At 43.1% G+C, this 230,686-nt stretch carries 219 protein-coding genes, 1 other RNA gene, 4 pseudogenes, 1 CRISPR repeat array and 3 other annotated features (1 of these 228 only partly in view); of the genes and pseudogenes, 185 read left to right on the top strand and 39 right to left on the bottom strand.

Translation table 11 applies throughout. From position 1 onward, the window contains the following. The 5 genes from AT864_RS02875 to ysxE all read left to right on the top strand — a co-directional run. A protein-coding gene (locus AT864_RS02875) for a uroporphyrinogen-III synthase (protein ID WP_066146248.1) crosses the window boundary here: on the top strand, positions 1-556 show its 3' portion. 212 nt of this gene lie to the left of the window's left edge; 556 of the gene's 768 nt are visible here — the last part of the coding sequence; its start codon lies beyond the left edge, outside the window; its stop codon occupies positions 554-556. An 18-nt stretch (positions 557-574) separates the two neighbouring features. Beyond that, positions 575-1,552, top strand: coding sequence for a porphobilinogen synthase (gene hemB, locus AT864_RS02870; protein ID WP_044742938.1), 978 nt, complete (start codon positions 575-577; stop codon positions 1,550-1,552). 13 nt (positions 1,553-1,565) lie between these two features. Beyond that, entirely contained in the window at positions 1,566-2,861 is a 1,296-nt protein-coding gene (gene hemL / locus AT864_RS02865; RefSeq protein ID WP_066146245.1) for a glutamate-1-semialdehyde 2,1-aminomutase, read from the top strand. A 132-nt stretch (positions 2,862-2,993) separates the two neighbouring features. Then, positions 2,994-4,037, top strand: coding sequence for a stage VI sporulation protein D (gene spoVID / locus AT864_RS02860; protein ID WP_066146242.1), 1,044 nt, complete (start codon positions 2,994-2,996; stop codon positions 4,035-4,037). 83 nt (positions 4,038-4,120) lie between these two features. Then, positions 4,121-5,176, top strand: coding sequence for a spore coat protein YsxE (ysxE, locus tag AT864_RS02855; RefSeq protein ID WP_183186540.1), 1,056 nt, complete (start codon positions 4,121-4,123; stop codon positions 5,174-5,176). Here ysxE and AT864_RS02850 read toward each other — a convergent pair. Next, positions 5,123-5,311: a hypothetical protein gene (locus tag AT864_RS02850; protein ID WP_044742934.1), complete on the bottom strand. Its 189-nt coding sequence runs from the start codon at positions 5,309-5,311 to the stop codon at positions 5,123-5,125. The genes ysxE and AT864_RS02850 overlap by 54 nt on opposite strands. A gap of 154 nt (positions 5,312-5,465) precedes the next feature. Next, positions 5,466-5,704: a binding site (T-box leader), on the top strand. Positions 5,705-5,756: 52 nt separating this feature from the next. Between AT864_RS02850 and AT864_RS02845 the strand changes: the two genes are divergently transcribed. The 4 genes from AT864_RS02845 to AT864_RS02830 all read left to right on the top strand — a co-directional run bounded on the left by AT864_RS02845 (position 5,757) and on the right by AT864_RS02830 (position 14,263). Further along, complete coding sequence (locus AT864_RS02845) at positions 5,757-8,399, top strand: valine--tRNA ligase (protein WP_066146239.1); 2,643 nt, start codon at positions 5,757-5,759, stop codon at positions 8,397-8,399. A 221-nt stretch (positions 8,400-8,620) separates the two neighbouring features. Continuing rightward, positions 8,621-9,916: a folylpolyglutamate synthase/dihydrofolate synthase family protein gene (locus tag AT864_RS02840; RefSeq protein ID WP_066146236.1), complete on the top strand. Its 1,296-nt coding sequence runs from the start codon at positions 8,621-8,623 to the stop codon at positions 9,914-9,916. Positions 9,917-9,979: 63 nt separating this feature from the next. Beyond that, positions 9,980-13,396, top strand: a complete 3,417-nt coding sequence (locus AT864_RS02835; protein ID WP_066146233.1) for a DUF5057 domain-containing protein — start codon at positions 9,980-9,982, stop codon at positions 13,394-13,396. Between the two features lie 18 nt (positions 13,397-13,414). Beyond that, complete coding sequence (locus tag AT864_RS02830; protein ID WP_066146231.1) at positions 13,415-14,263, top strand: ankyrin repeat domain-containing protein; 849 nt, start codon at positions 13,415-13,417, stop codon at positions 14,261-14,263. A gap of 11 nt (positions 14,264-14,274) precedes the next feature. Here AT864_RS02830 and AT864_RS02825 read toward each other — a convergent pair whose 3' ends face one another. Genes AT864_RS02825 through AT864_RS02815 form a run of 3 tightly spaced genes read right to left on the bottom strand, consistent with a single transcriptional unit; the run spans position 14,275 to position 17,089 of the window. After that, on the bottom strand, positions 14,275-15,906 hold the full coding sequence (locus AT864_RS02825) for a hypothetical protein (RefSeq protein WP_066146228.1): 1,632 nt from the start codon (positions 15,904-15,906) through the stop codon (positions 14,275-14,277). 15 nt (positions 15,907-15,921) lie between these two features. Beyond that, positions 15,922-16,497, bottom strand: a complete 576-nt coding sequence (locus AT864_RS02820) for a type II secretion system protein J (RefSeq protein WP_044742928.1) — start codon at positions 16,495-16,497, stop codon at positions 15,922-15,924. Then, positions 16,481-17,089, bottom strand: coding sequence for a prepilin-type N-terminal cleavage/methylation domain-containing protein (locus tag AT864_RS02815; protein ID WP_044742927.1), 609 nt, complete (start codon positions 17,087-17,089; stop codon positions 16,481-16,483). The genes AT864_RS02820 and AT864_RS02815 overlap by 17 nt, the downstream gene beginning before the upstream one ends. Before the next feature lie 114 nt (positions 17,090-17,203). On the opposite strand from AT864_RS02815, the gene AT864_RS02810 reads away from it, so the two are divergent. The 36 genes and pseudogenes from AT864_RS02810 to AT864_RS02620 form a co-directional block, all read left to right on the top strand. After that, positions 17,204-18,799 carry a hypothetical protein gene (locus AT864_RS02810; protein ID WP_066146225.1) on the top strand — a complete coding sequence of 532 codons (1,596 nt, stop codon included), beginning with the start codon at positions 17,204-17,206 and terminating at the stop codon, positions 18,797-18,799. A gap of 22 nt (positions 18,800-18,821) precedes the next feature. Beyond that, positions 18,822-19,589 (top strand): PRC-barrel domain-containing protein, encoded by a 768-nt coding sequence (locus AT864_RS02805; RefSeq protein WP_066146222.1) that lies wholly within the window; start codon positions 18,822-18,824, stop codon positions 19,587-19,589. Positions 19,590-19,608: 19 nt separating this feature from the next. Beyond that, entirely contained in the window at positions 19,609-20,928 is a 1,320-nt protein-coding gene (locus AT864_RS02800) for a VanW family protein (RefSeq protein WP_066146219.1), read from the top strand. An 11-nt stretch (positions 20,929-20,939) separates the two neighbouring features. Beyond that, the gene (locus AT864_RS02795; protein WP_066146216.1) at positions 20,940-22,604 is read left to right on the top strand and encodes a GspE/PulE family protein; all 1,665 of its coding nucleotides are present in this window, start codon (positions 20,940-20,942) and stop codon (positions 22,602-22,604) included. Positions 22,605-22,615: 11 nt separating this feature from the next. Continuing rightward, the gene (locus AT864_RS02790) at positions 22,616-23,659 is read left to right on the top strand and encodes a type IV pilus twitching motility protein PilT (RefSeq protein WP_044742922.1); all 1,044 of its coding nucleotides are present in this window, start codon (positions 22,616-22,618) and stop codon (positions 23,657-23,659) included. A gap of 1 nt (position 23,660) precedes the next feature. Continuing rightward, positions 23,661-24,872, top strand: coding sequence for a type II secretion system F family protein (locus AT864_RS02785; RefSeq protein WP_066146213.1), 1,212 nt, complete (start codon positions 23,661-23,663; stop codon positions 24,870-24,872). Positions 24,873-24,960: 88 nt separating this feature from the next. Continuing rightward, positions 24,961-25,425, top strand: coding sequence for a prepilin-type N-terminal cleavage/methylation domain-containing protein (locus AT864_RS02780; RefSeq protein ID WP_066146210.1), 465 nt, complete (start codon positions 24,961-24,963; stop codon positions 25,423-25,425). A 14-nt stretch (positions 25,426-25,439) separates the two neighbouring features. Beyond that, positions 25,440-26,186: an A24 family peptidase gene (locus AT864_RS02775; RefSeq protein ID WP_066146207.1), complete on the top strand. Its 747-nt coding sequence runs from the start codon at positions 25,440-25,442 to the stop codon at positions 26,184-26,186. Between the two features lie 17 nt (positions 26,187-26,203). Then, positions 26,204-27,172: a type IV pilus biogenesis protein PilM gene (gene pilM, locus AT864_RS02770; RefSeq protein WP_066146204.1), complete on the top strand. Its 969-nt coding sequence runs from the start codon at positions 26,204-26,206 to the stop codon at positions 27,170-27,172. Then, on the top strand, positions 27,156-27,779 hold the full coding sequence (locus tag AT864_RS02765) for a PilN domain-containing protein (RefSeq protein WP_066146202.1): 624 nt from the start codon (positions 27,156-27,158) through the stop codon (positions 27,777-27,779). Before pilM ends, AT864_RS02765 begins: the two co-directional genes overlap by 17 nt. Then, positions 27,776-28,543 carry a type II secretion system protein GspM gene (gene gspM / locus AT864_RS02760; RefSeq protein ID WP_066146199.1) on the top strand — a complete coding sequence of 256 codons (768 nt, stop codon included), beginning with the start codon at positions 27,776-27,778 and terminating at the stop codon, positions 28,541-28,543. Before AT864_RS02765 ends, gspM begins: the two co-directional genes overlap by 4 nt. Then, positions 28,530-29,015, top strand: coding sequence for a type II secretion system protein (locus AT864_RS02755; RefSeq protein ID WP_066146196.1), 486 nt, complete (start codon positions 28,530-28,532; stop codon positions 29,013-29,015). The genes gspM and AT864_RS02755 overlap by 14 nt, the downstream gene beginning before the upstream one ends. A 110-nt stretch (positions 29,016-29,125) precedes the next feature. Then, positions 29,126-30,016, top strand: coding sequence for a hypothetical protein (locus AT864_RS02750; protein WP_066146193.1), 891 nt, complete (start codon positions 29,126-29,128; stop codon positions 30,014-30,016). Between the two features lie 312 nt (positions 30,017-30,328). Next, positions 30,329-30,910, top strand: a complete 582-nt coding sequence (locus AT864_RS02745) for a nucleoside triphosphate pyrophosphatase (RefSeq protein ID WP_066146191.1) — start codon at positions 30,329-30,331, stop codon at positions 30,908-30,910. A gap of 6 nt (positions 30,911-30,916) precedes the next feature. Beyond that, the gene (radC, locus tag AT864_RS02740; protein ID WP_066146189.1) at positions 30,917-31,597 is read left to right on the top strand and encodes a DNA repair protein RadC; all 681 of its coding nucleotides are present in this window, start codon (positions 30,917-30,919) and stop codon (positions 31,595-31,597) included. A 142-nt stretch (positions 31,598-31,739) separates the two neighbouring features. Further along, positions 31,740-32,762: a rod shape-determining protein gene (locus AT864_RS02735; RefSeq protein WP_066146186.1), complete on the top strand. Its 1,023-nt coding sequence runs from the start codon at positions 31,740-31,742 to the stop codon at positions 32,760-32,762. A gap of 18 nt (positions 32,763-32,780) precedes the next feature. Further along, entirely contained in the window at positions 32,781-33,647 is an 867-nt protein-coding gene (gene mreC / locus AT864_RS02730; protein ID WP_066146183.1) for a rod shape-determining protein MreC, read from the top strand. After that, positions 33,644-34,162, top strand: coding sequence for a rod shape-determining protein MreD (gene mreD, locus AT864_RS02725; protein ID WP_066146180.1), 519 nt, complete (start codon positions 33,644-33,646; stop codon positions 34,160-34,162). The genes mreC and mreD overlap by 4 nt, the downstream gene beginning before the upstream one ends. Before the next feature lie 78 nt (positions 34,163-34,240). Further along, positions 34,241-34,894 carry a septum site-determining protein MinC gene (gene minC / locus AT864_RS02720; protein WP_221212047.1) on the top strand — a complete coding sequence of 218 codons (654 nt, stop codon included), beginning with the start codon at positions 34,241-34,243 and terminating at the stop codon, positions 34,892-34,894. Between the two features lie 2 nt (positions 34,895-34,896). Continuing rightward, positions 34,897-35,700, top strand: a complete 804-nt coding sequence (gene minD, locus AT864_RS02715) for a septum site-determining protein MinD (RefSeq protein ID WP_044742907.1) — start codon at positions 34,897-34,899, stop codon at positions 35,698-35,700. 121 nt (positions 35,701-35,821) lie between these two features. Next, complete coding sequence (locus AT864_RS02710; protein ID WP_044742906.1) at positions 35,822-36,589, top strand: M23 family metallopeptidase; 768 nt, start codon at positions 35,822-35,824, stop codon at positions 36,587-36,589. Next, positions 36,582-37,446 (top strand): annotated as a pseudogene (locus AT864_RS02705) (M50 family metallopeptidase). Before AT864_RS02710 ends, AT864_RS02705 begins: the two are co-directional and overlap by 8 nt. A 213-nt stretch (positions 37,447-37,659) precedes the next feature. Beyond that, positions 37,660-37,739, top strand: a sequence feature (ribosomal protein L21 leader region). A 14-nt stretch (positions 37,740-37,753) separates the two neighbouring features. Continuing rightward, on the top strand, positions 37,754-38,062 hold the full coding sequence (rplU, locus tag AT864_RS02700) for a 50S ribosomal protein L21 (RefSeq protein WP_027409453.1): 309 nt from the start codon (positions 37,754-37,756) through the stop codon (positions 38,060-38,062). Between the two features lie 10 nt (positions 38,063-38,072). Further along, on the top strand, positions 38,073-38,414 hold the full coding sequence (locus AT864_RS02695; RefSeq protein ID WP_044742904.1) for a ribosomal-processing cysteine protease Prp: 342 nt from the start codon (positions 38,073-38,075) through the stop codon (positions 38,412-38,414). 5 nt (positions 38,415-38,419) lie between these two features. Continuing rightward, a complete protein-coding gene (gene rpmA / locus AT864_RS02690) occupies positions 38,420-38,710 on the top strand; it encodes a 50S ribosomal protein L27 (protein WP_044742903.1) in 291 nt (96 codons plus the stop codon). A 218-nt stretch (positions 38,711-38,928) separates the two neighbouring features. Next, a complete protein-coding gene (locus AT864_RS02685; RefSeq protein WP_044742902.1) occupies positions 38,929-39,480 on the top strand; it encodes a sporulation initiation phosphotransferase B in 552 nt (183 codons plus the stop codon). Positions 39,481-39,496: 16 nt separating this feature from the next. Continuing rightward, entirely contained in the window at positions 39,497-40,783 is a 1,287-nt protein-coding gene (gene obgE, locus AT864_RS02680; protein ID WP_066146176.1) for a GTPase ObgE, read from the top strand. A gap of 78 nt (positions 40,784-40,861) precedes the next feature. Further along, positions 40,862-41,257 carry an ACT domain-containing protein gene (locus AT864_RS02675; RefSeq protein WP_044742997.1) on the top strand — a complete coding sequence of 132 codons (396 nt, stop codon included), beginning with the start codon at positions 40,862-40,864 and terminating at the stop codon, positions 41,255-41,257. Positions 41,258-41,277: 20 nt separating this feature from the next. Further along, entirely contained in the window at positions 41,278-42,126 is an 849-nt protein-coding gene (gene pheA, locus AT864_RS02670) for a prephenate dehydratase (RefSeq protein ID WP_044742996.1), read from the top strand. A 241-nt stretch (positions 42,127-42,367) separates the two neighbouring features. Beyond that, positions 42,368-47,938, top strand: a complete 5,571-nt coding sequence (locus AT864_RS02665; protein WP_231734577.1) for a DNRLRE domain-containing protein — start codon at positions 42,368-42,370, stop codon at positions 47,936-47,938. Positions 47,939-48,324: 386 nt separating this feature from the next. Continuing rightward, positions 48,325-49,086: an RHS repeat-associated core domain-containing protein gene (locus AT864_RS02655; protein WP_156450482.1), complete on the top strand. Its 762-nt coding sequence runs from the start codon at positions 48,325-48,327 to the stop codon at positions 49,084-49,086. A 575-nt stretch (positions 49,087-49,661) separates the two neighbouring features. Beyond that, positions 49,662-50,552, top strand: a pseudogene (locus tag AT864_RS18615) (transposase). 114 nt (positions 50,553-50,666) lie between these two features. Next, on the top strand, positions 50,667-51,257 hold the full coding sequence (locus AT864_RS02645; RefSeq protein WP_066146564.1) for a hypothetical protein: 591 nt from the start codon (positions 50,667-50,669) through the stop codon (positions 51,255-51,257). Between the two features lie 60 nt (positions 51,258-51,317). Then, on the top strand, positions 51,318-51,743 hold the full coding sequence (locus AT864_RS02640; RefSeq protein WP_156450481.1) for a hypothetical protein: 426 nt from the start codon (positions 51,318-51,320) through the stop codon (positions 51,741-51,743). Between the two features lie 133 nt (positions 51,744-51,876). Continuing rightward, positions 51,877-53,156, top strand: a pseudogene (locus AT864_RS02630) (IS110 family transposase). 845 nt (positions 53,157-54,001) lie between these two features. After that, a pseudogene (locus tag AT864_RS02620) lies at positions 54,002-54,139 on the top strand (RHS repeat-associated core domain-containing protein); the annotation flags it as partial. Positions 54,140-54,182: 43 nt separating this feature from the next. Here AT864_RS02620 and AT864_RS02615 read toward each other — a convergent pair. From AT864_RS02615 to AT864_RS02595, 4 genes are all read right to left on the bottom strand, one after another. Then, positions 54,183-54,374, bottom strand: a complete 192-nt coding sequence (locus AT864_RS02615; RefSeq protein ID WP_066146158.1) for a hypothetical protein — start codon at positions 54,372-54,374, stop codon at positions 54,183-54,185. Beyond that, positions 54,371-55,549, bottom strand: a complete 1,179-nt coding sequence (locus tag AT864_RS02610) for an ArsA family ATPase (RefSeq protein WP_197430991.1) — start codon at positions 55,547-55,549, stop codon at positions 54,371-54,373. The genes AT864_RS02615 and AT864_RS02610 overlap by 4 nt, the downstream gene beginning before the upstream one ends. A gap of 78 nt (positions 55,550-55,627) precedes the next feature. Next, positions 55,628-56,110, bottom strand: coding sequence for a MarR family winged helix-turn-helix transcriptional regulator (locus tag AT864_RS02605; RefSeq protein ID WP_066146153.1), 483 nt, complete (start codon positions 56,108-56,110; stop codon positions 55,628-55,630). Positions 56,111-56,673: 563 nt separating this feature from the next. Further along, positions 56,674-56,901: a hypothetical protein gene (locus tag AT864_RS02595; protein ID WP_044744678.1), complete on the bottom strand. Its 228-nt coding sequence runs from the start codon at positions 56,899-56,901 to the stop codon at positions 56,674-56,676. Between the two features lie 121 nt (positions 56,902-57,022). Between AT864_RS02595 and AT864_RS17835 the strand changes: the two genes are divergently transcribed. Then, positions 57,023-57,166: a hypothetical protein gene (locus AT864_RS17835; RefSeq protein ID WP_156450480.1), complete on the top strand. Its 144-nt coding sequence runs from the start codon at positions 57,023-57,025 to the stop codon at positions 57,164-57,166. 482 nt (positions 57,167-57,648) lie between these two features. On the opposite strand, the gene AT864_RS02590 is transcribed toward AT864_RS17835, so the two are convergent. Continuing rightward, a complete protein-coding gene (locus AT864_RS02590) occupies positions 57,649-58,404 on the bottom strand; it encodes a MerR family transcriptional regulator (protein ID WP_044744677.1) in 756 nt (251 codons plus the stop codon). Between the two features lie 173 nt (positions 58,405-58,577). Between AT864_RS02590 and uvrA the strand changes: the two genes are divergently transcribed. Beyond that, positions 58,578-61,031 carry an excinuclease ABC subunit UvrA gene (gene uvrA / locus AT864_RS02585; protein WP_066146147.1) on the top strand — a complete coding sequence of 818 codons (2,454 nt, stop codon included), beginning with the start codon at positions 58,578-58,580 and terminating at the stop codon, positions 61,029-61,031. 359 nt (positions 61,032-61,390) lie between these two features. Here uvrA and AT864_RS02580 read toward each other — a convergent pair whose 3' ends face one another. The 3 genes from AT864_RS02580 to AT864_RS17830 form a co-directional block, all read right to left on the bottom strand. Further along, complete coding sequence (locus AT864_RS02580; protein ID WP_066146144.1) at positions 61,391-62,578, bottom strand: efflux RND transporter periplasmic adaptor subunit; 1,188 nt, start codon at positions 62,576-62,578, stop codon at positions 61,391-61,393. A gap of 29 nt (positions 62,579-62,607) precedes the next feature. Further along, positions 62,608-63,258 (bottom strand): hypothetical protein, encoded by a 651-nt coding sequence (locus AT864_RS02575; RefSeq protein WP_066146141.1) that lies wholly within the window; start codon positions 63,256-63,258, stop codon positions 62,608-62,610. A gap of 490 nt (positions 63,259-63,748) precedes the next feature. Then, positions 63,749-63,913 (bottom strand): hypothetical protein, encoded by a 165-nt coding sequence (locus tag AT864_RS17830; RefSeq protein ID WP_156450479.1) that lies wholly within the window; start codon positions 63,911-63,913, stop codon positions 63,749-63,751. A 347-nt stretch (positions 63,914-64,260) separates the two neighbouring features. Here AT864_RS17830 and AT864_RS02570 point away from each other — a divergent pair, with 347 nt between their 5' ends. Next, complete coding sequence (locus tag AT864_RS02570) at positions 64,261-65,082, top strand: undecaprenyl-diphosphate phosphatase (protein WP_066146138.1); 822 nt, start codon at positions 64,261-64,263, stop codon at positions 65,080-65,082. A 203-nt stretch (positions 65,083-65,285) separates the two neighbouring features. Here the strand turns inward: AT864_RS02570 and AT864_RS02565 are convergent, their stop codons facing one another. After that, positions 65,286-65,825 carry a transcription repressor NadR gene (locus AT864_RS02565; protein ID WP_066146136.1) on the bottom strand — a complete coding sequence of 180 codons (540 nt, stop codon included), beginning with the start codon at positions 65,823-65,825 and terminating at the stop codon, positions 65,286-65,288. 5 nt (positions 65,826-65,830) lie between these two features. Further along, entirely contained in the window at positions 65,831-66,964 is a 1,134-nt protein-coding gene (locus AT864_RS02560; RefSeq protein WP_066146133.1) for an IscS subfamily cysteine desulfurase, read from the bottom strand. A 102-nt stretch (positions 66,965-67,066) separates the two neighbouring features. Here AT864_RS02560 and nadB point away from each other — a divergent pair, with 102 nt between their 5' ends. The 16 genes from nadB to yajC all read left to right on the top strand — a co-directional run bounded on the left by nadB (position 67,067) and on the right by yajC (position 82,494). Further along, positions 67,067-68,614, top strand: coding sequence for an L-aspartate oxidase (gene nadB / locus AT864_RS02555; RefSeq protein ID WP_066146130.1), 1,548 nt, complete (start codon positions 67,067-67,069; stop codon positions 68,612-68,614). After that, a complete protein-coding gene (nadC, locus tag AT864_RS02550; RefSeq protein ID WP_044744669.1) occupies positions 68,611-69,444 on the top strand; it encodes a carboxylating nicotinate-nucleotide diphosphorylase in 834 nt (277 codons plus the stop codon). Before nadB ends, nadC begins: the two co-directional genes overlap by 4 nt. A gap of 18 nt (positions 69,445-69,462) precedes the next feature. Further along, positions 69,463-70,566, top strand: a complete 1,104-nt coding sequence (gene nadA, locus AT864_RS02545) for a quinolinate synthase NadA (RefSeq protein WP_066146127.1) — start codon at positions 69,463-69,465, stop codon at positions 70,564-70,566. Between the two features lie 142 nt (positions 70,567-70,708). Then, positions 70,709-72,136, top strand: coding sequence for a SafA/ExsA family spore coat assembly protein (gene safA / locus AT864_RS02540; RefSeq protein WP_066146123.1), 1,428 nt, complete (start codon positions 70,709-70,711; stop codon positions 72,134-72,136). Continuing rightward, positions 72,108-73,052 (top strand): phosphotransferase, encoded by a 945-nt coding sequence (locus tag AT864_RS02535; RefSeq protein WP_082741624.1) that lies wholly within the window; start codon positions 72,108-72,110, stop codon positions 73,050-73,052. The genes safA and AT864_RS02535 overlap by 29 nt, the downstream gene beginning before the upstream one ends. 35 nt (positions 73,053-73,087) lie before the next feature. Continuing rightward, positions 73,088-73,828, top strand: a complete 741-nt coding sequence (gene nadE / locus AT864_RS02530; protein ID WP_066146119.1) for an NAD(+) synthase — start codon at positions 73,088-73,090, stop codon at positions 73,826-73,828. A gap of 262 nt (positions 73,829-74,090) precedes the next feature. Next, positions 74,091-74,804, top strand: a complete 714-nt coding sequence (locus tag AT864_RS02525) for a YhcN/YlaJ family sporulation lipoprotein (protein WP_066146116.1) — start codon at positions 74,091-74,093, stop codon at positions 74,802-74,804. A 298-nt stretch (positions 74,805-75,102) separates the two neighbouring features. After that, the gene (locus AT864_RS02520) at positions 75,103-75,840 is read left to right on the top strand and encodes a YebC/PmpR family DNA-binding transcriptional regulator (protein ID WP_066146113.1); all 738 of its coding nucleotides are present in this window, start codon (positions 75,103-75,105) and stop codon (positions 75,838-75,840) included. A gap of 408 nt (positions 75,841-76,248) precedes the next feature. Continuing rightward, positions 76,249-77,259, top strand: a complete 1,011-nt coding sequence (locus AT864_RS02515) for a DUF3231 family protein (RefSeq protein WP_066146110.1) — start codon at positions 76,249-76,251, stop codon at positions 77,257-77,259. 324 nt (positions 77,260-77,583) lie between these two features. Continuing rightward, entirely contained in the window at positions 77,584-78,066 is a 483-nt protein-coding gene (locus tag AT864_RS02510; RefSeq protein ID WP_044744661.1) for an intercompartmental signaling factor BofC, read from the top strand. A 114-nt stretch (positions 78,067-78,180) separates the two neighbouring features. After that, positions 78,181-78,780, top strand: a complete 600-nt coding sequence (gene ruvA, locus AT864_RS02505; RefSeq protein WP_044744660.1) for a Holliday junction branch migration protein RuvA — start codon at positions 78,181-78,183, stop codon at positions 78,778-78,780. A 12-nt stretch (positions 78,781-78,792) separates the two neighbouring features. After that, complete coding sequence (gene ruvB / locus AT864_RS02500; protein ID WP_044744659.1) at positions 78,793-79,794, top strand: Holliday junction branch migration DNA helicase RuvB; 1,002 nt, start codon at positions 78,793-78,795, stop codon at positions 79,792-79,794. Continuing rightward, positions 79,791-79,997 (top strand): DUF2905 domain-containing protein, encoded by a 207-nt coding sequence (locus AT864_RS02495; protein ID WP_044744658.1) that lies wholly within the window; start codon positions 79,791-79,793, stop codon positions 79,995-79,997. The genes ruvB and AT864_RS02495 overlap by 4 nt, the downstream gene beginning before the upstream one ends. Before the next feature lie 24 nt (positions 79,998-80,021). After that, on the top strand, positions 80,022-81,053 hold the full coding sequence (queA, locus tag AT864_RS02490) for a tRNA preQ1(34) S-adenosylmethionine ribosyltransferase-isomerase QueA (RefSeq protein ID WP_044744657.1): 1,032 nt from the start codon (positions 80,022-80,024) through the stop codon (positions 81,051-81,053). Positions 81,054-81,069: 16 nt separating this feature from the next. Then, positions 81,070-82,209, top strand: coding sequence for a tRNA guanosine(34) transglycosylase Tgt (tgt, locus tag AT864_RS02485; RefSeq protein WP_066146107.1), 1,140 nt, complete (start codon positions 81,070-81,072; stop codon positions 82,207-82,209). Positions 82,210-82,224: 15 nt separating this feature from the next. Next, on the top strand, positions 82,225-82,494 hold the full coding sequence (gene yajC, locus AT864_RS02480) for a preprotein translocase subunit YajC (protein ID WP_044744655.1): 270 nt from the start codon (positions 82,225-82,227) through the stop codon (positions 82,492-82,494). A gap of 145 nt (positions 82,495-82,639) precedes the next feature. Here the strand turns inward: yajC and AT864_RS02475 are convergent, their stop codons facing one another. Both AT864_RS02475 and spoVB read right to left on the bottom strand, forming a co-directional pair. Next, positions 82,640-83,023 carry a TIGR04086 family membrane protein gene (locus AT864_RS02475; protein WP_044744654.1) on the bottom strand — a complete coding sequence of 128 codons (384 nt, stop codon included), beginning with the start codon at positions 83,021-83,023 and terminating at the stop codon, positions 82,640-82,642. A gap of 76 nt (positions 83,024-83,099) precedes the next feature. After that, a complete protein-coding gene (spoVB, locus tag AT864_RS02470; protein WP_044744653.1) occupies positions 83,100-84,653 on the bottom strand; it encodes a stage V sporulation protein B in 1,554 nt (517 codons plus the stop codon). A gap of 111 nt (positions 84,654-84,764) precedes the next feature. Between spoVB and AT864_RS02465 the strand changes: the two genes are divergently transcribed. The 7 genes from AT864_RS02465 (at position 84,765) to dtd (ending at position 94,341) form a co-directional block, all read left to right on the top strand. Then, positions 84,765-85,067: a post-transcriptional regulator gene (locus AT864_RS02465; RefSeq protein ID WP_052660996.1), complete on the top strand. Its 303-nt coding sequence runs from the start codon at positions 84,765-84,767 to the stop codon at positions 85,065-85,067. 106 nt (positions 85,068-85,173) lie between these two features. Next, on the top strand, positions 85,174-87,426 hold the full coding sequence (gene secDF / locus AT864_RS02460; RefSeq protein ID WP_066146103.1) for a protein translocase subunit SecDF: 2,253 nt from the start codon (positions 85,174-85,176) through the stop codon (positions 87,424-87,426). Positions 87,427-87,533: 107 nt separating this feature from the next. Next, positions 87,534-88,430, top strand: coding sequence for a cation diffusion facilitator family transporter (locus AT864_RS02455; RefSeq protein ID WP_066146100.1), 897 nt, complete (start codon positions 87,534-87,536; stop codon positions 88,428-88,430). Between the two features lie 226 nt (positions 88,431-88,656). Then, positions 88,657-91,014, top strand: a complete 2,358-nt coding sequence (gene recJ, locus AT864_RS02450; RefSeq protein WP_066146561.1) for a single-stranded-DNA-specific exonuclease RecJ — start codon at positions 88,657-88,659, stop codon at positions 91,012-91,014. Next, a complete protein-coding gene (locus AT864_RS02445; protein ID WP_044744650.1) occupies positions 91,014-91,526 on the top strand; it encodes an adenine phosphoribosyltransferase in 513 nt (170 codons plus the stop codon). The genes recJ and AT864_RS02445 overlap by 1 nt, the downstream gene beginning before the upstream one ends. A 149-nt stretch (positions 91,527-91,675) precedes the next feature. Continuing rightward, the gene (locus AT864_RS02440) at positions 91,676-93,874 is read left to right on the top strand and encodes a bifunctional (p)ppGpp synthetase/guanosine-3',5'-bis(diphosphate) 3'-pyrophosphohydrolase (protein WP_066146097.1); all 2,199 of its coding nucleotides are present in this window, start codon (positions 91,676-91,678) and stop codon (positions 93,872-93,874) included. A 14-nt stretch (positions 93,875-93,888) separates the two neighbouring features. Beyond that, the gene (dtd, locus tag AT864_RS02435) at positions 93,889-94,341 is read left to right on the top strand and encodes a D-aminoacyl-tRNA deacylase (RefSeq protein ID WP_044744648.1); all 453 of its coding nucleotides are present in this window, start codon (positions 93,889-93,891) and stop codon (positions 94,339-94,341) included. Positions 94,342-94,725: 384 nt separating this feature from the next. Here the strand turns inward: dtd and AT864_RS02430 are convergent, their stop codons facing one another. Beyond that, positions 94,726-96,141: an SH3 domain-containing protein gene (locus AT864_RS02430; protein WP_066146094.1), complete on the bottom strand. Its 1,416-nt coding sequence runs from the start codon at positions 96,139-96,141 to the stop codon at positions 94,726-94,728. Between the two features lie 377 nt (positions 96,142-96,518). Here AT864_RS02430 and AT864_RS18065 point away from each other — a divergent pair, with 377 nt between their 5' ends. From AT864_RS18065 to AT864_RS02295, 29 genes are all read left to right on the top strand, one after another. After that, the gene (locus AT864_RS18065; protein WP_197430990.1) at positions 96,519-96,695 is read left to right on the top strand and encodes a hypothetical protein; all 177 of its coding nucleotides are present in this window, start codon (positions 96,519-96,521) and stop codon (positions 96,693-96,695) included. 64 nt (positions 96,696-96,759) lie between these two features. Continuing rightward, positions 96,760-96,989, top strand: a binding site (T-box leader). Between the two features lie 57 nt (positions 96,990-97,046). Beyond that, entirely contained in the window at positions 97,047-98,324 is a 1,278-nt protein-coding gene (hisS, locus tag AT864_RS02420; protein WP_066146088.1) for a histidine--tRNA ligase, read from the top strand. A 12-nt stretch (positions 98,325-98,336) separates the two neighbouring features. Further along, positions 98,337-100,121: an aspartate--tRNA ligase gene (gene aspS / locus AT864_RS02415; protein WP_066146085.1), complete on the top strand. Its 1,785-nt coding sequence runs from the start codon at positions 98,337-98,339 to the stop codon at positions 100,119-100,121. Positions 100,122-100,171: 50 nt separating this feature from the next. Next, positions 100,172-100,355, top strand: a non-coding RNA gene (gene ssrS / locus AT864_RS02410) — 6S RNA. Between the two features lie 457 nt (positions 100,356-100,812). Next, positions 100,813-101,577, top strand: a complete 765-nt coding sequence (locus AT864_RS02405; RefSeq protein ID WP_044744645.1) for a ThiF family adenylyltransferase — start codon at positions 100,813-100,815, stop codon at positions 101,575-101,577. An 18-nt stretch (positions 101,578-101,595) separates the two neighbouring features. Next, positions 101,596-101,769, top strand: coding sequence for a hypothetical protein (locus AT864_RS17825; RefSeq protein WP_156450478.1), 174 nt, complete (start codon positions 101,596-101,598; stop codon positions 101,767-101,769). Positions 101,770-101,858: 89 nt separating this feature from the next. Further along, positions 101,859-102,731, top strand: a complete 873-nt coding sequence (locus tag AT864_RS02400) for a TetR/AcrR family transcriptional regulator (RefSeq protein WP_066146083.1) — start codon at positions 101,859-101,861, stop codon at positions 102,729-102,731. Positions 102,732-102,793: 62 nt separating this feature from the next. Continuing rightward, positions 102,794-104,089 carry a replication-associated recombination protein A gene (locus tag AT864_RS02395; RefSeq protein WP_066146080.1) on the top strand — a complete coding sequence of 432 codons (1,296 nt, stop codon included), beginning with the start codon at positions 102,794-102,796 and terminating at the stop codon, positions 104,087-104,089. Positions 104,090-104,142: 53 nt separating this feature from the next. Beyond that, positions 104,143-104,781: a YitT family protein gene (locus tag AT864_RS02390; protein WP_066146078.1), complete on the top strand. Its 639-nt coding sequence runs from the start codon at positions 104,143-104,145 to the stop codon at positions 104,779-104,781. A 10-nt stretch (positions 104,782-104,791) separates the two neighbouring features. Next, complete coding sequence (gene cymR, locus AT864_RS02385; RefSeq protein WP_044744641.1) at positions 104,792-105,208, top strand: cysteine metabolism transcriptional regulator CymR; 417 nt, start codon at positions 104,792-104,794, stop codon at positions 105,206-105,208. A 23-nt stretch (positions 105,209-105,231) separates the two neighbouring features. Continuing rightward, positions 105,232-106,377 carry a cysteine desulfurase family protein gene (locus AT864_RS02380; RefSeq protein WP_066146075.1) on the top strand — a complete coding sequence of 382 codons (1,146 nt, stop codon included), beginning with the start codon at positions 105,232-105,234 and terminating at the stop codon, positions 106,375-106,377. A 12-nt stretch (positions 106,378-106,389) separates the two neighbouring features. After that, positions 106,390-107,505: a tRNA 2-thiouridine(34) synthase MnmA gene (gene mnmA, locus AT864_RS02375; protein ID WP_066146072.1), complete on the top strand. Its 1,116-nt coding sequence runs from the start codon at positions 106,390-106,392 to the stop codon at positions 107,503-107,505. Between the two features lie 76 nt (positions 107,506-107,581). Then, the gene (locus AT864_RS02370) at positions 107,582-108,244 is read left to right on the top strand and encodes a tetratricopeptide repeat protein (protein WP_066146070.1); all 663 of its coding nucleotides are present in this window, start codon (positions 107,582-107,584) and stop codon (positions 108,242-108,244) included. 19 nt (positions 108,245-108,263) lie between these two features. Then, entirely contained in the window at positions 108,264-110,621 is a 2,358-nt protein-coding gene (locus tag AT864_RS02365; RefSeq protein ID WP_066146067.1) for an ATP-dependent RecD-like DNA helicase, read from the top strand. Between the two features lie 106 nt (positions 110,622-110,727). After that, entirely contained in the window at positions 110,728-110,919 is a 192-nt protein-coding gene (locus AT864_RS02360) for a hypothetical protein (protein ID WP_066146064.1), read from the top strand. A gap of 21 nt (positions 110,920-110,940) precedes the next feature. Further along, positions 110,941-111,075, top strand: coding sequence for a DUF3918 family protein (locus AT864_RS17425; RefSeq protein ID WP_172798665.1), 135 nt, complete (start codon positions 110,941-110,943; stop codon positions 111,073-111,075). 91 nt (positions 111,076-111,166) lie between these two features. Continuing rightward, complete coding sequence (locus tag AT864_RS02355) at positions 111,167-112,228, top strand: AI-2E family transporter (RefSeq protein ID WP_369815476.1); 1,062 nt, start codon at positions 111,167-111,169, stop codon at positions 112,226-112,228. A 333-nt stretch (positions 112,229-112,561) separates the two neighbouring features. Continuing rightward, a complete protein-coding gene (gene alaS, locus AT864_RS02350; RefSeq protein ID WP_066146060.1) occupies positions 112,562-115,198 on the top strand; it encodes an alanine--tRNA ligase in 2,637 nt (878 codons plus the stop codon). A 73-nt stretch (positions 115,199-115,271) separates the two neighbouring features. Then, entirely contained in the window at positions 115,272-115,529 is a 258-nt protein-coding gene (locus AT864_RS02345) for an IreB family regulatory phosphoprotein (protein ID WP_044744634.1), read from the top strand. 12 nt (positions 115,530-115,541) lie between these two features. Next, positions 115,542-115,958 carry a Holliday junction resolvase RuvX gene (gene ruvX / locus AT864_RS02340; RefSeq protein ID WP_044744633.1) on the top strand — a complete coding sequence of 139 codons (417 nt, stop codon included), beginning with the start codon at positions 115,542-115,544 and terminating at the stop codon, positions 115,956-115,958. A 14-nt stretch (positions 115,959-115,972) separates the two neighbouring features. After that, positions 115,973-116,266, top strand: coding sequence for a DUF1292 domain-containing protein (locus tag AT864_RS02335; RefSeq protein ID WP_044744632.1), 294 nt, complete (start codon positions 115,973-115,975; stop codon positions 116,264-116,266). A 111-nt stretch (positions 116,267-116,377) separates the two neighbouring features. Next, positions 116,378-117,472 (top strand): endolytic transglycosylase MltG, encoded by a 1,095-nt coding sequence (gene mltG, locus AT864_RS02330; protein ID WP_066146058.1) that lies wholly within the window; start codon positions 116,378-116,380, stop codon positions 117,470-117,472. Between the two features lie 116 nt (positions 117,473-117,588). After that, positions 117,589-118,242 carry an O-methyltransferase gene (locus tag AT864_RS02325; protein ID WP_044744630.1) on the top strand — a complete coding sequence of 218 codons (654 nt, stop codon included), beginning with the start codon at positions 117,589-117,591 and terminating at the stop codon, positions 118,240-118,242. Then, a complete protein-coding gene (locus tag AT864_RS02320; RefSeq protein WP_066146054.1) occupies positions 118,239-119,168 on the top strand; it encodes a peptidase U32 family protein in 930 nt (309 codons plus the stop codon). Before AT864_RS02325 ends, AT864_RS02320 begins: the two co-directional genes overlap by 4 nt. 24 nt (positions 119,169-119,192) lie before the next feature. Next, positions 119,193-120,458, top strand: coding sequence for a U32 family peptidase (locus AT864_RS02315; protein ID WP_044744628.1), 1,266 nt, complete (start codon positions 119,193-119,195; stop codon positions 120,456-120,458). A gap of 1 nt (position 120,459) precedes the next feature. Continuing rightward, the gene (gene udk, locus AT864_RS02310) at positions 120,460-121,095 is read left to right on the top strand and encodes a uridine kinase (RefSeq protein WP_066146051.1); all 636 of its coding nucleotides are present in this window, start codon (positions 120,460-120,462) and stop codon (positions 121,093-121,095) included. Between the two features lie 156 nt (positions 121,096-121,251). After that, entirely contained in the window at positions 121,252-121,728 is a 477-nt protein-coding gene (greA, locus tag AT864_RS02305; RefSeq protein ID WP_044744626.1) for a transcription elongation factor GreA, read from the top strand. Positions 121,729-121,783: 55 nt separating this feature from the next. After that, the gene (locus tag AT864_RS02300) at positions 121,784-123,559 is read left to right on the top strand and encodes a penicillin-binding protein 2 (protein ID WP_066146049.1); all 1,776 of its coding nucleotides are present in this window, start codon (positions 121,784-121,786) and stop codon (positions 123,557-123,559) included. Between the two features lie 110 nt (positions 123,560-123,669). Further along, positions 123,670-124,293 (top strand): YrrS family protein, encoded by a 624-nt coding sequence (locus AT864_RS02295; protein ID WP_066146558.1) that lies wholly within the window; start codon positions 123,670-123,672, stop codon positions 124,291-124,293. A gap of 29 nt (positions 124,294-124,322) precedes the next feature. On the opposite strand, the gene AT864_RS02290 is transcribed toward AT864_RS02295, so the two are convergent. Further along, complete coding sequence (locus AT864_RS02290; RefSeq protein ID WP_044744624.1) at positions 124,323-124,529, bottom strand: YrzA family protein; 207 nt, start codon at positions 124,527-124,529, stop codon at positions 124,323-124,325. 375 nt (positions 124,530-124,904) lie between these two features. Between AT864_RS02290 and AT864_RS02285 the strand changes: the two genes are divergently transcribed. From AT864_RS02285 to cas2, 13 genes are all read left to right on the top strand, one after another. Then, positions 124,905-125,546 carry a class I SAM-dependent methyltransferase gene (locus tag AT864_RS02285; RefSeq protein WP_066146046.1) on the top strand — a complete coding sequence of 214 codons (642 nt, stop codon included), beginning with the start codon at positions 124,905-124,907 and terminating at the stop codon, positions 125,544-125,546. Positions 125,547-125,564: 18 nt separating this feature from the next. Further along, positions 125,565-126,266, top strand: a complete 702-nt coding sequence (mtnN, locus tag AT864_RS02280; protein ID WP_066146556.1) for a 5'-methylthioadenosine/S-adenosylhomocysteine nucleosidase — start codon at positions 125,565-125,567, stop codon at positions 126,264-126,266. Positions 126,267-126,319: 53 nt separating this feature from the next. Continuing rightward, positions 126,320-127,243: a PLP-dependent cysteine synthase family protein gene (locus tag AT864_RS02275; protein WP_066146043.1), complete on the top strand. Its 924-nt coding sequence runs from the start codon at positions 126,320-126,322 to the stop codon at positions 127,241-127,243. Positions 127,244-127,245: 2 nt separating this feature from the next. After that, positions 127,246-128,379, top strand: a complete 1,134-nt coding sequence (locus tag AT864_RS02270; protein WP_066146040.1) for a bifunctional cystathionine gamma-lyase/homocysteine desulfhydrase — start codon at positions 127,246-127,248, stop codon at positions 128,377-128,379. 72 nt (positions 128,380-128,451) lie between these two features. Next, the gene (locus tag AT864_RS02265) at positions 128,452-128,697 is read left to right on the top strand and encodes a YrhC family protein (protein WP_066146037.1); all 246 of its coding nucleotides are present in this window, start codon (positions 128,452-128,454) and stop codon (positions 128,695-128,697) included. 779 nt (positions 128,698-129,476) lie between these two features. Beyond that, positions 129,477-130,205 (top strand): CRISPR-associated endoribonuclease Cas6, encoded by a 729-nt coding sequence (gene cas6 / locus AT864_RS02260; RefSeq protein WP_066146034.1) that lies wholly within the window; start codon positions 129,477-129,479, stop codon positions 130,203-130,205. Continuing rightward, complete coding sequence (gene cas8a1 / locus AT864_RS02255) at positions 130,202-131,974, top strand: type I-B CRISPR-associated protein Cas8b1/Cst1 (RefSeq protein WP_066146031.1); 1,773 nt, start codon at positions 130,202-130,204, stop codon at positions 131,972-131,974. Before cas6 ends, cas8a1 begins: the two co-directional genes overlap by 4 nt. Further along, on the top strand, positions 131,971-132,858 hold the full coding sequence (cas7i, locus tag AT864_RS02250) for a type I-B CRISPR-associated protein Cas7/Cst2/DevR (RefSeq protein WP_066146026.1): 888 nt from the start codon (positions 131,971-131,973) through the stop codon (positions 132,856-132,858). The genes cas8a1 and cas7i overlap by 4 nt, the downstream gene beginning before the upstream one ends. A gap of 2 nt (positions 132,859-132,860) precedes the next feature. Continuing rightward, entirely contained in the window at positions 132,861-133,562 is a 702-nt protein-coding gene (gene cas5b / locus AT864_RS02245; protein ID WP_066146022.1) for a type I-B CRISPR-associated protein Cas5b, read from the top strand. Positions 133,563-133,575: 13 nt separating this feature from the next. Further along, positions 133,576-135,756 (top strand): CRISPR-associated helicase/endonuclease Cas3, encoded by a 2,181-nt coding sequence (locus tag AT864_RS02240; RefSeq protein WP_066146019.1) that lies wholly within the window; start codon positions 133,576-133,578, stop codon positions 135,754-135,756. A 15-nt stretch (positions 135,757-135,771) separates the two neighbouring features. Then, positions 135,772-136,269 (top strand): CRISPR-associated protein Cas4, encoded by a 498-nt coding sequence (gene cas4 / locus AT864_RS02235; RefSeq protein ID WP_066146016.1) that lies wholly within the window; start codon positions 135,772-135,774, stop codon positions 136,267-136,269. Further along, complete coding sequence (gene cas1b, locus AT864_RS02230; RefSeq protein ID WP_066146013.1) at positions 136,270-137,253, top strand: type I-B CRISPR-associated endonuclease Cas1b; 984 nt, start codon at positions 136,270-136,272, stop codon at positions 137,251-137,253. A 1-nt stretch (position 137,254) separates the two neighbouring features. After that, positions 137,255-137,518, top strand: coding sequence for a CRISPR-associated endonuclease Cas2 (gene cas2 / locus AT864_RS02225; protein ID WP_066146010.1), 264 nt, complete (start codon positions 137,255-137,257; stop codon positions 137,516-137,518). A 200-nt stretch (positions 137,519-137,718) separates the two neighbouring features. Then, positions 137,719-142,305: direct repeats of the CRISPR family, unit length 29 nt; unit sequence GTTTTATCTGAACTTAGTGGGATATAAAG. 298 nt (positions 142,306-142,603) lie between these two features. Here cas2 and sigK read toward each other — a convergent pair. Continuing rightward, complete coding sequence (sigK, locus tag AT864_RS02220) at positions 142,604-143,314, bottom strand: RNA polymerase sporulation sigma factor SigK (RefSeq protein ID WP_066146007.1); 711 nt, start codon at positions 143,312-143,314, stop codon at positions 142,604-142,606. A 191-nt stretch (positions 143,315-143,505) separates the two neighbouring features. On the opposite strand from sigK, the gene gltP reads away from it, so the two are divergent. Further along, positions 143,506-144,774 (top strand): glutamate/aspartate:proton symporter GltP, encoded by a 1,269-nt coding sequence (gltP, locus tag AT864_RS02215; protein WP_044744602.1) that lies wholly within the window; start codon positions 143,506-143,508, stop codon positions 144,772-144,774. 149 nt (positions 144,775-144,923) lie between these two features. Next, positions 144,924-145,520, top strand: coding sequence for a DedA family protein (locus AT864_RS02210; RefSeq protein ID WP_044744601.1), 597 nt, complete (start codon positions 144,924-144,926; stop codon positions 145,518-145,520). A 7-nt stretch (positions 145,521-145,527) separates the two neighbouring features. Here AT864_RS02210 and AT864_RS18475 read toward each other — a convergent pair whose 3' ends face one another. Further along, positions 145,528-145,650 carry a hypothetical protein gene (locus AT864_RS18475; RefSeq protein WP_255357487.1) on the bottom strand — a complete coding sequence of 41 codons (123 nt, stop codon included), beginning with the start codon at positions 145,648-145,650 and terminating at the stop codon, positions 145,528-145,530. Between the two features lie 321 nt (positions 145,651-145,971). Here AT864_RS18475 and AT864_RS02200 point away from each other — a divergent pair, with 321 nt between their 5' ends. Together AT864_RS02200 and ytvI are read left to right on the top strand one after the other, a co-directional pair. Continuing rightward, a complete protein-coding gene (locus AT864_RS02200) occupies positions 145,972-146,751 on the top strand; it encodes an undecaprenyl-diphosphate phosphatase (protein ID WP_044744600.1) in 780 nt (259 codons plus the stop codon). A 112-nt stretch (positions 146,752-146,863) separates the two neighbouring features. Further along, positions 146,864-147,889 carry a sporulation integral membrane protein YtvI gene (gene ytvI / locus AT864_RS02195; RefSeq protein ID WP_066146553.1) on the top strand — a complete coding sequence of 342 codons (1,026 nt, stop codon included), beginning with the start codon at positions 146,864-146,866 and terminating at the stop codon, positions 147,887-147,889. A gap of 71 nt (positions 147,890-147,960) precedes the next feature. On the opposite strand, the gene motB is transcribed toward ytvI, so the two are convergent. From motB to pssA, 3 genes are all read right to left on the bottom strand, one after another. Further along, the gene (gene motB / locus AT864_RS02190) at positions 147,961-148,710 is read right to left on the bottom strand and encodes a flagellar motor protein MotB (RefSeq protein ID WP_066146002.1); all 750 of its coding nucleotides are present in this window, start codon (positions 148,708-148,710) and stop codon (positions 147,961-147,963) included. Further along, a complete protein-coding gene (gene motA, locus AT864_RS02185) occupies positions 148,703-149,494 on the bottom strand; it encodes a flagellar motor stator protein MotA (protein ID WP_066145999.1) in 792 nt (263 codons plus the stop codon). The genes motB and motA overlap by 8 nt, the downstream gene beginning before the upstream one ends. 334 nt (positions 149,495-149,828) lie before the next feature. Beyond that, a complete protein-coding gene (gene pssA, locus AT864_RS02180) occupies positions 149,829-150,368 on the bottom strand; it encodes a CDP-diacylglycerol--serine O-phosphatidyltransferase (protein WP_044744597.1) in 540 nt (179 codons plus the stop codon). A gap of 123 nt (positions 150,369-150,491) precedes the next feature. On the opposite strand from pssA, the gene AT864_RS02175 reads away from it, so the two are divergent. Next, positions 150,492-151,271, top strand: coding sequence for a phosphatidylserine decarboxylase (locus AT864_RS02175; protein ID WP_066145995.1), 780 nt, complete (start codon positions 150,492-150,494; stop codon positions 151,269-151,271). A gap of 30 nt (positions 151,272-151,301) precedes the next feature. On the opposite strand, the gene AT864_RS02170 is transcribed toward AT864_RS02175, so the two are convergent. After that, complete coding sequence (locus AT864_RS02170; protein WP_063504925.1) at positions 151,302-151,442, bottom strand: sporulation histidine kinase inhibitor Sda; 141 nt, start codon at positions 151,440-151,442, stop codon at positions 151,302-151,304. Positions 151,443-151,782: 340 nt separating this feature from the next. Here AT864_RS02170 and AT864_RS02165 point away from each other — a divergent pair, with 340 nt between their 5' ends. Genes AT864_RS02165 through AT864_RS02130 form a run of 8 tightly spaced genes read left to right on the top strand, consistent with a single transcriptional unit; the run spans position 151,783 to position 156,816 of the window. Next, on the top strand, positions 151,783-152,298 hold the full coding sequence (locus AT864_RS02165) for a YqeG family HAD IIIA-type phosphatase (RefSeq protein ID WP_066145991.1): 516 nt from the start codon (positions 151,783-151,785) through the stop codon (positions 152,296-152,298). Between the two features lie 4 nt (positions 152,299-152,302). Continuing rightward, entirely contained in the window at positions 152,303-153,400 is a 1,098-nt protein-coding gene (gene yqeH, locus AT864_RS02160; RefSeq protein WP_066145988.1) for a ribosome biogenesis GTPase YqeH, read from the top strand. Between the two features lie 26 nt (positions 153,401-153,426). Next, the gene (gene aroE / locus AT864_RS02155; protein ID WP_066145985.1) at positions 153,427-154,269 is read left to right on the top strand and encodes a shikimate dehydrogenase; all 843 of its coding nucleotides are present in this window, start codon (positions 153,427-153,429) and stop codon (positions 154,267-154,269) included. Next, positions 154,263-154,556: a ribosome assembly RNA-binding protein YhbY gene (yhbY, locus tag AT864_RS02150; protein WP_066145982.1), complete on the top strand. Its 294-nt coding sequence runs from the start codon at positions 154,263-154,265 to the stop codon at positions 154,554-154,556. The genes aroE and yhbY overlap by 7 nt, the downstream gene beginning before the upstream one ends. 30 nt (positions 154,557-154,586) lie before the next feature. Then, positions 154,587-155,159 (top strand): nicotinate-nucleotide adenylyltransferase, encoded by a 573-nt coding sequence (locus tag AT864_RS02145; protein ID WP_066145979.1) that lies wholly within the window; start codon positions 154,587-154,589, stop codon positions 155,157-155,159. Continuing rightward, positions 155,146-155,715, top strand: coding sequence for a bis(5'-nucleosyl)-tetraphosphatase (symmetrical) YqeK (yqeK, locus tag AT864_RS02140; RefSeq protein WP_066145975.1), 570 nt, complete (start codon positions 155,146-155,148; stop codon positions 155,713-155,715). Before AT864_RS02145 ends, yqeK begins: the two co-directional genes overlap by 14 nt. A 4-nt stretch (positions 155,716-155,719) precedes the next feature. Then, the gene (gene rsfS / locus AT864_RS02135) at positions 155,720-156,076 is read left to right on the top strand and encodes a ribosome silencing factor (protein WP_066145972.1); all 357 of its coding nucleotides are present in this window, start codon (positions 155,720-155,722) and stop codon (positions 156,074-156,076) included. Then, positions 156,073-156,816, top strand: coding sequence for a class I SAM-dependent methyltransferase (locus AT864_RS02130; RefSeq protein ID WP_066145969.1), 744 nt, complete (start codon positions 156,073-156,075; stop codon positions 156,814-156,816). Before rsfS ends, AT864_RS02130 begins: the two co-directional genes overlap by 4 nt. A gap of 309 nt (positions 156,817-157,125) precedes the next feature. Here the strand turns inward: AT864_RS02130 and comER are convergent, their stop codons facing one another. Further along, positions 157,126-157,947 (bottom strand): late competence protein ComER, encoded by an 822-nt coding sequence (comER, locus tag AT864_RS02125; protein ID WP_066145965.1) that lies wholly within the window; start codon positions 157,945-157,947, stop codon positions 157,126-157,128. Positions 157,948-158,052: 105 nt separating this feature from the next. On the opposite strand from comER, the gene AT864_RS02120 reads away from it, so the two are divergent. The 3 genes from AT864_RS02120 (at position 158,053) to AT864_RS02110 (ending at position 161,548) form a co-directional block, all read left to right on the top strand. Continuing rightward, on the top strand, positions 158,053-158,667 hold the full coding sequence (locus AT864_RS02120) for a helix-hairpin-helix domain-containing protein (protein WP_066145962.1): 615 nt from the start codon (positions 158,053-158,055) through the stop codon (positions 158,665-158,667). Between the two features lie 70 nt (positions 158,668-158,737). Further along, the gene (locus tag AT864_RS02115; protein ID WP_066145960.1) at positions 158,738-159,187 is read left to right on the top strand and encodes a ComE operon protein 2; all 450 of its coding nucleotides are present in this window, start codon (positions 158,738-158,740) and stop codon (positions 159,185-159,187) included. 69 nt (positions 159,188-159,256) lie between these two features. After that, positions 159,257-161,548, top strand: coding sequence for a DNA internalization-related competence protein ComEC/Rec2 (locus tag AT864_RS02110; protein WP_066145958.1), 2,292 nt, complete (start codon positions 159,257-159,259; stop codon positions 161,546-161,548). Between the two features lie 203 nt (positions 161,549-161,751). On the opposite strand, the gene AT864_RS17420 is transcribed toward AT864_RS02110, so the two are convergent. After that, positions 161,752-161,886, bottom strand: a complete 135-nt coding sequence (locus AT864_RS17420; RefSeq protein WP_044744584.1) for a YqzM family protein — start codon at positions 161,884-161,886, stop codon at positions 161,752-161,754. Between the two features lie 285 nt (positions 161,887-162,171). On the opposite strand from AT864_RS17420, the gene holA reads away from it, so the two are divergent. Next, a complete protein-coding gene (holA, locus tag AT864_RS02105; RefSeq protein WP_066145955.1) occupies positions 162,172-163,221 on the top strand; it encodes a DNA polymerase III subunit delta in 1,050 nt (349 codons plus the stop codon). Between the two features lie 172 nt (positions 163,222-163,393). On the opposite strand, the gene rpsT is transcribed toward holA, so the two are convergent. Further along, entirely contained in the window at positions 163,394-163,660 is a 267-nt protein-coding gene (gene rpsT / locus AT864_RS02100; protein WP_044744582.1) for a 30S ribosomal protein S20, read from the bottom strand. A 210-nt stretch (positions 163,661-163,870) separates the two neighbouring features. Here rpsT and gpr point away from each other — a divergent pair, with 210 nt between their 5' ends. From gpr to deoC, 13 genes are all read left to right on the top strand, one after another. Beyond that, positions 163,871-164,989: a GPR endopeptidase gene (gene gpr / locus AT864_RS02095; protein WP_066145953.1), complete on the top strand. Its 1,119-nt coding sequence runs from the start codon at positions 163,871-163,873 to the stop codon at positions 164,987-164,989. Positions 164,990-165,066: 77 nt separating this feature from the next. After that, on the top strand, positions 165,067-166,272 hold the full coding sequence (gene spoIIP, locus AT864_RS02090) for a stage II sporulation protein P (protein ID WP_066145950.1): 1,206 nt from the start codon (positions 165,067-165,069) through the stop codon (positions 166,270-166,272). A gap of 12 nt (positions 166,273-166,284) precedes the next feature. After that, positions 166,285-166,623 (top strand): YqxA family protein, encoded by a 339-nt coding sequence (locus tag AT864_RS02085; RefSeq protein ID WP_066145947.1) that lies wholly within the window; start codon positions 166,285-166,287, stop codon positions 166,621-166,623. A gap of 221 nt (positions 166,624-166,844) precedes the next feature. After that, positions 166,845-168,671, top strand: a complete 1,827-nt coding sequence (gene lepA / locus AT864_RS02080; protein WP_044744578.1) for a translation elongation factor 4 — start codon at positions 166,845-166,847, stop codon at positions 168,669-168,671. A gap of 63 nt (positions 168,672-168,734) precedes the next feature. Continuing rightward, positions 168,735-169,877, top strand: coding sequence for a radical SAM family heme chaperone HemW (hemW, locus tag AT864_RS02075; protein ID WP_066145945.1), 1,143 nt, complete (start codon positions 168,735-168,737; stop codon positions 169,875-169,877). 83 nt (positions 169,878-169,960) lie between these two features. Continuing rightward, positions 169,961-170,995 (top strand): heat-inducible transcriptional repressor HrcA, encoded by a 1,035-nt coding sequence (gene hrcA / locus AT864_RS02070; RefSeq protein WP_066145942.1) that lies wholly within the window; start codon positions 169,961-169,963, stop codon positions 170,993-170,995. A 117-nt stretch (positions 170,996-171,112) separates the two neighbouring features. Beyond that, positions 171,113-171,697, top strand: coding sequence for a nucleotide exchange factor GrpE (gene grpE, locus AT864_RS02065; protein WP_066145939.1), 585 nt, complete (start codon positions 171,113-171,115; stop codon positions 171,695-171,697). Between the two features lie 21 nt (positions 171,698-171,718). After that, positions 171,719-173,551, top strand: a complete 1,833-nt coding sequence (dnaK, locus tag AT864_RS02060; RefSeq protein ID WP_066145936.1) for a molecular chaperone DnaK — start codon at positions 171,719-171,721, stop codon at positions 173,549-173,551. 148 nt (positions 173,552-173,699) lie between these two features. Further along, on the top strand, positions 173,700-174,839 hold the full coding sequence (gene dnaJ / locus AT864_RS02055) for a molecular chaperone DnaJ (RefSeq protein WP_044744573.1): 1,140 nt from the start codon (positions 173,700-173,702) through the stop codon (positions 174,837-174,839). A gap of 8 nt (positions 174,840-174,847) precedes the next feature. Beyond that, positions 174,848-175,786 carry a 50S ribosomal protein L11 methyltransferase gene (prmA, locus tag AT864_RS02050; RefSeq protein WP_044744572.1) on the top strand — a complete coding sequence of 313 codons (939 nt, stop codon included), beginning with the start codon at positions 174,848-174,850 and terminating at the stop codon, positions 175,784-175,786. A gap of 15 nt (positions 175,787-175,801) precedes the next feature. Next, positions 175,802-176,551: a 16S rRNA (uracil(1498)-N(3))-methyltransferase gene (locus AT864_RS02045; RefSeq protein WP_066145933.1), complete on the top strand. Its 750-nt coding sequence runs from the start codon at positions 175,802-175,804 to the stop codon at positions 176,549-176,551. A gap of 10 nt (positions 176,552-176,561) precedes the next feature. Continuing rightward, positions 176,562-177,917 carry a tRNA (N(6)-L-threonylcarbamoyladenosine(37)-C(2))-methylthiotransferase MtaB gene (gene mtaB, locus AT864_RS02040; RefSeq protein ID WP_066145930.1) on the top strand — a complete coding sequence of 452 codons (1,356 nt, stop codon included), beginning with the start codon at positions 176,562-176,564 and terminating at the stop codon, positions 177,915-177,917. 366 nt (positions 177,918-178,283) lie between these two features. Further along, on the top strand, positions 178,284-178,955 hold the full coding sequence (gene deoC / locus AT864_RS02035) for a deoxyribose-phosphate aldolase (RefSeq protein WP_066145926.1): 672 nt from the start codon (positions 178,284-178,286) through the stop codon (positions 178,953-178,955). 8 nt (positions 178,956-178,963) lie between these two features. On the opposite strand, the gene AT864_RS02030 is transcribed toward deoC, so the two are convergent. Further along, on the bottom strand, positions 178,964-179,890 hold the full coding sequence (locus AT864_RS02030; RefSeq protein ID WP_066145923.1) for a Na/Pi symporter: 927 nt from the start codon (positions 179,888-179,890) through the stop codon (positions 178,964-178,966). A gap of 153 nt (positions 179,891-180,043) precedes the next feature. Here AT864_RS02030 and rpsU point away from each other — a divergent pair, with 153 nt between their 5' ends. The 20 genes from rpsU to AT864_RS01930 all read left to right on the top strand — a co-directional run bounded on the left by rpsU (position 180,044) and on the right by AT864_RS01930 (position 196,039). Next, positions 180,044-180,217, top strand: coding sequence for a 30S ribosomal protein S21 (gene rpsU, locus AT864_RS02025; RefSeq protein ID WP_027407847.1), 174 nt, complete (start codon positions 180,044-180,046; stop codon positions 180,215-180,217). Positions 180,218-180,231: 14 nt separating this feature from the next. After that, complete coding sequence (locus AT864_RS02020; RefSeq protein WP_044744567.1) at positions 180,232-180,678, top strand: GatB/YqeY domain-containing protein; 447 nt, start codon at positions 180,232-180,234, stop codon at positions 180,676-180,678. A gap of 481 nt (positions 180,679-181,159) precedes the next feature. Next, positions 181,160-181,444: a sporulation protein YqfC gene (gene yqfC, locus AT864_RS02015; protein WP_044744566.1), complete on the top strand. Its 285-nt coding sequence runs from the start codon at positions 181,160-181,162 to the stop codon at positions 181,442-181,444. A 17-nt stretch (positions 181,445-181,461) separates the two neighbouring features. Continuing rightward, the gene (gene yqfD, locus AT864_RS02010) at positions 181,462-182,649 is read left to right on the top strand and encodes a sporulation protein YqfD (protein WP_066145920.1); all 1,188 of its coding nucleotides are present in this window, start codon (positions 181,462-181,464) and stop codon (positions 182,647-182,649) included. Between the two features lie 3 nt (positions 182,650-182,652). Further along, on the top strand, positions 182,653-183,615 hold the full coding sequence (locus AT864_RS02005) for a PhoH family protein (RefSeq protein WP_044744564.1): 963 nt from the start codon (positions 182,653-182,655) through the stop codon (positions 183,613-183,615). Positions 183,616-183,924: 309 nt separating this feature from the next. Continuing rightward, the gene (gene ybeY, locus AT864_RS02000; protein ID WP_066145917.1) at positions 183,925-184,395 is read left to right on the top strand and encodes an rRNA maturation RNase YbeY; all 471 of its coding nucleotides are present in this window, start codon (positions 183,925-183,927) and stop codon (positions 184,393-184,395) included. Positions 184,396-184,398: 3 nt separating this feature from the next. Further along, positions 184,399-184,770, top strand: coding sequence for a diacylglycerol kinase family protein (locus AT864_RS01995; protein ID WP_044744562.1), 372 nt, complete (start codon positions 184,399-184,401; stop codon positions 184,768-184,770). A 110-nt stretch (positions 184,771-184,880) separates the two neighbouring features. Continuing rightward, positions 184,881-185,279 carry a cytidine deaminase gene (locus AT864_RS01990; protein ID WP_044744561.1) on the top strand — a complete coding sequence of 133 codons (399 nt, stop codon included), beginning with the start codon at positions 184,881-184,883 and terminating at the stop codon, positions 185,277-185,279. After that, positions 185,272-186,180: a GTPase Era gene (era, locus tag AT864_RS01985; RefSeq protein WP_066145915.1), complete on the top strand. Its 909-nt coding sequence runs from the start codon at positions 185,272-185,274 to the stop codon at positions 186,178-186,180. Before AT864_RS01990 ends, era begins: the two co-directional genes overlap by 8 nt. Positions 186,181-186,303: 123 nt before the next feature. Continuing rightward, complete coding sequence (locus AT864_RS17415; RefSeq protein WP_080862293.1) at positions 186,304-186,447, top strand: YqzL family protein; 144 nt, start codon at positions 186,304-186,306, stop codon at positions 186,445-186,447. 30 nt (positions 186,448-186,477) lie between these two features. Then, complete coding sequence (recO, locus tag AT864_RS01980; protein WP_066145913.1) at positions 186,478-187,233, top strand: DNA repair protein RecO; 756 nt, start codon at positions 186,478-186,480, stop codon at positions 187,231-187,233. Positions 187,234-187,446: 213 nt separating this feature from the next. Continuing rightward, positions 187,447-188,076 carry a helix-turn-helix transcriptional regulator gene (locus AT864_RS01975; protein WP_044744698.1) on the top strand — a complete coding sequence of 210 codons (630 nt, stop codon included), beginning with the start codon at positions 187,447-187,449 and terminating at the stop codon, positions 188,074-188,076. 11 nt (positions 188,077-188,087) lie between these two features. Continuing rightward, positions 188,088-188,888 carry a pyruvate, water dikinase regulatory protein gene (locus tag AT864_RS01970; RefSeq protein WP_066145910.1) on the top strand — a complete coding sequence of 267 codons (801 nt, stop codon included), beginning with the start codon at positions 188,088-188,090 and terminating at the stop codon, positions 188,886-188,888. Positions 188,889-189,453: 565 nt separating this feature from the next. Next, entirely contained in the window at positions 189,454-189,903 is a 450-nt protein-coding gene (locus AT864_RS01960; protein ID WP_044744556.1) for a YaiI/YqxD family protein, read from the top strand. Positions 189,904-189,935: 32 nt separating this feature from the next. Beyond that, positions 189,936-191,738, top strand: coding sequence for a DNA primase (gene dnaG, locus AT864_RS01955; RefSeq protein ID WP_066145906.1), 1,803 nt, complete (start codon positions 189,936-189,938; stop codon positions 191,736-191,738). Positions 191,739-191,771: 33 nt separating this feature from the next. Beyond that, entirely contained in the window at positions 191,772-192,896 is a 1,125-nt protein-coding gene (gene rpoD / locus AT864_RS01950; protein WP_044744554.1) for an RNA polymerase sigma factor RpoD, read from the top strand. Positions 192,897-193,091: 195 nt separating this feature from the next. Beyond that, a complete protein-coding gene (locus AT864_RS01945) occupies positions 193,092-193,625 on the top strand; it encodes a hypothetical protein (protein WP_066145904.1) in 534 nt (177 codons plus the stop codon). A 133-nt stretch (positions 193,626-193,758) separates the two neighbouring features. Further along, positions 193,759-194,121, top strand: a complete 363-nt coding sequence (gene cccA, locus AT864_RS01940; protein WP_066145902.1) for a cytochrome c550 — start codon at positions 193,759-193,761, stop codon at positions 194,119-194,121. Between the two features lie 89 nt (positions 194,122-194,210). Continuing rightward, complete coding sequence (locus AT864_RS01935; RefSeq protein ID WP_044744697.1) at positions 194,211-194,921, top strand: tRNA (adenine(22)-N(1))-methyltransferase TrmK; 711 nt, start codon at positions 194,211-194,213, stop codon at positions 194,919-194,921. Next, complete coding sequence (locus AT864_RS01930) at positions 194,918-196,039, top strand: Nif3-like dinuclear metal center hexameric protein (RefSeq protein WP_066145899.1); 1,122 nt, start codon at positions 194,918-194,920, stop codon at positions 196,037-196,039. The genes AT864_RS01935 and AT864_RS01930 overlap by 4 nt, the downstream gene beginning before the upstream one ends. Positions 196,040-196,073: 34 nt before the next feature. On the opposite strand, the gene AT864_RS01925 is transcribed toward AT864_RS01930, so the two are convergent. Together AT864_RS01925 and vrrA are read right to left on the bottom strand one after the other, a co-directional pair. Beyond that, complete coding sequence (locus AT864_RS01925) at positions 196,074-197,033, bottom strand: 4-hydroxy-3-methylbut-2-enyl diphosphate reductase (protein ID WP_044744550.1); 960 nt, start codon at positions 197,031-197,033, stop codon at positions 196,074-196,076. 80 nt (positions 197,034-197,113) lie between these two features. Next, positions 197,114-197,659 (bottom strand): VrrA/YqfQ family protein, encoded by a 546-nt coding sequence (vrrA, locus tag AT864_RS01920; RefSeq protein ID WP_066145898.1) that lies wholly within the window; start codon positions 197,657-197,659, stop codon positions 197,114-197,116. 167 nt (positions 197,660-197,826) lie between these two features. On the opposite strand from vrrA, the gene AT864_RS01915 reads away from it, so the two are divergent. After that, positions 197,827-199,137, top strand: a complete 1,311-nt coding sequence (locus AT864_RS01915) for a DEAD/DEAH box helicase (RefSeq protein ID WP_066145893.1) — start codon at positions 197,827-197,829, stop codon at positions 199,135-199,137. A gap of 28 nt (positions 199,138-199,165) precedes the next feature. After that, positions 199,166-200,062: a deoxyribonuclease IV gene (locus AT864_RS01910; protein WP_066145890.1), complete on the top strand. Its 897-nt coding sequence runs from the start codon at positions 199,166-199,168 to the stop codon at positions 200,060-200,062. Between the two features lie 632 nt (positions 200,063-200,694). Here AT864_RS01910 and AT864_RS01905 read toward each other — a convergent pair. Then, positions 200,695-200,955 (bottom strand): DUF2624 domain-containing protein, encoded by a 261-nt coding sequence (locus AT864_RS01905; protein ID WP_066145887.1) that lies wholly within the window; start codon positions 200,953-200,955, stop codon positions 200,695-200,697. Between the two features lie 403 nt (positions 200,956-201,358). On the opposite strand from AT864_RS01905, the gene AT864_RS01900 reads away from it, so the two are divergent. The 3 genes from AT864_RS01900 to AT864_RS01890 are packed head-to-tail and all read left to right on the top strand — an operon-like array spanning position 201,359 to position 203,398. Further along, the gene (locus tag AT864_RS01900) at positions 201,359-202,117 is read left to right on the top strand and encodes a metal ABC transporter ATP-binding protein (RefSeq protein WP_066145885.1); all 759 of its coding nucleotides are present in this window, start codon (positions 201,359-201,361) and stop codon (positions 202,115-202,117) included. A 15-nt stretch (positions 202,118-202,132) separates the two neighbouring features. After that, a complete protein-coding gene (locus AT864_RS01895) occupies positions 202,133-202,966 on the top strand; it encodes a metal ABC transporter permease (RefSeq protein WP_044744545.1) in 834 nt (277 codons plus the stop codon). 6 nt (positions 202,967-202,972) lie between these two features. Further along, positions 202,973-203,398, top strand: coding sequence for a Fur family transcriptional regulator (locus AT864_RS01890; protein WP_066145882.1), 426 nt, complete (start codon positions 202,973-202,975; stop codon positions 203,396-203,398). Here the strand turns inward: AT864_RS01890 and AT864_RS01885 are convergent. Then, the gene (locus AT864_RS01885; protein ID WP_066145877.1) at positions 203,393-203,980 is read right to left on the bottom strand and encodes a hypothetical protein; all 588 of its coding nucleotides are present in this window, start codon (positions 203,978-203,980) and stop codon (positions 203,393-203,395) included. The genes AT864_RS01890 and AT864_RS01885 overlap by 6 nt on opposite strands. 144 nt (positions 203,981-204,124) lie before the next feature. On the opposite strand from AT864_RS01885, the gene AT864_RS01880 reads away from it, so the two are divergent. Then, positions 204,125-204,478, top strand: a complete 354-nt coding sequence (locus tag AT864_RS01880) for a hypothetical protein (RefSeq protein ID WP_044744543.1) — start codon at positions 204,125-204,127, stop codon at positions 204,476-204,478. A gap of 24 nt (positions 204,479-204,502) precedes the next feature. Here the strand turns inward: AT864_RS01880 and ispG are convergent, their stop codons facing one another. Further along, positions 204,503-205,606, bottom strand: a complete 1,104-nt coding sequence (gene ispG, locus AT864_RS01875; RefSeq protein WP_066145873.1) for a flavodoxin-dependent (E)-4-hydroxy-3-methylbut-2-enyl-diphosphate synthase — start codon at positions 205,604-205,606, stop codon at positions 204,503-204,505. A 93-nt stretch (positions 205,607-205,699) separates the two neighbouring features. Next, positions 205,700-206,023 carry a FimV family protein gene (locus tag AT864_RS01870; protein WP_066145870.1) on the bottom strand — a complete coding sequence of 108 codons (324 nt, stop codon included), beginning with the start codon at positions 206,021-206,023 and terminating at the stop codon, positions 205,700-205,702. A gap of 399 nt (positions 206,024-206,422) precedes the next feature. Between AT864_RS01870 and AT864_RS01865 the strand changes: the two genes are divergently transcribed. The 4 genes from AT864_RS01865 (at position 206,423) to helD (ending at position 212,343) form a co-directional block, all read left to right on the top strand. Beyond that, entirely contained in the window at positions 206,423-207,328 is a 906-nt protein-coding gene (locus AT864_RS01865) for a phosphate ABC transporter substrate-binding protein PstS family protein (RefSeq protein WP_183186467.1), read from the top strand. A 368-nt stretch (positions 207,329-207,696) separates the two neighbouring features. Then, positions 207,697-208,587, top strand: coding sequence for a phosphate ABC transporter permease subunit PstC (pstC, locus tag AT864_RS01860; RefSeq protein WP_066145867.1), 891 nt, complete (start codon positions 207,697-207,699; stop codon positions 208,585-208,587). A gap of 1 nt (position 208,588) precedes the next feature. Further along, positions 208,589-209,506 (top strand): phosphate ABC transporter permease PstA, encoded by a 918-nt coding sequence (pstA, locus tag AT864_RS01855; protein ID WP_044744538.1) that lies wholly within the window; start codon positions 208,589-208,591, stop codon positions 209,504-209,506. A 470-nt stretch (positions 209,507-209,976) separates the two neighbouring features. Further along, the gene (helD, locus tag AT864_RS01850; protein ID WP_066145864.1) at positions 209,977-212,343 is read left to right on the top strand and encodes an RNA polymerase recycling motor HelD; all 2,367 of its coding nucleotides are present in this window, start codon (positions 209,977-209,979) and stop codon (positions 212,341-212,343) included. Between the two features lie 203 nt (positions 212,344-212,546). Here the strand turns inward: helD and AT864_RS01845 are convergent, their stop codons facing one another. Continuing rightward, positions 212,547-213,323: a DUF1189 domain-containing protein gene (locus tag AT864_RS01845; RefSeq protein WP_044744536.1), complete on the bottom strand. Its 777-nt coding sequence runs from the start codon at positions 213,321-213,323 to the stop codon at positions 212,547-212,549. A 262-nt stretch (positions 213,324-213,585) separates the two neighbouring features. Continuing rightward, positions 213,586-215,364: a methyl-accepting chemotaxis protein gene (locus AT864_RS01840; protein WP_156450477.1), complete on the bottom strand. Its 1,779-nt coding sequence runs from the start codon at positions 215,362-215,364 to the stop codon at positions 213,586-213,588. A 211-nt stretch (positions 215,365-215,575) separates the two neighbouring features. Here AT864_RS01840 and AT864_RS01835 point away from each other — a divergent pair, with 211 nt between their 5' ends. The 5 genes from AT864_RS01835 (at position 215,576) to phoU (ending at position 221,851) form a co-directional block, all read left to right on the top strand. Then, positions 215,576-216,184, top strand: coding sequence for a superoxide dismutase (locus tag AT864_RS01835; RefSeq protein ID WP_044744535.1), 609 nt, complete (start codon positions 215,576-215,578; stop codon positions 216,182-216,184). A 246-nt stretch (positions 216,185-216,430) separates the two neighbouring features. After that, complete coding sequence (locus AT864_RS01830) at positions 216,431-217,714, top strand: MFS transporter (RefSeq protein WP_044744534.1); 1,284 nt, start codon at positions 216,431-216,433, stop codon at positions 217,712-217,714. A gap of 91 nt (positions 217,715-217,805) precedes the next feature. Then, the gene (locus AT864_RS01825) at positions 217,806-219,935 is read left to right on the top strand and encodes a penicillin-binding protein 2 (protein ID WP_044744533.1); all 2,130 of its coding nucleotides are present in this window, start codon (positions 217,806-217,808) and stop codon (positions 219,933-219,935) included. Positions 219,936-220,363: 428 nt separating this feature from the next. Next, positions 220,364-221,173, top strand: coding sequence for a phosphate ABC transporter ATP-binding protein PstB (gene pstB, locus AT864_RS01820; RefSeq protein WP_231734583.1), 810 nt, complete (start codon positions 220,364-220,366; stop codon positions 221,171-221,173). Between the two features lie 18 nt (positions 221,174-221,191). Beyond that, complete coding sequence (gene phoU / locus AT864_RS01815) at positions 221,192-221,851, top strand: phosphate signaling complex protein PhoU (protein ID WP_044744532.1); 660 nt, start codon at positions 221,192-221,194, stop codon at positions 221,849-221,851. 26 nt (positions 221,852-221,877) lie between these two features. Here the strand turns inward: phoU and AT864_RS01810 are convergent, their stop codons facing one another. Further along, on the bottom strand, positions 221,878-222,330 hold the full coding sequence (locus tag AT864_RS01810) for an endolytic transglycosylase MltG (protein WP_066145863.1): 453 nt from the start codon (positions 222,328-222,330) through the stop codon (positions 221,878-221,880). Further along, positions 222,327-222,686: a hypothetical protein gene (locus tag AT864_RS01805; RefSeq protein WP_044744530.1), complete on the bottom strand. Its 360-nt coding sequence runs from the start codon at positions 222,684-222,686 to the stop codon at positions 222,327-222,329. The genes AT864_RS01810 and AT864_RS01805 overlap by 4 nt, the downstream gene beginning before the upstream one ends. A 142-nt stretch (positions 222,687-222,828) precedes the next feature. Here AT864_RS01805 and AT864_RS01800 point away from each other — a divergent pair, with 142 nt between their 5' ends. The 7 genes from AT864_RS01800 (at position 222,829) to AT864_RS01775 (ending at position 229,780) form a co-directional block, all read left to right on the top strand. Beyond that, complete coding sequence (locus AT864_RS01800) at positions 222,829-225,222, top strand: sugar phosphate nucleotidyltransferase (protein WP_066145860.1); 2,394 nt, start codon at positions 222,829-222,831, stop codon at positions 225,220-225,222. Between the two features lie 82 nt (positions 225,223-225,304). Continuing rightward, complete coding sequence (rpmG, locus tag AT864_RS01795) at positions 225,305-225,454, top strand: 50S ribosomal protein L33 (RefSeq protein ID WP_044744528.1); 150 nt, start codon at positions 225,305-225,307, stop codon at positions 225,452-225,454. A gap of 162 nt (positions 225,455-225,616) precedes the next feature. Continuing rightward, the gene (locus AT864_RS01790; protein WP_044744527.1) at positions 225,617-226,186 is read left to right on the top strand and encodes a 5-formyltetrahydrofolate cyclo-ligase; all 570 of its coding nucleotides are present in this window, start codon (positions 225,617-225,619) and stop codon (positions 226,184-226,186) included. Continuing rightward, entirely contained in the window at positions 226,179-226,955 is a 777-nt protein-coding gene (locus AT864_RS01785; protein ID WP_044744526.1) for a DUF92 domain-containing protein, read from the top strand. Before AT864_RS01790 ends, AT864_RS01785 begins: the two co-directional genes overlap by 8 nt. An 85-nt stretch (positions 226,956-227,040) precedes the next feature. After that, positions 227,041-228,006, top strand: coding sequence for an L-lactate dehydrogenase (locus tag AT864_RS01780; protein WP_044744525.1), 966 nt, complete (start codon positions 227,041-227,043; stop codon positions 228,004-228,006). Between the two features lie 372 nt (positions 228,007-228,378). Then, positions 228,379-228,555, top strand: a complete 177-nt coding sequence (locus AT864_RS18060) for a hypothetical protein (protein ID WP_197430989.1) — start codon at positions 228,379-228,381, stop codon at positions 228,553-228,555. A 76-nt stretch (positions 228,556-228,631) separates the two neighbouring features. After that, positions 228,632-229,780, top strand: coding sequence for a rhomboid family intramembrane serine protease (locus AT864_RS01775; RefSeq protein ID WP_066145857.1), 1,149 nt, complete (start codon positions 228,632-228,634; stop codon positions 229,778-229,780). A 3-nt stretch (positions 229,781-229,783) separates the two neighbouring features. On the opposite strand, the gene AT864_RS01770 is transcribed toward AT864_RS01775, so the two are convergent. Continuing rightward, on the bottom strand, positions 229,784-230,659 hold the full coding sequence (locus AT864_RS01770) for a hypothetical protein (protein ID WP_066145854.1): 876 nt from the start codon (positions 230,657-230,659) through the stop codon (positions 229,784-229,786). Between the last annotated feature and the right edge of the window lie 27 nt (positions 230,660-230,686).

The raw sequence follows: 230,686 nt of genomic DNA, 5'->3' as shown, positions 1-230,686 counted from the left end.
TGTCCGCTTTTTCTTTTCATTTATAACCGATAAGACGACGCTTCCTCATGTAGCGGTCGTTGGCACAAAAACGGCTCACGCTTTAGAAAAAAGGGGCATTCATCCCGATATCATACCAGATCGGTTTGTTGCCGAGGGACTGGCAGAGGCGATGAAAGCAGCGATTGAGCCCGGCGACCGAATCTTGCTTGTCAGAGGAAACCTGGCGCGACCGAATCTGAAGGAAGAGCTGGCCGAGCTTGGAGCGGAGGTTACCGATCTCGTTGTTTATGAAACACACCTTAATGAAAGCGGCAAGGAAGAACTGTTTCATTTATTGAGCAAGCGAGCGATAGATATTATGACCTTTACAAGCTCGTCAACGGTCCAAAGCTTCATGCAAATGGTTGAAGGGGAGAACTGGCAGGAATTAATCGAATCTTGCGTTATTGCCTGCATCGGGCCGATTACTAAGCATACGGCCGAACAATTCGGTTTGACGGTACATATTTGTCCTGATCAATATACAATTGATGATATGATAGAAGCGATGGAAAAATTTTTTATAAACCGTTGATTTATTGGAGGGAAAACGATGGACGCATTACAATTTCACCGCCACCGCCGTTTGCGGCAAACGGAGAATTTACGGGCGATGGTGCGGGAAACACATCTTCATGTAGAAGATTTCATTTATCCGGTTTTTGCGATCGAAGGAGAAAATGTAAAACAAGAAGTTCCATCAATGCCTGGAGTGTACCAATTTTCATTGGATCGCTTAAACGACGAAATTGCGGAAGCGGTAGAGCTCGGAATTAAATCTGTCATTATCTTCGGCATTCCGAACGAAAAAGATGAAGTAGGATCTCAAGCATATTGTGAGCATGGCATTGTGCAGAAGGCCATTCGCCAAGTAAAACAATCCTTTCCTGATCTTGTGGTAATTGCCGACACATGTTTGTGCGAATATACAAGCCACGGACATTGCGGCGTTGTCGAACAGGAGGAAGTATTGAACGACCCATCGCTTGAACTGCTTGTAAAAACAGCGGTGAGCCAAGCAAGTGCCGGGGCAGATATTATCGCGCCATCCAATATGATGGACGGCTTTGTGGCGGCCATTCGCCGTGGGCTGGATGAAGCGGGCTTTGCTCACGTGCCGATTATGTCTTATGCTGTGAAATATGCCTCTGCTTTTTATGGACCGTTTCGTGATGCCGCTAATAGCACACCGCAATTTGGAGACCGCAAGACCTATCAAATGGATCCAGCCAACAGACTTGAAGCGTTTCGCGAAGCTGAGTCCGATGTGGCTGAAGGCGCCGATTTTATTATGGTAAAACCGGCTCTTGCCTATTTAGATATTATCCGCGATATGAAAAACCGTTTTCACCTTCCGATTGTGGCATACAATGTGAGCGGGGAGTACGCGATGATCAAAGCTGCGGCGCAAAACGGTTGGGTGAACGAAAAACAAATTGTGCTGGAAATGCTGCTTGGCATGAAGCGGGCCGGCGCTGACTTAATTTTAACTTACTTCGCAAAAGATGTAGCCCGCTGGCTCAAAGAATAGGGGGCGAGGGAAGATGAGAAGCTACGAACGTTCAAAACGAGCCTATCAAGAAGCGGTGCAGCTGCTGCCCGGAGGGGTGAACAGCCCCGTTCGCGCCTTTCGATCCGTAAACATGGACCCAATTTTCATGGCGCACGGAAAAGGCTCCAAGATTTATGATATCGACGGAAACGAATATATTGACTATGTTTTGTCATGGGGACCGCTTATTCTCGGACATGCAAATGAACGGGTGGTCGAAGCGCTGAAAAAAGTAGCGGAAAACGGTACAAGTTTTGGCGCGCCAACATTAATGGAAAACGAGCTAGCAAAGCTTGTGATCGAGCGTGTGCCATCGATAGACATTGTGCGCATGGTCAATTCCGGAACAGAAGCGACGATGAGCGCGTTGCGTCTAGCTCGTGGTTACACAGGACGAAACAAAATTCTTAAATTTGAAGGCTGTTATCATGGGCATGGCGACTCGTTATTAATCAAAGCCGGATCAGGAGTAGCGACACTTGGTTTACCTGACAGCCCGGGCGTGCCGAAATCCGTCGCGCAAAATACCATCACGGTGCCTTATAATGATTTAGAAAGTGTCCAATATGCTTTCGAACAATTTGGTGAAGACATTGCTGCGATCATTGTTGAACCGGTTGCCGGAAATATGGGAGTCGTTCCGCCGCTGCCTGGGTTTTTACAAGGATTGCGGGACATTACGAATGAATACGGGGCATTGCTTATTTTTGATGAGGTAATGACAGGTTTTCGTGTTGACTATCACTGTGCCCAAGGCTATTTTGGCATTATTCCGGATTTAACCTGTCTTGGTAAAGTCATCGGCGGCGGTCTTCCGGTTGGCGCATATGGCGGCAAAGCGGAGATCATGGAACGTATTGCTCCGAGCGGTCCGATCTATCAGGCTGGTACGTTATCGGGCAATCCGCTTGCGATGACAGCTGGATATGAAACATTAATTCAGCTCACTCCAGAAACATATGAACAATTTAAGAAAAAAGCGGATCGTTTAGAGGAAGGATTGCGAAAAGCGGCAGAAGCGTATGATATTCCTCATGCGATCAATCGCGCTGGTTCCATGATCGGCTTCTTCTTTACAAATGAAAAAGTCGTGAATTATGAAAAAGCGAAAACCTCCGACCTTGAGATGTTTGCCGCTTATTACCGCGAAATGGCTGAGCAAGGCGTATTCCTGCCACCGTCTCAATTTGAGGGCATGTTCTTATCGACTGCGCATACGGATGAAGATATTGAAAAAACGATTGAAGCAGCGGAAAAAGCGTTTGTTAAGCTGAAGGAAAAACGATAATGGAGACAAATGGACTGTGTACTTTCGTTAGGCACAGTCCATTTTTTTATTCATATTCTTTTTTTCACGCTCATAAATTGATAATGTCATTATAAAAAAGTTTGGACGAAAGAAACGGAAGGAGGAGTACGTTTGGATCAATCATATTTGCGCTTTTCGCTTGAGGAAGCGATCTGGTTTAAAAAGGGACAGGAAGTCCAAGAGTTTCTCTCAGTGTCTTTAGATCCGGTCATTTCCGTTGATGAATACGAGCATTATATTACCATTCGCGGAGCGCTTGAACTTAGCGGAGAATATCGTATGGCAGATGATGAAGAGGGAGAAGATGTAGAATTATACGACTTTGGTACGCATCGGTTTATTCAGCACATTGAAACACGTGAAGATGGAATCACGGAGCTGTTTCATCGATTTCCTGTCGATATTACCATTCCGAAGAACCGGATTGTGAATTTGGAAGATGTTTATGTCACGATTGAATCATTTGATTATGATTTAGGGCAAGATGGCCGTCTCTCGTTAATGGCGGATATTTCGATAAGCGGAATCAGTGAAGACACGGATGATGAAGCCGAGGATGAAGATGGGGAACCATGGTTCGAGCCGTTTGAAACAGTGGCGCGCAAGGAACTTTATGATGAAGAATATGAAGATGAATATGGCCGCTTTGAATCCAGCATCCATGCGGAAAACGAAGAGAATCTCGAAAACCATGGATGGAGTAATGAAAATGCTGAACAAGACAACGAGCATTGGAATCCTATTTTCGACCAAGCTGAAGAAAATGAAGAGACAGAGCCGGAGTTTGAAAATCACGGTCCGTTGATCGCCAACAACGAAAACAATGAAGCGCCAGAGCATGAAACAAAAGTATCAATTGGAGCATCCAAGCATAAGGATCAGGAAAACCATCAAGCTGTCGAGGGCGAAGAAACAAAAAAACAGAGAAAAGAAAATGCTCTCTATTTAACACAGTTGTTTTCAAAGGATCAAGCAGAAGATTTTTCAAGACTAAAAATTTGCATTGTTCAGCAAGGCGATTCGATGGACAAGATTGCACAGCGTTACGATTTAAGCATCCAACAAATATTAAGGGCCAACCAGCTTGACTATGAAGCTGAGCTTCGTGAAGGACAGCTATTATATATCCCCGTGCCGGCCAATAGCCGCCCGTAAGCCTAAAAATCTCCCACTTTCACGTCTTATCACAGCGAAAAAGTGGGAGATTTCTTTTCGAATGCAAGGAAAGGGGGATTTTTTTGAATACGCGATTGGATGACCATGTCATTTTAAGACAATATCATTTGCAGCCTTCCCATATTGTGAATGATGGAAAGGTGAAAAAAATATATACAAATGAAGGGATTTTTGTGCTCAAGGAAATCAAAAGCCAAAAAAGCCTTCAGGCAGTGGAGCAAGCGTATCGGTTTTACGGACCGCATATCGTGCCCATTTACGCCGCGAGAAATGGGGCGCCATTTGTCGCAGAAGCCGGCCGCTATTATTATTTAATGCCGTGGATATCCGGCGAGGAAAAGCGTGAGGAGAACCGCTTTCTTTCGTTTTTTCGCGATCTTGCGTGGCTGCATCGCCAGACGCTGCAAGAGGTTCCAATCAATCAAGAAGAAGTGAAAAAATATTACGAGGCACAGAAGCAGGAATGGGAAAAGCAGCGCTCATTTTTGCAAGCTTATGCGGAGCAATGCGAGAAAGAGTGGTATATGTCCCCCTTTCAGCTGCACTTTTGTACGTATTTTCGTGAAACGATGCAGGCATACTGGTTTGCGGAGACGCAGCTCGAAACTTGGTATGAACGAATAAAAGAACAAAAAAAGTGGCGGATTTCTTTCATCCATGGAAAGCCGGCGTTATCTCATTATATTCCTAACCATCATCAGGAAAAACGGTATTTTTTAAGCTGGGAACGGGCGCGCTGGGCTTCGCCGCTTGCCGATGTATGGCTATCTTTACAAGACTACGTGCGGATCGCGCCGCCAATGGATGAAAGCTGGATTCAGGGATTCAGCGAATATGAAGGGCAATTGATGATTCAGGAGGAAGAGAGGGCTTTTTTTATGAGCCACGCCGCTCCTCCGTCTCACTTCTATCGATTGATTTCCCGATATGGAGAACAAAAGCAGAAAAAGAGCGAATACGATAGCGTTGTGCAGCTGCATCGGGAATATTGGAGAATGAAGCACATAGAATATATCATGATGCGGCTTGTCCAGATCAATGAAAAAAAGGGGGAAGAGCAAACCCTAAATCCACTCGAGCCGGAAAGCGATCGCCAGCAAGATGAAGATCGCCAATAAGATGACATCGAAGGTCGTTGGCAAGAAAATCGTTCGAACCGCCTGAAAAATCGTAATCGGAATAATGATTTGCACACAAACGATGCGAATTTGCCGAAGCCATGGCGGCCAAGAATATGGATTAAACCTTTTCATGGATGCTCCCTCCTTTCTATCAGCCATTACTATTACAGTATGAAACCAAACGTTTTTTGTCACCGGAAATCAAAGATAAGAATAAACCGATAAAAAGATGGAAAAGATGATTGACGATGAAATTGGTTTTTCGGTAGTATGTATAGTGAACAGATGAAAAGCGAAGACAGGGAAGAGTACAACGAATAACCCTTTCAGAGAGGGAAATCAATAGCTGCGAGATTTCCTAGGACGTTATCGTTGGAAGGTCGCCCTTGAGCTGCTTCTTTGAACAGCGCTTAGCTTAGTAAAAGAAGCCGGTTGCAGCCGTTAATGCCTGAGGTGCCTAAGCGTTTTTTGGTTTGCTTAGGAAAAAAGGTGGTACCGCGAAAGAGATCTCCTTTCGTCCTTTTCGGATGAAGGGAGTTTTTTATTTTGCAGAAACATCATTAGGAGGGATAAACAGATGGATACAAAAGAGTTGACGATGCCGACGAAGTACGATCATAAAGCGGTTGAAACGAATCGCTATCAATGGTGGCTTGAAGGCAAATTTTTTGAAGCGGCTGGCGGAGAAGACAAGCAGCCGTTTACCATCGTCATTCCGCCGCCGAACGTAACAGGAAAACTGCATTTAGGACATGCGTGGGATACGACGCTGCAAGACATTATCACACGCATTAAGCGAATGCAAGGCTATGATGTGTTATGGCTTCCGGGAATGGACCATGCAGGTATTGCGACGCAGGCAAAGGTGGAAGAAAAACTGCGCAATCAGGGACTTTCTCGTTACGATTTAGGGAGAGAAAAATTTGTGGAGGAAACATGGAAGTGGAAAGAGGAATATGCGAGCCATATTCGTGCGCAATGGGCAAAATTAGGCCTTGGGCTTGATTACACACGCGAGCGCTTTACCTTAGATGAAGGGTTATCAAAGGCGGTGCGTGAAGTATTTGTGTCCCTTTACCGAAAAGGGTTGATTTATCGCGGAGAATATATTATCAACTGGGATCCAGTGACAAAAACCGCTTTATCAGATATTGAAGTGATTTACAAAGACGTGCAAGGTGCGCTCTATCATATGCGCTATCCGCTCGCCGACGGCTCAGGATATATTGAGGTAGCGACAACGCGTCCAGAAACCATGCTTGGTGACACAGCAGTGGCCGTGCATCCAGAAGATGAACGCTATCAACATTTAATTGGCAAAACGGTGATTCTGCCGATTACCGGTCGGGAAATCCCGATTATTGGCGATGAATACGTCGATATGGAGTTTGGCTCTGGAGCTGTCAAAATTACTCCTGCACATGATCCGAACGACTTTGAAATCGGCAATCGCCATAATCTGCCGCGCATTCTCGTCATGAACGAAGACGGAACAATGAACGATCACGCTATGCAGTATAAAGGATTGGACCGTTTTGAATGCCGCAAGAAAATTGTCAAGGATCTCCAAGAGCAAGGCGTCTTATTTAAAATTGAAGAGCATTTGCATTCTGTGGGCCATAGCGAGCGCAGCGGAGCTGTTGTCGAGCCGTATTTATCAACACAATGGTTCGTGAACATGAAGCCGCTTGCTGAAGCCGCGATTGAATGGCAAAAAAGAGAGGACAAAGTCAACTTTGTGCCAGAGCGATTTGAGAAAACGTATTTACATTGGATGGAAAATATCCGCGATTGGTGTATTTCACGGCAATTATGGTGGGGACATCGCATCCCGGCTTGGTATCACAAAGAAACGGGTGACATCTATGTGGATCATGAACCGCCGGCAGATATTGAAAACTGGGAACAAGATCCAGATGTATTAGATACATGGTTCAGCTCGGCATTGTGGCCATTTTCAACAATGGGCTGGCCAAATAAAGAGTCAAGTGATTATCAGCGCTACTATCCAACGGATGTGCTTGTAACAGGCTACGACATCATTTTCTTCTGGGTATCGCGCATGATTTTCCAAGCTCTTGAATTTACCGGCACTCGTCCGTTTAAAGATGTATTGATCCATGGCTTGGTACGCGATGCTCAAGGACGAAAAATGAGTAAATCGCTCGGCAATGGCGTGGACCCGATGGACGTCATCGACCAATATGGCGCTGATTCGCTGCGTTATTTCTTAGCGACAGGCAGCTCGCCGGGCCAAGACCTACGCTTCAGCACGGAAAAGGTAGAAGCAACATGGAATTTTGCCAATAAAGTATGGAACGCTTCACGTTTCGCCCTGATGAATATGGGCGGTTTAACGTATGAAGAGATTGATTTGGACGGTGAAAAATCCGTTGCTGATAAATGGATTTTAACTCGTTTAAATGAAACGATTGAAACGGTTACAAAGCTTGTAGAAAAATATGAGTTCGGCGAAGTCGGACGCGTTCTTTATAACTTTATTTGGGACGATCTATGCGACTGGTACATTGAAATGGCGAAACTGCCCCTATATGGCGCTGATGAAGCGGCCAAAAAAACTACTCGTTCGGTGCTTGCCTATGTACTTGATCAAACGATGCGCCTGCTGCATCCATTTATGCCGTTCATTACCGAGGAAATTTGGCAGCATTTGCCTCATGAAGGCAAATCCATTACGGTCGCATCTTGGCCAAAGGTGCGTTCTGAATGGACAGATCGTGAAGCGGCCGAAGAAATGCGTCTGCTTGTTGATATAATCCGTGCCGTGCGCAATATTCGCGCGGAAGTGAATACTCCGTTAAGCAAGCCCATTAAACTGCATATTAAAGCAAAGGATGCTGCTATTCAAGCAACGCTTGAGCGAAACCGCGCTTACATTGAACGCTTCTGCAATCCTAGCGAGCTGGTGATTGGTACAGATATAGCTGCAGCTGAAAAAGCGATGACAGCGGTCGTTACCGGCGCAGAGCTCAGCTTGCCGCTTGAGGGCCTTATCAATATTGAAGAAGAATTAAAGCGTTTAGAAAAAGAACTTGAAAAGCTCGATAAAGAAGTAGAACGAGTTCAGAAGAAACTAAGCAACGAAGGCTTCATCAGCAAAGCGCCGGCGCATGTCATTGAGGAAGAACACAAAAAAGAACAAGACTACATGGAAAAACGCGATGCTGTGCGGGCGCGCATCGCTGAATTAAAAGGATAGACCACAAGTGTTGATGATGCATGCCCAGTCGGCAAGCGAATGGCTTGGCGAATATGGCAGAAAAGCTAGGAATTAAGCAATGTCAATAGGATTTTATTGGATCATCAACACATCTGAGGATAGACAATAGCTGAATCGGTCATATATGATGAAGACGGGTCCATGCGTAGGATTCCGTCTTCCTTTTGCTTGCCGCAAAAAATCCGTGAGGAGGAGAGAACATGATCCAAACATATGATGAGGCACTCAAATGGATTCATCAACGGTTACGCTTGGGAATTAAGCCAGGATTAAAGCGGATGGAATGGATGATGGACAAGCTTGGCCATCCAGAGCGCCGAGTAAAAGCTGTTCATATTGCAGGAACAAACGGAAAAGGGTCGACGCTTTGCTATTTACGACAAATTTTACAGGAAGCGGGCTATTCAGTCGGAACGTTCACGTCTCCTTATGTTGAACAATTCAACGAACGGATAAGTGTGAACGGTCAGCCGATTTCCAATGCGGAGCTGCTTCAGCTTGCGCAAACCATCGAGCCGCTTGCTGAAGAGTTAGGGAAAACGGAGCTTGGAGAGCCGACCGAATTTGAAATCATTACAGCCATGATGTTTTATTACTTTGGCAAAGTGAACATTCAAGATGTGGTTGTGATAGAAACAGGCCTTGGAGGGCGATTCGATTCCACGAATATCATTTATCCATTGCTATCGATTATTACAAACATCGGGTATGACCATATGCATATATTAGGGGAAACGCTTGAAGCAATCGCATTTGAAAAAGCGGGCATTATCAAGCCGGGAGTTCCCGTGATCACGGCTGTTGAGCAACCAGAGGCGCTTCAGGTTATAAAAGAGAGAGCAGCTGAGGCAAAAGCGAAGGCCTATATTCTTGACCGTGATTTTACCGCAGCAGACTTTGAGCCAATAGAGACAGGAGAGCAATTTTCCGTCGAAACGCCGTTTGCCCAATATCCTCTTTTAGCAACGACGATGTTTGGAGCGCACCAAGTGAAAAATGCGGCGCTTGCCGTCATGGCCGCTGATTATTTGCGGACCTATTATTCTTTTATTATTGAAGAATCTCATATTCGCAGTGGAATTGAACAGGCGCAATGGCTGGGGCGCTTTGAAAGGATTTCTAATGAACCGCTCATGATTATTGATGGAGCTCATAATGAGGAAGGGATTCAGAGCTTGATTGAAACGGTAAAAACACATTATGCGGATAAAGCTGTGCATATCTTGTTTGCCGCTTTAACAGATAAACCGCTCAACAAAATGATTCAGCCACTTGCGAATATGGCTGCTTCGATCACGTTCACATCGTTCGATTTTCCGCGGGCAGCGACGGCTAAACAGCTCGAGGAGCTATGCTCACATCCAAATAAAGCATGTACGGAGAATTGGCAAGAATGGCTGACTGAAAAACAAGAAAAATATACAGAACAAGATCTTTTTTTAATTACGGGATCGCTTTATTATATTTCAGAAGTACGAAAGTTTTTAAAAAATTAATATATTTATAGCTATGATTGCTGTTATAATAAAGAAAATGGGACTTTGGGAGGGGGGATTGCTGTGAAAAGGTCATTTTTGGTACTTTTGTCGGTGTTGCTGCTGCTTCCGTTTTTTCCGGCAAGCTTTGTAAAACATGCTGCCGCAAGCACCAATTCGTTTGAAGTGTTGGAGATTGTAAGTCAATTATCTTCTCCATCGCCTTTACAGCAGGAAATCGGCAGTCGCCAAGATATTAACATCACGACGATGACGATGAAGCGATTTGTGGCGCTGCGCGATGAACTGGATGGCAAATACGACGCGATTGTGATTTCAAAAGGAGATTATAGTCCTGCTTCCGTCAAGTCATCACCAGACTCCAGTTCTTCGCAGCGAGCCCGTGCCCATGATACGAGAGACGTGATGAACGATATAACCAATTTACGCGCGCAGCAAATCAAACAGTTTTATATTGATAAAGGGTTGCCCGTGTTTCTGCATCAAGACGTATTCAAATATACCGACAGTAAATTGTACCAACAGTTTAAGCAGTATCGAGCAAACACGGCCAGCAACGTGATTGTGTTCCAAAATCAAACCGGTCTCGCCAATTATTTAGCGAACCGGGCGGGCCGTCCGCGCGTCCAGGTGACAAGCGCCCCATCATCCACGCAAGTATTTAAAAAAGGAGACAGCATCACCTTTTCTTACCAGATTGTCAATTACCAACGCTTTTCAAATAAGCTGCTTACTGTTAATTTGTATATTGATTCTGATTTTAACGATCAATATACGAATGAAGAAATTGTGGCTTCTAAGGAAGTCAAGAGTCAGTCAGGCACGATTTCTTACACGTTTCCAGCCGGATTTTCCGGCGTGCGCTACTGGAAGCTGGAAGTCGTTGACGAGGCTACAGCACTGAAGGACTATGAAAAAGGATATGTCAAATTTCAGGATGTCGTCCCTAAAATTAACGTGCTGCAAATCCGCAGCGGAAATGATGCCAGCTCGCTTCTAAACAGCAAAAACATGAACCAGTCCTATTTAAAGCGGACGAATGAATATGAAATTTCGATCGATGTGACAACATTAAGCGACTTTCAAAAAAGCCGGCAATATGAACCGAATTACTCTCATGAAGTGATCAATGGCAAGTACGATATGATTATTTTCGGATTTGCCGATTGTTATAACGGCTGTAACAATCCCATCAACTTAAACGCGAATGCGGTCCAGTCTGTGAAGAATTTTATTGCGACAGGACAAAGTGTCATGTTTACTCATGATATTATGTTTGGAAAAAATAACGTTTGGGTGAATGAATTCGGACCCATTGTCGGCCAAATTCAGCCGCAAACGGATTTAGGAAACGGAGCGCCGAATACGTCGACAAGCACGAAAAGGGTGAACAGCGGCTTAATCACCGACTATCCGTTTCAGCTTGCTGACAACATTACAGTGGCCACGACGCACAATCAATATTATACGCTCGATCTCGAAGACAGCTCGGTCATTCCTTGGTATAACATCGTCGGGTCCAATCGCGATGTGTATGACAGCTGGAACCATTACTATACGTATTCGAAAGGAAATGTGACCTATTCGGGAACGGGGCATGTCGGCACATCGGCTGGCTTCCCAGACGATGAGCAAAAGCTGTTCGTCAATACAATGTATCGCGCCTTTTTCGGTTCCAATCATGCACCGCAGCTGACCGTGTTTACCCCACGGGAGACGGAGGAAATTCCGAGCAATCAAAAGATTGAGCTGTCTTATAAGGTGGAAGATTTGGATTTAACGGACCGCACGCTGGCCACAAAAGTATGGCTGAACGGAAACGAAGTATATTCGAACAGCCTTGTGCCAAACGGAACGACAGTCATTCAGTCGATTCCTCATCAAATGCCGAACGGTGGGAAAGCGACTATCAAAATTGAAGTAACAGACGCAAAAGGAGCCAAAGTGACGAAGGAGTTTCAAGTAACCATTCAAAGGGTGACCGCCAATCTTGAGGTGAGCCGCTCCATTACAGCGACGCTGACTCCTGTTGATCGCAGCGTGACAGTGGAGTATACGCTGAACCCAAAACAGCTTTCCTTAACGACTAACTCGCCGTTAACCGTCACCAATATTCAGTTTCAAGAAAAGCTGCCGGCTGGCGTGGAGGTGACCTCGCTTCCAAACGGCTTTACGAAACAAGGAAGCATCGATCAGGGGTATACGATTACAGGAAAATTGCCGGACATTTCGTATCAGCAGAATGGCTCGCTCTTTACAGCGCCTCAGCAGACCTTTGCCATTCAGCTAACGCCGACGAAAAAAGGGGAGTTTTCGCTGCAGCAAGCTACTTTATCGTATCAAGATTTGAATGGCCAGACAGCGAATTTGTCCTTTAATCCGCTGCGCTTTGTGTCTGATTATGAAATCACCAGTGTCTCACTTCCTGATACCGTCTTTATCAATCGCGGCGTACCGAAAAATTTAAACCTGCTTTTGAGCATTTCGCCGCAAAACGCTACCGTCGCATCGATAGAATGGAGCGAAGCTAGCAATGGATCGATCGTATCAGTGGACAAAATGGGAGTGCTTACCGCGATCAATAAAGGAAGTGCGGAAGTAACGGTGAAAGTGAAAGACGCATTTGGCAATGAACGAACGGCAAAAACAAAAGCGATCGTCCGCATTCCGGTCGATTCGATCGAGATGAGCGATTTTACGGTTAGGGTCGGAGAGACCATACCAATTCCGATCACCGTTACACCAGCGGATGCGAGGGAAAGCGTTGCGTATTCCATTGGCGATAATCGATATGCCGATCTCGATCAAATCAATGGGACGATAACCGGAAAAACAGAAGGAGTGACCACATTGACCGCGAAAGCCTTTGATGCGGACGATCAGCTGGTGGAGAAGACGGTCAATGTCACAGTTCGAGCCGTTCCGGTCGAGAGCGTCACTGTTTTTCCAGCGACGGCCTCCATCCATCTTCATGACAAGCTTTCTTTGAAGGTGACGATTTTGCCGGAAAACGCGACAAATAAGCAGGTTCAATGGAGATCATCCAATGCCAGCATTGCCACAGTGGATGAAAACGGAACAGTGGTTGGTGTGGGTACAGGAACAGCGGTGATTACGGCGACCGCCCACAATGGAGTTCAAGGAACCGCTGTCATTCATGTGGGAGTGCCCTTGACCGGAATTTCGCTTCCGTCAACGATAACGGTCGAAAAAGGAAAAACGTTCAGCGTGCGAGCTTATTTGGCGAAAATACCAGCCAATGCGACCACTTCAATTACAAGCTATGAATATCATGTAGAGGACAGTTATTATGCGGTCGTCGATGACAGCGGAGAAGTTACTGGCAAACGACTAGGACAGACGGTGCTTACCGTTCAAGTGACGGATGAAAACAGTAAGGTTTGGACGGCGACGACCACGATTCGCATCGTCGAGCACACGGATCATTCAAATGGCGGCGAAAATGGCTGGCTGTATTAGATAAGGATGTGAAGCAGCGTGAAAAAACTATGGATCATCATGCTCATAGCATTGTTATTAGGCGGCTGCTTTCCATCGAAGGAAGAAAAGCGGCAGCAATTGATTCAAGCGATTCAAAAGGGCGATATCCAAGCAGTCAGGCAATATATTGCCGAGGAAAAGGATGTCAATTTTAAGACAAAAAACGGATCCCCTCTCGATATCGCGATGCAGCAAAACAAGAAACAGGTGGCTCTTGAGCTTTTGCAGGCGGGGGCGAAGTCGGCTTACATGCCGCTTCCTCCGCTTAGTTTTGTGATTGTTGCGGCCTCTGCGCAAGGAGCTGAGCAAAACGGCGAGCTTGTCGAGAAGATGGCCAATCAGCGCACGGCAAAAGAGCGCGATCGCGATGGCAATACGCCGCTTCATTATGCCGCTGGCAGCGGCGAATTAGAATGGGTTCGGCTTCTTTATCAACAAGGAGCGGACGTCAATGCCGCCAATCAAAGCGGAACGACACCGTTAATGGTCGCCGCGCAAAGCGGACAGACGGAAATCGTTCAATTTTTACATGAGCACGGGGCGGACATTGACCATGCAGACAAAGAAGGGGAAACCGCTTTATTTCAAGCGGTGGCCGGAAATTACTTAGAAACGGTTCGCTATTTGCTAAAGGCACGGGCCGATGTCAATGCCCAAACGAAAATTGGCAAAACGGCGCTTATGATCGCAGCGGAGTACGGTTATGAACCGCTTGTATCCCTGCTTTTAGAGCACGGAGCCGATGTGCGCGTCAAAGATCAAACCGGAAACACCGCTTTATCGTTAGCCACCTATTGGCATCATGAGAAAATTATTCAGCAATTAAAGCGAAAAGGAGCTCAGTAACCGAGCTCCTTTTATTTAACTTCAAGCTGATCGGGAATAACGGCTAGTTTTTTCACAAGCGGCAGCCCTAAGCCGCGATGAATAAAGACATTCATATCGTGATGAATAACAAATCTTGCTTGTTCCGCTTGCAGGTTCTCTGGCAGCGAAGGTTGGGTGAAGTCGATATTACGGCCGGTGTCTGACGTAGAGCCGCGGTAGGCGTTAATAACAAGGCCATTCGCATCGGTATTAGGAATGAGAGAGGATGTTCCCCGCGCAAAGATCCCGCCTTGAATATGAATATAAGAGCCGACAGCATATAAAATCGCATTGGAGTCCGTATAGAAGTACCCTTTTAAATTGGGCTTTGTCAATGAAAATTCATTTTGAAACTCGTTAATGCGGGCGATTTCCAACTCGCCTTTGGTCAATAAGACGACTTCTTTATCATTGATTCCAGAAATGGTAGCATTATAAATCGAAGTGTTTCCCATAACATAAATCGTTGAATCGAAGGCGACCGCTCCGCGAACAGCCAAATTTCCTAAAATAATCAGATTTCCTTTTATGGTAAGCTCTGTGGCTCCGCTGTTTTCCAAATAAGCGTTCCCATTGATAATCAGCCATTGATTCTCCTTCAACTCCAGGGTACTAAGATCCAAATATTCAGAAGAATATCCGTCGAGTAAAATCGATAGATTGCTATTATTTACAGTATATGGAAGTTGTTGGATGTCATGAATAACGGTAAAGCGATTTTTTAATTCGCTTAATAGACGTGAAACTGGAAGCTGGATAAGCGATTGATATTGTGCCTGGGCAGTTAGATCCGGATCAAAGGCGTTAATGCCGGCGGCGCTTAATAGCTTATCTTTTAATGTAAAATCGAAGTCCACATCGATAAACTCCCCATCTTCTGTTTGGACGGATGGGCTTGTGTACTGGAACGGAAGGGAAGGATTAGCCGCAAAAAGCTCGCTTTTCGTAAATCCTGTTGAGGATGGCTGATAGCAGGCTGGCGCACTGTTTGACTGTTCGCACACATAGCGGTTTCCGTTGGCAAATAAAATGCTTGTTGGGCTCGTCGTTGGAAACGAAGTAAGCTGGCTGTACATTTGCGAGTTGTAAATATAATTGGCGACATTCGCCATATAAAAATCGCGTCCGGCATAAATGTTTCCGTCAATATAGGCTCCGCCATTTAATGTCACATCCTGCCGCGAACCGATCGCATATTTTAAAAAACTAGGCGTATTGGTGATAATGACCTGGCGCGATACCGTCCGCTTCCCTGCTGTTTTGGAAATGACGTATACTCGCGTAAATAGCTTGCTGCGATCAATTTCTTTCATTTCTGTCAGATCTTGAATGGATACTTTATACCGTCCGCTTACCTGGTGAATAAATCCAGCTTGGGCATTGCCTAAATCCATGTCAAGCTGTGCAGGGGTAGACAGTTGAAGATTTTCCACCTTTACTTTTATTTCGGCGATCGCTTCTTGAATGGACTTGGTCGCCTCATGAAGCGATTCGACATCCTCCACACGAATTTTCGTAAAGTTCGCTTGATACAAGCTGACAGATAGAATCGTCAAGCCAAGCATAAAAAAAATCGTGACAACGAGCATCGTGAGCACTAAGCTATAGCCTTTCTCGTTCATGGTTTCACTTCCTTATCAAAATCCAAATTCCGTTTTCAAGGTAAAGGGCTTGATGTAAAGCCTATCGCTAGGATCGGCGTGGTCATGATCCTGAACGGCAAGCATCAATGTGACAACACCGCTTCGGCAAATGCTTCCCTCTTCTTTCACACAGCTGTATGAAACGCGGGATTGGTTTGTAATAATGCGAAGCTGGTCGGAGCTGATTTTCGTGCCGTTTATAAACAGCGCATCATTTTTCAACTCAATATTCAATAAGGCTCCTTGGTCTGTTGTGTGATCCTCGACCCAACCAACCTCTGAATTAATATTTTTTTGTTTATTATTGACAAATACAAGCTGGCCGTTTACGGTGCTGCTCTCAATCGTATCAATGCCATCAGGAGAAAATTGGTAGAGCTGATTCATCATCATGGCCACGACATAGTCGGCTTCGCTGCGCAGCTCGTTTTCGATGCCGATCCGCTTATAGGCGTTGATTCCGCTTAGCAGCACACCATAAATCGAAGCAAGGATGAAAGAAGAGATCGCCACTGCAGCTAGCACTTCGACTAACGATAATCCCCTGCTGTTTTTAACGAATGGTTTCATTTGCCACCACTCCTTCAAGCCACTCCGACTGCTCCCAGCTGTCTCCCCAGCGGACAATGACAACGATTTTTAATAAATAGTTTTGGAGATTGGAATCGTCATTTTCAATGGTTTCCTCTTGAAGCTTTTGCCGCAATGAGGGGGGGAACTCAGGTGGCGGCGCTTTTTTTAAGGCCTCCCATTGGTTGCTGTCATTATAAGGCATAAGAAATACACGAATGCGTTGTTCATTATATTGAACATTATTAATCATCGGCTGCAGCAACGCGCGGCAAACTTGTTGATCTTCAAAGAGCGATAGTTGGCATTTGGATCCATCAATGGTCGCATATGGTTCATTTGTACTATTTTGTTCTTCTTGCACATATTGTTTAAGCGAAGAAAAATCAAGGTGCTCCATATATACTAGCACGCCGCGGGCGACGTTAATGGCTACCGTTTTATCTTGGTTGTATGCGGTATATTTCATCGCATGGGTAAAAAATAAAAAAATACCTGTGGCGGCTGCGGACAAAATGACAATGGATGCCAACACCTCAATTAAGGTGAATCCTTCCGAGTGACAGGGTGGAATGAATTTCTTTTTTCCCATTTGGCACACCCTTCTTTTAAAATATATAACTTTATTATACAATATGTTAGAGTAAAATATTGTTTTATTTTTAGGAAATTTGTCGTAGCTTGTACCGAGAAACGGGGTGAAACATTGAAGTCGGTTTTCTTTATATTGATTGCGTTTGTCGTGGCTGTTCCCTTGTTATTGATGCTCCCCATTGGTTTAAGCAGGAGCGGCAAAACAGCAGCGCTTGTCGTTTCTTTGTCGCTCGCGCTTTTGGCCGCCGCTGCTGCACCTATGTTTCCGTTCTGGCAGCTGTGCTTGCTGCTGTTGCTGCTTGCTTTAGCAGCGACCTATCTACTTGACCGGCGCTTTGGCCACCTTCTTTACGCCGTTGCGAAGGAAGAGGATGAAGACGAGTTATTTGCATTCGAGACGGAAAGAGAAAGGATGGCCAAAGCCCCAGCTGTCGATGAGAGAGAGAATGGGGAGAAAGAACTTTTGATGTCAACAGATCGTGAACAAGAATTTCCCGTTTGGCCGCCTGCTGATAGAGAAATAGAAGAGGGGCTGATAACGGGCAAAGAGACTGCAAGCAGCACAGAGGCGGAGCTGGATCATTGGCTGTTTGACGATGAGGAACCAAAAGAGGGACTTGAGGGGGAGGCAAATAAAAAAGAGAAATCGAGGGAAACAGCAAGTGAATTACCAGAGTGGCCATTGGGAAATGACCAAGTCGAGACTCGGCTGCCGATGGAATCAGAGCCGCTAGATTCATGGGCTTTGGCTGATCAGGAGGCAAGCACACACGAACAGGACGCTCGGCCTGTTTGGAAAGACGGAGAGCTGGAAGAATGGATGGGGGCAGCTGAACAGCCATCAAAGGAAACAGTGGAGAATGTGGAGCTAGATGATCGGGACGGAGGGCTGTTTCCCGATGAGGTAGAAGAAGAGCGAGCGTTTGGAGAAGGCGGGAAACTGGAAGAGGAAATATTTTTCGGTGAGGAAGCGGACAAAGAGAGAGCAACAGATTGGCTAAACCCGCTGGATACAACGTGGCAGGATGAATGGCTCGTTGCTGATCTCACAACAGTAGAAGACATGATCGAGGATGGGGGGCAACTGGGAAAACATCCAAGCACAGGCGATGCGTGGCTACACATGTCCCAAGATCAGCCGGAAGCGATCATGAACAATGAAACAGAGAGAGTGGCGGCGGAAAAAGAACCGCTTGACGATGAGTCGTTTTTACGAGAAAAAAGTTCAGATTTTGCAGGCGGCTGGTCTTCTGCTTCTTCTGAACAGCAAGGCTTGCAAGAGGAAGCGGAGCGGTCTTCACAAGACAAAGAAGAGCGAGCATTTGCTGAAGATTTCCCAATGATCCAAGAAGAATGGGGAGAAGCCCATCCGCATACAGAGCCGCTTGATCCAGCATCCCCAGAGGCATCGGATGCACGAAAGGTAAGCAGCCGCATCATCCAGACGTTGGCGGACGAATGGCTGCTCATTCGCCATCAGTTGAACAAGGATGAGTATGAACAGCAAATTTTGCAATGTCTGCAGCGGCCGCTCGCGGATCAAGAGTATTATTTGTTGGCGCGTCTGCTCGTGGAGCATTATTTGCAAGAAAAAGAATACGAGAAACTAGCCTCGTGGCTTGACCATTTGCGGGAGAGATTTTCCTCTTACCCGATTTTACTGGAAGAAATTCGCTTTTTTGCTCAGAAAATGAACGATTATAAATGAACAGGTGTGGTGAAGAGAAGAGATGAAAACTAGTGCTCAAATCATAGGACTGCCGATTATAAGCATTGCAGATGGAGGACAAATCGGAACGGTCAAATTGCTCATCATCAATCCTGAAAAAGGATCTGTCGACTTTTTAACGATTGAACAAGAGGATGTGGCGTTTGGCTTAAAGGCGATTCCGTTTAAAAAAATCGTCGGCATCGGCGAATTTGCAGTAACAGTAGAGGATGATCGCGCGGTGATTGATCTGGCGGAAATCCCGATTGCCAACCAGCTCGTCAACAAACAAATCCGAATTAAAAATACAAAGGCCATGACCAGAAAAGGAGAATTGCTTGGCGAGGTAACGGAATTTTTCATCAATGACGAAACGGGAGAAATTATGGGCATCCACTTGCAAACAGAGGGGCGTCAGGCGATTCTGTCTTCTGAATGGGTACTCACGTATGGAAAGGATATTTTAATTGTCAGCGAAACTGCTCCGGATTCTTTGCTTGATGATGCGGACATGCTGGCTGAAAAAATAGAAGCGCCGATCCATGAGGCAAACGAGGCCGAGGCGGAAACAGCCGCAATAGAAGAAATAAAGGAACAGAATGCGCTAAAAGCGCTGCGGGAAAAACAAATGGAGCTATTGCAGGGCAAGCGTGTGAAAAAGGATATTTTCGATCTTAATGGCCACATTTTAATCAAAGCCGGAACGATTTTAACCGCTGAGCATATTGTCAAGGCACAAACGGAAGGGCCAAGTGTGATGATCGATTTATCAATGAATGTGGATGCATAAGAAAAGGAGGCTTTCGATTGTGCGGCCATTAGCTGGGGTTAAGCTGTTTTTAGTCATCGGCGCTTGCACGGTCTATTTCATTAGTTTTGCACAAGCGGCTCCGTTTGTCTATTCATCCTATTTTGTCAAAGAAACGTTTGCTGCGAATACGATGGTTGGACCAGTGCTACTTGCCAATTTATCCAAAGAAGAGGCGGTTCAGCGAATCGCGGAGAAAGTGAATCAGTGGAGAGATTCTGCCAATATAAAAATCGCGTATCAAGAAAAGACAGAAACGATTCCTTTGTCATTATTTTCATTCCAAGTTGAAAAAAGCGTCGATCAAGCTGTGGACGGACAAGCGTCACCACTTATTGTACAAATGAACGGCGAGTCGCTTTCACCCTTTATTGAGAAACTTGTAGCCCCGGCCTTATTGTCTTCGCTCAATCGCAAACAATTGGAGAAAGATATCGCTGCTGTGGCCTCCCAACTGCCGGCTAATCCTCCGGCGATCGATCTGGCCCGCTATGTAGATTCTCAGAAAACGGCGGAAACTATGCAGGTGAGCGAAGCGGTGATAAGCGACTTAGGCAAGCAACGCGCGGAAATAACCGCATGGATTGCCGACCATCCAACCATCGAAGTGAAAGGGAAAAGTGTTTTTTCACTCACGGCTTATTTACAAAGAAGCCTATCTCCAGATGGAATGAGTCTTCTTGCTTCCGCTATTTATCAGGCGGTTTTGCCGACGAACTTTACCATTGTCGAGCGCCATACGAGCCGCAGCTTGCCAAACGGCATTCCGATTGGCTATGAAGCAAAAGTAGATAAAGAGAACCGTGACTTCTCCTTTTATAATCCGAATATCAATTCGTATACTTTGAAATTTCAGCAAACGGGCAGCGGCTTTCGCGTGACGCTGATGGGGCTTCCATTTGCTTATAAATATGTGATAAAAGTGGGGGACATCGAATATTTTGCACCGAAAACCATTGTGCAATATAGCTCGCGTTTCAAACCAAATGAACGTCAAATGAAACAGCAAGGCCAGCAAGGAATGCTTGTTAAAGTGAAAAAGGAAGTATATGACGAAACCAATCAATTGATCGAAGCAAAAGAGGTTTCCGAAGATTTTTATCCGCCAGTTTATGCCATTGAAGTCCGCGGGTTGGAGCTTGGAGATGATTTACCGCAAGATGCAGCCGATCAAGGGGCAAATGGCGCTCTACAAAGCGGACAGCAACAGCAGCCAGCAAACGAAAAGGAACAAGAACAAACGGAAAACAGCCAAAATCCAAGTGAACAAACTCCAAAAACGGCCGATGAGCAAAATGAGAACACGCCGTATGAAAAGTAGGGATGATGAGCATGAAAAAGCAAGAACGGAAGCGGCTAGGAGATTTATTAGTAGAAGCCGGGCTAATTACCCAAGCGCAGCTGGAGGAAGCGTTGAAGGAGAAGGCGCCTGGCCAGAAGCTGGGAGATGCGCTGCTGCAGCGCGGCTATATTACCGAACAGCAGCTCATCGAAGTGCTGGAATTCCAGCTTGGCATTCCGCATGTCAGTTTATATCGCTATCCGATTGATCCGAAGCTGACGAATCTCGTGGCGAAGGAGTTTGCGAAACGCCATATGGTCATGCCTCTTAAGATTGATGGGGATCGTCTGCTTGTGGCAATGGCTGATCCGATGGATTTTTTTGTGATTGATGATTTGCGGCTCTCAACAGGATTTCATATTGAAACCGCCATTGCCTCCAAGGACGATATTTTGCGAGCTGTCAATAAATATTATGATATGGATGAATCGATTGAAGATTTTTTGCAGCTGGCCTCCACTCAAGATGCAATGGAAGAGGAGCGAGCGGCTGAAGAAGATTCGCCGATTGTCCGGCTTGTGAATCAAATATTGCAGCTGGCCGTTGAGCAGCGGGCGAGCGATATTCATATCGATCCTCAAGAAACGAAAGTGCTAATCCGCTATCGGATTGATGGAGTGCTGCGCACCGACCGCGCGCTTCCTAAGCATATGCAGAGCGTCTTAACAGCGAGAATAAAAATATTGGCAAATATGGATATAACCGAGCATCGCGTTCCACAGGACGGACGGATTAAAATGAATATAGATTTTCACCCCGTTGATTTGCGTGTTTCAACGCTGCCGACCGTCTATGGCGAAAAAATGGTCATGCGCGTTCTTGATTTAGGCGCAGCGTTAAACGATATTCATAAGCTTGGATTTAATCGGCTGAATTTGCAGCGCTTTATTGAACTGATTGAACGGCCGACAGGCATCGTGTTAATTACAGGGCCGACAGGATCAGGAAAATCTTCGACTTTGTATGCGGCGTTAAATCGCTTAAACAATGAGGAGGTCAATATTATCACGATTGAGGACCCAGTTGAATATCAGCTTGAAGGGATCAATCAAATCCAAGTGAACCCGAATGTCGGGCTCACCTTTGCCAACGGACTGCGCTCCATTTTGCGCCAAGACCCAAACATCATTATGGTGGGCGAAATTCGCGACCGCGAAACGGCCGAAGTAGCGATTCGTGCTTCATTAACAGGACATCTCGTATTAAGCACCTTGCATACAAATGACGCGCTAAGTACCATCACTCGGCTTATCGATATGGGAATTGAACCGTTTCTTGTTGCGACATCGCTTGCGGGCGTGGTTTCGCAGCGGCTTGTCCGCCGCGTTTGCCGCGACTGCCAAGAGGAACAGGCGCCGACGAAGCGGGAAGTCGAGATTTTTGCGCGGCGCGGCATGAAAATCGAAAAATTAGTTCGCGGCCGCGGCTGTCCAACATGCAATATGACAGGCTATAAAGGAAGAATGGCCATTCATGAATTATTGGTCATGACCGATGACATGCGGCGGGTCATTTTAAATCATGAACCGTTATCCAAGCTGCGTGAGCTGGCGGTCAAAAATAAGATGATTTTTTTGATTGACGACGGTTTATTCAAAGTGAAGCAAGGATGGACGACACTGGAAGAAGTTCTGAAAGTAGCGATTTTAAGTTAAAGGTGAGAAGGATGAAGCAACGATTAGACCGTTTATTGCGGACGGCTTTTGAAGCGAAGGCCTCCGATGTTCATTTAACGGTGGGCGTTCCGCCCATTATACGCATAAATGGAGAGTTAAAGCGATACGGACAGGAAGCGCTGCGTCCCGAGGATACGGAAGGAATAGCGAAAGCGATCATTTCCGAAACATTATGGCCGCGGTTTGAAGAACAAGGGGAGTTGGATTTTTCTTATGGAATTCCCGGGGTTTCCCGCTTTCGCGTGAATGTATTTAAACAGCGCTCCTGTATTTCGCTGGCGATTCGCATCATTCCAACAAGAATTCCAACGATTGATGAATTAAAGCTTCCCGAGGTGCTCAAGCAGGTTGCCGCCAAGCCTCAAGGGCTCGTCCTGGTCACGGGACCGACCGGCAGCGGAAAATCGACAACGCTAGCGGCGATGATTGACTACATGAACAAAACGATGAGGAAGCACATTATTACGCTTGAAGATCCGATTGAATATTTGCATAAGCATGGCGGCTGCATTATTGACCAGCGCGAGGTCGGATTTGATACGAACAGTTTTGCCAACGGATTGCGCGCAGCGCTGCGCCAAGATCCGGATGTGATTTTAGTCGGCGAAATGCGCGATCTCGAAACGATCCACACGGCGATTACCGCAGCGGAAACGGGCCATCTTGTTCTCGGCACGCTTCATACGTCGAATGCTCCGGCGACGATTGACCGCATCATCGATGTCTTTCCGCCTGCGCAGCAGGCGCAAATCCGCATTCAGCTTGCGTCCGTTCTAGTGGCAGTAATTTCACAGCGTCTGTTTCCGAATGTGCAAAAAACGGGGCGGGTGGCTGTGACAGAAGTGCTGCTGAACAGCGCGGCGGTGGCGAATTTAATTCGCAATGAGAAGGTCCACCAAATCGTCAATGTGATGCAGACAAGCCGGGCATTAGGGATGCATACGCTCGCAGCGAGCATTAGAGAGCGGCTGCAGGCGGGAATGATTGCGAAGGAGGCCGCCGAGCCGTATTTGAGAGAGGAGCGGGGCGAATAACATGCCGCAATTTCAATATCAAGGCCGCGATATCAAAGGGAAGCGGCAAAGTGGAACCATTACGAGCCCGTCGAAGCGAGAGGCTGTGATGAAGCTTCGGCAAAAGGGCGTGAAGGTCGTTGAAATTCAAGAGGTGCCGGCGACGCTTTGGACAAAGGAAATCACCTTTGGCCAAAAAGTGAAGCTGCAGGATTTTTCCCTTTACTTGCGGCAATTTGCCACCCTGCTCAAAGCAGGGGTGTCGGTCGTCGATTCCACGAACATTTTGGCGAACCAAACAGACAGCAAATTATTAAAAAAAGCGCTCCTTGATGTGGAGGAAGAGCTGCGCGCCGGCAACCCGTTATCAGCGGCAACGGCCAAACATCCGCGCGTGTTTCCGCCGATGTTTGTCAATATGATGAGAGCGGGCGAAGCGGGCGGAAATATGGACGAGACCCTGGAACGGCTTGCCGATCATTTCGAAAAAATGCATCGGACGCGGCAAAAAATGATATCGGCTTTAGCCTATCCGATTGCGGTCGCCATCATCGCCCTAGCGGTTGTCATTTTTTTGCTGATCGGCGTTGTGCCGACATTTGTGCAAATGTTTGCCGATTTTCATGCCGAGCTGCCGGCGATCACCAAATTTGTGCTCAAAGCGAGCGAGGTCATGCAAGTGTATTGGTGGCTTGTCGCGCTTGCGCTTGTCGGAGTATATTTGCTTTTTTCCGCGCTAAACAAGCGAAAAACAAGCAAATATTATATCGATTATGTGCTGCTTCGGCTGCCGATTTTCGGGAAGCTCATGCAAAAGGCGGCGCTGGCGCGGATGACGCGCACGCTCAGCTCGCTGTTTTCAAGCTCTGTGCCCATTTTGCAGGCGCTGTCGATCGTGGAAAAGGTGATTGAAAACGAGGTCATTGCGAAGGTGGTCAAAGAAGCGCGCGATGCGTTGGAGCGTGGGCAATCGCTGACGGAACCGATGAAAAATCATTGGGCGTTTCCGCCGCTTGTGACCCAAATGATTGCGATCGGCGAACAAACCGGGGCTCTTGATGCCATGCTCAGCAAAGTCGCTGATTTTTACGAAGCGGAGGTCGATGTCGGGACCGACCGTCTCAAATCGCTGATTGAGCCGCTGATGATCGTTCTTTTGGCGGGTATCGTTGGAACGATTGTCACCTCCATTATCGTCCCAATGTATGATATTTTCAATCATATCCAGCAATAAACATAAGAATTTGTTTCCATTGAACTTATAAATCCTGTAAAATAGTAGATAGAAAGACTTATACATTGAAAGAAAGGGAGAGGTAAATATGTTAAAGCGGTGGTTAAAAAACGAGCGCGGGTTAACGCTTATCGAATTGCTGGCGGTCATCGTCATTTTAGGAATTATCGCAGCGATTGCGATTCCGACAATTGGAGCTATTATTGATAACTCAAAGAAAGACGCTCATATCGCCAATGCTGAACAAATTATCAACGCGGCTCGTTTGGCAAAAACGCAGGACACATCTGGCGATAATGAGTGGACATTACAAGATTTAGTTGACGGTGGCTTTTTAGAATCTATCCCAAAATCACCTGGAAATAAGGGGGAGTATGACCCTACTGGCTCAACTGTGACTTTTGTTCCAGCAACAACAGGTCAGAACGCATCTCCAGCTTACTACGAGATTAAACTGAAAGCAACAGGTACGGGTGCAAAGTATTATATTAGCACAGATAATAAAAATAAAATTGTTAGAGATGATGTTTCTTTAGATGCTACTAAAGAATAAAGATGAATGGCATTATGTATCTTATTATCGCTGTATACTCCCTCCTCCTCGGCTCTTTCTTTAACGTCGTCGGTCTTCGCGTGCCGGTGGGGGAATCGATTGTGAAGCCCCGTTCGCATTGTCCGAGCTGCCAGCGCACGCTGACGGCTTGGGAGCTGATTCCGGTCGTTTCTTATCTTGTGCAGATGGGAAGATGCCGCGGCTGCGGCGCGCGCATTTCGCCGCTTTATCTGCTGATGGAATGGCTGACCGCTTGTCTTTTTACGCTTTCACCGCTTGTTTTAGGATGGTCGGCCGAATTGTTGGTGAGCTGGACGCTCATTTCTCTGTTTATGATTATCATCGTTTCCGATCTTCGCTATATGATGATTCCTGATCGCGTTTTACTGGTGTTTGCCGTTCTTTTTCTTATCGAGCGCGCCCTGCTCCCGCTTTCGCCGTGGTGGGATTCGCTGGTTGGCGCGTTCACCGGCTTTGTTGTTCTGCTGCTTGTCGCCGTTGCCAGCCGTGGCGGGATGGGTGGCGGCGATATTAAGCTATTTGCTTTGATCGGCTTTGTTGTCGGATGGAAAATGGTGCTTTTGGCGTTTTTCATCTCAACGCTTTATGGGACGGTATTCGGTTTGATTGGAATGGCGCTCGGCAAAGTCCGCCGCGGCCAGCCGATGCCATTTGGCCCTTATATTGCGCTCGGAACGTTGACGGTTTATTTTTTTGGACACGAAATCGTGGAATGGTATAAGCAATTGATTTTCTTTTAAGTGATGAGGGGAACAGCATGGATATGTTAAAGCTTTTAAAATGGCGCCATAAAATCGCGAATATGATCATCAAGGATCATGTGATCCGCTACGTGGAAGCGAAGCCTTCCGATCCGTTTTCCATTCATAAATGGGGCGAACGCGAGCTTCCAAGCGGGCTGATTCAGGACGGAAAAATACAAGATGAGGAAACACTTGAAATGATTTTGGAAGAATGCGTGCAGGAATGGAAGCTGAAAAACCGCCGCATCCGCTTTGTTGTCCCCGATGCCGTTGCCGTCATTCGGCGCATTTTTCTGCCGCATGATTTGCAGGAGGATGAAATTCGTGGCTATTTATTTATGGAGCTTGGAGTGACGATTCATTTGCCGTTTGAGGATCCGGTGTTTGACTTCACGATTTTAGAGCATACGGATGAAAAGTGGACCATTTTATTGTTTGCCGCCCCTGAGGAGCTTGTGGCCCATTATGCCCGGCTTTTAGAAAAGGTCAAGCTTCGGCCGATTGCGGCGGATGTTTCGCCGCTGTGTGTTTACCGCTTGTTTTATGCGGCGGATCAGGTGAAGGAGAACGATCATTTGCTCATCGTGCAAATGGATGAAACCGCCGTGAATGTTAGCGCCTTTCACCGCCATATTCCGATTTTTATGCGCCAGCTGCTATTTGAGCCGCTTGAGGAAGCTGCGTCCGCTTCTCCAGTGCGTATAGAGGAAATGTTTCAGCCGTTTGAGGACGTATATAAAGAAATTGAACGTGTTATGAGCTTTTATCACTTTTCGATTCAGCAAGGAAAGGAACAAATTAACCGGCTGCTATTGACAGGGGATCATCGTTATTTACCGCAAATTTATCAGTCGATGCAGGAACGTTTTGATGTTCCTGTCGAGCAGCTGTCGCCATCGCTCGCGGCAGCCGTTGACTCGCGCTATCATTTGGCGTGGGGACTTGGATTAAAAGAGGGAACGAACTATGCTCATCGACGTTAATTTATTGCCAAAGAAAGAACCGAAAAATGCCGTATTTCTGATTGTGGCTATATTGCTGCTTGCGGTGCTCGCGGCGGCAGGCGCGTTTTTTTATTGGTCCGTGCAAAAAGCGGAGTCGGAAATGAATCAGCTTACGCAGGAATTAAAGCAAACGCGCGCTCTTGAAGCGGCCGAGCAGCAAAAGCTTGCTGATGCAGAACCGGTGCAAGAGGTGGAAGAATTGCAAAAGACGGTGGAGTGGGCAAAGCAATATCCATTGAAAACGGTCCTTCTTTTGCAAAATATGGCCAAGCTTTTGCCGGAGCGCGGGTTTCTCATGAATTTCTCCTATGCGGAGGACACAACCGTATCGATCACCGTGCAGTTCGATACGAGTGAAGATGCGGCTTATTATTTAAAGCGTTTGTCGGATGCGCCGTTTGTGGCAAACGTGCAACTCAAAAGCGTTGCGGCCTCCAATCAAGGAGACAATGGATCGGCAGACAGCAGTCCAGAGGAGGCTGCGGATGCAGCCGAAGGAAAGAAAATCGCGCCTCGCTATCTTGCGCAATATGAGCTGCGAATCAATAAAGAGGCTCTAAAAGACGAAAAGGAGAATCAACCATGATCGTCCGTTTTTCGAAGCGCCAGCTGCTAGTTTCGCTTTTGGCACTGGTGCTTGTCGGCACATCTGTCGTCCTGCTTTATTTTTACACGCTGAAGCCGCTTTACAGCCACCTCGAGGAGTTAAGAACGACGGTTGAAAATGAAAAGAAGCTGCTCGCTACGATGCAGACGCAAGCGGAGCAGCAACAGACGGACCGGACAGCCAGCGTGGTTGAAATGCAAAAAAAAGTGCCCGTCAAACCGCTCGTGGAGCAGCTGATCCTTGATTTAGAAAAAGCGGAGGTTCTGTCGGACAGTTTGATTTCCGGCATGTCTTTTAATGAAGAAGCGGATGTCAATGGGCAGCCACCAGCCGATAGCGCACAGGGGCAAGAAAATGGAACACAGGCCCGTACAAAGGAGCAATCGGCAGCTCAGAAAACGGATTCTGCTGCCCCTTCTTTGCCGCAAGGATTAAAAAAAGTAACGGCTCAGCTTACGGTGCAATCCCCGTCTTACTATCATTTGGAAAGGTTTTTACAAACGCTTGAGAAGCTTGACCGCATTGTTTCTGTTGAAACGCTATCTTTTTCGGGAAATCCAGAGCTGACATCGATTGACACACAGACCGAGCCGTTAACCTACTCATTGACGATCAGCGCTTTTTACCATCCTGGATTAGCGAAACTGCAAAAACAAACACCGCCGCTTGACGTTCCTTCCCCAAGCGGAAAGCGGAATCCATTGACTGAACTGCTGCCGGATGATGGCGATGAGGAACGATAAGCATTTGCGCCTGCTGCGGGCAAACCGGGGAATGACGTTAATAGAATTGCTGGCAGTGATCGTGATTTTAGGAATCATTGCGTCCATTGCCGTCATTGTCATGTTTCATATCATGGAGAAATCGCGGCAGCAGGCGTTCGTTTCGAACGCGTTTGCTCTTTATGAAGCCGCCCGTCTTCGTGTCAGCGCAGGAAATGTCGAATTTTTAGCGCCTGAAACTTCTGAAATACTGACGTATAAGCAACTTGTCGCAGACGGTGTGCTTGAGCCGGTTCGCGATCCGTTTACCGGCCGCGTGCTGTCAACAGACCATAATCCTTCCTATGTGCTCGTCCGAAAAAGCGCGGATGGCCATCTTCAGTACTCGGTTTGTTTAAAGGGGGAAACAAAGCAGCTTTGTTCTTACAGCGATACGCAAGAGGAAATACCGGTGAAGGAGCTGTCTGTCTCGCTCATTACCGATATTCGATAGAACGAAATTTGGCGAAAACCTTCGAGAACAAGACGACAAATGTCTTGTTCTTTTTTGTTTCCAGTATGATAAGATGGGCAAAGAATGGAAGAAACGGGGATGATAGAATCATGGACAAGCACGACAAAGAAATAAAAGTCAAGATCAATGGAAAAGAGCAGTCATTTATGATGGAAAAATCGACAAGCCTCCCATTGCCGGAAGCGGAGGTCAGTGCAACGAAGGAGGAATTCTCCATTTCTCCGATTGTCTCTTTCGCCGGCGAAAACAGCAAACCGAAACGGGCGGCATGGGGACGCTTCACTCATGGGCGCGCCAAATCAGCCATTTTGGCGATTTTATTAGCTGTCATCGTCGGGACAAGCTTTGGCTTGGTCGTTCTTTATGCCATTCCTAAACCAAAAGAAACCGCTTCGGTGGACGATAATGGCTCGGCTATTTCGCTAGAGCAAACACAATCTCAAGAAAAGACAGCCCCTTCTTCAACGGAACCGACGTCAACATCGTCAGCCTCATTGATCGTGAGCGTCATTCAGGCAGGGGTGTTTAGTGACGAAAAAGCGGCAAAGGCCTATGCTCAAAAGCTGCAATCTTCTAATCTCCCAGCTGTTTTAATTGGAAAAAATCCGACATCCGTATTCATTGGTGTGGGAAAAGACAAGCCGTCACTTAGCCTTCTGAATGACCTGTACAAGCAAAAGGGAGCCGATACGTATATCAAGTCGATGTCTGTTCAGCGAGTGAAACACTCCTCATGGCAATCATTTTATCAAGAGCTGGCGACGTTATCTGTGCAATTGCTAGAGAAAAAAGAAGCGAGTGATGGACAGTGGGAATCATTGCAAAAAAAATATAAACAGCTGCAAGCTTCAGATGCCTCCAGTGATCAAGTATGGAAGTCGATCGAGAATGCGTATTTGTCGTTAATCGCCTATCGCGAGAAAAAGGATGATGCTTTGTTATGGAAGACGCAGCAGCAACTGCTGGATCTATTAAAATGACAGAAAAGCGGACGGGTCAGCCTCTCCGCTTTTTTTGCTTGAAAATAGTTCTGCCATGATTGGCAGTCACTGTTCTATGAGCGAATAAAATAAAACAAAGACTTGCCTGGCTTCCGACTTTTCATACGAATAGGCGACAAATGTCGCCAGACCGCTTTGGCCGCCGATTTTCCAGGCGTCTTTTAGGCTGCGTTAATGATCGATGGAAGCTCCCCCATCTTTTTAAATAAAAAAATTGTGTCGAATTGTGAATTTTGGTACGATACAGGTGTATCTTCCGATTTGAAACGAAGAAAAAGGATGGGATGGTAGATGAAGCTGATACTTGCCTCAAGTTCTCCTCGGCGCAAACAACTGCTGAATATGGCGGGCCTCCATTTTGATATCCTCGCTAGCGAAATCGATGAGCACATCCAAGCCAACCAAACACCAGAAGAATTGGTTCAATCGCTTGCTTATCAAAAAGCGAAAGAAGTGCAGCGAAAGCATCGAGATGCCTATGTCATCGGTGCAGATACGATTGTCGTGCATGAAGGACAGGCGCTGGGCAAGCCAAAAACAAAGCAAGAAGCATTTGAGATGCTGAATCGGCTATCTGGGCAAACTCATGAAGTGTTTACAGGAGTAGCGATTCTTTCACCAGAAAAAGAAACGGTTTTTGCCGAGCGCACAGCCGTCATGTTTTGGGAGATGACAAAAGAAGAAATTTGGGAGTACATCGAAACAGGAGAGCCGATGGATAAAGCAGGTGCATACGGCATTCAAGGGAAGGGAGCTTTGTTTGTGAAACAGATCGTAGGAGATTATTTTTCTGTTGTTGGGCTTCCGCTTTCCCGAACGATTCGTGAGCTGAAAAAGCTTGACTGGAAACAAGAAGAAAGGAATGGTGAGTAAAAAGCAATGACGCTGATGATTCGTGACGTTCCAAAGGAGGCACGTCCGCGCGAACGCCTTCTATTTAACGGCCCGGAAAGCCTGTCTAATCAGGAGCTGCTGGCGCTCTTATTGCGTACCGGAACAAAGTCTGAATCGGTGCTTGAGCTTGCCCAACGGCTGCTCCATCGTTTTGAAGGGCTGCGTCTGCTGAAAGAGGCAACAATTGAAGAAATCACCAACATTAAAGGAATCGGCAAAGCAAAGGCGGTGCAAATTTTAGCCGCCATTGAATTGGGCCGCCGGATAGGACGGCTCAGCTACGATGAACGATATGTGATTCGTTCGCCGGAAGATGGGGCAAAATACCTCATGGATGATCTGCGCTTTTTATCACAAGAGCATTTTGTCGCCATTTACTTAAATACCAAAAACCAAGTGATCCATCGCAAAACCGTGTTTATCGGCAGTTTGAATGCCTCTATTGTCCATCCCCGCGAAGTGTTTAAAGAAGCGATCAAACGATCTGCCGCTTCTATTATCTGCGCCCATAATCATCCTTCAGGAGACCCAACTCCGAGCCGCGAAGATGTGGAAGTGACAAAACGCCTTGTCGAATGCGGCCGAATCATGGGAATCGAACTTTTAGACCACTTAATCATTGGCGATCAAAAGTTCATCAGTTTGAAAGAAAAAGGATATATGTAAGTAGTTCTCTTTTTTTGTCGAATGAGTTATAATAACAGTTATGAGTTTTTCCTCGCCATGCTGTACAAATTTGGAATGACGAATAAAATCGAAAAATGAGTATAAAAATTAGCATTTCGTTTCAGAAAGGAAGATACAAATTATGTTTGGATTAGGAACAAGAGATCTTGGAATCGACTTAGGAACAGCCAATACTCTTGTATATGTGAAAGGAAAAGGCATTGTTGTCAGAGAACCGTCAGTCGTTGCATTGCAAAAGGACACAAAGCAAATTGTGGCAGTCGGAAATGAAGCGAAAAACATGATCGGCCGGACTCCGGGCAACGTTGTCGCTTTGCGTCCAATGAAGGACGGAGTCATCGCTGATTATGAAACGACCGCGATTATGATGAAATACTACATTAACCAAGCAACCAAAAATAAAGGATTTTTTGCTGGAAAGCCTTATGTGATGGTATGTGTGCCCTATGGCATCACAGCTGTTGAGGAACGGGCGGTGATTGATGCCACGCGCCAAGCCGGGGCACGTGATGCGTACACCATTGAAGAGCCATTTGCCGCAGCGATCGGCGCCAATTTGCCGGTATGGGAGCCGACTGGAAGCATGGTCGTCGACATTGGCGGCGGTACAACAGAGGTTGCGGTCATTTCTCTCGGCGGGATCGTTACGAGCCAATCGATCCGAATTGCTGGAGACGAGATGGATGAGTCGATTATTCAATATATCCGCAAAACATACAATCTCATGATCGGGGAGCGGACGGCGGAAGCGATTAAAGTCGAAATAGGGTCCGCCGGAACCCCGGAAGGAATTGGCACGATGGAAATCCGTGGGCGCGATTTGCTAACAGGATTGCCAAAAACGATTGAAATTAGCGCGGAAGAAATTGCGGAAGCGCTACGCGACACGGTCTATGCCATTGTGGATTCGGTGAAAAATACATTGGAGAAAACGCCGCCGGAGCTGGCTGCTGATATTATGGACCGCGGAATTGTGCTGACAGGGGGCGGTGCCTTGCTGCGCAATCTTGACAAAGTCATCAGCAAGGAAACGGAGATGCCTGTGATTGTAGCGGAAAATCCGCTTGATTGTGTTGCGATCGGAACAGGAAAAGCGTTAGACCATATTCATCTATTTAAAAACAAAGCGAAAAGCCATCGCTAATTGCAAGAGGTGTAAATCATGCCACAATTCTTTTTAAACAAACGACTGATTTTATTGCTTGTCAGCATTATTTTTCTCGTGGCATTGATTGGTTTTTCCTTGAAAGACCGGAAAGAGTTGACATGGTCTGAGCAATTCGTAAAAGATACAACCGGTTTTGTCCAGCTTTTGTTCCATAAGCCCGCACAGCTCGTTGCGGGCTTCTTTGAGAATGTTCAAGACATCAAGAATACATACAAGGAAAACAAGATACTCAAAGAGCGGCTTGAAGAATATGTGATGCTGGAAGCAGAAGTTCAAACTTTAAAGAAGGAAAACGAGGAGCTTCGTGCGATCTTAAAGAAAAAAGAAAGCTTGCGTGATTTTGTTGCCATTCACGCGACCGTTATCGGGCGGAATCCTGAGCGCTGGCAGGAAACAATTATTATCAATAAGGGCGAGCAGCAAGGCGTGAAAAAGGATATGGCTGTCATTACGCCTGGAGGATTGATCGGAAAAGTCCAGCATGCTGCACAATTTACAGCTACCGTTCAACTTTTAAGCTCTATTGATCGGAAAAACTTTATTTCCGCTTACGTCCAAACGAAGAATGAAAGTGTGTTCGGCTTGATTGAAGGCTATGATGAAAAACGCAAGTCCTTGCTTTTAAAAGGATTAACGTTTGATGCGAAAATTGAGAAAAAGCAATTGGTCATGACATCAGGGCTTGGCGGCATTTTTCCAGAAGGTCTCCCGATCGGCGAAGTGGAAGAGGTCGTGCCGGACCAATACGGTTTAACCAAGATGGTGTATGTCAAACCGGCTGCAAACTTTTATGATATTGACGATGTCATTGTCGTCAAACGAAAAATAGACGCTGCGCAAGAAGAGGAGGAAGCAAAGTGAAAAAGCTGTTTCTTCCTTTTCTCGCCATTGTGATTTTTATGAGCGAAAGCATTTTAGTCGATTTATGGCCGAAAAATGCATGGTATCAAGATTATTTATTTGCTCCCCGTTTTCTGTTTGTTTTTATTTTATTGATTACCGTCTATGTCACGCGAACTTATGGAATGATTTATGGTTTTATTTTCGGACTGCTGTATGATGTTGTTTATACAGAAATCCTTGGAGTGTACGCGTTCGCGTTTACTTTAATGGCCTATGTGATGGAAAAAGCTATGAAAATCTTTCATAATCATCTAGCCGTTACTTGTTTTCTCAGTATGCTGGCCATTATGATGCTGGAATTTTATGTTTATGGTATTCAACTGCTAATTGGAGAAACCGATATGCCGATTGACCAATTTAATTCACACCGCCTTTTGCCAACGTTGCTGATCAATGTCATTTTTCTTTTTCTTTTTTCTTATCCGCTAAAGCAATGGCTGCTGAAATTTGGACGTGACGAGCGGGAAGAATGAAAAGGAAAATAGGCGGGGGTTGTAGAATTATTCGTTGAGGTGAACGTTGTGAATAGGCAAAAACAACCATATGTCACGATGAAGGGAACGAAAGATGGGCTGACGTTGCATCTCGATGATATGTGCTCCTATGATGATTTAATTGCGGAGTTGGATGAAAAGCTAATGATCAATGAGAATAAGGATTTTGACGGACCGCTCGTTTCTGTTCATCTTAAGCTTGGAAACCGTTATTTAACGCCGGAGCAGGAGGAAGAATTGCGCGCGCTTATCCGGGCGAAAAAGAATTTAGTCGTTGCTTCGATTGACAGCAATGTCATGACGAAGGAAGAAGCGATTGAATGGAAGCAGAAAACAGAAATCGTTTCTGTTGCCAAAATCGTCCGTTCCGGGCAAGTGCTTCATGTGCATGGCGATTTACTGCTAATAGGCGATGTCAATCCAGGGGGAACGGTTATTGCTGGAGGCAATATTTTTATTCTTGGAGCGTTAAGAGGCATTGCGCATGCGGGATGCTACGGCAATAAGGAGGCTGTGATTGCGGCGTCTGTGATGAAGCCGATGCAGCTGCGCATTAGCGATGTGATGAATCGCGCTCCGGATTATAAAGTCGACGAACAAAATGAAATGGAATGTGCCTACATTGACGACAATGACCAAATTGTTGTCGATCGCTTACAGCTACTTATGCATCTTCGACCGACTTTAACACGGTTAGAAAGGAGATTTTAGCAGTGGGAGAAGCTATCGTCATTACATCAGGAAAAGGCGGCGTTGGGAAAACAACGACAACCGCTAACTTGGGAACGGCCCTTGCGCTATTAGGAAAACGTGTCTGCCTTGTTGATACGGATATCGGGCTGCGCAATCTTGATGTTGTCATGGGTCTTGAAAACCGGATTATCTATGATTTAGTGGATGTTGTAGAAGGGCGCTGCACGGTGCAAAAAGCGCTTGTAAAGGATAAGCGGTTTGACGATAAGCTGTATTTGTTACCTGCGGCACAAACAAGCGATAAAACAGCAGTGGCGCCGGAGCAGATGAAGCAGCTTGTGGAAGAGCTTAAGCAAGATTATGATTATGTGCTGATCGATTGTCCGGCTGGTATTGAGCAGGGATTTAAAAATGCGGTGGCCGGAGCAGATGAAGCGATTGTGGTGACAACTCCAGAAGTATCATCCGTTCGCGATGCCGACCGCATCATCGGATTGCTGGAAAAAGAAGAGCATGTGAAGTCGCCGCGGCTTGTCATCAACCGCATTCGCGGCCATATGGTCAAAAGCGGCGATATGCTGGATATTGATGAAATTGTGATGCACCTATCCATCGATTTGCTCGGCATTATCGCCGATGATGAAAACGTCATCAAAGCGTCCAACAATGGGGAACCGATTGTTCTTGATCCAACCAGCAAGGCCTCGATTGCCTATCGAAATATTGCGCGCAGAATTCTTGGCGAATCTGTGCCGCTGCAATCGCTCGAATCAGAACAAAAAAGCATGTTTACACGAATCAAGCGTTTTTTTGGTGTTCGTTAAAGGGAAAGCTAGTTTGAAAGCTGAATCATTCAGCTTTTAAACTAGCTTTTTTAAGCATAACCCCATAGGTTGTCTCATACATTAGTTACAAACGATCATGTGGGGGAATGGTGATAACCGGATGAATAAGCGTGCAAAAGAGATTCAGAAGCGAATCGAAAAACGAAAGCGGCAGCGTTCGCTTCAGTATGACCGTTCTTATCAGCCGCTTGTAGATTTATCGGATGAGGAGCGATATGGGCAACCTGTCATTACATATGACCGCTATCCGACAGATGAGCCGCATCATCCGTTATTTAAAAAGGAAGTGTTTTTATTAAAAACATTTGTCGCTGCTTGTCTTGTGCTCATATCAGCGATTGCCTTTAAAAACCCTTCCGCAGCGTTTGAGCCTGTGCGCGCGGTCGTGAAGCAGACAATGGAGCATGAATTTCAATTCGCGGCGGTATCGAAGTGGTATGAGGAGAAATTTGGCGAGCCGTTTGCTTTATTTCCCGAGAAAAAGACAGAAACGGTGAAAAAAAGCGAGAAATCTTATGCGATTCCTGCTTCGGGGCGCGTTCTCGAAAATTTCGAAAAAAATGGACAAGGAATTATGGTTGAAACAAATGTCAACACTCCTGTAGAAGCAATGGATGACGGAATCGTAATATTTGCCGGCAATAAAGATAAAATTGGCAAAACGGTTATCGTCCAGCATGCGGATGGAAGTGAATCTTGGTACGGGAATTTAGGGAGCATTACGGTCAAGCTATATGATTTCATTGAAGCAGGCAAAGAAGTCGGAACGGCGATGAAGGATGGGAATCAAGCAAAAGGGGTTTTTTATTTTGCGATTAAGCAAGGGGATCAATTTATTGACCCGATTCAGGTGGTTCCCTTTGAATAAGTATCTGGCTTTGCTTATGAAAATCCACATTCATCCGCTGCTGTGGCTGATGGGAGGAATCGCCGTTATTACCGCACATTTTCAACAATTGCTTCTTTTATTTTGTATTGTATTGATTCATGAGCTTGGACACGCTGTCACGGCGCTTTTTTTTTTCTTGGCGCATTAAACAAATTTTATTGCTCCCTTTCGGAGGCGTTGCTGAGGTAGAAGAGCACGGGAATCGGCCGTTTCGCGAGGAGCTGCTTGTAACATTGGCTGGTCCGGCGCAACATATCTGGCTGTTAGGGGCTGGCTTTGTGTTATGGGAAGCAGGGATGATATCAGATGATACTTGGCAGCTATGGGCCCGCTACAATGTGACAATCTGTGCTGTTAATTTACTGCCTATCTGGCCGCTTGATGGCGGGAAGCTGCTGTTTCTCGCTTTAACCCGTTGCTTCCCCTTTGAAAAGGCACATAAGCAGATGGTGATTGGTTCATTGATCGCTCTTTTTTTATGGATCGCAGGCATTTTTTTCATTGCACCGTCCCAACTTGATCTATGGGTAATCGCGCTTTTTCTTTTCATTTCGCTTTGGAAGGAATGGAAGCAGCGGCGTTATGTGCTGATGCGTTTTTTATTGGAGCGCTATTATGGAAAAAAAGGCGATTATCAGAAGTGGCAGCCGATTAAAGTAGAGGAAACGGAGCCGGTGCAAAAAGTGCTGCAAAGATTTTACCGCTGTCAGAAGCATTCCATTATTGTGGTGAAAAATAAGAAAGAGCAAATCATTCTTGATGAAAGCGAAGTGCTGCACGCTTTTTTTGCCGAGCGGCAAACAAATGAAGCGATTGGCAACCTGCTCTATGTCTAAATGCGAAGACAGCCGCTTTTCTTTTGGATCCAAAAGAAAAGCGGCTGTTGCTGACGAATACCACTTATAGATGTCGCGAGACGCTGTACGGTTTTTGGATCGCTTTTATATATTGACATTCGTCATTTTCTTGTGGTACTATTCTCATGTTGTAGAAAATTTTGCGCGCATCAAAAGCGGCAAGATTTGGTGCAAAAGTCGTTTTGAAAGGCACCCATGCTACAACCGCTCAGCGCAGGTTGGAAGTGTTCGCATTGGCGAAACGCCTCGTGCTGGCGAGTCTGAGTCTATGTTAGGAGGTGCAACAATGTACGCAATTATTGAAACTGGCGGTAAACAAATTAAAGTTCAAGAAGGCCAAGAAATCTACATCGAAAAGCTTGATGTAGCGGAAGGCGAAACGGTTACTTTTGACAAAGTGTTGCTTGTAGGCGGTGAAACTGTAAAGGTTGGCAATCCTACAGTAGAAGGCGCAACGGTAACAGCTAAAGTTCAAAAGCATGGCCGCCAAAAGAAAATCATCGTGTTTAAGTACAAACCGAAAAAGAACTATCGTCGTAAACAAGGCCACCGTCAACCTTACACAAAAGTAGTGATCGAAAAAATTAACGCGTAAGGCGTCGACGATGATACACGTAGAAATTGAACGCACAGACGAAGGGAACATTAAGAGCTTTACGATGAGCGGCCACGCTCATTTCGCAAAGCGTGGACAAGATATCGTTTGTGCTGGGGCATCGGCGGTTTCCATCGGAGCGATCAACGCGATTGAAGCGTTGACGAAGATCAAGCCGCATATTACTCAAGGAGACAAAGGCGGATATCTTCGCTGCGAGCTTCCTGATATTGAGGATGTTCGCGTTGCTGCGAACGTACAGCTTCTCCTTGAAGCGATGCTCGTTTCATTACAAACGATTGAAAGAGATTACGGAAAGTATATCCGGGTTGTCGATAAACATAGGAGGTGAAACTCATGCTAAGACTTGACCTTCAATTTTTCGCATCGAAAAAAGGAGTAGGTTCAACGAAAAACGGTCGTGACTCCATCGCGAAGCGTCTTGGCGCGAAGCGTGCGGACGGCCAATTCGTAACAGGCGGTTCGATCCTTTACCGTCAACGCGGTACAAAAATTTATCCAGGCTTGAATGTTGGCCGCGGTGGCGACGATACACTTTATGCGAAAGTAGACGGCATCGTTCGTTTCGAGCGTTTGGGCCGTGATCGCAAAAAAGTGAGCGTATACCCAGTAACACAAGAAGCATAACAAACAAGGTTTGAAAACTCTAACCGCTTTTGGTTAGGGTTTTCTTTTTGCCCCGGTTTGAAACAGCCCGTCCAAAGCGATAAAGGTTATGCCAGGCGGGTTTATTGCCGTAAAAAAATCTCCTAGCCGATCGGCCTCTGCTTTTTATTTCGCCACTAGCTGTTTTATTTGCTATTTGGTATAATTTAACTAAAAATAAATGGGTAGGAGCGCCACCAATGAAGGAAAAATGGAGCATATTAGATGCGTTACGCCATTCCCGGCATGATTGGCTGAATAAAATCCAGTTGATTAAAGGGAATTTGGCATTGAATAAAATAGAGAGAGTCCATGAGATTATTGAAGAAATCGTTCGGGACATGCAGCATGAGACGAAACTCACAAATTTAGGGGCGAAGCAGTTTGCAGAACTATTAATGACTTATAATTGGGAAGCGAAGAAAATTTCCATATCGTATGAAGTGCTCGGGGACGGCTGTGATTTATCGGCACATGACAGCGAGCTTACCGAGTGGTGTCGAGCGTTTTTACAGGTGATGGAACAGCAAGCCGATATGAATCGTGAAAGCCATTTAGAGATTTCGATTGAAGCATTCGACGCGGAAGTGCGGTTGTTTTTTGACTACAGTGGCACAATAAGCGATGAGAACGCGTTTATGGAATGGCTCAACACTCATGAACGCGGAGCTTCCCTATGTTTAGAGCAATTTTCTATACATAAAGATGAAATGACCGTAGCGATTAAAATTGCACGTAAGCATCAAGGATAGATCGGAGGAAAGCAGCATGTTTGTCGATCAAGTAAAGATTTATGTGAAAGGCGGCGACGGAGGAAATGGAATGGTTGCATTTCGCCGCGAGAAATATGTACCAAAAGGCGGACCGGCCGGAGGAGACGGCGGCAAAGGCGGCGATGTTGTATTTGTGGTAGACGAAGGGCTCCGTACGCTTATGGATTTTCGTTATCAGCGCCATTTTAAAGCAGCCAAAGGTGAAAACGGGATGTCGAAGGGACAGCACGGAAAAAATGCGGAGGATTTAGTGGTCAAAGTGCCGCCGGGAACGGTTGTGATGGAGGCGGAAACGAAGCAAGTGCTTGCTGATTTAACAGAACACGGCCAACGTTTTGTCGTCGCGAAAGGCGGGCGCGGCGGGCGCGGGAATATGCGCTTTGCCACTCCTGCTAATCCGGCGCCAGAAATTGCCGAAAATGGCGAGCCGGGAGAAGAGCGCGATGTGATTCTTGAGCTGAAGCTGCTCGCTGATGTGGGACTCGTAGGATTTCCGAGCGTCGGAAAATCCACTTTGCTTTCAGTCGTCTCGGCTGCCAAACCGAAAATTGCCGATTATCATTTTACGACCCTCGTTCCGAATTTAGGGGTAGTTGAAACAGACGACGGCCGCAGTTTTGTGATGGCCGATCTACCGGGGCTGATTGAGGGGGCCCATCAAGGAGTCGGACTTGGCCACCAGTTTTTGCGCCATATTGAGCGAACCCGTGTTATTGTTCATGTCATTGATATGGCAGCGATAGAGGGCCGCAATCCGTATGAGGATTATGTTATTATTAATGAGGAGCTCAAGCAATATAATTTGCGGTTGACCGAACGGCCGCAAATCATTGTCGCCAATAAAATAGACATGCCGAATGCCGAAGAAAACTTGCAAGCTTTTAAAGAAAAGCTGCCAGAAGAGGTGCCGATTTTTCCAATTTCCGCGATTACACGGCAAGGATTGCGCGATTTATTATTTGCCATTGCCGATCTTTTAGAAACGACACCGGAATTTCCGCTTCATGAAACGGAAGAGCCAGCCGTCCAGCGCGTTGTTTATACATTGGAGAAGGAGGCGCCAGCATTTACGATTACGCGCGACAGTGATGGCACGTTTATCGTATCGGGAGAGAAAATCGAAAAGCTGTTTAAGATGACCGATTTTTCACGAGATGAATCTGTGCGTCGCTTTGCGCGGCAATTGCGTTCACTCGGAGTGGACGACGCTTTGCGCGAACGCGGGGCAAAAGATGGCGACATTGTGAAATTGCTCGATTACGAATTCGAATTTATCGATTAAAGAAGCGGAGGATGCAGTCCGTTGGATAAGTTAGATAAGAAATTTTATTTAGTGCGGGAAGATGTGCTGCCGGAAGCCATGCGAAAAGTATTGCAGGCAAAGGAGTTATTGGAACGGAAAAAAGTCGACTCGATAGCGGAAGCCGTCCAGCTGGTTGATGTGAGCCGCAGCGTATTTTACAAATACCGCGATGCGGTATTTCCATTTCAAGCTGTTGTGAAAGAAAGCATCGTTACATTGTTTTTCCATCTTGAAGATCGTTCGGGCACGCTATCCAAGCTGCTCAGTGTCGTTGCGGCGGCCGGCTGCAATGTGCTGACGATTCACCAGACGATTCCGCTGCAGGGCCGTGCCAACGTGACAATGTCAATTAGCACTAACGATATGAATGAGGACATCGAGAATTTATTGGCAAAATTGCGCCATCTCGAGTTTGTTGAAAAGGTGGAAATTGTCGGGTCAGGCGCTTATTAGAATCAGGGGAGAGGCGAATGATGAAAATTGGCTATTTAGGACCAAAAGCGACTTTTACGGATTTAGCGGTAACCACTCTATTTCCCGCTGCCGAAAAAATCGCATATGATACGATTCCGGAGTGCATTGATGCGGTCAGCAGCCAAGAAGTGGAGCTAGGAGTCGTTCCGCTTGAAAATACGATCGAAGGCTCGGTCAATTTGACGGTGGATTATTTGATTCATGAACAGCCGCTGCCGATTGTCGGGGAAATTATCGCGCCGATTCAGCAGCATTTAATGGTGCATCCCTATCATGCACATATGTGGAGTGACGTACAAGAAATTTACTCACATTCTCACGCGATTGCACAATGCCATAAATTTTTGCATCAAAATTTTAAAAAAGCAAAATATGTGTATATGACGTCAACGAGCGCTGCCGCTCAATTCGTCAGCCAAAATCCGCATCTTCCAATCGCGGCGATTGCCAATCGATTGGCCGCGGAAGAATATGGTTTAACCATCGTACGTGAAAATATTCACGACTACGATTATAATCATACAAGATTTATTGTCGTCCGTCGGCAGAATGAAGCGTTGCCACTGCAATCACCGCTGTATGCGGGCGATAAAACAACGCTGATGATCGCATTGCCGAAAGATCAAGCCGGCGCCCTGCACCAAGTGCTGTCCGCCTTTGCCTGGCGCCGTCTAAATTTAACGAAAATCGAATCGCGTCCAGCGAAAACGGGCTTAGGAAACTATTTTTTTATTATCGACATCGATCAAAAAATGGATGATATCCTCATCCCCGGAGCCATCGCTGAGCTTGAGGCGCTCGACTGCACGGTGCAAGTATTGGGAAGCTATCCCTACTATATCATTTAAGAATCCCCCCAGCTGCGTAAAATGCGGCTGGGGGTGTTTTATGTATTAGATGTTGCTTGACTATTAAGAGAATCTCTTATGAATATTTTCATCCTACATGGTGTTTAAAGGTAGAAAGAAGTATGTGACAGTAGATGTTTGTAAAATTACATTATTTGGATTATTCTAAATTTCTATATGGCGTTGCTATAATTTTATTGTCATCCGGATGATTAGAAAATGATGAAAGGAAGACAATAAGATGGCAAGGAAACGGGGATTTCGCTATAAGTGCTATATGGCTGTGATTCTTTCCTTTTGCTTAATTTTTAGTTCTATTGCTCCATCGTTTACTCAGGCTGCTCTTGGAAAGTCAGATCGAGTGATGACGAAAAAACAAAAGATTGAAGCTCAACTTGGTGATCTTCCTGACAAACGGCCAAAAACAAAATTGGAATTAGAAAGCAAGCGAACCAAGTACTCAACTCGATACTTGAATCCAGATGGAAGTTTTACAGAAGAGATATATCTACAACCTCAATTTTATCAAGATCCTCTTGATAAAAAATGGAAAAAAATTAATAACAATCTAAAAGCAAATAAAACAAACCAATTTGAAACTACAGCTAATGTCTTTAAAGCTGCATTTGCAGAACATTCTAACCAAGCTGAACTTGTTTCTATTGCAGAAAACGATAAAAAACTTTCACTTATTCCGATTAATGATAAAAATGTACAAGGAATTGTCAAAAATAATGAAATTACTTATAAGGGATTATTTGAACAAACAGATGTGCGATACCGTATTCAAGGAAATGCTGTCAAAGAAGATATTATTCTGAACAATAAGCCTTCCAATAATGCATTTACTTTTGAGATTAAATTAAAAGGATTGACTGCTGTTGCTAAAAAAGATGGCACCATCGTTTTTGAGGATGCCAAAGGGAACCCTCAATGGTATTTTGAAAAGCCATATATGTTTGATGCAAATAATAAGTATTCGGACCAAGTTGCTTTTCATTTGCGCCAGGAAAATGGTAAAACTTATGTAGATGTTATAGCGGATGAAAATTTTTTGCAGGATCCGGATACAACATACCCAGTAACGATTGATCCTACGATTAATGATTGGGATGTTTTACGTGATAATTTTATTGCAAGCAATTATCCTGACTCAATTTACTCGAGTAACACATACATGAATACAGGATACAGCAGTTATTTCGGCATGACTCGTGCTTTAGTGAGATTTTACCTTCCAAGTCTTCCAAGTGATAGCGTGATTTCCAATGCGACATTTAATGCATATCAAACAAATGCTGATGGTCAACAAGTGTCCATTGATTTATATCGGATCACAAGTAACTGGTCTTCTTCTGTTACTTGGAATAATCAACCTTCTGTTCGAAGTACAAAAGAATCAACAACAACAAACAATACAGCCAATGCGTACTGGAGTTGGGACATCACTCAGTTAGTTAAGGACTGGTACAATGGCATTCAGCCAAACTACGGATTGATGTTAAAACAACAAAACGAATCGTCTTCTCCCTATCGTGCATTCAATACGGTAAATAGCAGTGTTAATACTCCACGCATCACGATTAACTATTGGGTAGAGCCAATCGGCCAAGAATCTTTCTGGACGACCACTAAAGATGGGGTGAATCCAGCAAACGGAAACTTTGTTTTACAAACAACGGATCTTGCTATTTCTGGTCTGGGTGAAGATGTTGAAGTTACAAGAACATACAATAGTCGAAAGTCCGGAACAAATGGAATGTTTGGTTATGGTTGGATGTCTAATGTCGAAATGAACATTTGGGATGCAAGCAATGGCCCCATTACGTTTGTTGATGGAGATAATACTCGTCATATTTTTGGTGAAAAAGTGGGTGGGGGATACGAAGCTGCTGGTGGTGTCTATCTTGATCTAATCAAGAATGGAGACGGCACTTATACAGTAACAAAAACGGACGGTACAAAACTTTATTTCAATGCAAATGGAAAACTTTCTCGCATTGTTGATACAAACGGGAACACAACTACATTGAATTATAATGCAAACGGAAAATTAGCTTTAATTACAGATGCATCAGCAAGAACGACGACCATTTCCTATGGAACAAATGGATATGTATCAAGTATCACCGACCCGGCAAATAGAACCATCTCTTATGAGTATGATACTTTCGGTAACCTAACCAAAGTCAGGGATGCTCAAGGAAATGCGACCATTTTTACGTATGATTCAGATCATAATCTAACAAGTATTAAAAATGCTCGAAATATTATGACGACAATTGGCTATGATACATCGGACCGCGTAAAAAGTATTGAACGCCCTATTACGATTAACGGCACGCCTGCAACGAGTATTACCAATTATTCCTATGACAAAACCAATAGTGTTACGTCGGTTACAGATGGAGAAGGGAGACGGATAGATTATACGTACAACGCTAACGGCAATATTATTCAAATCACAGAAAATCCTTTAGATGCTCAAAACAAAGCTGTAACCACATTTGATTATGATAATAACAATAATTTAACCCGAGTGATAGAACCAAATGAAAATAAGGCAAACGGAACCGCAGCGTTCATTTATCAATATGACGAAAAAGGAAATATCGTTAGCGTTCAATTGCCGGAAAATCAGTCCGCACAATATACGTATGATTTACAAAACAATCTTATCAAAGAGCAGGATTTTAACAGCAACGTCAGCACCTTTGATTATGACCAAAATAATAATCAAACCGAAGCGATTGATCCTTATACGCAATCAGTTTCGCAACGATACGATAATGTGGGAAATTTGCAGTATTCGACGTATCCAATGTCATCAGCCGATAACTTGGTAAGTAACTCTAGCTTCGAATTGGATAATAATGCGGATAATTGGCCAGATAACTGGACAAAGGCGGTAGAATCAGGGAAAACCGCTACATTCAGTTGGACCGCAACAAGCAAATTTGGGAATAAAGGGATTAGTATTTCCAATTCAACTGGATGGGCAATTGTTAGTTCTGATAAGCAGCCGTATGATGGTGGAATTTATGTGGCAAGCGGTTATGTAAAAACATCGTCCATGTCTGCACAGGCCCTTATAAAAGTTGAATATTTTGATGCACAAGGAAACTGGTTAAATCAAAAAATTTCTTATGGGTTGGCAGGAACGAACGACTGGACCCGATTTCATGTTGTAGCGGATAATGCTCCATCGGGAACTCGGACGATTCGAGTATCTGTCGGTATAAACGCTGGTTCTGGAACTGCTTATTTCGATGGGATCCAACTAGAGAAAGGAACGGTTGTCAGCGCCTATAATCTTGTAGATAATTCAAGCTTTGAGCGAGATGTTAATAGTGATGGAATTCCTGACAGTTGGACAACAAGCGGCAACTTATCAGCAAATGATGGACTAGATACAACAGTTGCGAATATATATGTCGGAAGCAAGTCATTTAAAATCACGGGAGAGTCTGGGAAAAATAAATATATTAAACAACGAATCAATATTTCCGGCGACAGCAACACCAAACTTACGTTGTCTGGATGGTCCAAACAGGAAGGAGCCAATCCAAACGGCGGTTACTATAGCTTGCAAGTAGCGATCCACTATACGAATGGTACAACAGACTGGGACTACGCCAACGATTTCGATAAGATGAAGACCGATTGGCAGCATGTTGCCGCGGAAGTGAAGCCGAAACAGGCATTCGATTACATTGACGTGTATTATTACTATTATAATCAAACGGGCACAGCATGGTTTGATGCAATGCGTCTAGAAGTAGGAGCTTCTCTGACGTCGTACACGTATGATGCAAAGAAAAACTACGTCACCAAAGTCACCGATCCGGCAGGAAATACGGTTTCTTACACATACGATGCTATCGGAAACCAAACGAGCGTCACAGATGGAAAAGGAAAAACGACTTCTTACGAATATAACAACAATAACCAATTAACCAAAGTCACCGACCCAAACGGAAATGTGACTACCTATGGTTACGACGGTGTGGGAAATCGAACATCGGTCACTAATGCAAAGAATTATACAACCAACTATACGTATAATGAATGGAACCAAATCTCTAGTTTCAAGAACCCGTTAAATCAAACGACATCCTTTGCTTATGATAAAAACGGCAATCTTACAGGGGTTACGTATGCAACCGGGGATCGCGTATCCTATAGCTACAACGCGCTGAACCGACTCGTTGCCGTTGCTTACAACGGGACAACAAAATGGACGTTCAATTACGATGCCAATGGCAACGTGACGTCGGTGACGGATGCCAATGGAAATGCGACCACGTACACATACGATAAAAACAACCGTCTGACTCGCATCAGCAAAGGATCATCGAACGCCATTGCCTACGGTTATGACGATAATGGAAATGTTACATCGACATCCATTACGGCTGGTACAACGACTGATACGATCGGATACAGCTATAATCCATTGGACCAGTTAGTCGTCTTGTCAAGAAACAGCGCGAATTTAGCGAGATTTACGTACGATGAGCGCGGAAATATTTCGTCCATCATCCATGCCAATGGAACTTATACCGCTTATGAGTATAACGATGCCAATCAGCTAAAATCACTGAAAAACTTCGGTGCAAACGGAAATGTTTTAAACTACTTCCTCTACAATTACGATGCCAACGGCAATATTACGACTGTAGAAACAAAAGATGGCACGATTACGTATCAGTATGATGCATTGAATCAGCTGACAAAGGAAACACTAGCGGATGGAACAGCGATTACGTATGAATACGATGCGGTTGGCAACCGGACGAAGAAAATCGTCAACAATGGAACGACTACGACAACGACCACGTATACGTATGATGCTGCGGACCAATTAACAGCCGTTAACGGACAGGCATACACATATGACGTGAACGGGAATTTAACGAACAACGGCAACAAGACGTTTGTGTATGATAACGAAAACCGTCTCATTCAAGTAAAAAACGCATCCGGCGCTACGATCGCAACCTATACGTATGACCATCAAGGAAGACGCATCAGCAAAACAACATCAAGCGGTACGACTTACTATCACTACGATGGCGACTCGATTCGCTTGTTGTATGAAACAGATGCCAACAACAACATCGCAGCGGAATATACGTGGGACGCATTGGGCCGCCCGGTTACGATGACAAAAGGCGGAGTCACTTACTACTATCATTTGAACGGCCATGGAGATGTCGTGGCATTGACGGACGCAAGCGGAAATGTCGTCGCGCAATACCAATATGACGCATGGGGCAACATTCTGTCTAAAACCGGTGCGCTGGCAACAGCAAACCCATACCGTTATGCCGGGTATTATTACGATGAGGAAACCGGGTTATACTACCTAATGGCGCGGTATTATGATGCGAATATGGGGCGGTTTATTACAAGAGATACGTTCCATGGGTTTGAAAATGAGCCGCAAAGTTTGAATCAGTATGCGTATACTCAGAATAATCCGGTGATGTATATTGACTCAAGTGGGCATTTAAGAATAATAGGAGTGAACTTGGCAGGCTCAATTTTTAATTTTGCTATTGGTGCAGCCGTTGGTGGTGGTACTGGTGCAATCCAAGCCTTTATTATTAAAAAAGGAAAAGAGGCAGCGAAAAGGCTGTTTTATAAAACCGTAGTGTCCCGTCTACAAGCTTGGGGAGCAAATAAATTAGCTTGGATTGTAGGCTTTGCAGTGGGGGTTGCACTTGATTATTTAGATATAGGTACAATGATTGCAAAGGAAATTGACAAGCGGGATAAACATCCTAAAAACGGGTGGATTGATATTTAATGAAAAATTGGATGAAATCTATTACTTTATTTATATGGGGGACTCTTTTTCTATATCTAGTCAATTTCTTTGGTATACCTAAAAACATTTACTATTTTCTAATAGGTGTTCCTTTTGCTACCGGGATTGGTTTACTCATTATATTTCTTTTTGAAAAAAGTGATGATACAAACAAAAAATAATTATATTATTCGTGGCGCTGGTTGATCGTTGGGACGGATACCTGTCACTTGTCAAATAGCATGTAGAATCCCCCAGCCGCAAAAAATGCGGCTGGGGGTGTTTTATAGGATGAGTATCTGTCACTTGGTTTATTGGATAGAGCAGATGGCAATAGCAACATCGCAGCGGAATATACGTGGGACGCATTGGGCCGCCCGGTCACGATGACGAAAGGCGGAGTCACTTACTACTATCATGTAAACGGCCATGGAGATGTCGTCGCATTGACGGATGCAAGCGGAAATGTCGTCGCGCAATACCAATATGACGCATGGGGCAACATTCTGTCTAAAACCGGTGCGCTGGCAACAGCGAACCCATACCGTTATGCCGGGTATTATTACGATGAGGAAACCGGGTTATACTACCTAATGGCACGGTATTATGATGCGAATATGGGACGGTTTATTACAAGAGATACGTTCCATGGATCTGAAGGCGATAATCTTAGCTTAAATCTTTACACCTATTCCCAAAATAATCCTATAATATATGTTGATCCAAGTGGTCATGCTGCTGTGTCCACATGGGTGTCTTATACTAAATACAAAGGAAAACTGTATTACGATGGTGATGCGATTATAAAGCATAATGTGCCTATTGCTAGACAACATATGCTTAATTTAGTATGGTTTAAAAATATTGTTAATTATCATAAACCTTGGGATTATAAAAACAAGGCTAACAAATATAATTATTTGCTTGGCAAAAAAGTCTATACACCTGAACAATTTGGTAATATACATTATGGCGCAGTAGGAACTGCTGCAGGTTTTTCGCCGTTAACATTATTAGTTGGCGCAGGTATAGCTCAGATACGTAGTGGTAATGGTGGAAAATGGTACGCGTTTGGAGATGATCCCAAAGATCAAGCTATGATAAGATTAGGCATAGGATACTATACAAAAAATTTTGGAATATTCTAAGGTGATTGAATACGAAAAAATTCATCACCCCAAAGTTCCCTTGACAAACAATAAATGTTTAGATTGTCACGTATCATTATTTTAAAGATTATTCCTATTTTTGTATACAAGTCTCTATCATATGTCTACTAAAAAAACTAAAAGTTATTGTTCTGAATATTATGTAAGGAAAAGGGAAATTAATCTTTTTATGGTTTTGAAAATTCTTCATAAGTGTCGTTAATATTATAGAGGTTAACCATTGCAGTCATCTGTTAGAAGGACTCAACTGCAAACAGCCATTCTTCAGTAATCTATTGAAGAATGGCTGTTTTTGAAAGGTTCAAGGAAATTTTCTATATATGCCTTATTAAAGGGATAATTTTTACTTTCGTGAAATTTTATTGAATTAAATAAGCATATACTAAATTAATCAGTAGCATTCTAACTAATAGCATCTTCCATTTCTTGATTTATTATTGTTTATTGAACGTGTTGCAAAACGCATAATGGATGCATAAATGCACATAAAAAATCCACCACCTTGGAAATCATATACAGTGACCAAAACCAACTACCAAGGGGTGGACACGATCATGATTTCCAATTTAAACAATGAACATGCATGGCCTTATGAAATGGATCCGCTTTTAGCATCCTTATTTCGATAGATCGACTCGCTTTCGTTGCCGGAAACACCGTATGTGACAGGAAGGCCACCAGTATCGAAAAAATCGTGGTTGAAATGTTTCTTTTTGAAAACCTATTTTGCCATTGATTCCTTGCGAAAATTCGTACGCGTCCTACAGCGTTTTCGCTGTTTTCAACGGGCCTGCGGGCTTAGTAAGGTTCCTCATCTGTCTACTTTTTCTCGTGCGGCGAAGTGGTTTAGGGAACAAGGATTTCCCGTCTTTCATGCACAGGTACTTAAAGATCTAGAAGTACGGTATCCCAAATTGTGATGATCGACAGTACGACCCTTTGAAGCCGTCTTTACGATTCATAGGCAAAGTGAGGAGTGTCCACCCGATATCACTGGTTCAAAGGATATAAGCTCCATCTGTGCACTACTGCCGAGGGAATCAATTTTATTTCATGTGTTGCCAAGCGAATCGAAAGGAGGCGGCAGTGGCACCAGAATGGCTTGCTTCTTTGGAGCAATAGGATATCGAATGGGTATTTTGGGCGATGCCGCGTATGACAGCGAAAAGGTTCGTCAAACTGCAGAGCAGTCAGGAATCCTATTCATTTCCCCTATCAACCGCCGCAATAGCGAGGAGCGAAAAGATGCCCATGGCTGGGTTCTTCCTGTCTTTTTGAAAACGAGATTTGGCCAATGGCTGTTTGGGCTTCACCGCAGGATTGAACGGGTATTTAATGAGTTAAAAAGTGATGGGGTGGAACAGCTGCGATGGTATGGATTTTATCGATATGTTCTGCATGTGTTATGCTGTATCCTTATGCATAACTTCGAGTTTTTACTCTAGTTTTGCAACACCATCTTTTCATTAATGATATACAGATGATCTATGAAAAATATTTGTTTTTTACTATTCAAGCTAAGTGTAGGAATCGATTTAATGATTGAGAGGATGAGTAATATGAAAAAGAACCGATTATTATTTCTAGCATTCATAAGCAGCGCTTTAGTTATTTTTATGGAATTTACTCAATGGAAAATTATTGACATAGTAACAGAATTTTTAATGGTACCTATATGGATTTTTGTCTTTGTTCTTTTCGCCATTATTACTGTTAGAGCTATCATCCATCTTGTTAAAAATAGGGATTGGAAACCATTTGCAATCCAGTTTATGACTCTGTTGTTATGGATTTTCTTTCCTTTCACCCAGGTTGTATTAGATGTAGATTTTAAAGTAAATAAAGCTGAGAGGGAGGAGGTTGTTAGGATGGTTGAAAATGGGGAATTGAAGCCAAATCTCTTAAATGATCAGTCGTTCATTCGTTTACCAAAAGAAAATAAGCACCTCTCTAAAGGAGGAGAGATTATGATAGAAAAAAATAATGATGATTATACAATTTTTTTCTTTACTTTTCGAGGAATTTCGGATAATTTTTCAGGATTTGTGTATTCACCAAATGATCAAAGGCCTTCTAAGCATGATTTTAGTGGCGATTTTAAAGAAATAAAAAGGTTAGATAAAAATTGGTTTTGGGTAGGTTCTTATTAAAAGACCAGTGGGACGGGTGCTTGTCACTTGTCGAATGGGTTTGAAAATGAGCCGCAAAGTTTGAATCAGTATGCGTATACGAAAAATAATCCGGTAATGTATGTGGATCCAAATGGAAACTATGCATGGATTGTATTGTCGTTTCTAAGTGGAGGCGCAAATGCAACTTGGCAAATGGTTTGGGACTTTTATAAAAAATATAAATTTAATCGGAGTGCGTGGATAAATAAATTTGATTGGAAAAAATTCGGTAAGTTATTTGTTACGGGGGGTTTAATAGGTATATATGGTAGAGGAATAACTAGTTATATGACCAAGTCTCAAATAGCTAAAGCAGGTCAGTTTGCCTGGGATGTCACATATGCGGCAAAAGAATATATATTATTGCAAGTAGCAGGTGGAGACCCTATCACATGGTCTGGGCTAGTTGACGCTATTTGGAATAAGGCTAAAGGATATCTAGATTTTTTAAAGAAATTAAAGTAAGATATTTTAATTATATAAAGGAGCATTCCTGTAATGAGGAAATTTGAGGTTTGATAAAAAAAGTCCCCTTGGTATAGTACAGGGTGTCAATGCGCGTTGACCCCGAATTTCAATAAACCAAGGAGGACTCAAAATGAATTATACACAAAATCAAAAAAGCTCTCAAATTACACCATCAACTCTCATTATAGGTATTGATGTAGCTAAAGAAAAGCACATTGCCCGTTTTCAAGATGACCGAGGCTTAGAATTTGGCAAGAGATTGATCTTTGAAAATCGTATACACGGCTTTCAAACCTTATTAGATTGGGTTAATCATATTCAAAAAGAAAATCATAAGGACCACGTGATTGTTGGAATGGAGCCAACAGGTCATTATTGGCTAAATCTTGCCTACTTTCTTAAAAAGGATATGATGTAGTGCTAGTGAATCCCATACACGTCAAAAAAAGTAAAGAGCTTGATGACAATTCGCCTACAAAAAACGATACAAAAGATGCTCGTGTCATTGCACAGTTAATGAAAGATGGGCGATACTCCGTACCGAACCTATTAGAGGGCGTATACGCTGAACTAAGGGAAGGCGTCAAATTACGAGATCAGCTCATCAAACAGCTTATGATCATTGAAGGGAGGATTGAAAACGTCATTCAGCGCTTTTTCCTAGAGTTTTTCGATGTGTTTGGAGATTGGAAAGGTAAAGCAGCCTTTTATACCTTGCGCATGTTTCCATTTCCCTCTCATATTCAAAAGTTGTCACCAGAAGAAGTGCTGCAAAAATGGAAACCGTATGTACAGCGTGGGGGTGGGCTGAAACGAGCAACCCGACTCGTAGAAGTAGCGAAAAAGAGCGTTGGGATTGAGACAGGAATCCAGTTGGCAAAAAGAGAATTGGATTGCCTATTGGATCAATATGAGCTTTACAAGAAACAGTTAGCACAACTAGATGAAGAACTAGAAGGTGTTGTTGAAAGCATACCAAGTGCGAAACAAATGACCCATATCCGGGGACTTAGTCACCCTACCATTGCTTTGTTCTTTGCGGAAGTAGGAGATTTAACCAAGTACAATCATCCGCAACAATTAGTCAATCTGGCAGGGCTTTCTTTAAGAGAACACAGTTCAGGAAAGTATAAAGGGCAAACACGCATAACCAAAAGGGGGCGAAGACGTTTACGAAAAGCATTATACCTAGCCATTCGACCATTGGTTGCCCATAATCCTGTATTTAAAGACTTGCATCATTACTATACCAATCGGCCAGACAGGCCGTTAAAAAAACAACAGTCTCTAATTGCCTTGTATTGTAAATTATTACGTGTGTTATTTGCCATTGGTAAGAAACAGTGTGAGTTTGATGGATTAAAGTTATTAAAGGGATTCCCTCAAATAAAAGCATTACAGGCTGCGTAAAAGCTTTCAAATGACTTGTTATTCTGACAAACACCAATAGTGCAGAGTTGGAGTATATTTTTACCATTCGGGCATTAGACCCTGTAAAGGAGCATATCCAACCTCCCTCATGGATACGCAGGACGAAGGAATGTGTGGATCTTATAATCCAGTGATACATGGGAGGGTGAGCGACCATGAGAAGTGTGGAGACTTCTTGCACGGTCATACATGATATTACAGATATTGTAAATTTGTATTATAGGATGTACCTCACCATGTAAATATATTGAATGAATACAAGTAATATCCACTTATTTGGGATGAAGAAGCTATTATGTGTTAGCGAAATTCAAGGAAAACGCGAGAATTTTGAAGAAAATTAAAGTTTATAGAGGGAGTTGTTATGTTTATCTTATTTGCGGCAAGTATGGTGCTGTTATCGGGAATAGCTCTTCTTTACTGGACAATAAAGCACTTAAATAACGAGATTCATAAACAGAACGAGTATATAAATGATCCTACTCCAGAATCTTTTAATAAAGTTGTTATAATGTATTTTTTAAATATAATCCTAAGAATGTTGCCAGTAAAAATTATAAAAGGAATATTAGTCATATTTTCGATCGGTTTAATATTTTTATCAGCATTCTTTTTTTCTCTATTGTTTAATTAAGTAGTGTTTGAATATCGGGGACTAAACCTGTCACTTGTCAAATAGCATGTAGAATCCCCCAGCCGCAAAAAATGCGGCTGGGGGTGTTTTGTAAGGTGAGTATCTGTCACCTGGTTTATTGGATAGAGCAGATGGCAACAACAACATCGCAGCGGAATATACGTGGGATGCGTTGGGACGCCCGGTCACGATCGCGCAATACGAGTATGACGCATGGGGCAACATTCTGTCTAAAACCGGTGCGCTGGCAACAGCGAACCCATACCGTTATGCCGGGTATTATTACGATGAGGAAACCGGGCTATATTACCTGATGGCGCGTTATTATGATGCGAATTAACAGTGGGACGGGTGTCCGCCACTTGTCGAATTTAGTCTATAGAGATATTTTTTAAACTGTTGCTAGTTTTTTTATCTGTTTTAGGAACTGATGGCAATTCTTCTGCAAGAATTCTTAAAAATAAGTTAGATGTTTCTTTCAAGGATTGAGGCATTTTGTTTAAAATACTAGTGCCAATCTTGAGTTTTGCTTGAATAATTTTTCTAACAACCTGTTCATTCATAAGTTACTACCTCCAAATTGAATTTTTAATACGTCGTTCTCAAATTTGGCGCCGATAATGGCTAGAGGAGCTAATGTTCTTGGCAGCGTGATGTTTCGTTTTACAGCACCAGCACGAATAATGAGTTCGTCTCCCTTTTGATGGAGGGATAGCTCATGTTTATTGGCAAATGGAATATAGACAGAAAATGTATAGCGGTCACCATCTTTTTCGATTTGCTGTGTTCGTAAATTAAATTTGATAGATATAGGGTTGTCATCTTCTGCAAATATTGTTTCTCCCATTCGTTCTAGCATATTTACACCGACCAGTTCTTGCTCAAATAGTGGTGCATCGTATATTGGGAGGGGGGTAAAGCTGTCTTGAATCATTGTTTTGTATTTCCGTTGAATATCTTTCCATACTTGAAAATAAGGGTCAGCAATGCTGTCTGGAATGACACGGTTCACTATAATGGCATCCACGCTGTAATCGTATAAGTTCAAGTACGTAAAGCTGCGCTGAGCTTCCTTAACGACCATTTTTTCTGGATTGACAACAATCCGAACACTCGTAATATCACGGTTTGAAAGGATTTGTCGCATTTCATCAAGCTGCTCTAGCACATTTTCGAGCTCTTCCATAATATCGTCTGTTGGAAGTGGAATGCCAAGTAGAGGCTGCGCCACAGGACGAATCACTTTTAATGCTTTACGCTTCAGCGGGAATAGTTTCTCCATCCACCATCTGAGCATATCTGGAAAGCTGAGCATTGCCAGTGTTTCCCCTGTTGGCGCGCAATCTATAATGATGACATCAAATTGTTTTTCTTTATAATATTCTAAAATCTTTAAGAGGCTCATTAGATCTTCCATGCCAGGAAACATCGTTAATTCTTCTGTTGTAATATCACTTATTGAACGTGAAGTAAATAATAATGTGATGTACTTTTGGATTTTCCCCCAACCTTTTTCCATTTCATATGTTGTATTAATTTCCTGTGCCCATAAATTTTCCATCATTTGTGTTGGCTCGGAGGACAATGTAATACCGAAAGAATCTCCTAAGCTATGAGCTGGATCTGTGCTCATTACCAAAGTTTTGAATCCTTTTTTTGCGCTTTGTATAGCTGTTGCCGCAGAAATACTTGTTTTTCCTACGCCGCCTTTTCCAGTGTATAAAATAATTCTCATCATTAGTCCCCCTTAATGTTACGCATGTCAAATATTACGACTTTCGAAATAAATGATAGACAAAAAACCCGCAATGGGTTTTTATTCTATTGGGATATTTTGAATTCTTTTTATAGGATGTTCTTCTTGGGAATGAACTTGTTGATTATTGAGATGATGCATAATTTTTTGGAAGATGCGAAGTAAAAATGTTTTTTCTTCTTCGTCTAGTGCACTAATGACAATTGCGAAATAATGAGAGGTCTTTCTCTTGATTTCTTCTGCTAGATCCTTTCCTTTTTCTGTTAAGCGAATGACGACAACACGTCTATCTGTTTCAATTCGATAGCGTTCCATATATCCATTTTTTACAAGACGATTTACAATACCGGTTGCCGTGCTCATTGGAATATTTAAGAAGTCGGCAATCTGGCTCATAATGACTTCATCGTTGCGGCTCATCCAAAGTAAACAAAATATTTCTGTTTTAGAAAGAGATAAATCAATCTTTAACCATTCTTCTGGAGAAAGGAGTTTTCTAGCGTTGTTTAGTAACAGTTCAAGAAAATCTTCATATCGAATCAATTTATTCTACTCCCGTATATTTCTAATGTCGTAATATTTAATTCTATATTATGTGAAAGGTCTATGCTTGTCAACTTGGAATGGTGCCTGTCACTTATCGAACTTGTCTGAAATGCGCTCATCCAAGAGGTAATGAGGAATTCGGAAAAAACGGGAGTGATCGTTGGCGTCGAATCGGTCGTCCATTATGGGTTGAATCTCATCTATTTCCTAAAGGAAATAAGAGTCCCGTTGGGGGCAATCCGATGCGTGCAAAATGGTCCAAACAACTCGGACAATTTGACAGATGAAGAACGAGGCAAAAAAGCACTGGTGATCGCAAAACTGCTCAAAGACGGATGTTTAGCTATTCTCTCATTCTTCACCTAGAGTCCCCGGGAGAATTTCATCAGCCTCTGCTTAGTGAAGGAATGTCGGCACATGGATACCCAGAGACATGAGAGAACTCGTCCTCATCAGCCGCTCAGAGATCCAAAGTGAATTCTCCTTCCACTGGATTGGATATACAAAAATACTCAGTAAATGTGGAGCGCGTTTATGAACGGTTAGAGATTCTATATTACTTAACGCTTTTTTACAAAAAATATGGCAAGCAATATAGGAATGAGAGGATAAAACATCATAAACTTCCAAGCATTCTCTGCGCCCCTGAAATAATAAGCGACAGGCAAAAATAGTAAAGCACTAAATACAAAATGGATTCTCCTGTTTTTCATCAATCCCAACATAAGAAAGAAAACAGAAAACCCCATTAATAACCAAAATAATAACCCTATCCAAAAGAAATCCATTTTCTCCCTCCTTTTTTGAATTGTAACATAAATTTTGGGGAATGAGATCAGTGTTTATCACTTGTCGAATATGATGGAAAATCTCCCTAGCTGTGCAAAATGCGCCTAGAGGGGGAATCGGATGAGTACGTGGCTTGGTTTATGGGATGAAGCCGCTGTCCATAACAACATAAAAGAAGCAGCCACACAAGGATATTCTATAAATCAGTCAAGAAACTTTGAATGGTACGAGCCACAAAATAGATGTAGCATTCAACGATATTGAATAGGCGCTATACTATTGGATGGAAAACAAAATAATGGATAGGTTGATGTCTGATGAAAAAAATTAATCTTTCTTTTTATATGTTTATTTATTTGGAAAAGTATTTACAATTATTTAGATGGTCATTATTTAGAAACCTTACTTGGTATTAATCGACCTAGCCTTTTATATTATGTTGTTGTTTTTCCCGTAGGTTTGGGAAGCGAATTGCTGATCCTTTATTTTTTCATTAAACGTATGTTGGATCCTCGTGATAGAAAAAAATAATCGACTGCTTCACGAGTGTTACTGAGCCATGATTTTACTAAAAATATGGAATGATTGAGCTAGACGCCGAGCGGCAAGCGAATGGCTTGCCGACTGCGGCAGAAAAGCGAGGAAATCAAGCCATGTCAATGGGTTTTTATTGGATCATCAACACACCTGATACTGCATATATTTTCACGAAACATTTTGGAGCCATGGGGAAAAATGACGACTCGTTATTCATACAAGGAACTATTGGTTTTATCATCTTTCTTGATTAGAAATGGCGCTTTTTTGTCAGAAGCAATTTTCGCACATAGCTTATACAAATAATACATTCCGCGCAGTTGTTCCGTAATTAAGTGATCCATATATAAAAGGGAGTCTTTTGCGATTTTTTCTGCTTGGGCAATATTGTTATTGTCAAATTCAGCGATCATTTCTTTGACTGTATCGAGCGAGTAAACAGCTGCGCGTAGTGTGCGAATAATTAATAATTTACGGATATCGGCACGGCTATATTTTCTGTATCCGTTCTCCTCGTCCCGCTTTGGGATGATCATTCCTTCCTTTTCCCAATGCCTTAATGTGGAGCTGGGCACCCCCACCACTTTAGCCACTTCCCCGATGGTAAACCAACCTTGTTTTTTCTTTGGTAAAAATTCATCGCTGTCACTCGTTTTTAATGCTTTCAAAACTTGTTCAGCCCGTTGTTTTTCATCGTATACATTCGCTTGGGCTTCGTTGATGAGCCATAGAGCTTCCGTAATTTTGTTTTCATGTAAAAGGGGCATGATTTTTCTGATCAGTTCCATGCCAAATCCCGGATACATTGCGCGAATGCATTCGAAATAGGCGGCATGTGTTTCAGTATAGATTCTATAACCGTTTGCTTTCCTCTCTGGGGGAGGGACAAGCCCCCACGATTCATAATGCCGAAGAGCGCTTGTACTTATATTTAATTTGCGGGCGATGTCAATGGGACGAATCATTTGGGTCTCTCCTTTATACATAGATAGAAAGTTTATAAAAAAACATTAAACCATGGGTGACGGCTTTTTATAAAATAAATCCCGTTATTTTCATGATCAATTTATCAAACTTTAGGACTTGCATCAATGTTATATAATGGGGGTGAATTGCCTAAATTAAGGGAGGTATTGATGTGCACGACCATATTATGATAAAGGGTGCGAGAGAAAATAATTTAAAAAACATTTCTGTAAACATCCCCAAAAACAAGCTGGTAGTTTTGACAGGGCCGTCGGGTTCAGGAAAGTCCTCACTGGCGATGGAAACACTGAATCAGGAATGCCAAAGACAATATATGGAATCTTTAGGCATGACCGTTGATTTTATTAAAAAACCGAAAGTGGACTTCATGATTGGATTATCACCGTCCATTAGTATCAGCCAACAAATAACGAATCGAAACCCTCGCTCAACAGTAGGGACAGTGACCGGTATGTACACTTATTTGCGGTTGATCTATGAAAAACTTGGAGAACGCAAGTGTCCCACCTGCGAAACGCCCATATTACCAATGGTAGAAAATGAAGCTAATGTGGGGGAAACGTTACAATCCGTCTCTTGTCCTAATTGCTACAGACAGTTAGAAAAATTCACCATTTCCCATTTCTCTTTTAATACTCCTCAAGGTGCTTGTCCGACTTGTGATGGATTAGGGAAAGTAAATGACATTCAGGTCGATTTAGTGTTCGATGAAGAGGCCAGTTTAAAAGAACAGTGTGTGCGCATATGGAATAGCACTTACGGTGAATATCAGAAGCAAGTATTTAAAGCAGCTTGTGACTATTACGGAATTCCAATAGATGAATATCGGCCGTTAAAGCATTTTAGCGATGAACAAAGGGCCCTATTGTTTTATGGTGTCGAAAGCAAGGAATTTACAACTTATTTTCCTGATAAAAAGCCTCCTAAGACGGTGGCGGCGGGAAAATTTGAGGGAGTGCTTACCGGGATGAGAAGGAGATACAACGAAAAAGGCGGCAACTCAGGGGAAGCCCACCTTTTTTATTCACGACAATGTCCCGATTGTGAGGGAAAACGGTTGAAAAAAGAGAGCAGGGAAGTGGTCGTAGCGGGTGTCCCAATTACGGATCTTACCAATATTTCGCTTGAGGAGCTGTTATCGTGGGCCCAATCATTACAGAAAGCGTTATCTAGTGATAAACTGGAAATTGTTGAATCATTTCTGCAAAGTCTCATTGTCAAAATAGAGCGGGTGATCCATGTCGGCTTAGGGTACCTATCCCTTGACAGGCAAACCATCACTCTTTCCGGAGGGGAAGCGCAGCGCTTAAGACTGGCGACCGTCATTGGCTCGGCACTGACCGGTGTACTTTACATTTTAGATGAACCGACTGCGGGACTTCACCCAAGAGATACAAAAGGTCTCGTTCAAGTGATGAAACAGCTGAGAGACTTTGGGAACACGCTTCTGGTCATTGAGCATGATGTGGATGTCATGAAGGAAGCGGATTACATTATTGATATGGGGCCGAGTGCTGGACATCTTGGAGGAGCGGTAGTTGGAGAGGGAACTTTGCTTGAATTAATGGAGCAGGAATCATCGGTTACCGGCGCCTTTTTACGAAATCGATCAGAACGTAAATGTCAGCGAAGAAAAGGGACTGGCGAGTATTTGACCGTTTATCATGCGCACAAACATAATTTAAAAAATATTACCGTCTCTTTTCCATTAGGCTGCCTTGTTAGTGTGACCGGGGTTTCCGGGTCAGGCAAGTCGACGCTCGTTTTTGATGTTCTGGCGGAAGGGGAAAGCGGTGTTCATCAAGGGTGTGAAAAAATAATCGGTTTTGAAGCAATTGATAAAATGATTACCGTCGGCCAATCGCCGTTAAGCAGAATGAAACGTTCAAATATTGCCACATACACGGACGTATTTACACATATTCGCAACCTTTATGCGAATTTGCCGGAAGCCAAAAACAATCACCTAAGTGCAAAAGACTTCTCCTTTAATAGTCCAGGAGGCCGTTGTGAAAATTGCCAAGGAATGGGAATGGTTTCTTTAGTCATGCATTTTCTTCCGGAACAAGAAGTAGAGTGTCCAGTTTGTCGCGGGAAAAGATTTGAAGAAAAAGTGTTAAAAGCAAAGTATAAAGGATATTCGATTTCTGATATTCTCGACTTATCGATTGAAGAGAGCCTGCCAATATTCGAAGATCATCGAAAAATCTCATCGGTGATTCAATTATTATGTGAAATCGGTCTCGGTTATTTAAAATGGGGGCAATCGCTCACAACGTTGTCCGGGGGAGAAGGGCAGCGTTTGAAATTGGCAAAAGAATTAAAGAACCAAACTACTAATAGGACGCTTTTTTTATTGGACGAGCCGACCGTCGGGTTACATCCAGCCGATGTACACAAGCTGCTTGTTTTGCTCCATAAGCTCGTTGATGCGGGAAACACGGTCATCGTTGTGGAACACAATAGCGAAATCATTCGCTCCTCCGATTGGGTGATTGATCTAGGACCAGAAGGAGGGAATGATGGAGGAATGGTGATGGCTGAAGGGACACCTGAGGAAATTGCGAGTAATCCAAACTCTTATACAGGCAGATTTTTGATATAGCAGAGGTGCTTGTCACTTGTCGAAGAAATAAAGATCCTGTTCTGGTTGGTGTTAGGGAATGTTTCTCGCTCAGATAGGTGAGTGAGTTGGTAAGAAATGCGAACAGTGAGTGTTTTTTGACGGGAAATCAATCATAGCCAAAGTAAGCCAGTCATGTATATCGATGAAGAGGTTGGCTTTGCTCTCTTATTTTCAAATGCCTATCGCGAAGTCTTTCACCTCTTAACGGCATGGAGATGGGAGGTTCATATCCCGGTATATGAAGGGGAAGAAGAGCACGAATCTTTGGATTAAGAAGGAAGAAAAACAGGCCTTTCCTTCGTTTATGGTAGGAAAAGGCCTGTTTTTTAAAACGTATATTAATAGAGCGCACGGAAAAATCCATCAAGGAAGTGCTTAGCAATGACCCATTTAGATAATTGCTTCATCGTTTCCTTTTTTGGTGTTTTCACTTCAAGCGGGACGATGATGTCCATTCCGTGCTTCATCTGTTTCGTTGGATGGGACACAATCGTTTCATTTGGGCGAAGACCGCGTTCAATTTCTTGTTTCTTTCCATGTGAAATTCCAAGTGTTACCTTTCGTTTTTCGAGTTTGCCGCGATGAATCACATAGACAAATGACTTCGTTTTTTCATGCCACACCGCTTCGGCAGGAACAGTCATCGCTCCGTTTTTTTCTTTTGTCACGATTGTGATGTTGACGTGATATCCGAAAGGAAGGGATTTGGGCTGTTCGTTCAACTGCACGGTAAACGGATATTCGCTTTTTTCTTGAAAACTTGTTTCGGTGACTGGAAATTTGCCGATATCCATAATCGTGCCGGTAAAGGCTGCTTTTTCGTTTGGAACATGGACCACTGCTTTTTGTCCAACGGCGATTTCTCCGAATCGTTTCTCTTTCACTTTTCCACGGATAACTGCGGAAGGGGAAGCAATGGTGATCAGCGGTTTGGAAGGATGATCGCTGATTTCTTCGACCCAACCGGCTGTTTCACTTTTGACAACGAGTTCCTCTTTTTTCTCTGTTAGTTGGCTCTGTTCTGCCTCGTATTCCTGTATTTTTGATTCGAGCAATGCTTTTTTCTGCTCTGCTTCCCGCGCTTTTTCCTCCCATTGTACTTTCTCCAGACGATCTTCCGTAACCGAAGAGGCCAGCGTTGTATAATAATCAACATCTTCCGAAAGCTGCTCCATTTGTGTGCGAAGTTGTTCTTGTTTGCTTGCGATGCGCTGCAGCTCCCGGTCAATTTCTTCGTTGGCATAACGGATAAGCGGTGTGCCTGCTTGTACTTCTTGTCCGGGTGTGACAAGGATTTCAGCAATGGTGCCGAACTGTGGATGATCGTAAATGAATTTTCGTTCCGCTGGCGCCGTGATGCCGGTCGTGTCAACCGTCTCTTTTATATTGGTTTTGGTTGGTTTGCTCCGTTCGTTCACATAGACTGATTTTGGAATTTTGCTATGCTGATGAAACAAAAGATAAAAGTTTGCCCCTATAATACATAATGCGAGGACGATCAATATATATGGTCTCCAACGTTTCATCCGTTTCCCCTGCCTTTCATTACAATTCACTAAATAGAAAGTTTGTATAAGCTACTAATCATTATGCCGAAAAAGAGATAAACGGCGATCACAATCATCGCAACGCGTTGGACCGGCTTTTCCGTCAAGGAGCGAAGAGCGATGATTTGTATCGATATGGCCCAGATCGAAAAGACGGAAACGGTTCGCAAAAGAGACCATATAAAGGTGTGTTTCGTGATATAAGGTCCCCACACTCCAAGAGAAAAAGGAGAAAAGAGATTTTTTATCCCGAGAAATAGCTGAAATGGAAAGAGAATCATATCTTCAAGTAAGAAAATAGATAAAATTGCTAGTTGAATGGTGAATAGTTTTAGAAAATGAATATCAAAAAACAAATAAAAAATGATAGAAGAAATGAATAAAAAGAACAGCGGGACACATATCCCTCCTAAAACATGGCCCAATGCGAATAAAAGCTGAAGAAACGCAAATTGCTCACCTGTGTATTGGTCAAGATATTTAGTCAGTTCCTCTCCATCCATACCAAAATAACCACGAAGCAATGAAAGAATGACATGAAAAAATAAGAGAAGAAAGGCGACAATCGCCACATGTTTTAACCGTTCCGCTTCCCTAAGCTGGGCAAACGCAATTTTCGGCTGAAAAATTTCTTTAAGCGGATTGCTTTTATATACCATCAGTAAATCCCCCATATGTATCAAAGTAGACATAAGCCTATTGTAATATAAAGGTAAAGAATTTGTCATCTAAGGTATTATTTTCAATGGTTTCCTTATGAACATATTTAAAGTATAGATGGGAGAGGCTCGTGAAAAGCCTCCATTATCATTGTTCAATGAACGGGCTAGGATCATTGGAGGAAATTTTTTTATTTTTATCGCTTACTTTTGAAAAATTTAATAAACCCAAGTATAATACCAATAGCCAAAATGATAGTCCCGATTGTTAATGGAATCCATCTTAGCAGCAACGAAATGAAAGAATACGGCTCCTAAAAAATAAAGACTGGTGCTAGAAATAGCATGATATCAAGCGGGGCTTACCATTTTTGTGCCGTTTAAAGGCCGTAGCATTCAGTAACAACAGAATGAAACGGAATGACCAAAAAGAATAAGGCCCATCTTTGTCCATGAAAAAATGAAACATATATAAAAGTTTATTTGAGTATTATAGGTTGATATCGTTTAAAAGCTCTTGTGCAGCTGGAGTGAATCTTTCTTTTAGCGGTGCCATCCAATGAAGCGTGTCACCATTTTCTCGGCGTGACCGAGACAAGTCCGTGACTTGTCTCCGACCGTCGAAAACAGCAATTTCTGCTTGGGAATGGGGCATCTATGCCATCCTTTCGTAGGATAGAGATCTTTCGCAAACGGTGGATTCAGTGTCGAAATCATCATGGAACAAACCATAGAAAAGATCTAAAAAATGGGTTCCTTAAAATATCATCAAGAATGTTGGACAGAGCAAAAGGAGCTCATTCTTTATTGCGCGCTTATCGACCCCTCTGCTTATGGCGATTTGGGGGCTATGCGTTTTTTGGCGATGAAGGGGGTGCTTTTGCTTTAAGCGTGCCTTGGTGGGCCTATGCGTCTTTAGCATACGGCCGTTTTTATGGGCATTTGTAAGGAAGTGTTCTATAAAAATGAATAAGCAAAATAAAAGGTAAGGAGACTAAATCTATGAGCTTATGGGAACTACTTGTCGGACTTATTTTAGGTGCTGTGGAAGGCCTAACAGAATTTGCCCCTGTTTCTTCAACTGGCCATATGATTATTGTGGATGATATGTGGCTTCGCTCTCAAGATTTTTTAAATGAAAGAGTAGCGAATGCCTTTAAAGTTGTCATTCAGCTTGGTTCGATTCTGGCGGTGGTCGTTGTGTTCCGAAATCGATTTATTGAGCTATTAGGGTTGAAAAAAGGGACAAGCGACCGGCCGAACCGGCTTCGCTTAACCCATGTGATTGTTGGATTATTGCCTGCAGGAATTTTGGGTGTTTTATTTGAAGATTATATTGATGAACATTTATTTTCGACAAAGACGGTTTTGATTGGTCTGGTCATTGGGGCCCTATTAATGATTGCCGCGGATTTATTCGGTGGGCGCAAACAAACGGTTGAGACAGTGGATCAGATTACATATAAACAAGCCTTTTTCATTGGGCTAATTCAATGCTTATCGTTGTGGCCTGGATTTTCTCGTTCTGGCTCGACCATATCAGGCGGTGTGCTGCTTGGAATGAGCTACCGGGCGGCGGCCGATTTTACGTTTATTATGGCGGTTCCGATTATGGCAGGGGCGAGTTTTCTGTCTCTCGTAAGCAAATGGAAGTATTTCACCGTAGATGTGATACCATTTTTTATAGTAGGGTTTATTAGCGCTTTTATTTTCGCGTTAATTTCCATAAAGTTTTTCCTTCAATTAATTAATCGCATTCGGTTGATTCCTTTTGCCGTTTATCGAATCGCATTAGCGTGTTTGATCTATATTCTCTATTTTTAACAGATCGAATTGAGAAGCTTCCTACCTCTAAACAGAGTGTAGGGGGGGGAGAGGTGCTTTTTGTTTTAACACCGTTCTAAACAAGAACGGTGTTTTATTATGGGTGAAAGCTAGCCTGTTGTGGAGATGTCACTATAAACGATAAAATGAAAAATGGTTGTAGACAAAATCAAAATAGACTTTGCCTACAACCTGATTTCGCATTACGATTCAATTAAAAAACCAGCTTTTTGCAGCGCTTGGCAAGCGGCGTCAAGCTTGGCCAGCGAATCGGCTTCGAGCGTATGAAGATGCGTGCCGTCTGTGAGCTGAAGCAAGTAGGAGGAGTTGGTTTGTTTAATTTTTTGAATGAACTGATCCACTTCTTGACGACTGCTGACCATGACAGAAGCCGTTAAATCGCCGTAGACGGGGTGTTCAATTTTTACATCCTTTATGGTCACTCCATGATCGACAATTAAGTATAGCTCTTCTTTTGTTTGTTCCGGTGTATGGTAGCAGGCTATGGTGCGCGTATAAATTTGGTTAGGAGCCGGCGTTTTTAAGTAGAGATAGCCTTGGCTTGTGGCGATAATCGGTTCGTTACGCGCTTTAAGCAGCGAAATGTCTTGGACGATGACTTGACGGCTGACGTTCGCTTTTGCCGCTAGCTCCGCTCCGGTAAGCGGCAGTCCGCTTTCTTTGAGCCATTTTAAAATCAGCTCTCGCCGCTTCTCCCCTAAAATTTTCTTCTCGATTTTCATAGGCTCTACTCCTTTCGTTGTTGACAAATGGTTTCCAACACGGTTAAAAGACGGTTTATTTCGTTTAGTGTCGTCCACTTGCCAAATGAAATGCGGACGAATTGCTTCGCTTCATCTTCTTCCTTTCCAATTGCGATCATCGTCCGTGAAGGAGCTTGCTTTCCGACCTGACAAGCACTCCCTGTCGAAATGGCGATGCCGTAGCGGTTGCACTCAAGCATTGCATATTGCCCCTCCATTCCTTGTACTGAAAGACCGAGGATGTTTGGCAAGTGGGCGTCGGGATGTCCTTCAATGGCAACAGGCAGCCGCTTCTCATGAATTCGTGAAATTGTATACTGACGAAGGTGTTCAAGCCGCGCATGTTCATCGGCTAAATGTTCGCAGGCCTGCTGCGCAGCGGTGACAAATGACGCAATGCCTGGCACATTCACAGTTCCAGGGCGAAACCCAAATTCGTGTGTTGCCTGGAGGAAGCAAGAGGTCCATTTGATGCGCGGATCAATATAGACAGCCCCGACCCCTTTAGGGCCATAAATTTTATGCGAGGAGATAGATAAGCTGTCTATCCCCATTTTTTGTACATCCACTTGTATTTTACCAAAGGTTTGTACACAGTCGCTATGAAAGATGACCCCGTGTTTTCGCAAGCGTTTGGCGATCTCTTGAATCGGCTGAATGGTGCCGATTTCGGAGTTTGCATGCTGAATCGAAGCCAAAATTGTTTGCGGAGTGATGGCATTTTCCAACTCAGCCAGATCAATTTGGCCGAAGCGATCTACAGATAAATACGTGACTTCATAGCCTTCCGTTTCAAGCTGTTGAAATAAATGATATAACGATGCGTGCTCGGTTGCTGTTGTAATTAAATGATTTCCTTTATGGCGATGGGCCTCAATCATCGAACGGACGGCAAGAAGATTGGATTCTGTACCGCCGCTTGTAAAATAAAGACCTCTTTCATCGCCGCCGATCAATTCGGCAAGCTGCTGGCGGCAAATGTGCAGAAGCTGGGCTGCGTGGCTGCCGATATCATGTAAGCTACTTGAATTGCCGAAATATGATGAAGCCGCCTTTGTATAAGCGGTTAATGCTTCTTCGCTCATGGGTGTTGTCGCTGCATAATCAAGATAAATCATATAATCATTCCCTCACATTTGGAAAAATAAAAGTCTTGTCATCAGTTTAATTATGTGTCAATATAGGTGTCAAGACAGTAAATAATAACAGGGGGCTTTTGTATGCCACAAGCGGATGTGATTATTGTAGGCGGAGGCCTAGCATCGCTCGTAACGGCTTATCATTTGTTTGAGCATAAAAATGTGATAATTTTCACAAAAGCGAAAAAAGAAGAGAGTAATTCTTGGTTAGCGCAAGGAGGTATCGCTGCTGCTTTGTCTGGCCAAGATCATTGGCATTTTCACTATCAAGACACGATCATTGCTGGAGCAGATCATAATGATGAACGTGCTGTAGAAATTCTCGTTCAGGAAGGCCCGAAACGGCTTTTAGAGATGGTGGAAACCGGCTTGCAATTCGATACGGATCAAAACGGACATTTTCATTTTGGAAATGAAGGAGCCCATAGCCAGCGGAGAATTTTGCATGCAGGAGGCGATCAGACGGGAAAAGCGATGACCTCGTTTTTAATGGAAAAGCTATACGGCCATGTCACCATAGTGGAAGATGAGCGCGTCATTGATTTGCTTGTCGCTGACGGGCGCTGTATCGGTGTGCGCACGAAAACAGGTGCTTATTATGCGGATGCCGTTGTATTATCAACCGGCGGCTGTGGAAGGCTGTATTCTTTCTCCTCTAATGCTGAAACGGTGACTGGAGATGGTATTGCCTTAGCGTATCGGGCCGGTGCAGCTGTGACGGATATGGAATTTATTCAATTTCACCCCACGATGCTTTATGTGAATGGCAGGGCGGTCGGATTGATTTCTGAAGCTGTGCGGGGAGAAGGGGCGGTACTGGTCACAGAAGATGGGAAAAAATTGATGGAGTCCATCCATCCACAGCAAGATTTAGCGCCAAGAGACGTCGTAGCTCGGGCGATCCATGCCGAAACCGCCAAAGGCGGCCGTGTCTATCTCGACATTTCGATGATTAAAAATTTTGCGGAGCGATTTCCAACAATAGCGAAATTATGCGAGTCTCACGGTGTTGGTTTGCAGGATGGCCGGCTTCCTGTTGTACCAGGCGCTCATTTTTTAATGGGAGGAATCCAAGTTGATTTATCGGGACAAACATCGCTTGCGGGCTTGTATGCAGTCGGAGAAGTGGCTTGTACTGGAGTACATGGCGCTAACCGCTTGGCGAGCAATTCGCTGCTTGAGGGACTGGTGTTTGGCGCTCGTTTAGCTGAAGTGTTGAAGCAACGCGGGAGTGCAGAAAAGGGGCGACGCTTTCCGTTTGTCAAGCCGAATTCGGTTAAAAGCTTTACAGGCTCGTTGCCGGATAAGGGACAAATTCAAGAGATCATGATGCGATATGTAGGGATTGTGAGAGATGAACGAAGCTTAGCGACCGCAAGAAAGTGGCTGGAGCAATTTTCTATTCCGGAGCTTGTCAAGACCGACGTCACTTCATGGACAGAAGAAGAAATCACCGTTGCTTACATGCTCATTACTGGATGGCTGATCACTACCTCAGCGCTTAAGCGTACAGAAAGCCGCGGCGGCCATTACCGTTCGGATTACCCGACAGAGGCCATGCATTGGAAAAAGCGGCGGATTTTACGAACAAAAGAGGAATTTTTCGCGAGAATAGGAGGAACAGCATGAATATCATCAAGCTGCAACAAATGCTGCAACAGTTTTTTTTAGAAGATATTGGCGAACGTGATGTGACTAGCGAGACGATTTTTCCTCATCATCATTTAGCTTCTGGTTCATTTCTTGTTAAGGAAGCCGGTATTTTCTCTGGCGCTGACATTATGAAAACCGCGTACCACCTGCTGGACCCATCGATTAGCGTTACGCTATATAAGCGAGATGGCGAAAAAGTAGATAAAGGAGACGTCATTGCTTCGGTTTCCGGTCCCATTGCTCCGTTATTAACGGGCGAACGTGTCATTTTGAATTTGATTCAGAGAATGAGCGGCATCGCTACCATTACTCATCAGGCGGTGATGACGTTAAATAGCGAATATACGCGCATTTGCGATACGCGCAAAACAACTCCAGGACTTCGAATGCTGGAAAAATATGCGGTCACATGCGGCGGCGGATATAACCATCGCTTTGGTTTATACGATGCGGTGATGATAAAGGATAACCATATTGCCTTTTGCGGCTCTATTACAAAAGCGGTTCATACCGTGCGCCAGCAGCTTGGTCATATGGTTAAAATCGAAGTGGAGACGGAAACGAGGGAACAAGTAATAGAGGCCGTAAAGGCAGGAGCGGACGTCATTATGTTTGATAACCGGACACCAGAAGAAATTAGAGAGTTTGTTCAGCTTGTGCCTTCTGCTATTATTACAGAGGCTTCCGGCGGCATCACCCTTGAAAATCTTGCCGAGTATGGCGATACAGGCGTTGATTATATTTCGTTAGGCTTTTTAACTCATTCTGTGAAAGCGCTCGATATTAGTTTTAATATTGAAGGATAAAAGAGGAGGGAACGAAATATGAACGTATTGGAAATGATGCAAAAACAGGATCATATGCCAGAAGTGTATAAAACGCTTAACGCGGTTGAAATGGAGGAGCGTGTTCGGAAGATTAAGGAGAAAATGGGGGAGAAGCTATTTATCCCTGGACATCATTATCAAAAGGATGAAGTCATTCAGTTTGCGGATGCAACAGGGGATTCTTTACAGCTCGCACAGGTGGCCGCAAAAAATAAGCAAGCAGAATATATTGTTTTTTGCGGTGTTCATTTTATGGCGGAAACGGCGGATATCTTAACAGGAAACCACCAAAAAGTCATTTTGCCGGATATGCGCGCAGGCTGTTCGATGGCCGATATGGCGGATATGGCGCAAGTGGAACGAGCATGGCCGATTTTACAAGAACTGTTTGGCGATACGATTTTGCCGTTAACCTATGTGAACTCGACAGCAGCCATTAAAGCATTTGTAGGGCGAAACGGTGGAGCGACCGTGACTTCTTCGAATGCAGAAAAAATGGTCGCTTGGGCGCTTGGACAAAAAGAGCGGATCTTCTTTTTGCCGGATCAACATTTAGGCAGAAATACGGCATATAAACTTGGCATTGCGCTTAATGAAATGGCGGTTTGGAACCCGTTAACGGACTCGCTTGAGTACGAGGGAGAGATCAAGCGAATTAAAGTCATTCTTTGGAAAGGACATTGTTCCGTTCATGAAAATTTTCAAGTGAAGCATATCGACTACATTCGGAAAACAAAACCGGATATGAATATTATTGTCCATCCAGAGTGCAGCTGGGAAGTCGTACAAAAATCAGATTATGCCGGTTCTACTAAATATATTATTGAGATGATTGAAAAAGCTCCTTCTGGGAGCAAATGGGCGATTGGAACGGAAATGAATCTCGTCAACCGGTTAATTCAACAGCATCCTGATAAAGAAATTATTTCTTTGAACCCTTACATGTGTCCATGTTTAACGATGAATCGCATTGATTTGCCACATTTGCTATGGGCGTTGGAATCATTAGAGCAAGGAAATATCATCAATCCAATCACCGTGCCGGTCTCCATTGCCGAAGATGCCGTACAAGCATTAAAGAGAATGTTGGCGCTCGCTTAGACATAACAAGGTCTATATGCAGACCTTGTTATTTTTTTATCATAAATTCATTTTTTGCTTCATAAGTTATGTTGAAGGATGATGATGACAACGTGCCAATGAAATAGAATGATTATTGTTTGAGTGTAGGAGGGGGAACGGAGTGAAAATCCATATTGTGCAAAAAGGAGATACGCTTTGGAAAATCGCGCAAAAATACGGAGTTGATTTTGAGCAGTTAAAGCACTTAAATGGCCAATTAAGCAATCCGGATTTAATTATGCCGGGAATGAAAATTAAAATTCCGACTGCAGGGGTTCCGGTAAAAAAAGAAGCACCAAACAAAGAGTATCCAAAGAAGGAATATCCAAAAAAAGAGTATCCGAACAAAGAACATCCAAAAAAGGAATATCCGAAAAAAGAAGAGCCGGTTCAAGAGCATCCATTTTCCAACGCTAAACCGTTTGCTTCATTCAATTTTGAAGCTGAAATCGCTCCGAACGTGAACATTAATCCGCCTGCTCAAGAAATACCGATAAATGAAGTGCCGAAGCCCAAACCGACAGCACCAATTGAGAAAAAGCCAAAGGAAACTCCGAAAGCGCCGACGGCCAATATTCCGAAAGAACTACCAAAGCAGCCGTCTTATGAGCCACCTAAATCTAATATTGGCGTGAATCAAGCGGCAGAAAAGCATGATCACAAAACACCATTCCAAGCTAATCCATCGATTTCGCCGCAATCAAATGTGAATTATCCAAATCAAATACCTGGCCTGCCGCCGATTCCGCCAAAGCCGGACAACATTTTACCGAATATTATGAAGCCAGATACGGACATAGAGCCATCAGAGAATCAGGAGCATCCATCATACGATCAACATGATCAACCGCCGGAACTGCCGACCATTCCATATGTTCCGATTGCGCAGCCACAACAGCCGACCTACCAGATGCCAGCTTACTTGCCACCTCAAGAGCAAGGCTGCATTCCGGTTACTCCTGTCATGCCAGGTTATGGATTTTATTATCCGCAGGCTCCGGTAGCGCCGATGGCTGCGCCGTTCTCGCAGCCTGTCGCACCATTCTACGGGGAGAGCGGCTCGCATCCGTTTCCTGGAGTACAGGAAAGCATCGAATCGCATGAGTGGGGACCGCCAGCACCGCCGGCTTCATCAGCGAATATACAGCCAAATGCTTCCCCGAACCTTCAGCCTAATGTATCACCTAATGTATCGCCTAATATGAATATGCCGCCTAATGTTCAACCACCTGAAGAACCAATGATGGTATCTCCGCAGCAGATGTCAGGAGGATGTTACCCGGTTCCGATGATGCCTTGCTATGGTTGGCCTGTACAAACCTATCAACCAATGTACGGATCAACGGCTCCTGGCTATTATTCGCCGTATCCGCAACAGCAGCCGTCAAGCTTTTCACCATATCCAGCCGCGGCACCAGCTTATCCGTATGCACAAGGGCCGGGACAGCCATCTTATTACCAGTCGCCACAACCTGCCGCTTTCCCGCAAAATCCACAACAATTTTTTATGATGCCAGAATATGGGGAAAGCAGCGACTACGAAGAATAGACATATAGGAGACGGTGAGAGCCATCGTCTCTTTCTTTTGCTTCAAGCGGAATATGGGTTGTGCGTGGAGGAAGCGGCGGCTATTAAGCCACATGTACAAATAATTGATACAAATAAAGGAAAATGGATTGTGAAAAAATATCGCACCTTTTTTGAAGCGTCGCGGCAGCAGATGTTTATTCGTTTATTAAAACAGGCAGGCTTTCAAGCCGCTCCCTCTATTACTGGGGTGGTCGTTTCTGAAAATGCCTGTTGGACGCTGCAGGAGTATATTCCGCATTCCAATCCGTTTGTTTTTACAAGCGAGAAAGATCGAAACGAAGGCCTTTGCCTGCTTTATGAGTACCATATTTTTTCGCAGCGTTTGCTGCAGCAGCCGTTTGTTGCCACTATGCTGCCTTATTATCAGCTGTGTGAAAGATGGAAGCAAAGATATTTATCTTTTCTTCATGATTTGCCAGTATGGCAGCAAATCATGAGGCATGAGGAGCTTACTTTTATTTTGCAATGTGCCCAATATAGCTTAGAAAAAATTCCTTTATTCATTCCTTCTTTATTAGCAGAACCGATGACCATTATTCATGGCGATGTCGCTTCACACAATTTTTTGCGGGCTGAAAACGGAAGTGCCTATTTAATTGATTATGACTTAATAGCGGTCGCTCCAAGCGGCATCGATTATTTGCAATATGCCAATCGCATATTGCCATATATGCAATGGTCTTTTGCTTTATTGAAAAAATGTCCTATATTGGAAGCTTTTTTAGAAAAGCCATGGTTTTTAATGGCCTTGATTTTTCCAAGCGATATATTTCGCGAATGCCGATCATTGATGAAGAAGCGAAAGCCTTTCGCGATTCCATACTTTGAACATCGCAAACAGTTTGTGCAAAAAATCGCCAATATGATAAGATAACGTATATCTTATTTTTCGTGAAAGGAAGTTGAATCATGGAGGAGAAAATTGAAAAGTTAGTGGCCTGGCTTCGCGAACAAGTAAGCAAAGCTGGATTGAACGGGGCGATTGTCGGGATTAGCGGCGGAATTGATTCGGCTGTGGTGGCGCATCTTATTAAACGGGCTTTTCCGGACAACTCTTTAGGATTAATTATGCCGTGCAAGAGCAATCCAAAGGATCAAGAGGATGCATTAAAGGTCGTTGAAAGCTCGGGTATTCGCCACTTTGTGATTGATTTAACAGAGACGCATCAAACATTATTTGCAGAAATCGAAAAACAGCTTAAAGAAAAAGGAGAATGGAATGAGGAGGCGGCGCGTCTTGGCGATGCCAATACGCGAGCGCGTTTGCGGATGACAACGCTATATGCGGTCGCCAACAATTATGGTTATATCGTAGTTGGAACTGACAACGCGGCTGAATGGCACACAGGTTATTTTACCAAATATGGAGATGGCGGTGTCGATCTTGTTCCGCTTGTTCATTTTACAAAAGGCGAAGTTCGCGAAATGGCCCGAATTCTTGGTGTGCCTGAGGAAATTATTACAAAAGCGCCAAGTGCGGGTCTTTGGGAAGGCCAAACAGATGAAAATGAAATGGGAACAACTTATGAAATGATTGATAAATATTTAAAAGGGGAAGAAATTCCGGAAAAAGATCGGTCCATCATTGAGAAGCTACATCATCGTTCACATCATAAACGCCAGTTGGCCGCTGCGCCGCCAAAATTTTAATGTGTATGGGCCAACAAGCTTCTCGGTTTCTCTAACAAAATCCTCGTTTTGCTTTCAATAGCATAAGCCATATTCAAATGAGATGAACCAAATACCATGATTTCGCCTGCCTTTATGGATAGGTTGGTTGTTCAAAAGGAATTATACCGATATCAGAACTTGATTTTTACCGCTAACTAACAGCGATAAAATCCCCTCTTATTTGCCAAGCTAAAAATGGGTCAAGGTGCTTGACCCAAGGCAAATAAAGGGGGTTTTTCCGTTGAGAAAAACAATCGCGGCAATAGGCGTTTTTTGTTGTGTGAGCGGGCTTGCCGCATGCGCAAATTACGATGCGGAAGATCGGGCAACACGCTATCGAGATGAAACAAGACCGATCGGTTATTATTCAACGGATCGGACAAATACTCCATATACGTATGGCCGTTACGGAACAAATATTGAGAATGACGGAAATGCCTATATGATGGACAACCAAAATGGTCCAGTTGCGGATTTTTTCGGTACGGATGCGCTTCGTCGAGATCGTTACGATCGGTCGACTCCATCGCTGCCTCTAGAAGCGAATTTCGGCAAAGCAGACCAAAATTATCATGGTCACTTGCAAAATGATAAAACACATCCTTCTTATTACGACCATTATGACGGACGTTTTGCCGAGCAGGTAGCCAAAGAAGCGGCTAAAGTCAAAAATGTCAGCGATGCCCGGGCGCTTGTATATAAGGACCATGTATTAGTAGCCATTCAAACGGGAGGAAAAGATGCAAATCGTACGGAGCAAAATGTAGCGAAAGCGATCGCTCCATATACGAAAGGAAAGCATGTGCGCGTCGTTTCGAATCCAAGCATGTATCAGCGCGCTCGCGTCATTGACAATAACATACGTTACGGCCGCCCGTTTGAAGAAATTAATCGGGATTTAAAGACGATTTTTTATAAAGGGAAAATAATGGAAACTCCAACCAATACACGATAAATGCTGCAGGGAGATGCCGGCAAATGGCATCTCCTTTTTCTTTTCAAACGGTCTAGACCTCCTCACGAAAAAACGGTATCGTCCTCCAATTATGAAGTTAGCTGGTACAGTCGGGCTTTCATTAAGCGAATGTGCGATGGGAGCAAAGTGTGACATTGAATTATTAGAAACATCTGTTATTTTGTTGATTTATACACTCTTCAAGCTGCATCTATATCGCTTGGCAACTGTTTCATGCTTCCGCTATTTTTGGTATAGTAATATCGAAAATTTGATATGATGAGAGGAGAAATGGAAAGTGGCTGGACATTCCAAATGGAAAAATATCCAACGTCGAAAAAATGCACAGGATGCCAAACGCGGCAAACTGTTTATGAAATTGGCGAAGGAAATTTACGTTGCAGCCAAAACAGGTGGTGGCGATCCAAATGTCAACGCCGCGCTGCGTCTCGTCATTGAAAAAGCAAAAGCGGCGAATATGCCGAGCGATAATATTGAAAGGGCCATCAACAAAGCGGCAGGCAATCAGGAGCATGCCAACTATGAAGAAATTCGTTATGAAGGGTATGGTCCAGGTGGCGTGGCAGTCATGGTCGTTTGTCTGACGGATAATAAAAATCGCACAGCGGCAAATGTTCGCGCAGCATTTTCGAAAAACGGCGGAAATCTTGGAGAAACAGGATGCGTGTCCTATTTATTTGCAAGAAAAGGATGGCTTGTCATCGCTCGCGAAGGGTTAGAGATCGACGAGGATGAGCTGCTTCTCCAAGCGATTGAAGCAGGAGCGGAAGAAATGGAAACAATGGACGACTCATTTGAAATTTATACAGCACCTGAGCATTTTGAAGAGGTGAAAAACAAGCTTCAGGCGAATGGATTAACGTTTGTAAACGCTGAAATCACGATGATCCCGCAAACCTACACAACGCTGGAAGGCGATGACCTAACGAAAATGCTCAAGCTGATTGATATGCTTGAAGATGATGACGATGTTCAAGAAGTGTACCATAATTTAGGTGAAACGGCGATACCATAAAACGATCATATTTCCCGTTCTTTGCAAGAGAGAACGTGATTTCTCTGCAGAGAATGGGATTTTTTATGAGAGGATACAAAATGTTCATCAACATCATGACTCAGTGATAGAAAAAATAATGAAAACCCATGGTGTTAGGGGGAATTTATATGCAACGATCATCCATATCACTTTCTCCCGAAAGCTTTATCCCCATGTAAGTATGCAGATGACGCTCCACTTCTGACCGTGAGTTTTGGCGGACGATTGTATATAGTACGAGGAAGATAAATGAACCGATTTTATCTAGCACCACAGGTAAATCAAGAATGGTAAGGTGCTATTCCTTTTTTTGGGGTATTCAGATGGCCGATTTTTTACATACTTCATTTTGGGAAGGAACATAATATGTTCCATGGAGGGATCAGTATGAAGAAAAATGAAGTCCGCTTAACAAGCGCTGAAATTGCAAATATATGGAATACCTATATATATGATAGCATGATGGAAAGCGTTATCACGCATTTTAAGTTAACAACCGCCGATGAAGAAGTGGGCGTGCTTCTGGAAGAAGGATTGAAAGTTGTCCAAAATCATCTGCAAAGTCTAGAGGAGCTATTTAGCAAGGAAGGAATTGCTAAACCAGACGGGTTCCCGGTCGATAAGCATGTGAATCGTCAAGCGCCAAAGCTTTTTTCCGATACATTTTATTTAGAGTATCTTAACCAAATGAGCCAATTTAAAATCACTTCACATGCTACTTCCATTGTGATGGCTTCTCGGGATGATATCCATCAGCTATATAAACAATTTAGCGAAGATGCGACTCAATTAAATAAGCGTGTGCGTACCGTGATGAAAAATCAAGGTATATATATACGTCCTCCTTATATGGCTTACCCAAAACAAGTGGACTATGTTGAAAAGCAAAGCTTTCTTACTGGATGGCTTGGACGCAGACGACCGCTTTTGGCAGTTGAAGCAGCCTATTTAGTGATGAACTCCATTAACAATGAAATCGCGAAGGCTACGCTAATCGGATTTGCGCAAGTAGCGAGGGATCCTGAAATTCGCAGCTTCTTTTTAAGAGGACAAAAAGTATGCAGTGAGATCATGACCTCCATTTTTGAGGTGCTGCAGGAAGACAATATTCCAGCTTCGATGACATGGGACACAGTCGTCAATGAATCAACAGTTGCGCCATACTCAGAGCGATTAATGCTGTTTTTAGTCAATTCCTTATCAGGGCTCGGGGTTGGTATGTATGGACAGGCCATGGCGCTCTCATTGAGAAGAGATGTAGCGGCTCTCTACGCTTCTTTTATCGCGAAAGCGGGAGCCTATGCGGAGGATGGAGTGAATTTAATGATTGAGCGCGGATGGCTTGAACAACCGCCTCACTTCCTTGATCGCGAACGGCTTGTAGTGGAGTCGAAATAAAAACACTGATTTCTTGAGTGAGTGTCAGACCGTTGTTAAATGCTTTCATCCTGCGTCACTGGCCGCATTCGTCTGCTCATGAATTTCTTTTGTTCGATTTTTGTCTTTGTTCGGCTGCGTTTCTTGTCTGCCAAGCGTTTTCCACTCAGGCTGATGTGGAACACCATAAATAGAGGATGAGAATGGTTGTAGACAAATCTCATTTTTGACTTTGTCTACAACCGGACACTCACTTCTTGAGTGAGTGTTTTTTATGGATAAAATTTTCTTAAAAGGTGAAACTATAAATAGCTTTCATTATTTACCGAGAAAGAGGGGAAGACAATGAAGCTTTTGATGGCTTGCTTGGCTATCGCGATTTCATTTATAAGTTCCTCAGCTGCCTTCGCTAAAGCGCCGGCCACTCAAATGACGATTTTGTTAGAACGAATATACGTGGACGGAGAAGTGAGTGAAGAAATTAAACAAGAAACGATTACATCGATGAAGGATATATGGAAAAAGTATGAAGGCTGGCAGCTTGTCAATCTTGATGATGAACAAATTGTGTTCCAGAAAATGGTTCAAGATATTTCACCTTTGTCAAAAGCGAATGGATATTTTGGCTTAACAAAGGATGGAACTTTATCTATTTTTGAAGGCAAGCCAGGAAAATCATCACGCGTGATTCAATCGTTTTTCCAGCTCGATATAAAAAAGCTAGAAAGCCATCAACAAGAACGGCTGAAAAAAGGTATTCGCGTGATTTCGAAAGATCGTTATAAAGAGGTCATTGAAGCCTATCGGCCATTTGCCGTTACTCAGTAAAAGACTTATCCAGACGATAAGTCTTTTTGTTTTGCAAAAGAGGAATATACATTCGTTTTTTTATTATCATATGGTACAATGAGAAACAGTACGGATAAGGGAAGGGGAAAAACGTTGATTGAGTTTGTTCGCGGATACATTGAGTATGTTTGTCCAGAATATATTGTCATTGAAACGGCCGGAGTTGGCTATCAAATTTTCACGCCAAACCCATTTTCGTTTCGGCCCAGTCATGATACAATCGTGACGGTCTATACATATCAATATGTGCGCGAAGACCTCATGGCTCTTTATGGGTTTCGGACGCGCGAAGAACGAACGCTATTTGCGAAACTGCTTCAAGTTTCCGGCATTGGCCCGAAAGGAGGGCTTGCTATTTTAGCCTCAGGAGATGTACGTCAGCTCGTGCAGGCGATTGAAGAGGAAAACGAAGCCTTTTTGTGCAAATTTCCGACCATCGGCAAAAAAACAGCGCGACAAATGATTCTTGATTTAAAAGGGAAACTGCAGGGAGTCATTCTAGGAGCGACGAACGACTTATTTACAAGCTGGGAGGATGAAAAGCAGGAGAATGCCTTTGACGAGGCGCTTGAAGTGCTAAAGGCTCTCGGCTATGCAGATCGTGAAATTCAAAAGGTGGCGCCTGCTCTAAAAAAGGAACCGATGTCTACCGATCAATATGTGAAGCGAGCGCTGCAATTACTATTAAAATAGGAGGGAAGGACGATGGAAGAGCGTCTTGTTGCCAGCGATGCCTCCAGCGAGGATGTATCGCTTGAATACAGCCTCCGCCCGCAACGCTTGCAGGAATATATCGGACAAGAGAAAGTAAAAGAAAATTTACAAGTTTTTATTGAAGCGGCAAAGCTGCGTGGCGAAACGTTGGATCATGTGCTTTTATACGGACCGCCCGGACTTGGAAAAACAACGCTGGCCGCCATTATCGCAAACGAAATGGGGGGGAACTTGCGCACCACCACTGGACCGGCGGTCGAACGCCCCGGAGACCTGGCGGCGATCTTAACTTCTCTTCAACCTGGAGATGTATTATTTATCGATGAAATTCATCGCCTTCACCGCTCGATTGAAGAAGTGCTGTATCCAGCTATGGAGGATTACTGCCTAGATATCGTTATTGGCAAAGGACAAACGGCTCGTTCGGTGCGTATTGACTTGCCGCCATTCACGCTTGTGGGCGCAACGACACGAGCTGGTGCTCTTTCTGCACCGCTCCGGGATCGCTTTGGTGTGCTCAGTCGGCTGGAATATTATGAGCCGGAGCAGCTTGCGCAAATTATCAAACGAACAGCAGATATTCTGGAAGTTAGGATTGACGAGGCGGCTGCTGTTGAGATCGCGCGTTGTTCGCGCGGCACTCCGCGCATTGCCAATCGCTTGTTGCGCAGAGTCAGAGATTTTGCCCAAGTAAAAGGCAACGGAGTGATTACACATGCCTTATCAACAGAAGCGCTGGAGTTGCTGCAAGTTGACCGTTTAGGATTGGATCATATTGATCATAAATTATTAAGAGCGATGATGGAAAAATTTCGCGGAGGTCCTGTCGGTGTAGATACGCTTGCGGCCACCATTGGTGAAGAAGCGCAAACAATTGAAGATGTATATGAGCCGTATTTGCTGCAAATCGGCTTTTTGCAGCGGACTCCTCGCGGGCGCATCGTCACTCATCGCGCCTATGAGCATTTTGGAATGGAGGTGCCAAAATCATGAGCAGTCTTCCTAAAATGATCATGATGATCGGAGCCATTTTGATTGTTGTGGGGTTTCTGATGCAATTTATTAAGCTGGGCAGGCTTCCTGGCGATATTGTCATCCAAAAGGGGAATACAACATTTTACTTTCCAGTTGTGACTTCTATTATTTTAAGTGTAGTGCTTTCGCTTGTGTTTTATTTTATCGGTCGATTTCGTTAACAACAATAGAAATGGGTGAACGCGATGAAAATAGATTTATTTGATTTTCATTTACCGGAGGAATTAATTGCACAAACACCGCTTGCGAACCGAGAAGCATCGAGATTGCTTATGCTCAATAAAAATACAGGAGAAACGAAACATCATGAAACCTTTCGAGCGATTTTATCGTATTTGAATGAAGGGGATTGTCTCGTATTAAATGATACAAGAGTATTGCCGGCGCGCCTTTATGGAGAAAAATCAGATACGGGCGCAAAAATTGAAGTGCTTTTATTAAAGCAAGTGGAAGGAGACCGTTGGGAAACGCTCGTGAAGCCAGCGAAGCGCGTGAAAGAAGGAACAAGCATTTTATTTGGTGACGGCCGTTTAAAAGCAACGTGCAGACAGGAGTTGGAGCACGGAGGAAGAATACTGGAATTTGCTTATGACGGAGTATTTTATGAGGTGTTGGAATCCTTGGGGGAGATGCCGCTCCCTCCATATATTAAAGAACAGCTCGACGATCAGGAGCGGTATCAAACCGTGTATGCCCGTGAACGCGGTTCGGCAGCAGCGCCGACAGCAGGGCTTCATTTTACGGAGCAGCTGCTTGAGGATATTCGTCAAAAAGGAGTGCATCTAGCTTTTATTACCCTTCATGTCGGACTTGGTACCTTCCGTCCCGTCAATGTTGAGAATATCGAAGAACATGATATGCATGCAGAATTTTACCAGATGACAGAAGGGACAGCGCGATTGTTGAATGAGGTGAAAGAGAAGGGCGGGCGAATTATCGCAGTCGGAACCACATCAACACGTACGCTTGAAACGATCGCATCGCGCCATAATGGAACGTTTATTGCCGAGAGCGGATGGACGGATATCTTTATTTATCCAGGCTATCAGTTTCAAGCGATTGATGGAATGATTACGAATTTTCACTTGCCTAAATCAACATTAATCATGCTAGTTAGCGCCTTAGCAGGGCGTGAAAATGTTTTGCGTGCTTATAAAGAAGCGGTGGAGAAGCGTTATCGTTTCTTTAGCTTCGGTGATGCGATGCTGATTATTTAAGAAAGGAGCTATTGATTTGACCCCGATTCGTTATGAACTTATCAAAACATGCAAGCAAACAGGAGCACGTCTCGGAATCATTCATACGCCGCATGGCTCCTTTGAAACGCCGATGTTTATGCCAGTCGGCACATTAGCGACTGTCAAAACGCTATCGCCTGAGGAATTAAAAGAAATGGGTGCAGGCATTATTTTAAGCAACACCTATCATCTATGGCTTCGTCCAGGGCATGATATTGTGAAAGAAGCGGGCGGATTGCATTCGTTTATGAACTGGGATCGCGGCATTCTGACTGATTCTGGCGGCTTTCAAGTCTTCAGCCTGAGTGAATTTCGCAAAATTGAAGAGGAAGGCGTATATTTTCGCAATCATTTAAATGGAGACAAGCTGTTTCTTTCGCCGGAAAAAGCGATGGAAATCCAAAATGCGCTCGGCTCTGATATCATGATGGCGTTTGATGAATGCCCGCCGTATCCTGCGACATATGAATATATGAAAAAATCGGTTGAGCGGACAAGCCGCTGGGCGGAACGCTGTTTAAAAGCGCATGCCCGTCCAAATGAACAGGGGCTGTTTGGCATTGTTCAAGGCGGTGAATTTGAGGACTTACGCAGACAGAGCGCGCAGGATCTTGTGTCTCTCGATTTTCCGGGCTATGCGGTCGGCGGTTTGTCGGTAGGAGAACCAAAAGATGTCATGAATCGCGTGCTTGAGTTTACAACGCCGCTTTTACCAGCCAATAAACCTCGCTATTTAATGGGAGTTGGTTCGCCGGACTCGCTCATTGACGGCGCCATCCGCGGAATTGACATGTTTGATTGCGTCTTGCCGACTCGCATTGGACGAAATGGAACGGTGATGACAAGCGAAGGGCGCCTTGTCATCAAAAATGCGCAATACGCCCGTGATTTTACGCCGCTGGATCCGAACTGCGGCTGCTATACATGCCGCAACTATACGCGCGCCTATATTCGTCATCTTATCAAATGTGATGAAACGTTTGGTATTCGCTTGACTTCTTATCATAACGTTTACTTTTTGATAAAATTAATGGAGCAAGTGAGACAAGCGATACGTGAAGATCGGCTTGGCGATTTTCGCGAAGAATTTTTTGAACGCTACGGATTTAATAGACCGAATGCGAAAAACTTTTAGAAAGGGGTGAAATCTATGGCGACGCTTGTGAATCTTTTGCCGCTTCTTATCATGTTCGCGATTTTCTATTTCCTGCTGATTCGTCCGCAGCAAAAACGGCAGCGGGCTGTTCAGCAAATGCAAGCGAACTTGAAAAAAGGCGATAAAATTATTACGATCGGCGGTTTGCATGGCATCATCGATTCCATCGATGAGAATAAAGTCGTGATCCGCGCGGGAGACGGTTCTCGTCTTACATACGATCGCTCTGCTATTCGCGAGGTTGTGGCAGAGAACAACCAATAGAATAAAAAAGGCTGCTTGGCAAAAAGCAGCTTCAGGCTGTAGACAAAGTCCGTTTTGACTTTGTCTACAATCATTTTAACCGTTTCACATCAGACTCGCTTGAAATCGCTCTTCTCAAAATGAAATGGGTGGGGAAGGCTGTATATTAATCTGCGTGTCGATTGGATGACGACAAATTGACTCCCATGACTCCCCCAAGCATGGCCGCTAATAAAAAGCCGAGATGATAAATCCATTGCTTTGTTGAAAATGTTTGCTCAAGTCCTAAAAACTGAAAGAAAAAGACGAGGAGTGTAAACACTAAGCTGGTGGTTCCACCGATAAGCCATCCGCGTTCCTTGCCTTTGCCTCCTGCGACAAATCCACCGATAAATACGGATAGAACAGATGCAGCAAAAATAACCCATGTTAATGAGGATTCTTGGATATCGGTCCATTTCAAAAGAAGTGATAATAAAAAGCTAATGATCAACGCTAGTAAAAAAATGGTTAGAACTCCGTAGACAACACCTTTGCCAAACCTAGCCATCTCGTTCATTCCCTCCGTTTAAGCCATCTTTAGCAAGAGTATATTCAGGCCCGGACATGTTTAGAATCAAATGAAGTTAGTTTTTACGAAAAAAGCCGCGAACAAATGGGATGCGTACTAACTCTTCTCGTTTAACCAGCTTGAAAATGACTAAAAGAATGACGTATACCACTGTTGTAATGATAATGGCGGCGATGGTCCTCATACTTATTGGAAGTGAAGTCAGAGAATGATAAAAAGCAAGATGTCCAACAAAACCTGCTGCAAGCATGACGAAAAATGTGTGAATATATTCGAATATGTAAATGGAATAAGAAATGACCTTCATGATTGTTGCGAAATGGAGAAGCGTAACAAGCACCGTACCAATCGCGATAGACAGAGCTGCTCCCATAATCCCTAAATTTGGCTGAGTGGCTAGCGCAAAAATACAAGCCGTTTTTACAACAGAGCCGATTAAGCTATTCATCATAGCCGCTTTCGCTAAATCCAGCCCCTGTAAAACTGCCTGAAGAGGCCCTTGGCAGTAATAAAAAAGGAAAAATGGTGCCATTACTTTAATAAAAATGGCAGAATGGCTTGTGCCATACATCAGCTGCATAATGGGATCGGCAAATACATACAGGACCACAACGGCCAGGCCTCCTGTAATCATGGATAATCGCATGGCTTGCTGAACGCGCCGCTCGATGAGAAACATTTGCTGCTGTGCCGCCGCTTCGCTAATAGCTGGAACGAGAGAGGTTGATAGTGAGTAGGTAATAAACGATGGCAGCATGAGCAGAGGTAAAGCATATCCTGTTAATTCCCCATATTGCCTGGTCGCTAATGAGGCAGCAACTCCTGCAAGCGCTAAGCTGTGGGCTACCACAATCGGTTCAAAAAACCAGGCGATTGAGCCAATGAGACGGCTTCCTGTTGTTGGCAAAGCGATGCGCATTAAGCTCATAAAGGTTTCTTTTCCGGCTTTAGCATAATGGAAAAATTGCGGACGAATGTTGATTCTTTTTTTGCGTTTGAACATGTAAAACAAATAGATGAGCGACCCTAATTCGCCGATCACGGATGAAAGCATCGCTCCCGCCGCAGCATATTCGATTCCATATGGTAAGAAGATGCTCGTGCAAAAGGCAATTAAACTAATACGAATGATTTGTTCAAGCAACTGTGAATAGGCATATGGCTTCATTTGCTGTTTTCCTTGAAAATAACCGCGCAAAACGGAAGAAACAGCAACAATGGGAACAACAGGTGAAATCGCTAACAGCGGATAATAGGTGCGAGCATCTGTAAATAAGGTTGTCGATAAAAGCGGCGCAAGCAATACCATTGCCGGAAAAAAGATGGCGCTTAGCACACCTGTAGTGGCTAAAGAAACGACGAGAATTTTTTTTACTCTTCGCTGATCTCCTACTGCTTCCGCCTCCGCTACTAGCTTAGAAATAGCGACAGGCAAGCCCATTTGCGTAAGCGTTATGGCTAAGGCAAGCGTAGGCACGGCCATCATATATAAACCGACCCCTTCTTCACCAATGGCTCGGGCGATAACAATGCGATTGATAAATCCGAGCACTCGTGTGATAAGGCCGGCAACGATTAGAATAAGTGTGCCTTTCAAAAATTTAGACATCCTGTATTTCCCTCCCTTCTCAAATAAGACGATCTTTTATACAATTAACTATATGCAAGAGATGTGAACAAGCATGACAAGTATTGTGGGACAAAACGGGGAGCGATGGTCATGGCAAATGAAAAAGAAAAAATGGAAGAACTGCGTGAACAATTGATGCCGGCGGTGCAAAGCAAGTATGAAGAGTTTCGCTTGCTTGGCTACGATCACGTAACGATAGAACAAATTTGGGAGTGTTTAGTGAGAAAAAAGTGGAAAAAATATGATGACGAAAGAAGGCTATATGAGCGTGTAAATGATATTTTATCGCTTTCAATTGGAGAATATATGGCTTTCTTGACAGCTGAATCATATCGTGAGCAGCGGGCCACTAAAGGTGATGATCTCGAAGAGCTACTAAATGAATTATTATAGCTATGTAGAAAATTGACAGCATTTGCGAACTGATTCATAATTAGGAATGTTGAAGCATTTCGAGAGGCTATAGCGAGGTTTTCTGATGACATAAGGAGGATTTTTTATGGTAAAAAGAAGTCGCATTCTGGCGTTTTTCTTAGTGCTGATTATTTTAGCAGGCACGCTAGGAACAACGACGAAAGGGATTATACATAATATCAAGCTCGGGCTTGATTTGCAAGGCGGTTTTGAAGTTTTATATGAGGTAAAGCCGGCGAAAAAAGGGGATAAAATTGACAAAACGACACTGACAAGCACCGTCAGTGCACTGAACAAGCGAATTAATGTACTGGGAGTCAGTGAACCAAATATTCAAGTAGAAGGAAAAAACCGGATTCGCGTCCAGCTTGCCGGTGTGAAAGATCAAAATCAGGCGCGGCAAATTTTATCGACCCAAGCGAAGCTGACCTTTCGCGATGTGCATGACAACGTCTTAATGGATGGAAGCGACCTGGCTGAAGGAGGAGCCAAGCTTTCGTTCGATGAGCATGGCAAGCCGAGTGTCGCCATTAAACTCAAAGATGCCGACAAGTTTAAGCAGGTGACGGAAAAAGTCTATAAAATGGGCGCGCCAAACAATTTATTAGTTATTTGGCTTGATTTTAAGGATGGCGTTGATTCCTATGCGAAAGAGGCGGGAAAAGCAAAGCCGAAGTATATTTCAGCAGCGGCGGTAAACCAAGTATTCGATCAAACGGATGTATCGATTGTTGGAAATTTCACGGTGGATGAAGCAAGACAGCTGGCTGACTTATTAAATGCTGGCGCGTTGCCGGTTGAGCTGAAAGAAGTTTATTCCACATCGATCGGTGCACAATTTGGAGAAAACGCCCTTCAGAAAACTATTCTTGCCGGTATTATTGGCGTGGCGCTAATTTTCCTCTTTATGATCGCGTTTTATCGCTTGCCTGGTGTGATTGCGGTCATTACGTTATCCGCTTATATTTATTTAATTTTGCTGATTTTCGATTGGATGAATGGCGTTCTGACATTGCCGGGGATAGCGGCGCTTATTTTGGGTGTCGGGATGGCCGTCGATGCCAATATTATCACATATGAGCGGATTAAAGAGGAAATCAAACTTGGAAAATCGATTATGTCCGCGTTTCGCACAGGAAATAAAGGATCGTTTGCGACAATCTTAGATGCGAATATTACAACCATTATTGCCGGTGTTGTGCTGTTTGTGTATGGAACAAGCTCTGTCAAAGGGTTTGCGACCATGCTGATTATCAGTATTTTAGTCAGCTTTATCACGGCTGTTTACGGCACGCGTCTGCTCCTTGGTTTGCTTGTGAATAGTCGCGTTTTACAAAATAAGCCAGGATATTTTGGCGTGAAAAAATCGGAAATTCTCGATATTGCTCAAACGAACGAGCATACAGAGGTGCCGACAAAGTTTGATTGTTGGGATTTCGTCAAACATAGCAAAAAATTCTTTATCTTTTCCGGCGCGTTAACGGTTGTTGGGATTGTTGCGCTGTTGACGATGAAATTAAATCTTGGCATTGATTTTGCGAGCGGCACACGCGTGGAAATCATGAGCGATTCTAAATTAAACGTGCAGCAATTGGAGGATCAGTTCCAGAAATTAAACTTACAGCCAAAAGATATCGTTTTATCTGGAAAGAATGAAGAAGTTGGCGTTGCGCGCTTTATCGGCGTTTTAAACAAACATGAAATTTCTGAGCTCAAGCAGTATTTTAAGGAGCAATATGGATCGGAACCGAACGTCAGCACCGTATCGCCGACTGTAGGAAAAGAATTGGCGCGCAACGCGTTGATCGCTGTGCTGATTTCATCGCTTGGTATCATCATTTATGTGACGATCCGCTTTGAGATGTATATGGCGCTTGCGGCTATTGTCTCACTTTTACATGACGCTTTTATTATTGTGATGTTTTTCAGTTTCACGCAGCTAGAGGTCGATTTAACATTTATTGCCGCCGTTTTGACGATCATCGGCTACTCGATTAATGACACGATTGTGACATTTGACCGGATTCGCGACTTGATGAAAAAACGGAAAGTCAAAACGATTGAGGATTTGCAGCATGTAGTGAATCGAGCATTGCAACAGACGCTGACCCGTTCCATTAACACCGTTCTGACCGTGATTTTTACGGTTGTCGCATTATTGATGTTTGGAAGCGAGGCGATTCGCAACTTTAATCTAGCCTTGCTAGTTGGACTTGTTTCCGGCGTATATTCTTCTCTGTTTATTGCCGCACAGCTATGGGTGGTATGGAAAGGAAAGCAATTGAAAAAAGGAAAAACGAAAAAGCCGGATCATCAGGATGCAGAACCACAAGTATAACGGTATAAGAATAGAGTGGCGACCAAAAGCGCCGCTCTATTTTTTTGAAGAAGCGAAAAAATGGATAAACTAAAACGGCGTGATGTCTTGATGAAAGGAAGAGAATCGTGGAGAAAGAAGAACGCTTCAAACAGGCCGAGTTTGCCGCGATTATTGGGATTTTAGGAAATATTGTATTAGCCGCAGTGAAAGGTGCTGCCGGCATCATGGGAAACAGCAAGGCATTGCTAGCAGATGCTGTTCATTCTGCTTCTGATGTTGCTGGATCGCTTGCCGTTTGGGTTGGATTGCGCGCAGCCAAGCGTCCGCCCGATGAAGATCACCCGTATGGTCATGGCAAGGCAGAATCCATCGCTGCTATTATTGTAGCGGTATTGTTATTTATTGTTGGCGCCGAAATGGGGCGTTCATCGCTACAAGCCTTTTTTCAGCCGCTGCATCCGCCGAAATGGTTGGCCATTTACGTAGTTGTCCTTTCCATTGTGGTGAAAGAAGCCATGTTTCGCTACAAATATCGCTTAGGAAAAAAATTAAACAGTCAGGCGATTATCGTCAATGCATATGAGCACCGTTCCGATGTTTTTTCTTCCATTGCTGCGCTCATTGGCATTGGAGCGGCGATGGCAGGCCACTCATTGGGGATAAACAAGCTCGTCTACGCAGATCCTATCGCTGGATTATTTGTTTCTTTTCTCGTGTTAAAAATGGCCTGGGAGCTTGGCAAACAGTCGATTCACACTACATTAGACCATGTGCTTCACAAAGAAGATACCGTTCATCTTCGCCAAGCGGTACTCCAGTTTCCTGAAGTCAAGCAAATTCATGAATTGCATGCGCGCGAGCATGGCCATTACGTCATTATTGACCTGAAAATTGCCGTTGATCCCTTGCTTACTGTAGAAGAGGGGCATCGGATCGGCAAAGCCGTGAAAGAAAGATTGCTTCGCATGCCAAATATAGAAAATGTCATGGTGCATATTAATCCTTACCATCCCGAAAAATAGACGGCCCAGACTGTGAATAAATGTTTTCATCGCGCGCTGTTTGCCTCGTTCATCCCCTTATAAAACGGCTTGGCTGTATTCCTTATCCGCCAAGTACGGTTTGGGGAAGAAAAAATCGAAAGGGATGGATGGCAAAGCTCAAATGGACTTTCGCTATAATCTGACTAATATCACATTGCCCCTATTCTTCTCCTTTTGTATAATAGGAGAAGTTGAGGTGGGAGACATGTTAACGGCAAAAACTCGATGGGATGTGAAGCGTCCCGATAAAAATAAAGTGGATCAGTTAATGAAGGAGCTGGATATTTCTCCACTTGTGGCTTCGCTGCTTGTGAACCGTGGAATTGATACTGCACGAGCGGCGGCCGCCTTTTTATATCCAGAAAAACAACCGTTTCACGATCCTTTTTTGCTAGATGATATGCATCGAGCTATAGAAAGGATTCAGCAGGCGGTGCGAAATGAGGAGCATATTCTTGTATTCGGAGATTATGATGCTGACGGTGTAAGCAGCACAACCGTCATGATGAGTGCATTGTCTCAAATAGGCGCGAAAGCGGATTTTTACATACCCAATCGCTTTACTGAAGGATATGGACCAAATAAAAATGCTTTTTGTCTTGCCAAAGAAAAAGGCGTGTCTTTAATCATCACAGTGGACAATGGAATTGCTGCAGTCGAAGAAGTGGCGCTGGCAAATGAGCTAGGCATGGACGTTATTATTACCGATCATCATGAGCCGGGACCTACACTTCCTGAAGCATTGGCGATTATTCACCCGAAAAAGCCGGGCAGCACATACCCGTTTCGTGATTTAGCTGGGGTAGGCGTGGCTTTTAAGCTGGCGCATGCATTGCTTGGAGAAGTGCCAGAGCATTTGCTTGATATCGTGGCGATTGGAACCATTGCTGACCTTGTGCCGCTTACAGGTGAAAATCGTCTGCTTGCCGCAAAAGGAATCGAGCAATTGCGAGATACAAAGCGCATCGGGTTGCGTGCTCTATTGAAGCAATGCGGTACCAACTTGAGCCAAGTGAATGAGGAAACAGTCGGGTTTGCCATCGCTCCGCGAATTAATGCGGTCGGAAGACTTGGAGACGCCGCCCCTGCTGTTCGGCTGCTCATGACGGAGGATGAAGCAGAAGCGCACGAACTAGCGAAAAAAACGGAGATGCTGAATCGGGAGCGGCAAAAGCTAGTAAATGAAATGACGGAAGAAGCCGTTGTGATCATACAGGAGCAATTTCCTCCTGAGAAACAGCATGTGCTTGTTGTAGCAAAAGAAGGCTGGAATGTTGGAGTTATCGGGATCGTAGCCTCTCGGCTTGTCGAACAATTTTACCGGCCGACCATTGTTCTAAGTATCGATCCGGAAAAAGGGATTGCGAAAGGATCGGCGCGCAGCATTCAAGGATTTGATCTATTTGCCCATTTGTCAAAATGCCGCGATATTTTGCCCCATTTTGGCGGACATCCGATGGCGGCTGGAATGACCCTTTCACTTGAAGATGTCGATGAATTGCGGGAACGCCTTAATGCGTTTGCGAAGGAAGCATTGACCGAGGAAGATTTTATCCCGATCACTTCCATTGATGCAGCCTGCTCGATTGATGACATTACCTTAGGGGCATTAGAACAAATCGAAAAACTCTCCCCATTTGGGACAGAGAACCCGCGCCCTCTTATTTTAATTGAAGACGCATCCGTGCAAAGCATGCGGCGTATCGGCGCTGACCAATCACATATAAAAATCGTGTTTGAACAGGATGGGGCAACACTGGAATGTGTCGGATTTGGCTATGGATATTTGCATGATGAAATTGCTCCTAATGCAAAGGTTTCCATTGTTGGATCATTATCGGTAAATGAATGGAACCATCTTCGCAAACCGCAGCTGATGATTTGTGATGCCGCTGTGCGAGAATGGCAGCTGTTTGATATAAGAGGAATCCAGCATGTGCACTCTCTTTTTTCGCTGCTTCCCGCTGATCGGCGCCGGTTTATCGCATTTGGTCAAGAGACAATAGGAGCGCTTCGTCTGCAGTCTTATCGTGAAGAAATAGATGTCATTGAAGCGATAGAGGAAGCGAAGCGTCTTTCTTTGGATGGGAGCTATGTCGTTTTGCTTGACCTGCCGCCAACTTTAGAAATGATAAAAGTTTTATTAAGTTATAGTTTACCTGCGCGCATTTATGCGTTATTCTATCAAAGGGAGACTCATTTTTTCAGCACATTGCCGACGCGCGACCATTTTAAGTGGTTTTATGCGTTTTTGATGAAGCGAGGTACATTCCATCTCGAAAAATACGGCGATGAGCTGGCGCGCTCGCGCGGTTGGACGAAGGAAACGATTCGTTTTATGGTGCAAGTATTTTTAGAATTGCAGTTTGTGACGGTGGACAATGGGATCGTTTCGCTTGTTCCAAATCCCAAAAAGCGCGATTTAGCCGAATCTCCTACGTATCGTTTAAAACAGGCTCAGCTTGAGCTGGAAAATATGCTTTTATATTCATCGTATGAACAACTTAAGCGCACCTTTTCCGAAATAAAAGCGTTGCGGACATATGAGGAGGCAAAAATGTAATGGACTTAAAACAATATGTAACGATTGTACCGGATTTCCCGAAGCCAGGGATTATGTTTAAAGACATTACAACCATCATGGATAAAGGCGAAGTGTATAAATATGCGACAGATCAAATTGTGCAATATGCGCGGGAAAAAGAAATAGATCTTGTCGTTGGTCCAGAAGCGCGCGGCTTTATTATCGGCTGCCCTGTCGCTTATGCGCTCGGGGTTGGGTTTGCGCCCGTAAGGAAGGAAGGGAAGCTGCCGCGTGAGGTCGTTCGTGTCGAATACGGTTTAGAGTACGGAAAAGATGTATTGACTATGCATAAAGATGCCATTAAACCGGGACAGCGCGTGTTGATTACAGACGACCTATTAGCCACTGGTGGAACGATTGAAGCAACGATCAAACTGGTAGAGCAGCTTGGCGGTGTGGTCGCCGGCATTGCATTCTTAATTGAGCTTACGTATTTAGAAGGGCGCAACAAATTAGATGGTTATGATATTTTAACATTAATGCAATTCTAACCATCGACATTTTTCTTTTATTTCGCTAAAATGGTAAGAAGAGATGTTTGCAAGGGGGCACTCTAACGGGTGCTCTTTCTTATTAGTTTCTTTACATTTAAAAAAATTTTCATGATAATGGTATTAAATTATACACATAAGGTGATCTCATGGCCAATGAACAGGTGTTGACAGCGGAACAAGTCATCGAGCAGGCAAGCCGATATTTGTCGGAAATGGATGTTGAATTGATCAGAAAGGCATATGAATTTGCCAGAGAGTCCCATCGCGAGCAATATCGAAAATCAGGGGAGCCCTATATTATCCATCCTATTCAAGTAGCGGGAATTTTAGTAGATTTAAAAATGGACGCGATTACGATTGCTGCCGGCTTCTTGCATGATGTTGTCGAGGATACAGCTGCCACGAAGGAAGATTTAGAGCGAGAGTTTGGCGGCGAAGTAGCTATGCTTGTGGATGGTGTGACAAAGCTCGGCAAGATTAAATACAAATCCCAAGAAGAGCAGCAGGCTGAAAATCATCGAAAAATGTTTTTAGCAATGGCACAAGATATTCGTGTGATTTTGATTAAATTGGCAGATCGGCTCCATAACATGCGGACGTTGAAGCATTTGCCAATTGAAAAACAGCGAAGAATCGCCAACGAGACACTGGAAATTTTTGCGCCGCTTGCCCATCGCCTCGGAATTTCGAAAATCAAATGGGAGCTTGAGGATACGTCGCTTCGTTATTTAAATCCGCAGCAATATTACCGCATTGTGAATTTAATGAAGAAAAAGCGAGCCGAGCGCGAGCAATATTTGGAAGAGGTTATTCAAGAAGTGCGCGATCGGTTAAGCGAATTTTCGATCAAAGGTGAAATTTCCGGAAGGCCGAAGCATATTTACAGTATTTATCGAAAAATGGCGCTGCAAAATAAGCAATTTAATGAAATTTATGATTTGCTAGCGGTTCGCATCATTGTGAACAGCATAAAAGACTGCTATGCGGTGTTGGGCATTATTCATACATGCTGGAAGCCAATGCCAGGCCGTTTTAAAGATTATATTGCGATGCCAAAGACCAATATGTATCAATCTTTGCATACGACTGTCATTGGCCCAAAAGGGGAGCCTTTGGAAGTGCAAATTCGCACATTTGAAATGCATCAAATTGCCGAATTCGGAATTGCGGCACATTGGGCGTACAAAGAAGGAAAGATGGTCAAACCGAATTCTTTTGAAGAAAAGCTTTCCTGGTTTCGGGAAATTTTAGAATGGCAAAACGATGCAAGCAATGCCGAAGAATTTATGGAAACGCTAAAGATGGATTTATTTTCGGATACGGTGTTCGTCTTTACTCCGAAAGGCGACGTTATTGAGCTTCCAGCAGGTTCGGTGCCGATTGACTTCGCTTATCGGATTCATTCTGAAATCGGAAATAAAACGATCGGAGCGAAAGTGAATGGGAAAATGGTACCGTTGGATTATAAACTTAAGACAGGCGATATTGTCGAAATATTAACATCCAAGCATTCATACGGTCCGAGCCAAGATTGGCTAAAGCTTGCGCAAACTTCCCATGCCAAAAATAAAATTCGCCAATTCTTTAAAAAACAGCGACGCGAAGAGAATATTGAAAAAGGAAAAGAGCTTGTGGAAAAGGAAATTCGCGCTCTTGGCTTCGATGTGAAAGATATATTGACGGTTGAAAATGTCAAGAGAGTGGCGGAAAAGTTCAACTTCTCTAATGAAGAAGATATGTATGCGGCTGTTGGTTATCATGGGATTACCGCTGCGCAAATTGCTCATCGCTTAACAGATAAATGGCGGAAGCAGCGCGATTTGGAGGAGCAGCAAAAAAGATTGGCGGAGTCGGCGCAGGAGATGAAGACGCCGATTGGGAAAAAACGCGATTATGGTATTCAAGTGCAGGGAATCGATAATTTATTGATTCGTCTCTCACGTTGCTGTAATCCAGTTCCAGGCGACGAAATTATCGGATTTATTACAAGAGGACGCGGAGTCTCTGTTCACCGAACAGATTGTCCTAACGTAAAATCAAGCGAAGTAGAAGATCGGCTGATTTCGGTAGAATGGGAAAGCAATACGAAAACCAACCGCGAATATAACGTGGAAATTGAAATTTCCGGATTTGATCGACGTGGACTGCTCAATGAAGTATTGCAGGCCGTTAATGAAACGAAAACGGATATTTCCGCTGTTTCAGGAAGATCCGATCACCGCAATAAGATTGCTACCATTCATATGACGATTGCGATTCAAAACGTGAGCCATCTGCAAAAAATCGTAGAACGAATCAAGCAAATTCCAGATATTTATTCTGTGCAGCGAATTATGAACAATTAGAAAGGAACGCGGTCATGAGAGTAGTAGTACAAAGAGCCAAACATGCAAGTGTAACCGTCAATGGTGAAATAGTGGGCAGTATTGAATTTGGGCTTGTGCTCCTTGTCGGTGTGACCCATCAGGATACGGAGGAAGACGCGGCGTTTGTCGCTGATAAAATTGCCCATTTGCGCATCTTTGAGGATGAATCCGGCAAAATGAATCGGTCATTACTGGATGTCGGGGGCGCTATTTTATCCGTTTCCCAGTTTACATTGTATGGCGACTGTCGAAAAGGAAGACGACCCAATTTTATGGAAGCGGCCAAACCAGATCATGCGCTGCGAATTTATGAAGCATTCAACGAAGAATTAAGAAAAAAAGGGATTTTAGTGGAAACCGGACAATTTGGCGCTATGATGGATGTGGCATTGACAAATGATGGCCCGGTGACGCTTATTGTAGAAAGCAAAGAAAAAAGCGAGTAACTATATGGTTGCTCGCTTTTCTTTTATTATTCAACGGCACAAGTGTTGATGATCCATTATTTTACGTAAAAAATACAAAATCATTTGGTCAAATGCAAGCTTTCTGTCTCTTCCCCTGAACAACGAACGATTTGCCGGGAAATGAATGGGCTCGCTGGCGTTCTTGTTCGAGAAGGGCATGCTATAAGCCTGTCCAGCGGGCAAGCAAATCGCTTGCCCACTACGACAAAAAAGCGAGGAATCCAATATCGATATACCTAATTCAACATTTTGTTTTCCGCATAGCTTGCGATAGGAAAAGTTTTTTAAGTCACTTTTTTTAGGTTAAAGAGTTTGGGAAAATACGTGCGCCTTCCTCCTTTTATGGACATGGCGTTGCCCTTATTAATTGCTGAAATAGCGTTGAAGCCCGGCAACAATTGCTTTGGTGACTTGCTTTTGGTATGAATCAGAGGCAATGATGCTTGATTCCTGCGCATTGTTCAAATATCCCAGCTCAAACAGAACAGATGGCATGCTTGTTTCTCGAAGGACGTGAAAGTCGCCAAATCGAATGCCGCGATACGGGATTGGCAGGGATTGAGACAGAAAAGGATCAAACGATAAAGCGAGAGGATAGTCATTTAATGAATGGTAATAATAAATGGTCATTCCTCTTGCTGTTCCGTCTGGCGAGCTATCGTAATGAATGCTGACAAACGCATCGGCTTTATGCTGTTCAGCCATGCTTACGCGCTCGGCTAAGGACAAATAGGTGTCGTCCTTTCTAGTGAGAATAACGGTGGCTCCAGCCGCCTGCAATTGATTTTTTAGCATCTGTGCGGTTTTTAATGTCATCGTTTTTTCCATCATTCCACCGCTGCCAATTGTTCCGCTGTCTTTTCCGCCGTGACCGGGATCAATGACAATCGTTTTGTTTTTGATTGTCCCTGTGTTTCCAGCATTGCGGACAACTGCTACCACCCAATCCGCAATATATCCGCTCTTTTGATGAGACAGTTCAATTTTGTACCAGCTACCTTCTTTAGCGATCACGCGGTATTGTTGTCCACGTTTGGCTGTCCCTTGAATTTGCGATTGAAGCGAAGGTTTTGAACGAATATTCGTACCATCTTCTAACACTGTAATGTAGAGAGTTGCCGTCATTATGTATGTGCGATAGACCCAGCCAGTCATAGAGCCAGGTGATTCGATTTGGTACCAATCCGCAGTCTCGCCAATGATTCGCACCTGTTGGCCAAATGTGATTTTGCCAAGAATGGTGGCCTGTTGAGAAGGCTTTGTCCGCACGTTTAGCACATCAACGGCAACTGTTCCGGATTTCGATTGGATGGAAGTGGTTCCGGAGCCTGTAGCTGACGCGAGGTAGTCTGATGAGACCCACCCCGTAAGCGTTCCGTTTTTGATTCTTGTCCAATGACTGTTGGTGTCGAGCACTTCCACCGTTTGGCCTAGCTTTAAATAACCAATTATGCTTGCTTGGCTGCTAGGAGCAGAACGAACACGGAGACGGTCAACGGTCGCTTGCATGTTTTCATTCATATCTGCAACATATTGCCGTGAAACCCATCCGGTTTCCGTAGTGCTTAGTTTAAGCTGTACCCAATCATTTTTTTCTTGGGCCACTATGTAAATTTCTCCTTTATTCAGTTTCCTTTTTATTGGATAAGAAGTGCCTGGTCCTTCCCGAACATTGAGGTGCTCTGTTTTGGTGATCATCATTTTGGCTTCGGCGCCGTCAGAGGAAGGGAAGGACAAAAGAAACAGAGCGACCAGCAGAAAATAAGCCGCTTTTTTCACATGGCAGCCTCCTTTCAAAAGTGTGAGATGATAACAGTTCTACAAAAAGTAAAAAAACCCTTTTATTTTTTTTAAAAACGGGAAAGATAAGTAGTGCTATATTTGGCGAATCATCGGTCAGATTACGGTTGGCATTTGTTGGAACAGAATGGGCGCGGCCTCGCCTTCTGACCATGAGTTTTGACCGCTATCGTCCGTTCATCATATTGATACGGCACAAGAACTGTAAGTGAATCGATCGGATCTTCGCGCCGCGAGCAACTTACGAATGGGGCCTGTGCAAACCCGGGGTTGTTTTCGTTAAACATTTGCGTGACATATCGATGCAAATCGTAACATGTCAAGTTACTGTCTTGAAAAGAGAAAGGATGAAGCAGGTGAGAAGCAGCGCTAAAGGAGAATTTGCGCACCGCAAAGCAAGCGAGCTATTTCATGTAGACTTTCATGAATTTATGCGAAAGGAAGCCGATTATACCAATTATGAGTTAGCTTCAGAATTCGGTCTAACGTTGCGGGATGTGCGAAAATTGAAAAAACAGCTCTTTCGCTCATAAATCTTTTTCGTCTTCTTGACAAAATGATGATTCATTCGTAACATAAAAGATAAAAATTGCTGCAAAAAAGCCGATGATGGAGAAGAGTAGTTAAGAGTACACATGGCCAGAGAGGAAATGCCATAGGCTGAAAGCATTTCTCCGTGATGACTTAACGAAGGAACACTCCGTAGGTTTCTCTTTGAACGCGCATGCTAGTAGAAGGGAACGCGTACCGGGCGTTATCGGGATAAAGCGGAAGCGTTTGAGCTTCAATTAGGGTGGCACCACGGGAAAACGACTCTCGTCCCTATTATTTTAATAGGGAAGGGAGTTTTTTATTTTTACATAGAAAAAGTAGGAGGATGGAGCATGTCGTTTCAAATTCCGAGAGGAACGCAAGATATTTTGCCGGGCGAAGCTGAAAAGTGGCAATATATTGAGCAAATGGCACGGGATATTTGCCGACGTTACAACTATCAGGAAATTCGCACGCCGATCTTTGAACACACAGAATTGTTTTTAAGAAGTGTGGGAGACACAACAGATATCGTTCAAAAAGAAATGTATACATTTGAAGATCGAGGAGGGCGCAGCATTACGCTTCGGCCTGAAGGAACTGCGGCCGTTGTTCGTTCTTTTGTGGAAAACAAAATGTACGGGAACCCCAACCAACCTGTTAAATTGTATTATATGGGGCCTATGTTTCGTTATGAGCGGCCACAGGCAGGCAGATTTCGTCAGTTTGTGCAATTTGGCGTTGAAGCACTTGGAAGCAGCGATCCCGCTATTGACGCAGAAGTGATCGCGCTTGCGATGGAGCTATATCATTCATTAGGTTTGAAAAAGCTAAAGCTTGTGATGAATAGCTTAGGAGATGCTCCAAGCAGAAAAGCGCACCGTCAAGCGCTTATTGACCATTTTAAAGGACGGATCAGCGAGTTTTGTGAGGATTGTCAATCAAGACTTGAAAAAAATCCGATGCGCATTTTAGATTGCAAAAAAGACCGCGACCATGAATTAATGGAAACGGCACCGTCGATTCTTGATTATCTGAATGATGAATCGCGCCTTTATTTTGAAAAAGTGCAACTGTATTTAACGAAATTAGGGATTGCATTCGAAGTCGATCCACGGCTTGTTCGAGGGCTCGATTATTATAACCATACTGCCTTTGAAATCATGAGCGAAGCGGAGGGCTTCGGCGCGATTACGACGTTATGTGGCGGCGGCCGTTACAATGGATTAGTGCAGGAAATAGGCGGACCAGAAACGCCAGGAATCGGTTTTGCTTTAAGTATTGAACGTTTGCTCGCTGCCTTGGCTGCCGAGGGGATCACGTTGCCTGTAGCTCAAGGAATCGATTGCTTTATCGTAGCGTTAGGGGAAAAAGCGAAGGATGAATCGGTGATCCTTGTGAACAAGCTTCGTCAGTCGGGAATGAAGGTGGAAAGAGATTATCAAGATCGAAAAGTAAAAGCGCAGCTGAAGGCGGCGGATCGCCTTGAGTCCGCTTATGTTGCCATTCTTGGCGATGACGAGCTTGAAAAGCAAGTGATTGCCATTAAAAATATGGCGACAGGCGAGCAAACAGAGGTATCGCTTCATTCGTTTGTGCAATATATGAAAACAGCAGTTGAATCAAAGTAGGAGGGGACCATGATGTTTGGCAGGACGTATTACTGCGGAGAAATGACGGAACAAGCGGTGGGAGAAAAGGTCGTATTGAAAGGATGGGTGCAAAAGCGCCGCGATCTTGGCGGACTCATTTTTATTGATTTGCGTGATCGCACCGGTATTGTACAAATTGTTTTCAGCCCTGAAGTATCTGAGGAAGCGCTGCGTGTAGCTGAAGGGATTCGCAATGAATACGTATTGGACGTTGAAGGAACGGTTGTTCGTCGCGAAGAAAGCCAAGTCAACCCGAATTTGCAAACGGGGAAAATCGAAATTCATGTTCATCGTGTGACCGTTTTAAGCGAAGCGAAAACGCCACCGTTTATCATTTCTGACGAAACGGAAGTTGCCGAAGACGTACGGCTGAAATATCGCTATTTGGATTTGCGCCGTCCGGTTATGTTTCAAACGTTTAAAATGCGTCATCAAGTGGCAAAAGCGATTCGAGATTTTCTTGATGAAGAAGGATTTCTTGAGGTGGAGACCCCGATTTTAACCAAAAGCACTCCGGAGGGGGCCCGCGACTATTTAGTTCCAAGCCGTGTCCATCCAGGAGAATTTTACGCGCTGCCGCAATCGCCGCAAATTTTTAAACAATTGCTAATGGTTGGCGGATTTGAGCGCTACTATCAGATTGCACGCTGTTTCCGTGATGAAGATTTGCGGGCGGATCGTCAACCGGAGTTTACCCAAGTGGATATTGAAACCTCGTTTATGAGCCAAGAGGAGATTATGTCCATGATTGAGCGCATGATGGCGCGAGTCATGAAAACGGCAAAAGGAATCGAGCTATCGCTCCCATTTCCGCGCATGTCGTATAACGAAGCGATGAGCCGATATGGTTCTGACAAGCCGGATACGCGCTTTGGCATGGAGCTTGTCGATTTGTCGGAGCAAGTACGAGACTGTGGCTTTAAGGTGTTTTCAAGTGCAGTTGCGAATGGAGGACAAGTAAAAGCGATAAATGTGAAGGGAGCGGCTCAGCAATATTCACGCAAAGATATGGATGCATTGACCGAATTTGTCGCTCGTTATGGAGCGAAAGGGCTGGCATGGCTTAAAGTGGAAGAAGGCGGATTAAAAGGTCCGATTGCGAAGTTTTTCATAGAGGAAGAGCAAAAAGGAATCATTCAAGCATTAGAAGCGGAGACGGAAGATTTATTGCTGTTTGTCGCTGATTCCAAAGTGGTGGTCGCTGATGCTCTCGGTGCATTGCGTCTGAAGCTTGGAAAAGAGCTGCAGCTGATTGATGAAACCAAATTCCAGTTTCTCTGGGTCACAGATTGGCCGCTTTTGGAGTATGATGAAGAAGAAGGGCGCTATTATGCGGCGCATCATCCGTTTACAATGCCGGTGCGCGAAGATTTGCCTCATTTGGATACAGATCCGGGAAGCGTGCGTGCCCAAGCTTATGACCTTGTATTAAACGGCTATGAATTAGGTGGTGGCTCGCTGCGCATTTTTGAACGCGATGTACAGGAAAAAATGTTTCAAGTGCTTGGATTTACAGAAGAAGAAGCCCGTGAGCAGTTTGGCTTCTTGCTTGAGGCATTTGAGTATGGAACGCCGCCGCACGGAGGAATCGCTTTGGGATTAGACCGCCTTGTGATGCTGTTGGCAGGACGTACGAATTTGCGTGATACTATTGCCTTTCCAAAAACGGCTAGTGCAAGCTGCTTGTTAACAGAAGCGCCGAGCCATGTAAGCGATAAGCAATTAGAAGAATTGCATTTAACTGTGGATGTAGAAAAAATCAAAAATTTCAGTTAATTCCCTTCTTGAAAAGGCGAAAAAAATATGATATGATGCTTTCAAACCTAACAGTCCTGATGTGTTCGTCGTATAACCTATTGTTTTGACCGAACAATATGTTATACGGGAGTCCGCAGTTTTCAAGCGGCGTACATGCCTCAAACCGAGAGGACGTGCAAACCTTGAAACAGGACACCCACCTGCGTGGAGCGGGATCAAAACGAAGGCATCGACGGCACGATTGGGACTTGAGGCGATAAGTTGAAAAGCTTGTAAATCCAATAAAGATGAGTCATTTGTGCCAAATCGGACACATGTCGGGAGCCGGGCAAAAAGGAAGTGTTCGGACTTGGCCAAATGAAAGGCAATGAATCCCCTATGTAAAGAGAATCCTTTACATAGGGGATTTTTTATCCATTCGTGGTGTTAGATCAAATCCATTCCCTGACGGTCCTCACGCTATATACATAGGATCAATAAGCAGGATCTGGAAAAGCTTACGGTCAAAGGCAAGCTCTCCACTTTCTTCGATGATCGAAACGTCTCTCGCTTTTTTTCTGAATTTCTAAACGGTTCATTCTATCGTTTTCCAAACAGATGGAAGTTCAACTAATGGATCATCGAAAAATAAAATCCGATTGAAATACTGAACTTTATTGTGTAGGATAATATCGATGCAAAAATGATGAAAAATTCATGGAGGGTATCAATGCTACATCAATTTTCACGTAACGAATTAGCGATCGGCAAGGATGGACTAGAAACGTTAAAAAAGGCGACTGTAGCCATATTAGGAATTGGCGGCGTCGGTTCTTTTGCCGCTGAAGCACTGGCACGTTCGGGGGTCGGTCGGCTCGTCTTGGTAGACAAGGACGATGTGGACATTACGAATATCAATCGACAAATTCACGCTCTTCTTTCCACAGTAGGTCGTCCGAAAGTGGATCTAATGAAAGAGCGTATTGCGGATATTAACCCTGAATGTGAAGTTATCGCACTCAAAATGTTTTATACTGAAGAGACGTACGAGCAATTTTTCAGCTATGGGCTCGATTTTGTCATTGATGCTTCTGATACGATCACGTATAAAATTCATTTAATGAAAGAATGCTTGAAGCGCAATGTGCGGATTATCTCAAGCATGGGAGCGGCCAATAAAATGGACCCAACTCGTTTTCGTATTGCCGATATTTCGAAAACCCATACAGATCCCATTGCCAAAGTGATTCGGACTAAGCTGCGAAAAGAAGGAATCCGCAAGGGAATCCCTGTTGTTTTTTCTGATGAAAAACCGATTATTATTCGCGAAGATGTCCGCAAAAGGGTCGGCAACGATCAATCGGCGATTCGCAAAGCGCAAATGCCGCCATCATCGAATGCGTTTGTCCCTTCCGTAGCGGGGCTGATTATGGCTTCATATGTTGTGCGCGAGCTGCTAGAAGGAATCAAAATTTATCGCGTCGGTGAAGAATGAGCAAAGCAGGGCTTGCCTATGAAGGCAGCCCTGCTTTTTACGTTTATGCTGACAAAAGCATCGGAAAGGCTAATTTCTAAAAAGCGATGGAATAAGAGGATGAACGTCGCTGACATGATTGACGCGGATGGCCGTTTCGGTCGAACGATTTTTCAGCCGTCAAGCCAAAAAGGAAGAAAAGAGGGCTTGTAAAGCTTTCCCTTTTTAGCCATTCAAATTCGCTTTTTGGTCATGTTATAATAAAAATAATTAGGATAGATAAGGCGAGGAAGGAGAGCGCATTGAATAAAAAAGAAACCATTATTCGGGCAGCTATGAAGCTATTTGCACAAAAGGGATATCACGCAACGTCGATGCAGGAAATTGCTGAACAAAGCGGAATGGCGAAAGGTTCGCTTTATAATTATTTCAAATCGAAGGAAGAAATCGCGGTATCGATTTTTCGTTACCACTATGAAATTTTGTTTCGCAAAATATTTGAAGTCAGCCAAGACAAAAATCTATCGGCAAGAGAAAGATTTGAAAAGCAGCTTTGTATTCAAATCGAAGAGTTCATTCGCCATAAAGAATTAGTGCGAATGCATATGGGGGAGCAGGCGGTGAAGGTGAATGATGAGGTTCATCAACTTGCTTTCCGCATTCGTGCTCGAATATTAAATTGGTATCGCCAAGCTATTATTGACATATATGGAGAGCCGGTTCGCCGCTTTTCGCTTGATTGCGCTGCCATCTTAAACGGCATGCTGAAGGAGTATATGTTTTATGTGGCGGTTGAGCAAAAAGAATTGCAGCGTTCCCATTTTGTTCCTTTCGTGCTTCGACGCCTTGATGCGATTGTCAAAAGTCTGACGGAGGAGGAAAAGCCGCTGCTAAACGATCAAATGATGGAAGATTATCTCTGTCTCGGACTATCAACTAAAGAGGAAGCGAGGCAGCAAATTGTCGCCTACATTCAGCAAATGATGGATATGCTTAAGGACACGAGAATGAATGAAAGCGGCATCATCGACTCCCTTGAGACGTTAGAGCAAGAGTTTACCCAAGAGGATGACGTCCGAAAATTTATGGTTGAAGCCATTTTGCTTTATTTAGAACGCTTTTCGCTGCCATTGTGGAAGGAATTGAACGAAGCGATTGCCCGCTATTTTGCATAAAGTTCTCTGCTTTTGGAGCAGAGAGCTTTCTATTTTCAAAGGAACGAAGGAGGAAGCGAAAGATGCTTTTTTCACAAGAGCCCCTGTCGATCCGCATGAGGCCAAGAACGATTGATGAAGTGGTGGGACAGCAGCATATCATCGGTCCGCATACCGCTTTATATAAAATGATTCAAAACGGCTATGTGCCTTCCATGCTTTTATATGGAGAACCAGGAGTTGGGAAGACATCGCTCGCTTATGCGATTGCTGGAACTGTCGAGCGGGAATTTTTTGCATTAAATGCAACGACATCGGGAAAAAAAGAAATGGAAGAAGTGGTCGCGGTTGCAAAAATGTCGGGAAACGTTATTCTATTTATTGATGAAATTCACCGCTTTAATAAAGCACAACAAGATTATTTGCTGCCTAATATAGAAAACGGGTTGATCACATTGATTGGGGCCACGACAGAAAACCCGTTTCATGAAGTGAATCCGGCTATTCGCAGCCGCTGTGGACAAATTAAGCAGCTAAAGCGATTAACAGTTGAAGAGGTCACGGTTTTGCTACAACGAGCGCTGCACGATGACAAAAGGGGATTTGGCACTTTACCGATTGAAATGGACGACCGTTTGCTGCAACGCATTGCTGTTGGAACAAACGGCGATGCCCGTTCTGCATTAAATGCATTAGAAGTGGTTGTGTATGCTTCGCCAAAAAGCGGAGACCGCATTGTCGTCGATGAACAAACTGTCTCACAGTGCATAGAAAACAAAGGATTTTTCCATGACAAAAAAGGGGACGTCTATTATTCGTTATTGTCTGCATTCCAAAAAAGCATCCGAGGAAGCGATGTCGACGCGGCGCTTTATTATTTGGCGAGATTATTGGAAGGCGGCGACTTATCCGCTATTTGCCGGCGTTTGCTGGTGATTGCCTATGAAGATGTCGGCTTGGCCAATCCGCTGATGGGCATCAAGGTGAATGCGGCCATCCAAGCTGTGGAACGGCTGGGGCTTCCTGAAGCGAGGATTCCGCTGTCAGTTGTGACAATTGAATTATGTCTCTCGGCGAAATCCAATTCAGCATACAAAGCGATTGACCAAGCGATCCGTGATATCGAGCAAGGAAAGCTGGGAGAGATTCCTGCTCATCTAAAGGATGCGCATTATAAAGGAGCTAGCGTTCTTGGCCATGGAATAGGGTATCAATATCCGCACGACCATCCAAATGGATGGGTAGCCCAGCAATATTTGCCAAGCGAGCTGGAAGGAACGCAATATTATGTGCCGAAAGAAAACGGCGATGAGAAGCATTATGCGAAAGTGTATGAGCGTCTCTGTTCATTAAAAAGCAAGCACAATGAAGTAAGATGAAAAGTATGGTATAATGATTTCCGATTTATTGATTAAAAAAGTGGGGCGTGAATATGAAAGAGTCGATTGTTCGCTGGACCGTTTATTTTCTTGGTTTATTGGTCATGTCGTTTGGGATTGTTTTAACCATTAAGGCGGACATGGGAAGCGCTCCATGGGATGTGCTTCATATCGGTCTATATCGTCAGCTTGGCTTGACGATTGGTACATGGTCTATTATTGTGGGGATTATTGTTTTGGCGGCTTCCTCGCTTCTTTCGAAACAATGGCCCCAAATAGGGGCTTTTCTTAATATGCTGCTTGTGGGCCTGATGATCGATATGTATATGATGATCCCAGCACTGCAAACTCCCCATACATTTATCGGGAAAATGGCGATGCTCTTTGGCGGAATCATCATAACAGGCTATGGAATGGGACTTTATATTTCGGCGAAGATGGGAGCTGGACCGCGCGATAGCTTAATGCTCGTATTGATGGAGAAAACCGGATGGAGAGTGGAGTACATCCGCATTGCTATGGAAGTGTTTGTTTTGTTGGTCGGCTGGATACTGGGAGGACCTGTATCGATTGGCACGCTGGTTTTTAGTGTTACGATCGGCAAGGTCATTGGCATCGCCCTGCCGCAATGTCAGCAATGGACGGCGCGGATGGCAGTGGCGAAAACGGGAATGAATGGTTTAAGTCGTTAGGAGGAATAGGATGAAAATTTCAACAAAAGGTCGCTACGGTTTAACAATGATGATTGAGTTGGCAAAAAAATATGGAGATCGCCCGATTTCGCTCAGATCGATTGCAAAAACGCATAATTTGTCTGAGCATTATTTAGAGCAACTCGTTTCGCCGCTTAGAAATGCAGGGCTTGTAAAAAGCATCCGCGGAGCGTATGGCGGCTATGTGTTGGCCGATCATCCGGCGAAAATTACGGCGGGAGATGTGATTCGGGTGCTTGAAGGGCCCATCAGCCCTGTAGAAGAATTGGAAGAAGAAGAGCCGGCTAAGCGTGAGTTGTGGATTCGCATTCGTGATGCTGTACAGGAAGTATTAGATAGCACAACACTTGAAGATTTGGCGAAATATAGCAATGGGGATCAAGAATCCTACATGTTTTATATTTAAGCAGTGAGAAAGGAGAATTTTGGTTGGAACGTATTTATCTTGACCATGCGGCGACATCTCCCGTTCATCCTGCCGTCGCTGAGCGAATGCTGCCGTTTATGACAGAATGCTTCGGCAACCCGTCGAGCATTCATTTTTTCGGCAGGCAAAGCCGGCTTGCGTTGGATGAAGCGCGTGAAACAGTAGCAAAAAGCCTTGGCGCAAAACCTTCGGAAGTGATTTTTACAAGCGGTGGAACAGAGGCGGATAATTTGGCGCTCGTAGGAGTGGCCTTAGCGAACCGAGAAAAGGGAACCCATATTATTACTTCATCTGTCGAGCATCACGCTGTTTTGCACACGTGTCATTATCTTGAAAAACAAGGGTTTGAGATTACTTATCTTCCAGTTGACGAATATGGAAAAATTTCATTGACAGATCTGAAAAAAGCGCTCCGCAACGATACCATCCTCGTCTCAATCATGTTCGGCAATAATGAGACCGGAGTGTTGCAGCCTATTCAACAGATCGGGGAAATGCTGAAAGACCATCCGGCTTTTTTCCATACGGATGCTGTCCAAGCATATGGGCTGATCCCCATCGATGTGAATCAACTTCATATTGATTTGTTGTCTGTTTCCGCACATAAAATTAATGGGCCGAAAGGTGTTGGCTTTTTATACGCTAAAGAAACCGTTAAGCTAATGCCTCGTTTATACGGGGGCGAGCAAGAGCGAAAACGGCGGGCAGGAACGGAAAACGTCGCCGGAATTGTCGGGATGGCAAAAGCCGTTGAAATTGCGCAGCAAACGATGAGCGAAAAAGCAGAGAAGTACCGTTCGTTTAGAAAGAAAATGCTCGCTATTTTTGCGCAAGCGGGGATTTCATACGCTGTCAACGGTGATGACCAGGAGGCGCTACCGCATGTATTGAATGTCACGTTTCCGGGAACGAACGTAGAATCGCTGCTTGTGAATCTTGATTTAGCGGGAATCGCCGTATCGAGCGGCTCAGCATGTACAGCGGGTTCCATTGATCCATCGCATGTTCTTGTGGCGATGTTTGGCAAGGATTCTGACCGCATCCGCTCCTCGATCCGTTTTAGCTTTGGGCTTGGAAATACGGAAGAACAAATTGAAAAGGCAGCGTATGAAACCGTAAAAATTGTTCAAAGACTTGTAAGCAAATAGAGGAGGAGAGAGATGAACAAAGCACCAAAAGACACGCGCGTCGTTGTTGGCATGTCCGGAGGGGTGGACTCATCGGTGGCTGCCCTTCTTTTAAAACAGCAGGGATATGATGTGATCGGGGTTTTTATGAAAAATTGGGACGACACAGATGAAAACGGGGTGTGTACGGCAACGGAAGACTATGAAGATGTGATGCGTGTCTGCAATCAGATTGGCATTCCTTATTATGCGGTAAACTTTGAAAAACAGTATTGGGAGAAGGTATTTACGTATTTTCTTGATGAGTATAAAGCAGGGCGCACGCCAAATCCGGATGTGATGTGCAACAAAGAAATTAAATTCAAAGCGTTTTTAGAGCATGCGATGTCGCTTGGCGCCGACTATTTGGCGACAGGGCATTACGCGCGTGTTGCCTATCGCGATGGCGAATATAAAATGCTGCGCGGGGTTGATCAAAACAAGGATCAAACCTATTTCTTAAATCAGCTGGGACAAGCCCAATTATCGAAAGTCATGTTCCCGCTTGGAGAGCTTGAAAAAGCGCAGGTGCGTCAAATCGCCAAAGAAGCAGGACTGGCGACAGCAGGGAAAAAGGATAGCACAGGCATTTGTTTTATTGGTGAACGGAATTTTAAAGAATTTTTAAGTAACTACTTGCCAGCTCAGCCAGGAACTATGCAAACACTTGCTGGCGAAATAAAGGGCAAGCACGACGGAATCATGTATTATACGATTGGACAGCGTCATGGTCTCGGCATTGGCGGGAATGGCGAGCCATGGTTTGTTGTTGGAAAAAATGTGAAAGAAAATATTTTGTATGTTGCGCAAGGATTTGAGAATGAGCTGCTATATTCTGATTCAATCATCGCCACGAATGTCAGCTGGGTATCGGATCGAGTGCCGGCTGAACCGTTAAAATGTACGGCCAAATTCCGTTATCGTCAACCGGATAACGGCGTTGCGGTTCATGTCATCGACGACCGGACGGTGCGCGTTGTATTTGACCGTCCCGTTCGTGCTGTTACGCCGGGGCAAGCTGTCGTGTTTTATGATGGAGAAGAATGTCTTGGCGGCGGGACCATTGATGAAATTTTCCGCAATGGAGAAAAGCTTTGGTATGTGGGATAGCTTTGCAAAAACCTCAGCTCTTGGCGGAGTTGGGGTTTTTCCATTAAGATAAATGCAAAAGGGAGAGTTGGAAACGATGGAGAATCAAAATGCATTAGGCATTCAGCACATGCAGCAAGGGCGCTATGAGGAAGCAGTGAAATGCTTTCATGAAGCTATTGAAGCCAATCCAAACGATCCAATCGGCTACATTAATTTTGGAAATGTACTAGCGGCCGTGGGGGAAGAAGAGAAAGCGATCCGTTTTTTTAAAAAAGCGCTTGAGCTTGATCCAGAAGCGGCCACTGCTTACTATGGGCTTGGCTCTCTTTACTATAATCGCCAGCAATTTGTTTTGGCAAAGGACATGTTTGAACAGGCGGTGCAAAAAGGGATGGAGGACGGCGATGTATTTTTTATGCTCGGGATGTCGCTCTTGCTTTTAGAGCAGCCGCGTCTGGCTTTGCCGTATTTGCAACGCGCCTCCGAATTGAACGAAAACGATGCAGAAGCGCTTTTTCAGCTTGGCTTGTGCTTAGCGCAGCTTGAACTTGTGGATGAAGCGATGAACTGCTTCGAGAGAACCGTCGCTTTAGATGAAGGGCATGCCGATGCCTATTATAATTTAGGAGTGGCTTATGCTTATAAAGATGATGCACAGCAGGCACTTCATATGTTTAACAAAGCGCTTGCCATACAGCCAGATCATTTGCTTGCAGGACATGGGAAAAAATTGATGGAAAAAGCGCTGGAAAAATAAAAAAAGGCAGGGATTCCAATTGCAGCGGCAAGAATCATGGGCGTTAGGGGAAAAATCGTTTATTAAAGGGACGCATATCGTCACTATTTTTCATAACGAAAGCAACCTTTATTCCGTGGTCCGCATTCACGTTGAAGAAACGAATGAAGGGTATGACGAGCAAGAGGTTGTTGTAACTGGATATTTCCCGCGTATGAACGAACATGATGTTTATGTGTTTTACGGCGCTTTTAAAGATCACCCAAGATTTGGACGGCAATATGTAGCCGAGTATTTTCGAAAAGAAATGCCGCAAACAAAGGAAGGGTTGATCTATTATTTATCGAGCGATTTGTTTAAGGGGATCGGAAAGAAAACAGCGGAACAAATTGTGGAAGCGCTCGGGGACCAAGCGATTTCAGTGATACTAGCAGATCCGGAAGCGCTCGCGAAAGTGCCTAAGCTTCCGAAAAGCAAAGCGAAAGAGCTATACGAAACGTTAAAGGAGCACCAAGGCCTTGAACAAATTATGATTGCTCTTTCTCAGTTCGGCTTTGGTCCGCAGCTGTCAATGAAAATTTACCAAGTATATAAAGAAGCTGCACTTGATGTCATTCAAAAAAATCCGTATCAGCTTGTCGAGGATGTAGAAGGGATTGGGTTTCGGCGAGCCGATGAGTTAGGCCAGCAGCTCGGCCTTTCCGGCAGCCATCCAGATCGTGTCCGAGCCGCCTGTTTATATGTCATCGAAAGCGATTGTTTGCAAGAGGGACATGTATATGTGACAAAAGAACAGTTGCTTTTTAAAGCTAAGCAGCTGCTTGAATCGAAAAGAGGAGAGGACATTCCTCCTGACATGATTGAGCGTGAACTGCTTGATCTAGCCAAAGAGGGAAAAGTCATTCATGAAGATGGCCGCTTTTATATTCCGACTCTTTACTTTGCGGAAAAAGGAATCATCACCAATATAAAGCGCCTGCTTGAACAAAAGGTAACAGGATTTCCAGAAGCGGAATTTTTGCTGGCGCTCGGCCGGTTGGAGGAGCGGTTGGATGTACAATATGGCCCGTTGCAAAAGGACGCGATTCAACAAGCGATTTCTTCCCCTCTGTTTATTTTGACAGGCGGGCCGGGAACGGGAAAAACAACGGTGATAAAAGGGATTGTGGAGATTTTTGCCGACCTCCACGGCGTTTCGCTTGACCCGAAGGATTATCATAAAGAAAATCCTTTTCCGATTTTGCTTGCTGCGCCAACAGGGAGAGCCGCAAAACGAATGAGCGAAGCGACAGGATTACCAGCGATGACGATCCATCGTTTACTTGGTTATAATGCTGCAGAAGGATTTACTCATCATGAAGATGAACCGATTGAAGGAAACTTGCTCATTGTCGATGAAATGTCCATGGTGGACACATGGCTAGCTAACCAATTGCTGAAGTCTCTTCCAACTGGTATGCAAGTCATTTTGGTCGGTGATGAGGATCAATTGCCGTCAGTCGGACCGGGGCAAGTATTAAAGGATTTGTTAAAAACGTCGCGAATTCCTACTATTCGCTTGACCGAAGTATATCGTCAAGCAGAAGGATCCTCCATCATTGAATTGGCCCATTGTATGAAAAAAGGGGAGCTTCCTGCTGATCTAAGCTCTCCGAAAACAGACCGTTCCTTTATTCGCTGTAAAGCTGAACAAGTGGTTGATGTCGTGAGGCAAATTGCTGATAATGCGTGGAAAAAAGGGTATTCGGTAAAAGATATTCAAGTGCTCGCCCCAATGTATCGCGGTCCTGCCGGCATCGATCGTCTCAACCGAACGCTTCAAGAGCTGTTTAATCCGAAATCGCCACAAAAGCGCGAGCTGTCCAGCGGCGAAACGGTTTATCGCGTTGGCGATAAGGTGCTGCAGCTTGTCAATCAACCCGATCAAAATGTGTTTAATGGCGATATTGGTGAAATTGTCGCCATCTTTTACGCGAAAGAGAATACGGAACAGCAGGACTTGGTTGTCGTATCCTTTGATGGAAACGAAGTGACTTATACAAGACAGGATTTAACACAAATTACCCACGCTTATTGCTGTTCGATTCATAAGGCGCAGGGCAGTGAATTTCCGATTGTGATTTTGCCGGTGGTGAAAAGCTATTATCGAATGCTACAGCGGAATTTGTTATATACAGCGGTGACAAGAAGCAAAAAATTTTTAATTTTATGCGGTGAGGAGGAAGCGTTTCGCATCGGAACGGCACGCTGTGATGACGGGGTGAGGCAAACGACATTAGCGGAAAAAATTCAACAGCTGTTTGAGCCTGCTGATGAAACGGAGCTGCCGTTGGATGATGCGGGGATCGGGATGGAAAACGTTTCACCGTATGACTTTATGATAGAAGAAACAAAATAAAACCATAAGGCACGCATCAAGCGCTCTTCCTTAGCCATGTATATTTTTACAGCTGCTTGTCTAACATAACAGGTAAATGATGATGTGAAGAGGAGCGTGCCTTTTTGTGTTGAAATGTCCAAATTGCCAAAGTAAGGATTTGGGAAAAATAGGTGTGAATCAATATTATTGCTGGAACTGTTTTATTGAATTAAGCATCAATAAAGGGATGATTCATACTCATCAAGTCGAAGAAGACGGAACGCTCAGCTCGCTTGATGATTTATTCAGCGATGAAGAACGAACGCTTTCGTCTTAAGGGAAGCGAGGAGGAATGACCATGAATCGTACAATGAAATCGCTCGCTGCTATTGGTTTGGGCGTTGCAGCTTACCAGCTTGTTCAACGCAATGGTGGTATGAATATGCGGAAAATGAAGAAGATGGGAAAGAAAATGATGCGTTCATTTATGTAACAAAGAGGGGGGAGCCTTTATAAAGGCTTCCCTTTTTTGATGTATAATCTCCTCTCCATCTTTTCAAACTATGGGAACAGGAGGGGTATTCGTGCAAAATGAGCAAATGCGCTTTTTCATTCGTCTTACCAAAATGCTGTTAGTCGTTATACTTCTATATTTTATTATGAGATTGAGGGATTTCTGGCTGCCTGTTTTACGGCTCATTGTTACGGTATTAACTCCGTTTATCATTGCGGCTTTTATCGCTTATTTGCTTCATCCGCTTGTCGAGTATATTCATAAAAGAGGAATTCCGAGAGCCCTAGCTATTTTAATGATTTATATCGTGTTTTTTGGAGGGGTGGGCTATGGCGCATACAAAGGGATTCCTGTGCTGCTTGATCAGCTGCAGGAATTGACCAAAAGCTTACCGATGCTGGCGGATACGTATCATGGATGGACGACGAAAATCCATGACCAAACAGCGAAATGGCCCAAAGAAATGCACAAACGCGTGGAAACCTCTATTCTTGAAGTGGAGGCCTTGCTTGGACTTTGGTTGACAAAGGCGGTTACGAGCGTTAAAAGCATCTTAAATTCAGCGATGGTCTTTTTACTTGTACCATTTATCGCCTTTTATATGTTAAAAGATATGGATGAAATGAAGCAAGCGGTTTGGAGACTAACACCGAAAAAGTGGCGAAAAGAAGGAATCGAGTTTCTAAAAGATGTAGATGAGTCTTTAGGAAACTATATCCGCGGCCAGTTATTTGTTTGCACTTTAATTGGCGGAGTGGCTGCGCTTTCACTTTGGATTGCCGGCATGAATTATCCGCTTTTATTGGGGCTCATTATTGGCGCAACGAATGTCATTCCTTATTTTGGCCCGATTATTGGAGCGATACCGGCGGCCCTTTTGGCTGCGACGATTTCAGCAAAAATGATGATGATTGTGATGGGGATTATTTTTTTATTGCAATTTCTCGAAGGAAATGTTTTGTCGCCGCTGATTGTTGGAAAAAGCCTGCATATGCATCCCTTAATTATTATGCTCTCTTTGTTTTTAGGCGGGGAGCTTGCTGGAATTGTGGGAATGATTATTGCTGTTCCTTTTGTGGCGGTTTTAAAGGTGGCTGTTTTACATGCGCGCGAGCGTTTTAGTACACATTGACAAACGAAAGCCGCTTGTCTATAATCTTTGAATGAAAAGGTATACATGTATACATACAAGGCGATGAAGGATCGAGTATGTTACAGTCCATCTTAACGCGCCCGTGCGCACAGAGAGGAATTTCCGCGGCTGAAAGAAATTCCAGATGAAGGGTAACAGAACGCTAATCCCGAGCGCAGGAAAAACCTGACGGAGCAGCCACGTTACGGCTTATCGAGGTGATGGACGTCTTGTCCATAAGCAGGGTGGTACCGCGAGCGTAACTCTCGTCCCTGAGCAAGGGATGGGAGTTTATTTTTTATACCATAAATATGACTAAAGGAGGCACGAAAGATGAAAAAGCTTACATCAGCACAAATTAGGCAAATGTTTTTAGACTTTTTTAAAGAAAAAGGACATTCGGTAGAACCAAGCGCGTCTTTAATTCCGATTGACGATCCGTCGCTCCTATGGATCAACAGCGGAGTCGCGACATTAAAAAAATATTTTGATGGGCGCGTAATTCCAGATAACCCGCGCATTTGTAATGCCCAAAAATCCATTCGTACAAACGATATCGAAAATGTCGGCAAAACGGCGCGCCACCATACGTTTTTTGAAATGCTCGGAAATTTCTCGATCGGCGATTATTTTAAGCGTGAAGCGATCCATTGGGCTTGGGAGTTTTTAACAAGCAAAAGATGGATTGGTTTTGATCCTGACCGCTTATCTGTTACGATTCATCCGGAGGATGATGAAGCGTTTGAAATTTGGCATGAAGAAATTGGGTTGCCGAAAGAACGGATCATTCGTTTGGAAGGGAATTTCTGGGATATTGGAGAAGGCCCGAGCGGACCGAATACTGAAATCTTTTATGACCGCGGGGAGCAATTCGGTAATGATCCAAATGATCCAGAATTATATCCGGGGGGCGAAAATGAGCGTTATTTAGAAGTATGGAATCTTGTTTTTTCTCAATTTAACCATAATCCAGATGGCACTTATACGCCGCTGCCAAAGAAAAATATTGATACAGGCATGGGTTTGGAGCGCATGTGCTCTATCATACAAGATGTGCCTACTAACTTTGATACCGATTTATTTATGCCAATTATTCAAGCAACGGAACAAATTTCCGGCGAAACATACCGCGTGGATGCGGAAAAAGATGTCGCGTTTAAAGTGATCGCTGACCATATTCGGACGGTGACGTTTGCGATTGGCGATGGCGCTTTGCCGTCCAATGAAGGACGCGGTTATGTATTGCGTCGCCTGCTTCGCCGAGCGGTGCGGTATGCGAAAAAACTGAATATCAACCGTCCGTTTATGTATGAATTAGTGCCGACAGTCGGTGAAATTATGGTTGACTACTATCCGGAAGTGAAAGCAAAAACGGAGTTTATTCAAAAAGTGATTAAAAATGAGGAAGAGCGTTTCCATGAGACGCTTCATGAAGGATTAGCCATTTTGTCAAGCGTTATCCAAAAAGAAAAAGCAAATGGCAGCCGCACTATTTCTGGAACAGATGTGTTCCGCCTTTACGACACATATGGATTCCCAGTTGAATTGACAGAAGAATATGCCGCCGAAGAAGGAATGACGATTGATCATGCCGGCTTTGAACAAGAAATGGAGCGTCAACGCGAGCGGGCTCGCGCGGCGCGCCAAGATGTCGATTCGATGCAAGTGCAGGACAGCTTACTTGGCGCCCTCAAAGTAGAGAGCCGATTTGTTGGCTATGACGAGCTCCATACTTCTTCTTCTATTGCTGTTATCGTGAAGAATGGCGAGCTTGTTGAGGAAATAAAAGAAGGAGAAGAAGCGCAAATTATACTTGATGTGACGCCATTTTATGCAGAAAGCGGCGGTCAAATCGCCGATCAAGGCTTTATCGAAGGAGAAGCGGCGAAAGCTTATGTAAAAGACGTGCAAAAAGCGCCAAATGGTCAGCATTTGCATCATGTGGTGGTCGAAAAGGGAACACTGAAGAAAGGCGAAACTTATCAGGCCTACCTGCTTGAAGAAAAACGCAACCGTATTGTCAAAAACCATACAGCCACCCATTTGCTGCACCAAGCGCTGAAAGATGTCCTTGGTACGCACGTCAATCAGGCGGGATCGCTGGTCACTCCAGAACGTTTGCGTTTCGACTTCTCGCATTTTGGACAAGTGAAACAAGAAGAGCTAGAGAAAATTGAAGCGATTGTTAATGAGCAAATTTGGCGCAGCCTTCCTGTTCAGATTGATTATAAGCCGCTTGAAGAAGCGAAAGCGATGGGAGCAATGGCGCTCTTTGGTGAAAAATATGGCGACATTGTCCGCGTTGTTCAGGTGGGGGACTACAGCTTAGAGCTTTGCGGCGGCTGCCATGTAACGAACACGGCAGCGATCGGTCTTTTTAAAATTGTGTCCGAATCGGGCATTGGGGCTGGCACGCGCCGGATTGAAGCGGTCACGGGAGAAGCCGCCTACCGTTTTATGAATGATCAGCTTGCTTTATTACAGGAAGCAGCGCAGCAATTAAAAGCGAATCCAAAAGATGTAGTCGGAAGAATTGAAGCATTAATGAATGAAATCCGCCAGCTACAGCGTGAAAATGAATCGTTAGCTGCGCGCCTCAGCAATATGGAAGCCGCTCATCTGGCCGATCGAGTACAAGAAGTAAACGGCATTCAAGTTTTAGCAAGCAAAGTCCATGCGGCAGATATGACTAGCTTGCGCACAATGGTGGATGAACTGAAACAAAAACTTGGTTCAGCTGTGATCGTCCTTGCTTCCGTACAAGGCGAGAAGGTAAACCTCATTGCGGGCGTAACCAAAGATTTAGTTGAAAAAGGCTATCATGCAGGCAAACTGATTAAAGAAGTGGCTGTTCGTTGTGGAGGCAGCGGGGGAGGCCGCGCCGACATGGCTCAAGCGGGAGGAAAAGACCCGCAAAAAATAGGAGAAGCCTTGCAATTTGTCGAAGAATGGGTAAAATCCATTTTATAATTTCACTCTAATGGTGTACAATGGATGTAAGGTATGGCGATGCCAGTGTGAATGGAGAGCGAGGTGCATAACGGTGAGCTCATTTGATCAAACGATGCGGTTCAATTTTTCGGAAGAGCCGCCAGAAACGAATATTCGCGAAGTATTATTGACAGTATATGAGGCTCTTCAAGAAAAAGGGTATAATCCGATCAATCAAATTGTCGGCTATTTGCTATCTGGCGACCCAGCTTACATCCCTCGTCATAAAGATGCTCGTACGCTTATTCGGAAAATTGAACGGGATGAATTAATTGAAGAATTGGTGAAATTCTATTTACAGAGTCGTTGAAAGGATTGATTTATGCGCATATTAGGATTAGATTTAGGGACAAAAACGCTCGGGGTGGCCGTGAGCGATGAATTCGGTTGGACCGCTCAAGGAGTAGAAACCATTCCGATTGATGAGGAAAAAAAGCAATTTGGCTTGGAGCGGCTTCGTGAAATTATGGAAGAATATCAGGTGGAAACAATTGTGCTCGGTTTTCCTAAAAATATGAACGGCACAGTTGGCCCACGCGGTGAAGCGAGCCAGCGTTTTGCGGAATGGCTGAAACGCCAATTTTCCTTGCCCGTTATTTTATGGGACGAGCGTCTGTCGACAACAGCGGCAGAACGTATGTTGATCGCTGCGGATGTAAGCCGAAAAAAACGGCGCCAAGTGATCGATAAAATGGCAGCCGTCATCATTCTGCAGTCGTATCTTGACAGTAAACGATAATTGGAGGAAATAACATGGAACATGGTGATAAGCAGATTACAGTCGTAGACGAAAACGGAAACGAGCAGCTATGCGAGGTATTATTCACATTTGAATCTGAGGACTTTGGAAAGTCGTACGTTTTTTATTATCCTATTGGGGTTGAGTACGAGGACGAGGAAGAAACAGAGATTCACGTTTCCGCTTTTATTTCAGGAGAAGGCGAGAAGGAAGGAGAACTTCAGCCGATCGAAACGGAAGAAGAATGGGATATGATCGAAGAAGTATGGAATACATTTTGTGCGGATCAGGAAGAAGACGAGGAATAAATTCCTAAGGCGGCCGGGTAAGGCCGTCTTTTTTTGTAGAAAAAAATAAGAGATAGAAGAAAAAAGCAGAAATTTGTAGTATAATATCTCGAGAATGAAGGGAGGGATTATATGGACCATAATGGATTTGCTTCAAAGGATATCCAAACAGTAAGAAAAGTGGTCTTTATGATTAGCGCGCTTGTTTGCGTATTGTTGCTGACAACCGTTATAGGCGGTTATGTATATATTCGATCTGCACTTCAGCCTGTCGATCCAGAGGATAAAAAAACCGTTCAAGTCTCGATTCCCATTGGCTCTTCTGTAAGCGATATTGCTGCAATCCTTGAAAAAAAGGGGATCATCAAAAGCGCGGCTGTATTTCGCTACTATGTCAAATTTAAAAATCATGCTGATTTTCAGGCAGGAAACTATCAATTGACTCGCTCGATGACGTTAGAAGAAATCATTTCCTCACTAAAAACAGGAAAAGTGATGAGGGAAATGAAGCTGAAAATCACGATTCCGGAAGGAAAACAGTTAACGCAAATCGCGACGATTATCGCTCAAAAAACAGGGTATAAGCAGGAACAGGTCATGAATCAGCTTAATGACCGTGCTTACATTCAAGAGCTGATCAAAAAATATCCGATGGTTCTGTCGCCAGATATCTTAAACAAAAATATTCGTTATCCGCTTGAAGGATATTTATTTCCAGCGACTTATTCCTTCCCGAAAAAAAAACCGCCGCTACCTGCTATTATCGAGCCAATGATCGCCAAAACGGCAGAAGTGCTTGCAAAATATGAAGAAAAGAAAACCGAGAAAGGATTTACGACCCATCGGCTATTGACAATGGCTTCACTCATTGAGGCAGAAGCAACGGAAAAGGCTGACCGTCAAAAAATTGCGAGCGTATTTTATAACCGTCTGCGCATCGGAATGCCGCTGCAAACCGACCCAACGGTGCTTTACGCACTAGGAAAGCATAAAGAACGCGTTTATTATGAAGATTTAAAGGTCAATTCTCCTTATAACACTTACATCCATCAAGGATTGCCGCCAGGCCCGATCGCAAATGCGGGAGAGATGTCGATTGAGGCGGCTTTGGAGCCGGCAGAAACCGGATATTTCTATTTTCTTGCTACTCCAGCCGGCGAAGTCATTTTTACGAGCACATTGGCTGAGCATAATCGCGAAAAGGCAAAGTATATTGGAAAAGAATAAATATTTCGCATTTCTGCCCGTTTTATGATAGTATATATAAAGTTATGGGTATGATCCTATATATTTCGTTCATAAGAGTCTAATGTGGACTCTTATTTTTACGAGGAGGAGCACGTTTGTTATCGCATGACATCATTCGCTATTTGCAAGATCTTATGCCAAAACGCGAAACAGTAATCCAAGAAATGGAAGATTATGCCCAAGAGCATCGTGTGCCCATTATGGATGCTGTCGGGATCGAAGTGGTGTTGCACGTTTTGCGTCTTATTCAGCCAATGCGCATTTTAGAAATCGGAACAGCGATTGGCTATTCGGCTATTCGGATGGCGCTGGCGCTGCCGAATGCGACGATCGTTACGGTCGAACGCGATCAAGAGCGGTATGAAAACGCGCTTTTTTATATAGAGCGAACCAAAACAGCTCATCAGATTCATGCGCTGTTTGGCGATGCGCTTGAAGTATCCAGCGAAGTAGAAAAATATGCCCCATTTGATGCCATTTTTATCGATGCAGCAAAAGGGCAGTATCAGCGGTTTTTTGAAATGTACGAGCCGTTTTTGGCTCCCCGTGGCGTTATCATTACCGATAATGTCCTTTTTAAAGGGCTTGTGGCGGCAGGAGATGGGATTGAAAATAAGCGAATTCGTTCGCTTGTGAAGAAAATTCGCCAATATAATCAGTGGCTGATGCAAAATGAAGCTTATGATACCGTCATTTTGCCGGTCGGCGACGGCATTGCCATATCGAGAAAAAGAGGTGAGAAACAGTGAAAAAACCAGAATTGCTTGTAACACCGACAGACGTTTCCCATATCCATGCTTTGGCGCAGGCAGGAGCGGATGCCGTTATAGTTGGCGAACAACGCTATGGTTTGCGCTTAGCTGGAGAGTTTAAGCGCGCTGAAATGGCGGAAGCGGTGGAAGTGGCCCGCCAGCATGGGATTCGCGTGTATGCGGCGATGAATGCGATTTTTCATAATGAGAAAATAGACGAACTAGGTGAGTATATTCGTTTTTTAGCTGATAGCGGCGTGGATGCTATCGTATTTGGAGATCCTGCTGTATTAATGACTGTACGTGAAGTAGCTCCGCATATGAGGCTTCATTGGAATACGGAAACAACGGCAACCAATTGGTATACATGCAACTACTGGGGGCGAAAGGGCGCGAAACGCGCGGTTTTAGCACGTGAATTAAATATGGATGCCATTATGGAGATTAAAGAACATGCAGAAGTGGAGATTGAAGTGCAAGTGCATGGAATGACATGTATGTTTCAATCAAAGCGGTCGCTCATCGGCAACTATTTTGAATATCAAGGAAAAATGATGGAAGTTGAAAAGCAAAAGTATGAAAAAGGAATGTTTCTGCATGACAAAGAGCGTGGTAACAAATATCCGATTTTTGAGGATGAAAACGGGACGCACATTATGAGCCCGAATGATATTTGCATTATTGACGAGCTTGAGGAAATGGTGGATGCGGGAATCGATAGCTTTAAAATTGACGGTGTGCTTCATGAATCGGACTATATTACGAAGGTGACAGCGATCTATCGCCGTGCCATTGATTTATGTGCGGGGAACCGCGAGCAGTATGAAGTGGAAAAAATGCAGCTGTTGGAGGAAATTGAAGCGATTCAGCCAAAGCATCGTCCTTTAGATACAGGATTCTTTTTTAAAGAAACGATTTATTAAATGCAACATAAAGGAGGGAGCGGTATGTTGAAAAATGATCAAATTTCGCAAATCGTGAATGGAAAGCGTGTGATTGTGAAAAAGCCTGAGCTGCTTGCTCCTGCCGGTAACCTAGAAAAATTAAAAGTAGCTGTCCATTATGGAGCGGATGCTGTCTTTATCGGCGGCCAAGAATATGGGCTTCGTTCCAACGCCGACAATTTTACGCTTGAAGAAATGGCAGAAGGAGTCCAATTTGCCAATAAATATGGTGCCAAAATTTATGTGACGACAAACATTTATGCTCATAACGAAAATATCCCTGGACTTGAGGAGTATTTACAGGGGCTTGAGGAAGCGGGTGTGCATGGCATTATCGTGGCGGATCCTCTGATCATTGAAACGGCTCGCCGGGTAGCGCCAAAGCTAGAGGTGCATTTAAGCACCCAGCAATCTTTGGCTAACTGGAAAGCGGTGCAATTTTGGAAGGAAGAAGGACTGGAGCGCGTCGTGCTGGCCCGTGAAACAAGTGCGGAGGAAATTCGTGAAATTAAAGAGAAGGTGGATATTGAAATAGAAACCTTCATCCATGGGGCGATGTGTATCGCCTACTCAGGGCGATGTGTCTTGAGTAACCATATGACGGCTCGCGATTCCAACCGCGGCGGCTGTTGTCAATCATGCCGCTGGGATTATGATTTGTACAAGCTCGACGGCAGCCAGGAAATCGCTTTATTTGATGAAAATGATGATCCGTTTGCCATGAGCCCGAAAGATTTAAATCTTATTCAATCTATTCCAAAAATGATCGAATTGGGCATTGATAGCTTAAAAATTGAGGGACGGATGAAGTCGATTCATTATGTGGCCACCGTTGTCAGCGTCTATCGCAAAGTGATCGATGCCTATTGTGCCGATCCAGACCATTTTGTGATTCAAAAGGAATGGCTCGATGAGCTTGATAAATGTGCCAACCGTGATACAGCACCTGCCTTTTTTGAAGGGGTGCCGGGATATAAAGAACAGATGTTTGGGGTGCACAGCAAAAAAACAACCTACGATTTTGCTGGTTTTGTGTTGGACTATGACCGCGATACGAAAATGGTGACTTTACAGCAACGCAATTTCTTTAAACCTGGCGATGTTGTTGAATTTTTTGGTCCGGAAATCGATAACTTTACCCAAGTGGTGGGCACGATCTGGGATGAAGATGGAAACGAGATCGATGCAGCGCGCCATCCTTTACAAATCGTAAAATTTAAAGTAGAAAAAGATGTCTTCCCGTACAACATGATGAGAAAGGAGCGCTAAGATGGGGAAGAAGCCGGTGGTGATCGGAGTCGCAGGCGGCTCCGGTTCGGGGAAAACGAGTGTTGTCAGAGCCATTTATGAGCATTTTCAAGGGCATTCGATTTTAATGCTTGAGCAGGATTATTACTACAAAGATCAAAGCCATCTTCCATTTGAAGAGCGTCTAAAAACAAACTATGATCACCCTTTAGCTTTTGATAATGATTTATTAATTGAGCATTTGCATAAGCTGCTCAGCTATGAGCCGATCGAAAAGCCGGTTTACGATTACACGCTGCATACAAGAGCGGATGAAGTCATTTATGTCGAACCGAAAGATGTGATTATTTTAGAAGGAATTCTCGTATTAGAAGATGAGAGATTGCGCAACTTAATGGATATTAAAGTATATGTAGACACAGATGCCGATATTCGGATTATTCGCCGGCTGCAGCGCGATATTAACGAGCGCGGCCGAACATTGGAATCCGTGATTGACCAGTATGTTTCAGTCGTTCGTCCTATGCACAACCAATTTGTTGAACCGACGAAGCGGTATGCCGATATTATTATTCCGGAAGGCGGTCACAATCACGTAGCGATCGATTTGATGGTTACAAAAATTCAAACAATTCTTGAACAAAAGTCTTTTTTGTAATAACATAGCATAGATAACATATGAAGGATGAACGTTTCTTACCGTTCGCGGACATTTGGCTTAAGGGATATGCATATTCATAAAGCCTTATTTGTACGAACGCGCTTTGCCGTTCGTACCTTTTATATACATAAATATTTAAGGAGGTAAGGGGATATGTCAAATGAAAAACAATATCCAATGACGAAAGCAGGGAAGGAGAAGCTTGAACAGGAGCTTGAATATTTAAAAACGGTCAAGCGCAAGGAAGTCGTTGAACGCATCAAAATCGCACGCGGATTTGGCGATCTTTCCGAAAACTCCGAGTACGATGCGGCAAAAGATGAACAGGCCTTTGTAGAATCACGTATCCAAACATTAGAAAACATGATTCGCAATGCGCAAATTATCGAAGAAGACACTGAAAATCCAGATATCGTATCTCTTGGAAAATCTGTGACTTTTGTTGAGCTACCTGATGGTGAAGAAGAAACATATACGATTGTCGGAAGCGCTGAAGCGGATCCGTTTGAAGGAAGAATTTCCAATGATTCACCAATTGCTAAATCGCTAATCGGGAAAAAAGTAGGCGATGAAGTCAGCGTACAAACACCTGGCGGCGAGATGCTTGTCAAAATCGTAGCTGTACAGTAATAGAAAAGGTTTTAAAATCTTACACCTCGTCAACAATGAAGACGAGGTGTTTTTTATGAGCAAAAAACGGATGATCATCATGAGTGCACTTATACAACTTGGCATTTTTTTATTAATTGGCCGTCTTGTCCAAATTCAACTAGTGAGCACGGAATCATTTTCAAAAAATCATGTGAATTTAATTGAGGAAAGCGTGGCTCAGCGAACACAAGAAATGGTCATTAGCGATGGGCGCGGAACGTTTGTGGATCGCAGCGGTCAGCCGCTTGCAGAACAATCTGTTCCTTCCCTTATCTTGTTTCCTTTTTTAAAGAAAATGGATTGGCCAGTGGAAAAGGTGGCGGACATTTTACACGTTTCCGCAAGCTCCATTCGTTTACAGCTACAAGATGCGAAAGAACCGTTTGTGCTTTTAGCGGAAGACAGACCGCTTTCATTAACAAAGAACGAAATAAAAAAAATTAACCAGCTCCACATTCCTGGTGTCCTGGCCATTAATAAACAATATCCATTGGAGCATCCGTATGCTGAACATCTGCTCGGTTTTACACGAGAGGATCCGCAACTGCTGCGAGAGCGTTATCGTGACCGGAACCTTTCGCCGCACACAAAAATCGGGATTCATGGATTAGAAAAGGCATTTGATGAATTTTTGCTGCCTGAGGGAGAAACAAAGCTGTTATACCATGTCGATGCAGAAGGCGGGCCGTTATTTGGCATTGATGTGAAATATAACGATCCGGGAAATCCTTTTTATCCGATTACGGTTCAGACAACACTCGATCGCGACTTGCAGCGAATAATGGAGAAGGTATTAGAGGAGCACCAATTGAAAAAAGGTGGAGCTGTGCTGCTGGATGTAGAGACAAATAGCGTCTTGGGGATGGCCAGCCGACCAGCGATGGATCCGCGCGATCCATATAAAAATAATGCCGCGGAAAATCAAATGCTTCTCCCGCAAATTCCTGGCTCGGTCTTTAAAACGGTGATCGCTGCTGCTGCTATCGATAAAGGGGTGGCTACTAACAAACGAGCATTTGATTGCAGTCGAAAAATTGACGGCGCTACCCCTGATACGGAGCATTCTTATGGCGTGCTGCCTTTCGATGAAAGTTTTGCTGTCAGCTGCAACAACGCTTTTGCTACTTTAGGAAAAGAGCTTGTCAAGCAAGACCCTAACGTCATTGAACAATATGCGCAAATGCTTGGTTTGTATCCGCTTGTCGGCTGGGAGGGAGATGTATATCATTTTAAAAATTTCCGCCAGCTTCCTGAAGAAAAAAGCGGGACGATTTGGTATGACAAAAGCGACAAGTCCGTTCCTCTAGCCATAGCGCAAACGTCGATTGGACAGAAAAATGTCCGTGTTTCTCCGCTTGCTATCGCTAACATGATGGCCACGATTGCTAGGGGAGGAGAAGCAGAACAGGTAAGAGCCGTCGAGAAGATGCTCTATAAAAATGGAACCACCTTCTTTTCGTTTCATAAGCAGCCGTTTTCGAATGAAGGATCACTGTTGCGGTCGACAGTGACGAAATTGCAGGAGCTGCTTCGCAAGGTCGTTACCGATGAGCGCGGCACAGGCCGGAGATTTCAAACGCTTCCCTATGCGGTAGCAGGCAAATCGGGAACGGCGCAAACGGAAAAAAAGGCGGCAAATGGAGAAGCGCTGATTAATAAATGGTTTGCGGGCTATTTTCCAGCAGAAGCGCCTAAATATGTGCTGGTTGTTGTTGATCTTGACAGTCCGAACTCACAAGCTGTGACAAATGATGTATTTTATGATATTGTCAAGAGAATATATGAGTTTGATACGAAACAACATTCATAGGACGGAAATCCGAAATCATCAAGAAATCGTTTATGAGGATGAAGCAAAATGTTACAATAAAAACGATCGTAAGGACGCAGGGAGGGATAGGATTGGCAAAAGAAAAAGAAATGAATTCGCGTTTTGAACAGCGTGCCAAACGCCGAAAGATCAATCGCGTGTTAAATATCGCTCTTGTGTGCGTGTTAATGCTGATTATCTTTTTTAGCTGGCAGCTGCTTTTCTCGCACGATGATAAGGACAGCGCACAGCCAGCGACAAAAGAAAAAGTCATAAAGAAAAAAGAAGAGGAAGATGAAAAGGTGGAAGTAGAAATAGGCGATACAAAAACAACACAAGAGAAGGACGGTGAAACAGCTGATGAAGAGGAACAGCCATCCGAAGAAGAACAACCATCACAGGAAGTAATTGAAACAGCTGGCGATCCTTCTTCTGGAGTGTTGAAGGAAATTATTAATCCATCGTGGCAGCCAATTGGGACGACGCAAACAGAGCCGCATGTCACTCAATTTGACGAGAATTCAGTCGATTGGAAGGAAATGCTGGATGCTGTCAGCTATGCCACTGGAGTGTCGCCAGCAGATATGATTGTGTGGTTTATTGGCAACAATGGTCCGAATAAAGCGGTGGCTACCATTTCTCCTAAGGACAAAAGCGCCAAATATCGCGTGTATATTGAATGGGTGGAAAATCAAGGATGGAAACCGACGAAAATGCAGCAGCTAAAAAATTAAACGGATTTCTCCATAAGCGAGAAATCCGTTTATTTTTTGGCTTTGAAATGAACAACGGCGCTGTAAAACCGTTGTCCGTTTGCTGAGACGTGCATTTGATGGGAAACATGATGAACCTCGAGCAAAAGCGCTTTATTATGCTCGATTTGTTCATTGATTTTTTTCTCTAAGGTGGCTAAATCTGCGGCTTCAAAGCATTCGACTTTATCTTGGATCAAGTCAAGCGAAATGTTCAATGGCTATCCCTCCTTCTTAATTTATACAAATAGGCAATTGCGCTTATGATTGCTTGGAAAAGCTCTATTTTTCGGTGATCGGACGCAAGTGAACGTGCCGTCGTCACGCTAAAGTGCGTGACAGAGAAGCAAATGACGAGTCCAATTCATTGGTTTGGAAGCAGCACAATATAATTCGGTCACCCGACCGTCGGAATCAAACAATCGCCTAACCGAAGCAACGAAAATAATGGACCTGCCCAATTCTCTATATACACATGTAGTGTAGCATATTTTCATTGAACAAATGAAAAAAATATGATAGATTGAGAACAGCATAGCAGTTAATTCATAGTATACTTATATGAATTATAAAAATTTTGGAGTGTGACATCGATGGGTAGAGAATTCCTTGATTTATTTGAAACGTGGGCACAGTCATATGATGAATCTGTTCATGGACATGACGAGCAATATCGAGATGTATTTGCTGAATATGATACGATTTTAAATACAGTTGTTGGAAAATCAGGAAATGTTGTGTTGGAGTTTGGCGTCGGCACAGGAAATTTAACGCAAAAATTGCTTCGCAGCGGCAAAACGGTTTATGGTATTGAACCTTCGGAGCCGATGCGCCAAAAGGCGTTTGAAAAGCTGGGCGATACGGTCACGATTCAGGACGGCGATTTTTTAAGCTTTCCATTGCCGAATGAACCGATTGATACGATTGTCAGCACATATGCTTTCCATCACCTGACAGATGAAGAAAAAGAACAAGCGATTAGCCAGTATGGAAAGATGCTGAACAAAGGTGGTAAAATAGTGTTTGCGGATACAGCTTTCGTCGATCGCGAGGCTTTCGAGCAAATGGTCATCGAAGCAAAGGAAAAAGGGTTTCATGATTTGGCTGAAGATTTAAAGCGCGAATACTATCCGACATTGCCGGTGCTTGAGAGCATGTTTACGAAGCACGGATTCTCTGTATCTTTTGTACCGATGAACCGTTTTGTTTGGTTGATGGAGGCTACGAAACAATAGGTGAAAGAGGTTGAAGGGATGAAGGTAGCAATTATTGGAGCGATGGAAGAAGAAGTCGCCATTTTAAGAGAAAAAATGGACAACCGTCAAGATACGGTTGCTGCCAATTGCGAATTTTACACAGGAACATTAAACGGTGTTGATGTTATTTTATTAAAATCAGGAATCGGCAAGGTCAATGCGGCCATGTCAACGACGATTTTGCTTGAACGTTTTCGGCCGGATTATGTGATTAATACAGGCTCCGCAGGCGGATTTTCCGCTTCGCTCAATGTGGGGGATATTGTCATTTCCAGCGAGGTTGTTCATCATGATGTTGATGTGACGGTATTCGGCTATGAATATGGGCAGGTACCTGGTATGCCTGCACGCTATGCGGCGGATGCTAAACTTGTTGCTATCGCGGAAGCAAGTGCTGAGCGCATTCAAGGAATCCAAGTGGTCAAAGGCTTGATTGCGACAGGCGACTCATTTATGAACGATCCGGAACGAGTAGCATTTGTGCGCGAGAAGCTAACAGATTTGCATGCAGTGGAGATGGAAGGGGCAGCCATTGCGCAAGTATGCTTCCAATTTGGCGTCCCGTTCGTTGTGATTCGCGCCCTTTCTGACATTGCTGGTAAAGAATCAAACGTGTCATTTGAGCAATTTTTGCACAAAGCAGCGCTCCATTCTTCCGAGCTTGTTCAAATGATGGTGGATGAATTAAAACATTCATAGGAAGGAGAGGGAATGCTCTCTCCTTTTTTCATGATGAAGAAAGAGGTGACAGCATGAAAGTAGCCAAAAGTGTTCACGAATTAGTCGGAAATACTCCGATTGTGGAAATTACCCGATTCCCTCTGCCAAAAGGCGTGCGTTTGTTTGCTAAACTGGAATATTTGAATCCGGGTGGAAGCGTAAAAGATCGCCTTGGCCAAGAATTGCTGCAGGATGCGTTTGAAAGCGGCAAGCTAAAAGAAGGTGGAACCATTATTGAGCCTACGGCTGGCAATACAGGGATCGGATTAGCGTTGGCGGCCATTGGCAAAAACGTCAATGTGATTTTTTGTGTGCCGGAAAAATTCAGCGTGGAAAAACAGCAGCTCATGCGGGCGCTTGGCGCAACAGTTGTTCATACACCGATGAGCGATGGAATGCAGGGAGCGATTAAAAAGGCGAAAGAACTGCTAGCAGAAATTCCAAATTCATATTGCCCACAGCAATTTGCCAATCCAGCGAATCCAAGAACGTATTACAAAACGCTCGGTCCAGAGCTTTGGGAGCAGCTTGATGGAAACATTGATATTTTTGTAGCTGGTGCGGGAACAGGTGGAACATTCATGGGAACGGCGCAATTTTTGAAGGAAAAAAATGCGGGCATCAAAACCGTCATTGTTGAACCAGAAGGCTCCATTTTAAATGGAGGAGAGCCGGGGCCGCATAAAACGGAAGGGATCGGTATGGAGTTTCTTCCAGAATATATGGATGAGAGCTACTTTGATGCCATTCATACGATCACGGATGAAGATGCTTTCCGACGCGTGCAGGAATTAGCAGCAAAAGAAGGTTTGCTCGTTGGCAGCTCTTCAGGCGCCGCTTTCCACGCCGCTATGCTTGAGGCTCTTCAGGCGCCGCCTGGGACCCATATTGTCGTGATTTTTCCAGATAGCAGCGAACGGTATTTAAGCAAAAAAATTTACGAAGGTGGGATATAACAATGAGACGGAAAACGAAGCTTATTCATGGCGGAATTGCTGGCGATCCGCATACGGGAGCCGTATCAGTGCCGATTTATCAAGTGAGTACGTATAAGCAAGAGGGCGTCGGCGGACATAAAGGCTATGAATATTCCCGCACAGGAAACCCAACACGCCATGCTCTAGAAGAGCTTATAAAAGACCTTGAGGAAGGCTATGCAGGCTTTGCCTTCAGTTCAGGCATGGCGGCGATTACAGCGGTCATGATGCTGTTTAATAGCGGCGATCATGTCATTTTAACGGATGATGTGTATGGCGGTACGTACCGTGTCATGACAAAAGTGCTCCACCGCCTTGGCATTGAATCGACATTTGTGGATACAAGCGATTTAACGAACATTGAAAAACAGCTGCGTCCGAACACAAAAGCCATCTACATCGAAACACCAACCAACCCGTTATTAAAAATTACGGATTTGAAAGAGGCGGCCGCCATCGCCAAACGGCACGGATTGCTGACGATTGTCGATAACACCTTCAGCACTCCATATTGGCAAACACCGATTGCGCTTGGTGCGGATATCGTCGTTCATAGCGCAACGAAATATTTGGGCGGTCACAGTGATGTGGTCGCAGGGCTTGTTGTTGTAAATTCGGAGCCGTTAGCTACAGATTTGCATTTTATTCAAAATTCAACTGGCGGCATTCTCGGCCCGCAGGATTCATGGCTGTTAATGCGCGGTATAAAAACGCTCGGTATCCGCATGGAAGAGCACGAGCAAAATACGCGTAAAATTGTTGAGTTTTTAGCAGGACATCCAGCAGTGAAAAACATCTACTATCCAGGACTTGAAACGCATCCGAATCATGAAATTGCGAAAAAGCAAATGCGCGGCTTTGGCGGCATGGTATCGTTTGATGTGGGAAGCGCTGAAAAAGCGGATCAGTTATTAAACCGCGTTCAATATTTTACCCTTGCGGAAAGCCTTGGAGCTGTAGAAAGCTTGATTTCGCTTCCAGCAAAAATGACACATGCTTCCATTCCACAAAAGCGGCGTGAAGAGCTTGGCATTACTGATGGACTTGTCCGTATTTCGGTTGGTCTTGAGGATGTGGAAGACTTGCTAGAGGATTTAACACAAGCATTGGCATAAATTACATCGCCTTCTTTTCGCCTTCCTATGGTACAGTGAAAAGAGAAGCACGGATCAGGGAGGGAAGCGGAATTGCGTCAACGGGAACGAAAGCAGCTTCGCGCGAAGGCGAATGATTATAAAATGTACAGTCTCGTTTTGTTGGCGATCGGCGCGCTGTTTTATCTCGGTGTGATTTTACCTGGTGCGCTCGAAGCCGGCAAAAAGCCATTGATCCTTATTGCGATCGCGGCTTTTTTGGCCGCTTCGATCTATTTTCTGCGCCGTTCAGCCGCATGCAGGCGAATGCTTGAAGATGAGGACGAAATGTCTCTATAGAAAGCCGATCCTTCACAAAGGAAGGATCGGCTTTCTTTCATGGTTTTATAGGCCGGATTACTTACAATTAATATGATGGCTATTTAACAAGGACTTATGGACTATAGACATCTTGATTGCCTCTAGAACGAATTTCGCAAATTGTTCAAAAACCGGCTGAGTTCCCTGCGTTTCATCGATGTAAAATAAAAATAAACAACCGTTAAGGGAGGAAAAAGGGATGTTCGCCATGGTGATGGGGATTGTTATTACAGCGTCAATTGCGCTCATTATTAGCGCAGAAGTCAGCGTAGAAGCGGAGTGAAGTAGAAGAAAGCGGCCTTCTTGAATAAGAGGCCGCTTTTCATGTAAGAGGTTAGTTCTATCTAGCAGAAAGCAAACAGAACTTAGTCATTGAAAAAATTAGTTTATGTTAAATAATGGAATTGTTGCGATTTAGACATATCATTATTTAAAAGCTACATGAATTTGAGGTTTACATATAAAATTAGGTTTTATTCTTACATGATGTCGAACGTTTGTTATGGTCGTCTATCTAAAAAGGAGAGGCTGAAAAGATAAAATTTTTATTGTTGTATCAAGATTGCTCATTTTTTTAGAAAAAATATATATTCAGAAACACCCCGAACAGTATGCCCTTTTTTATGATACGCCGCCTGTGCTTCAGGGCAATGAGGTGAACATAGATCGATAAAAAACAGAGTATTTCGACAAATAATGACAACATTTTTTGCTGGAGTGATTTAGAATAGTACATATGTATTAAGGGGAGGTGTGTCATGAGAATTTTATGTACGTTTAAAACCGACAAAATACCTATTAATTATCGGATGACCATTGTATCCATCATGAAAGAAGCATTAAAAGCATCAGACGAGTCCTATTATCAAAAATTGTATCGACAAGGAAAACGGACAAAACCATTTGTTTTTTCGGTTTTTCTCAAAAACTTTGAATATGAACATGATGAAATCAGATTAGATGAATTAACGATTATACTTAGTTCTCCAGACTATGAGTTTTTATTGAATGTGTATAACGGTTTACAAAAAAACAAGGAATTCTTATACAAACATTATCAATTGTCAAGGAAAAAAATGAGCATCGTAAAAGAAAAACAAGTGGGTGGTTCTAAAGTTGTCTTCCGTACTCTTTCCCCTATTTTAGTCGAAGATGAACAAGGATTGCCGGTTTCACCTAATGACCCTAGCTATGAAAAGCATATCAATCATTTGGCCAATTTGATTTTATTTGAATATCGGGGAGTTGGATTATTTACGCCTCTTTTGATTCGACCGCTTAAATTTAGAAAGATGGTTGTTAAAGAGTCAAATCGGGAGTTTGAGCGTAAATTTGGGCATCAGTCCTATTTGTATTTCACTGCGTACCATGGTTTTTTTGAGATCACAGGACATCCTAATGATTTGCAATTGCTGTATCAGCTCGGTTTATCCAAACGCCGCAACCAAGGATTTGGCATGCTGGAAGTGGAGGAGGTGAAAGGATGAAAGTTGAACTGAGGATGGGCGAGTGGATGATCAATATGGGGCTTGTCGGTCTCTACCGCGTCTTTGAGTACGGACAAAAGCAAGGGATCATCCATGATGAATACAAAAGCAGCATTGTCGTCCAACCGTGGGGAATCGAACTTGATACGAAGGTATTGCCGCAGTTGCCGCGGGCGTATTTTTTGTATTTGTTGGATGAGTACAGCGTTGCGAGACGTGAAAGTGAGAAGCTCGACACATACATGGAACAAGCGAAAAAAGAGGAGCAATTTAAAAACGCTGTATCTTCCATCAAAAAAACGATGGAAATAGGAAAGAAAGTGCTAAAATATTATCCTAACAAAGAACTAGAACATATCTTGGAAAAAATGAAGCAAATAAAAAAATATGAACAGTTTGAGATCTTAACAGACTGTGTTCGTTCTTTTAAGGAAGTGCTTCATGAAACGGAAGTGAATGAGAAGCTGACTTTTAATTATTTTAAAGCTGCCATTCTTCAGGCGTTTTTTGGTCAAGTTTCATTTTTAAATGTATCTAAAAACAATTTAAATTTAGAAGAGCATATTGAAGAATTTCAAAAAAGCTACATAGTTCCTGTTGTTTGTGATTTAGGTTTGGAGCAAGTATTGAAACAAGCGACTTCTTCGGAAGAAGTGCACGCTTTTTTAGATCAACATAAAGACTATAAAGTGTTCAAACAGTGGAAACGGGGGTGGAAAAAGAAAGATATTGCCCAAATTCGTGAAGACGTTAAAACGAAGTTGAATCACTGTCTTTTCTTTCATGAACATATCGCTTTTTACAATTTTGAAGAAATGGTATTCTCTCCGATCGGCGTGGCCAAAGATAACGCGTTTAACTTTAGCTGGCACTTTCAAGATGATCAACCTAAACCACTTTCTTCTTTAGCCAAAATGGTTCTTTTCTTTGCGCCGATCGGCGTGGCTGTGTATTTCAAAACTGAAGGCGTGAATGGACAAACACAACCGCGCTTATATGCGGGATTTGTGCAAACAGACGCTACGTTTTCTGAGATTTTACAAAAAAATAATCATTTTAAACAGTTAAAGAAGCAAAAAGAACCATTCAATAAAATTGTCAGCCAACTGATCCAAGGTATCCAAAAAGAATCGGATTACGTCGTTGAACATCTGTTTTTCCTAGAGTTTTTCTCTGAATATAGCAGTAAAAAAACGCATTTACATTACTATCATTTGCCTATGTACTTAGCCCATTACTTTAAAAGATATGCCAACAAGCTTGATTATATTAAGCCATACGATTATCGCGAACATTTTGTTCAACACGTTTTGCGCGGCGCCGATCCGATTTATGTGATTTACCACTATTTGCGCGATTGCATCAAAAGTGGAAAAAGCATGATCGGTCCATACATTGCTGTGCGGGAACGAAATCGAATTATGCAGTTTAAAAAAGGAGTGAAAGATATGACCGCTGCTGATAAAAGGGTAAGCGCCTTGTTTCATCAAGGGAGGGAGATTCGCAAAGCGATGATTCAATCAAGCGGATCGGATAAAAAAGTGACAAGCATTGCCTATCGTCTGTTAAATGCTGCAAAAGCAGGAAATAAAAAAAGTTTTATGGATACGTTGTTTCGCGTTTATATGTCAGTCGACCGCCCAATCGCACCGATTTTTTTAAATGCGCTCCATGAACGCGACTTAGATTTTGCGACGGTTGCCAACGCTTTTATCTCAGGATTATTAGCAGATCAATATAAAGAAGAACAAGAGGAGGTACAAGCATGAAAAAAGCATTGACGATGACGGTGATTTTTCAAGCGAATTCTCTTAACTACGGTGAAGGAATTGCGAACATTTCAGAGTTGAAAAAGTTTCATCGCGGCAATGGCGAAGTCCATACTTACGCATCGCGCCAAAGCATCCGCTACGATATTGTTCGCCTCGGGAATGAATGGTTTGGATGGAACTTAAACACAGTCGACAAAGCGAGCGGAGTTGTTCAATTTAAAAAAGAGGCGACAATTGAAGATTCGGTAGAAATGGATTTATTCGGGTATTTAAAAACGGATAAAAATTCACAAAAACGCCCGGCTGTTGTGCGGTTAAGCCATGCGATTTCGCTTGAGCCGTACAAAAGCGATTTAGAGTTTTTAAACAATATGGGGCTTGCCAGCCGCATTGGTCAAGACGCTAACCTTGCAAACATTGAGCAGCACCACAGCTTTTACACCTATACACTCACCATTGATTTAAGTCGAGTTGGTGTCGACGGTGAAATCGAACTTCCAAATGAGGAAAAAGCGAGACGTATTCAACAGCTCTTTGAAATTTTAAAAGGGTTGAATCGAAACATTCGCGGCCGTCAAGAAAATTTATCTCCACTTTTTGTCATCGGTGGTATGTACGAGGTAGCCAACCCGTTTTTCCTTGGCCGAGTCGAAGTGGGCGCCACGTCGAATGGATGGGAAGTAAAGACAAAACAAATTCGTGACATCATGGAACAAACGTTTGTGGGGCAGGCGATTGGTGAGGATACGCGTATGGGTGTATTGAGCGGCATGTTTGCCAATGAAGGCGAGCTTTACGATGAATTTGCAGGCAAAGTGACGCCGATTGAGCCGTTTTTCCAATACATGTCCGCAAAAATCCAAGAGTATTACGGTGTGTGAGTATGAAAGCGTTGCGTCTAAAACTTTTTCAAGAAACTGCCTGCTATAAAAAGCCGTTTGCTTCTAAAGTAGCGGAAACATATCCGTTACCGCCGTATTCGACAGTCAAGGGAATGCTTCACGCGCTTGTTCAAGCTGAACAGTTTATTCCAATGCGTTTAAGCGTTCAAGGAACGTATGAAGCGAAACTACTTGATTATCAGCGCTACTATTTTTTTAAAAAGAAAGAGTTGTCAAGCTTTCCGCTTATATTAGACGGATTGGCCCGCATTGATTTTTCTTACGATAAAGATGAGATTACAACGATGCCGATGTACACGCATCTCCTATACCATGTCCATTTAGTGGTTCACGTTGCCGCTGACCAGCATATTTTGGAACGAATCATGGAAGGAATCGAAGGAAGCGACCATCACTACAGTCTTGGACGATGGGAAGATTTAGTCCGGGTTGATGAATACAAGCTCGTCGATGTAGAGGAGCTGGAGGACGAGCAAGATTTGCGGTATAACGCCTATATTCCAAGAAGCATGCTCGATCCGGAAACGAAAAATATTCCGTATCAATTAAATTGGAAATATGAAATTGTCAATGGGATTCGCCAATGGGAAAAAATCGATGTTGGTTACGTGCTGAAAGGAATGGTTGCTCCTGAAAGAGCGTTCATTGATGAAGACGGGGAGTTAGTATTTTATCACATATAGGGAGGATGAGCCCGTGATTTTCTATGCTAAATCTGAGACAAAAGAGACGATTCGTAAGCATACGGATCGTCTTCTTGATAATTTGCATTTGTTGAAGAACAGCTATGGGCATAAGCTCATTCGCATGAATGAACGAATGTGGCGACTGCTGGAGCTAGGTGTTCAATATCATGATGTAGGCAAGGCAAACACTCCGTTTATAAATCAAATGCGCCGACTGATTGATAAAGTTGTCATTGAAACCGATTTTGAAACAAACGTACCTCACAACTATTTGTCAGTGGGGCTCATCCCATTACGGCAATTGGGGCTGACAACAGAAGAAGAACGATTGCTCATTCATATGGTCGGGTATCACCATGAGCGCGATCAGCTCCCGGATAAAGAAATGATTCGCGATGTATTAGAAAACGATATAAAACAAAAGCTTCCGCAAATCGCTGAGCATATGGGCTTGCCGCTTGCTGAAAAATTTTCCTACCGTTTCGTCGATCGGTTATTAAATCGATACACTCCTCATGACGGCGAAGAATTTTGGAAATACGTGATGTTAAAAGGGCTGTTGCACCGTTTAGATCATGCGTCATCCGCAGGCATTAAAGTTGAGAAAGATGTAGAAAAGTCGATTGGGGTATATGTCAATCGCTACATGGAACAAAAGGGATTCCGCAAAAACGATTTACAGCAATTTACCGAGAAGAATGGCGATAAAAATGTGATAGTTGTCGCGCAAACTGGAATGGGCAAAACGGAATCCGCGCTTTTATGGATTGGCGACGATAAAGCGTTTTTCACGTTGCCGCTTCGAGTTAGCATTAATGCGATTTATGACCGAATCAAACAGAAAATGGGCTACGATGCGGTTGGACTCCTTCATTCGACGAGCATGCATTACTTATCGGAAAAAGGAGAAGAAAATTGGGAAGCGATTAAACAGCACTCTGAGCAATTCGCAATGAAATTGTTGCTAACGACAATTGATCAAATTTTAAAATTCCCGTTTTATTACAAAGGATTTGAAAAAGAATTGGCGACGATGGCCAACGCCAAAGTCGTCATTGATGAAATTCAAGCATACGATCCAAAAATCGCGGCGATGTTGATTAAAGCTTTGGAAATGATTCATCAAATCGGCGGCAAATTTATGATGATGACGGCCACTTTGCCAACATTGTATATGGATGAGTTGGAGAGAAGAAACGTGATTCGTGATAACGACATCGCGGTCGGACAATTTTTCGATTTAAGCATCAATCGCCACTGCATTTACCTTCATAAGAAAGAAATAAAAGAGGCCGTCGCTGACATGCTCGATTTAGGGAAAACGTCGCAAGTGCTTGTCATTGTAAATACCGTTCGAAAAGCCATAGAATTGTATGACTGTTTGTTGGACAATGACCACAACGTTCCCGTTTATTTGCTTCATTCGCAATTCACCCAAGAAGATCGACAACTTTTAGAACAAACGATTAAAAACTTTAATGAAAAAGGAGAAAAAGGAATTTGGATTACCACGCAGCTTGTCGAGGCGAGCATTGATATCGATTTTGATTATTTGTTTACGGAAATGTCGACGTTGGACAGCTTGTTTCAGCGTTTGGGGCGTTGTTATCGAAGACGTCAGTTAGATCACGAACAATGCAATGTGCACATTTTTACCGAAAATCTTTCCGGCATTCCGAAAGTGTACCATGAGCATCTTGTTAACGAAAGCATTCGCTTGCTGAAGCCATTCAATGGGCAAATGCTTGATGAAAAGTCGAAAATGGAGATGGTTCAACAGTTATACGATCGAAAGCGGTTAGCAGGAACCGCGTTTTTACAAGAATTCGAAGATGCCTTGGCGATGTTCGACAATCTTGATCCATATGGATTAAATCGGCGCGAAGCCCAACAAAAGCTTAGAGACATTGAAACGATTCAAGTCATTTCTCGTCCTATTTATGACAAAATGTTTGATCTATTTGAGCAATATCAAAAAGAAAAAGAGTGGAACAAACGTTTTACATTAAGAATGGAAATCGAGAAAAAAAGTGTGAGTGTTCGGCGATATGTGGCAAAAAAATATATATCTGAACGTCTGCCGAAGCCGTTCGATCATCTATATATCATAGAAGTGGAATACGAATTTGACCGCCAACACTTAAGAGGAAAGGGAATTTTGTTGGATAAGCACTTGTCTAACATTCATTAAGAAAGGGGGATAGCAATGGTCAGCGGTGTGCAAATACAATATTACAAAGTGTGCAAGCGAAAATTATGGCTATTTTCGAAAGGAATTGCAATGGAAAATGAGCATGAGCGAGTAATGGAAGGAAAAATTTTACACGAACGAGCGTATCCGCGTTTGGAAGAACGCGAAATTTTAGTGGACGGCACATTTAAGCTTGATGTGTTGGACGGCGAGTACATTCGTGAAATTAAAATTTCTAGCAAAATGTCGGAGGCTGACCGCTTTCAAATGCTGTATTACTTATATGAACTGAAAAAGCGCGGGATTGAGAAAAAAGGACTGATCAGCTATACAAAAGAACGAAAAATGGAAGAAGTTGTGTTGACGCCAAAAGACGAACAAGCCATTGAAAAAGCGCTCAAGGAAATTTATGCGATTGTGCACCAGCCGTCGCCACCGCCGCTCAAGAAACTCCCTTATTGTACAAAGTGCGCCTATTATGAATTTTGTTTTGCTATAGAAGGTGATGATTAAATGTTGCGCGATCACTATATTTTTTCGAATGGAAGATTAAAAAGAAAAGATAACACACTATATTTTTTTGATGAAGCGGACAATCGCAAAAGCCTCGCGGTACATCAGACAGATAATTTGTACGTGTTTGGGGAAGTTGATTTCAATTCCTCGCTTTTCAATTTGCTGAACCAGCATGATGTGCATTTGCACGTGTTTAATTATTATGGCTTTTATGCCGGAACGTTTTGTCCGCGAAATAAAAAAGCATCAGGTTTTACTGTCGTCCAGCAAAGCGCTCACTATCTTGATGATGAAAAACGTTTACATCTTGCCAAAAGTTTTCTGCACAGTGCCATTCATCATATGTTGCGAAACATCCGCAGACATAAGGAGAAAACGGAGGAATATATAAGGAATATTGAACACGAAGCAACGAAGATGGTGTCCGCTGCTTCGATTCAGGAAGTGCTGGGCATTGAGGGACGAATTCGCCAACACTACTATCAATCGTTCAACGCGATTTTAAAACAAGATTTTATTTTTGAGAAGCGGACGAAACAGCCGCCGCAAGATCCGCTTAACGCGCTGATTTCGTTTGGCAATTCGCTTTGCTATACAGCGATTTTATCAGAAATTTATAAAACACAATTAGACCCGACGATCAGCTTTTTGCATGAACCGTCTACGAAACGTTTTTCATTATGTCTAGATTTAGCTGAGATTTTTAAGCCGCTTATTGTTGATGCGGTGATTGTTTCATCGATTAACAACCGTGTCATTGCGCAAAAGCATTTCGACTTTCTTGAAGGAATGGTTTTGCTGAATGACGAAGGAAAGAAAAAATTTATTAAAGAATGGGATGCTAAACTGTCGACAACGGTGCAGCATCGCAAGCTGAAGCGAAAGGTAAGTTACCGCTATTTGATCCGACTTGAATGCTATAAACTGATTAAACATTTTATTGGGGACGAGCCATATAAACCGTTAAAAGCGTGGTGGTAAAATGTTTGTGATTATTACGTATGATGTGGGGGAGAAACGGGTAAACAAAGTATGCAAAAAACTTAGGGAATACTTAACATGGACGCAAAATTCCGTGTTTGAAGGCGAAATTTCTAAAAGCTTACTTTTGAAATGTTTAAACGAAATCGATCAAATAATTGATGAAGATGAGGATTCGATTTATATTTACGAAGTGGCTAATCCGAGAAATGTGAAGAAGAAAGTATTCGGACAGGAAAAAAACTTTGAAGAGCTCTTTTTATAGTGCGCTTTTGCCAACTTGCCGTAAACCGCTGTTTTTGAAAAGTGTGTGGGAAGGCTTGATAAATCAATAAAAAGCCGCTATTTTTGATGTGAACGCCCAACATAACTACCACCTTACTGCAAAAAACAGATATCGTATGTGTATCAACCCTAGCGATAAATGTTGATACATCAATGGATTGCTTCTTCTATAAAACAGGGGTTTTATCTGAACTTAGTGGGATATAAAGAATGTTTGACTCCGCTTTAGTTCGTGGGGCTATCGCTGTTTTATCTGAACTTAGTGGGATATAAAGTTCGTCAATGGTTTCACATACATGTATTTCATCATTGTTTTATCTGAACTTAGTGGGATATAAAGATTAGAAACATTTATCAGCTAGTGGTAACACATTAGCGTTTTATCTGAACTTAGTGGGATATAAAGATGGACTAACCCTCAAGCTAACGTAGTCGGTGCTCAAAGTTTTATCTGAACTTAGTGGGATATAAAGAAGTACCTTCATTTCTTACACGTTTGAAACCTATCTGTTTTATCTGAACTTAGTGGGATATAAAGTGGAAAGACAAATAAAAAAGACTTGTCAATATGACAGTTTTATCTGAACTTAGTGGGATATAAAGAGAAATGAATATAGCGAATGTGTTAGACTGTTAGGGTTTTATCTGAACTTAGTGGGATATAAAGTAGAGAGGTTATGAGCAATACGATTAGATTGAATTACGTTTTATCTGAACTTAGTGGGATATAAAGGATAATTTCATCTTGCATCATTTATTCCTCCCTAAGTTTTATCTGAACTTAGTGGGATATAAAGTCTAGTATATTTGCTTCGTCAGGTGGTACAGTATATGTTTTATCTGAACTTAGTGGGATATAAAGCGAACCTATCAAGCGAGTGACTTTGCGGATTATTTCGGTTTTATCTGAACTTAGTGGGATATAAAGGTTAGTTTAGCGGAATTTAAAAAGAGATTCCCGATTTGTTTTATCTGAACTTAGTGGGATATAAAGGGATTACATGGTCATGCATATTTGGTGCCGCGTTGGAGTTTTATCTGAACTTAGTGGGATATAAAGAAGCTTTCAAACGATGGGTCACACACGAGGTTCTTCCGTTTTATCTGAACTTAGTGGGATATAAAGGTTCTATTTTGACGGTATTGGAGATGAGAAAAAATGGTTTTATCTGAACTTAGTGGGATATAAAGGAGATAGCCTCCTTATAGCAGATCAAGAGGGCGTGTTTTATCTGAACTTAGTGGGATATAAAGTCCTCATATAAAGGAAACACGTAGCAACCATCACTAGTTTTATCTGAACTTAGTGGGATATAAAGCCGCAAGAGACGGCTGATTAAGACCGCGCTTGATCGTTTTATCTGAACTTAGTGGGATATAAAGCTTGGAGCTTGAATTTCTAGCAACTCTGTAATTTGGTTTTATCTGAACTTAGTGGGATATAAAGAAGCTAAAAGTAAGTTGGAACGCAAAAGGTGGTATCTGTTTTATCTGAACTTAGTGGGATATAAAGTCAACGACATCTTAACGATGCTTGGAAAAGAACCGGTTTTATCTGAACTTAGTGGGATATAAAGGTTTTTTAAAGATGGCCAGCAACAACCCGGAACGAAGTTTTATCTGAACTTAGTGGGATATAAAGAGAGCATGGAAGAACGGGCAGCACAGGAGTTTGACCGTTTTATCTGAACTTAGTGGGATATAAAGAGCTTTGCGCAGCTTGGCCAAGCATTGGCAGAACTAGTTTTATCTGAACTTAGTGGGATATAAAGGAGGATAACATTAAAACGAAGGGGCCGACTTACAGTTTTATCTGAACTTAGTGGGATATAAAGTTGAATTTTATTATCAAAAAAGATGGAAACACATAGTTTTATCTGAACTTAGTGGGATATAAAGACATTGGAAAATATGACATCAATACAGGAAAGCATTGTTTTATCTGAACTTAGTGGGATATAAAGGGACAAGGTTTTGATGGGGTGGAAAAACTGGTTCCGTTTTATCTGAACTTAGTGGGATATAAAGATGAAAAACGACAGAAAACACTGGGTAGTGATGTTGTTTTATCTGAACTTAGTGGGATATAAAGTCGTTCTATGTGTACAACGGATCAATACGATTACTGTTTTATCTGAACTTAGTGGGATATAAAGAATGAAAAACGACAGAAAACACTGGGTAGTGATGTTCGTTTTATCTGAACTTAGTGGGATATAAAGTTGGGAAAGTAGGTGTTATCCGTGGCAGTGAAACCGGTTTTATCTGAACTTAGTGGGATATAAAGAGGATACAGCCCCGATCATATATACGAGACTGGCATGTTTTATCTGAACTTAGTGGGATATAAAGAAATGGGCTTTTTTATTTTGCTCGAAAGGGGTTTAACGTTTTATCTGAACTTAGTGGGATATAAAGTTTAAATAACATCGTGGCAGAACATATAGATTCTCGTTTTATCTGAACTTAGTGGGATATAAAGTTGTGGTTTGTTTATAAGCAAAAAGAAGATTATTAAGTTTTATCTGAACTTAGTGGGATATAAAGTTTTATTCCTTATTATAGGTCATCCAAATCGTTGGAGTTTTATCTGAACTTAGTGGGATATAAAGTTGTACAGAAATCGCTCAAAACATGAGTGCTTCTTGTTTTATCTGAACTTAGTGGGATATAAAGCTGGAATCTTGAAGTTTTTCTTCTCCTCGATGTAGATACGTTTTATCTGAACTTAGTGGGATATAAAGAGTAGATTTTCTACTAGGCTATTTTGATAGAGTGGGTTTTATCTGAACTTAGTGGGATATAAAGCAAGTACTACAACGCATCAAGTACTGAGCCTTCTCGTTTTATCTGAACTTAGTGGGATATAAAGTGTATATGAACCTACTTCTTGCGGTGAAAGTAACGCTAGTTTTATCTGAACTTAGTGGGATATAAAGGTGTATGACGTTCCATCTTCATCTGTACCGCCGATAGTTTTATCTGAACTTAGTGGGATATAAAGCTGTTGAAGATGCTAGCAAAACACCTGCAGCAGAGGGTTTTATCTGAACTTAGTGGGATATAAAGAGAATATTATGAGGACTTGGTTGAATTCATCGGTGACGTTTTATCTGAACTTAGTGGGATATAAAGAGGGGGAATGACTACCCATCGACCCTCTTCCGGAACAGTTTTATCTGAACTTAGTGGGATATAAAGCCGCTTGATACTGAATTGGTCGGAGACGGCGAAGCACCGTTTTATCTGAACTTAGTGGGATATAAAGAAACAACGATGAAGAGCAAGGGGACTTTGAGAAAGGTTTTATCTGAACTTAGTGGGATATAAAGCCACAAAACGAACCAAGCAACGCACAAGGGTTGCAAGTTTTATCTGAACTTAGTGGGATATAAAGAAGTTAGGCATTTTGAAATTAGAAATCGAGTTCTTGTTTTATCTGAACTTAGTGGGATATAAAGTCGTCAAACGACTGTCGACAATATTGCTTCACATAGTTTTATCTGAACTTAGTGGGATATAAAGACAATTTGGAGTGCACGCTTACTTCAAAACTTGCAAAGTTTTATCTGAACTTAGTGGGATATAAAGAAACACGAACATCCTTCGAGACATCGACATGAAAAGAGTTTTATCTGAACTTAGTGGGATATAAAGATTTAGTTGTAGTACGTTCTCCTAAAGAGATTTTTAGTTTTATCTGAACTTAGTGGGATATAAAGCGACATGCAGGACATTCAACGTCAAAATGTCTTTCGTTTTATCTGAACTTAGTGGGATATAAAGTCGTCAAGATTATGCATATTTTGCTTAACACGCACTGTTTTATCTGAACTTAGTGGGATATAAAGAAAGATGTCAAGGGAATTGTTAAAATTAAGGGCATCGTTTTATCTGAACTTAGTGGGATATAAAGATTTTTCTTACATTGATGAGAACTTCAACTATATCGTTTTATCTGAACTTAGTGGGATATAAAGATTTTTCTTACATTGATGAGAACTTCAACTATATCGTTTTATCTGAACTTAGTGGGATATAAAGAGGCAGAAAACGAATCACGTTCAAAAATGGCTCGCGTTTTATCTGAACTTAGTGGGATATAAAGCCGTAGCCGCTTCGGATCAGGAGTTATTTCATTCGCCGCGTTTTATCTGAACTTAGTGGGATATAAAGTTTGAACACGCAGCATCAGCAGCATATACTTGAATCGGTTTTATCTGAACTTAGTGGGATATAAAGTCGGAACTTGTTGCAGCAGCAACAGATGTCGCGCCAAGTTTTATCTGAACTTAGTGGGATATAAAGATGGCAATGTGCCTTCTTCATATATGAGACTTAGTTGTTTTATCTGAACTTAGTGGGATATAAAGCCTCCCCCGCCCTTTTCATATTTATTAACATGAATGTTTTATCTGAACTTAGTGGGATATAAAGTTTTCTGATGAAGCAATGAATGCTACAAAGTCTGACTGTTTTATCTGAACTTAGTGGGATATAAAGTTAAAATAATGCGGGTTCTGCGCCAATTTCGTTTTACGGTTTTATCTGAACTTAGTGGGATATAAAGGCAGGTTGACACTCTGATCGAACTTCAGTCTTATTCGTTTTATCTGAACTTAGTGGGATATAAAGATAAGATAGCGAAAGAGTTAGGGCTCAAAATTGAGGGTTTTATCTGAACTTAGTAGATATTTTACACTTGACCACTTTGTGTCAATATTTTCACAACTTTATCGTTTTATCTGAACTTAGTGGATATTTTACTATTAATTCCCAAAAAATAAGAGGAGCATTTTTAGAAGAAGGGATGACTTAAGATTTTCACCTTTCCTTCCTAAGACGATATTACTGTTTTTGACAAATCTTTTTGTTTAGGTTTTCATTTTAAATGATTTGTATGATTTGGAATTTTAAAAAAATACTTTAATTTTCTCATCAGCATGATCATATTCTTTTTTTGTTTTTGTAAAAAAACCTATAGATAGACAGTTCTAAGAACATCACACACCAATGATCTTTTATTGTCTATCTATAGGGAAGATGAACATACTAAAATATTTCTCTATCTCCGCTTCTCTTTTTCATTTCGATAAAATTCGTGGAACATTTTCATTAATGCTCGCTTTTCGATGCGGGAGACGTAGCTTCTGGAAATGCCGAGCTCCTTGGCGATTTCGCGCTGGGTTTTTTCCTTTTGCAAATCCAGTCCAAAACGGCTGATAATCACTTCTTTTTCCCGTTCATCCAGCACATCAATGTATTTTTTGACTTGCTCGATTTCCATGTTTAAATGAATCTCGTCGGCGACATCCTCCCCTTCAGATTTCAGCACATCGATAAGGCTGATTTCATTTCCATCGCGATCCTGTCCGATGGGTTCATGAAGAGATACATCCTTTTTTGTTTTTTTCAAAGAACGAAGGTGCATAAGAATCTCATTTTCAATACATCTTGCTGCGTAGGTTGCCAGCTTGGTTCCTTTTCCTTGGGAGTAGCTTTCAATGGCTTTGATTAAGCCGATGGTGCCGATCGAGATTAAATCCTCTGCGTCCTCTCCTGTATTCTCAAATTTTTTGACAATGTGAGCGACAAGCCGCAAATTATGCTCAATAAGCAGGTTTCGCGCTTCTTTATCGCCTTCTGCCATTCTCTGTAAATATTTTTCCTCTTCTTGAGCGCTTAGTGGTTGGGGAAATGCGTTGTTTTTAATATATGAGACTAGAAACATTAACTCTTTGATAAGGAATGCCAATGCGGAAAAAATGCCAGACATGTCTTCACCCCACCCTTTTCGTTTTAGGCATGTGCCTATTTTATATGTATGAACAGGGAAGATTGTCTGTGTTTGGACATTTCAAAAAAAGAAAGGTAATAATTTACATTATTATACGAATATTCTTGACATACTAAAACGAACATATTAGAATAACTTTTGTTGCTTTATGTCTGAAAGGGGGATCGTACATGAAAAAAATCGGATTAGCATGGCAAATTTTAATCGGCTTAATCCTTGGAATTGTTGTCGGAGCGATTTTTTATGGAAATCCAGCAGTAGCCACGTATTTGCAACCGATAGGAGATATATTCCTCCGTTTAATTAAAATGATTGTGATTCCAATTGTTGTTGCAAGTCTCATAGTGGGGGTTGCTAATGTCGGTGATATAAAAAAGCTTGGAAGATTGGGCGGAAAAACAATTATTTATTTTGAAATTATTACAACAATAGCAATCGTTGTGGGCTTATTAGTCGCTAACGTGTTCCATCCAGGGACCGGCATTAATATGAAATCGCTTGAAAAGACTGATATTCAATCGTATGTTGATACGACGAATGAAGTGCAGCACCATTCCATGATTGAAACCGTTGTGAACATTGTCCCTAAAAACATCTTTGAATCACTCTCAACAGGAAACATGCTCCCGATTATCTTCTTTTCTGTTATGTTTGGTTTGGGTGTTGCTGCGATCGGGGAAAAAGGAAAAGTGGTATTGCAGTTTTTCCAAGGTGTCTCCGAAGCGATGTTTTATGTCACAAACCAAATTATGAAATTTGCTCCATTCGGTGTATTTGCTTTGATTGGTGTAACGGTTTCGAAGTTTGGGGTACAATCGCTTATTCCGCTAAGTAAGCTAGTTATCACAGTGTATGGAACGATGCTTTTCTTTGTGATCGTCGTTCTTGGAGCAGTTGCTCGATTAGTTGGAGTGCGGATTTGGCACTTCATTAAAATTTTAAAAGATGAGTTAATCCTTGCTTACAGTACATCCAGTTCAGAAACAGTACTGCCGAAAGTGATGGAGAAGATGGAAAAATTCGGCTGTCCGAAAGCGATTACATCTTTTGTCATTCCGACAGGCTATTCGTTTAACCTTGATGGATCTACGCTATATCAAGCATTAGCCGCTATTTTTATCGCACAGCTATATGGTATTGATCTGTCGATTTCGCAGCAAATTTCACTACTGCTCGTGCTTATGATCACATCAAAGGGAATTGCAGGAGTGCCTGGCGTGTCGTTTGTTGTTTTGCTGGCGACTTTAGGAACGGTGAACATTCCGATTGAAGGACTGGCCTTTATCGCTGGAATCGACCGAATTTTAGATATGGCACGCACAGTGGTAAACGTAATCGGAAACTCACTGGCTGCTGTTGTTATGTCTAAATGGGAAGGACAGTACAATGAACAGAAAGCAGTAAAATATATAGAGGAAATCACGCAGAAAAGTGCGTAATGATATCGCGGCTATCTCATTTATGGGATAGCCGTTTTTTATCGGTCCCGTTATTTTTATTTTTTTCTGTCCAAACGTATAGTATAATCTTGATTTGAGTGAATATGGTTTTAATGAGGAGCTTGGCTCGTGAAGTAGGAGGAAGAACGATGCACGAATTGATCCAAAACATTCTAATGTTTTTAATCGATTTAGGCTACATAGGAATCGCGCTGGCATTGATGATTGAAATCATCCCAAGCGAAATTGTTTTGGCATACGCCGGGTACTTAGTATCGCGTGGAGAAGTATCGTTCACTGGAGCGGTTATTGCAGGAACGATCGGTGGGACCATCGCACAGCTGTTCCTTTATTGGATGGGGCTTTATGGAGGGCGCCCGTTTTTGGATAAATACGGAAAATATTTGTTGATTAAGAAAAAACATCTTGATTTATCTGAAGAATGGTTTAAAAAATACGGTTCAGGGGTTATTTTCACAGCTCGGTTTATTCCGGTTGTCCGCCATGCTATTTCCATTCCGGCAGGGATTGCGAAAATGCCATGGACGAGGTTTACTTTGTATACGACGTGTGCCATTATCCCGTGGTCTATTTTCTTTATTTTTCTTGGGGAACGTCTCGGAAGTAAATGGCAGGAAATCGATGAGTTCGCTCAGCCGTATTTACGGCCAATTATCATTATCGCTATTGTAATCACTGTTTTATATGTAGCCTTTCATCTTTATCGTCGTCGGAAAAACAGATAAAGATGTGCTAAATGCTTACGCTCGCTTTTCTTTGATTTTGTTTGCGAAGCAGCAGGCTTCTTTTTGCCGATTGAAGCAGAGCGATATCAACAAACATCCGCATTTGCCATCTTTGAAGCATTTTGCTCATGTCCCTTTTCCATGTTTGATAAAAGGGAATCGTTTGAATGGATGTATTGTTGCTATGAATATTAATGGGGAAGCAATGACTCCATTAAAACAAAAAATCTCTAGTATGGCTTTTCACGGGAAGGTTGTCCCAACCACAAACGGCTTCACTAATTTATCAATGCATCGGAAGCGCCGCTGTATCGCGCGAGCGCGCGAAAAAGATAAGCGATTTGTGCGTCCAGCGGCTTTCAAAGATGCCTTTCACTTCAATAAAGAATCTGTTCCAAGCTGAACGGAACCGAATGTGATTCTGTTATGAAAAGCGGAAAAGGGGGATAACATGAGCAAGCTAGAGGCGTTTATTCTAGGGATTATCCAAGGATTAACGGAGTTCTTGCCCATTAGCAGTACGGGTCATTTATATTTAGGAAGACATCTGTTTGGATTGGATGAAGCGGGGCTGTTTCTTGATACGATGCTGCACATTGGAACGTTGTTTGCTGTTTTTGCTATCTATAAGAAAGAATTGCTTTATATGATTCGCAGGCCGTTTAGCAAGCTGACTTTTCTGTTGATTGTCGGCACGATCCCGGCCGTAGTCATCGGACTGCTGCTTCAAGATTATTTTGAAGAGATCTCAAAAACAGGTGTAACCATCGGTTGGGAATTTCTCATTACAGGCGTATTTTTATGGTTTGCGGATGGCATCAAAAACGGCTATAAACGAATGGAAAATCTCTCATATACGGATGCGTTTGTCATTGGAATGTTTCAAGCCGCTGCTATTTTTCCAGCGATTTCTCGTTCCGGTCTTACGATTGTTGGAGGGTTAATGCGGAAATTAGATCGGGAAACCGCAGCTTATTTCTCCTTCCTCTTATCGATTCCAGCAATTGCGGGAGCGATCGTCTTACAATTCGTGGATGTATTCGCAGGCAAAGCGGAAAACATTTCTGCTGGCGCATTGTTTATGGGCACACTCTCTTCTGCTATATTTGGCTATATTGCTGTGAGGTGGATGATTCAATATTTACAGAGACACTCGCTAAAAGCATTTGCCGTATATGTATCGATTCTCGGTTTACTTGTTCTCTCTCTTCAGATGACAGGAGTTTTTTAAAGCGGTCCGTAGCTTGTGGCCGTTTTTTTATTGATTATACAGAATGAATCGGCTATATTTAACATAGCGTTGACTCGAAAAGAAACAGAGATGGGATGAATAAGGGACGATGATAAAAAAATGGCTTGTAGTGATTGTGATTATTGCAGTTGGTTGTTTTTTAATTCCTTATAGCTTGCCGCTTATTTTAGCATTTATTACCGCGCTGTTGCTGGAGCCGGCCATTCAGAAGTTAATCAAAGGCGTTCGGTTAAAACGAATTCATGCGGTAACGATTGTGTTTTCCCTGTTTGTGCTAGTGATCGGTTTTCTTTCTTATTTTATTGTGGCCATTTTGGTTCAGCAAACGATGATGTTTTCACAAAAACTGCCATTTCTTTTGTCAGAGATGACCAATGTGGTGAATCAGCTTATTCGACAATGGCAATCTTACTCAAGCTCTATTCCGAAGGAGATTATCGTTTCACTTGAAAATAGCGTAGAAACTGTTAAGAATTTATTGTTGTCGTTTGCAACCAATTTCACTCAGTCGATGATTCGCTATATTACGATGATTCCGGAATTTATTATTCACTTTCTTGTCTATCTCGTAGCTCTTTTTCTCATTAGCCTAGACTGGCCGCAGTTAAAGAAAGGGCTTGAAAACCATTTATCCGACCGCACAAAGCAGCGTCTAACCATTATCGTCACGCAACTCAGCCGCGCAGGCATCGGCTTTATTAAAGCACAATTTTTGTTAAGCCTTATTACCTTTCTGTTAGCCTTAGGAGGCTTGCTCATATTAAGAGTCGATTACCCGATTCTTTTTTCGCTTTTAATCGTGATTGTTGATATTTTGCCGATTTTAGGAACAGGGTCGGTGCTTGTACCATGGGGGATTTTCAACATTATGAACGGCCATAGCGGGACAGGAATTGGATTAATTGTTTTGTTTGTGCTGATTACTGTTATTCGCCGAACAATCGAACCAAAAATTTTCTCTTCTAACTTGGGAATCAGCTCCCTGGCTGCGTTAATAAGCGTATATTTAGGCTTCCGCTTACTGGGGGTGGCGGGGCTGTTCATTGGCCCAGCGCTTGTCATTATTATCGAAGCCATGATTAAAGCAGGAGTGATTAAATTTACATTTAAAATTTAAAAAGGCTGACATCTTGTCAGCCTTTTTCATATATTTCCTGAACTCTGGGAAAGAATTCAGGAATGGGAAGTCTAGTTGGCTGTTGTGTTTGGCGCAATTAAAATCTCGACGCGTCGGTTTTTCATGCGCCCCTCTGGAGTACCATTAGATGCCACCGGTTTAAACTCGCCATAGCCTTTGGCGCTGAATAAGCGGGGATCGAGCTGTTTGTTTTCTAATAGCAGCTTCATAAAGTTGACAGCCCTCATGACGCTTAGCTCCCAGTTGGATGAAAAGTTGGCGTTGCGGATCGGCACATTGTCTGTATGGCCGCTAACGATAATGTTGCGCGGCGGATTCATGACAAGCAGCCGAGAAATTTCTGAAGCGATTTGTCGGTCTTGCGGCCTTACTTCAGCGCTTCCAGAGTCAAATAAAACATCGTTTAAAATGGTGACCAACAATCCTTCTTCCGTTAGCGTTGTTTTTAGTTCACCTTGCAAATGCTGCTGTTCGATATATTGATTAATTTTTGCTTGAATTTGCTGCAGCTCTTTCTGTTCATTTTTCGCTTGTTGATTTTTCGTTAGTTTTTCCTTATCTGGCAGCGATGTTTGGGGATTGTCCTGCTCTACAGGGCTTGGGAAATCCAAGACTCCTGCTCCGCCCGATAAAGCGCTGCTGAAGGAGCGGGCGATCTCTTGGAATTTTTTTTGATCGATCTGGCTGCTTGCGAATAAAACGATAAAAAGCGCAAGCAGTAATGTCAAAAGATCGGCATAAGGAATCAGCCATGATTCATTAATATGGTCATCATGCTGCGACTTCTTTTTTTTACTCATCTTTTGCCTCTCCCTGCTCCATTAATTTTTTTCGTTCTTTTTCTGGGAGGTAGGACGCTAATTTTTGTTCGATTGAGCGAGGCGCCTGTCCTTCTAAAATGGACAACACTCCTTCAATCATGACTTGTCTGACTTTTACCTCTTCCTTCGATTTTTGTTTTAGCTTGTTAGCGAATGGATGCCATAATACATATCCGGTAAAAATCCCTAATAGTGTCGCAACGAATGCGGCACTGATAGCGTGTCCGAGCTCGGTTACATTGTCCATATTTCCCAAAGCTGCGATCAATCCGACCACTGCCCCCAATACTCCAAGCGTCGGAGCATATGTACCTGCTTGGGTAAAAATAGCGGCATTCGCTTGATGACGTTCCTCCATAGCCGCAATTTCTTCAGACATGACATCGCGAATAAAGTCTTGCGTTTGCCCGTCAATCGCAAGGCTGAGTCCGTTACGTAAAAACGGATCATCGATTTCGGCGACTTTTGCTTCGAGTGCCAGTAATCCTTCACGGCGTGCGATATTCGCCCATTCAACAAACAAAGGGATCAACTCTTCAATAGTTGGAATCTTTTGTTCCTTAAAAATGACGCCAAACAGCTTAGGAAGCCGTTTAATGTCACGCATAGGGAAAGCAATTGTCACAGCAGCTGCCGTCCCGACAATGATAATGAGAAAAGCAGCTGGATTCAGCAAAACGCTTGGGCTGACTCCTTTAAAATACATTCCGAACCCTACCGCAATAATACCAAGAATAATGCCGATAATTGTCGTTTTATCCAAAATAACCCCTCCATTACTTGCTCAAAATGCTATGATGATTGCTTCGTCTTTGCTCGACACATATGATGTATTCAAATTTATCATATAATTAATGCAATAGCTTGAAAAGAGAATTTAGTATGAAACTTAAAAAATATGTAAGATCATGTTGAAAAATGATGATAAAAGCAGTCGGTTTTTTTACAAAAGATGTAAATGACAGAAAGTATCCGAATGCTTCTGTGAAGCGGTTCGCTGGTTGACATGGGAACGGCAAAAGTTTAAATAGCGGGAAAGGGAGAACCTGTCTCTGGATTTCAAAAAAAAAGCTGCCCAAGGAGATTGGGCAGCAAATTTACATTTTTTTGAGCTTAAAGGTTCCAACCATGAGAAAAGATAAAATCATGATTAGGAAAATAAAAAATTGTGGTGGGAAATAGTGGATCGTTAAATAACTCAAGGTGAGAAGCACACCAGCTGCTGTGATAGGCAAGCCGGAAAAATAGCCGTTATTTTCGGTAATATTAAATCGCGCCAAACGAAATGCCCCGCAGCCGATATATAAAATCGTAAAAAACGCGCCAGGCGCTCCAAAATCGTGCAATAAACTTTGGTAAATCAATAGTGCAGGAGCCACTCCAAATGATATAATATCACTCATTGAGTCCAACTGTTTGCCGAGCTCAGATTCAATATGAAGCTTCCGAGCTACCGTTCCGTCAAAGCGGTCAGCGAGTGCTGCCAAAAAAATGAGCAACAGGCTGGCATTTAATTGTCCTTTCATCGTGAATATAACGGATAAGCCTCCCAAGGCAAGATTCGTTAATGTTAATATGTTAGCGGTGTGTGTTTTTAGTTTCTTTAGCGTGTGATCCAGATAATCCGATAAAAACATTTCTCCTCACTCCTTTTCAACTATGGAACGGAACGACAAATATACACTTCCCATTATAATCATTTTATTTATAATATGGGAAGTAGTAAAACATGATTTTACATAAAATTGGAGGGAATCTGGTTGTTAAAATGGTTATATCGCTTCATGATTGAATTAACAAATCATGCAGTTTCTTCAAAATTCATTGCTTTTTTTACCAAATCACGGTTAAGTGCTTGGTTAATACCATCCTATGCAAAAATATATCGAATTAATCAAGAGGAGATGGAAAAAAGCTTAAATCACTACAAAACGCTTCAACAATTATTTATTCGCAAGCTAAAAGAAGGAGCAAGACCGATTGATGAAGCGGAAGACAGCATCATTAGCCCGGTGGATGCGGTTATTGAAGATATTGGAATCATCAGTGAACAAAAAGATATCACTGTGAAAGGAAAGCAGTATTCAATTCCAGAAATGCTGGGAAGTGATGCTCTAGCTGAAAAATATTTAAACGGACTCTTTGTTATTTTATATTTGAGCCCAAGTCATTATCATCGAATTCATAGCCCAATATCTGGTGTTGTAACTCGCCAATGGTCACTTGGCGCAAAATCCTATCCTGTGAATCGGCTTGGTCTAAAATATGGAAGGCGACCGCTATCGAAAAACTACCGAATGATTACAGAGGTGAACTCAGATGGTAAGCATGTGGCCATTGTGAAGGTAGGGGCTATGTTTGTCAATAGCATAGAGCTTACTCATCCTCACGATCAATTGATTAAAGGACAAGAAATGGCCTATTTCTCATTTGGTTCGACCGTTGTTTTATTATTTGAAAAAGATAGCGTGGAGATCGATTCGCGAATGACGGTCCCGATGGCCATTAAAGTAGGAGAACGAATCGGATTTTGGAAATAAAAATAAAAAAAGAGCCTGATGGCTCCGTTATTATGATGAAAGCTTGATTTTATGTCCTAATGAGCGTCGGAGAATTTCTCTTTCAATCATTTCAATAAACTCAGGGCTTAGCTTAAGCTCCTTCGCTTTATAATACGATTCGATAAGCAAATCGTCCGGTAAACGCTTCATGGTGAGAAACCTCCTTTAACAATGGTATAAAAGTAACAACCAATACATATAATGGTAAGTTATCTTTCCTATACTTTACCACGATTATGCATAGAGAACAATCGTTCTATTATCCACAACAAACAGTGGATAATATGTGGAAAAGTTGTTTATAAACATTAAAAAGCATCATAGATGGCTTGTGAATGATGTGAGTAAACTTATCCACAACTTGAAGATATGAAGAATTTTGTCGAAAAATTTTTTAGGTTTGTATATATTTGTCAAAGTTTGTTTTGAAACTGGCACAAAAATTATGTATGATGAGGGAAGCTGGAAGAGAAACGAAAGGTGTGGGAAAATGCTTCAATATTTTTTGCCGAATGAATATGTCAAAAGTGTTCTTGACATCACTCCAGATGAATTAAAGCAAAAAGGAATCAAAGGAATTATCACCGATCTCGACAACACGCTGGTGGAATGGGATCGCCCGGCTGCGACGCCACAGCTTATCAAATGGTTTGCGGAAATGAAAAAACACGGCATTCAGATTGTGATCGTGTCTAATAATAATGAAAATAGAGTGAGAGCGTTCGCAGCTCCTCTTGAGATCCCTTTTATTTTTGCAGCGCGGAAACCTATGGTTCGAGCGTTTCGCCAAGCTTTGCGGGAAATGAATTTGAAAAAGGAGGAAGCGGTTGTCATCGGCGATCAATTGTTGACTGACATACTGGGTGGAAACCGGCTTGGCATGCATACGATTTTAGTGGTACCTGTAGCGCAAACCGATGGATTTTGGACGAGATTTAATCGAAAAATCGAACGAAAGCTGTTAGAGATGATGAAACGAAAAGGAATGGTTTATTGGGAGGAATGAGAAGATGATTCGTTGTATTGGTTGCGGAGTGCTGATTCAGACAGAAGATCAAAATAAAATAGGCTATGCCCCTCCTGCCGCTTTGGAAAAGGAAGAGGTCATTTGCCAGCGTTGTTTTCGACTCAAGCATTATAATGAAATTCAAGATGTCTCTTTGACAGATGATGATTTTTTGAAAATTTTGCATGGAATTGGCCAATCGAATGCATTAGTTGTAAAAATTGTTGATATTTTTGATTTTAACGGCAGCTGGTTGCCAGGGCTGCATCGTTTTGTTGGACGCAATAATCCGATTTTGCTTGTCGGCAACAAAGTAGACTTGCTTCCGAAATCTGTTAAATACAATAAGCTTGTGCAATGGATGAAAGCATCTGCAAAGGAACTAGGGCTTCAGCCGCTAGATGTGTGCTTAATCAGCGCTGCGAAAGGAATCGGCATCAAGAAAGTGATGGAAGCGATAGAGAAGCATCGTTCCGGCAAAGACGTATACGTAGTCGGCTGTACCAATGTGGGCAAATCGACATTTATTAATCGCCTGATTAAAGAGGCGACAGGTAAAGGAAGTGTCATTACAACCTCATATTTTCCAGGCACAACGCTAGACTTGATCGAGATACCGCTTGATGATGGGGCCATGCTTTATGATACTCCTGGGATTATGAATCAGCACCAAATGGCGCACTATGTTGATAAAAAAGACTTAAAAAAGATTACTCCGAAGCGGGAAATTCATCCAAAGGTGTACCAAGTCAACGAACAGCAGACCCTATTTTTTGGGGGACTGGCTCGGCTTGATTATGTAAAAGGAGGACGGCGCTCGTTTGTATGTTATTTTTCCAATGAATTACTGATTCATCGAACAAAAATAGAAAAGGCCGATGAGCTTTATGAGAAACAAAAAGGGGATTTGCTGCAGCCGCCGCGAAAAAGCTATGCAGAGGAGTTTCCTTCTTTAGTTGCCCACTCGTTTACCATTAAAGAGCCAAAAACGGATATTGTTTTTTCTGGACTAGGCTGGGTGACGTGCAACGAGCCGGGAGCTCATGTCGTCGCACATGTGCCAAAAGGTGTGAACGTGCTGCTTAGGAAATCGCTGATTTAATTTCGTTGTTTTAGGGGGAGAAGAAAATGAAACAACTTTATGGAGTGATTGGTTGCCCTGTGCATCATTCATTGTCGCCGCTAATGCACAATGGCGTTTTTCAGCAATTGGGAATAGAGGCTTATTACCATGCCTTTCATGTTGAAAAAGATCAGCTTCCAGCGGCTATCCAAGGTCTAAAAGCGCTCGGTATTGCAGGAGCAAACGTCACGATTCCGCACAAAACAGCGGTTATGCCGCTGCTTGATGAAATTGATGAGATGGCCCAGCGCATTGGGGCTGTCAATACGATTGTTAATGAAAACGGACGGTTAATCGGCTATAATACAGATGGCCCTGGCTTTGTGCGAGCTCTTTGTGAAGAAACAAAGACCGTCATTAAAGGAAAACGGATTTTGCTCGTTGGAGCAGGGGGAGCGGCCAGAGGCATTTATTTTGCATTAGCTAGTGAACAGGCGGCACGAATTGATATTTGCAACCGGACAAGAAGTACCGCTACGCAACTCATCGAGGAAGCAGATGTCTCAATTGACTCATCTGTTTATTCAATCGAGGAAGCGGAAAAACATCTTGATGAATATGAGATCATCATTAATACGACTCCTGTCGGCCTTTATCCGAACGTTGAAGCGATGCCGCTATCGCTTGATCGCTTAAAAGCCGATACGGTTGTAAGTGACATTATTTACAATCCATTGGAAACAAAGTGGCTGCAAGAGGCGCGACAGAAACGTGCCATTGTGCAAAATGGGGTTGGGATGTTTATTTATCAAGGAGCGTTGGCATTTGAAAAATGGACGGGAATCTTTCCTGATGTCAAACGCATGAAACAAATCGTGATTCAACAGCTAGGAGGAAGCGTATGTTAACAGGTAAGCAAAAACGGTTTTTACGTGCAAAGGCCCATCATTTAAAGCCGATTTTTCAAGTGGGAAAAGGTGGAGTCGGCGAAAATATGATCAAACAAATCATCGATGCGTTAGAAGCGCGTGAGCTTATTAAAGTAAGTGTGCTGCAAAACTGCGAGGAGGATAAAGACACAGTAGCGACGCAACTGGCCAATGGAGCAGGAGCAGACATTGTACAAACGATAGGCAATACCATTGTGCTTTATAAAGAATCAAAAGAAAACAAACAAATCATTTTGCCTCGCTGAAAATACCCAGCTCACTAAGGAGAGGGGAAAATGAGTAAAATTGGAATTTTTGGAGGAACTTTTGATCCGCCGCATAATGGACATTTGCTAATGGCGAATGAAGTGTTGCAGGCATTAGATCTATCAGAAATTTGGTTTATGCCCAATCGGATTCCTCCACATAAGCATTATGAACAAATAACAGATAGCGCCGATCGACTTCATATGCTTGAGCTAGCCATTAGCGATCATCCACAATTTAAAATTGAAACGATCGAATTGCAAAGGGAAGGCCCATCCTATACGTATGATACTATCTGTCAACTCAAGGAACTGTATCCTAAGCATCAATTTTATTTTATTATCGGGGCGGACATGGTAGAATATTTGCCGAATTGGTATCGGATCCATGAGCTGGCTCATCTGGTGACATTTGTTGGGGTCGGACGTCCGGGCTTTTCGCTTCGCACATCCTATCCATTAATCGAGGTAGAGAGTCCGGAATTCGCTGTTTCTTCTTCGCTTATTCGCGAACGTGTGAGGGAAGGAAAAAGTATTCGATACTTAGTGCCAGAGCGCGTCAGATTGTATATTGAGGGGAAGGGATTATATGAATCGTCATGAAGCGTTGGAGATTGTAAAAAAACAGTTGACTGAACATCGCTATGAGCACACGATCGGCGTAATGGAAACCGCGATTGAACTAGCCCGGCGTTATGGAGAAGATGAAAAGAAAGCTGAATTGGCTGCGATTTTTCACGATTATGCGAAGTTTCGTCCAAAAGAGGAAATGAAACAAATCATTTTAGAGCAAAATATGCCCAAAGATTTACTTTCGTATCATTCTGAGCTTTGGCATGCGCCAGTTGGTGCTTATTTAGTGCGAACAGAAGTAGGGATTGAGGATGAGGAAATTTTAAACGCGATTCGCTATCATACATCTGGCCGTGCGGAAATGACCTTGCTTGATAAAATTGTTTATGTGGCAGATTATATTGAACCTGGCCGCATTTTTTCAGGAGTCGATGAGGTGCGCGAGCTGGCGCGGAAGGATTTGGATCAGGCGCTGATCCGGGCTTTACAAAATACGATTCAATTTCTGCTGAAAAAAAATCAACCGATTTATCCCGATACCATTTATACGTATAATGCGCTCATAATCAACAAGAAGGGGGAATGAAAAAATGACGGAACGCGATATTTTACGAATGGCCATTCAAGCGGCTGATGAGAAAAAAGCTGAAAATATTATTGCTTTAAATATGAAAGGAAATTCTCTTGTCGCGGATTATTTTATGATCTGCCACGGGAACTCCGAAAAGCAGGTACAGGCGATTGCGCGGGAAATTAAAGAAAAAGCGGAAGAACATCAAATTCCAGTGAAACGCTTAGAAGGCTTTGATGAAGCTAAATGGGTGCTGGTGGATTTAGGCGATGTCGTTGCTCATGTGTTTCATAAAGAAGATCGCCTATACTACAATTTAGAACGGCTTTGGGGAGATGCTCCATTTGAGGACGTAGCGAGTGATTTGGCGCGATGACATATGAATCGTTTGCTTATTGGTATGATGAGTTAATGAAGGAAGCGCCATATGATAAATGGAAGGAATTTGTCAATAAAAAAGTTGAACAATATGGGCGCAAAGGCACAAAAAGGCTGCTTGATGTTGGATGTGGAACAGGAGAGTTGGCGGTTCGTCTAGCTCAATCTGGCTTTTCTGTGACCGGTGTAGATCAATCAGAAAACATGCTCGCCATTGCACAAACAAAAGCGGAGCAGCATCATGTGCATATCGAGTTTTTTGAGCAGGATATGAGGGATTTAAATGGATTTTCTCCTTTTGATGCCGTGCTGATTTTTTGCGATTCCCTTAATTATCTGCCAACAGAGCAGGATGTTCAGCAAACCTTCCGCCGTATCTATGAGCTTTTGCATAAAGATGGCTTGCTATTATTTGACGTTCATTCTATTTATAAAATGGATCATATTTTTCAAGATGCGGTTTTTGCAAGCAATGATGAATCGATCAGCTATATATGGCTGTGTAATGCCCTAGACACTCCTCATACAGTGGTTCATGAGCTTACGTTTTTTGTCCAAGAAGAGGATGGACGTTACGAACGATATGATGAAGATCATATTCAGCGGACATTCCCAGCGTTTCAATATGAGCAATGGTTGAAGGAAGCGGGCTTTACTGTAATGGAGATCAGTGCTGATTTTACGGATCGCCCTCTCCATGATGCGGCGGAACGGCTTTTCTTTGTTGCTAAAAAATAAGCTGTCCACGGTAGAGTGGACAGCTTTTTAGTTATGACGGCTGATATTCGCAGTGCTGTTGTCTCTATGGAAGGAGGCTGATTAGGTGAGAGAACAGTATCTCTGCTTGAAATAGGAGAATTGAGAAAGCAGTTTCATCCGGAAGCTTATGATTGTGAATGATGTATTATTTTATTTTGTTTAAATGGGATTAAGGTATGCTGACGTACAGGATACAGCGCTGGGTATCACGCTTTATGGACAAATTTTTACTCAAGAATCGGTACGCTTGTCATGTTTCAGAAGGAATTTTTTGATCTTTGGCGAATTTTAATTTTGAAACTGCTGTTTAATTTTCTCAATCTCTTGATTGAATTTCGCATGTGTTCTTTCAAATACATGCTCAAACAATTCACCTAATTCCGCTTCAAGTACAGACAGCCCCTCTCCGGTAATTCCTCCTTTTACGTGTACTTTCTCCTGCAGAGTTGGAAGAGTGTACACATTCTTTTTTAGCAATTCTCCTAGCCCGATAATCATTTCGCTCGTTAAAATAGTCGCCATTTCTCTGGAAATATTCGTTTTCTCAACAGCGGCATGAATAAATCGCTGCAGTAAATAGCTGAAAAAGGCAGGACCACAGCTCGCAAGATCGGAAGCAATCCGCGTAATATCTTGTTCAATCACGCAAGGTGTAGAAATTTTTTGAAATAATTCCTTTATATATGTTTGATAATGAGACGAACAGCGATGCCCAAATGTAATAAGCGATGCTCCAGAGAGTGCGCGATTCGTAATGCTTGGAATGACCCGAACCACATGGCAAGGGACAATGGATTCGAGCTGCTGGACGGTAATAGGGCTAGTAATAGAAATGAGACAATGATCTTTTGTCCAATAAGGAGACAGCTGTTTTAAAAGGGGGTGAATATCTAATGGTTTGACACATAGTAATATCACGGTCGCACGTCTGATCACATCCTCTGGAGATGCTGCCACTTCGACCTCTGCGTGTTCCTTCTGGATGTCCAATGCTTTTTGAAGCGTGCGATTAGTCAGAATCAGCTCATTTGGGTTGACCGCTTTCGCTTCTAAAAAAGCCTCAATTAAAATTCTCCCCATATTTCCTGTGCCTATCACTCCGATTTTCACGGCTTCTCCCCCCTTCTCTGTTTATTTGGCCGATATCTGTCCTCTCAACGATATGTATGAACAAAGAGACGTTTTTATGCATCATTTTCGAAAGGGTGATGAACAATGAAATGGCTTGCGGCCAAAGAAAAAAAGCAGCGGTATATGCTCGCGCTGGCGGCTATGGCGATTGCTGCAGCATTTTTTTATCAGCAATCTCATCAAGAGAAGAGTGTTTCTCATGCACTTCCGCTGCCTTCTGAAGAACCGGAGCAAAAAGAACAAAAGGAACAAGATAGCAAGCAGCAGGATCAACCGGAAACCATTGTGGTTGACGTGAAAGGAGCGGTTGTCCATCCCGGGGTATATGAAATGCTGGAAAACGCGCGGGTAAATGATGTCATCGCTAGAGCGGGGGGATTGACAACAGAAGCAGACCAAACAAAAATCAATTTAGCTGCTAAAGCATATGACGAAATGATGATTTATGTACCTTCTAAAGGGGAAACGAGCATGCCGATATCCCCGCCTGAAGAGAAGGAGGAGAACAAGGTTGATATTAACCATGCTACTCAAGAGGAGATAGAGCAGCTAAAGGGAATCGGTCCGGCTAAAGCGGCCGCTATTATTGCTTATCGCGAGGAAAACGGTCCCTTTAAAAAAGCTGAAGATTTATTGAATGTATCAGGAATCGGTGAAAAATCTCTGGAAAGCTTAAAAGCACAAATTGTGATTCGCTAGCAAAATTGACGGTTTTTTCTTCACTCGCTAAACTAGTCTTATATGTTTATGGTTAGGGGAGAGTCAAGAAATGGAAAGGATTACTTGGGATGAGTATTTTATGGCGCAAAGCCATTTATTGGCATTGCGCAGCACATGCACACGCTTGGCGGTCGGAGCGACGATTGTGCGTGATAAACGAATTATTGCTGGAGGATATAATGGATCGATTGCTGGAGGGGCACATTGTATTGATGAAGGATGCTATGTGATTGATAATCATTGCGTCCGTACGATCCATGCAGAGATGAACGCCATTATTCAATGCGCCAAGTTTGGCGTGCCAACAGAAGGCGCTGAAATCTATGTGACGCATTTTCCTTGCCTTCATTGTTGCAAGGCGATTATTCAGAGCGGTATTCGTGCAGTCTATTATGCGACTGACTATAAAAATCATCCGTATGCACTTGAGCTTTTTCAGCAGGCAGACTTAATTGTAAAGCATGTTCCTTTTAATAAGGAGATCCTGTCTCTTTTATAAAAGCAACTGCGCTCTTCTGCCGTCTGATTTTTGCGGCGGCAGAAGGCAAGAAAAAGGAGATTTTGGATAATGAGAGGAAATGGTGTGTATGTAGCGATAGCAGCTATATGGGGAATCACAGCTGGCTATCAGCGATTATATGGGCTTCATTTCGTGATGGCGGTTTATTTGCTGTTTTTGCTAAGATATAAGCGTGATTTGCTTTCTGCATGTTTACTTGCGGCGGCCCTTTTTTATCTCTATATGATTTGGACAGAGACTCATAATCAAACCATTCTTTCGAAAAATAAAACCCATTTTTCGCTGCGCTTGATAGAGCCTCCTGTCATTGATGGCGATCAGCTGAAGGTAAAGGGAAGGACGAAGGAAAAGGAAAAGGTGCAGCTTTTGTATAAAATCAATCGTGAACGCGATAAAAAAGAGCTTTTCCAACTTCGCATGGGAATGGTTTGCCGATTTGAAGGAAGATTGGAAGCTCCTGAACCCGCACGGAATTTTTTCGCTTTTGATTATCGAAAGTATTTGCGCTCCCAACAAATTCATTGGATTGTAAAACCCTCTTCCTTTTCTGTCGCTGCTTGTAAACAGACACGGCTTCATCCTGTTGAAGTGCTTCGATCGATCAGAGAAAAAGGAATGGATGAAATTAATGAGCATTTTCCTCCTGCGGTGATTGGCATTGTGCAAGCGTTAATCTTTGGCGAACGAGAAGAAATGGATGAAGATCTGCTTGAAGGGTATCAAAAGCTAGGGCTAGTGCATCTTTTGGTAATTTCTGGATCGCATGTCACTTTGCTTGTCAGCGGCTGCTTTTATCTATGCATTCGCTTTATAACAAGAGAAGCCGCCGCGTTGCTCCTCATTCTTCTTCTTCCTTTGTACATGATCCTGACAGGCGCTTCGCCATCCGTCGTCCGCGCTTCCGTTATGGCTATGATGTTATTATGGAGCCGTTATCGGAAGTTCAACATTCCTCTTTGTGATATCCTCAGCCTTACATGCATCGTGATGGTGCTGATTCAACCATACGATTTGTTCCAGCCGGGATTTCAACTATCCTTTATTGTTTCCTTCGCGCTTATTTTATCCATGGATTGGATTGAGCAATACCGTTCATTCATGATGCGGCTTTTTGCTGCAACGTTGGTTGCACAAATCAGCTCCCTTCCGTTTTTGTTATACCATTTTTTTGAGTTTTCGCTGTTAAGCATTCCGTTGAATATGATTTTTGTTCCGCTTTATTCGTTTATAATTTTGCCGCTCTCCATCATCGCTCTTGTTGCACATTATGTTGTGGAGCCGTTGAGCTTGCCTTTTATCTATCTCCTTGAACATGTACTTGATTTTGCTAATCGCTTTGTTCAGCTTTTCGCTTCTGATCGTTCGCTTGCATTTGTTTTAGGACGGCCGTCCATGCTGCTGCTTTTATGTTATGGAATGGCGATTGTATGGGCCTTTACGCAAATGGAGCAGAAAAAATATCGCGCTTTTGGGTATGTAGTGATAGTAATTGCCTTTCATGCCGCTTTTCCATATATGAACCGCTATGGTGAGGTCGTCTTTTTGGATGTGGGGCAAGGCGACTGTATTTATATTGAATTGCCATACAGAAAGGGAGTATATCTTATTGATACGGGAGGAACGGTTCTTTTACCAAAGCAGTCATGGCAAAAGCGGAGGAGCGAGTGGCGTGTAGGCGCAAAGCTAGTTGTACCGTTTTTAAAAGCCAAAGGAATTCGCCAATTGGATCAACTCATCATTACGCATGGAGATGCCGATCATATGGGAGCGGCACCTGAAGTGATAAGAAGCATACGGGTGAAGGAGCTGGTGATTGGCAACGAAAGCCGTGCGTATTCACCATGGCAGACTGCGCTTATGGCTGGTATGAAGGATCGAAAAATGAAGATTAAAAAAGTGGAAAAAGGAGATGATTGGAAGGTAGGAGAAGCATCATTTTATGTACTGAATCCACCAAGAACGGCTCTCCCTTCTAATGATAACGATCGTTCCGTTGTATTATACGCGAAATTGGGGGGATTATCATGGCTGTTTACAGGAGACTTGGAAGCTGAAGGAGAAGGACGGCTCATTCGTGATTTTCCTCACCTTCAGGTTGATGTATTAAAAATCGGGCATCATGGAAGTGCCACATCGACCTCCGAGCCCTTTCTAAAGATGATAAAACCTCAGATTGCCATTATTTCGGTTGGCAAGAACAACCGTTACCATCATCCTCATCATGATGTAATCGCTCGGCTTAAAAAGCATGGGGTTCGAATTTTGCGAACGGATGAGCATGGAGCGATTCGCTATCGCTATACGAAAAAAGCTGGAACCTTTACTTTTATGCTGCCATAATATAGTATCACCAGCATGAGCGGCACCTTTCGCTTTAGTCCAGTTTGGCCGCATTACAACGCCATGATAAGGTTATATGAATGGTTGCAGATGAGATGGACTGCAAGCAGCAGCCAATGCGTTAGGGGATAACAGAACTCGACATTTTTTTGGCATGCCGCATACAAAAAAAGAGACTGCTCTAAAAAGCAATCTCTTTTCCATCATGAACCAAAAAATTTTACTAATGTGGCGATAATGAACATAGTAGCGAAGAAGCCGAACGAAACGATGAATCCGACGCCGGAATCAACTGCATCATTGCGTTTGCTTTGTACATTTTTTTCAAATTCGTTCATGATTTACCCCTCCTCGTGCAATCATTTTTAGTATACGTCAAAAGAAAAAAAAAATCTATACAACAATTGATCATTTCCTTTGCTGACAACAGTTGACACAAATAGTTTAAGGGGCACGGGATAATATAAAAATACCCGTTGATAAATAAGATCCTAGGACTTATTTATCAACGTTTATATAAATGGGAATCGGCTTACATCGTTTGCCGGTTCCCTTGTAAAAACCAAGAAAACAGTGTATCTTTTCATCATGGATGGTTTTAAAAAAGAATGGAGAAGAGAAATATGACTGTGAACTTTTTGGGAAAAATGACAAAGCAAACTCTGTCGCCTCTTTATTTATTATACGGAACGGAAACATTTTTATTAAATGAAGCATATGAACGAATTGTACGTACAGCTTTACGAGAAGAGGAGCAGGATTTTCATTTATCGGTGTATGATTGTGAAGAAACACCGATCGAAACAGCAATTGAGGAAACGGAAACCCTGCCCTTTTTTGGGGAAAAGAAGGTTGTTGTGATCAAAAATCCGTATTTCCTCACTTCTGACAAGGGAAAGGAGAAAATAGAGCATAATTTAAAAAAGCTTGAGCAATACATAGCTTCTCCTTCTCCTTTTACGATTGTCGTTTTTCTTGGTTCATATGAAAAATTGGATGAAAGAAAAAAAATCACGAAGCAGTTAATGAATGAAGCGAAGGTTTTTGTCGCCTCCTCACTTAATGAAAAAGAATTGCGGCAATGGATGGAAGAACGGGCACATGCGAATGAAGTCGCCATTACAGAAGAAGCAAAGAAAACCTTACTGCAGCTGGCGGGGACGAACTTGATGTCGCTTGCTAATGAACTCGATAAGCTTTCACTGTTTGTTGGCCATCAAGGAACAATTGATGGTGAAACCGTGACGATGCTTGTTTCGCGGACACTTGAACAAAATGTTTTTGTATTGGTGGAAAAGGTCGTTCAACGCAAAGTGAGAGAAGCATTGCAAGTATTTGGTGATTTAATGGAACATAATGAAGAACCTATTAAAATTGTTGCGTTGCTAGCGGCCCAGTTTCGGCTTTTGTATCAAGTTAAATGGCTTAATGCCAAAGGATACGGCCAGCAGCATATTGCTTCGTCGCTAAAGGTCCATCCGTTTCGCGTTAAGCTGGCTATGGCACAATCGGGATTATTTTCGGAACAGGAATTGCTCGATATCATTCACGATTTGGCTGAAGCGGATTATCAAATGAAAACAGGGGTGCTTGATAAACGCTTGCTTATTGAATTGCTGCTAGTCAAATGGAGCAAAGCGAATGAGACAAATGAACAGTCTTTTGTCCGGTGAACTCCTCCCATCCCCACTTCGTTCAGAGATGGGGGTGTCAGCTTGGAGGATTTTTGGATGAGAATCATAAAAAACGGAAAGGCTTGTGCGCGTATTTTCTTCATTTCCAGCTAAAGACAATTTTATAAAAATCAAAAAAGAAAACGACCTCAAAAAGGTCGTTTATTTGTTGTTACGCTGTGATGCTGTTTAATTTTTTCGCTAGACGGGATTTTTGGCGGCTTGCTGCATTTTTATGAATTAATCCTTTGCTTGCCGCTTTGTCTAATTTTTTAGAAGCAAGGACAAATGCTTCTTGTGCTTTTTCCACTTCTTTTGCTTCTACAAGCGCTTCAAATTTTTTAATCGCTGTGCGCATGGCTGATTTCATCGCAGCGTTGTGAGCACGGCGTTTCTCGCTTGTTTTCGCACGCTTAATTGCTGATTTAATATTTGCCAATGTCTTTCACCTCCGTAATGCTGTCCATATACGTGATTCTTTTGTCATGTTGATCGATATAGACATATCAAGAACAAATGATATTCTATCAAACACATTTCAATTATGCAAGACTATTCAAGCAAAAATACTTTACTTATTAAAGAATGAAATAAGAAGAAAGCGGCGACAATAAATAAAAACGATCGTTTTTGAGAAGGAGGAGCATCGATGAATCAACCATTAGATCTTAGCGTGTATTCCGTGCGGACAGATTTGGCTGTTGAAGCTCACGAAATGGCCATTGAAGAGCGATTGCAGCAAAAAAAAGAGACTTCCTCTCCGATTGAAGGAGTCACGATTCATGATCGTGAAATAGACGGAATTAAGCTATCATATGTTGAAGTAACCGAGGAAGGAGCGCAGTCCATTGGCAAGAAGCCAGGAACCTATATCACGCTGGAGGCTCAAGGGATTCGGGAACAGGATACAGAACTGCAAAAAAAGGTAGAGGAAGTGTTTGCGAAAGAGTTCCATGCTTTTTTGCAGAAGCTGAATATTCCAAAAGAAGCAAGCTGTCTTGTTGTGGGGCTTGGAAATGATAATGTTACTCCAGATGCGCTCGGTCCGTTGGCGGTAGAGAATTTATTAATTACAAGGCATTTGTTTCAGCTTCAACCGGAAAGCGTGCAAGAAGGCTTTCGTCCTGTAAGCGCGCTTGCTCCCGGAGTAATGGGAACAACAGGAATTGAAACGAGCGACATTATTGACGGTGTCGTTGAAAAAACAAAACCGGATTTTATTGTTGTCATTGATGCACTAGCGGCTCGTTCAATTGAACGAGTAAATGCGACGATTCAAATTTCAGATGCTGGCATTCATCCCGGATCAGGAGTGGGAAATAAACGCAAGGAATTAAGTAAAGAAACTTTAGGGATTCCTGTCATCGCTATCGGTGTGCCGACGGTTGTCGATGCTGTGTCGATTACAAGCGATACCATTGACTTTCTTTTAAAGCATTTTGGCAAAGAAATGCGTGAAGGGAATCGTCCCTCTAGTGCTCTTGCTCCAGCTGGATGGATGTTTGGAAGAAGAAAAAAATTAACCGAAGAGGATCTGCCTACACAAGCACAGCGCTCGACGTTTCTTGGCATGGTTGGAACCCTGAGCGATACAGAAAAAAGAACGCTTATTCATGAAGTGTTGGCCCCGCTCGGACATAATTTGATGGTGACGCCGAAAGAAGTCGATATGTTTATCGGGGACATGGCCCATTTGCTAGCGAGCGGCTTAAACGCAGCGCTGCATGGCCAGATTGATCAAGGAAATACAGGGATGTATACGCGCTAATCATAAAAAAGATGTTCTATCTTTTTAAGCTTGACCATACTGTTAAATTAGTAGACAAGCTTAGAAAGGGTGAGAACATGAAAAGGTTTCGCTCTCGGCAAATGGTCGTCACCATTCAAGGGACAAGCATTAAAAAAGTTGTGACTTTAGCCGTTTTAGGCTGGATGATGATGTTTACGGTTGTCGGGGTCATGACATCGTTAAAACCTGAATATCGAATTACCTCTTCTTCTGTTAATAGTGTGACAAATCATTTTCCTGAGGAAACGTTCATTCATTTATTTAGTTTTGAAAACCATTATTTTTTACAAAGCTTGCCGAAAGAGCGACAGAACATTAGTTATTCATCTATTTTGCTGCGTATGATTACGAGCATTAATCCAGATGATCCCCGCAGTCTGCTTGGCAGCGAATTGCCTGGCTTTGCTCTATATGATAGTAAGATTGTGGTGGCAGGAGAAGGAACGGACTATACAAACATGCCTTACGAATCGGCACCGCCGCTTGAAGTGATGCTGGCTGAACGCGAGGCATCCATCGAAAATTTAGAAAAAGCGGATCAAGATCAAGATAAACAGCCAGTGCCTCCGCCAACGAAAACGACTGGCGGACGGAAAGTCGTTTATATTTACAGCACCCATACGTATGAATCGTATTTGCCAGCGCTCAAAGGGGCAAATGATCCAGATCAGGCCTTTCATCGTACGGTCAATGTAACGAAAGTCGGACAAAAATTGCAGGAGGAACTTGAGAAACGAGGGATTGGAGCGGTGGAAAGCACCGTTGATGTTCAACAAAAATTATCAGAAAAAGGAATGGACTATGCGCAATCATATGACATGTCAAGACAGGTTGTTATGCAGGCGATGGGCCAAAACCGTGATTTACAATACTTGATTGATATTCACCGCGATGCCCAAAGACGAAAATTTACAACTGCGACTATTAACGGAGTTAGCTATGCGCGTGTTGCGTTCATTGTTGGCGGAGAAAATGCAAACTATGAAAAGAATTTACAACTAGCAACACAGCTTCATCAGCTTTTACAAAAAAAATATCCGGGATTAAGTCGGGGGGTCATCGAGAAGAAAGGAAGAGGAACAAATGGAAAATTCAACCAAGATTTATCAAATAATGCGTTACTCATAGAGTTTGGCGGGGTAGACAATACGTTTGATGAACTTTTCCGATCCGCAGCTGCTGTTGCCGATGTGTTTAGTGAGCATTATTGGCAGGCAGAAAAAGTGCAGGCTCCAGCCTCTGATCCGCCGCAAAAGCAGTAAGGAGGAAGCAAAATGGCAAAATTCACCCTTCAATTTTTGACGGCTGTTATCCTTCTTTTCTTTGGTGTCTTGCTTGGCATGCAGCAGGCGAATCAAGGGATGATCAAAATGAAGGGCTACAATGATCCGTCTTTTCAGACCGTGTTCCATGTTGCAAAAGATAAAAACGGCGAAATGGAAGCAATGGTTATGGGAAATAGAGTAAGTATCGAAAATATTAGTGAGAAGAAAGAGAAGCTTGAACAGATGAAAATGTTCAATCTGTTTTCGGAGCTTGGAAAGCATTTGGCGGAAGGAGTTCGTTCTGTTATTCAATCCCTTCTTTCTTTTGTAGGACAGCTGATCGAATAAAGTCGGGCACAGGCTCGACTTTTTTCTTATCCTTTTTTAAGGGTTCGGGCGTTGCCTAGCTTCAATTGCCGTCGGCTCGAATCGCTTCACTCCGCATTGTGACGGTGACAATCTTCTTGGAGGGCGCTTTGCGCTTTTCTTATTTCTCTCATTGAATCTTAACCGTTGTGTTGCTATAATCAAAGCTAGTGTAGTTTCGGGTAACAGTAGGAGTGAAAAAGATGAATCGTGAACAAAGACTGGAAAGAAGAGAAAAAATCCGCAACTTTTCTATTATCGCTCATATTGACCATGGAAAATCGACGCTTGCAGATCGCATCCTTGAAAAAACGGGGGCGCTTTCGCAGCGAGAAATGAAAGAGCAAATGCTAGATTCTATGGAGCTAGAGCGGGAGCGCGGCATTACGATTAAGTTGAATGCTGTTCAGTTAAAGTACAAAGCAAATAATGGAGAGGAATACATTTTTCATCTTATTGACACGCCAGGGCATGTCGATTTTACCTATGAAGTGTCGCGCAGTTTAGCGGCATGCGAGGGGGCTATTCTTGTTGTTGATGCGGCGCAAGGAATTGAAGCGCAAACGCTGGCAAATGTCTATTTGGCGCTGGATAATAATTTAGAGATTTTGCCGGTTATCAATAAAATCGATTTGCCAAGCGCTGAGCCAGAGCGCGTTCGCCAAGAAATTGAAGATGTAATTGGCTTGGATGCTTCTGAAGCCGTGCTTGCTTCCGCTAAGGCCGGCATCGGCATTGAAGAGATTTTGGAGCAAATCGTCGACAAAATTCCGGCGCCGGCTGGTGATCCTGATGCGCCATTAAAAGCGTTGATCTTCGATTCGCTGTATGATCCATACCGCGGTGTAGTGGCCTATATTCGCATTGTGGAAGGAACGGTTAAGCCGGGACAAAAAATCAAGATGATGGCGACTGGAAAAGAGTTTGAGGTAGTTGAAGTAGGGGTGTTTACGCCAAAAGCGAAATTGGTTGATGAGCTAACCGTGGGCGATGTTGGCTTTTTGACCGCTTCCATTAAAAACGTAAGCGATACGCGTGTAGGTGATACCATTACAGATGCCAAAAATCCTGCGGCCGAACCGCTTCCGGGATATCGTCGCTTAAATCCGATGGTGTTTTGCGGAATGTATCCAATTGATACAGCCAAGTACAATGATTTGCGTGAGGCATTGGAAAAATTGCAGCTTAACGATGCCGCGCTACAATTTGAGCCCGAAACATCGCAGGCGCTCGGTTTTGGTTTTCGCTGCGGCTTTTTAGGGCTGCTACACATGGAGATTATTCAGGAACGCATTGAGCGCGAGTTTAATATCGATTTAATTACGACAGCGCCAAGCGTAGTGTATAAAGTATACTTGACCGATGGTGAGGAGGTTCAAGTGGATAATCCATCCAACATGCCAGATCCACAAAAAATTGACCGGGTGGAAGAACCTTACGTCAAAGCGACGGTCATGGTGCCAAACGATTTTGTTGGAGCGGTAATGGAACTATGTCAAAGCAAGCGCGGCATCTTTGTCGATATGCAATATATGGATGAAAAAAGGGTTATGCTTATTTATGAAATTCCGCTTTCAGAAATTGTCTATGATTTCTTTGATATTTTAAAGTCAAGCACGAAAGGATACGCATCGTTTGATTATGAGCTCATCGGCTATAAGCCTTCAAAGCTTGTGAAGATGGATATTTTATTAAATGGGGAGAAAGTCGATGCCCTTTCCTTTATCGTTCATCGCGACTCAGCCTATGAGCGCGGAAAAGTCATTGTTGAGAAACTGAAAGATTTGATTCCGCGCCAGCAGTTTGAAGTTCCTGTGCAAGCAGCGATCGGCAATAAAATTATTGCCCGCTCGACGATCAAAGCATTGCGGAAAAACGTGCTAGCTAAATGCTATGGCGGTGACGTATCGCGGAAACGCAAGCTTCTTGAAAAGCAAAAGGAAGGAAAGAAGCGAATGAAGCAGGTCGGATCTGTCGAAGTTCCACAAGAAGCGTTTATGGCTGTGCTCAAAATGGATGATAAAAAATAATGCCATACGAGGCTGTCTCATGATGAGATGGCCTTGTTTGTTATGAAAAAGGAGCGATGAACATTGATTCAAGCCGCTTATTTGCATATTCCGTTCTGTTCGCAAATTTGCTATTACTGTGATTTCAATAAAGTATTCTTTAAAGGACAGCCGGTGAACGAGTATTTGCAGGCGATAGAAACCGAAATGGAACAAACAGTGGTTCGATATCCTACACAAAAACTTGATACCATCTTTGTAGGTGGGGGGACGCCGACCGTGCTGGAAATGGATCAGCTTGACTTTTTTCTCAATGCCATTCATAAGCGCCTTCCTTTTACTGCGGGCGAAGTGGAATTTACCTTCGAGGCGAATCCGAACGAGTTGTCGCGGGAAAAACTGCAGCTGTTAAAAGACGCAGGAGTCAATCGCCTAAGCTTTGGCGTACAGACGTTTGATCATGAATTGTTAAAAAAAATTGGACGAACTCATCGGCGAGATGATGTGTTTCAAATCATTGGAATCGCTCAAGATATCGGCTTTGCAAACATTAGCGTTGATCTGATGTACGGTTTGCCGGGACAGACGCTTCCACAGCTGCGCGATTCTTTGAATATGGCGTTTGCACTCAACATTCAGCATATTTCTGCTTATTCGCTCATCGTTGAACCGAAAACGGTGTTTTACAATTTAATGAGAAAAGGAAAGCTATCTTTGCCAAGTCAAGAAGAAGAAGCAAATATGTACGAGGTCATTATGGAAGAAATGGAGAAGAACGGCTATAAGCAGTACGAAATTAGCAATTATACCCGGCCGGGATTTGAAAGCCATCATAACCTTACGTATTGGAGTAATGAAGAATATTACGGATTTGGTGCAGGGGCGCACAGTTATGTAGCCGGCATGAGAAACGCGAATGCCGGACCGATCAAAAAATATATTGATTTAGTTGAAAAAACGGGAGAAGCGTATATTGAACGCCATGTGGTAACCGAGCAAGAGCAGAAAGAAGAAGAAATGTTTTTAGGTCTCCGCAAAATAGAAGGCATTTCCAAACAGCGGTTTATGGAAAAATTTCATTGTCCAGTCCATGAGGTATTCCATGAACCGATTGAGCAAGAAAAGCAGAAAGGGCTATTGGAGGAAACGGAAACTCATATTCGTCTTACTCACCAAGGAAAACTGCTTGGAAATGAAGTGTTTCAGGCATTTATTGGAGTAATCTAAAGTTGACAGATGTGCGGGGATTTGGTACTTTAATAATAGATTTAGCACTCAATATGTTTGAGTGCTAACAGAGGTGATGATCGTTGTTAACTGATCGCCAGTTATTGATTTTGCAAGTGATTATTGACGATTTTATTCGTTACGGCCAGCCTGTCGGTTCGCGGACGCTTTCGAAGAAGGAGAAAATTACCTTCAGTTCAGCAACGATCCGAAACGAAATGGCTGATTTGGAGGAATTGGGATACATTGAAAAAACGCATATTTCATCAGGCCGGGTACCGTCGGAAAAAGGCTATCGTTATTACGTCGATCATCTATTGTCACCACAGCATCTTACAACGGAGGATATGAGGAAGATTAGATCGATTTTTGCAGAACGAATTTATGAGCTAGAGAAACTCGTTCAAAAATCGGCGCAGATTTTATCGGATTTGACAAGCTATACATCTATCGTTCTCGGTCCGGCTGTGAAAGATAATAAGCTGAAAAGAATTCAAATCATTCCTTTAAATAAAGAAACGGCGGTAGCCATTTTTGTCACGGACAAAGGCCATGTAGAAAACCGCGTGATTACGATTCCGGCTTCCGTGAATGCTTCTGATTTAGAAAAAATGGTCAATATTTTGAATGAGCGATTGATTGGTTCTTCTATTATGGAATTGAAGGATAAGATTTATAAAGAGGTTGCCAACGTCCTGCGTGCCCACATTTATAATTATGACAGCATGTTAAAAACCATTGCGGATATGATTGAGCTGCCGCGGGAAGAAAAGCTGTTTTTAGCGGGAAGAGCTAATATGCTCAGCCAGCCAGAGTTCAATGATATTCAAAAAGTTCATTCTTTAATGAAAATCATTGAACAAGAAAAAGAGTTTTATCGACTGCTGCGTCGAAGCAGCAAAAAGGGAATTCAAGTGACAATTGGCCATGAGAACCAATTGAGCGGCATGGAAAATTGCAGCTTAATTACAGCGACCTACTCGATCGGAGAGGAGCAGCTGGGAACGATTGCAATTCTGGGGCCGACGAGAATGGAATATTCGCGTGTCATTACCATTTTGAATCAAGTGGCTTCTGACTTAACAAAGGCGTTGACAGATTGGTATCAAAATGGGTAGCATTGGTCATATTGGATAATGGATGGATGGTGTGAAGCACCCCATCCTTTCCTTGTGAATAACTTTTTGATTATACATATATTGGACTTATTTGTTCACTTAAGGGAGGTGAAGCCGATGGAAAACGAACAAAAAGAAATGCTTCAAACAGAAGAGGAAGTTACATATGAACAGCCGCAAGAAGAAGTGAATGAGTCATTGACAGAAGATAAATCAATTACTGATGACGAACAAGATCAACTGACAGCGGCAAACGAGCAAATCGCTGAACTTCAGCAAAAGTTGCAGGAATTAGAAAATCGTTATCTTCGCCTGCATGCAGATTTTGATAATTTCCGCCGCCGTACAAGACTTGAATTTGAGGCAGCGGAAAAATATCGCGCACAAAATTTAGTGACAGATCTTTTACCGGTGTTAGATAATTTCGAGCGCGCTTTAAAAATCCAGACAGAAGACGAAACAGCCAAATCCATTTTGCAAGGGATGGAAATGGTATATCGCTCTTTGATTGATGCATTGAAAAAAGAAGGCGTTGAAGTCATCGAATCAATTGGAAAACCGTTTGATCCTCATCTGCATCAAGCCGTGATGCAGGCAGAAGATAGCGGATATGAGCCAAACACGGTCGTTGAAGAATTTCAAAAAGGATATAAATTAAAAGATCGTGTCATTCGTCCAGCAATGGTGAAAGTGAGTCAATAATGTCATAGGAGGGTGATACGGATGAGCAAAATCATTGGTATTGATTTAGGAACAACAAACTCTTGTGTAGCTGTATTAGAGGGCGGCGAGCCAAAAGTGATTCCAAATCCAGAAGGAAACCGAACCACTCCGTCAGTTGTGGCATTTAAAAACGGAGAACGGCAAGTGGGGGAAGTAGCGAAGCGCCAAGCGATTACGAACCCAAATACGATCATCTCGATCAAACGCCATATGGGTACCGATTATAAGGTGGAGGTTGAAGGAAAACAATATACTCCACAAGAAATTTCAGCTATTATTTTACAATATTTAAAATCGTATGCGGAAGCCTATTTAGGCGAGCCTGTTACAAGAGCGGTCATTACGGTTCCAGCTTATTTTAATGATGCACAGCGCCAAGCAACAAAAGATGCCGGACGCATTGCCGGATTGGAAGTTGAACGTATCATTAACGAGCCGACAGCGGCAGCGCTCGCTTATGGACTTGATAAAATGGAGGAAGATCAAACGATTCTCGTATATGACTTAGGTGGCGGGACGTTTGACGTCTCGATTTTGGAGCTTGGCGATGGCGTGTTTGAGGTAAAAGCGACAGCTGGGGACAACCATCTTGGCGGCGACGATTTCGACCAAGTCATTATCGATTATTTAGTTGAACAATTTAAAAAGGAACATGGCGTTGATTTAGGAAAAGATAAAATGGCATTGCAGCGCTTAAAGGATGCTGCTGAAAAAGCGAAAAAAGATCTTTCTGGCGTTACGCAAACCCAAATTTCATTGCCGTTTATCAGCGCGAATGAAACAGGACCGCTTCACTTAGAAATGACATTAACGCGCGCAAAGTTTGAAGAGCTATCTGCCCATCTTGTGGAACGGACAATGGGACCGGTGCGCCAAGCATTGAAAGATGCAGACTTGACACCATCCGATATCGACAAAGTGATTCTTGTCGGGGGTTCGACGCGCATTCCTGCTGTGCAAGAAGCAATCAAAAAGGAAATTGGAAAAGAGCCGCATAAAGGTGTCAACCCAGACGAAGTGGTCGCGATTGGAGCTGCTATTCAAGGCGGTGTGATCGCTGGGGATGTCAAGGATGTTGTACTGCTTGACGTGACTCCACTTTCTTTAGGAATCGAGACGATGGGCGGCGTATTTACGAAATTAATTGAACGCAATACGACGATCCCGACAAGCAAATCGCAAATTTTCTCAACGGCGGCGGACAATCAAACGGCGGTTGATATTCACGTTCTGCAAGGAGAACGCCCAATGGCGGCCGATAACAAAACGTTAGGCCGCTTCCAGCTAACCGACATTCCACCAGCTCCGCGCGGTGTGCCACAAATCGAGGTCACATTCGATATTGACGCCAACGGTATTGTCCATGTGCGTGCAAAAGATTTAGGAACAAACAAAGAACAATCCATTACGATTAAATCATCTTCTGGCCTTTCCGAAGAAGAAATTCAACGAATGGTGAAAGAAGCGGAAGAAAACGCAGAAGCGGACAGAAAACGCAAAGAAGAAGTGGATCTTCGCAACGAAGCGGATCATTTAGTATTTACAACAGAAAAAACACTCAAAGAGCTTGAAGGAAAAGTGGACGAAGCTGAAGTGAAAAAAGCGCAGGAGGCTAAAGAAGAATTAAAAGCTGCTTTAGAGAAAAAAGATATCGAAGAAATTCGCACAAAGAAAAATGCGCTGCAAGAAATCGTTCAGCAATTGTCCATTAAGCTATACGAGCAAGCCGCTCAACAGGCGCAAGCTCAAGGGCAAACAAATGCAGACGGCGCTGCGAAAAAAAATGACGATGTAGTTGATGCGGAATTTGAAGAAGTAAAAGAAGATAAGTAAAAACGGGAAAAAGTCAAAGTCAGGCCTGCCTTGGCTTTGACTTTTTTTCTAGAAAAAAAGCAACGATAGGAAAAATAACATCTATTGCATATATAAAGAAATGGATGGTACAATTAGCTTTATGTGAGTGAATCGGGAGTGGATGATGATGACAAAGCGAGATTACTATGAGGTTCTCGGGGTAAGCAAAACAGCGACAAAAGATGAAATAAAAAAAGCATACCGAAAACTTTCAAAACAATATCATCCAGATATTAATAAGTCACCAGATGCAGCTGAAAAATTTAAAGAAATCAAAGAAGCTTATGAAGTATTGAGCGATGATCAAAAGCGTGCCCATTACGATCAATTTGGTCATACGGATCCTAATCAAGGCTTTGGCGGCTTTAGAAGCGATGATTTTGATTTTGGCGGCTTTAGCGGTTTTGGTGGTTTTGAGGATATTTTCAGCTCCTTTTTTGGTGGAGGAAGACGGCGTGATCCGAACGCTCCGCGGGCTGGTGCTGATTTACAATATACGATGACACTGACATTTGAAGAAGCAGTGTTTGGAAAAGAAACGGATATTGAAATCCCTCGCGAAGAAACGTGTGATACGTGTCATGGATCAGGAGCAAAGCCGGGAACGAAAAAGGAAACATGTTCACATTGTGGCGGAACGGGACAAATCAGCATAGAGCAGGCAACGCCGTTTGGACGCATTGTGAATCGCAGAGCATGTCATTATTGCGGAGGCACAGGACAATTTATTAAGGAAAAATGTGCGACTTGCGGCGGTAGCGGTCGGGTGAAAAAGCGGAAAAAAATTCATGTGAAAATTCCAGCAGGTATTGACGACGGACAGCAGTTGCGCGTAGCTGGACAAGGAGAACCAGGCATAAACGGAGGTCCAGCGGGCGATTTATATATCGTGTTTCGTGTAGAGCCGCATGAATTTTTTGAACGCCATGATGATGACATTTATTGTGAAATTCCGCTGACATTTGCACAGGCAGCTCTTGGTGATGAAATTGAAGTTCCGACGCTTCACGGAAAAGTAAAATTGAAAATTCCAGCAGGCACACAAACAGGTACAAAATTTCGCTTAAAAGGAAAAGGTGTGCCCAATGTGCGCGGATATGGTCAAGGGGACCAGCATGTGATTGTGCGCATTGTGACGCCAACTAAATTAACGGAAAAGCAGAAGCAGCTGCTGCGCGAATTTGATGAATTGGGAGACCAAAGCATGCACCAAGGACCGCAAGATAGCTTTTTTGAGAAAGTAAAAAAAGCGTTTAAAGGGGAATAAACACATTTATGAAATGGTCAGAAATCAGCATTCATACGACACAAGAAGCAGTTGAGGCGATTTCGAATATTTTGCACGAAGCAGGTGCTGGGGGAGTTGTCATTGAAGACCCTTTTGATTTAACAAAAGAACGTGATACCACATTTGGCGAAATTTATGAGCTAAATCCCGATGATTATCCGGATGAAGGAGTCATCATTAAAGCTTATTTGCCAGTCAATAGTTTTTTAGGAGAAACAGTTGAGGAAATTAAACAAGCGATCAATAATTTAATGCTCTATAATATTGATATAGGAAAAAATAAAATTACGATCAGCGAAGTGAACGAAGAAGAATGGGCGACAGCGTGGAAAAAATATTATAACCCAGTAAAAATTTCTGAAAAATTTACGATCGTGCCAACATGGGAGGACTATGAACCGGTTTCCACTGATGAGTTTATTATTGAGCTAGATCCTGGAATGGCTTTTGGCACAGGCACACATCCGACCACAGTCATGTGTATTCAAGCGCTAGAAAAATGTGTGAAACCAAGTGATACCGTCATTGATGTTGGGACTGGATCAGGGATTTTGAGTATTGCGGCAGCGATGCTTGGAGCCGCTTCTGTTCAAGCGCTTGATTTAGATCCAGTGGCCGTAGACAGCGCCAAGCTAAATGTGAAATTAAATAAAGTTCAAGATATCGTATCGGTCACCCAAGGGAATTTGCTGGATAATGTAAAGGAGCCGGCCGATATTATTGTGGCCAATCTTCTAGCAGAAATCATTATGCGTTTTACAGATGATGCGTACCATCTGGTAAAAGAAAACGGATATTTTATTACATCTGGAATTATTCAAGCGAAAAAACACGAGGTAAAAGAAAAGTTGATTGAATCTGGATTTGTTATTGAAGAAACACTGGCGATGGAAGATTGGATCGCATTAATTGCAAGAAAAGCATGAAAAGAAGGTGGCGGTTTGCAACGGTATTTTGTCTCAAAGGATCAAATTCATCATGACCAAATTGTCATGACTGGGGACGATTATCACCATATGGTACGCGTCATGCGCATGAGGGAGGGAGATGCGGTTATTTGCTGTAACGAAAACGGCAAAGCCGCTTTATGTGAGATTGTACGAATTTCCAGTGAGAATATGATGCTTCGCATTATAAAATGGATAGAGGAACAAACAGAGCTTCCAATACGGATTTACATTGCTCATGGGCTGCCAAAGGGAGATAAATTTGAATTGGTCATTCAAAAAGGAACAGAGCTTGGTGCTTTTGCATTTATCCCCTTTTTGGCGGCTCGCTCTGTTGTTAAATGGGAAGCGAAAAAAGCGGATAAAAAGCTGGAAAGATGGAGGAAAATTGCAAAAGAAGCAGCTGAGCAAGCGCATCGCACGCGCATTCCTGATATCTACCAGCCGATGTCTATGGAGCCGTTTATTGAATTTGCCCGAACGCTGGACTATCGTATGGTTGCTTATGAAGAAGAAGCAAAGCAAGGAGAAGCAGCAGCTTTGCGAAAAGTTTTGCGACAGATGAAGCCGGGCCAGTCGATGCTCGTTTTATTTGGGCCGGAAGGCGGTTTGGCGGAGCATGAAATCACGAAGCTTCAGGAAAACGGTTTTTTCACATGCGGCCTCGGACCGCGGATTTTGCGGACGGAAACAGCCCCGCTTTATGTATTAGCGGCTGCATCATATGAATGGGAATTAAGGTGAGGTGAGAATAATGTCAACAGTGGCTTTTCATACGTTAGGTTGCAAAGTAAATCATTATGAAACAGAAGCGATTTGGCAGTTATTTAAACAAGCGGGCTATGAACGAAAAGACTTTGAAACTCATGCAGATGTGTACGTGATAAATACATGCACAGTGACGAATACGGGCGATAAAAAAAGTCGTCAAGTTATTCGGCGTGCCATCCGGCAAAATCCTGATGCGGTTATTTGTGTCACAGGCTGTTATGCGCAAACCTCTCCAGCTGAAGTTATGGCGATTCCTGGGGTTGATATCGTAATCGGAACGCAGGATCGCGCCAAGATCCTTGAATATATTGAACAATTTAAGCAAGAGCGCCAGCCGATTAACGGGGTTCGAAACATTATGAAGACCCGCGTATATGAAGAAATGGACGTTCCTGCCTTTACGGATCGGACGCGAGCTTCTTTGAAAATTCAAGAAGGCTGCAATAATTTTTGCACGTTTTGCATTATTCCGTGGGCGCGCGGCCTCATGCGTTCACGCGATCCGAAAGAAGTCATTCGCCAAGCGCAACAGCTTGTTGATGCCGGCTATAAAGAAATCGTACTAACAGGCATTCATACAGGCGGCTATGGAGAAGATATGAAGGATTATAATTTTGCTGCGCTGCTTCGCGATATGGATGAACAGGTAGTCGGCTTAAAGCGGCTTCGCATTTCATCCATTGAAGCAAGTCAAATCACCGATGAAGTCATTGAAGTTCTCAAGCGTTCCGATAAAATTGTCCGCCATTTGCACATTCCGCTTCAATCTGGGTCCAACAGCGTATTAAAGCGGATGCGCCGCAAGTATACGACTCAATTTTTTGCTGAGCGGCTTGTTCAATTGCGGGAAGCACTGCCTGGGCTGGCGGTCACATCGGATATTATTGTCGGATTTCCTGGTGAGACGGAAGAAGAATTTATGGAAACGTATGAATTTATCCGTGACCATCAGTTTTCGGAACTTCATGTATTTCCATATTCGAAGCGTACAGGAACACCTGCGGCGCGCATGCTAGACCAAGTCGATGAAGAGGTGAAAAACGAGCGCGTTCATCGCCTCATCGCTCTTTCTGACCAATTGGCGAAGGAATATGCTTCGCAGTTCGAAGGACAAGTGCTTGAAGTCATTCCAGAAGAGCCATATAAAGAAGAGCCGGACAGTGGCTTATACGTTGGATATACCGATAATTACTTAAAAGTAAAATTTCCAGCCACTGAAGAAATGGTCGGTCAGCTTGTAAAAGTGAAAATTACGAAAGCGGGCTATCCATATAATGAAGGAGAATTCGTCCGCGTAGTATCTGATCAGATAACGGAAAAAATGAAATTAAGCTCGTAAAACCCAGCGATTAGCTGGGTTTTTTGCTTCTGTCAGAATGGATATCTTGTCTCCAGCTTCAAACGCCAGCGGCTTGAGTCGCTCCGCATCGCACTGCAGCGGCGACACGTGGAGCCTCATCGCTGAACTACTCGTGCAGGGTCAAGCTTGATTCGAGCTCTCGTCGGCGGCGCTTGGGCGTTCATCGCCGCTCGGTGGGAGCTTTTTTTAACCTCATCCATCGAGAAGTTTCCCGCCTCTTAACGGAGTGGAAGTGAGAGAGGTTCATTGAACAAATTTTGCTTGTCGGCTAGTTTTTGCGGTTGAAAAATGGTATGATGATAGAGGTCAGACTTCTCTATTTCAACAGAAAGGAGCGGCATTCATATGGCAAATCAATTGGCAAAAATGATTGACCATACACTGCTGAAAGCGAATACAACAAAGGAACAAATTGTTCAATTATGTGAAGAGGCGAAACAATACGGCTTTGCTTCTGTTTGTGTAAATCCAACATGGGTAGCGGCTGCAGCTGAGCTGCTAAAAGGCACTGATGTGAAAGTTTGCACAGTCATTGGTTTTCCTCTTGGAGCCAATACTCCGGAAACAAAAGCATTCGAAACGAAAGATGCGATCGCTAATGGCGCCACAGAGATCGATATGGTTATGAATATTGGTGCTTTAAAGGACGGAGCGGACGAGCTTGTGGAAGGTGATATCCGCGCTGTCGTCGAAGCGGCTAAAGGAAAAGCCCTTGTGAAAGTCATTATTGAAACATGCTTGCTAACGGAAGAGGAAAAAGTGCGCGCCTGCCGCTTAGCCGTACAAGCAGGGGCTGATTATGTCAAAACATCTACAGGCTTCTCTACCGGTGGTGCTACGATTGAAGATATCGCATTAATGCGCCAAACGGTAGGACCGGATATGGGTGTGAAAGCGTCTGGCGGCGTCCGCGATCTTCAAGGAGCCGAAGCGATGGTGAAAGCGGGAGCGACGCGCATCGGTACAAGCTCTGGTGTTGCGATCGTTCAAGGAAAAACGGCGCTTACTGATTATTAATATGCAAGTTATTTTTTATGGATGAAGGTAATACACGCTTCAATGAAGCGAGTGAATGGCAGAGCGGCGACTGAGCAAAGAACATTGAATAAAACGCTGACATGCGCCAGCTGGACGTCAGGTTTGGCAGCTAAGCTGCCGGCAAAGGAAGCTAAAGGATGAATGAGAAAAAAGAAAATACCTACTCCAGCAATGTTCAGCCATAAATGCGTATAAGCTGTAAGCTTTGCTTCCTGGCTTGTACCAATGCTGGCTAAAAGGGCCGTTACGCATGTTCCGATATTGGCGCCAAGTAAAATCGCAATACCGGCCGGCAATGTGAGCAAATGCTCATGAAGAAAGCCCATCGTAATACCGATCGTCGCTGCGCTTGACTGAATAATCGACGCGAGGAGCATGCCGACAGCAATTCCTAATAGATTAGAGCGATCGGTCTTTTTTAGCCACTCGTAGACAACGGGGTAAGAAGCAAGCGGCTTTGCAAGATCGCCAAATCCTTTCATGGCAAAAAATAAGCAGGCAAGCCCAATCAAGATCATACCGATACTGTAGCTGATGCGATGCCGAAGAAAAAAGACAAAAAAAGCTCCGGTCAGCAGCATGGGAATAGCACTTGCTCCCAGATCAAGCGTAATAATTTCCGTTGTGATGGTAGAGCCTATGTTGCTGCCTAAAATAATGCCGATCGATTGGCGAAATGTTAAATAGCCGGTTGTTACAAGGCCTACGGTGATGATCATCATCGCCGAACTGCTTTGCAGAAGAGCGGTAAGCGCTGTTCCTGTGAGAAATCCTTGAAAGGGTGTTTTCGTAAAATGCAGCAGCCATTTCTTCAGGCGATGGCCAGAAAGAGCGTAGAGACCTGCTTTCAGCATAAACATTCCAAGCAAAAAAATGCTAATATAAACGCTAAATAAGATCAATAATGACAACATGTCCTTCTCTCCTTTCATCACCATTGTATGGACAAGAAGGAGAGACGATGACTGCTTTTTTAGTTGACCTCTTTTATCGGATATATTATAATTGACAGGTACATGTTTAGTAATACAAATGCAAGTGGCGTTGTTCGGAGGGAGGGAAGTAAGATGTCAAAAACAATCGTTCGTAAAAACGAATCGCTTGAAGATGCTCTTCGTCGCTTCAAACGTGCTGTTTCAAAAACAGGTACGTTACAAGAAGCAAGAAAGCGTGAATTCTATGAGAAGCCAAGCGTAAGACGCAAGAAAAAGTCTGAAGCGGCTAGAAAGCGCAAGCATTAAAAGAGGGTGTATTTATGGGTCTTCTTGAACGTTTAAACGATGATATGAAGCAAGCGATGAAAAACAAAGAAAAAGAAAAACTCTCCGTCATTCGGATGGTCAAAGCATCGTTGCAGAACGAAGCGATCAAGCTTGGAAAGGGCCAATTATCTGAAGATGAAGAGCTGACTGTACTTTCTCGCGAATTAAAACAACGTAAAGACTCCCTCCAAGAGTTCGAAAACGCTGGTCGTTCAGACCTTGCTGATAAAACAAAAGAAGAAATTCGCATACTTGAGCTATATATGCCTAAGCAGCTTACAGAAGAAGAGCTAACAGCCATTATTAAAGAAACGATTGCCGAGGTTGGAGCTTCTTCAAAAGCTGATATGGGAAAAGTGATGGGAGCAATCATGCCGAAAGTAAAAGGAAAGGCGGACGGCTCTCTCGTTAATAAACTTGTTCAGCAGCACTTAGCGTAACAAGAAATAAATGATTGACATTACCAATCCCCTACAGATCAAGATGAAGGACCGTTTCGTTCTTCAGCGTCGATCTGTAGGGGATTGTTTTTTATGTCAGAATTTGTCTCTTGTTTTTTGAAAGAAATCAGGTGCTGTCTAACTTCAAGCTGCATCGGCTCAAGTCGCCCCACGCTGCTGCGGCGACATGTGGAGTTTCGACTCGCACAGGATCAAGCTTGATTCGAGCTCTCCTCGGCGGGCGCTTTTCTTATGATAAAAAGCCTGAAGGTAGGGAACAGCAAACCTTCCTTCTCTTACTGACATGTATCGATGTTACCTAAAAATGCAGCATGTCATGTAGGGGAGCGTTGATGCGAAAAATAGGGGTTGATACATAATGTAAACGGTCTTGGCTTATGCCAAGGCTTCTTTTTTTATGTCAGATGTGCTACATACCTATTTTTTTTCATATGTATGAGATGAAAGGGGGTTCTTTTCGATGATGAAAAAGTGGCGCCAGCAAGTGAGAAATTGGTTGACAAACCAGTTAGAACTGCCTGCTGATCTAGTGATGGACCTTCCCCGTATTACCATGATTGGACACATACATATTTATATCGAAAACCATCGCGGATTATTAACATTTAGTGATAAAGAATTGCGCTTGCTTTTAAAGCAAGGACAGCTTCTTGTTCGCGGCGAGCAATTTGTTATCAAGACGATTCTACCTGAGGAAATTTTATTAGAAGGAAAAATTCATCATGTCATTTATTTAGATGAATAGCATTGGGGAGGAAAAAAATGAAGAACAAGTGGATGAATTTTTTATCAGGAAGCGTAAAGGTTAAAGTTCAGGGAAAAGGAATCGAACGGTTTGTAAATAAATGCTTGCGAAATGGCATTCATATTTGGAATGTTAAAAAGCAGGATGAACACACAGCAACTTTTTTTATCTTTCTAAAAGACGTTCCAGCTATGCGAGTAATGGTGCGAAAAAGCGATTGTAAACTATTTTTTATCGGAAAAAGCGGTCTGCCCTTTTTGGGGAAAAAAATGCTCAGAAATACTGGATTTCTCATCGGAATCTTTTTATTTTTTGCGCTTGTTTTTTTGCTTTCTAACATGGTCTGGAATGTTCGGATCGAAGGGGCTAAGCCGGAAACAGAATACCGCATTTTGAAGGAACTCAAGCAAATGGGGGTTGAAAAAGGAGCTTTTCAATTTCTGTTAGATCCTCCTGAAGTAATTCAACAGAAGCTGACCGATCGCATTGAAACCATTACATGGGTCGGGGTTGAATTAAAGGGGACGACCTTTTACTTTCAAGTGGTAGAAAAAAAGAAGCCGAAGGAACCGGAAGCGGTGGGGGTACGCCATTTAGTGGCGAAAAAGAAAGCCGTCATCACTCATATGTTTGTCGAAGAGGGACAACCGCTTGTTGCTGTTCATGATTATGTGAATAAAGGACAAGTTTTAGTGTCAGGAATTATTGGAAAAGAGGGGAAAACGAAGCTTGTGCCGGCTCGTGGAAAAATTTTTGGAGAAACATGGTACAAGTCTACAGTTGTCTTGCCGTTTGATTCCGTGTTTCAAGTATACACAGGAAAGTATATGGAAAAGCATTATATAGCGATTGGTTCTTTTTCACTTCCGGTTTGGGGGTTTAAAAAACCGCCATTTAGCCATTATAAAACCGAAAACCAAAAAAGGGCCCTGCAGTTCTGGCGATGGAAGCTGCCGATTTATTACGAGCGGGTGATTTATCGGGAAAACGAGGAGGTTAAGCGGAGCTATACATGGAATGAAGCGCTGCAGAAAGCAAAAGAAATGGCGCGAAATGAGCTGGAGGGCAAACTAGAAACAGATGCTTCCATTGTAGGTGAAAAGATTTTGCATGCAACCAAAGAGAATGGTAAAGTAAAAGTAGAGATTCATTACCAAGTAGTTGAAAATATTGCGATACCACAACCTATTGTTCAAGGAGATTAAGGGATGTCAGAGGAGTTTGTGACGATTAGCCAGCAATTAGAAAATGCCAATGAGGCGATTGCCCTTTTTGGCATTCATGATGTTCATTTAAAACGAATTGAGCAGGAGCTGGGCGTTTCGATTGTGACGCGGGGAGATGCCGTGCACGTTTCAGGAAACAGCGAAAGCGTTCGGCTCGTTGATGAGGTGCTGCGCCATCTGCTCATCGTGATTCGCAAGGGAGTCACGATTAGCGAACGCGATGTGATGTATGCGATTCAAATGGCGAAAAGCAACACGCTAGAGTATTTCATTGAGTTATATGAGGAAGAGATTACGAAAAACGCTAAAGGAAAGCCGGTTCGCGTCAAAACATTAGGACAGCGCCAATATGTAGCGGCGATTAAAAAGCATGATCTTGTATTTGGCATCGGCCCGGCGGGAACAGGAAAAACCTATTTGGCAGTCGTTATGGCTGTTCATGCACTTAAAAATGGATACATCAAGAGAATTATTTTAACTCGTCCAGCAGTCGAGGCGGGAGAAAATTTAGGCTTTTTGCCAGGAGATTTGAAAGAAAAGGTGGATCCGTATTTACGTCCGCTTTATGATGCTCTTCATGATATATTGGGTACTGATCATACACAGCGTCTCATCGAGCGAGGGACGATTGAAATTGCACCGCTTGCTTATATGAGAGGGCGCACGCTTGAGGATGCATTTGTGATCTTGGATGAAGCGCAAAATACAACGCCATCGCAAATGAAAATGTTTTTAACAAGGCTTGGATTTGGCTCGAAAATGGTTATTACAGGCGATATTTCTCAGATTGACTTGCCTAGGGGCGTTCAATCTGGGTTGGCTGCAGCCAAGGATATTTTATCATCTGTTAGCGGCATTTCATTTGTCTTTTTGGAGCAGGCTGATGTTGTTCGCCATCCGCTTGTCGGAAAAATTATTGAAGCGTATGATCAAGCGGGCGTATAAGAATAGGGAAGGCTTCTTTTCAGCCAATAGATAGAAATTTATCATGGAGCTGCATTTATGGTATGATGAAAAAACGAGGGGTTTACGGGCGAAGGGCGTAAATCAGCAACTATTTGTGCTGCAAGCATAAAGGCAGTCGAAATTCGTTGGTTAGGCCGCGATTCTTTAAATGAAAATAATATTTGACAAACGCGGTCTTCGTGATTTAAACATTATTATAGCCCGGTCATGCGACAGACCCATTAACATGATGGGTCTCTTTTTATCGAAGGGGCATCAACGAGAAGAGAAGGAAAAGGTGAAGAAAAAATGGCACTACATATTGATTGGTTAGACGAAACAAATGAAGTAACTGATGAGCAGATGGAGGTCATTTCCAAATTATTGAATTATGCGGCTGACGTTGAACAGATTCCAGATGAGGCGGAGGTTAGCATTTCTTTTGTCGATAATGAACAAATCCGGATGATTAATCGTGAGTATCGCGGGAAGGATCAACCTACCGACGTGATTTCGTTTGCACTTGAAGAGATGGGGGAAGGAGAAACGGAAATCATTGGATTAGATGCACCGCCGGTATTAGGAGATATTATTATTTCCGTTCCGAAAGCACAAGAGCAAGCGAAAGAATACGGCCATTCCTTTATGAGAGAATTAGGATTTTTAGCTGTGCATGGCTTTTTACATTTGTTAGGATATGACCATGAAACAGAGGAAGACGAAAAGGAAATGTTTGCTAAGCAAGAGCAAATTCTGGAACAATACGGGTTGAAACGATAAACGATGAAGCAGTGGCGTCAGCGATGGAAACGGTTTCGAAATGCGTGGTCAGGAATGGTGGCAGCAGTAAGGGAAGAGGTGCATATGAAAATTCACCTTATGCTTGCTGCTATCGCCATTGTTTTCGCTATTGTTTTTCATTTTACGAAATGGGAATGGCTTATATTGCTGTTGACAATTGGCGCGGTGATCAGTTTAGAAATGGTGAACACGGCGATTGAACGGACGGTCGATTTAGTAACAAAAGACTTTCATCCGCTTGCCAAAGCAGCCAAAGACATAGCGGCCGGCGCTGTTTTGCTTGGTGCGATCATGGCGGTTATGATAGGAGCCATCCTTTTTCTGCCACATTTGTATAATTGGGTATTGAAATGAGAAAATTCGAATTTTTCTGTTATATATACATGAATAGAGATGAAAAATTTCTTGATTTCCTGTAAAATAAAAAGGAGGAGTTTTTCCTCGAAAAGAAAGGAAGAGCATCATTGCATACACAGGAATTGATCACTGAAGCTAAAAAAGCGAGAGAGTATGCTTATGTACCGTACTCCAAGTTTAAAGTAGGCGCTGCTTTATTAACTAAAAACGGCAAAGTCTACCGCGGCTGCAATATCGAAAATGCCGCTTATAGCGTGTGCAACTGCGCAGAACGGACAGCGTTGTTTAAAGCGTATTCTGAAGGAGACACCGATTATGCGGCATTAGCGGTGATTGCTGACAGCTCCCGTCCGGTCCCGCCTTGTGGAGCGTGTCGTCAAGTGATTGCTGAATTATGTCCGCCAGATATGAAAATCATTTTGACCAATTTAAAAGGAGACATTCGAGAATTAACAGTAAAAGAATTATTGCCAGGAGCATTTTCAGCGGAGGATTTGCATGAATAAGGAACAGTATAAATCAGGATTTGTTTCCATTATCGGTAGACCAAATGTAGGAAAATCAACGTTTTTAAACCGTGTCATTGGTCAAAAAATCGCCATTATGAGCGATAAACCGCAAACGACACGCAATAAGATCCAAGGCGTATACACAACGGAAAGCACACAGATCATTTTTATTGATACGCCTGGAATCCACAAGCCAAAGCATAAGCTGGGCGATTTTATGATGAAGGTGGCGCAAAACGCTTTAAAAGAAGTCGACTTAATTTTGTTTATGGTAAATGCTGAAGAAGGATTCGGCCGCGGCGATGCTTTCATCATAGAGCGGCTGAAGGAAGTAAAAACGCCGGTGTTTTTAGTCGTTAACAAAATCGACCAAGTGCATCCGGACGAATTGCTACCTCTTATTGAGCATTATCAGTCACAATATCCGTTCGCAGAGATTGTGCCGATTTCAGCGCTACAAGGAAACAATGTCGAAACGCTAATCGAGCAAATAAAAAAATATTTACCGGAAGGTCCGCAATATTACCCTGCTGATCAAATAACGGATCATCCCGAGCGTTTTATTATCGCTGAATTAATTCGGGAAAAAGCTCTTCATTTAACACGCGAGGAAGTTCCTCATTCCATTGCAGTCGTCATTGATTCAATTGAACGCCCAGAAGATCATCACACCATTTATGTTAGCGCGATGATTATTGTTGAACGTGACTCACAAAAGGGCATCATTATCGGAAAGCAAGGGCGAATGCTAAAAGAAATTGGGCAACGAGCCCGTCAAGACATTGAAGCGCTGTTAGGTTCTAAAGTGTTTTTGGAGCTTTGGGTTAAGGTCCAAAAGGATTGGCGAAATAAATTATCTCAATTGCGCGATTTCGGATTTAGAGAGGACGAATATTAACAAATTTTGTGTAACATAAATTGATTGTAGGGAAGCCAAGCTATAAATAGCTTATTGAACGTGTAAGCGCTGCTTGCACGCAACCTTTATAAAGCGATCCTACAGGCGGAAAGGTGTGGTTCGATGCTAGAATTTACGTGGAAGCTGTTTAGCCAAACGGGGAATATCGACACATATCTCCTTTTCAAAGAGCTTGAGAGGGAGCATCAGCCAAATGGCGATGAACAAGAAATCGAGTTTACGGAAATGGACCAGCCGATTTTCTAAGCTGCTTTTTCCAGCTTGGTGGTGATCATATTGTTTGAAAAATGCGAAGCAATTGTGCTTCGAACGATTGATTACGGGGAAACTCATAAAATTGTTACCTTGCTGACGAGAGAATGGGGAAAGGTGGCTGTTATGGCTCGAGGAGCGAAAAAGCCAAACAGTCGCCTTTCTTCTGTGACGCACTTATTTACTTATGGACATTATTTAATTCAAAAGAGTCGCGGAGTAGGAAGCCTGCATCAAGGTGAAATCATTGATGCACTGAGAGGGATTCGCGAAGATATTTTTGCAACAGCTTATGCTTCTTATGTCGTCGAGCTAACAGATAAAATTATGGAAGAGCGGCGCCCCAATCCTTATTTATTTGAGCTGCTTCTTCAGACATTAAAATATATGAATGACGGACTCGATTTAGAAATTCTTACATATATTTACGAGATGAAAATGCTGCGGGTGATCGGATTGCCTCCATCGTTAGACGGATGCGCGGTTTGCGGGCGAAGCAAGGGGAGGTTCTCCTTCTCCATAAAGGAAGGGGGATTTCTTTGCGATCAATGCGAGGAAAAGGATCCGTACCGCTTTTCTCTTTCTTCGGCAGCGGTTAGGCTGTTGCGGCTTTTTTACCATCTTGATCTGTCAAGGTTGGGCAAAATTTCGGTTAAGAAGGAAACGAAAAACGAATTACACCACGTTATTTCCGCCTATTATGACGAATATTCCGGACTTTCGCTAAAAACGAAACGATTTTTAGAACAAATCGAGCAGCTAAAATCTCGGCTGCAATAATAAAGGGCTGTCACGAAGCTGAGGCAGCCCTGTTTTTATATGGAAGCGGTCTGTCGATGGCGTCTTTGCTTGAGGGAAATCAGGAGCAACGATGCACGTATTTTTAGAACAAAGCGAATTTTCTTGATTTCCTTTCGTAAAATGAATCATTACGTTATAATAGGTTCGTATGAGTACAGCCTTTTTTAGTTTTTGGTAAGGTGGTGAGTGAAAATCGAACTGAATAAACGCCAAGAACAAATTTTACAAATCGTCAAAGACCATGGACCGATTACCGGGGAAAACATCGCAGAAAAATTAAATTTAACAAGAGCGACGCTGCGTCCCGACTTGGCGATTTTAACAATGGCTGGCTATTTGGAAGCAAGACCGAGAGTCGGCTATTTTTATACAGGAAAAACAGGAACACAGCTTTTAGCGGATCGAATAAAAAAAATGAAAGTCAGTGACTTTCAATCGATTCCTGTCGTAGTCAATGAAAATGTCAGCGTATATGACGCCATTGTGGCGATGTTTCTTGAGGATGTCGGGACATTGTTTGTCGTGGATGAAGAATCTTTATTAGTGGGTGTCTTGTCGCGCAAAGATTTATTGCGAGCGAGCATTGGCAAGCAGGAGCTGACTTCGATTCCGGTTAACATCATTATGACAAGAATGCCAAACATCAATGTCTGTTATAAAGATGATCTGTTGATTGATGTGGCTGAGCGGCTCATTGAAAAACAAATTGATGCCATGCCGGTCGTAAAAAAAACAGACAAGGGATATGAGGTGATTGGACGAATCACCAAAACAAATATTACAAAAGCTTTTGTTGCGCTAGCAAAAGATGATTTGCTTTAAGGAGGATGAAGATGAATCAACGCGTTGTATACGTGGTTTCTGATTCAGGCGGAGAAACCGCTGAATTGGTCGTCAAAGCGGCCGCAAGCCAATTTAATAGCGCTGCTATTCAACTAAAGCGCGTTCCTTATGTAGAAGATGTCTCCACGTTGAAGGAAGTGGTTGCGCTAGCCAAAATGAATCATGCGATTATTGCTTTTACGCTTGTCGTGCCGCAAATGCGCCAGTTTTTAATTGAAGAGGCTGAACGTGAAGGTGTGGAGCTATATGATATTATTGGTCCGCTTATGGAGAAAATGAGCCATTTATTCAATATGACTCCTCGCTATGAACCAGGGCAGGTTCGCGTATTAGATGAAGATTATTTTAAAAAGATCGAAGCGATTGAATTTGCTGTAAAATATGATGACGGGCGGGATCCGCGCGGCATTTTGCGTGCTGATATTGTGTTGATCGGGGTGTCACGCACTTCTAAGACGCCGCTGTCACAGTATTTGGCTCATAAACGCTTAAAAGTCGCCAATGTGCCCATTGTGCCGGAAGTCGAGCCACCAGAAGAATTGTTTAAAGTATCTCGAGAGAAGTGCTTCGGCTTAAAAATCAGCCCTGAAAAGCTGAATTCCATTCGTCGGGAGCGGCTCAGAGCCCTAGGGCTTGACGATAAAGCGATCTATGCGAATATGGAACGCATTAAGGAGGAGCTTAATTATTTTGAGCAAGTAATTCAGCAAATCGGCTGCGATGTCATTGATGTGACGAACAAAGCGATCGAAGAGACCGCGAATATTATCATGAAAAAACGGAAGCTATAAGGGGAAGCCTCATGATTTTCATTGCTATCCATGCAATGTTATCAATGGCTTCTTTTTTTGTTTGTTTCGGTCTTCGACTTTTCAGCGATCATTCGTGATATTTTTGAATTGCCTTTTAGCTGGAAAATGCATGATTTTGCAGCATCTATCGTTTTGTTCATGGTGCCAGATAATGTTGTCTTAGTGTTAGGTAAAGAAATGGAAGCGCATATAGCCGTTCCAAAAATAGAATCCTTTTTTCGAGGATCGGAGATAAGCCAAGGTCGTTGAACTCCATAGTTGTGCATGGGTTAACATGTCGAGCTCCGTCTATGGTTGGACATAACGCTCGACTAGCATCATAGGCATTCTTTTATTTTTTTCTGGCGCATTCGTATTGATTGTATTATAATAAAAAATTGTGATAAAAATAAACCGTGCTACGTTTAGAGCAGAGATAGAACGAGTAAACTATTGATAGCTTATTGTCAAGAGGAAGATGTCGACAAAATTCGTTTATGTTCATGGGAGGAGAAGAAGGATTTTTGAAGATGGTGTAGAATGTAAAAAAGGCGACGGGCGACATATGACTGTTTTTGTCGATGCAGACGCTTGTCCTGTAAAAGATGAAATTTTCTCTCTTGCTCGTCAATATAATGTACAAAGTGTTTTTGTATCTTCATATAACCATTTTTCACATGTGGCGGAAATGGAGTGGGTATATGTAGATACGGAAAGAGAAGCTGTTGATTTGTATATTGTTAATCATGCGCAAAAGGGGGATGTTGTGATTACGCACGATATCGGATTGGCAAGCTTATTAGTCAATCGGGACATTTGTGTGATGTCTCCTCAAGGAAAAATGTATAGCGAAGATGGGATAGGACATGTGCTCTATATTCGCTATCTTCATGCAAAACAACGGAGACAAGGTGTGCGTATGAAAGGAATGAAACGTTTCTCTGACGAAGAGCGGCAGACCTTTCGAAAAAGTTTCGAAAAAATTTTGTCGAAATCCGCAGGAAATAAGGCATAGGACGAGAATAATAAAATTACGGAGTTGTTCGTATGGGATACCGCATTCCCGAAGAAATGATTGAAGAAATCCGGCGATCAGTCGATATTGTTGATGTGATCAGCGATTACGTTCAGCTGAAAAAACAAGGACGTAACTATTTTGGACTATGTCCGTTTCATGGAGAGAAAACGCCGTCTTTTTCGGTTTCACCCGAAAAGCAAATTTTCCATTGCTTTGGTTGTGGAGCGGGCGGGAACGTGTTCTCGTTCCTAATGGACATAGAAGGCCTTTCGTTTACCGATGCAGCCGCAAGGCTGGCAGCGAGGGCCAATATAGATTTGGCGCCTCTCCCTCTTGATCATCAGCATAAAAGGTCAGCTGAAGCAAGCGATGCCAAAAAAATGATAGAGGCGCATGAACTTTTAAAGAAATTTTATCATCATTTGCTCATAAATACAAAAGAGGGGCAACATGCACTTGATTATTTACAGGAGCGAGGCATGACCCGCGAAGTAATCGAGCAATTCGAAATCGGCTATTCGCCTCATTCTTGGGATTTTGCTGTGAAATTTTTAAAAAGCCGTGGGTTTCCGCTTGACCTGATGGAAAAAGCCGGACTCGTGATTCGAAAGGAAAACGGAGAATATTTTGATCGTTTTCGCAATCGTGTGATGTTTCCAATCCATAATCATCACGGAGAAGCGGTCGCGTTTTCCGGACGCATTTTAGGAGAAGGACAGCCGAAGTATCTAAACAGCCCAGAGACCTCGATCTTTCATAAGGGTAAGATTTTATATAATTTTCATCAAGCTCGGCTGCATATTCGAAAGCTGCAGCAGGCTGTTTTATTCGAGGGGTTTGCTGATGTTATTTCAGCATTTAAAGCGGGAGTTTCAAATGCTATTGCGACGATGGGCACAGCGTTAACTGACGAGCAAGCGCGCATTCTCAGACGCAACGTGGAGTCGATCGTCATTTGCTATGATGGTGATACAGCAGGGGTGGAAGCCACTCTTCGGGCAGCGGAGCTTTTAGAAAAAGCAGGATGCTACGTAAGAATCGCCGCTGTTCCTGATGGCCTTGATCCAGATGAATATATTAGAACATACGGCCTAGAGCGATTTCGGCATAATGTGCTTGAAGCGAGCGGCACATTGATGGCTTTTAAAATGGCCTATTTGCGTAAAGGAAAAAATCTGCAAAATGAAAGCGAGCAAATTCGCTATATTGAAGAGGCGCTAAAGGAAATCGCCCAGTTATCGAATCCCGTCGAGTTAGATTATTATCTGCGGCAGCTGGCAGATGAATTTTCTCTCTCCTTGTCAGCTTTGCAGCAGCAGCTGGAGCGCTACAAAAAAACGAGAACAGCCGCTTCTTCAAATAGTAGGCAGTCGACTGCGGCTCCGCAACTACCTTCGAAGAAACTTTTTCCAGCATTTCATAACGCTGAGAGGTTGTTGCTTGCTCACATGCTTCGAAACCGAGATGTGGCCTTTACTGTGCAGCAGACGATTCAAGGCGATTTCAACATTGAGGAGCATCGGGCAATTGCCGCTTACATTTATGCGTTTTATGAAGAAGGAAACGAACCTGATGTCAGCGCGCTAGTTGCGCGAATACCCGATGGATTAAAACCGCTTGTGACGGAGCTATCAATGATGCTTATCAATGAAAACCTTTCATCACAAGAATTAAATGATTACATGAAACATGTGTTGAATTACCCAAAATGGTTAAACCTAAAGCAAAAAGAGCAAGAAAAAATCGAAGCGGAGCGCCAGAAGGATTTTCTGAGAGCTGCACGCATCGCTAAAGAAATTCTCGAAATGAAAAAGTTGTTATCTAGTTCATAATGTCGTCTGAAAGTTTTAGAAGGAGGGGACGAAATGGCTGAAAAATCAGCTCGTTCAAAACAAGTCGACTCTGATGTAACTCTGGAACAAGTAAAAGAACAGTTACTGGAATTAGGAAAAAAACGCGGTGTATTAACATATGAAGAAATTGCCGAGCGCTTATCTGGTTTCGATCTCGATTCAGATCAAATGGATGAATACTATGAGTATTTAACGGAGCAGGGTGTGGATATTATTAGCGAATCGGATTTAGACGATGATCCAGATCTCGATGACCTTGTAAAAGAGGAGGAATTTGATCTAAATGATTTAACGGTTCCTCCCGGCGTAAAAATTAATGATCCTGTCCGCATGTATTTAAAAGAAATTGGCCGCGTTCCGCTGCTTTCTGCCGAAGAAGAAATCGAGCTGGCCAAGCGCATTGAGCAGGGAGATGAAGAAGCGAAACGGCGGTTAACGGAAGCTAACTTGCGCCTTGTTGTCAGCATTGCCAAACGGTATGTCGGACGTGGCATGCTGTTTCTGGATTTAATTCAAGAAGGGAACATGGGTCTAATTAAAGCTGTTGAGAAGTTCGATTATCGAAAAGGCTATAAATTTAGTACGTATGCCACATGGTGGATCCGTCAAGCGATTACTCGGGCTATCGCTGATCAGGCTCGGACGATCCGCATCCCTGTGCATATGGTGGAAACGATCAACAAGCTGATTCGCGTGCAGCGCCAGCTTCTTCAGGATCTTGGCCGCGAGCCATCTCCAGAAGAAATCGCAGAGGAAATGGATTTGACGCCAGAGAAAGTCCGCGAAATTCTGAAGATTGCCCAAGAGCCTGTATCGCTTGAAACGCCGATCGGTGAAGAGGACGATTCACATCTAGGAGACTTCATCGAAGATCAGGATGCAACCTCCCCTTCCGAACATGCGGCATATGAGTTATTAAAAGAGCAGCTTGAAGATGTCCTTGATACGCTTACTGATCGTGAAGAAAATGTGCTCCGTCTTCGCTTTGGCTTAGATGATGGGCGCACTCGTACGCTTGAAGAAGTAGGAAAAGTGTTCGGCGTTACGAGAGAGCGTATTCGACAAATTGAAGCGAAAGCGCTCCGGAAGTTGCGTCATCCAAGCCGTAGCAAGCGTTTGAAAGACTTTTTAGAGTAATGTCTGCGCTGAAAAAATGGCTCTCAACAACATCGCATGAATCCATATGCAGAGCGTTGTGTGAAAAAAGAAGGAGATCCTTCTTTTTTCACGGGCTCTTGCCCGCGTCTACAAAATAAAGGTTGAGACCAATAGTTTACTTCTGCCGCAAGAGAAGTAAACTATTTTTATTTCCAACCAGGAAGGTCGATCAGCATGGATGAAAAACGACGCGAAATCATTGTAAGAGAAATTGAATATTGGAAGCGCTCACGCCTTCTTCCAGAGCAATATTGCGATTATTTGCTAGCGCTTTATACAGAAGGAGACCGCTCCTCGGCTCAGACGGCTGTGAGGAGGGCAGGCGCTTGGCTTCACATTTTCTTTATATTGTTAATTTGTCTTTTGTTGCCAATAAGTGTTCTTGCCATTTATTTTACTGAATTGTCGTTTGTTTTGCAAATGCTCCTTTTATCCTTTTTTATTCTTCTTTGCTTTATTGGAATATGGAAATGGAGAAAAGAAGCGAGGCTCGTGCATCTGCCGCTCATTATCGGCGCTTTTTTGGTCTTTTTGGCTTCTGTTCATTTGAGTGATTATTATTTTCCCAAAAACAAGCCGATCTCCGCTTTGGTGATTTTTTTAAATTGCGCATTGTGGATTGTTTTTGGCCTTCGCATGCGGCTGCTTTATTTTGCGATCTCAGGGGTGTTCGGCATTGCATTGCTCATTGGTTCCTTTTTTGTGTAATGTCGCTCTTTTTCGACGATTTTCAGCGAGAAAGTGATTTAGGGCTTTTCCTTCTTCCAGATTTACAGTAAAATAAAATTGTTTGTAGCGGTTACATTTTCAGGATAGTCTATACATAAGGGAGGTTAAACTGATGAATCGAAACCCGTTAATCCCATTTGTTATTATCATGGTATTTGGGATTGGTCTAATGATTGCTCTTTCATTTAAAGGGCTTGGCGACGCTAAAGAGATGGCAAAAGAGAAAGAGGGCGGAGCTAAAACAGAACAAACAACAGCTGCAAAACCAGAAGACTTTTATAAACAAACATGTAGCGGCTGTCATGGCGTGAATTACGAAGGTGGCGTCGGTCCGTCATTAAAAGGTGTTGGAAAACGTCTCTCAGTAGACGAAATCAAGCATGTCCTTGAAAACGGTCGCGGCAATATGCCTGCAGGACTTGTACCGCCAGAAAAAGCTGACGAGATGGCCAAATGGCTTTCAAAATTGCAATAATAGCCAAAGTCCCTTTACCTTGGGTGAAGGGATTTTTTGTTTATGATACAATAAAGGCGATCATGTCGCAGTGCGGAAAGGGAGATACAATGAATGAGTTAAAACTGTCAAAGCGGCTAGAAACCGTTGTTTCATTTATACCGAAAAAATCGAAACTGGCTGATATAGGATCTGACCATGCCTATTTGCCATGCTATGCGTATTTGCATGGCTATATTACGAAGGCTGTTGCCGGGGAAGTGGCTGACGGACCGTTCCGCTCGGCACAAAAGCAGGTCGAAAAAACAGGACTTAGCCAAGTTATTTTTGTGAGAAAAGGAGACGGTCTGGCTGTAATCGAGCCGGATGAAGTGGATTGTGTGACGGTTGCTGGGATGGGCGGAACGTTGATTGCTCATATTCTAGAGAATGGCAAGGAGAAATTATCAGGGGTTCAGCGGTTGATTTTACAGCCGAATGTCGGAGCACATGTTGTGAGAAACTGGCTGATTTCCCATGGATGGGAGCTTGTGGCGGAACGGATTTTGGAGGAGGACGGACAAATTTATGAGGTTCTTGTCGCCGAGCAAGGAAACGGTTTAAAGCCTTATAACCATGACCATATAGAGGCTGAATTGCTTCTTGGCCCGTTTTTACTGAAAGAGAGGAATGACATCTTTTTAAAAAAATGGCGAAGTGAGCTCGAGCATTGGAAGAAAATTATTGCGCAGCTTGAAGAAAAAGCACTCACGCAGGAAAGTATGAAAAAAAAGCAAGAGCTAGAGCGCAAAATTCAACTGATCGAGGAGGTATTGCGATGAGCAAGGTTCCAAATGGATATGAAGTCATTCAATTATTTGAACAATTTGCCCCGAAGTCGTTAGCAATGGAAGGGGATCCAATCGGTTTACAAATGGGAACGTTGAATAAGCCGATTCATACTGTATTCATTGCGCTAGATGTGCTGGAAGAGGTAGTGGATGAGGCGATCGCTAATCGCGCAGATTTAATGATCGCCCACCATCCGCCTCTTTATCGTCCTCTGAAGCAGATTTTAACTGATCAAGCCCAAGGGCGCATCATTGAAAAATGCTTAAAGCATAATATCACAGTGTATGCAGCTCATACGAATTTAGATATCGCCCAAGGAGGCGTCAATGACTGGCTCGCTGAGGCGCTTGGACTGAAGGAAGTAGAGGTGCTTGCGCCAACGTATGAAGAGAAATTGAAAAAATTAGTAGTGTATGTTCCGAAAACTCATGCCTCTGCTGTTCGGGAAGCGCTTGGACATGCCGGCGCTGGCCATATTGGGAATTATAGTTATTGCACATTTAACAGTGAAGGGATCGGCACATTTTTGCCGGAAGACGGAGCGAATCCATTTATTGGAGCAAAGGGTGAGCTTGAACAGGTAGAGGAAGTGCGGATTGAAACGATTGTCCCCGCTTCTCTGCAAAAAAAAGTCATTGCGGCTATGCTGAAAGCCCATCCGTATGAAGAGGTCGCATATGATGTCTATTCGCTTGACAATCAGGGGCATACATGGGGATTGGGCAGAGTAGGGAAGCTGCTACAGGAAACGACATTGGGAGAGTTTGCAGAGCACGTCAAAAAATCGCTTGATGTCCCTGCGGTTCGTGTTGTAGGACAGCTTGACGATCCGGTGAAAAAGGTAGCTGTTGTCGGCGGAGACGGAAATAAATATATTCGGCAAGCGAAAATGAGCGGAGCAGATGTGTATGTAACGGGCGATGTTTATTATCATGTAGCGCACGATGCTATGGCCCTTGGGTTAAATATCGTTGATCCGGGACATAATGTGGAAAAAGTGATGAAACAGGGAGTTGCCCGCTTTTTAGAACAGGAATTTGCCAAGAAAAAGTGGAATACCGCTGTTTATGCGTCAAAAGTCCATACAGATCCGTTTACATTTGTGTAACCTACTGAATGGCGAAATAAAAACCGGGGCTGACTTAAACCCCGGTTTCTTGTTGCTTTGTTTTGACTTTCGGCAAGATTTTTTGCAGCGGTACTTTGCGCTCGCGTTTCCACGTTTCCGGATTGTTTGGATCAAACTGCTGGAGAAATTCGATCACTTCTTTGGTGATCGGAGTCGGTGTCGAAGCGCCAGCGGTGACAGCCACCTTTTTCGCATCTTTAATCCAATCGATTTCGATTTCGGTTACATCCGCTATGCGGTATGCTTTTGTTCCAGCGATTTCTTCCGATACTTGCGCAAGCCGGTTGGAGTTATTGCTCCGCGGATCGCCTACGACGATGGTTACATCTGCCTCTTTTGCCTGCTCGGCAACCGCTTCTTGGCGAAGCTGTGTGGCTAAACAAATTTCTTTATGCACTTCTACTTGCGGATACTTTTCTTGCACTTTCTTCATAATATCCGCTACATCCCATTGGCTCATGGTGGTTTGATTCGTCACCATTATGTGTTCACTATGAATATTTAGCTTGTCAACATCCGCTAGCGTCTCAACAAGATGAATGCGCGACGGATCGATACCAATGGCTCCTTCAGGCTCTGGATGCCCCTTTTTGCCGATATAAATGATTTCATATCCGGCTTTTAGTTTTTCGCGAATCAAATCATGGGTTTTTGTGACATCTGGGCATGTGGCGTCAATGGTGACAAGCCCTTTTTCACGAGCTCGCTTCTTCACTTCTGGAGAAACGCCATGCGCCGTAAAGATGACCGTTCCATGCTCAATTTTTTCAAGCAGTTCTAAACGGTTTTCTCCATCAAGCGTGATGATGCCTTCTTCAGAGAATGCATCGGTTACGTGTTTATTATGAACGATCATTCCTAAAATGTAGATCGGTCTTGGCAGTGTTGGATCTAACGCGGCATTTCTGGCCATTACCATCGCGTCAACCACTCCATAGCAATAGCCGCGCGGTGTTATTTTGATTACTTCCATTTGTAAAGCCCCTCCTTCGCTCTGCCCATTGGCACTTCTTTTTCATTATATCGGAGAAGGGGAAAGAATACAAAGAAGAACTAGATATACAATTTAGGGGTAGATGGTTTTGCTTCTTTTGGTGTTCTTTCCTTTGTTGTTGATTTGGCGGATGGCAGGTCGCGCGGCTTGTGCTCTTTCTGGTCTTTGGAATGCTGTTTCTTTTCTTCTTTGGCTTCCTTTTCTTTGGCAGGATTTATGTCTGATGTTTCAGACTCGCTATTGTCATCCGTCGGCTTCAGCTCCCTAAAAATTTTAATCATCGCTGGAAGGTTTTTTACAAATGGTCCATATTGCTGAACCATTGGCACGACGTTTTGAGCAATTCCGAGCATCTTTTGTACATTTGTCAGCATGCCGCTAATTCCTCCGCCGCTTGTCGCTGTACTGGCGCTACTGACAGCGTTTTGCATCATGGGCAGCGAGGAGAAAGGAGAGGAAGGCATCATTGGTTGTCCGCGTGAAAGCAGCCTTGATAAAAATCCGCCCATTCTTGGCTGTGGATAGGCTGCTGGAGGCGAAAATGACGAGTTCATAAATGGAAATGAGCGAGTCGGCGGAGTTGGAGGCATTGGGGGTCTCATCATCTCTTTTTCCTCCTTTCTTAAAATAGTTTATAACATAAAATATGCGAGTATCATCGAAAGTGTTTTTTATTTAGACGGCCGCCTATAGTTGCATAGAAAAGAGAAAATCGGCTATAATGATAAGTCGAGTTTATTTGGCAATACGGCAAATGAAAGGAGATGAAGCAATGAAGGAAACACGGTTTGAGAGATTTGCATTTCAGCCTTTTATCATAGAAGCCATTAAGCACCTGCGCTTTTATAAGCCAACCGAAATCCAAGAGCGCCTGATTCCATCGATTCTTCGCGGTGAAAGTGTGATTGGCCAGTCGCAGACAGGGACAGGAAAAACTCATGCGTATTTATTGCCGATCATAGAAAAAATCGATCCATCCCGTGAAGAGGTTCAAGCTGTGATTACAGCGCCTACGCGTGAGCTAGCGACGCAAATTTATCATGAGGCGTTAAAAATGATCAAACATTGCCCGCCAGATGCTGTGATTCATGCCCGATGTTTCATCGGTGGTACGGATAAGCAAAAGACGATTGAAAAATTGAAGAAGCAGCCACAGCTTGTTATTGGGACGCCTGGGAGAATTAATGATCTGCTGCGTGAACAGGCGTTGTTTGTCCATAAGGCGGATATGCTTGTGGTCGATGAAGCGGATTTAATGCTGGATATGGGATTTATTTTCGATGTCGACCAAATTGCAGCGAAAATGGCCAATCAACTGCAAATGCTCGTATTTTCAGCTACGATTCCTGAAAAATTAAAGCCATTTTTGCGAAAATATATGGAGAATCCTAAATATGTTCATGTTGCTCCGAAACAGGCGACGGCTGAAAAAATTGAACATATTCTCGTTCCGCTTCGTCATCGTGATAAATTAAAATTGTTGTATGACATGCTTGTTGCATACAATCCGTATTTAGCGATTGTTTTTACCAACACGAAAAAAATGGCTGATGAGGTAGCTTATGCCCTGAATGAAAAAAGATTAAGGGTAGGAGTGCTGCATGGGGATTTAACGCCGAGAGAGCGAAAAAAAATTATGAAGCAAATTCGTGATCTTGAATTTCAATACATTGTTGCTACGGATTTAGCGGCGCGCGGCATTGATATTGAAGGTGTCAGTCACGTGATTAATTACGAGCTGCCTCACGATCTTGAATTTTACGTGCATCGCGTTGGCCGGACTGGACGCGCTGGATATGAGGGAGTAGCAGCCACGATTTATGAGCCGTCCGATTATGATGCATTAGCAAAGCTAGAAAAAATGGGCATTGAGTTTATTCAGCGCGATCTTGTAAGCGGAGAATGGACCGATTTGCCGGCGTGGAATCAGCGAAGCAAACGGACGAAGCAAGCAGGGGAAATAGATCAGCTTGTCAAAAAAACCGTGAAGAAGCCAAAGAAAGTAAAGCCGGGATACAAGAAAAAAATGAAGGAAGAAATGGAAAAGCAGAAAAAAAGGCTGCGGCGCCTGAAAAATAAATAAGGGTTTAGGAAGGAAAGGGAGATTGGAGATGCTAAAAATTGGTTCCCACGTATCAATGAGCGGTAAGAAAATGTTGCTCGCTGCCAGTGAGGAAGCTGCTTCCTATGGAGCAAATACCTTTATGGTCTACACGGGTGCACCACAAAACACAAGACGAAAAAAGATTGAAGAACTGAATATTGACGCGGGACTGGCGCATATGAAGGAGCACGGAATTATAGAAATAGTCGTTCATGCTCCATATATTATTAACATTGGCAATACGGTGAATGCGGCGACATTTGAGCTTGGAGTGGAATTTTTGCGCGCGGAGATTGAAAGAACAGCTGCCATTGGCGCCAAACAAATTGTGCTTCATCCGGGCGCGCATGTTGGAGCTGGCACAGAGGCGGGAATTGCCAAAATTATCGAAGGATTAAATGAAGTCATTACATCTGATCAAGAGGTGCAAATCGCCTTAGAAACGATGGCCGGAAAAGGCTCGGAATGCGGTAGTCGTTTTGAAGAGCTAGCAAAAATTATGGATGGCGTTACACATAATGATAAGCTGTCCATTTGCTTTGATACGTGTCACGTTCATGATGCGGGTTATAATATTGTGGAGGATTTTGACGGTGTTCTTGAGGAATTCGATAAAATCATTGGACTTGAGCGGTTAAAGGTTCTGCATATTAATGATAGCAAAAATCCGCGCGGCAGCCGCAAAGACCGTCACGAAAATATCGGTTTTGGGCACATCGGCTTCCAAGCCCTTAATTATATTGTTCATCATCCACAACTGGGAGATATTCCAAAGATTTTAGAAACTCCATATGTTGGTGAAGATAAAAACAATAAAAAGCCGCCATATCGTTTTGAAATTGCCATGCTGCGCAGCCGACAGTTTGATGAAGAGGTGCTAGCAAAAATTATGCAAGCATCATGATCAATAGAGGACTGTTCCGTTCTCTATGCATGAAAAGAATGAGGTAGTTGAATTTACCTTGGCAACATAGCAGGATTCATTCTTTCTGTTGCTGTCCGTGATAAGCGAATCCCTGATGAGAAAGCGTGCCGAAAAATGAATGGAAAACAGAGAAGCGATCCTTCTCATTATATAGGATCGCTTTTATGTTCAAACATGTAACAGAGACCGCTTATAAATGGAGAAAATCGGTCTGTGAAATCTAATGATATATAAAACCATCCGTGATGCTAGTTGAACGTGATCGAGGCAATCCGCCAAATCGCTTCCTGACCGCGAGTTTTGACAAATACCGCTCATTCATCATGATTGATGACAGCACGAAGGCCATCAGTGAATTGGTGAAATCTGGAACTGCGAGTTCTATAAACGATTGTCGGCGTTCGCAGCCGACAGACTTGCCGCTGTTATGTGATGGATGACGGAAAAGCAAGAGAAGGAATGGTTTCGACTGTGAGCATTTATAAATACCGTTCGTTTCATCCCAGGATATTTCACGAAAGAATTATCGATGCTTGTTGGTTGGATAATAGCAATAGCAAGGCAATGTATTTTGCCATAAAGAACGCGGTTTAGATCAAATGCGAAATTTTTTATTTTTTGCTGGTAAATTTCATAAATAGCTCGTTCGCTTGCTTGGCCGTTTGTGGTGATGTGATTTTCGCGAGCTCGCGAACCCATTTTGCTCTTTCTTGCGCATTAAAGATATTGATTTTGTTATTGCGGGCGATCTGGATGATTTGCTCCGCTTCCTCTAATGTTAGCGGAATATTATAATCCCGACTGTATGAAACAAGCTCTTCTGGAGTGATGGTTTTGATTTTTTGATTGAGCAATTGTTGATAAAGATTCATGGTTCCTCTCCCCTTTGCGATGTATTGTATTATATGTGTATCGTATGAAGCGTAGGCTTAGAATGTGTTATGAAATTCTGTTGAAAGCCGCGGAATATCATGGGCACATGCTTTTTATGTGTCTGTATGGTCGAACGAAAACAAGGGAGTGCGCGTTAGATTGAATCGACCAGAAGTATAAGAGCATCGGAAAATGAAACGTTGCTCGAGAGCCGATTTTATTTACAAACGGCGATCTTTTCGCTATACTACATTCATAAATAAATCGTAATCATTCTTAATTTTTTATATTCATTCCTTTTTTGTATGAACGGATCAATAGATGATAGATCTTGTATCAAGCGGCGGGGGAAGGGCTTTCGCCTAACGAGCCGCACTTATTTCATCAGTAGGTGAGAAGAAAATGGCAGTGAAAACGGTATTAAGAGTGGAGAACGTGTCATTCCGCTATGAAAAAGAAAATGTGCTGGAGGACGTTACATTTGCTGTCCCGAGAGGAGCTTTTTTAGGGCTAGTTGGACCAAACGGCTCTGGCAAGTCAACGCTGCTAAAATGTATATTAGGATTGTTAAAACCTCAAAAAGGGAATATATTTTTATTTGATACACCGATTACGTCGTTTAAAGAATGGCATCGCGTTGGCTTTGTTTCACAAAAAGCGAACAGTTTTAACACAGGCTTTCCAGCTACTGTATACGAAGTAGTGGCAAGCGGGTTAACAGCTAAGCTTGGGTTATTCCGTTTTTTATCTCCTAAAGATAAACAAGCTGTTTTTGATGCGATTGACGCTGTCGGCATGAGCGAATTTTCTCGAAAAAACATTGGTGAGCTTTCGGGAGGCCAGCAGCAGCGGGTGTTTATCGCACGGGCGATTGCAAGCAGACCCGAGCTGTTAATTTTAGATGAGCCGACTGTTGGAGTCGATGTCCATCATGTCCAAAATTTTTACAACATGCTAGAAGAGCTGAATAAAGGGCTTGGCATTACCTTTATATTAGTGACTCACGATGTCGGGACCATTACAGAAAAGGTGACGCATGTGGCGTGCTTAAACAAGCATCTCTATTTTCATGGGGGAGCCGGGGAATTTGCACAGCTTCAGAAAAGTGATTTGTCCCATTTTTACGGACACCATCTTCATGTGCTCTCTCATCAGCACTAGTGGAGGTACTTTGCAATGATCGGAGATATGTTTCATTATGAGTTTTTGCGCAATGCGTTTTTTGCAGGGATGTTAATTGGCTTTATTGCCCCGCTATTGGGCGTATTTATTGTTGTGCGCCGCTTGTCGCTGATTGCAGATGCCCTCAGCCATGTCACGCTTGCCGGCATCGCAGCCGGGCTGCTGCTGGAGAAAAAAATGGGGACATCGATAGGCTGGAATCCGCTTTACATGGGAATGGGCTTTTCTGTTGCTGGTTCGCTTTTGATTGAAAAATTACGCAGCGTATATAAGCACTATCAAGAGCTGGCGATTCCGATTATTTTATCAGGCGGAATCGGTCTAAGCGTTATTTTTATTTCGTTAGCTGATGGATTTAATACCGATTTGTTTACGTATTTGTTTGGCAGCGTAAGCGCTGTTAGTCGACAGGACGTCTGGATTATTTTAGGGATTGCCTTTGTTGTGATTGCAGTGATTTTTCTGCTCTATAAGGAATTATTTCTGCTTTCGTTTGATGAAGAATATGCGGTAGCATCAGGGATTCGCGCTAAGACGATTCATTTTATCTTTATTGTGCTTGTCGCATTAGTGATTGCGGCTTCGATGCGAATTGTGGGAATTTTGCTTGTATCGTCTCTAATGACGCTGCCAGTTGCTGCAAGCATTCGCATTGCTAAAGGATTTAAACAGACCCTGTTTTTTTCGGTATTATTTGGCGAATTAGCGGTAATTGTCGGATTAGTGGTATCGTATGAGATTGATTTGGCACCAGGTGGAACGATTGTGATGCTGGCCATCGTGATTTTGCTCATTTCTGTTTTTTGGAAAAAATGGAGAAGGAGATAAGGAAAAATGGATGTGGCGCAAGCGATTCAGTTAATGAAAAAAAGCGGGTTTAAGCATACGGGAAAACGGGAAGATATGCTTTACTTATTTGCCAAAACAGATAAGTATTTAACGGCCAAAAATGTATTGGATGCTTTAAAAGACGATTATCCTGGATTAAGCTTTGATACGATTTACCGCAATTTGTCCTTATTTGTGGAGCTTGGAATTTTAGAAATGACCGAGCTGTCTGGAGAAAAGCATTTTCGTTTTACTTGCAGCACCTCGCACCACCATCATCATTTTATTTGTATGGAGTGCGGAAAGACGAAAGAGATTGCGACTTGTCCGATGAATGAGCTAGCTGAGCATTTACAAGGGTATGAAGTATCTGGTCATAAATTCGAAATATATGGGAAATGTCCGGAATGTCAAGGGGACATCTCGTTATAACGAGATGTCCCCTTGAACGGCATGGAACCATTGTTCAAGCTGTTGTTTTGCCTCTATCCATGTATTGACGCGGATTACTTGCTTAGGCAAAGGTCCCTGGTTGTACGGAGTATCAAATAAAATTACAGGAATGCCGCATTGTTCTGCAATGTCACAAGCGTTATCATATTTATCCTCAAAAAAAGCAGCGATATCAAAGGCTTTCACTGCTGCAATTTTATCGTGAGAACCAACAAGCTCAATATGATGGTAATGAACGCCATTTTTTTTAAACCATTGCTCTGTAATATTATATAAATGCTTGCCGCGAGCGCTGATGTAGAAAAGCTCATATTCGTCCTTCCAGCTGTTGATCATCTCTAGAGCGTGCTGGGCGAGAGGGGCTTGCTCATAAATCGTGGCCTCATACTGCTCCATCCATTGATCCATTTCTTCTTCTGTGGTGCCATATAAAGGAGCTAAATTGTATTGGGTAATCTCAGCAAGTGTCAGCTCCTTTTGAAATGACTGATTTAAATAAGGAATAAATGTGCTTGGGCACGTAACTGTTCCGTCGATGTCAATCCCGAGTCGTTTTTTCATGGTCGCTTCTGCACTCCTTTCTTCATCTATATTGTAACATATTACGTGTATTTTTCCTCGCGATGAAAACATTCGCATCAATATTTTGAAGGTGTTGAATCATACTATAAATGCTCCTTGATTTAAGGAAAGCGAGGGAATAACATGGCCGATGATCGAAATCGCTCGTATGACAATGAGAGCTACGTGCGATCAATAAGAGAAACAGACAGTGAACCTGATTTTATGGAGGAAACATCGTCAGAAATCGCTGAACCGATTCGTCATTACGATCGAAGTGATGAAAGAGAAGGAGCAGGAGGCGCAGGATTTGGCTGGACAGCACTCGCCCTTTCGCTTCTTTCCCTGTTTATGATGCCGATTATTTTAGGAGCAGCAGGAATTATTGTCGGCTTTATTGCACGCCGACGCGGCGCAAGAACTTTAGGGGCTTGGGCGATCGGGATCGGCATTGTGTCGATAATCGTAAAACTGTTTATTTTGCCGTTTTATTACTGAATAAAAAGCTTGACGCATCATGCGTCAAGCTTTTTGTGATTGTTTTTGCTTGGCGAAATATTCCTCAGCCAGTTTATCCACTTCTTTTTTCAATTCGTCAACCATTGTTTCTTCTGGAACTTTCCTTACAATTTTTCCATGGCGGAAAAGAAGGCCTTCTCCCCGCGCGCCAGCAATGCCGATATCAGCTTCTCGTGCTTCGCCAGGACCGTTGACGGCGCAACCGAGCACTGCGACTTTAATAGGGGCTTTGATTTTGGCGATATAGTCCTCAATTTCATTGGCAATGCTAATTAAATCAATCTCAATACGGCCGCATGTAGGACAAGAAATCAGCGTAGCCGCGTTGGAGGCAAGGCCAAAGGTTTTTAATAGTTCTCTTGCAACCTTAACTTCTTCGACTGGATCGGCGCTGAGTGAAATACGGATCGTATTTCCGATGCCTTTGCTTAAAATGGCGCCAAGTCCAGCGGCGCTTTTAACGGTTCCTGCAAATAATGTTCCTGACTCGGTAATGCCAAGGTGAAGTGGATAATCAAATGAGCGTGCAGCTTTTTCATATGCTTCGATCGCGAGACGAACATCGGATGCTTTTAGCGAGACGATAATATCGTGAAAGTCCAGCTCCTCTAAAATTCGAATATGATGCAACGCACTTTCCACCATACCATCCGCTGTTGGGTATCCATATTTTTCTAATATCCGTTTTTCTAAGGAGCCGGCATTAACGCCAATTCGAATAGGAACTCCCCGTTCTTTTGCCGCTTTCACGACCGCTTCCACTTTCTCGCGGCGTCCAATGTTTCCTGGATTAATACGAATTTTGTCTGCTCCACCCTCAATGGCTTTTAGCGCCAGCTTATAATCGAAATGGATATCTACAACAAGAGGAATATTAATTCGTTTTTTTATTTCAGGGATAGCATTGGCTGCTCGTTCATCAGGGCAGGCTACGCGAACAATTTGGCATCCCGCTTCTTCCAGCCGTTTAATCTCAGCAACCGTTGCCTCCACATCATGCGTTTTTGTCGTTGTCATGCTTTGAATAACAACTTCATTGCTTCCACCGATCGTCAGGTTTCCGACGCGAACAGGCCGGGTTTTTGAACGATGAATTATTTCATTCACGAAACATTCGCTCCTTTTAAGAAACAAGTTCATGTCAACTTCTCAATTATTGTAACAGTGTTGGTCAACGGTTGACAAGAAATTCAGTTCTTTTTATTTATAGATGGGAAATTTATACGCTTTGCCAATTTGAATAGAGGTTGCTTTTATGCCCGGGTTGAGTGCTTCAAAATCTTCAATAAGCTCTTCAATCGAAACCGGCAGCGATTGGCCTTGTTCGCGTTCCATAATCGAAAGCAGAGTGTCTCCCGCTTGTACTTTGATGACCCGATAGCTGCTTGATGCAGCTGTTTCTGTTTTAGCAGAAGGTGCATGGGCCACTTTTTGTTCGGAAACGGGCAATGTTCCTTTTGTGACGTCATGATAAATAATATAAATCGCTAGACAAACGGCGCATACCTTCATTAATTTCCTCATCGCGGCTTTCTGTCCTCCTAATGATGATCACAACCAAAAGCACAAGTGAATCTTCTTTAGATGAATGGCTCCTTCTCCGTTTCTCTTCTTATTTCTTCCATCAACGAACAAATTGCCGTTATTAACTATGTATGCTTGTCCTTTATAAATATGCCTCTTTTCGATTAAAAAGCCCATAGCCAACGATTCAGAGCGAAGTCTTCCATGTAGGTAGGAGAGACTCGTAAAGAGCAAGTTGAAAGATTGTTTCAGATTTTGTTTTATTTTCTGTCCGTTCTAGAGTTTTGTAAAAAAAGGAAATCATCTTTACTGAAACTTAACATTTCATTAATAAAAGCCTAAAACTTGTTCGATACAATGGCTTTGTAAATCAGATACAGAAAAAATATGGAGGGTAAAATGATGCTGAAAAGAAATCTAAAGCTAGCGATGGCAGCACTATTCATCACGGGGGCACTTACTGGATGTGGGAATTCTGATAACAACGATCAAACATCAGGAGCAACGAACGATCAAGGCAACGAAGGAAACACATCTTATTCCGGAACGGTGACATTAGCCGGTTCTACAGCGCTTCAGCCGCTTGCTGAAGAAGCAGCAACTGAGTTCATGCAAAAATATCCAGATGTTTCGATTACCGTGCAAGGTGGAGGAAGCGGTACGGGTGTCAACCAAGTAGCAGCTGGTGCTGTTCAAATCGGTAACTCAGATGTTCCATCAGCAGAAAAAATTGAAGACCAATCAAAAGCAGGAGAATTAATTGACACTAAAGTAGCAGGCATTGCCTTTTCTTTAGTTGTAAATAAAGATGTAAAGGTCGAATCATTAACTGTTCAGCAAATTCAAGATATTTTTTCTGGTAAGGTGAAAAATTGGAAAGAAGTTGGTGGAAACGACGAGAAAATCAATGTCATTAACCGCCCGGCTTCTTCAGGAACACGCGCAACATTTGAAAAAACGATCATGAAAGACGTGGCCATTGATGAAAGCATTGGAACCGTTCAGGATTCTAATGGCGCAGTAGAGCAAGCGATTCAAACGACGCCAGGATCCGTTAGTTATGTAGCCATGTCGTACCTTGTAGGAGATAAAGCGAACGCTTTAACAACGCTAAAAATTGATGGTGCTGAACCAACGATTGAAAATATTAAAGCGCAAAAATATCCGTTCTGGTCTTATGAGTACATGGTCACAAAAGGGGAACCGAAAGACGCTGTAAAAGGATTTATCGACTTTATTAAAGGTGAAGAGTTTGCGGCAAAGGTAAAAGAAATGGGATATATTCCGATGTCGGAATTAGAATAATGTGATCATTCGTGGTGTTATATAGATTACGATGAATCCATATTGATCACCAAATGAATCAAGTTTCATCCGGTTTCGATGAACGGGCGACCGAACCCATCGCTTATCGATCCATGAATGGATCGATAAGCGACTGGTTGTTTGGCGCTCCGTCACGCTTTGGCATGACCGAGGAAGCCATCGGCTTGTCTCTGAGCATTGATCAGGGTTTTTTACAGATATCAATCGTTCCATCTGTCCGTTGTATGAATACAGTACAAAGAGAACAACGTGAATCGATTATTTGGCACCATGAGTTGAGATCGATTGGGCTGGCTGTCCTTAAGTCAGTCCTATTCGTTTGAATGAATAGGGAAGGTGAAGATCTGGTGAAGGGGAAAAAACCAATTAATTATTGGAAAAGCGAGTATATTGGTAGATCATTAGTGACGGTGTGCGGATTTTTTATTGTGCTTGTGACTCTTGCCATTATCATCTTTATTTGCAGCAAAGGAATTCAGTCCTTTACACAAAGCCATATTCCACTTGGAGAAATGCTCTTTTCGAAACAATGGGCTCCAAACCAATCAGAACCTAAATATGGCGCCGTCATTTTCATTGTTGGCTCAACCCTTGTATCGGTTGGCGCTGTTGTTCTAAGCACACCGATCGCTCTTGCTTTAGCTGTATTTATTAACTATATTTCTCCTTGGTTCGGTACAAGGGTATTAAAGCCGGTGTTAGAGCTGCTTGTAGGGATTCCCTCAGTCGTTTACGGATTTTTAGGAGTAACGATTCTTGTACCGTTGTTTCGCGAGTGGTGGGGAGGAGTTGGATTCAGCTTAATAGCAGGTATGATCGTTTTAAGTATTATGATTTTACCAACCATCGCAAGCATCGCTTCCGATGCGATCGGCGCGGTTCCTCGTGCTTATTTAGAAGCATCGTACGGATTAGGTTCGACACGCTGGCAGGCGATTAGCCGCGTCATTGTTCCAGCAGCGCGCAAAGGAATTTTGACAGGAATTGTACTAGGTTTAGCCCGTGCTTTTGGTGAGGCGTTGGCTGTTCAAATGGTGATCGGAAACACCGTGAAGCTGCCTTCTGGATTGTATAGTCCAACTGCGACATTAACAGGTATTTTGACAATGGATATGTCCAACACGTTAAATGGAACAGCCTGGAATAATGCACTGTGGACATTAGCCATGATTTTGCTGCTGATTTCTTTCTTGTTCATTTTATTGATTCGAGCAATTGGACAAAGAGGTGAAAAATAACATGAAGGCGAGAACGGTTGACACCATTTGGACAGGGGTTTTATACGTGCTTTCGTTTATGGTTGTTGGATTGTTAGGTTATTTTGTCATCACCATTCTCATCAAAGGATGGGGATTTTGGGATCTAGATTTCCTTTCCGGTCTCCCGAGCAATACAAAAGAAGGGGGAGGCATAGGTCCTCAATTATTTAATTCGCTGTACATGCTTGTGTTGACATTGCTCATTTCTGTGCCGCTTGGATTGGGAGCTGGCATTTACTTAGCGGAATATGCAAAGCAAGGGAGGCTGTTAAGCTTTATTCGCTTATGCATTGAAACAATGGCTTCTCTCCCTTCGATTGTTGTCGGTTTGTTCGGGCTTTTAGTATTTGTGACATTGACTGGCTGGGGGTATACGTTAATCGGCGGCGCTTTAGCGATTACGATTTTAAACCTTCCAGGATTAACGAGAGTATGCGAAACAGCGATTTTAGATGTTCCACACAGTGTAAAGGAAGCTAGCCTTGGGCTAGGAGCGACGAAATGGCAGACATTAGTCAAAGTGACGATTCCGGCAGCGCTTCCGCAAATTATTACGGGAGTGATTTTAGCAGCAGGAAGAATTTTTGGTGAAGCGGCAGCTCTTATTTATACGGCAGGATTAACCACTCCATTGCTGAACGCTTCAGCTGATCTGTCAAGTAAGATGCATCCGCTAAATATTTTTCGTCCTGCTGAAACATTGACTGTTCACATTTGGAAATTAAATTCGGAAGGAATTGTTCCTGACGCCAAGCTCATTGCAGCGAAATCAGCTGCCGTTTTAATGATTATGGTTCTGCTATTTAATATTGGAGCTCGTTTTGTCTCCGTGCTATTGCAGCGCTATTTCACTGGAAATAAACGCACGAATAAGCGAAAAATGAAAATAGCGTCTTAGAAAATACGAACTTTTCTCGAGATCATTCCCTTCTAGTAGACAGAAAAAGTCCCATGAGTCTGTCTATTAATGGAGGGAATTTTTTATGGAAACGATGTGTCAAAAGCATTGAAAATGGTTAACGACAATGAGGATATTTGGCGGGAATAGAAGAACTAGAAATAGCTTGGGAAATTTCGTTCATCTAAAAATAAGAAAAGAGGAGAGGGAATAAAAAACGATAATAAAGTTACAACATGAGGCTCAACTATATGATGTGCTCTCCGCTGAAAAATGATCACATATTTGGATATTTTTTGTGATCTCTTTATAGAGCACTAAATGCATTGATAAACGAAAGAAAATATGATAAATTAATATAGAAACACACTTTTTGTTATTTTTTACAATAATATCCCTATTATAATTTTATAACAAAAAACTCCCTTAGTCAACCCCTGTTTTCATTATTTTTTAAAGGAGTGCTTGGTATGAATACAGAACTTCAGCAGGAGCAAAAACGATTGGACAGCGTGATGGAGACAATTGCGGAGCAAATCGTCACGCTGGAAAATGAAACATTCCGTCGTCGTGAAGAAGTGATTGAGTTCCGCAAACATTTTTGGGATGATGTCAAGGTGAATACCGATACGTTCGATGATTTCCTTGAAACCATCATTGCCTTAAGACAACAGGCGCAGAATCTGTCTGTGAGCCAAAGCACTCACAGACAGGCGTTCAAGAGATTGATCGCGCTGCGCCGCATGCAGGAGGTGCCTTATTTCGGTCGAATCGATTTCGCTGAAGAAGGAACTTCTGCTGCTGAACGAATTTATATTGGCATCTCTACGCTCATAGATACAAGTGGAGAGAATATTCTCATCTACGACTGGAGGGCGCCGATCTCGAGTATCTACTACGATTATCCGCCCGGTCCAGCTGAATACACGACACCTGAAGGTAAAGTCCGTGGCATGCTGGAGAAAAAGTGGCAATATCTCATTCGTGGCGGTGTGATCCAATCGATGTTTGATACGAGCCTCACGATTGGGGATGAGATTTTACAGCAGGTGCTTGGCAAAGTGACAGATAAACATATGCATAACATCGTGGCCACTATTCAAAAGGAACAAAACCGAATCATTCGGCATGACCGCGGGAGATTGCTCATTGTGCAAGGTCCCGCTGGCAGCGGCAAGACATCAGCTGCCCTTCAGCGAATCGCTTACTTGCTCTACAAATATCGGGATAAGTTAAAAGCCGACCAAATCATTTTATTTTCCCCTAATTTAATGTTTAGTAGCTATGTAGCCAATGTGTTGCCTGAACTTGGCGAAGAGAATATGCATCAGGTTACATTTCAGGAATACTTAGATCATCGGCTGAGTCATGAATTTCAAGTCGAGGACCCATACGGACAGTTGGAGTATGTGTTAACGGCAACGGATGATCCTTCATACCGGACTAGGGCTGCAAGCATCCGCTTCAAGGCCTCGGCCCGTTTTTTTGAAACGATCAAGGCCTACCGGCAGTCGCTTGAATTATCCGGCATGCTCTTTAAAGATATTCGGTTTAGAGGAAAAGCCATTGTCACCGCCCAACAAATTGCCGAAAGATTTTATAGCAGCGACACTTCGCTCCGTTTTCACAATAGAATCGAAAAGTTGGTCGCTTGGCTAAACAAGCAAATCGATAAAGCTGAGAAGCTTGAACGGACTAAGCCATGGGTGCAGGAAGAAATCGAATTGCTTAGCAACGAGGATTACCATAAAGCTCATACTCTCTTACGAAAAAAGCACGGCTTTAAAGGAGAAGAGTTGGCCAATTATGAAATGGAAGTCGAAGCGCTAGGTCAATTGATCGTTCACAAGAAGCTTAAGCCGTTACGCAAGCGAATCCGGGCGCTTCGCTTTATCGACATAAAAGGGTTATATAAGCAACTTTTCATCGTTCTAGCGAGAATCAAGCAGTGGATGGAGGGGGAAACGCCAGAGGAGTGGGAGAATATGTGCCGATTGACGGTGAGCATGCTTGACGAAGGCAAATTGTTTTACGAAGATGCGACGCCGTTTTTATTTTTGAAAGAGCTGATTCAAGGATTTCAAACGAATATCTCGATTAAACACCTACTTATTGACGAAGCGCAGGATTACTCTCCTTTTCAATTTGAGTTTTTGAAATGCTTGTTTCCAGCAGCCAGGATGACCGTGCTCGGCGACTTTAACCAGGCAATTTTCGCCCATGCCAGCGAAACTGTCGACTTTTCCACGCTTACCAGCTTATACGGGCCAGATGAAACAGATGGGATCACTTTGGCGCGCAGTTACAGAGCCACAAGACCGCTCGTCGAATTTACGCGCGGACTCGTGTCTGATGGCGGACGAATTGTTGCTTTTGAACGCGACGGAGATAAGCCGGTATTGACGCAATTGTCCAATCATACCGAATTGCATCGCTCGATTGCTTCTAAAGTCGCGGACTTGCGGAAACGGGGATACAATACGATCGCGATCATATGCAAATCCGCCGCGGAAAGCAATGCCGCATATAACGCATTGAAAAGCGTGGAAGAAATAAAACTTGTAAAGCGCAGCTCGACTGAATATGAACAAGGTGTTGTGGTCATACCAGCGTATTTGGCCAAGGGAATCGAATTTGATGCCGTCATCATTTATAACGCATCGGCCGAAGTATATGGAGATGAGAGCCTGCGCCGATTGTTCTACACTGCCTGTACCCGGGCTATGCATGACTTGCAGCTTTATAGTGTGGGTGAACCGAGCCCTTTTTTGCGCCACATTAAGCAGGGGAGCTTGCTGCTAACCCCGAGTTCGCACGAGATAAATATACGGCTTTAACATCATCGACCGAGGAGTCTCCCGCCTCTTAACGGAGGGGAGATGGGGGAGGTTCATTCAGGTGTTTTATACTCAATCGAATCATCGAAATCGAAAATGAAACAGCTTGAGTCCTTATGAATACAGGGACTCAGGCTGCTTCATATGCGCTTTTTCCCTGCCTGCTTGATAGGGAGCGCTTCGTATATTGAGGTAAACCTAGTTTAGTCATGAGCTTTAGGAGAAGGAATTTCCCTAATGGCTAAAAATAATACGGTAATGGATACGAACCAATGGAGAAATGGTGCATATGGAACCGCTGTGTGCATCATTTCCATAATGGCAAAAAAGATGGTGGATAAAGTTATGGAATACGCAGACATCACCCATGTGTGACGATACGAGATCTTTTTATCAAGCGTGCCTTTTAAAATAAGTCCGATAAAGGCAAGAACACATACACCGATGAACTTGCTCGCACTTGTAAAAATATAAAGGAACAAAAACGCCAGCGGAATCAGTACAGGAAGCAATGATTGAACCGTTTGAATAAATGAGTGTACATCCTGATCTGTCAGCTTGGTATCTTGAGGAAACATGGAATAGTTATAAGATTGTAATTGACTATTTGTCACAAGCACGGCTTCATGCTTTAAAAGTCCAATCGCTGTTCCTAGGCGCTCCACTTCTTCTTTTGTCATTTTTCCCGTGCTGTCAAACACAATGGTTAAACCTTGTTCATTCATGACGATCGGCTCGCTGGCTGACGAATGTAGGGAACCATTTTCGATGGTAAAAGACGGAATGTCGTTTTGTAGCAAACCGCCAGTGTAACGCGTGCCTTCAATAAAGCTTGTTGTAAAATAATAAGTAGTAGGTAGTGATGTAATCAATGACAAGAGGAAGATATATAAAATGGATCTTCCAATTTTTTGAAAACGAAATCGAGCGATATCTTTTGGCGAATACAAACTTTTCCATAGCTGCATGAATAGATTCATCCGTTACACATCCTTCCCTTGCTTCCATGCTCATTGTATATTGTTCAGCCAGAGAATTCAACTAGTGCTGTAAAATGAAAAGAATCCCTTATGTGCTAAAAAGGGATTCTTTTACTTGATGAGTCAATAAGTGCGATATAAAGACCATCTATTTCATCGGTTGTTTAGCGCAACTGGACATGTGAGTGGCCTAGCAAACATGTACACAATTTGCTTTTCACCACTATCATGTGACGACACACTTGTAAATGAAAAAAGCTTGTTAATTTTTATCCCTAGCAGATACTTTAAACGTTTGAACGACTTGTTGCAGCTGTTTGACGAGATCATTTAACGAGCTAGAGGCATGCGAAACCTCGTCAACGGAAGCGCTTTGCTCCTGAACAATCGCAGCTGCATGCTCCATATTGGCCGCAATTTGTTGCGAAATAGAAGATACCTCTTCCATAGTCATGGACATTTGTTTTGTTTGCGAGCAGACATGATGGATCATCGCCGCTACTTCCTTTGATTCTCTCGACACATTTTCTACAGCATGAGCGATGTCTTTAAATGATGTATCGGTTTGATAAACGATTTCGATTCCTTCCTTGATCACTTCCGATCCTCGCGCCATGGAGTGAACGGTTTGGTTGACGCCATGCTGAATTTCTTCAATAATTTCCCGTATCTGCCTTGCCGCTTCACCACTTTGGGAAGCAAGGTTTCGAATCTCATGAGCGACAACGGAAAATCCTTTTCCATGCTCTCCTGCTCGTGCTGCTTCAATGGCTGCGTTTAAAGAAAGGAGATTCGTTTGATTGGCAATTTGGCTAATTAGATGGACGATCTGATCAATTCGTTTCGACTTTTCACCCAGTATGTATACGGCATCAGCGGTTTCGCCAACGGTTTTTTGGATTAAACGCATTTGTTGAACAGCATGATCCACTAAGCGGTTTCCTGCATGGGCTTTATGTGTCGCTTCATTTGTCGACGCTTCAACGTCTTCCATGGAATGAAACGCTTGCTCCATTCCTTCGGCTATTTCATGAAAAAACTGTGTCGTTTCGATGGTGGAATGGGCTTGTTTTTCTGCGCCGCTAGCGATTTCTCCAAGCGCGCTTGAAATTTGTCCAAATGCGAGCCGCGATTCGTATGCAGCATGCTTTAATGTTTCAGACGAGTGAGAGACATGCTTAGAGCTTGTATCTAGATGCGCAATCAATGCGGTTAAGCTGTCGGCCATTTGATTAAAACCGGCTGCAAGTGCATGGATATCCTTACTCGCATGCCTTAATTGCAGACGTGTTTGCAGATTTCCTTTTCCCACTTGCTCCATAGCATGCTTTAATAAGGTGATCGGTTTAACCATCTTGCGTACGATCAGCCAGCCGATTAAGCTTGCAAGCAGGGCAATCAGCAATGAAATCACGATGCTTGTTTTTTGATAAGCAAAAACAGGCTGCAAATAATCCTGATCATTCAACGCTAATACATAGATATCACCGTTTAAGTCAACAGAAGAGGCGTAAGAGAGTGTCAGCCCTTGAATATGGAGAATTCCTTGTTTTTTTTCATATATGCTCCGAATCGATGACGGAGAAAGCGCGGGCAAGGAGCTATGAAACCCCGCCAATTTTTCTAACTTTCCCTCTTTTGTGATCACAAATTGCATGGGATTTGCTTGAAGAGATTGGAACTTATATTTAGTTAATGTAAGTATGTATGATAGCTTTTTTTGAAAGTCTTCATTTGTGACAGTAGATTTTAGCATCGAAATTTTTTCGATCGTCACTTCTGTTGCCAGCTGCATTTGTTGTTCGACGGCTTGAGTAGTGATTTGTTTGTTTTTTTGATAGCTTGTATAAGCGATCAACATGGACGCAAGGCAGCTGGTTAGAATAATCAGCATCGTTAACATCGTTTGCAAACTCCATTTGCGAGAAAAGGAAAGACGAAAAAAAGGGAGAGAACGCATAGACTTCCCTTTTTGCTTTGTTGCATCTAGCAAAGAAGATAAGCGTGATAAAATTGCCCGTGCTTGCTTTGATTTGCTCATCATTTGCACTCCTCATTTCTGATACCATTTATGCCAAAATCCTACTTTCAATGTATTGAATGAAGTTTAAGCTTTTATTAAGAAAATGTATAAAAATTGTTAAGCTTATCAAACAAGCAAATAAATTGAAACATTGTGGCAATTTTGGTAAGCTAATTTTGAATGGACGAGGCTCTCGTTCAGTACATATGACAACAAAGGAGGAATTAAAATGGCTTTTGAATTACCTCAATTACCTTATGCTTATGACGCGCTTGAACCGCATATTGACAAGGAGACAATGAACATTCACCACACTAAACACCATAACACATATGTTACAAACCTAAATGCAGCGTTAGAAGGTCATGCAGATCTGCAAGGAAAAACGCTTGAGGAATTGCTTAGCAATTTAGAAGCGCTTCCAGAGAGCATTCGTACAGCTGTTCGCAATAATGGTGGTGGACATGCCAACCATAGCCTTTTCTGGACGATTCTTTCGCCAAATGGCGGCGGTGAGCCAACTGGTGAATTAGCGGATGCGATCAACAAAAAATTCGGCAGCTTTGCTGCGTTTAAAGAAGAATTTACAAAAGCCGCAACAACTCGCTTCGGTTCTGGATGGGCTTGGCTCGTTGTGAATAATGGCGAGCTTGAAGTGACAAGCACGCCAAACCAAGACAATCCGATTATGGAAGGAAAAACGCCAATTCTTGGCTTGGATGTTTGGGAGCATGCATACTACTTAAAATATCAAAACCGTCGTCCAGAATACATTTCTGCATTTTGGAATGTCGTAAATTGGGACGAGGTTACTAAACGTTATCAAGCTGCAAAATAAGAAATGAATGGAAAGGGACGGCCCCAATCAATCGCCGTCTCAAACAGGAGCCAAAGTCAATTTTGACTTTGGCTCCATTATTTTTAGCCGCCATTTGTTTCGGTTTTTTCTGTCTCAGACCGCTTTTTTAATATGGATGGACAGTCTAGGATGGCTTTGGATTCAGGGGCGTCTTTTTTATGTGCGGTGCATAGAACAGGCAGGAGATTGCCAAACTATCCTTTAAGATGAAAAGGGGAGTTAACCATGACTATGCTAAAAAAAATATTCGGCCATGAGCATATCAATCGCGATCTCATCTTGTTGCTATGCATCGGTGGCTTTTATTCATTAAGCATTGCACTTTCCAACACCTTTGTGAATGTATATTTATGGAAACAATCGGGAGAATTTCGGGATTTGGCGCTGTATAATTTGGCGATTGTAGTATTGCAGCCTTTGACGTTTGTTTTTGCCGGAAGACTTGCGAAAAAAGTCGATCGCATTATTGTTTTGCGTTTAGGCGTGTCATTTTTAGCGGCTTTTTTTATGAGTGTATTGCTTGTTGGACAGCGCGCCGATGATTATTTATTATTGCTTGGTTCGTTGCTTGGGATCGGCTATGGTTTTTATTGGCTGGCGTTTAATGTATTGACATTTGAAATCACAGAACCGAATACACGGGATTTTTTTAATGGCTTTCTAGGCATTTTAACGTCGGCCGCCGGGATGATCGGCCCTATCGCTGCAGGATATATCATTTCCATGCTTGTTAAGAAAGGATATACGCTCATTTTTTCCATCTCATTAGGGATGTTTTTAATTGCTGTAGTCCTCAGCTTTTTCCTTAAGAGGAGGCAGGCAGAAGGAAAATACGCTTTGCTGCGCATTATCAAAGAGAGGCAGAATAATAAAGAGTGGCGGTTGATTACAAACGCTCATTTTTTTCAAGGATTAAGAGAAGGGATTTTTGTTTTTATTATTTCTGTCTTTGTGTATGTTGCCACCGATAGCGAATGGGCGCTTGGAAAATTTGGTTTTGTGAATTCGCTGACATCCTTTGTGGCGTACTATGTTGCCTCTAGACTGATTAAGCCATCTTATCGAAAACTGGCGATTTTATGCGGCGGTTTATTGCTGTACGCGGCGATTTTCTTAATTGTTTTCGATCCCTCCTATATGCGTTTGATGCTGTATGCTGTTGCGATTGCGATCGCTTATCCGATCCTGCTCGTGCCGTATTCATCGTTGACATTTGATGTGATTGGCAAGAGCTGGGGATCAGCGGATCGAAGAATTGAATATATCGTCGTTCGCGAGCTGTTTTTAAATGCTGGACGCATTGTCTCCATTCTCGCCTTTTTATTCACCATTACCTTTTTCAACGAAAAAAGCGGCATTTCTGTACTGATGATGGTGCTAGGAGCGGGGCACACGATGATTTATTGGTTTATCCGCCCGATCGAGGTTTCAAGAAAACAGCAGCGGGAAGGGGATGAAGCTGTTCTCCGCCGCACTTTTACGAACAAAGAAGGAGGCTCTCCTGCATAGGGCCTCTTTCTTTATGACGATTTTCTAGAAAAATGCCGCCGTTTCTTTTACAATAAGAAATGGAATCGTTAAAAAGCAGGAGGGTGTCATTTTGAAAAAAAAGAAAAGGGCGCAAGTACCATTTCGGTTAAATATATTATTTTTTCTCGTGTTTATGCTGTTTTCAGCCCTGATTTTACGGCTTGGGGTTGTACAAATCGTGTATGGCGAGCAATATCGAAAAGAAGTCGAACGGACGGAAAATGTGACAGTGAGCACACCGGTGCCGCGCGGCAAAATTTATGATCGCTATCATCGTGTGATTGTTGATAACATCCCGCTGAATGCAATTACGTATACTCGTACGAAAACGACGACTCCAGAAGATACACTAAAAATTGCCCAGCGATTGGCTCAATACATTGATAAGCCTGTAGATAAAGTAACCGAACGCGATATGAAGGATTATTGGATTTTAACAAGAGAAGAAAAGGCGGCTAAAAAGGTCAGCGAAGCAGAAAAAAAAGCGCTGCAAAAAAAGGGGCTATCTGATAAAGAGCTGGACAAGAAGGTGTACGAATTAACACTTGAACGAATTACAGCTGATGATCTAAAAGAAATCAAGCCTGAAGAAATGAAAGTGCTCGCTATTAAGCGATCGCTTGATAGCGGCTATGCGCTAACGCCGCAAATTGTGAAAAATAAAAATGTAACAAATGAAGAATACGCGGTGGTCAGCGAACATTTAGAAGAGCTGCCAGGAGTGAATACGACAACAGATTGGGAGCGCCATTATGTATATGGCAACACGTTCCGCTCTGTACTGGGCAGCGTCACAAGCGATGAGGACGGTGTTCCGCTGGAGAAGCTCGACTACTTTTTGGCGCGCGATTACAGCCGCAACGACCGCGTGGGTAAAAGCTATTTAGAGGCGCAATATGAAGATGTGCTTCACGGCAAAAAAGCGAAAATAAAAAATATAACCGATAAATCAGGAAATGTCATTGAGACGCAACAAGTGTATGAAGGAGAACGGGGCAAGGATCTCGTGCTCACCATTGATATGGAACTGCAGCAGCGCGTCGAGCAGATTATTCAAGAAGAGCTGCTTGCTACGAAACGGAAAGGGCATGCGCCGTTATTGGACAGGGCTTTTGTCGTGATGATGAACCCGAAAACAGGGGAAGTGCTGTCAATGGCGGGAAAAAGATTAGTCAAAACGGACAGCGGCAAAACGGAAATACAGGATTATGCCCTTGGAACGATTACGTCTGCTTATGCAATGGGGTCGGCTGTTAAGGGAGCCACTGTATTAACCGGCTTTCAAACAGGTGTGCTTCATAATAATACGTACTTGGTCGACGAACCGTTATACATTAAAGGAACAAAGCCGAAAAAATCGTGGAAGACGATGGGAAGCATCAATGAATTAACGGCGCTTAAACAATCGTCGAACGTGTATATGTTTAAAACCGCGATCGCAATCGGTCGCGGCACTTATCGTCCGCATGGTCCGCTCAGCATCGATCCGGATGCTTTTACGACGATCCGGCGTTATTTTAGCCAATTTGGCCTCGGCGTCAAAACCGGCATCGATCTGCCGAATGAAATTACCGGGTTTCAAGGATCAAGCAAAATGCCGGGGCTGCTTCTTGACTTAGCGATCGGCCAGTACGATATGTATACGCCGATGCAAATGGCGCAATATGTTTCAACGATTGCCAATGGCGGCTATCGTATGAAGCCGCAAATTGTCAAAGAAATCCGCGAGCCGAATAACGATGACAAAGAGCTAGGGCCGGTGATCCGCGATTTTCAGCCGACGGTGCTGAACCGGGTCGATATGAAGACAGCCTATATCGACCGGGTGAAGGAAGGCTTTCGCCGCGTTATGCAAGAGCCGGGGGGAACAGCATATGCGTATTTCGCCGACGCTCCATACAAGCCGGCCGGAAAGACAGGAACAGCGGAAGCATTTTATGACGGTCCGATTCAAAGCAAAAAAAATGATCCAACCTATAATTTAACATTAGTCGGTTATGCTCCTTACAATGCCCCTGAAGTGTCGTTTGCCGTTGTCGTGCCATGGGCGACACAAGGAGACAGTGACGGCATTAATAACCGAATCGGCCGCCGAATTTTAGATGCGTACTTTGAATTGAAAAAGGAACGGCCGCAGCAAGGGACACAGCAAACGCAACAAGACGAAACGCAGACAGATTCGCAAGCAACCAATCAATAAGAGTCACTGCGTTCATTGATGAGAAAATGATGTCATTCGACATGTTACATTTACGTAGGGATGAGGCTAAACAACGTTATTTCGCCGACCATTCAATGAATGTAAAATGACGGTGCTGGGCGTTTTCCGTCAAAAGCACAGATGTAAAGGCAAACACCAGCTGAAAAGCTAGAACCATTTTGAAGAGGCACTCATTATTGAGTGCCTTTTTGCTTTACAAAAGCTTAACAATCTCTTAAAACCAAGTTAAAAGTCTTATAGTACTCTTTAGGTGTTACAAAAAGCGAAATCACGTGTTTTGACGAAGAAAAATCGCTGTTCTATGCTTATGATCAATAGGATGATAATAAATGAAAGACAATATCGATGAATATCGTTGGCTTCTGATGCTTATATGGATGGAGGAAGAGAACCCAATGGAATTGACAATGATCAAGACAAAAGCGGAAAACGGGGCAATTTCGAAACCGGCAGAGAAAGATAAAGAGATTGTTTATCGTACAAGTGAATTAAATTTGTGGTATGGTGAGCATCATGCTTTAAAGAATATTCATCTGGATATTTATGAAAATGAAGTGACGGCGATCATTGGTCCTTCCGGATGCGGAAAATCGACCTATATTAAAACATTAAATCGAATGATCGAACTAGTTCCGAATGTGCGCACATCTGGAGAGATTGTTTATCGCAACCGCAATATTTTCGATCAATCATATCGGGTGGAAGAACTGCGTACACAAGTCGGAATGGTTTTCCAAAAGCCTAATCCATTTCCTAAATCCGTCTATGATAATGTCGCTTATGGTCCACGCATTCATGGGATTCGCGACAAACGAACACTTGATGAGATTGTGGAAAAAAGCTTGCGCGGTGCGGCCCTTTGGGACGAAGTGAAGGATCGCCTTTATGATAATGCCGGCGGATTATCGGGAGGACAGCAACAGCGTTTATGCATTGCCCGCTGTCTCGCCATTGAACCGGATGTGATTTTAATGGACGAACCGACATCCGCTTTAGATCCGATTTCTACATTAAGAATAGAAGAGCTGATTCAAAGGCTTAAAGAGAACTATAGCATTATTATCGTTACACATAATATGCAGCAGGCCGCGCGTATTTCTGATAAAACAGCCTTTTTCTTAAATGGTGAAGTGGTCGAATATGATGACACAGACCGTTTATTTTCCAATCCTTCGGACAAGCGCACCGAGGACTATATTACCGGAAGATTCGGCTAAACGAAAGGTGGAACCAATATGCCGGCCAGAGAAAAATTCGACTATGATTTAAAAACATTACAGCAAAAGCTGCTGGAACTTGGCAGCTTAACCGAAACAGCGTTAAATTATTCCATTCAGGCATTTCAACACAAAAATATTGAACTAGCATTGCAAATTATTGACAACGACAGTCAAATTGACACTTTGGAAGAAGAAATCAACGATTTTGCTATTTTGCTCATTGCGAAACAACAACCGGTAGCCATTGATTTGCGGAGAATTGTCATTGCGATTAAAATTGCAACAGATATTGAACGCATTGCTGATTTTGCTGTTGATATTGCGAAAGCGGCGATTCGAATGGGCGACCGTCCATTTGCGCTGGAAATGGAAAAAATCATGCAAATGCACCGTGTTGCGCTAGAAATGGTGTCCATTGGTTTAAAAGCATATTACGAAGAAGATGTGGTATTGGCTCGGAAAATTGCAGAAATGGACGATGAAGTAGATGAGTTATATGGACAAATCATGAGGGAACTGCTGCGATTGAACGCCACCAATCAAGAAAATGCTTTGCAAATTAACCAATTTTCCTTGATTGCCCGCTATATTGAACGTATCGCCGATCATGCGACTAATTTAGGAGAGCATGTCGTCTATCTCGTAAAAGGAAAGCATTACGATTTAAATGGATAAATGTAAAAAGGTGGCCCTTTAAGGGGTCACCTTTTTGAATGGGTAATCATGCGAGCGATTTCCTCATATTTCATATCACTGCGTATTTCATATGTGCCGGGACGAATTTGTCCAGTGAGTTGATGGGCGTTTAAATAGTTGGTCAAAGCCTGATCGTCAGAGATAATTTTCGCTTCTTCTAGTTCTTTAGCAAATTTTGTGGGAACATCTCCTTTGTTAATAACAAGCCGATAAATACGAATGGTTGCTGGCGGTGCCGTTGTCGTTGTCTGTGGAGAAGCAGCCTGCGCCTTCGTTTCCGCTGCTTTTTTTAGCGCTTGATATTCTGTTTTTGCCAAAACGACCAACTCGTTTTTTTGCAAATAGGCATCAAGCTGCGCTTTCGTTGATTTAACTGGCTGCTGATAATAAATGATGCCAATGATGGAGGTTGACAATAACATTCCGAGCGCAAATCCGCGAATCGCTTCTCTGTTCATCGAGCAATCCCCCGCAAAATCATGCGCACCTCTTCAGCCGTTAGCGATGTTTCCCGGGCAATTTGCTCCGCTGAAAGACCTTTTTTATAAAGAGCCCATACACGGGCATATGATGATGCGAGAGGTGAATCGTCTTTTATTTTTTCTGTTAATGAAAAAGGCTTTTCTTCATTTATTAATAATTCTTCCTCCAATATCTTCAGCCGTTTTTTGAGTTGATACGTTTCTTGAGCCAATGAAAGCGTTAAATGATCTATTTGCTCTTCTAAGCTTTTCATTTGATCTTTTCCGAAAAAAGACGCAGCCAAAAGAAGAAGGGAAATGATTACAAATCCAATTAACGTATATTCCATCATTTTCTATCACCCCACTTCACTATACCATAAATAAATGCATAAAATCGATAAGATTATTGTAAGTAAGGAGAGAAGGAGTTAAAATAAAAATAAAAAATATTGAAAGAATATTCCGTAAAAAAGGTAGGGAGGTGAAAAAATCATGAAAGGTGTGATTATGGCTGGGGGAAAAGGGACGCGTTTGCGACCGCTGACGTGCAACATTCCAAAGCCAATGGTCCCACTTGTTGGAAAACCAGTGCTTGAATACACCATTGAGTGGCTCAAGCGGTTTGAGATTACTGATATTGCGATGACCATTCAATATTTAGGGGGAGTGATTAAACAGCATTTTCAAGACGGCGGCCGATTTGGAGTGAATATTGACTATTTTGAAGAACATGAGCCACTTGGCACAGCAGGAAGCATAAAAAACGCCGCTTCTTTTATTGATGACACGTTTATTGTTGTCAGTGGAGATGCGCTAACCGATATCGACTTGTTTGAAGCGGTAGAATTTCATCGCCAGCGAGGCGCTTTAGCCACGATCGTTATGTCGCAGGAGCGGCAGCCGCTTAATTACGGAGGAATTATCGTCTCACGTGAAGGGCGGGTCAAGCAGCTGATTGAAAAGCCAAAATGGAACCAAGTATATACCGATTTTGTCAACACGGGTATTTATATTTTTGAACCGGAAATTTTAGAGTATATTATTGAAAATGAAAAGTGCGATTTCAGCAATGATGTTTTCCCTTTTTTATTAAAAAAGGATGTGCCTTTATATGCTTTTTTGGCTAAAGGCTATTGGCTCGATATCGGCACCATTCAGCAATATCAAAAAGCGCACATAGACATTTTAAATAAACATGTGCAAGTGTCGATCAATGGCAAGGAGCTGTTTCCCCATGTTTGGGTCGGATCCGATGTGAAAATCGAGGATGGTGCGGTTATTGTCGGTCCATCATTTATAGGCAATGGAGCGTTTATTCGCCAAAACGTCAAAATCGATGCCCATTCTGTCATTGGACCCAATGTGCAAATCGGCGAGCATGCTTCCGTGAAACGAAGTATCATTTGGGAGAGAAGCTATATCGGAAAGCATTGCGAATTGCGTGGCAGTATTTTAGCAGATGGCACCTATTTAGGCAACAACGTGGAACTGCTTGAACAATCCGTAATCGGTAGCCGCTGCACTCTTCAACCGCGGGTGCAGGTAAAGCCCAATATGAAAATTTGGCCGGAAAAAACGATTGCGGAAGGAACAGTGATTCATTCTTCCGTGTTTTGGGGAAAGCAACAACAAAAATCCTTGTTTGGAACACGCGGGATTGCCGGTATTGCTAATGTAGAAATGACGCCCGAATATGCTTCGAGGCTAGCTGCTGCTTATGGAAGTACGCTTCAGGTTCATCATCATGTAATGGTTGCAGGGGATGGACACCCATTTACGAACCTCATTAAACAAGCGTTTATTCATGGACTGCACGCATCAGGAGTGGTTACAGCGGAATGTCTAGAAAGTGTTACTGCGCCGATTGTGCGTCACCAGCTTCGTCGATCTTCTTATGATGGCGGCGTCTATATTTTCCTTGATGAAAAAGATCGAAGCATCTACATTGATTTGTATGACAAGCACGGCTATCCGATTAATTATTTACAAGAAAAAGAAATTGAACGTACGTTCGTTCAAGAGCAAATCCGCCGTGTGTCGATGGAACAAATAGGTTTTTCTAATACTCATCTACAGCCAAGCGCCTCTTACATTCAAGAAATGCAGCAACAAATCCATTTGCCTCTTCGTGGCTGCAAAGCAATTCTTGCCTCAGAATCACATGTCCATCATCTTGCAAACAAACTGCTTCATGGCCAGCCATGCGAAATTGAAATGCTGAAAAGCGCTGATTTTCGCGATATTGCCGATTATATAAAAACAGGAGACGCGTTATTTGCTTTAATCACAGGAAGGGATGGCGAGCAATTTTGGATTATGGACGAAAGCGGAACGATAGTGACTGAAGAACAACTGCTATCGTTATATACGATCACCTCGTTATGGTTTCAGCCAGAATGTCCTGTTTTGGTTCCAAGCTATGCGCCATCTGCGCTAGAGACCGTGGCTAGACAAATGAATGGGCAAATCAAAAAAATCAAAGGGGCACGAAAAGAGATGCTCAAAGAATGGCAGCAACCGTTTCATTTTTGTTATGATGCCATTTATGCGTTTGTCCAGCTCCTTCAGCTGCTAGCTGCCGAGGGACGTCCATTATCTGAAATTACCGCTTCCACCCCGCGCATGCATTGGCTTAGAGAATATGTGTTCTGTCCTTGGAACGCCCGGGCGATTGTATTGCGTCGACTGATGGAGGATGAGGACGAAACGATTGTCGATGTCAATGACGGAATTAAATTATATCATCCTGATGGCGGCTGGACGTTTATTTTACCGGAGCTGGATCAGCCGATGTTTACCATTTATTCTGAAGCCCTGGATGTTCAAAGAGCACGTGAAACGATGATTTATTATATAAAAAAAATTCGCCAGTATCAAAATGCATAAATTAAATATGGAAATTGCCGCAAAAAAGTGCTATCATAGAAAAGTCTGATTATAAGTTTATAAAGTTTGGAGGGAAATGATCATGCGCGTAAATATTACATTGGCTTGCACAGAATGCGGCGAACGTAACTATATTTCAACAAAAAATAAACGCAACAATCCAGATCGTGTAGAGTTAAAAAAATATTGTCCAAGAGACAAAAAAGCGACCCTTCATCGCGAAACAAAGTAAGCAGTAGGAAACGTTTTCCTGCTGCTTTTTTATCATCTCAAATAAGAAATCTCCTGCTTCCATAAGTGGGGAATGAATCGGTCTTTACCGAAGAGAAGGACAGGAATGCTCCACTTCAACTTAGGTAAGTGAGGAGGAGGGCAAAGCAGAGGAGGGAATGAATTGCAGGAAAAAAGCGCGCTTCGCAAGCAAATGAAAGAAAAAATAAGAAGCTTATCAGCAAAGCAAAAGAACGAGTATGACGCGCAAATTGCGGAGAATCTGTACGCTTTGCCGGTTTGGCAGCAGGCGGAAACCATTGGGATCACCATTTCCAGAGAGAACGAAATTAACACAAAACCCATTATTGAAAAGGCTTGGCAGGAAGGAAAAACGGTATGCGTCCCAAAATGTGATCCACAAGAAAAAACGATGACATTTCGCGCCATCCGTTCATTTGATCAATTAGAGTCTGTTTATTTCGGTTTACAGGAGCCGATTGTAGCCATGACGGAAGAAGTCGCTTCTCGGCAAATCGATGTGATGATCGTTCCGGGAGTATGCTTTTCCAAAGCAGGATATCGAATCGGCTATGGGGGCGGATACTATGACCGTTACCTGCAGCATTTTTGGCGGCCGACGATTTCGCTTGCTTATTCCTTTCAAGTGGTAAACCATGTTCCATTTGAAGCGCATGACATTCCGGTTGACATGATTGTTACTAATGAAAAGGTTATGATGTGTGATGAATGAATGGCTATATATAGCTGCTATTTGGATCGTGGCTATTGGCGGCTTCGTTGTCCGCTCTTTATCGATATCGGGAGCATTAGCGACCGTTTTGGTTGGAACAGCAGTTGCTGCTGGATTTGCTTGGAAGGGATTATGCCTATTAGGCGTATTTTTTGTTACATCAAGCTTTTGGAGCCATTTTTGTCATCGGAAAAAGGAAAGAGTAGCGGAAAAAGTCGCAAAAGGATCGCAACGGGATTATATTCAAGTTTTCGCGAATGGAAGCATTCCGGCGACCATTAGCCTACTCTCCCTTTTTTTTCCTTCCTTTGTTTGGCAAGGATTGTTTATCGTTTCCATTGCTGCGGCGAATGCGGATACATGGGCTTCAGAGATTGGCAGTCTCAGCCGCCAGTCTCCTCGCCTTGTGACAACATGGGAAAAAACGGAGCCGGGGACATCAGGGGCGGTTACCTGGCTTGGCCTTGCTGCTTCTTGTTTAGGAGCTGGACTAATCGCTGTGGTCGGTTCGCTGCTATGGGATGGTGTTCCCGTTGTTGCTGTGAGCATCGCCGGTTTTTTAGGCTGCATGATTGATACATATTTAGGAGCGGTGTGGCAAGCGATGTACCGCTGCGAGGTTTGCGGCATTGAAACAGAAAAAACGGAGCACTGTCAGCAAAAAACTGTACATATTAAAGGAATTCGTTTACTTAATAACGATTTAGTAAATTGGTTAGCCATTGCTTGTTCACTGATTGTTTATTTGTTTGTCACGAATTTGCAATAGAAAGAAGGGGAGGAACCCGATAGATAATGGTAAAGTATAGAAGAAAGCTCTCTTGTTATGAATGGTGAAAGGTGGAGAAGCGAAGATGGCACATTTAGGAAAAAGGGTTGTTCTAATTGGAACAGGTTTTGTTGGCTCAAGTTACGCATTTGCTTTGCTCAATCAAGGCGTTACGGAAGAGCTTGTGTTAATTGATGTTAATCAAGAAAAAGCGGAAGGGGATGCAATGGACTTAAACCACGGTCTTCCGTTTTCTCCTTCACCAACGAAAATATGGTTTGGTGATTATCGTGATTGCGAAAACGCCGACCTTGTTGTCATCACGGCTGGAGCCAACCAAAAGCCGGGAGAAACTCGTTTAGATTTAGTTCATAAAAATATGAAAATTTTTGAATCCATCGTTTCAGAAGTCATGAAAAGTGGATTTAACGGAATATTTCTTGTTGCCACAAATCCTGTCGACGTTCTTACCTATGCGACATGGAAGTTTTCAGGGCTTCCGCATGAACGGGTGATTGGCTCAGGAACGATTTTAGATACAGCCCGTTTCCGTTATTTGCTCGGACAATATTTTCAAGTGGATGCCAGAAATGTTCATGCTTATATTATTGGTGAGCATGGCGATACCGAACTTCCAGTGTGGAGTCATGCAGATATCGGCGGAAAAGCTGTAACAGAGTTTATTCGTGAGCGCAAGCAGTATAAGCAAGAGGACTTAGAAACAATCTTTGCGAACGTTCGTGATGCCGCCTACCATATTATCGAGCGCAAAGGGGCAACCTATTATGGAATTGCCATGGGTCTTGCCCGTTTAACAAAGGCGATTTTACAAAATGAAAATTCTGTGCTGACGGTATCTGCTTATTTAAACGGTGAGTATGGCCATGCGGATATTTATATCGGCGTTCCAGCCATCGTCAATCGCGGCGGCATCCGTGAAATTGTAGAGTTAAAGCTGTCAGAAACGGAAAAAGCGAAATTCTCCCATTCAGCCACGGTATTAAAAAATGTTCTTAACCCTTTTTTCGGAAATAAAGCGCATCCTTCATAAGAAAGCTGTGTTAGTTGTAGACAATGTCCATTTGGACATTGTCTACAACTATTTTAACATCGTCCACCGAGAAGTCTCCTATCTCTTAACGGAGAGTAGGTGAGGGAGATTTATGCAACATCCGTTCATGGTGACATTTCTACTTGCAGACCGGCTGGACAACGCTTGGCAGAAAATGAGCGTAGTCGAATGAAGACGCAAATCGAACAAAAGACGCTTATGAGTGTGAGTGGACGAACGGGGCCAGTGTCACAGAATGAAAGCGTTTATCCATAGTCTGACGCATCCTTCATAAAGCATAAAGGATGCGTTTTATAATTTATCGGTTTTGGGGAAAAAGAATAGAGAAATCATGAATGGGAGGCGAAAAAAGTGAATAAAACGATATATGCCATTACGGCTGTAATCGCTGCGATTTTCCTGTATCGCTATCGTTATCGGTTGCTGAATGGAGCATTGAGCATTCGTCCCTTGCAGACACTGCTTGTGCGTGCAGGAATGAGCATTCCATTTGTTCGCAAAGCAGTTGTTTCGCAAGTTTTTCATTAATTATGGTACAATGGCTAAAAAATAAGCTTTTCGTCATAGCACGTGGTTTTTAACGATATGAAAGGGAGAGGGAAACGTGGATCTGTTTTATTGGCAGCTCGTATACTTTTTGGTGAAAAACCGCTATCGAATTATCAAATTATCGAATGCGCCTCATGAAATATGGTTAGAGTCTTTCGAGCATAAAGGCGCTCCGCTTATTCGGCTTGTGCGGTATGATATCGATTGGAGCAGCTGGCTCCAACGTGATCTTGAATATACGCGCCAGATAGCTGAACAGCTGCAAAAACGGCATTTACGCCGTTCGCTTCCAATCTTGAATATCTATATTTCCGCTTATCCGCCGGTTGATGATTGGGAATGGATCGTGAAGGAACCCACTGAGCATTCGAGCTTACATACGATATTGGTTCATTCAGCCAACCAGATGCAAGCGTTGCAGGACATAAGCCAAATCATCCATGTTCCCGTTTCGCTGCCCGCGATCGAACACGACATGGCCCCCCAGTTTGCGATCCAGTCTATCCAAAGGCATGTCTTCCGCCTAGAAAAAGAAAGGCAAGAAAAAGAGAAGCGCCTGATGGAGCACGGCAAGCCACGGATCGTCTATGCATTAATCGCGATCCAAGTATTGATGTTTCTTTTTCTTGAATGGAAAGGAGGCAGCACGAATTCTGCTGTGCTGATTCAATATGGAGCAAAGTTTAACCCTCTGATTCAATCGGGGGAATGGTGGCGGCTGATTACACCGGTTTTTTTACATATTGGTTTTCTTCATTTATTAATGAATACAATGGCGCTATATTATTTAGGAATCGTGGTCGAACGTTTATATGGCTCTTGGCGCTTTTTGTTTATTTACTTGTTGGCAGGCTTCTTCGGAACAGTCGGCAGTTTTTTATTCACCTCTTCCATCTCCGCAGGAGCGTCTGGAGCGATTTTCGGCTTATTTGGCGCCCTTCTTTATTTTGGTACGGTATACCGCCATCTTTTCTTTCAAACAATGGGGGCTAATATTATAGGATTAATCGTGCTTAATCTAGGGTTGGGACTGTTGATTCCCGGGATTGATAACGCCGGACATATCGGTGGTTTGATTGGTGGTTTTCTGGCAGCCAATATCGTTCACTTGCCGCGCCATCGTTCATGGAGCAAGCAATTGCTTTCGTTTCTCGTGACATTGTCATTGCTTTCTTTTAGTTTATATATGGGATTTAAAGGATAAAGATTATGGGGAAATATGCTGGCGCAATTGCACAGTTTCCCCATTTTTCGTTTTCGTCAAAACAATTAAATGGGAGTAGTCTTTACTTATTAAAAGAAGCGGAACGGTGCTTCCAATTGGCGAAATAATCGATCCGTCCTTTTGTTTGATTCCTAAAAAATAGTTTTTGTACAATCCTTCCCATAGATTGCCGATAATGGCTTGGGTTTTTGCTTGCGAAAGATCAGGAAACGGCTGCTCGTTATAGGAAAGCAGCTCTGGCAAATACAAGTGATAGTAGCGTCGTTCATTAACCCCTATTTCTTCAATCATTGCTTTAGCTGTATATTCAAGAAGCTGTGAGGAGGCTTTATTTAATACTCGCTGCCATTCTTTTTCATTTGCTGTTTTGGCGTGACGGAAAGAAGTAAATGGAGAGTATGGAGAAGCAATGACATATAATTGATCGCCACTCATTTTTTGACTGCTCGTAATAGTGTCTCCGCGATGAATCTCTCCATAGTGAAAAGAAATCGCTTGGAAAAAATGACTATCGGTCGACTGAAAGGACCGTTCTTGCCGCAGTGATTGGTCAGCCTCTCTCCATTTAGACAAAGTCCCCATTAAACGTCCATCTGCAAACAGCAAAGAAATATCTTGCCGCAAATACACTTTTTCGTTTAAAGAAGAAGAGACCGTCCAAGAAAGGGAATATGAATGGTGCGATTTTGGCGACCGAGCATGTAAAACGGTTGCGGTTTGCTGAAAGCTAGCCTCTTGGTCAATAGGAAAAAAAGTGATGGCCTCTTGTGATGGATTCTCAAAAGAAAACGGAAAAAGATAAAGGCTTATCAATAGTGTGACAAATAGAGGGATCATCCAAAAAAGTGCTCGCTTCATATTTTTCCTCCAATAATATGGACAAGT

The organism is Anoxybacillus sp. P3H1B, from assembly GCF_001560855.1.
Lineage (GTDB): Bacteria > Bacillota > Bacilli > Bacillales > Anoxybacillaceae > Anoxybacteroides > Anoxybacteroides rupiense.
The sequence above is the reverse complement of the archived record's forward strand: the minus strand, read 5'-3'. Positions and strand labels throughout refer to the sequence as shown.

What these genes read in the sequence shown, in the direction of transcription:
- hemB (WP_044742938.1), top strand. Translation starts at nt 575, where the DNA reads ATGGACGCATTACAATTTCACCGCCACCGCCGTTTGCGGCAAACGGAG.
- hemL (WP_066146245.1), top strand. Translation starts at nt 1,566, where the DNA reads ATGAGAAGCTACGAACGTTCAAAACGAGCCTATCAAGAAGCGGTGCAG.
- AT864_RS02850 (WP_044742934.1), bottom strand. Translation starts at nt 5,311, where the DNA reads ATGAAAAGGTTTAATCCATATTCTTGGCCGCCATGGCTTCGGCAAATT.
- AT864_RS02845 (WP_066146239.1), top strand. Translation starts at nt 5,757, where the DNA reads ATGGATACAAAAGAGTTGACGATGCCGACGAAGTACGATCATAAAGCG.
- AT864_RS02840 (WP_066146236.1), top strand. Translation starts at nt 8,621, where the DNA reads ATGATCCAAACATATGATGAGGCACTCAAATGGATTCATCAACGGTTA.
- AT864_RS02825 (WP_066146228.1), bottom strand. Translation starts at nt 15,906, where the DNA reads ATGAACGAGAAAGGCTATAGCTTAGTGCTCACGATGCTCGTTGTCACG.
- AT864_RS02820 (WP_044742928.1), bottom strand. Translation starts at nt 16,497, where the DNA reads ATGAAACCATTCGTTAAAAACAGCAGGGGATTATCGTTAGTCGAAGTG.
- AT864_RS02815 (WP_044742927.1), bottom strand. Translation starts at nt 17,089, where the DNA reads ATGGGAAAAAAGAAATTCATTCCACCCTGTCACTCGGAAGGATTCACC.
- AT864_RS02805 (WP_066146222.1), top strand. Translation starts at nt 18,822, where the DNA reads ATGAAAACTAGTGCTCAAATCATAGGACTGCCGATTATAAGCATTGCA.
- AT864_RS02795 (WP_066146216.1), top strand. Translation starts at nt 20,940, where the DNA reads ATGAAAAAGCAAGAACGGAAGCGGCTAGGAGATTTATTAGTAGAAGCC.
- AT864_RS02790 (WP_044742922.1), top strand. Translation starts at nt 22,616, where the DNA reads ATGAAGCAACGATTAGACCGTTTATTGCGGACGGCTTTTGAAGCGAAG.
- AT864_RS02785 (WP_066146213.1), top strand. Translation starts at nt 23,661, where the DNA reads ATGCCGCAATTTCAATATCAAGGCCGCGATATCAAAGGGAAGCGGCAA.
- AT864_RS02780 (WP_066146210.1), top strand. Translation starts at nt 24,961, where the DNA reads ATGTTAAAGCGGTGGTTAAAAAACGAGCGCGGGTTAACGCTTATCGAA.
- AT864_RS02775 (WP_066146207.1), top strand. Translation starts at nt 25,440, where the DNA reads ATGTATCTTATTATCGCTGTATACTCCCTCCTCCTCGGCTCTTTCTTT.
- pilM (WP_066146204.1), top strand. Translation starts at nt 26,204, where the DNA reads ATGGATATGTTAAAGCTTTTAAAATGGCGCCATAAAATCGCGAATATG.
- AT864_RS02765 (WP_066146202.1), top strand. Translation starts at nt 27,156, where the DNA reads ATGCTCATCGACGTTAATTTATTGCCAAAGAAAGAACCGAAAAATGCC.
- gspM (WP_066146199.1), top strand. Translation starts at nt 27,776, where the DNA reads ATGATCGTCCGTTTTTCGAAGCGCCAGCTGCTAGTTTCGCTTTTGGCA.
- AT864_RS02755 (WP_066146196.1), top strand. Translation starts at nt 28,530, where the DNA reads ATGAGGAACGATAAGCATTTGCGCCTGCTGCGGGCAAACCGGGGAATG.
- AT864_RS02750 (WP_066146193.1), top strand. Translation starts at nt 29,126, where the DNA reads ATGGACAAGCACGACAAAGAAATAAAAGTCAAGATCAATGGAAAAGAG.
- AT864_RS02745 (WP_066146191.1), top strand. Translation starts at nt 30,329, where the DNA reads ATGAAGCTGATACTTGCCTCAAGTTCTCCTCGGCGCAAACAACTGCTG.
- radC (WP_066146189.1), top strand. Translation starts at nt 30,917, where the DNA reads ATGACGCTGATGATTCGTGACGTTCCAAAGGAGGCACGTCCGCGCGAA.
- AT864_RS02735 (WP_066146186.1), top strand. Translation starts at nt 31,740, where the DNA reads ATGTTTGGATTAGGAACAAGAGATCTTGGAATCGACTTAGGAACAGCC.
- mreC (WP_066146183.1), top strand. Translation starts at nt 32,781, where the DNA reads ATGCCACAATTCTTTTTAAACAAACGACTGATTTTATTGCTTGTCAGC.
- minC (WP_221212047.1), top strand. Translation starts at nt 34,241, where the DNA reads ATGAAGGGAACGAAAGATGGGCTGACGTTGCATCTCGATGATATGTGC.
- AT864_RS02710 (WP_044742906.1), top strand. Translation starts at nt 35,822, where the DNA reads ATGAATAAGCGTGCAAAAGAGATTCAGAAGCGAATCGAAAAACGAAAG.
- rplU (WP_027409453.1), top strand. Translation starts at nt 37,754, where the DNA reads ATGTACGCAATTATTGAAACTGGCGGTAAACAAATTAAAGTTCAAGAA.
- AT864_RS02695 (WP_044742904.1), top strand. Translation starts at nt 38,073, where the DNA reads ATGATACACGTAGAAATTGAACGCACAGACGAAGGGAACATTAAGAGC.
- rpmA (WP_044742903.1), top strand. Translation starts at nt 38,420, where the DNA reads ATGCTAAGACTTGACCTTCAATTTTTCGCATCGAAAAAAGGAGTAGGT.
- AT864_RS02685 (WP_044742902.1), top strand. Translation starts at nt 38,929, where the DNA reads ATGAAGGAAAAATGGAGCATATTAGATGCGTTACGCCATTCCCGGCAT.
- obgE (WP_066146176.1), top strand. Translation starts at nt 39,497, where the DNA reads ATGTTTGTCGATCAAGTAAAGATTTATGTGAAAGGCGGCGACGGAGGA.
- AT864_RS02675 (WP_044742997.1), top strand. Translation starts at nt 40,862, where the DNA reads ATGCGAAAAGTATTGCAGGCAAAGGAGTTATTGGAACGGAAAAAAGTC.
- pheA (WP_044742996.1), top strand. Translation starts at nt 41,278, where the DNA reads ATGAAAATTGGCTATTTAGGACCAAAAGCGACTTTTACGGATTTAGCG.
- AT864_RS02665 (WP_231734577.1), top strand. Translation starts at nt 42,368, where the DNA reads ATGGCAAGGAAACGGGGATTTCGCTATAAGTGCTATATGGCTGTGATT.
- AT864_RS02655 (WP_156450482.1), top strand. Translation starts at nt 48,325, where the DNA reads ATGACGAAAGGCGGAGTCACTTACTACTATCATGTAAACGGCCATGGA.
- AT864_RS02645 (WP_066146564.1), top strand. Translation starts at nt 50,667, where the DNA reads ATGAAAAAGAACCGATTATTATTTCTAGCATTCATAAGCAGCGCTTTA.
- AT864_RS02615 (WP_066146158.1), bottom strand. Translation starts at nt 54,374, where the DNA reads ATGAATGAACAGGTTGTTAGAAAAATTATTCAAGCAAAACTCAAGATT.
- AT864_RS02610 (WP_197430991.1), bottom strand. Translation starts at nt 55,549, where the DNA reads ATGATGAGAATTATTTTATACACTGGAAAAGGCGGCGTAGGAAAAACA.
- AT864_RS02595 (WP_044744678.1), bottom strand. Translation starts at nt 56,901, where the DNA reads ATGGATTTCTTTTGGATAGGGTTATTATTTTGGTTATTAATGGGGTTT.
- AT864_RS17835 (WP_156450480.1), top strand. Translation starts at nt 57,023, where the DNA reads ATGAGTACGTGGCTTGGTTTATGGGATGAAGCCGCTGTCCATAACAAC.
- AT864_RS02590 (WP_044744677.1), bottom strand. Translation starts at nt 58,404, where the DNA reads ATGATTCGTCCCATTGACATCGCCCGCAAATTAAATATAAGTACAAGC.
- AT864_RS02580 (WP_066146144.1), bottom strand. Translation starts at nt 62,578, where the DNA reads ATGAAACGTTGGAGACCATATATATTGATCGTCCTCGCATTATGTATT.
- AT864_RS02575 (WP_066146141.1), bottom strand. Translation starts at nt 63,258, where the DNA reads ATGGTATATAAAAGCAATCCGCTTAAAGAAATTTTTCAGCCGAAAATT.
- AT864_RS17830 (WP_156450479.1), bottom strand. Translation starts at nt 63,913, where the DNA reads ATGCCCCATTCCCAAGCAGAAATTGCTGTTTTCGACGGTCGGAGACAA.
- AT864_RS02570 (WP_066146138.1), top strand. Translation starts at nt 64,261, where the DNA reads ATGAGCTTATGGGAACTACTTGTCGGACTTATTTTAGGTGCTGTGGAA.
- AT864_RS02565 (WP_066146136.1), bottom strand. Translation starts at nt 65,825, where the DNA reads ATGAAAATCGAGAAGAAAATTTTAGGGGAGAAGCGGCGAGAGCTGATT.
- AT864_RS02560 (WP_066146133.1), bottom strand. Translation starts at nt 66,964, where the DNA reads ATGATTTATCTTGATTATGCAGCGACAACACCCATGAGCGAAGAAGCA.
- nadB (WP_066146130.1), top strand. Translation starts at nt 67,067, where the DNA reads ATGCCACAAGCGGATGTGATTATTGTAGGCGGAGGCCTAGCATCGCTC.
- nadC (WP_044744669.1), top strand. Translation starts at nt 68,611, where the DNA reads ATGAATATCATCAAGCTGCAACAAATGCTGCAACAGTTTTTTTTAGAA.
- nadA (WP_066146127.1), top strand. Translation starts at nt 69,463, where the DNA reads ATGAACGTATTGGAAATGATGCAAAAACAGGATCATATGCCAGAAGTG.
- AT864_RS02535 (WP_082741624.1), top strand. Translation starts at nt 72,108, where the DNA reads ATGGGGAAAGCAGCGACTACGAAGAATAGACATATAGGAGACGGTGAG.
- nadE (WP_066146119.1), top strand. Translation starts at nt 73,088, where the DNA reads ATGGAGGAGAAAATTGAAAAGTTAGTGGCCTGGCTTCGCGAACAAGTA.
- AT864_RS02515 (WP_066146110.1), top strand. Translation starts at nt 76,249, where the DNA reads ATGAAGAAAAATGAAGTCCGCTTAACAAGCGCTGAAATTGCAAATATA.
- AT864_RS02510 (WP_044744661.1), top strand. Translation starts at nt 77,584, where the DNA reads ATGAAGCTTTTGATGGCTTGCTTGGCTATCGCGATTTCATTTATAAGT.
- ruvB (WP_044744659.1), top strand. Translation starts at nt 78,793, where the DNA reads ATGGAAGAGCGTCTTGTTGCCAGCGATGCCTCCAGCGAGGATGTATCG.
- AT864_RS02495 (WP_044744658.1), top strand. Translation starts at nt 79,791, where the DNA reads ATGAGCAGTCTTCCTAAAATGATCATGATGATCGGAGCCATTTTGATT.
- queA (WP_044744657.1), top strand. Translation starts at nt 80,022, where the DNA reads ATGAAAATAGATTTATTTGATTTTCATTTACCGGAGGAATTAATTGCA.
- yajC (WP_044744655.1), top strand. Translation starts at nt 82,225, where the DNA reads ATGGCGACGCTTGTGAATCTTTTGCCGCTTCTTATCATGTTCGCGATT.
- AT864_RS02475 (WP_044744654.1), bottom strand. Translation starts at nt 83,023, where the DNA reads ATGGCTAGGTTTGGCAAAGGTGTTGTCTACGGAGTTCTAACCATTTTT.
- spoVB (WP_044744653.1), bottom strand. Translation starts at nt 84,653, where the DNA reads ATGTCTAAATTTTTGAAAGGCACACTTATTCTAATCGTTGCCGGCCTT.
- AT864_RS02465 (WP_052660996.1), top strand. Translation starts at nt 84,765, where the DNA reads ATGGCAAATGAAAAAGAAAAAATGGAAGAACTGCGTGAACAATTGATG.
- secDF (WP_066146103.1), top strand. Translation starts at nt 85,174, where the DNA reads ATGGTAAAAAGAAGTCGCATTCTGGCGTTTTTCTTAGTGCTGATTATT.
- recJ (WP_066146561.1), top strand. Translation starts at nt 88,657, where the DNA reads ATGTTAACGGCAAAAACTCGATGGGATGTGAAGCGTCCCGATAAAAAT.
- AT864_RS02445 (WP_044744650.1), top strand. Translation starts at nt 91,014, where the DNA reads ATGGACTTAAAACAATATGTAACGATTGTACCGGATTTCCCGAAGCCA.
- AT864_RS02440 (WP_066146097.1), top strand. Translation starts at nt 91,676, where the DNA reads ATGGCCAATGAACAGGTGTTGACAGCGGAACAAGTCATCGAGCAGGCA.
- dtd (WP_044744648.1), top strand. Translation starts at nt 93,889, where the DNA reads ATGAGAGTAGTAGTACAAAGAGCCAAACATGCAAGTGTAACCGTCAAT.
- hisS (WP_066146088.1), top strand. Translation starts at nt 97,047, where the DNA reads ATGTCGTTTCAAATTCCGAGAGGAACGCAAGATATTTTGCCGGGCGAA.
- aspS (WP_066146085.1), top strand. Translation starts at nt 98,337, where the DNA reads ATGTTTGGCAGGACGTATTACTGCGGAGAAATGACGGAACAAGCGGTG.
- AT864_RS02405 (WP_044744645.1), top strand. Translation starts at nt 100,813, where the DNA reads ATGCTACATCAATTTTCACGTAACGAATTAGCGATCGGCAAGGATGGA.
- AT864_RS17825 (WP_156450478.1), top strand. Translation starts at nt 101,596, where the DNA reads ATGAAGGCAGCCCTGCTTTTTACGTTTATGCTGACAAAAGCATCGGAA.
- AT864_RS02395 (WP_066146080.1), top strand. Translation starts at nt 102,794, where the DNA reads ATGCTTTTTTCACAAGAGCCCCTGTCGATCCGCATGAGGCCAAGAACG.
- AT864_RS02390 (WP_066146078.1), top strand. Translation starts at nt 104,143, where the DNA reads ATGAAAGAGTCGATTGTTCGCTGGACCGTTTATTTTCTTGGTTTATTG.
- cymR (WP_044744641.1), top strand. Translation starts at nt 104,792, where the DNA reads ATGAAAATTTCAACAAAAGGTCGCTACGGTTTAACAATGATGATTGAG.
- mnmA (WP_066146072.1), top strand. Translation starts at nt 106,390, where the DNA reads ATGAACAAAGCACCAAAAGACACGCGCGTCGTTGTTGGCATGTCCGGA.
- AT864_RS02370 (WP_066146070.1), top strand. Translation starts at nt 107,582, where the DNA reads ATGGAGAATCAAAATGCATTAGGCATTCAGCACATGCAGCAAGGGCGC.
- AT864_RS17425 (WP_172798665.1), top strand. Translation starts at nt 110,941, where the DNA reads ATGAATCGTACAATGAAATCGCTCGCTGCTATTGGTTTGGGCGTTGCA.
- alaS (WP_066146060.1), top strand. Translation starts at nt 112,562, where the DNA reads ATGAAAAAGCTTACATCAGCACAAATTAGGCAAATGTTTTTAGACTTT.
- ruvX (WP_044744633.1), top strand. Translation starts at nt 115,542, where the DNA reads ATGCGCATATTAGGATTAGATTTAGGGACAAAAACGCTCGGGGTGGCC.
- AT864_RS02335 (WP_044744632.1), top strand. Translation starts at nt 115,973, where the DNA reads ATGGAACATGGTGATAAGCAGATTACAGTCGTAGACGAAAACGGAAAC.
- mltG (WP_066146058.1), top strand. Translation starts at nt 116,378, where the DNA reads ATGGACCATAATGGATTTGCTTCAAAGGATATCCAAACAGTAAGAAAA.
- AT864_RS02315 (WP_044744628.1), top strand. Translation starts at nt 119,193, where the DNA reads ATGTTGAAAAATGATCAAATTTCGCAAATCGTGAATGGAAAGCGTGTG.
- udk (WP_066146051.1), top strand. Translation starts at nt 120,460, where the DNA reads ATGGGGAAGAAGCCGGTGGTGATCGGAGTCGCAGGCGGCTCCGGTTCG.
- greA (WP_044744626.1), top strand. Translation starts at nt 121,252, where the DNA reads ATGTCAAATGAAAAACAATATCCAATGACGAAAGCAGGGAAGGAGAAG.
- AT864_RS02300 (WP_066146049.1), top strand. Translation starts at nt 121,784, where the DNA reads ATGAGCAAAAAACGGATGATCATCATGAGTGCACTTATACAACTTGGC.
- AT864_RS02295 (WP_066146558.1), top strand. Translation starts at nt 123,670, where the DNA reads ATGAATTCGCGTTTTGAACAGCGTGCCAAACGCCGAAAGATCAATCGC.
- AT864_RS02285 (WP_066146046.1), top strand. Translation starts at nt 124,905, where the DNA reads ATGGGTAGAGAATTCCTTGATTTATTTGAAACGTGGGCACAGTCATAT.
- mtnN (WP_066146556.1), top strand. Translation starts at nt 125,565, where the DNA reads ATGAAGGTAGCAATTATTGGAGCGATGGAAGAAGAAGTCGCCATTTTA.
- AT864_RS02275 (WP_066146043.1), top strand. Translation starts at nt 126,320, where the DNA reads ATGAAAGTAGCCAAAAGTGTTCACGAATTAGTCGGAAATACTCCGATT.
- AT864_RS02270 (WP_066146040.1), top strand. Translation starts at nt 127,246, where the DNA reads ATGAGACGGAAAACGAAGCTTATTCATGGCGGAATTGCTGGCGATCCG.
- cas6 (WP_066146034.1), top strand. Translation starts at nt 129,477, where the DNA reads ATGAGAATTTTATGTACGTTTAAAACCGACAAAATACCTATTAATTAT.
- cas8a1 (WP_066146031.1), top strand. Translation starts at nt 130,202, where the DNA reads ATGAAAGTTGAACTGAGGATGGGCGAGTGGATGATCAATATGGGGCTT.
- cas7i (WP_066146026.1), top strand. Translation starts at nt 131,971, where the DNA reads ATGAAAAAAGCATTGACGATGACGGTGATTTTTCAAGCGAATTCTCTT.
- cas5b (WP_066146022.1), top strand. Translation starts at nt 132,861, where the DNA reads ATGAAAGCGTTGCGTCTAAAACTTTTTCAAGAAACTGCCTGCTATAAA.
- cas4 (WP_066146016.1), top strand. Translation starts at nt 135,772, where the DNA reads ATGGTCAGCGGTGTGCAAATACAATATTACAAAGTGTGCAAGCGAAAA.
- cas1b (WP_066146013.1), top strand. Translation starts at nt 136,270, where the DNA reads ATGTTGCGCGATCACTATATTTTTTCGAATGGAAGATTAAAAAGAAAA.
- cas2 (WP_066146010.1), top strand. Translation starts at nt 137,255, where the DNA reads ATGTTTGTGATTATTACGTATGATGTGGGGGAGAAACGGGTAAACAAA.
- sigK (WP_066146007.1), bottom strand. Translation starts at nt 143,314, where the DNA reads ATGTCTGGCATTTTTTCCGCATTGGCATTCCTTATCAAAGAGTTAATG.
- gltP (WP_044744602.1), top strand. Translation starts at nt 143,506, where the DNA reads ATGAAAAAAATCGGATTAGCATGGCAAATTTTAATCGGCTTAATCCTT.
- AT864_RS02210 (WP_044744601.1), top strand. Translation starts at nt 144,924, where the DNA reads ATGCACGAATTGATCCAAAACATTCTAATGTTTTTAATCGATTTAGGC.
- AT864_RS18475 (WP_255357487.1), bottom strand. Translation starts at nt 145,650, where the DNA reads ATGAGCAAAATGCTTCAAAGATGGCAAATGCGGATGTTTGTTGATATC.
- AT864_RS02200 (WP_044744600.1), top strand. Translation starts at nt 145,972, where the DNA reads ATGAGCAAGCTAGAGGCGTTTATTCTAGGGATTATCCAAGGATTAACG.
- motB (WP_066146002.1), bottom strand. Translation starts at nt 148,710, where the DNA reads ATGAGTAAAAAAAAGAAGTCGCAGCATGATGACCATATTAATGAATCA.
- pssA (WP_044744597.1), bottom strand. Translation starts at nt 150,368, where the DNA reads ATGTTTTTATCGGATTATCTGGATCACACGCTAAAGAAACTAAAAACA.
- AT864_RS02170 (WP_063504925.1), bottom strand. Translation starts at nt 151,442, where the DNA reads ATGAAGCGTTTACCGGACGATTTGCTTATCGAATCGTATTATAAAGCG.
- AT864_RS02165 (WP_066145991.1), top strand. Translation starts at nt 151,783, where the DNA reads ATGCTTCAATATTTTTTGCCGAATGAATATGTCAAAAGTGTTCTTGAC.
- yqeH (WP_066145988.1), top strand. Translation starts at nt 152,303, where the DNA reads ATGATTCGTTGTATTGGTTGCGGAGTGCTGATTCAGACAGAAGATCAA.
- aroE (WP_066145985.1), top strand. Translation starts at nt 153,427, where the DNA reads ATGAAACAACTTTATGGAGTGATTGGTTGCCCTGTGCATCATTCATTG.
- yhbY (WP_066145982.1), top strand. Translation starts at nt 154,263, where the DNA reads ATGTTAACAGGTAAGCAAAAACGGTTTTTACGTGCAAAGGCCCATCAT.
- AT864_RS02145 (WP_066145979.1), top strand. Translation starts at nt 154,587, where the DNA reads ATGAGTAAAATTGGAATTTTTGGAGGAACTTTTGATCCGCCGCATAAT.
- yqeK (WP_066145975.1), top strand. Translation starts at nt 155,146, where the DNA reads ATGAATCGTCATGAAGCGTTGGAGATTGTAAAAAAACAGTTGACTGAA.
- rsfS (WP_066145972.1), top strand. Translation starts at nt 155,720, where the DNA reads ATGACGGAACGCGATATTTTACGAATGGCCATTCAAGCGGCTGATGAG.
- AT864_RS02130 (WP_066145969.1), top strand. Translation starts at nt 156,073, where the DNA reads ATGACATATGAATCGTTTGCTTATTGGTATGATGAGTTAATGAAGGAA.
- AT864_RS02120 (WP_066145962.1), top strand. Translation starts at nt 158,053, where the DNA reads ATGAAATGGCTTGCGGCCAAAGAAAAAAAGCAGCGGTATATGCTCGCG.
- AT864_RS02115 (WP_066145960.1), top strand. Translation starts at nt 158,738, where the DNA reads ATGGAAAGGATTACTTGGGATGAGTATTTTATGGCGCAAAGCCATTTA.
- AT864_RS02110 (WP_066145958.1), top strand. Translation starts at nt 159,257, where the DNA reads ATGAGAGGAAATGGTGTGTATGTAGCGATAGCAGCTATATGGGGAATC.
- AT864_RS17420 (WP_044744584.1), bottom strand. Translation starts at nt 161,886, where the DNA reads ATGAACGAATTTGAAAAAAATGTACAAAGCAAACGCAATGATGCAGTT.
- holA (WP_066145955.1), top strand. Translation starts at nt 162,172, where the DNA reads ATGACTGTGAACTTTTTGGGAAAAATGACAAAGCAAACTCTGTCGCCT.
- gpr (WP_066145953.1), top strand. Translation starts at nt 163,871, where the DNA reads ATGAATCAACCATTAGATCTTAGCGTGTATTCCGTGCGGACAGATTTG.
- spoIIP (WP_066145950.1), top strand. Translation starts at nt 165,067, where the DNA reads ATGAAAAGGTTTCGCTCTCGGCAAATGGTCGTCACCATTCAAGGGACA.
- AT864_RS02085 (WP_066145947.1), top strand. Translation starts at nt 166,285, where the DNA reads ATGGCAAAATTCACCCTTCAATTTTTGACGGCTGTTATCCTTCTTTTC.
- lepA (WP_044744578.1), top strand. Translation starts at nt 166,845, where the DNA reads ATGAATCGTGAACAAAGACTGGAAAGAAGAGAAAAAATCCGCAACTTT.
- grpE (WP_066145939.1), top strand. Translation starts at nt 171,113, where the DNA reads ATGGAAAACGAACAAAAAGAAATGCTTCAAACAGAAGAGGAAGTTACA.
- dnaK (WP_066145936.1), top strand. Translation starts at nt 171,719, where the DNA reads ATGAGCAAAATCATTGGTATTGATTTAGGAACAACAAACTCTTGTGTA.
- dnaJ (WP_044744573.1), top strand. Translation starts at nt 173,700, where the DNA reads ATGACAAAGCGAGATTACTATGAGGTTCTCGGGGTAAGCAAAACAGCG.
- prmA (WP_044744572.1), top strand. Translation starts at nt 174,848, where the DNA reads ATGAAATGGTCAGAAATCAGCATTCATACGACACAAGAAGCAGTTGAG.
- mtaB (WP_066145930.1), top strand. Translation starts at nt 176,562, where the DNA reads ATGTCAACAGTGGCTTTTCATACGTTAGGTTGCAAAGTAAATCATTAT.
- deoC (WP_066145926.1), top strand. Translation starts at nt 178,284, where the DNA reads ATGGCAAATCAATTGGCAAAAATGATTGACCATACACTGCTGAAAGCG.
- AT864_RS02030 (WP_066145923.1), bottom strand. Translation starts at nt 179,890, where the DNA reads ATGTTGTCATTATTGATCTTATTTAGCGTTTATATTAGCATTTTTTTG.
- rpsU (WP_027407847.1), top strand. Translation starts at nt 180,044, where the DNA reads ATGTCAAAAACAATCGTTCGTAAAAACGAATCGCTTGAAGATGCTCTT.
- AT864_RS02020 (WP_044744567.1), top strand. Translation starts at nt 180,232, where the DNA reads ATGGGTCTTCTTGAACGTTTAAACGATGATATGAAGCAAGCGATGAAA.
- yqfC (WP_044744566.1), top strand. Translation starts at nt 181,160, where the DNA reads ATGATGAAAAAGTGGCGCCAGCAAGTGAGAAATTGGTTGACAAACCAG.
- yqfD (WP_066145920.1), top strand. Translation starts at nt 181,462, where the DNA reads ATGAAGAACAAGTGGATGAATTTTTTATCAGGAAGCGTAAAGGTTAAA.
- AT864_RS02005 (WP_044744564.1), top strand. Translation starts at nt 182,653, where the DNA reads ATGTCAGAGGAGTTTGTGACGATTAGCCAGCAATTAGAAAATGCCAAT.
- ybeY (WP_066145917.1), top strand. Translation starts at nt 183,925, where the DNA reads ATGGCACTACATATTGATTGGTTAGACGAAACAAATGAAGTAACTGAT.
- AT864_RS01995 (WP_044744562.1), top strand. Translation starts at nt 184,399, where the DNA reads ATGAAGCAGTGGCGTCAGCGATGGAAACGGTTTCGAAATGCGTGGTCA.
- era (WP_066145915.1), top strand. Translation starts at nt 185,272, where the DNA reads ATGAATAAGGAACAGTATAAATCAGGATTTGTTTCCATTATCGGTAGA.
- AT864_RS17415 (WP_080862293.1), top strand. Translation starts at nt 186,304, where the DNA reads ATGCTAGAATTTACGTGGAAGCTGTTTAGCCAAACGGGGAATATCGAC.
- AT864_RS01970 (WP_066145910.1), top strand. Translation starts at nt 188,088, where the DNA reads ATGAATCAACGCGTTGTATACGTGGTTTCTGATTCAGGCGGAGAAACC.
- AT864_RS01960 (WP_044744556.1), top strand. Translation starts at nt 189,454, where the DNA reads ATGACTGTTTTTGTCGATGCAGACGCTTGTCCTGTAAAAGATGAAATT.
- dnaG (WP_066145906.1), top strand. Translation starts at nt 189,936, where the DNA reads ATGGGATACCGCATTCCCGAAGAAATGATTGAAGAAATCCGGCGATCA.
- rpoD (WP_044744554.1), top strand. Translation starts at nt 191,772, where the DNA reads ATGGCTGAAAAATCAGCTCGTTCAAAACAAGTCGACTCTGATGTAACT.
- AT864_RS01945 (WP_066145904.1), top strand. Translation starts at nt 193,092, where the DNA reads ATGGATGAAAAACGACGCGAAATCATTGTAAGAGAAATTGAATATTGG.
- cccA (WP_066145902.1), top strand. Translation starts at nt 193,759, where the DNA reads ATGAATCGAAACCCGTTAATCCCATTTGTTATTATCATGGTATTTGGG.
- AT864_RS01935 (WP_044744697.1), top strand. Translation starts at nt 194,211, where the DNA reads ATGAATGAGTTAAAACTGTCAAAGCGGCTAGAAACCGTTGTTTCATTT.
- AT864_RS01930 (WP_066145899.1), top strand. Translation starts at nt 194,918, where the DNA reads ATGAGCAAGGTTCCAAATGGATATGAAGTCATTCAATTATTTGAACAA.
- AT864_RS01925 (WP_044744550.1), bottom strand. Translation starts at nt 197,033, where the DNA reads ATGGAAGTAATCAAAATAACACCGCGCGGCTATTGCTATGGAGTGGTT.
- vrrA (WP_066145898.1), bottom strand. Translation starts at nt 197,659, where the DNA reads ATGATGAGACCCCCAATGCCTCCAACTCCGCCGACTCGCTCATTTCCA.
- AT864_RS01915 (WP_066145893.1), top strand. Translation starts at nt 197,827, where the DNA reads ATGAAGGAAACACGGTTTGAGAGATTTGCATTTCAGCCTTTTATCATA.
- AT864_RS01910 (WP_066145890.1), top strand. Translation starts at nt 199,166, where the DNA reads ATGCTAAAAATTGGTTCCCACGTATCAATGAGCGGTAAGAAAATGTTG.
- AT864_RS01905 (WP_066145887.1), bottom strand. Translation starts at nt 200,955, where the DNA reads ATGAATCTTTATCAACAATTGCTCAATCAAAAAATCAAAACCATCACT.
- AT864_RS01900 (WP_066145885.1), top strand. Translation starts at nt 201,359, where the DNA reads ATGGCAGTGAAAACGGTATTAAGAGTGGAGAACGTGTCATTCCGCTAT.
- AT864_RS01895 (WP_044744545.1), top strand. Translation starts at nt 202,133, where the DNA reads ATGATCGGAGATATGTTTCATTATGAGTTTTTGCGCAATGCGTTTTTT.
- AT864_RS01890 (WP_066145882.1), top strand. Translation starts at nt 202,973, where the DNA reads ATGGATGTGGCGCAAGCGATTCAGTTAATGAAAAAAAGCGGGTTTAAG.
- AT864_RS01885 (WP_066145877.1), bottom strand. Translation starts at nt 203,980, where the DNA reads ATGAAAAAACGACTCGGGATTGACATCGACGGAACAGTTACGTGCCCA.
- AT864_RS01880 (WP_044744543.1), top strand. Translation starts at nt 204,125, where the DNA reads ATGGCCGATGATCGAAATCGCTCGTATGACAATGAGAGCTACGTGCGA.
- AT864_RS01870 (WP_066145870.1), bottom strand. Translation starts at nt 206,023, where the DNA reads ATGAGGAAATTAATGAAGGTATGCGCCGTTTGTCTAGCGATTTATATT.
- AT864_RS01865 (WP_183186467.1), top strand. Translation starts at nt 206,423, where the DNA reads ATGATGCTGAAAAGAAATCTAAAGCTAGCGATGGCAGCACTATTCATC.
- pstA (WP_044744538.1), top strand. Translation starts at nt 208,589, where the DNA reads ATGAAGGCGAGAACGGTTGACACCATTTGGACAGGGGTTTTATACGTG.
- helD (WP_066145864.1), top strand. Translation starts at nt 209,977, where the DNA reads ATGAATACAGAACTTCAGCAGGAGCAAAAACGATTGGACAGCGTGATG.
- AT864_RS01845 (WP_044744536.1), bottom strand. Translation starts at nt 213,323, where the DNA reads ATGAATCTATTCATGCAGCTATGGAAAAGTTTGTATTCGCCAAAAGAT.
- AT864_RS01840 (WP_156450477.1), bottom strand. Translation starts at nt 215,364, where the DNA reads ATGAGCAAATCAAAGCAAGCACGGGCAATTTTATCACGCTTATCTTCT.
- AT864_RS01835 (WP_044744535.1), top strand. Translation starts at nt 215,576, where the DNA reads ATGGCTTTTGAATTACCTCAATTACCTTATGCTTATGACGCGCTTGAA.
- AT864_RS01830 (WP_044744534.1), top strand. Translation starts at nt 216,431, where the DNA reads ATGACTATGCTAAAAAAAATATTCGGCCATGAGCATATCAATCGCGAT.
- pstB (WP_231734583.1), top strand. Translation starts at nt 220,364, where the DNA reads ATGATCAAGACAAAAGCGGAAAACGGGGCAATTTCGAAACCGGCAGAG.
- phoU (WP_044744532.1), top strand. Translation starts at nt 221,192, where the DNA reads ATGCCGGCCAGAGAAAAATTCGACTATGATTTAAAAACATTACAGCAA.
- AT864_RS01810 (WP_066145863.1), bottom strand. Translation starts at nt 222,330, where the DNA reads ATGAACAGAGAAGCGATTCGCGGATTTGCGCTCGGAATGTTATTGTCA.
- AT864_RS01805 (WP_044744530.1), bottom strand. Translation starts at nt 222,686, where the DNA reads ATGATGGAATATACGTTAATTGGATTTGTAATCATTTCCCTTCTTCTT.
- AT864_RS01800 (WP_066145860.1), top strand. Translation starts at nt 222,829, where the DNA reads ATGAAAGGTGTGATTATGGCTGGGGGAAAAGGGACGCGTTTGCGACCG.
- rpmG (WP_044744528.1), top strand. Translation starts at nt 225,305, where the DNA reads ATGCGCGTAAATATTACATTGGCTTGCACAGAATGCGGCGAACGTAAC.
- AT864_RS01785 (WP_044744526.1), top strand. Translation starts at nt 226,179, where the DNA reads ATGAATGAATGGCTATATATAGCTGCTATTTGGATCGTGGCTATTGGC.
- AT864_RS01780 (WP_044744525.1), top strand. Translation starts at nt 227,041, where the DNA reads ATGGCACATTTAGGAAAAAGGGTTGTTCTAATTGGAACAGGTTTTGTT.
- AT864_RS01770 (WP_066145854.1), bottom strand. Translation starts at nt 230,659, where the DNA reads ATGAAGCGAGCACTTTTTTGGATGATCCCTCTATTTGTCACACTATTG.